Origin of the sequence: Nocardiopsis tropica (assembly GCF_042660575.1) — a bacterium.
GTDB lineage: Bacteria > Actinomycetota > Actinomycetes > Streptosporangiales > Streptosporangiaceae > Nocardiopsis > Nocardiopsis tropica.
In genome coordinates, this window is record NZ_JBHSUF010000001.1 from 288358 (window position 1) to 519043 (window position 230686).

At 73.7% G+C, this 230686-nt stretch carries 197 protein-coding genes, 3 tRNA genes and 3 riboswitches (1 of these 203 cut by a window edge); of the genes, 135 read left to right on the forward strand and 65 right to left on the reverse strand.

What is annotated here, in order from left to right:
• Both uraH and uraD read right to left on the reverse strand, forming a co-directional pair.
• Positions 1-240, reverse strand: the 5' portion of a protein-coding gene (gene uraH, locus ACFQBR_RS01205) for a hydroxyisourate hydrolase (RefSeq protein ID WP_344185163.1). 105 nt of this gene lie to the left of the window's left edge; 240 of the gene's 345 nt are visible here — the first part of the coding sequence; the start codon lies at positions 238-240; the stop codon falls past the left edge of the window.
• On the reverse strand, positions 237-791 hold the full coding sequence (gene uraD, locus ACFQBR_RS01210) for a 2-oxo-4-hydroxy-4-carboxy-5-ureidoimidazoline decarboxylase (RefSeq protein WP_267945969.1): 555 nt from the start codon (positions 789-791) through the stop codon (positions 237-239). Before uraD ends, uraH begins: the two co-directional genes overlap by 4 nt.
• Before the next feature lie 375 nt (positions 792-1166).
• Here uraD and ACFQBR_RS01215 point away from each other — a divergent pair, with 375 nt between their 5' ends.
• From ACFQBR_RS01215 to gcl, 3 genes are all read left to right on the forward strand, one after another.
• Positions 1167-1964 carry a hydroxypyruvate isomerase family protein gene (locus ACFQBR_RS01215; protein ID WP_344185162.1) on the forward strand — a complete coding sequence of 266 codons (798 nt, stop codon included), beginning with the start codon at positions 1167-1169 and terminating at the stop codon, positions 1962-1964.
• 61 nt (positions 1965-2025) lie between these two features.
• The gene (locus ACFQBR_RS01220) at positions 2026-2910 is read left to right on the forward strand and encodes a 2-hydroxy-3-oxopropionate reductase (protein ID WP_344185161.1); all 885 of its coding nucleotides are present in this window, start codon (positions 2026-2028) and stop codon (positions 2908-2910) included.
• 111 nt (positions 2911-3021) lie between these two features.
• A complete protein-coding gene (gene gcl / locus ACFQBR_RS01225) occupies positions 3022-4737 on the forward strand; it encodes a glyoxylate carboligase (RefSeq protein ID WP_344185160.1) in 1716 nt (571 codons plus the stop codon).
• 66 nt (positions 4738-4803) lie between these two features.
• Here gcl and ACFQBR_RS01230 read toward each other — a convergent pair whose 3' ends face one another.
• Positions 4804-6066, reverse strand: a complete 1263-nt coding sequence (locus tag ACFQBR_RS01230; RefSeq protein WP_378551759.1) for a M14 family metallopeptidase — start codon at positions 6064-6066, stop codon at positions 4804-4806.
• Between the two features lie 736 nt (positions 6067-6802).
• On the opposite strand from ACFQBR_RS01230, the gene leuA reads away from it, so the two are divergent.
• Positions 6803-8503: a 2-isopropylmalate synthase gene (gene leuA / locus ACFQBR_RS01235; RefSeq protein WP_267945964.1), complete on the forward strand. Its 1701-nt coding sequence runs from the start codon at positions 6803-6805 to the stop codon at positions 8501-8503.
• A gap of 88 nt (positions 8504-8591) precedes the next feature.
• Here the strand turns inward: leuA and ACFQBR_RS01240 are convergent, their stop codons facing one another.
• The 3 genes from ACFQBR_RS01240 to ACFQBR_RS01250 all read right to left on the reverse strand — a co-directional run bounded on the left by ACFQBR_RS01240 (position 8592) and on the right by ACFQBR_RS01250 (position 10777).
• Positions 8592-9305, reverse strand: a complete 714-nt coding sequence (locus ACFQBR_RS01240; protein ID WP_344176175.1) for a DUF2625 family protein — start codon at positions 9303-9305, stop codon at positions 8592-8594.
• 49 nt (positions 9306-9354) lie between these two features.
• A complete protein-coding gene (locus tag ACFQBR_RS01245; RefSeq protein ID WP_344176178.1) occupies positions 9355-9819 on the reverse strand; it encodes a GNAT family N-acetyltransferase in 465 nt (154 codons plus the stop codon).
• A 145-nt stretch (positions 9820-9964) separates the two neighbouring features.
• Entirely contained in the window at positions 9965-10777 is an 813-nt protein-coding gene (locus tag ACFQBR_RS01250; RefSeq protein ID WP_267945961.1) for a CAP domain-containing protein, read from the reverse strand.
• 369 nt (positions 10778-11146) lie between these two features.
• On the opposite strand from ACFQBR_RS01250, the gene recO reads away from it, so the two are divergent.
• From recO to ACFQBR_RS01270, 4 genes are all read left to right on the forward strand, one after another.
• Positions 11147-11878, forward strand: a complete 732-nt coding sequence (recO, locus tag ACFQBR_RS01255; protein WP_330160253.1) for a DNA repair protein RecO — start codon at positions 11147-11149, stop codon at positions 11876-11878.
• The gene (locus ACFQBR_RS01260; RefSeq protein WP_330160252.1) at positions 11875-12696 is read left to right on the forward strand and encodes an isoprenyl transferase; all 822 of its coding nucleotides are present in this window, start codon (positions 11875-11877) and stop codon (positions 12694-12696) included. Before recO ends, ACFQBR_RS01260 begins: the two co-directional genes overlap by 4 nt.
• Positions 12696-13490, forward strand: coding sequence for an SGNH/GDSL hydrolase family protein (locus tag ACFQBR_RS01265; protein WP_344176183.1), 795 nt, complete (start codon positions 12696-12698; stop codon positions 13488-13490). Before ACFQBR_RS01260 ends, ACFQBR_RS01265 begins: the two co-directional genes overlap by 1 nt.
• A 112-nt stretch (positions 13491-13602) precedes the next feature.
• Complete coding sequence (locus ACFQBR_RS01270) at positions 13603-14424, forward strand: SGNH/GDSL hydrolase family protein (protein WP_344176185.1); 822 nt, start codon at positions 13603-13605, stop codon at positions 14422-14424.
• 144 nt (positions 14425-14568) lie between these two features.
• Here ACFQBR_RS01270 and ACFQBR_RS01275 read toward each other — a convergent pair whose 3' ends face one another.
• The 4 genes from ACFQBR_RS01275 to ACFQBR_RS01290 form a co-directional block, all read right to left on the reverse strand.
• Positions 14569-14940 (reverse strand): Fur family transcriptional regulator, encoded by a 372-nt coding sequence (locus tag ACFQBR_RS01275; protein WP_267945956.1) that lies wholly within the window; start codon positions 14938-14940, stop codon positions 14569-14571.
• A complete protein-coding gene (locus ACFQBR_RS01280; RefSeq protein WP_267945955.1) occupies positions 14937-15839 on the reverse strand; it encodes a metal ABC transporter permease in 903 nt (300 codons plus the stop codon). The genes ACFQBR_RS01275 and ACFQBR_RS01280 overlap by 4 nt, the downstream gene beginning before the upstream one ends.
• On the reverse strand, positions 15832-16671 hold the full coding sequence (locus ACFQBR_RS01285; protein ID WP_344176187.1) for a metal ABC transporter ATP-binding protein: 840 nt from the start codon (positions 16669-16671) through the stop codon (positions 15832-15834). The genes ACFQBR_RS01280 and ACFQBR_RS01285 overlap by 8 nt, the downstream gene beginning before the upstream one ends.
• A gap of 69 nt (positions 16672-16740) precedes the next feature.
• On the reverse strand, positions 16741-17112 hold the full coding sequence (locus ACFQBR_RS01290; protein ID WP_267945953.1) for a DUF6703 family protein: 372 nt from the start codon (positions 17110-17112) through the stop codon (positions 16741-16743).
• A 340-nt stretch (positions 17113-17452) separates the two neighbouring features.
• Here ACFQBR_RS01290 and ACFQBR_RS01295 point away from each other — a divergent pair, with 340 nt between their 5' ends.
• The 3 genes from ACFQBR_RS01295 to ACFQBR_RS01305 all read left to right on the forward strand — a co-directional run bounded on the left by ACFQBR_RS01295 (position 17453) and on the right by ACFQBR_RS01305 (position 23153).
• Positions 17453-21151, forward strand: coding sequence for a CDP-glycerol glycerophosphotransferase family protein (locus ACFQBR_RS01295; protein ID WP_344176190.1), 3699 nt, complete (start codon positions 17453-17455; stop codon positions 21149-21151).
• A 139-nt stretch (positions 21152-21290) separates the two neighbouring features.
• A complete protein-coding gene (locus ACFQBR_RS01300; RefSeq protein ID WP_267945951.1) occupies positions 21291-21587 on the forward strand; it encodes an antibiotic biosynthesis monooxygenase family protein in 297 nt (98 codons plus the stop codon).
• A 177-nt stretch (positions 21588-21764) separates the two neighbouring features.
• Complete coding sequence (locus ACFQBR_RS01305; protein ID WP_267945950.1) at positions 21765-23153, forward strand: glycine--tRNA ligase; 1389 nt, start codon at positions 21765-21767, stop codon at positions 23151-23153.
• Positions 23154-23535: 382 nt separating this feature from the next.
• Here ACFQBR_RS01305 and trhA read toward each other — a convergent pair whose 3' ends face one another.
• Complete coding sequence (gene trhA / locus ACFQBR_RS01310; RefSeq protein ID WP_267950472.1) at positions 23536-24210, reverse strand: PAQR family membrane homeostasis protein TrhA; 675 nt, start codon at positions 24208-24210, stop codon at positions 23536-23538.
• Between the two features lie 553 nt (positions 24211-24763).
• On the opposite strand from trhA, the gene ppdK reads away from it, so the two are divergent.
• The 14 genes from ppdK to mmsB all read left to right on the forward strand — a co-directional run bounded on the left by ppdK (position 24764) and on the right by mmsB (position 44327).
• Positions 24764-27460, forward strand: coding sequence for a pyruvate, phosphate dikinase (gene ppdK / locus ACFQBR_RS01315; protein WP_344176192.1), 2697 nt, complete (start codon positions 24764-24766; stop codon positions 27458-27460).
• A 437-nt stretch (positions 27461-27897) separates the two neighbouring features.
• Positions 27898-29049 carry a YdcF family protein gene (locus ACFQBR_RS01320; protein WP_378551767.1) on the forward strand — a complete coding sequence of 384 codons (1152 nt, stop codon included), beginning with the start codon at positions 27898-27900 and terminating at the stop codon, positions 29047-29049.
• Between the two features lie 50 nt (positions 29050-29099).
• Entirely contained in the window at positions 29100-30353 is a 1254-nt protein-coding gene (locus tag ACFQBR_RS01325; protein WP_344176196.1) for a deoxyguanosinetriphosphate triphosphohydrolase, read from the forward strand.
• A 202-nt stretch (positions 30354-30555) separates the two neighbouring features.
• The gene (locus tag ACFQBR_RS01330) at positions 30556-31572 is read left to right on the forward strand and encodes a LacI family DNA-binding transcriptional regulator (RefSeq protein ID WP_267950471.1); all 1017 of its coding nucleotides are present in this window, start codon (positions 30556-30558) and stop codon (positions 31570-31572) included.
• A 40-nt stretch (positions 31573-31612) separates the two neighbouring features.
• Positions 31613-33334, forward strand: a complete 1722-nt coding sequence (araB, locus tag ACFQBR_RS01335) for a ribulokinase (RefSeq protein WP_344176198.1) — start codon at positions 31613-31615, stop codon at positions 33332-33334.
• On the forward strand, positions 33331-34023 hold the full coding sequence (locus ACFQBR_RS01340; RefSeq protein WP_267945945.1) for an L-ribulose-5-phosphate 4-epimerase: 693 nt from the start codon (positions 33331-33333) through the stop codon (positions 34021-34023). Before araB ends, ACFQBR_RS01340 begins: the two co-directional genes overlap by 4 nt.
• A gap of 9 nt (positions 34024-34032) precedes the next feature.
• A complete protein-coding gene (locus ACFQBR_RS01345) occupies positions 34033-35469 on the forward strand; it encodes an L-fucose/L-arabinose isomerase family protein (RefSeq protein ID WP_267945944.1) in 1437 nt (478 codons plus the stop codon).
• A gap of 83 nt (positions 35470-35552) precedes the next feature.
• Positions 35553-36896 (forward strand): extracellular solute-binding protein, encoded by a 1344-nt coding sequence (locus tag ACFQBR_RS01350; RefSeq protein ID WP_344176200.1) that lies wholly within the window; start codon positions 35553-35555, stop codon positions 36894-36896.
• A gap of 11 nt (positions 36897-36907) precedes the next feature.
• On the forward strand, positions 36908-37831 hold the full coding sequence (locus ACFQBR_RS01355) for a carbohydrate ABC transporter permease (protein ID WP_267945942.1): 924 nt from the start codon (positions 36908-36910) through the stop codon (positions 37829-37831).
• A 4-nt stretch (positions 37832-37835) separates the two neighbouring features.
• Positions 37836-38768 (forward strand): carbohydrate ABC transporter permease, encoded by a 933-nt coding sequence (locus tag ACFQBR_RS01360; protein ID WP_344176202.1) that lies wholly within the window; start codon positions 37836-37838, stop codon positions 38766-38768.
• 22 nt (positions 38769-38790) lie between these two features.
• Positions 38791-40314 (forward strand): arabinosylfuranosidase ArfA, encoded by a 1524-nt coding sequence (gene arfA / locus ACFQBR_RS01365; RefSeq protein WP_344176204.1) that lies wholly within the window; start codon positions 38791-38793, stop codon positions 40312-40314.
• 40 nt (positions 40315-40354) lie between these two features.
• Complete coding sequence (chvE, locus tag ACFQBR_RS01370) at positions 40355-41446, forward strand: multiple monosaccharide ABC transporter substrate-binding protein (protein ID WP_267945939.1); 1092 nt, start codon at positions 40355-40357, stop codon at positions 41444-41446.
• Positions 41443-43047, forward strand: a complete 1605-nt coding sequence (locus ACFQBR_RS01375; protein WP_344176206.1) for a sugar ABC transporter ATP-binding protein — start codon at positions 41443-41445, stop codon at positions 43045-43047. Before chvE ends, ACFQBR_RS01375 begins: the two co-directional genes overlap by 4 nt.
• Positions 43044-44327 (forward strand): multiple monosaccharide ABC transporter permease, encoded by a 1284-nt coding sequence (gene mmsB, locus ACFQBR_RS01380; RefSeq protein WP_344176208.1) that lies wholly within the window; start codon positions 43044-43046, stop codon positions 44325-44327. Before ACFQBR_RS01375 ends, mmsB begins: the two co-directional genes overlap by 4 nt.
• 91 nt (positions 44328-44418) lie before the next feature.
• Here the strand turns inward: mmsB and ACFQBR_RS01385 are convergent, their stop codons facing one another.
• Positions 44419-46008 carry a vWA domain-containing protein gene (locus ACFQBR_RS01385; RefSeq protein ID WP_344176211.1) on the reverse strand — a complete coding sequence of 530 codons (1590 nt, stop codon included), beginning with the start codon at positions 46006-46008 and terminating at the stop codon, positions 44419-44421.
• Positions 46005-47189: a hypothetical protein gene (locus ACFQBR_RS01390; protein ID WP_344176213.1), complete on the reverse strand. Its 1185-nt coding sequence runs from the start codon at positions 47187-47189 to the stop codon at positions 46005-46007. Before ACFQBR_RS01390 ends, ACFQBR_RS01385 begins: the two co-directional genes overlap by 4 nt.
• Before the next feature lie 159 nt (positions 47190-47348).
• Between ACFQBR_RS01390 and dnaG the strand changes: the two genes are divergently transcribed.
• The 4 genes from dnaG (at position 47349) to ACFQBR_RS01410 (ending at position 55142) form a co-directional block, all read left to right on the forward strand.
• Positions 47349-49235: a DNA primase gene (gene dnaG / locus ACFQBR_RS01395; RefSeq protein ID WP_344176215.1), complete on the forward strand. Its 1887-nt coding sequence runs from the start codon at positions 47349-47351 to the stop codon at positions 49233-49235.
• A gap of 86 nt (positions 49236-49321) precedes the next feature.
• Positions 49322-50425 (forward strand): RNA polymerase sigma factor RpoD, encoded by a 1104-nt coding sequence (rpoD, locus tag ACFQBR_RS01400; protein ID WP_378551911.1) that lies wholly within the window; start codon positions 49322-49324, stop codon positions 50423-50425.
• A 138-nt stretch (positions 50426-50563) separates the two neighbouring features.
• Positions 50564-51895, forward strand: coding sequence for a glycoside hydrolase family 18 protein (locus ACFQBR_RS01405; protein WP_267945932.1), 1332 nt, complete (start codon positions 50564-50566; stop codon positions 51893-51895).
• Positions 51896-52160: 265 nt separating this feature from the next.
• Positions 52161-55142: an FAD-binding and (Fe-S)-binding domain-containing protein gene (locus ACFQBR_RS01410; protein WP_344176219.1), complete on the forward strand. Its 2982-nt coding sequence runs from the start codon at positions 52161-52163 to the stop codon at positions 55140-55142.
• Positions 55143-55324: 182 nt separating this feature from the next.
• Here ACFQBR_RS01410 and ACFQBR_RS01415 read toward each other — a convergent pair whose 3' ends face one another.
• Entirely contained in the window at positions 55325-55852 is a 528-nt protein-coding gene (locus tag ACFQBR_RS01415) for a hypothetical protein (RefSeq protein ID WP_267945930.1), read from the reverse strand.
• Positions 55849-56190, reverse strand: coding sequence for a hypothetical protein (locus tag ACFQBR_RS01420; RefSeq protein ID WP_344176221.1), 342 nt, complete (start codon positions 56188-56190; stop codon positions 55849-55851). Before ACFQBR_RS01420 ends, ACFQBR_RS01415 begins: the two co-directional genes overlap by 4 nt.
• Before the next feature lie 158 nt (positions 56191-56348).
• Between ACFQBR_RS01420 and ACFQBR_RS01425 the strand changes: the two genes are divergently transcribed.
• A tRNA-Asn gene (locus tag ACFQBR_RS01425) sits at positions 56349-56421 on the forward strand.
• Positions 56422-56607: 186 nt separating this feature from the next.
• Positions 56608-56680: transfer RNA gene (locus ACFQBR_RS01430), tRNA-Asn, on the forward strand.
• A gap of 224 nt (positions 56681-56904) precedes the next feature.
• Here ACFQBR_RS01430 and ACFQBR_RS01435 read toward each other — a convergent pair.
• A complete protein-coding gene (locus ACFQBR_RS01435; RefSeq protein ID WP_267945928.1) occupies positions 56905-57792 on the reverse strand; it encodes an SAM-dependent methyltransferase in 888 nt (295 codons plus the stop codon).
• A gap of 616 nt (positions 57793-58408) precedes the next feature.
• On the opposite strand from ACFQBR_RS01435, the gene ACFQBR_RS01440 reads away from it, so the two are divergent.
• Together ACFQBR_RS01440 and ACFQBR_RS01445 are read left to right on the forward strand one after the other, a co-directional pair.
• The gene (locus ACFQBR_RS01440; protein ID WP_344176222.1) at positions 58409-59194 is read left to right on the forward strand and encodes a RibD family protein; all 786 of its coding nucleotides are present in this window, start codon (positions 58409-58411) and stop codon (positions 59192-59194) included.
• Entirely contained in the window at positions 59191-59661 is a 471-nt protein-coding gene (locus ACFQBR_RS01445; RefSeq protein ID WP_344176224.1) for a cytidine/deoxycytidylate deaminase family protein, read from the forward strand. Before ACFQBR_RS01440 ends, ACFQBR_RS01445 begins: the two co-directional genes overlap by 4 nt.
• 138 nt (positions 59662-59799) lie before the next feature.
• Here ACFQBR_RS01445 and ACFQBR_RS01450 read toward each other — a convergent pair whose 3' ends face one another.
• Complete coding sequence (locus ACFQBR_RS01450; protein WP_344176365.1) at positions 59800-62292, reverse strand: DEAD/DEAH box helicase; 2493 nt, start codon at positions 62290-62292, stop codon at positions 59800-59802.
• Between the two features lie 162 nt (positions 62293-62454).
• Positions 62455-63444, reverse strand: a complete 990-nt coding sequence (locus ACFQBR_RS01455; protein WP_330160533.1) for a malate dehydrogenase — start codon at positions 63442-63444, stop codon at positions 62455-62457.
• Positions 63445-63705: 261 nt separating this feature from the next.
• On the opposite strand from ACFQBR_RS01455, the gene ACFQBR_RS01460 reads away from it, so the two are divergent.
• Positions 63706-63779 (forward strand) — tRNA-Ile (locus ACFQBR_RS01460).
• 910 nt (positions 63780-64689) lie between these two features.
• Positions 64690-66615, forward strand: a complete 1926-nt coding sequence (locus ACFQBR_RS01465) for an SGNH/GDSL hydrolase family protein (RefSeq protein WP_344176227.1) — start codon at positions 64690-64692, stop codon at positions 66613-66615.
• Positions 66616-66624: 9 nt separating this feature from the next.
• Here the strand turns inward: ACFQBR_RS01465 and ACFQBR_RS01470 are convergent, their stop codons facing one another.
• Together ACFQBR_RS01470 and ACFQBR_RS01475 are read right to left on the reverse strand one after the other, a co-directional pair.
• On the reverse strand, positions 66625-67245 hold the full coding sequence (locus tag ACFQBR_RS01470; RefSeq protein WP_344176230.1) for a TetR/AcrR family transcriptional regulator: 621 nt from the start codon (positions 67243-67245) through the stop codon (positions 66625-66627).
• A 251-nt stretch (positions 67246-67496) separates the two neighbouring features.
• On the reverse strand, positions 67497-68219 hold the full coding sequence (locus tag ACFQBR_RS01475) for a glycerophosphodiester phosphodiesterase (RefSeq protein WP_267945922.1): 723 nt from the start codon (positions 68217-68219) through the stop codon (positions 67497-67499).
• Between the two features lie 246 nt (positions 68220-68465).
• Between ACFQBR_RS01475 and ACFQBR_RS01480 the strand changes: the two genes are divergently transcribed.
• Positions 68466-69236 (forward strand): DeoR/GlpR family DNA-binding transcription regulator, encoded by a 771-nt coding sequence (locus tag ACFQBR_RS01480; protein ID WP_267945921.1) that lies wholly within the window; start codon positions 68466-68468, stop codon positions 69234-69236.
• Between the two features lie 46 nt (positions 69237-69282).
• On the opposite strand, the gene ACFQBR_RS01485 is transcribed toward ACFQBR_RS01480, so the two are convergent.
• Both ACFQBR_RS01485 and ACFQBR_RS01490 read right to left on the reverse strand, forming a co-directional pair.
• Positions 69283-69744 (reverse strand): VOC family protein, encoded by a 462-nt coding sequence (locus ACFQBR_RS01485; protein ID WP_378551779.1) that lies wholly within the window; start codon positions 69742-69744, stop codon positions 69283-69285.
• Positions 69745-69798: 54 nt separating this feature from the next.
• Positions 69799-71118 (reverse strand): MFS transporter, encoded by a 1320-nt coding sequence (locus ACFQBR_RS01490; RefSeq protein ID WP_344176234.1) that lies wholly within the window; start codon positions 71116-71118, stop codon positions 69799-69801.
• A 353-nt stretch (positions 71119-71471) separates the two neighbouring features.
• Between ACFQBR_RS01490 and ACFQBR_RS01495 the strand changes: the two genes are divergently transcribed.
• The gene (locus tag ACFQBR_RS01495; protein ID WP_344176236.1) at positions 71472-72137 is read left to right on the forward strand and encodes an HD domain-containing protein; all 666 of its coding nucleotides are present in this window, start codon (positions 71472-71474) and stop codon (positions 72135-72137) included.
• 52 nt (positions 72138-72189) lie between these two features.
• Here the strand turns inward: ACFQBR_RS01495 and ACFQBR_RS01500 are convergent, their stop codons facing one another.
• Complete coding sequence (locus tag ACFQBR_RS01500) at positions 72190-72471, reverse strand: DUF4031 domain-containing protein (RefSeq protein ID WP_267950469.1); 282 nt, start codon at positions 72469-72471, stop codon at positions 72190-72192.
• Positions 72468-72935, reverse strand: a complete 468-nt coding sequence (locus ACFQBR_RS01505) for an Lrp/AsnC family transcriptional regulator (RefSeq protein ID WP_267945917.1) — start codon at positions 72933-72935, stop codon at positions 72468-72470. Before ACFQBR_RS01505 ends, ACFQBR_RS01500 begins: the two co-directional genes overlap by 4 nt.
• A 201-nt stretch (positions 72936-73136) precedes the next feature.
• Here ACFQBR_RS01505 and ACFQBR_RS01510 point away from each other — a divergent pair, with 201 nt between their 5' ends.
• From ACFQBR_RS01510 to ACFQBR_RS01520, 3 genes are all read left to right on the forward strand, one after another.
• Complete coding sequence (locus ACFQBR_RS01510; protein ID WP_267945916.1) at positions 73137-74042, forward strand: tryptophan 2,3-dioxygenase; 906 nt, start codon at positions 73137-73139, stop codon at positions 74040-74042.
• A 42-nt stretch (positions 74043-74084) separates the two neighbouring features.
• Positions 74085-75323 carry a kynureninase gene (gene kynU, locus ACFQBR_RS01515; RefSeq protein ID WP_344176239.1) on the forward strand — a complete coding sequence of 413 codons (1239 nt, stop codon included), beginning with the start codon at positions 74085-74087 and terminating at the stop codon, positions 75321-75323.
• 698 nt (positions 75324-76021) lie between these two features.
• On the forward strand, positions 76022-76888 hold the full coding sequence (locus tag ACFQBR_RS01520; protein ID WP_344176241.1) for a hypothetical protein: 867 nt from the start codon (positions 76022-76024) through the stop codon (positions 76886-76888).
• 180 nt (positions 76889-77068) lie between these two features.
• Here ACFQBR_RS01520 and ACFQBR_RS01525 read toward each other — a convergent pair whose 3' ends face one another.
• Positions 77069-78154 (reverse strand): thiamine pyrophosphate-dependent enzyme, encoded by a 1086-nt coding sequence (locus ACFQBR_RS01525; RefSeq protein WP_344176243.1) that lies wholly within the window; start codon positions 78152-78154, stop codon positions 77069-77071.
• 134 nt (positions 78155-78288) lie between these two features.
• On the opposite strand from ACFQBR_RS01525, the gene ACFQBR_RS01530 reads away from it, so the two are divergent.
• From ACFQBR_RS01530 to ACFQBR_RS01540, 3 genes are all read left to right on the forward strand, one after another.
• Entirely contained in the window at positions 78289-78726 is a 438-nt protein-coding gene (locus ACFQBR_RS01530; RefSeq protein WP_267945912.1) for an Lrp/AsnC family transcriptional regulator, read from the forward strand.
• 76 nt (positions 78727-78802) lie between these two features.
• Positions 78803-79591: a PhzF family phenazine biosynthesis protein gene (locus tag ACFQBR_RS01535; protein ID WP_344176245.1), complete on the forward strand. Its 789-nt coding sequence runs from the start codon at positions 78803-78805 to the stop codon at positions 79589-79591.
• 148 nt (positions 79592-79739) lie between these two features.
• A complete protein-coding gene (locus ACFQBR_RS01540) occupies positions 79740-80165 on the forward strand; it encodes a hypothetical protein (RefSeq protein WP_344176247.1) in 426 nt (141 codons plus the stop codon).
• 332 nt (positions 80166-80497) lie between these two features.
• Here ACFQBR_RS01540 and ACFQBR_RS01545 read toward each other — a convergent pair whose 3' ends face one another.
• Both ACFQBR_RS01545 and ACFQBR_RS01550 read right to left on the reverse strand, forming a co-directional pair.
• Positions 80498-80707 carry a type I-E CRISPR-associated protein Cas6/Cse3/CasE gene (locus ACFQBR_RS01545; RefSeq protein WP_344176249.1) on the reverse strand — a complete coding sequence of 70 codons (210 nt, stop codon included), beginning with the start codon at positions 80705-80707 and terminating at the stop codon, positions 80498-80500.
• Positions 80704-81954 carry a glycosyltransferase gene (locus ACFQBR_RS01550; RefSeq protein WP_344176252.1) on the reverse strand — a complete coding sequence of 417 codons (1251 nt, stop codon included), beginning with the start codon at positions 81952-81954 and terminating at the stop codon, positions 80704-80706. The genes ACFQBR_RS01545 and ACFQBR_RS01550 overlap by 4 nt, the downstream gene beginning before the upstream one ends.
• Before the next feature lie 205 nt (positions 81955-82159).
• Between ACFQBR_RS01550 and ACFQBR_RS01555 the strand changes: the two genes are divergently transcribed.
• From ACFQBR_RS01555 to ACFQBR_RS01575, 5 genes are all read left to right on the forward strand, one after another.
• Positions 82160-83407, forward strand: a complete 1248-nt coding sequence (locus ACFQBR_RS01555) for an MFS transporter (protein WP_344176254.1) — start codon at positions 82160-82162, stop codon at positions 83405-83407.
• Positions 83408-83557: 150 nt separating this feature from the next.
• Positions 83558-84052 (forward strand): TetR/AcrR family transcriptional regulator, encoded by a 495-nt coding sequence (locus ACFQBR_RS01560; protein ID WP_267945907.1) that lies wholly within the window; start codon positions 83558-83560, stop codon positions 84050-84052.
• Between the two features lie 95 nt (positions 84053-84147).
• On the forward strand, positions 84148-85911 hold the full coding sequence (locus ACFQBR_RS01565) for an ABC-ATPase domain-containing protein (RefSeq protein WP_344176258.1): 1764 nt from the start codon (positions 84148-84150) through the stop codon (positions 85909-85911).
• Between the two features lie 312 nt (positions 85912-86223).
• On the forward strand, positions 86224-87150 hold the full coding sequence (locus ACFQBR_RS01570; RefSeq protein ID WP_267945905.1) for a proteasome assembly chaperone family protein: 927 nt from the start codon (positions 86224-86226) through the stop codon (positions 87148-87150).
• A complete protein-coding gene (locus tag ACFQBR_RS01575; RefSeq protein WP_267945904.1) occupies positions 87147-88283 on the forward strand; it encodes a quinone-dependent dihydroorotate dehydrogenase in 1137 nt (378 codons plus the stop codon). The genes ACFQBR_RS01570 and ACFQBR_RS01575 overlap by 4 nt, the downstream gene beginning before the upstream one ends.
• 100 nt (positions 88284-88383) lie before the next feature.
• Here ACFQBR_RS01575 and ACFQBR_RS01580 read toward each other — a convergent pair whose 3' ends face one another.
• The gene (locus ACFQBR_RS01580) at positions 88384-89961 is read right to left on the reverse strand and encodes a polysaccharide deacetylase family protein (RefSeq protein WP_378551786.1); all 1578 of its coding nucleotides are present in this window, start codon (positions 89959-89961) and stop codon (positions 88384-88386) included.
• 171 nt (positions 89962-90132) lie between these two features.
• Positions 90133-91686 (reverse strand): polysaccharide deacetylase family protein, encoded by a 1554-nt coding sequence (locus ACFQBR_RS01585; RefSeq protein WP_344176367.1) that lies wholly within the window; start codon positions 91684-91686, stop codon positions 90133-90135.
• A 262-nt stretch (positions 91687-91948) separates the two neighbouring features.
• A riboswitch (cobalamin riboswitch) is annotated at positions 91949-92123 on the forward strand.
• 160 nt (positions 92124-92283) lie between these two features.
• Here ACFQBR_RS01585 and metE point away from each other — a divergent pair.
• Positions 92284-94575: a 5-methyltetrahydropteroyltriglutamate--homocysteine S-methyltransferase gene (gene metE, locus ACFQBR_RS01590; protein WP_344176263.1), complete on the forward strand. Its 2292-nt coding sequence runs from the start codon at positions 92284-92286 to the stop codon at positions 94573-94575.
• A gap of 160 nt (positions 94576-94735) precedes the next feature.
• On the opposite strand, the gene ACFQBR_RS01595 is transcribed toward metE, so the two are convergent.
• A complete protein-coding gene (locus tag ACFQBR_RS01595; RefSeq protein ID WP_344176266.1) occupies positions 94736-95746 on the reverse strand; it encodes a DUF3558 domain-containing protein in 1011 nt (336 codons plus the stop codon).
• A gap of 504 nt (positions 95747-96250) precedes the next feature.
• Entirely contained in the window at positions 96251-97285 is a 1035-nt protein-coding gene (locus ACFQBR_RS01600; protein ID WP_267945901.1) for a coiled-coil domain-containing protein, read from the reverse strand.
• Positions 97286-97983: 698 nt separating this feature from the next.
• Between ACFQBR_RS01600 and ACFQBR_RS01605 the strand changes: the two genes are divergently transcribed.
• From ACFQBR_RS01605 to ACFQBR_RS01635, 7 genes are all read left to right on the forward strand, one after another.
• On the forward strand, positions 97984-98940 hold the full coding sequence (locus ACFQBR_RS01605) for a methionine ABC transporter ATP-binding protein (RefSeq protein ID WP_267950466.1): 957 nt from the start codon (positions 97984-97986) through the stop codon (positions 98938-98940).
• On the forward strand, positions 98937-99680 hold the full coding sequence (locus ACFQBR_RS01610) for a methionine ABC transporter permease (protein ID WP_378551789.1): 744 nt from the start codon (positions 98937-98939) through the stop codon (positions 99678-99680). Before ACFQBR_RS01605 ends, ACFQBR_RS01610 begins: the two co-directional genes overlap by 4 nt.
• A gap of 108 nt (positions 99681-99788) precedes the next feature.
• Positions 99789-100658, forward strand: coding sequence for a MetQ/NlpA family ABC transporter substrate-binding protein (locus ACFQBR_RS01615; protein ID WP_344176270.1), 870 nt, complete (start codon positions 99789-99791; stop codon positions 100656-100658).
• A 158-nt stretch (positions 100659-100816) separates the two neighbouring features.
• The gene (locus tag ACFQBR_RS01620) at positions 100817-102217 is read left to right on the forward strand and encodes a GH1 family beta-glucosidase (protein ID WP_267950465.1); all 1401 of its coding nucleotides are present in this window, start codon (positions 100817-100819) and stop codon (positions 102215-102217) included.
• Positions 102218-102395: 178 nt separating this feature from the next.
• Positions 102396-103430 (forward strand): LacI family DNA-binding transcriptional regulator, encoded by a 1035-nt coding sequence (locus ACFQBR_RS01625; protein WP_267945898.1) that lies wholly within the window; start codon positions 102396-102398, stop codon positions 103428-103430.
• Positions 103431-103551: 121 nt separating this feature from the next.
• Positions 103552-103776, forward strand: a complete 225-nt coding sequence (locus ACFQBR_RS01630) for a hypothetical protein (RefSeq protein ID WP_267945897.1) — start codon at positions 103552-103554, stop codon at positions 103774-103776.
• 35 nt (positions 103777-103811) lie between these two features.
• Complete coding sequence (locus tag ACFQBR_RS01635; protein WP_267945896.1) at positions 103812-104486, forward strand: hypothetical protein; 675 nt, start codon at positions 103812-103814, stop codon at positions 104484-104486.
• A 24-nt stretch (positions 104487-104510) separates the two neighbouring features.
• On the opposite strand, the gene ACFQBR_RS01640 is transcribed toward ACFQBR_RS01635, so the two are convergent.
• Positions 104511-105593: a M15 family metallopeptidase gene (locus ACFQBR_RS01640; protein WP_344176272.1), complete on the reverse strand. Its 1083-nt coding sequence runs from the start codon at positions 105591-105593 to the stop codon at positions 104511-104513.
• A gap of 798 nt (positions 105594-106391) precedes the next feature.
• Between ACFQBR_RS01640 and ACFQBR_RS01645 the strand changes: the two genes are divergently transcribed.
• The 13 genes from ACFQBR_RS01645 (at position 106392) to ACFQBR_RS01705 (ending at position 120193) form a co-directional block, all read left to right on the forward strand.
• Positions 106392-109655 carry a sensor histidine kinase gene (locus ACFQBR_RS01645; RefSeq protein WP_344176369.1) on the forward strand — a complete coding sequence of 1088 codons (3264 nt, stop codon included), beginning with the start codon at positions 106392-106394 and terminating at the stop codon, positions 109653-109655.
• A 232-nt stretch (positions 109656-109887) separates the two neighbouring features.
• Positions 109888-110289: a roadblock/LC7 domain-containing protein gene (locus tag ACFQBR_RS01650; protein WP_014909276.1), complete on the forward strand. Its 402-nt coding sequence runs from the start codon at positions 109888-109890 to the stop codon at positions 110287-110289.
• Between the two features lie 107 nt (positions 110290-110396).
• On the forward strand, positions 110397-110804 hold the full coding sequence (locus ACFQBR_RS01655) for a DUF742 domain-containing protein (protein WP_267945894.1): 408 nt from the start codon (positions 110397-110399) through the stop codon (positions 110802-110804).
• Positions 110805-110838: 34 nt separating this feature from the next.
• Positions 110839-111432: a GTP-binding protein gene (locus ACFQBR_RS01660; protein WP_017565656.1), complete on the forward strand. Its 594-nt coding sequence runs from the start codon at positions 110839-110841 to the stop codon at positions 111430-111432.
• 100 nt (positions 111433-111532) lie between these two features.
• A complete protein-coding gene (locus tag ACFQBR_RS01665; protein ID WP_267945893.1) occupies positions 111533-113272 on the forward strand; it encodes a DUF885 domain-containing protein in 1740 nt (579 codons plus the stop codon).
• A gap of 195 nt (positions 113273-113467) precedes the next feature.
• Positions 113468-114040: an HIT family protein gene (locus tag ACFQBR_RS01670; RefSeq protein ID WP_344176275.1), complete on the forward strand. Its 573-nt coding sequence runs from the start codon at positions 113468-113470 to the stop codon at positions 114038-114040.
• Positions 114041-114221: 181 nt separating this feature from the next.
• The gene (gene pgsA / locus ACFQBR_RS01675; protein WP_267950463.1) at positions 114222-114872 is read left to right on the forward strand and encodes a phosphatidylinositol phosphate synthase; all 651 of its coding nucleotides are present in this window, start codon (positions 114222-114224) and stop codon (positions 114870-114872) included.
• Positions 114873-114893: 21 nt separating this feature from the next.
• Positions 114894-115844, forward strand: a complete 951-nt coding sequence (locus ACFQBR_RS01680; RefSeq protein ID WP_344176278.1) for a phosphatidylinositol mannoside acyltransferase — start codon at positions 114894-114896, stop codon at positions 115842-115844.
• 7 nt (positions 115845-115851) lie between these two features.
• Complete coding sequence (locus tag ACFQBR_RS01685; protein WP_344176281.1) at positions 115852-117045, forward strand: glycosyltransferase family 4 protein; 1194 nt, start codon at positions 115852-115854, stop codon at positions 117043-117045.
• 61 nt (positions 117046-117106) lie between these two features.
• On the forward strand, positions 117107-117640 hold the full coding sequence (locus ACFQBR_RS01690; RefSeq protein ID WP_267945889.1) for a hypothetical protein: 534 nt from the start codon (positions 117107-117109) through the stop codon (positions 117638-117640).
• Positions 117641-117825: 185 nt separating this feature from the next.
• Entirely contained in the window at positions 117826-118737 is a 912-nt protein-coding gene (gene pdxS / locus ACFQBR_RS01695) for a pyridoxal 5'-phosphate synthase lyase subunit PdxS (RefSeq protein ID WP_267945888.1), read from the forward strand.
• 101 nt (positions 118738-118838) lie between these two features.
• Positions 118839-119447, forward strand: a complete 609-nt coding sequence (pdxT, locus tag ACFQBR_RS01700) for a pyridoxal 5'-phosphate synthase glutaminase subunit PdxT (protein WP_344176285.1) — start codon at positions 118839-118841, stop codon at positions 119445-119447.
• Positions 119444-120193, forward strand: coding sequence for a YebC/PmpR family DNA-binding transcriptional regulator (locus ACFQBR_RS01705; RefSeq protein ID WP_267945886.1), 750 nt, complete (start codon positions 119444-119446; stop codon positions 120191-120193). The genes pdxT and ACFQBR_RS01705 overlap by 4 nt, the downstream gene beginning before the upstream one ends.
• Positions 120194-120466: 273 nt before the next feature.
• On the opposite strand, the gene ACFQBR_RS01710 is transcribed toward ACFQBR_RS01705, so the two are convergent.
• Both ACFQBR_RS01710 and ACFQBR_RS01715 read right to left on the reverse strand, forming a co-directional pair.
• Positions 120467-121336, reverse strand: coding sequence for an alpha/beta fold hydrolase (locus ACFQBR_RS01710; RefSeq protein ID WP_344176287.1), 870 nt, complete (start codon positions 121334-121336; stop codon positions 120467-120469).
• Positions 121337-121500: 164 nt separating this feature from the next.
• Positions 121501-122778 carry an NAD(P)/FAD-dependent oxidoreductase gene (locus ACFQBR_RS01715; protein ID WP_344176289.1) on the reverse strand — a complete coding sequence of 426 codons (1278 nt, stop codon included), beginning with the start codon at positions 122776-122778 and terminating at the stop codon, positions 121501-121503.
• Positions 122779-123063: 285 nt separating this feature from the next.
• Between ACFQBR_RS01715 and ACFQBR_RS01720 the strand changes: the two genes are divergently transcribed.
• A complete protein-coding gene (locus ACFQBR_RS01720) occupies positions 123064-124629 on the forward strand; it encodes an MFS transporter (protein ID WP_344176291.1) in 1566 nt (521 codons plus the stop codon).
• On the forward strand, positions 124619-125176 hold the full coding sequence (locus tag ACFQBR_RS01725; protein ID WP_344176293.1) for a TetR/AcrR family transcriptional regulator: 558 nt from the start codon (positions 124619-124621) through the stop codon (positions 125174-125176). The genes ACFQBR_RS01720 and ACFQBR_RS01725 overlap by 11 nt, the downstream gene beginning before the upstream one ends.
• Positions 125177-125410: 234 nt before the next feature.
• Here ACFQBR_RS01725 and ACFQBR_RS01730 read toward each other — a convergent pair whose 3' ends face one another.
• A complete protein-coding gene (locus tag ACFQBR_RS01730; protein ID WP_344176295.1) occupies positions 125411-126469 on the reverse strand; it encodes a tartrate dehydrogenase in 1059 nt (352 codons plus the stop codon).
• A 222-nt stretch (positions 126470-126691) separates the two neighbouring features.
• Here ACFQBR_RS01730 and ACFQBR_RS01735 point away from each other — a divergent pair, with 222 nt between their 5' ends.
• Positions 126692-127564, forward strand: coding sequence for a LysR family transcriptional regulator (locus ACFQBR_RS01735; RefSeq protein ID WP_344176297.1), 873 nt, complete (start codon positions 126692-126694; stop codon positions 127562-127564).
• A 15-nt stretch (positions 127565-127579) separates the two neighbouring features.
• On the opposite strand, the gene ACFQBR_RS01740 is transcribed toward ACFQBR_RS01735, so the two are convergent.
• The gene (locus ACFQBR_RS01740; protein ID WP_344176299.1) at positions 127580-128005 is read right to left on the reverse strand and encodes a PPOX class F420-dependent oxidoreductase; all 426 of its coding nucleotides are present in this window, start codon (positions 128003-128005) and stop codon (positions 127580-127582) included.
• A gap of 148 nt (positions 128006-128153) precedes the next feature.
• On the opposite strand from ACFQBR_RS01740, the gene ACFQBR_RS01745 reads away from it, so the two are divergent.
• A complete protein-coding gene (locus tag ACFQBR_RS01745; RefSeq protein WP_267945878.1) occupies positions 128154-128663 on the forward strand; it encodes a hypothetical protein in 510 nt (169 codons plus the stop codon).
• A 140-nt stretch (positions 128664-128803) separates the two neighbouring features.
• Here ACFQBR_RS01745 and ACFQBR_RS01750 read toward each other — a convergent pair whose 3' ends face one another.
• The 5 genes from ACFQBR_RS01750 to ACFQBR_RS01770 all read right to left on the reverse strand — a co-directional run bounded on the left by ACFQBR_RS01750 (position 128804) and on the right by ACFQBR_RS01770 (position 134033).
• Entirely contained in the window at positions 128804-130201 is a 1398-nt protein-coding gene (locus ACFQBR_RS01750) for an adenylosuccinate synthetase (RefSeq protein ID WP_267945877.1), read from the reverse strand.
• Positions 130198-131193, reverse strand: a complete 996-nt coding sequence (locus ACFQBR_RS01755) for a hypothetical protein (protein ID WP_267945876.1) — start codon at positions 131191-131193, stop codon at positions 130198-130200. The genes ACFQBR_RS01750 and ACFQBR_RS01755 overlap by 4 nt, the downstream gene beginning before the upstream one ends.
• A 58-nt stretch (positions 131194-131251) precedes the next feature.
• Positions 131252-132373, reverse strand: a complete 1122-nt coding sequence (locus tag ACFQBR_RS01760) for a J domain-containing protein (protein WP_344176303.1) — start codon at positions 132371-132373, stop codon at positions 131252-131254.
• Positions 132374-132455: 82 nt separating this feature from the next.
• Positions 132456-133292, reverse strand: a complete 837-nt coding sequence (locus ACFQBR_RS01765; protein ID WP_344176305.1) for an NUDIX hydrolase — start codon at positions 133290-133292, stop codon at positions 132456-132458.
• A 51-nt stretch (positions 133293-133343) separates the two neighbouring features.
• The gene (locus tag ACFQBR_RS01770) at positions 133344-134033 is read right to left on the reverse strand and encodes a DUF998 domain-containing protein (protein ID WP_344176307.1); all 690 of its coding nucleotides are present in this window, start codon (positions 134031-134033) and stop codon (positions 133344-133346) included.
• Between the two features lie 94 nt (positions 134034-134127).
• Between ACFQBR_RS01770 and ACFQBR_RS01775 the strand changes: the two genes are divergently transcribed.
• The 7 genes from ACFQBR_RS01775 (at position 134128) to ACFQBR_RS01805 (ending at position 141400) form a co-directional block, all read left to right on the forward strand.
• A complete protein-coding gene (locus ACFQBR_RS01775; protein WP_344176309.1) occupies positions 134128-134772 on the forward strand; it encodes a TetR/AcrR family transcriptional regulator C-terminal domain-containing protein in 645 nt (214 codons plus the stop codon).
• 146 nt (positions 134773-134918) lie between these two features.
• A complete protein-coding gene (gene ruvC, locus ACFQBR_RS01780; RefSeq protein WP_267950462.1) occupies positions 134919-135467 on the forward strand; it encodes a crossover junction endodeoxyribonuclease RuvC in 549 nt (182 codons plus the stop codon).
• 50 nt (positions 135468-135517) lie between these two features.
• A complete protein-coding gene (ruvA, locus tag ACFQBR_RS01785) occupies positions 135518-136132 on the forward strand; it encodes a Holliday junction branch migration protein RuvA (RefSeq protein WP_267945871.1) in 615 nt (204 codons plus the stop codon).
• Positions 136133-136146: 14 nt separating this feature from the next.
• On the forward strand, positions 136147-137298 hold the full coding sequence (ruvB, locus tag ACFQBR_RS01790; RefSeq protein ID WP_344176311.1) for a Holliday junction branch migration DNA helicase RuvB: 1152 nt from the start codon (positions 136147-136149) through the stop codon (positions 137296-137298).
• 347 nt (positions 137299-137645) lie between these two features.
• On the forward strand, positions 137646-138011 hold the full coding sequence (gene yajC, locus ACFQBR_RS01795) for a preprotein translocase subunit YajC (protein WP_267945869.1): 366 nt from the start codon (positions 137646-137648) through the stop codon (positions 138009-138011).
• Positions 138012-138129: 118 nt separating this feature from the next.
• Entirely contained in the window at positions 138130-138684 is a 555-nt protein-coding gene (locus ACFQBR_RS01800) for an adenine phosphoribosyltransferase (protein ID WP_267945868.1), read from the forward strand.
• A 541-nt stretch (positions 138685-139225) separates the two neighbouring features.
• Positions 139226-141400, forward strand: a complete 2175-nt coding sequence (locus tag ACFQBR_RS01805; RefSeq protein WP_276567169.1) for a RelA/SpoT family protein — start codon at positions 139226-139228, stop codon at positions 141398-141400.
• Positions 141401-141505: 105 nt separating this feature from the next.
• On the opposite strand, the gene ACFQBR_RS01810 is transcribed toward ACFQBR_RS01805, so the two are convergent.
• The 4 genes from ACFQBR_RS01810 to ACFQBR_RS01825 all read right to left on the reverse strand — a co-directional run bounded on the left by ACFQBR_RS01810 (position 141506) and on the right by ACFQBR_RS01825 (position 145083).
• Positions 141506-141973, reverse strand: a complete 468-nt coding sequence (locus ACFQBR_RS01810) for a nitroreductase/quinone reductase family protein (protein ID WP_267945866.1) — start codon at positions 141971-141973, stop codon at positions 141506-141508.
• A gap of 170 nt (positions 141974-142143) precedes the next feature.
• Positions 142144-143334, reverse strand: a complete 1191-nt coding sequence (locus ACFQBR_RS01815; protein WP_344176316.1) for an acyl-CoA dehydrogenase family protein — start codon at positions 143332-143334, stop codon at positions 142144-142146.
• Entirely contained in the window at positions 143331-144692 is a 1362-nt protein-coding gene (locus ACFQBR_RS01820; protein ID WP_378551805.1) for a CaiB/BaiF CoA transferase family protein, read from the reverse strand. The genes ACFQBR_RS01815 and ACFQBR_RS01820 overlap by 4 nt, the downstream gene beginning before the upstream one ends.
• 7 nt (positions 144693-144699) lie before the next feature.
• Positions 144700-145083: a DUF3870 domain-containing protein gene (locus ACFQBR_RS01825; RefSeq protein ID WP_267945864.1), complete on the reverse strand. Its 384-nt coding sequence runs from the start codon at positions 145081-145083 to the stop codon at positions 144700-144702.
• A 374-nt stretch (positions 145084-145457) separates the two neighbouring features.
• Positions 145458-145572, forward strand: a riboswitch (SAM riboswitch).
• Positions 145573-145632: 60 nt separating this feature from the next.
• Between ACFQBR_RS01825 and ACFQBR_RS01830 the strand changes: the two genes are divergently transcribed.
• The 5 genes from ACFQBR_RS01830 to ACFQBR_RS01850 all read left to right on the forward strand — a co-directional run bounded on the left by ACFQBR_RS01830 (position 145633) and on the right by ACFQBR_RS01850 (position 152185).
• Positions 145633-147003, forward strand: a complete 1371-nt coding sequence (locus ACFQBR_RS01830; protein ID WP_344176318.1) for an aminotransferase class V-fold PLP-dependent enzyme — start codon at positions 145633-145635, stop codon at positions 147001-147003.
• A 239-nt stretch (positions 147004-147242) separates the two neighbouring features.
• A complete protein-coding gene (locus ACFQBR_RS01835; RefSeq protein ID WP_267945862.1) occupies positions 147243-148052 on the forward strand; it encodes an ABC transporter ATP-binding protein in 810 nt (269 codons plus the stop codon).
• Positions 148049-150640, forward strand: a complete 2592-nt coding sequence (locus tag ACFQBR_RS01840) for an ABC transporter permease (protein ID WP_378551809.1) — start codon at positions 148049-148051, stop codon at positions 150638-150640. Before ACFQBR_RS01835 ends, ACFQBR_RS01840 begins: the two co-directional genes overlap by 4 nt.
• A gap of 304 nt (positions 150641-150944) precedes the next feature.
• A complete protein-coding gene (locus tag ACFQBR_RS01845) occupies positions 150945-151652 on the forward strand; it encodes an SAM-dependent methyltransferase (RefSeq protein WP_344176323.1) in 708 nt (235 codons plus the stop codon).
• Positions 151643-152185 (forward strand): DinB family protein, encoded by a 543-nt coding sequence (locus ACFQBR_RS01850; protein WP_344176325.1) that lies wholly within the window; start codon positions 151643-151645, stop codon positions 152183-152185. Before ACFQBR_RS01845 ends, ACFQBR_RS01850 begins: the two co-directional genes overlap by 10 nt.
• 36 nt (positions 152186-152221) lie before the next feature.
• Here the strand turns inward: ACFQBR_RS01850 and ACFQBR_RS01855 are convergent, their stop codons facing one another.
• Positions 152222-154435, reverse strand: a complete 2214-nt coding sequence (locus tag ACFQBR_RS01855) for a primosomal protein N' (RefSeq protein ID WP_344176327.1) — start codon at positions 154433-154435, stop codon at positions 152222-152224.
• 109 nt (positions 154436-154544) lie between these two features.
• Here ACFQBR_RS01855 and fmt point away from each other — a divergent pair, with 109 nt between their 5' ends.
• Positions 154545-155480: a methionyl-tRNA formyltransferase gene (gene fmt, locus ACFQBR_RS01860; RefSeq protein WP_267945857.1), complete on the forward strand. Its 936-nt coding sequence runs from the start codon at positions 154545-154547 to the stop codon at positions 155478-155480.
• 75 nt (positions 155481-155555) lie between these two features.
• On the forward strand, positions 155556-157025 hold the full coding sequence (locus ACFQBR_RS01865; protein WP_352982929.1) for an RsmB/NOP family class I SAM-dependent RNA methyltransferase: 1470 nt from the start codon (positions 155556-155558) through the stop codon (positions 157023-157025).
• A gap of 303 nt (positions 157026-157328) precedes the next feature.
• On the opposite strand, the gene ACFQBR_RS01870 is transcribed toward ACFQBR_RS01865, so the two are convergent.
• Both ACFQBR_RS01870 and ACFQBR_RS01875 read right to left on the reverse strand, forming a co-directional pair.
• A complete protein-coding gene (locus ACFQBR_RS01870; protein ID WP_344176331.1) occupies positions 157329-158327 on the reverse strand; it encodes a hypothetical protein in 999 nt (332 codons plus the stop codon).
• 3 nt (positions 158328-158330) lie between these two features.
• Positions 158331-158726 carry a hypothetical protein gene (locus ACFQBR_RS01875; protein ID WP_344176333.1) on the reverse strand — a complete coding sequence of 132 codons (396 nt, stop codon included), beginning with the start codon at positions 158724-158726 and terminating at the stop codon, positions 158331-158333.
• A 272-nt stretch (positions 158727-158998) separates the two neighbouring features.
• On the opposite strand from ACFQBR_RS01875, the gene rpe reads away from it, so the two are divergent.
• The 8 genes from rpe to ACFQBR_RS01915 all read left to right on the forward strand — a co-directional run bounded on the left by rpe (position 158999) and on the right by ACFQBR_RS01915 (position 166480).
• Positions 158999-159670 carry a ribulose-phosphate 3-epimerase gene (gene rpe / locus ACFQBR_RS01880; RefSeq protein ID WP_267945853.1) on the forward strand — a complete coding sequence of 224 codons (672 nt, stop codon included), beginning with the start codon at positions 158999-159001 and terminating at the stop codon, positions 159668-159670.
• Between the two features lie 237 nt (positions 159671-159907).
• Positions 159908-160987: a phosphatase PAP2 family protein gene (locus ACFQBR_RS01885; protein ID WP_344176335.1), complete on the forward strand. Its 1080-nt coding sequence runs from the start codon at positions 159908-159910 to the stop codon at positions 160985-160987.
• Positions 160988-161057: 70 nt separating this feature from the next.
• Positions 161058-161186: riboswitch (FMN riboswitch) on the forward strand.
• 118 nt (positions 161187-161304) lie between these two features.
• A complete protein-coding gene (locus ACFQBR_RS01890; RefSeq protein ID WP_344176338.1) occupies positions 161305-161937 on the forward strand; it encodes a riboflavin synthase in 633 nt (210 codons plus the stop codon).
• 91 nt (positions 161938-162028) lie between these two features.
• Positions 162029-163318, forward strand: coding sequence for a bifunctional 3,4-dihydroxy-2-butanone-4-phosphate synthase/GTP cyclohydrolase II (locus tag ACFQBR_RS01895; RefSeq protein ID WP_267945850.1), 1290 nt, complete (start codon positions 162029-162031; stop codon positions 163316-163318).
• Between the two features lie 102 nt (positions 163319-163420).
• A complete protein-coding gene (gene ribH / locus ACFQBR_RS01900) occupies positions 163421-163894 on the forward strand; it encodes a 6,7-dimethyl-8-ribityllumazine synthase (RefSeq protein WP_267945849.1) in 474 nt (157 codons plus the stop codon).
• An 84-nt stretch (positions 163895-163978) separates the two neighbouring features.
• Positions 163979-164440 carry a PH domain-containing protein gene (locus tag ACFQBR_RS01905; protein ID WP_267950460.1) on the forward strand — a complete coding sequence of 154 codons (462 nt, stop codon included), beginning with the start codon at positions 163979-163981 and terminating at the stop codon, positions 164438-164440.
• Between the two features lie 112 nt (positions 164441-164552).
• Complete coding sequence (locus ACFQBR_RS01910; RefSeq protein ID WP_267945848.1) at positions 164553-165719, forward strand: XdhC family protein; 1167 nt, start codon at positions 164553-164555, stop codon at positions 165717-165719.
• Positions 165720-165844: 125 nt separating this feature from the next.
• Positions 165845-166480: a nucleotidyltransferase family protein gene (locus ACFQBR_RS01915; protein ID WP_344176342.1), complete on the forward strand. Its 636-nt coding sequence runs from the start codon at positions 165845-165847 to the stop codon at positions 166478-166480.
• A gap of 89 nt (positions 166481-166569) precedes the next feature.
• Here ACFQBR_RS01915 and ACFQBR_RS01920 read toward each other — a convergent pair whose 3' ends face one another.
• From ACFQBR_RS01920 to ACFQBR_RS01930, 3 genes are all read right to left on the reverse strand, one after another.
• Positions 166570-167496 (reverse strand): aldose 1-epimerase family protein, encoded by a 927-nt coding sequence (locus tag ACFQBR_RS01920; RefSeq protein WP_267945846.1) that lies wholly within the window; start codon positions 167494-167496, stop codon positions 166570-166572.
• A gap of 82 nt (positions 167497-167578) precedes the next feature.
• Positions 167579-167983 carry a DUF1801 domain-containing protein gene (locus ACFQBR_RS01925; protein ID WP_344176344.1) on the reverse strand — a complete coding sequence of 135 codons (405 nt, stop codon included), beginning with the start codon at positions 167981-167983 and terminating at the stop codon, positions 167579-167581.
• A 65-nt stretch (positions 167984-168048) separates the two neighbouring features.
• Positions 168049-168717 carry a DUF998 domain-containing protein gene (locus tag ACFQBR_RS01930; RefSeq protein WP_344176346.1) on the reverse strand — a complete coding sequence of 223 codons (669 nt, stop codon included), beginning with the start codon at positions 168715-168717 and terminating at the stop codon, positions 168049-168051.
• A gap of 145 nt (positions 168718-168862) precedes the next feature.
• Here ACFQBR_RS01930 and ACFQBR_RS01935 point away from each other — a divergent pair, with 145 nt between their 5' ends.
• A complete protein-coding gene (locus ACFQBR_RS01935) occupies positions 168863-169186 on the forward strand; it encodes a YciI family protein (protein ID WP_267945844.1) in 324 nt (107 codons plus the stop codon).
• A 104-nt stretch (positions 169187-169290) separates the two neighbouring features.
• Positions 169291-171249, forward strand: a complete 1959-nt coding sequence (locus tag ACFQBR_RS01940; RefSeq protein WP_344176349.1) for a DUF6596 domain-containing protein — start codon at positions 169291-169293, stop codon at positions 171247-171249.
• 178 nt (positions 171250-171427) lie between these two features.
• Here the strand turns inward: ACFQBR_RS01940 and ACFQBR_RS01945 are convergent, their stop codons facing one another.
• From ACFQBR_RS01945 to ACFQBR_RS01955, 3 genes are all read right to left on the reverse strand, one after another.
• The gene (locus ACFQBR_RS01945; RefSeq protein ID WP_267950459.1) at positions 171428-174133 is read right to left on the reverse strand and encodes a protein kinase domain-containing protein; all 2706 of its coding nucleotides are present in this window, start codon (positions 174131-174133) and stop codon (positions 171428-171430) included.
• Positions 174134-174289: 156 nt separating this feature from the next.
• Entirely contained in the window at positions 174290-174649 is a 360-nt protein-coding gene (locus ACFQBR_RS01950) for a DUF2470 domain-containing protein (protein ID WP_344176353.1), read from the reverse strand.
• Positions 174650-174865: 216 nt separating this feature from the next.
• Complete coding sequence (locus ACFQBR_RS01955; protein WP_267945841.1) at positions 174866-175408, reverse strand: YceI family protein; 543 nt, start codon at positions 175406-175408, stop codon at positions 174866-174868.
• Between the two features lie 158 nt (positions 175409-175566).
• Between ACFQBR_RS01955 and ACFQBR_RS01960 the strand changes: the two genes are divergently transcribed.
• From ACFQBR_RS01960 to ACFQBR_RS02010, 11 genes are all read left to right on the forward strand, one after another.
• On the forward strand, positions 175567-176043 hold the full coding sequence (locus ACFQBR_RS01960) for a MarR family winged helix-turn-helix transcriptional regulator (protein ID WP_267945840.1): 477 nt from the start codon (positions 175567-175569) through the stop codon (positions 176041-176043).
• A gap of 42 nt (positions 176044-176085) precedes the next feature.
• Positions 176086-176787: an SseB family protein gene (locus ACFQBR_RS01965; protein ID WP_344176356.1), complete on the forward strand. Its 702-nt coding sequence runs from the start codon at positions 176086-176088 to the stop codon at positions 176785-176787.
• 151 nt (positions 176788-176938) lie between these two features.
• The gene (locus ACFQBR_RS01970) at positions 176939-177901 is read left to right on the forward strand and encodes a prepilin peptidase (protein WP_344176358.1); all 963 of its coding nucleotides are present in this window, start codon (positions 176939-176941) and stop codon (positions 177899-177901) included.
• A gap of 112 nt (positions 177902-178013) precedes the next feature.
• The gene (gene aroC, locus ACFQBR_RS01975; protein WP_267945837.1) at positions 178014-179195 is read left to right on the forward strand and encodes a chorismate synthase; all 1182 of its coding nucleotides are present in this window, start codon (positions 178014-178016) and stop codon (positions 179193-179195) included.
• A 331-nt stretch (positions 179196-179526) separates the two neighbouring features.
• Complete coding sequence (locus tag ACFQBR_RS01980; protein ID WP_330159653.1) at positions 179527-180039, forward strand: shikimate kinase; 513 nt, start codon at positions 179527-179529, stop codon at positions 180037-180039.
• Positions 180036-181136, forward strand: a complete 1101-nt coding sequence (aroB, locus tag ACFQBR_RS01985) for a 3-dehydroquinate synthase (protein WP_344176360.1) — start codon at positions 180036-180038, stop codon at positions 181134-181136. The genes ACFQBR_RS01980 and aroB overlap by 4 nt, the downstream gene beginning before the upstream one ends.
• 130 nt (positions 181137-181266) lie before the next feature.
• Positions 181267-181830 (forward strand): elongation factor P, encoded by a 564-nt coding sequence (efp, locus tag ACFQBR_RS01990; protein ID WP_267945833.1) that lies wholly within the window; start codon positions 181267-181269, stop codon positions 181828-181830.
• Positions 181830-182243 (forward strand): transcription antitermination factor NusB, encoded by a 414-nt coding sequence (gene nusB / locus ACFQBR_RS01995; RefSeq protein WP_267945832.1) that lies wholly within the window; start codon positions 181830-181832, stop codon positions 182241-182243. Before efp ends, nusB begins: the two co-directional genes overlap by 1 nt.
• A gap of 50 nt (positions 182244-182293) precedes the next feature.
• Complete coding sequence (locus ACFQBR_RS02000) at positions 182294-183091, forward strand: methyltransferase domain-containing protein (protein WP_267945831.1); 798 nt, start codon at positions 182294-182296, stop codon at positions 183089-183091.
• 154 nt (positions 183092-183245) lie between these two features.
• Complete coding sequence (gene dinB / locus ACFQBR_RS02005) at positions 183246-184532, forward strand: DNA polymerase IV (RefSeq protein ID WP_267945830.1); 1287 nt, start codon at positions 183246-183248, stop codon at positions 184530-184532.
• A 242-nt stretch (positions 184533-184774) separates the two neighbouring features.
• Positions 184775-185182, forward strand: a complete 408-nt coding sequence (locus tag ACFQBR_RS02010) for a DUF3040 domain-containing protein (RefSeq protein ID WP_267945829.1) — start codon at positions 184775-184777, stop codon at positions 185180-185182.
• Between the two features lie 412 nt (positions 185183-185594).
• Here ACFQBR_RS02010 and ACFQBR_RS02015 read toward each other — a convergent pair whose 3' ends face one another.
• From ACFQBR_RS02015 to ACFQBR_RS02025, 3 genes are all read right to left on the reverse strand, one after another.
• The gene (locus ACFQBR_RS02015) at positions 185595-187970 is read right to left on the reverse strand and encodes a transglutaminase TgpA family protein (protein WP_378551918.1); all 2376 of its coding nucleotides are present in this window, start codon (positions 187968-187970) and stop codon (positions 185595-185597) included.
• Positions 187971-187978: 8 nt separating this feature from the next.
• On the reverse strand, positions 187979-189199 hold the full coding sequence (locus ACFQBR_RS02020) for a DUF58 domain-containing protein (RefSeq protein WP_344180831.1): 1221 nt from the start codon (positions 189197-189199) through the stop codon (positions 187979-187981).
• A gap of 236 nt (positions 189200-189435) precedes the next feature.
• Positions 189436-190428, reverse strand: a complete 993-nt coding sequence (locus tag ACFQBR_RS02025) for an AAA family ATPase (RefSeq protein WP_267945828.1) — start codon at positions 190426-190428, stop codon at positions 189436-189438.
• Positions 190429-190862: 434 nt separating this feature from the next.
• Here ACFQBR_RS02025 and mraZ point away from each other — a divergent pair, with 434 nt between their 5' ends.
• The 4 genes from mraZ (at position 190863) to ACFQBR_RS02045 (ending at position 195065) form a co-directional block, all read left to right on the forward strand.
• Positions 190863-191294 carry a division/cell wall cluster transcriptional repressor MraZ gene (gene mraZ, locus ACFQBR_RS02030; RefSeq protein WP_267945827.1) on the forward strand — a complete coding sequence of 144 codons (432 nt, stop codon included), beginning with the start codon at positions 190863-190865 and terminating at the stop codon, positions 191292-191294.
• A 280-nt stretch (positions 191295-191574) separates the two neighbouring features.
• Entirely contained in the window at positions 191575-192654 is a 1080-nt protein-coding gene (rsmH, locus tag ACFQBR_RS02035) for a 16S rRNA (cytosine(1402)-N(4))-methyltransferase RsmH (RefSeq protein WP_344180833.1), read from the forward strand.
• Between the two features lie 9 nt (positions 192655-192663).
• On the forward strand, positions 192664-193089 hold the full coding sequence (gene ftsL / locus ACFQBR_RS02040) for a cell division protein FtsL (protein ID WP_344180776.1): 426 nt from the start codon (positions 192664-192666) through the stop codon (positions 193087-193089).
• Positions 193086-195065 (forward strand): peptidoglycan D,D-transpeptidase FtsI family protein, encoded by a 1980-nt coding sequence (locus tag ACFQBR_RS02045; protein ID WP_267945825.1) that lies wholly within the window; start codon positions 193086-193088, stop codon positions 195063-195065. Before ftsL ends, ACFQBR_RS02045 begins: the two co-directional genes overlap by 4 nt.
• Positions 195066-195155: 90 nt before the next feature.
• Here ACFQBR_RS02045 and mmuM read toward each other — a convergent pair whose 3' ends face one another.
• Positions 195156-196097, reverse strand: coding sequence for a homocysteine S-methyltransferase (gene mmuM, locus ACFQBR_RS02050; RefSeq protein ID WP_344180779.1), 942 nt, complete (start codon positions 196095-196097; stop codon positions 195156-195158).
• 254 nt (positions 196098-196351) lie between these two features.
• Between mmuM and ACFQBR_RS02055 the strand changes: the two genes are divergently transcribed.
• From ACFQBR_RS02055 to ACFQBR_RS02125, 15 genes are all read left to right on the forward strand, one after another.
• Positions 196352-198019, forward strand: coding sequence for a UDP-N-acetylmuramoyl-L-alanyl-D-glutamate--2,6-diaminopimelate ligase (locus ACFQBR_RS02055; protein ID WP_344180781.1), 1668 nt, complete (start codon positions 196352-196354; stop codon positions 198017-198019).
• A 372-nt stretch (positions 198020-198391) separates the two neighbouring features.
• Positions 198392-199840, forward strand: a complete 1449-nt coding sequence (locus tag ACFQBR_RS02060; protein WP_267945822.1) for a UDP-N-acetylmuramoyl-tripeptide--D-alanyl-D-alanine ligase — start codon at positions 198392-198394, stop codon at positions 199838-199840.
• Positions 199837-200910 (forward strand): phospho-N-acetylmuramoyl-pentapeptide-transferase, encoded by a 1074-nt coding sequence (mraY, locus tag ACFQBR_RS02065; protein ID WP_267945821.1) that lies wholly within the window; start codon positions 199837-199839, stop codon positions 200908-200910. Before ACFQBR_RS02060 ends, mraY begins: the two co-directional genes overlap by 4 nt.
• Positions 200911-200915: 5 nt before the next feature.
• Entirely contained in the window at positions 200916-202388 is a 1473-nt protein-coding gene (gene murD, locus ACFQBR_RS02070) for a UDP-N-acetylmuramoyl-L-alanine--D-glutamate ligase (RefSeq protein WP_378551834.1), read from the forward strand.
• A gap of 164 nt (positions 202389-202552) precedes the next feature.
• Positions 202553-203977, forward strand: coding sequence for a putative lipid II flippase FtsW (gene ftsW, locus ACFQBR_RS02075; RefSeq protein ID WP_378551837.1), 1425 nt, complete (start codon positions 202553-202555; stop codon positions 203975-203977).
• Positions 203974-205134 carry an undecaprenyldiphospho-muramoylpentapeptide beta-N-acetylglucosaminyltransferase gene (gene murG / locus ACFQBR_RS02080; protein WP_267945819.1) on the forward strand — a complete coding sequence of 387 codons (1161 nt, stop codon included), beginning with the start codon at positions 203974-203976 and terminating at the stop codon, positions 205132-205134. The genes ftsW and murG overlap by 4 nt, the downstream gene beginning before the upstream one ends.
• Positions 205131-206597 carry a UDP-N-acetylmuramate--L-alanine ligase gene (gene murC, locus ACFQBR_RS02085; protein WP_344180786.1) on the forward strand — a complete coding sequence of 489 codons (1467 nt, stop codon included), beginning with the start codon at positions 205131-205133 and terminating at the stop codon, positions 206595-206597. Before murG ends, murC begins: the two co-directional genes overlap by 4 nt.
• A gap of 26 nt (positions 206598-206623) precedes the next feature.
• On the forward strand, positions 206624-207352 hold the full coding sequence (locus ACFQBR_RS02090; RefSeq protein ID WP_267945817.1) for a cell division protein FtsQ/DivIB: 729 nt from the start codon (positions 206624-206626) through the stop codon (positions 207350-207352).
• A 505-nt stretch (positions 207353-207857) separates the two neighbouring features.
• Positions 207858-209333, forward strand: coding sequence for a cell division protein FtsZ (ftsZ, locus tag ACFQBR_RS02095; protein ID WP_267950453.1), 1476 nt, complete (start codon positions 207858-207860; stop codon positions 209331-209333).
• 137 nt (positions 209334-209470) lie between these two features.
• Positions 209471-210190: a peptidoglycan editing factor PgeF gene (gene pgeF, locus ACFQBR_RS02100; protein ID WP_344180789.1), complete on the forward strand. Its 720-nt coding sequence runs from the start codon at positions 209471-209473 to the stop codon at positions 210188-210190.
• Positions 210191-210346: 156 nt separating this feature from the next.
• Entirely contained in the window at positions 210347-211075 is a 729-nt protein-coding gene (locus ACFQBR_RS02105) for a YggS family pyridoxal phosphate-dependent enzyme (RefSeq protein ID WP_267945815.1), read from the forward strand.
• Between the two features lie 136 nt (positions 211076-211211).
• Complete coding sequence (locus ACFQBR_RS02110) at positions 211212-211739, forward strand: cell division protein SepF (protein ID WP_267945814.1); 528 nt, start codon at positions 211212-211214, stop codon at positions 211737-211739.
• Between the two features lie 39 nt (positions 211740-211778).
• On the forward strand, positions 211779-212066 hold the full coding sequence (locus ACFQBR_RS02115) for a YggT family protein (protein ID WP_267945813.1): 288 nt from the start codon (positions 211779-211781) through the stop codon (positions 212064-212066).
• A 134-nt stretch (positions 212067-212200) separates the two neighbouring features.
• Positions 212201-213079 carry a DivIVA domain-containing protein gene (locus tag ACFQBR_RS02120; protein ID WP_267945812.1) on the forward strand — a complete coding sequence of 293 codons (879 nt, stop codon included), beginning with the start codon at positions 212201-212203 and terminating at the stop codon, positions 213077-213079.
• A gap of 69 nt (positions 213080-213148) precedes the next feature.
• Positions 213149-214906 (forward strand): hypothetical protein, encoded by a 1758-nt coding sequence (locus ACFQBR_RS02125; protein WP_378551845.1) that lies wholly within the window; start codon positions 213149-213151, stop codon positions 214904-214906.
• A 99-nt stretch (positions 214907-215005) separates the two neighbouring features.
• Here ACFQBR_RS02125 and ileS read toward each other — a convergent pair whose 3' ends face one another.
• Entirely contained in the window at positions 215006-218206 is a 3201-nt protein-coding gene (gene ileS, locus ACFQBR_RS02130; RefSeq protein WP_344180795.1) for an isoleucine--tRNA ligase, read from the reverse strand.
• A gap of 366 nt (positions 218207-218572) precedes the next feature.
• Here ileS and ACFQBR_RS02135 point away from each other — a divergent pair, with 366 nt between their 5' ends.
• The 4 genes from ACFQBR_RS02135 to ACFQBR_RS02150 all read left to right on the forward strand — a co-directional run bounded on the left by ACFQBR_RS02135 (position 218573) and on the right by ACFQBR_RS02150 (position 220955).
• Positions 218573-218833, forward strand: coding sequence for a hypothetical protein (locus ACFQBR_RS02135; RefSeq protein ID WP_267945809.1), 261 nt, complete (start codon positions 218573-218575; stop codon positions 218831-218833).
• Positions 218834-219010: 177 nt separating this feature from the next.
• Entirely contained in the window at positions 219011-219421 is a 411-nt protein-coding gene (locus tag ACFQBR_RS02140) for a TraR/DksA family transcriptional regulator (RefSeq protein ID WP_267945808.1), read from the forward strand.
• A gap of 29 nt (positions 219422-219450) precedes the next feature.
• Positions 219451-220032: a signal peptidase II gene (gene lspA / locus ACFQBR_RS02145; protein ID WP_267945807.1), complete on the forward strand. Its 582-nt coding sequence runs from the start codon at positions 219451-219453 to the stop codon at positions 220030-220032.
• Positions 220029-220955, forward strand: coding sequence for an RluA family pseudouridine synthase (locus ACFQBR_RS02150; protein WP_267945806.1), 927 nt, complete (start codon positions 220029-220031; stop codon positions 220953-220955). Before lspA ends, ACFQBR_RS02150 begins: the two co-directional genes overlap by 4 nt.
• Before the next feature lie 9 nt (positions 220956-220964).
• Here the strand turns inward: ACFQBR_RS02150 and ACFQBR_RS02155 are convergent, their stop codons facing one another.
• A complete protein-coding gene (locus ACFQBR_RS02155; RefSeq protein WP_344180797.1) occupies positions 220965-221984 on the reverse strand; it encodes a DMT family transporter in 1020 nt (339 codons plus the stop codon).
• 73 nt (positions 221985-222057) lie between these two features.
• Here ACFQBR_RS02155 and ACFQBR_RS02160 point away from each other — a divergent pair, with 73 nt between their 5' ends.
• On the forward strand, positions 222058-222963 hold the full coding sequence (locus ACFQBR_RS02160; protein ID WP_267945804.1) for a LysR family transcriptional regulator: 906 nt from the start codon (positions 222058-222060) through the stop codon (positions 222961-222963).
• A 79-nt stretch (positions 222964-223042) separates the two neighbouring features.
• Here ACFQBR_RS02160 and ACFQBR_RS02165 read toward each other — a convergent pair whose 3' ends face one another.
• The 4 genes from ACFQBR_RS02165 to ACFQBR_RS02180 all read right to left on the reverse strand — a co-directional run bounded on the left by ACFQBR_RS02165 (position 223043) and on the right by ACFQBR_RS02180 (position 227216).
• On the reverse strand, positions 223043-224725 hold the full coding sequence (locus tag ACFQBR_RS02165) for a thiamine pyrophosphate-dependent enzyme (RefSeq protein ID WP_344180799.1): 1683 nt from the start codon (positions 224723-224725) through the stop codon (positions 223043-223045).
• Between the two features lie 236 nt (positions 224726-224961).
• Positions 224962-225276, reverse strand: coding sequence for an AzlD domain-containing protein (locus tag ACFQBR_RS02170; RefSeq protein ID WP_267945802.1), 315 nt, complete (start codon positions 225274-225276; stop codon positions 224962-224964).
• Positions 225273-225974 carry an AzlC family ABC transporter permease gene (locus tag ACFQBR_RS02175; protein ID WP_344180835.1) on the reverse strand — a complete coding sequence of 234 codons (702 nt, stop codon included), beginning with the start codon at positions 225972-225974 and terminating at the stop codon, positions 225273-225275. The genes ACFQBR_RS02170 and ACFQBR_RS02175 overlap by 4 nt, the downstream gene beginning before the upstream one ends.
• Before the next feature lie 390 nt (positions 225975-226364).
• On the reverse strand, positions 226365-227216 hold the full coding sequence (locus ACFQBR_RS02180) for an AraC family transcriptional regulator (RefSeq protein ID WP_344180802.1): 852 nt from the start codon (positions 227214-227216) through the stop codon (positions 226365-226367).
• A gap of 65 nt (positions 227217-227281) precedes the next feature.
• Here ACFQBR_RS02180 and ACFQBR_RS02185 point away from each other — a divergent pair, with 65 nt between their 5' ends.
• The 3 genes from ACFQBR_RS02185 to ACFQBR_RS02195 all read left to right on the forward strand — a co-directional run bounded on the left by ACFQBR_RS02185 (position 227282) and on the right by ACFQBR_RS02195 (position 229182).
• Positions 227282-227719 carry a GNAT family N-acetyltransferase gene (locus tag ACFQBR_RS02185; RefSeq protein ID WP_344180804.1) on the forward strand — a complete coding sequence of 146 codons (438 nt, stop codon included), beginning with the start codon at positions 227282-227284 and terminating at the stop codon, positions 227717-227719.
• A 144-nt stretch (positions 227720-227863) separates the two neighbouring features.
• The gene (locus tag ACFQBR_RS02190) at positions 227864-228520 is read left to right on the forward strand and encodes a PaaI family thioesterase (RefSeq protein WP_344180806.1); all 657 of its coding nucleotides are present in this window, start codon (positions 227864-227866) and stop codon (positions 228518-228520) included.
• Positions 228521-228831: 311 nt separating this feature from the next.
• Positions 228832-229182: a chorismate mutase gene (locus tag ACFQBR_RS02195; RefSeq protein WP_344180808.1), complete on the forward strand. Its 351-nt coding sequence runs from the start codon at positions 228832-228834 to the stop codon at positions 229180-229182.
• A gap of 46 nt (positions 229183-229228) precedes the next feature.
• Here ACFQBR_RS02195 and ACFQBR_RS02200 read toward each other — a convergent pair whose 3' ends face one another.
• The gene (locus ACFQBR_RS02200) at positions 229229-230533 is read right to left on the reverse strand and encodes an endonuclease/exonuclease/phosphatase family protein (RefSeq protein WP_378551856.1); all 1305 of its coding nucleotides are present in this window, start codon (positions 230531-230533) and stop codon (positions 229229-229231) included.
• Positions 230534-230686: the final 153 nt, after the last annotated feature.

Genomic DNA, 230686 nt, shown 5'->3' on the forward strand with positions numbered 1-230686 from the left:
GAAACCCGTCCGGCCGTCCGCCGCGAAGTAGGCGGCGGTGTCGAAGACGAGGCGGTAGGTTCCGTCGGCCAGCCGCTCGGGGCCCAGGTCGGGGACGCGTCCGTCGTCGTTCGTGCGCCCCTCGGCGACGGTGCGCCAGGACGTCCGGCGCTCGTCGGCGGCGTTCTCCAGGCGGACGGGGACGCCGCGTGCCGGAGCGCCCAGAGCGGTGTCCAGGATGTGGGTGGTCACGTGGCTCATGGGTTCCCCAGGAGTTTGGCCAGGCGGAGCCCGGCGATCCGGCGGAGCTCGTCCGCGACGACGCGGAGCTCGGTGGCGGTGTCGTTGCCGAGGCGGGCGACCAGGTCGGCGAGGAGTTCGCGGCTGGAGCGCCCGCTGGCGCAGACGAGGTAGATGTGCCCGAACCTGTCCTCGTACTCACGCTGGGCGTGGGCGAAGATCCGCTGTACGCGGGCCGAGGCGTCGTCGGTGTCGGCGGCGAACGCGGACTGCTCCCCCCGCGACCACCGCGCCTCGGTGCCGGTCCCCTCGGCCTTCTCCCCGATGCGGGGGTGGCGGGCGAGGGCGGTCGCGACCTCCTCGGGTGTGATGGCGCGCGCGTGGTCGTCCGCGCCGCGCATCAGCTCGTCCCGGTCCCGGAAGGGCGCCAGGGCCGCGAGGGACGCGACCCAGCGGTCCACGTCCAGGCACTGGGCCAGCCGTGCGCGCAGCTCCTCCCCGGTCAGGGCGTTCAGTTGCTCCAGGCCGGGGTCGGAGCCGCGTCCCGGCTCCTCCGGCATGGTCTCGGGCATGTGCTCTCCCGTGGCTCGGCCGGTCGGCCCCCCGTGGGCGGGGGAGCTGAACCGACCAAGGATTTTCGTAGTGCAGACGGCCAATTCCGTATTGCGGATTGGGGGGACTCTAGTTGATGGCGGTGTGACCTTGTCAACACTCAAAAGGTCCATATCGCGAAAGACGACCGAATCTGTACACCCGCACGAAGGGCCCCCCGTGTCCACCCGCCGTGCCTGGGGTGCATGGGTCTCGCGGGGTTGAAGTGGTTGCCCTGCCGTGCATCCGGCGGGTCGGGGCGGTTGACAAGCCGGGGTGACCGGCCGCACACTCATGACATTCCTCAAAACGAAAACTACTTTCCACAATGTGAAAGTAGAAGTTGGAGGCAATGCATGAGCCACTCACTCCGCTACACGGTGAACTGCTCCCTGCTGTTCACCGAGCTCCCGCTCCTCGAACGCCCCCGGGCCGCCCGGGACGCCGGTTTCGACGCCGTCGAGTTCTGGTGGCCGTTCGAGAGCCCGACCCCGCCCCAGGACGAGGTCGACGCCTTCGTCCGCTCCCTCGACGACGCCGGCGTGCGCCTCACCGGCCTCAACTTCTTCGCCGGCGCCCTCCCCGGGCCCGACCGGGGCGTGCTCTCGCACCCCGCCAGGGCCGAGGAGTTCCGCGCGAACGTCGACGTGGTCACCCGGATCGCCGAGCGCACGGGCACCACCGGCTTCAACGCCCTCTACGGGTTGCGACTGCCGGGGACCGACCCCGCCGAACAGGACCGGGTTGCCCTGGAGAACACCCTCGCGGCGGCCGGGGCCGTCGCCCGCGTCGGCGGCACCGTGCTCGTCGAGCCCATCAGCGGCTCGGCCGGCTACCCCCTCACGACCGCGGCCGACGGCCTCGGGTTCGTCGCCCGGGCCCGGGAGGCCGGGGCCCCGAACGTCGCCCTCCTCGCGGACCTGTACCACCTCGTGGTCAACCGGGACGACGTCTTCGCCGTGGTCCGCGACCACGCCGCGGAGTTCGGCCACGTCCAGATCGCCGACTCCCCGGGCCGGGGCGAGCCCGGCACCGGACGCCTCCCGTTCGACGACCTCCTCCGGGCGCTCCGGGACGGCGGCTACACCGGGCTCGTCGGCCTGGAGTACAAGCCGACCGTCCCCAGCGCCAAGAGCTTCGACTGGCTGGTCTGAGCCCCCGCCACCCTTTCCGCGGCGACAGCCGCGGCACGACCGAGACACGAGAGGGACAGCGATGCCCGACACCGAGATCGCCTTCATCGGCCTGGGGATCATGGGCCTGCCCATGGCCGTCAACCTGGTCCGCGCCGGCTACACCGTCACCGGCCACAACCTCACCCCCGAGCGCGTCGACGCGCTCGTCGCGGAGGGCGGACGCCGCGGCGGCGGCGTCGCCGGGGCCGTCACCGGGGCCGACGTCGTCATCACGATGGTTCCCGACTCCCCGGACGTGGAGGAACTCCTCCTCGGCCCCGGGGGCGTGTACGAGAACGCCAAGCCCGGCACCCTCGTCATCGACATGAGCACCATCCGCCCCGACGTCTCCCGGGCGGTCGCCGAGGCCGGGGCCGAACGCGGCCTCCGCGTCCTGGACGCGCCCGTGAGCGGAGGCGAGGCCGGGGCCGTGGAGGCCAAGCTGTCCATCATGGTCGGCGGGGCGCAGGCCGACTTCGAGGCCGCGCGCCCGATCTTCGACGTCCTGGGCACCACCCCGGTCCTGGTCGGCCCGAACGGGGCCGGGCAGACCGTGAAGGCCGCCAACCAGCTCATCGTCGCGGGCAACATCCAGCTCCTCGCGGAGGCGCTCGTCTTCCTGGAGGCCCACGGCGTCGACACGGAGTCGGGCCTGGAGGTCCTCGGCGGCGGGCTCGCGGGGAGCACGGTGCTCCAGCGCAAGGGCAGGGCCATGCGCGAGCGCGACTTCACGCCGGGGTTCCGCATCGCCCTGCACGACAAGGACATGCGCATCGTCACCGACTCCGCGCGCGCCGCGGGCGTCGCGATCCCGCTCGGCGCCCAGGTGGCGCAGTCCGTCGCCGCGCTCAAGAACCAGGGGCACGGCGGGCTCGACCACTCCGCGCTCCTGATGATCGTCCAGCAGCTCTCCGGCCGGTCCTAGCCGACCTCCCAGGAAGGCCCCGTACCGCAGTCCCCGGTGTTGGCCGCACCCGGGACACCGCAGGCGGAGCCGACCGCACCAGCACCCCTAGCACTGAAGGGTTCACCCGTCATGGCACAGATGCCCGTGATGAACGCCGTCGTCGAGGTCCTCAAGGACGAGGGCGTCGACATCGCCTTCGGCTGCCCCGGCGCCGCGATCCTCCCGCTCTACAAGGCGATGGAGGAGGTGGGCGGGATCGAGCACCTCACCGTCCGCCACGAGGAGGGCGCCACCCACATGGCCGACGGCTGGTCGCGCACCACCGGCAGGGTCGGCGTGGCCATCGGCACCTCCGGGCCCGCCGGCACCAACATGATCACCGGCCTGTACACGGCCATCGCGGACTCCGTCCCGATCGTGTGCATCACCGGCCAGCAGCGCACCGACCTCCTGGACAAGGAGGGCTTCCAGGCGGTCGACATCGTCGAGATCGCCAAGCCGGTCACCAAGTGGGCCGTGCAGATCAAGGAGGCCGCGACCGCCCCGTGGATCTTCCGCGAGGCGTTCCGGATCGCGCGGGAGGGCCGTCCCGGGCCCGTCCTGATCGACATCCCGGTGGACGTCGCCCAGAAGCTGATCGAGTACGACCCCGCGATCGACGCACCGCTGAAGGTCAACACGGTCGAGCCGCACCTGCCCCGCGTGGAGCGGGCGCTGGACCTGCTGCTGGCCGCCGAGCGCCCGCTGATCCTCGCCGGGGGCGGGGTGATCCTGGCCGAGGCCTCGGCGGACCTGCGCGAACTCGCCGAGTACCTGCGGGTGCCGGTGCAGGTCACCCTGATGGGCAAGGGCTCCTTCGACGAGGACTCGCCCCTGTACTCGGGTATGACCGGTGTGCAGACCTCCCAGCGCTACGGCAACGCGTCCTTCCTGGAGTCGGACCTGGTCCTGGCGGTCGGGGCGCGGTTCGCCGACCGCCACACGGGCCAGATCGACGTCTACCGGGGCGACCGCACGTTCATCCACGTGGACATCGAGGCGACCCAGATCGGCCGGGTCTTCGAGCCGGACCTGGGCGTGGTCTCCGACGCGCGGCTGTTCCTCCGGGAACTGCTGGCCGCGGCCCGGCGCAGGGGGGCCACGGCCCGGGTCGAACCGTGGATCGACCGGATCGGCGAGCTCAAGGCCACCCTGACGCGCCGCGAGGACTTCGACACGGTCCCGGTCAAGGCGCCGCGCGTCTACAAGGAGATCAACGAGGTCTTCGACGAGGACACCTACTTCGTCACCGCCATCGGCCTCTACCAGATCTGGGGAGGCCAGCACCAGAAGGCGTACAAGCCGCGGCACTACCAGATCTGCGGCCAGGCGGGACCGCTCGGCTGGGAGATCCCGGCGGCCATCGGTGTCCGGAAGGCGCTGGCGGCCACCGAACCCGACGCCGAGGTCGTCGGCATCGTCGGCGACTACGGCTTCCAGTACATGGTCGAGGAGCTCGCGGTCGCGGCCCAGTACGACGTCCCCTACGTGATCATCATGCTGAACAACGAGTACCTGGGCCTGATCCGCCAGGCGTCGATCCCCTTCGGCATGAACTACCAGGTGGACGTCCACTACGACGAGTACGGCACCGACAACGTCAAGCTCATGGAGGCCTACGGCTGCTCGGGGCGCCGGGTGTGGGAGCCCGGGGAGATCCGCGAGTCCCTGGAGTGGGCCCGCAAGGAGGCCCGGTCCACCTCGCGGCCGGTGCTCGTCGAGATCATGATCGAGCGCGAGGCCAACACCCCGCACGGTCCCGCGATCGACGCCGTCAAGGAGTTCGAGCCGGTTCCCGGCGCCTGACGCCCGGGGCCCCGGGAGATCCCCGGGGCCCCGGGAGATCCCCGGGGCCCTTCCGCGTCCGCCGGGTCAGCCGCAGTACGCGGCCTCCTCGCCGATGATCCGGTACGGGCAGTCCGCGTAGTCGAGCAGGCGCAGCACGGCCTCCTCGTTGCGGGCGGTCTCCCTCTCGATCACCGACGAGGGCGGGTAGAACCCGCCGCCGGCCGCGCTGCGGGGGTACATCTCGTACGTGAAGTTCACGATCCTCTGGTCGCCCCACAGCCAGTCGTTGATCGACCCGTCGGTGACGTACAGGTCGCTGGACTGCTGGGGGGTGTAGCCGTTCGCCTCGGCCATGTGCTCGCCGAGCGCCGCGTGGGTGTCGTACTCCTCCCGGGTCATGCCGTTCGTGACGTCGTCGTAGGTGTGGCCGAACGGCCAGAGGATGAGCTCGCTGTAGGTGTGGAAGTCGATGGCGGTGGTGATCTGCTGCTCGCCGCCGACCACCCGGCCGCGCACGAAGTCGGCGACCACCCGGACCTCCGGCGCCGACTCCGGCGCCGGGCCCCGGTAGGTGATGCTGCTCGGGTTGCCGGACGAGCCCCCGCAGCACCCCCATTCGTAGGCCCAGTTGCGGTTGAGGTCGGTGCCCGGCGACGAGGAGCCCTCGTTGGGCTGGCGGTTCTTGCGCCAGTTCCGCCAGGTGCTGCCCGCCATGTCGTACTCGCTGCCGTCCGGGTTGACGTTGGGCAGGATCCAGATCTCGCGGTCGTCGACCAGGTCGGTGATCCGGGGGTCGCCGCCGTAGCCGTCGGTGAGCAGGCGCATCAGGTGGACCGCCATCTCGACGGTCAGGTGCTCGCGGGCGTGCTGGGCGTGGACGAACAGCACCTCGGGCTGGTCCTCGTCCACATCGACGTTGTCGCTGATCTTGACCGCGAGGAGGTCGCGCCCCTCGTGCGACCGGCCGATGACGGACCGCGCGGCGATGTCGGGGTGGGCGGCGACGACCTCGTCGATGACGCCGACCAGTTCCGCGTAGCCGGTGTAGCCGGGGTCGGGGTCCGCGAGGGGGACGGGGACGTCGAACTCCTCGACGCCGTAGCCCAGCCCGCCGATCTCCTCGGCGTCGTCGGGGGTGGCGGTGACCAGGACCGATTCGTCGCCGACGTGGTCGATGGCCGCGCCGGTCGCGGCGATCTCCGTGCGGTCCTGCGCCGAGGTCGCGCCGCGGACCTCGTAGAGGCCGTGGACGGGCTCGGCGGACGCGCCGCTCGTGCCCAGGAGCCCGAGGACGAGTACTCCCACGGCCGCGGGAACGAGGATTCTTCTGACGGGGGTGCTTCCCACGATGCCTCCAGCGGGGGTGAGGCTGCGGATACGTGGCGTCATTGCAGAAGAAATCGGCACAATCTGTCAATATGGCTAACTTTCCGTCACCGATGTGGCGGATCGCCTTGTTTGCCCGCTCCGGCAGGTGAAGCCCGCTTCGGTCGCGGGGGGACCGGGTATCCCGTGGCCGGATGTGGCCACGCCGGCGGACCGCGCTCCGGGGCCGTGTGTCGCGGGCCCCCGCTCCTCCGGAGCCCCCCGGTGGACCCGCCGCTGCGCCCCGCGGGGGCGGGAACGAGAGATCCCGCCGACGGTACCGGCCTCGCCGCCACCGCGGCTTACGCGTACTCGGCGCGGTCGGCGGCGGCCTCGGGTGTTGGCCGCACCCTGGGTCCCGTCGGCGGGACTCGAACAACCCCCCTAGCACTGAAGGGTTCACCTGAAATGGTACAGACCTCTGTGCGATATCTCGAAGTCGAGGTACACGTAGCGGTCGCGCGGCCCGGCCCTCGGCGGCGTCCCATTCGCGCACGTCGTGTCGTCGCAGGTACGTGACTTGCATCTCGACATGTGGACGCAGGGTACCGGGGTTCTCCGGCCGTCTGCTAGCGTGATCACCGTTATGCTGCGCGTGCTGCTCCTCCTTAGCGGCCGCGGCGGGGGTCGTTAGACGGTCGGCTCCCTCGCCGCGGGACTTCGGCTTGCTCCTGGTCGACCAGACCACATGCACGAACCACCCCGAGGAGACACCGCGATGGTGCCGCAGCAGAAGACCAGCCCCATGCCCTTCCACCGGTACAAGCCCTTCGCCCCGGTGGACCTGCCGGACCGCACCTGGCCGTCGAAGACCATCGACGCCGCCCCCCGCTGGCTCTCCACCGACCTGCGCGACGGCAACCAGGCGCTGATCGAGCCCATGGACCCCGCGCGCAAGCACGAGATGTTCCGGCTGCTGGTCGAGATGGGCTACAAGGAGATCGAGGTCGGCTTCCCCTCCGCGAGCCAGACCGACTTCGACTTCGTCCGGTCCCTGATCGAGGACGGGCTGATCCCCGACGACGTGCAGATCTCGGTGCTGACCCAGGCCCGCGAGGACCTGATCGAGCGCACCGTGCAGAGCCTGGTCGGCGCGAAGCGCGCCACCGTGCACCTGTACAACGCCACCGCACCGACCTTCCGCCGCGTGGTCTTCCGGGTCGACCGGGAGGCCTGCAAGGACATCGCCGTCCAGGGCACCCGCCACGTCATGCGCTTCGCCGAGCAGTACCTGGACGGGACCGAGTACTTCGGCTACGAGTACTCGCCCGAGATCTTCATCGACACCGAGCTGGACTTCGCCCTGGAGGTCTGCGAGGCCGTCATGGACGTGTGGAACCCCGGGCCGGGCCGCGAGATCATCCTGAACCTGCCCGCCACCGTCGAGCGCTCCACCCCCAACGTCTACGCCGACCAGATCGAGTGGATGAGCCGCAACCTGTCGCGCCGCGAGCACGTCGTGCTGTCCGTGCACCCGCACAACGACCGGGGTACCGGCGTCGCCTCCGCCGAGCTGGCGGTCATGGCCGGGGCCGACCGGGTCGAGGGCTGCCTGTTCGGGCACGGCGAGCGCACCGGGAACGTCTGCCTGGTCACCCTGGGCATGAACCTGTTCAGCCAGGGCGTCGACCCCCGGATCGACTTCTCCGACATCGACGAGATCCGTCGCACCGTCGAGCACTGCACCCAGCTGCCGGTGGCCCCCCGCCACCCGTACGGCGGCGACCTGGTCTACACCGCCTTCTCCGGCTCCCACCAGGACGCGATCAAGAAGGGCTTCGCCGCGCAGGAGGAGGCCGCCGGGGCCGCCGGCGCCCCGGTGGACGAGCACACCTGGGACGTCCCCTACCTGCCCATCGACCCCAAGGACGTGGGCCGCAACTACGAGGCGGTCATCCGCGTCAACAGCCAGTCCGGCAAGGGCGGCGTCTCCTACATCATGCAGCGCGACCACTCCCTGGACCTGCCGCGCCGGCTCCAGATCGAGTTCTCGCAGGTCATCCAGAAGTTCACCGACGCCGAGGGCGGGGAGTTCGCGGCCGACCGCATCTGGGAGATCTTCTCCACGACCTACCTGGCCGACCAGGGCCCGGTCGCGGTCCTGGCCCACCGCTCCTCCACCGACGGTGACGGCACCTACCGGATCGAGGCCGACGCCCGCGTCAACGGTGAGATCCGCGAACTGTCGGGCACCGGCAACGGCCCCATCTCCGCGTTCTGCGACGCCCTGGCCGACGTCGACGTCAAGGTCCGCGTCATGGACTACGTGGAGCACTCCATGGGCGAGGACGGCGACGCCCGCGCCGCCGCCTACGTGGAGGCCGAGATCGACGGCCGGGTCGTGTGGGGCGTCGGCATCCACAGCAGCATCACGACGGCCTCGCTGAAGGCCCTGTGCAGCGCCATCGCCCGCGTCTGACGGACCGGTGCTCCCGGGGGGCCGGGGCGGCGCGGCAGCGCCCGCCCCGGCCCCCCGGCCGCTGCCGCACGCGGAGGCGGGACGCCCCTCAGAGAAGGCCGAACGGTCCGGGGTCGGGCAGGCCCCGGGCGGCGCACAGATCCCGGTGCGCCGCGGTCAGCTCGCCCAGCGGGACCGCTCTGCGGGAGGCGGCGGCCGGGTCCGCCGGGGTCTGCTCCCCGGACCGGGGCCGGGGCCGCACCGCCAACCCCTGTCCGAGGCCGAGACCCTCCACCTCCTCGCGCCAGCCGGTCCAGCGCAACCCCTCGTAGAACCCCTCCAGGTTGCCCGCCAGCATCCACAGCAGCCACGAGGAGTACGTGGTCTCCATCGGCTCCCACCGCAGGGAGTCGGGGGCGAAGTACACCATCTCACCGGGCCTGCCCGGGTGCTCCGCACCCTCGGAGCCCGGCCCGTTCAGGGCGAACACCCCGCCCAGCACGTCGTGCCCCACCACCAGCCGCAGCGGCGGGCCGAAGACCACGGCCGCGCTCAGGTCGTTGACCTCGCCCAGCCCCCGCAGGTCGGGGCCGCCCCCGCCGTGCACCCGCAGCCAGCCCCCGTCGAGCACCAGGCCGCCGCACTCCAGCGCCATCGCGCCCAGGAAGGACCGGGCGGTCACCTGGAGCCGGTGCAGGCAGGTCCGGCCCGCGACGGGGTCGACCGGCAGCACGCGCACCGGCGCGGCGCTGCCGGCCAGGCGCTCGGTCAGGACGGGCCAGGCGGGCTCCTCGACCTCGACCAGCTCACTCAGTTCACGCATCGGGGGACCCCTCCGTCACACCGCGGGGTAGGCGCGGCGACGGACCAGGTTACAGGGCGGCTCCGACGGTCCAGGAGGGGACGTGCTTGCGGAACCCGTCCGCGCAGGACACGAAGCCGCACGCGCGGTAGAACGCGTGCACGTAGGCGTCGCCGGCGGCGAGCAGCTGGATCCTGTGGCAGCGGGCGCGGCGCGCGAGGCGCTCCGCCGACCGGATCAGGGAGCGTCCCGCACCCGAGCGCCGGTGCCGTTCGGCGACCACGAGGTTCTCCACGAGCATCACCGGCCGCCCGTCCCGAAACGTCCAGGGCACCACCAGGCAGTCCACCGTCCCGGCGACGATCCCGTCGCGCTCGTGGACCAGCAGGGTCCGCCCCTCCTGGCCCGAGACCTCCGACCAGATCCGCGCGGCCGAGGCCGCGGTGAGGGGCGGGGCGTCGGGGGGCAGTTCGCCGAGCAGGGACAGCACGGCGTCGAGGTCCTCGGCGGTCGCGGGCCGCGTGACAGGGGGCACCGGGCCAGGGTAGGGCGCGGGAGAGCCGTGGCGGTAGGGGTTCGCGCGGCGCGGTCCCCCGTGCGCGGTGCGGGGAGCCGGCGCCGGGGCCTCCGACGACGGCGGTCCGCGCCCCGGGGGAGCGCGGACCGCAGCCGTGCCCGGCCTACTCCCAGCCGAACTTCTGGGTCCAGGCGTTGCCGGACTCTCCCACGCCGATCGCCACCAGGTCGCAGTTGAGGATGTTGTCGCGGTGGCCCCGGCTGCCCATCCAGGCGTCCATGACCTGGGCGGCGCTCGTCTGCCCCTTGGCGACGTTCTCCGCGCCCCACGCGTCGTAGCCGTGGCGGAGGGCGCGGTCGGCCGGGCCCTCGCCCTCGGGGTTCTCGTGACCCATGTAGTCGCGCCGGTCCATGTCCTCGCTGTGCTCCTGGGCGGCGGCGGTGAGCCGCGGGTCCACCGTGAGCGGGTCGCACCCGGCGGAGGCGCGCTCCCCGTTGACCAGGGTCACGACCCGGTCGACCGACCCCCCTGCGGAGGAGGGGCCGGAGCCGCCGCGGCCCCGGCGCTCGCCGTCGCCGTCGTCGCTCCCTCCGCCACCGCCGCCCCCGCCGGACGGGCTCCCGTCCTCCCGCGCCTCCTCGGGGACGGAGGAGGCCGTCACGTCGGCGCTCTGCGGCCCGCCCGCGCCGGACGGCGACGGCCGGTCCTGCGGCGGCGCGCTGGGCGACGCGAAGAAGTCGTCGTCCGCGGAGGCCTCCGGCACGGCGGAGCCGTCGGCGACGGCGTCACCGATCCGACCCGTCGCCAGGGTCTCGTCCGCGGTGTCCCGGAACGGGTTCAGGCTCTCGCCCGCCCCGGTGACCAGCAGTGCTCCTGCCAGGGTCAGGCCGACCGGTATCGCGGCCAGCGCCACCGCGAGGGGTACCGGGCGGCGGCGCCGCCCGTCCTTCCGTGAGCGGTTCTCGCGAGCGCTCATCCGGCGCTTGCCTCGGCGACCACGCGCCATATCGCTCTCCTCCGTGACGGGAATCGGGTGGACACGCCCGCGGACCTGCCGGTACGTGACCGCGGCCGGGGTGTTGGTCCTTCCCCAGGCCGGCTCTGCCCGTGCCCATGGGCACGTGAGTTCTGTGTGACCCGTGCCCGGGGGGCAGCGCGTGCGCGCGGGGGACTCCGGACGCCGCGGGGGAAGGGCGGCAGGCCCGGTGAGGCGCGTCCTAGCGCGTGAGAGTAGAGCAAAGCGAGCAAAAAGGGAATCCAAAACGTAATAAAGCAGGTCACGTCGGGGTCTGTGCGGCGAGGTTGGGCCGTCCGGGCGGTCGGTGGCATCCGCGACAATGGGGGGGTGAGTCTCTACCGCGACGAGGGTGTCGTCCTGCGCAACCAGAAGCTGGGCGAGGCCGACCGCATCGTCACCCTCCTGACCCGGCGCACCGGCCTGGTCCGCGCCGTCGGCAAGGGGGTCCGTCGCACCAAGTCCCGCTTCGGCGCGCGCCTGGAGCCGTGCACCCACGTCGACCTGCAGCTCCACACCGGCCGCACGCTGGACGTCATCACCCAGGCCGAGACCCTCCGCTCCTACGGCGAGGCCGTCGTCTCCGACTACGCCCGCTACACCGCCGCCACCGCGATGCTGGAGACCGCGGAGAAGGTCGTCTCCGTGGAGAAGGACCCCGCGCTGCGCCAGTTCCTGCTGCTGATCGGCGCACTGCGTACCCTGGGGGAGGGCGTCCACGACTCCCGGCTGGTCCTGGACGCCTACCTGCTCCGGTCGCTCGCCGTCGCCGGGTACGCCCCGGCCCTGGACGGGTGCGCCCGCTGCGGCAGCCGGGGGGAGCACCGCGCCTTCGCGGTCCACGCCGGCGGTATGGTCTGCTCGGTGTGCCGCCCCCACGGTTCCGTGCACCCGTCCCCCGACACGTTCCGGCTGATGTCGGCCCTGCTCGGCGGGGACTGGGAGAGCGCGGACGCCAGCGAGGGCAGGCACCGCTCCGAGTGCAGCGGGTTGGTCGCGGCCTACCTACAGTGGCACCTGGAAAACGGAATCCGATCACTGCGCCATGTGGAGCGTTCTTGAGTCTGTTCAACTTCGACACCGGTAAACGCCGGGAGTACGCCGCGCCCGTCCCGCACCCCAGCGGCGCGCGGCCCCCCGAGCTGCCCGCCGCCCTCGTGCCCAGGCACGTGGCCGTCGTCATGGACGGCAACGGCCGCTGGGCCAAGGAACGCGGACTGGCGCGCACCGAGGGGCACAAGGCGGGGGAGTCCTCCCTCTTCGACGTGATCGAGGGCGCCCTGGAGATGGGCGTCTCCCACCTCTCCGCCTACGCCTTCTCCACCGAGAACTGGAAGCGGTCGCCCGACGAGGTCCGCTTCCTCCTCGGCTTCAACCGCGACACCATCCGCAACCGCCGCGACGAGCTGCACGCGCGCGGGGTCCGCGTCAAGTGGGCCGGGCGCGCCGGGCGCCTGTGGAAGAGCGTCATCAAGGAACTCCGCGACGCGGAGGAGATGACCAAGGACAACACCGGCCTGACCCTGCAGTTCTGCGTGAACTACGGCGGCCAGGCGGAGATCGTCGACGCCGCCCGCGCGATGGCCCGCGAGGCGGCGGAGGGACGGCTCTCCCCGGACAAGATCACCGAGGACACCCTCGCCAGGCACCTCTACGCCCCCGACGTGCCCCCCGTCGACCTGTTCGTGCGCTCCTCCGGGGAGCAGCGGCTGTCCAACTTCCTCCTCTGGCAGTCCGCCTACGCCGAGTTCGTGTTCCTGGACACGCTCTGGCCCGACTTCGACCGCCGCGACCTGTGGCGGGCATGTGAGATCTACGCGAGCAGGGACCGCCGCTACGGAGGCGCCCTGCCCAACGCCGTAGCTGGGGAGGAGAAGTGATGTCGGGTTCCGAAGAACCCCTGGTCAGGCAGGGCATGTCGCTGGTCTCGGTGGGGGACAGCTTCACCGAGGGCGTGGGCGACCCGTACCCGGGCGGGGAGGGGTTCCGCGGCTGGGCCGACCGGCTGGCCGAACACCTCGCCGACCACGTGGGGGAGATCGGGTACGCCAACCTCGCGGTGCGCGGCAAGCTGATGCGCCAGATCGTCACCGACCAGGTCCCGCCGGTCCTGGCGATGGCCCCCGACCTGGTGACGCTGAGCGCCGGCGGCAACGACCTGCTGCGCCCCGGCGGGGACCCCGAGCGGATGGCCCGCATCCTGGACCACACGGTGGGCCGCCTCCGTGCCGCGGGGAGCCAGGTCGTGCTGTTCACGGGGGTGAACGTCACCACCGGTTACATGCGCGGCACCATCGGCCTGTTCGCCCGCTACTACCTCCACGTGCGCGCGGTCGCCGACAAGTACGGCTGCTTCCTGGTGGACCAGTGGTCCATGGACGCGCTCACGGACTCCCGCGCCTGGGACGAGGACCGGTTGCACATGTCCCCGGAGGGGCACCGCCGCCTCGCGCTGCGCGCGGCCGAGGTCCTTGGCGTGCCGGTCGCCGACCGCTGGGACGAGCCGTGGCCCGAGCAGGGGCCGGTGCCCTGGAGGCAGGCCCGCCGGGACGACCTGACCTGGGTGAAGGACTCGCTCGGCCCGTGGATCGGGCGCCGCCTGACCGGACGCTCGTCCGGCGACACGGTCACGGCCAAGCGCCCGGAGCTGACCCCGGTCACGAAGGACCGCTGACCGGCTCGGCCCCTCCGCCGCACCGCTCGCGGTGTGACGTGCCACCCAATACGTGCGCGAACGGCAACCTACTGTCGCGTAACCCGGGGGTGGGGATGGATCATCGTGCACTATGAGCGGTTTTGGGACGAAGGATCTGACGAGCGGGGACATCCTGTCCTACGTCGCCCTCGGTGACAGCTTCACCGAGGGCATGAGCGACCCCTACCCGGACAGCGACGCCGTGCCCAACGGCCGCTACCGGGGCTGGGCCGACCGGGTGGCCGAGCACCTCGCCGACCACGTCGCCGAGGTGCGCTACGCCAACCTCGCCGTGCGCGGCAAGATCATGCACCAGATCATCGACGAGCAGATCCCCCGCGCCGTCGAGCTGTCGCCCGACCTCATCACCCTGTGCGCGGGCGGCAACGACATCATCCGCCCCGGGGCGGACCCCGACGCCGTCGCCGTGGCCTTCGCGGGGGCGGTCGAGGAGCTGAGCCGGACCGGCGCGCGCATCGTCCTCTTCACCGGGTTCGACACCAACTGGCAGCCGGTGATGCGGCACATGCGCGGCAAGATCGCCACCTACAACATGCACCTGCGGGCCATCGCGGACCGCTACGGGTGCGACGTGGTGGACGTGTGGAGCATGCGGGTCATCGACGACGCCAGGGCCTGGAACTGGGACCGCCTGCACCTGTCCTCGGAGGGCCACCGCCGCCTCGCCCTGCGCGTGTGCGAGGTCCTCGGCGTGCCGACCGGCACGGACTGGAACGAGCCGTGGCCGCCCGCCGCGCCGCGCGACTGGCGGACGGCCCGGCAGGAGGACCTGCACTGGGCGCGCGAGTTCCTGGTGCCGTGGATCCACCGGCGGCTCACCGGCCGTTCGTCAGGTGACAACGTGAGTGCCAAGCGCCCCGTCCTGGAGCCGCTGCGCGTCCACCGCGACTGAGCGGCGGCGCGGACGCCCGCACGGTCCAGCGGCGGGTCCCGGACCGCTCCGGGGCCCGCCGCCGGGAGGCCCCTGCGAGGAGGCCCGGTCCGCCCGGTCCGCGGACGCCCGGGGCCCGGGCGGGGCCGGCGGTGCGGAGCCGGCTCAGGAGCAGCGGGCGCAGGTGCCGAAGACCTCGAGGGTGTGCGTCACACCGGTGAAGCCGTGCTTGGCGCCCATCTCGACCGCCCACCTCTCCACGGCCGGGCCCTCGATCTCCACGGCGGTCGAGCACACCCGGCAGACCAGGTGGTGGTGGTGGCTCTCGGTGTCGCACGCCCGGTAGACGGCCTCGCCGTCGTCGGTCCGCAGGACGTCGACCTGACCCGAGTCGCTCAGCGCCTGCAGAGCGCGGTAGACGGTGGTCAACCCGATCTTGGAACCGTCGGCGCGCAGGTCGGCGTACAGGTCCTGGGCGCTGCGAAAGCCTGTGGACTCGGTCAGCGCCTGGCGGACCGCGTCGCGTCGTGTACTCATGGTTTCACCCTCCCCCGATCAGTCTGGGGCATCGTACCGGCCGGAACCCCCGCTCCGGGCCCGTGGGCCCGCGGGGAACGCGCTCCGGAAGCGCGGCGCAGCACGCCGCCCGCCGCCACCGCCGCGCCGTAGACGGCGAGGGCCAGCAGGACGATCGTCGCACCGGGCGACAGATCTGCGTAGAACGACGTGGTCAGCCCGCCCAGCGAGGACAGGAGCCCGATCGCCACGGCCAGCAGCATGGTCACCCGGAAGCTTTTGGTCAGCTGCTGCGCGGCGGCGACCGGGACGATCATCAGGGCGCTCACCATGAGGACCCCCACCACCCGCATGGCGATCACCACCGTCAGCGCGGCGGTCACCGCCAGCAGCACGCTCAGGAAGCGCACGGGGAGCCCGTGGGCCCGCGCCACCTCCTCGTCCTGGCACAGCACGAACAGCTCGCGTCCGAACACCGCGACCACGCCGACCACCCCCGCGGCCAGGACTCCCACGACCCACAGGTCGGCCTCCTCCACGGTGCTGACCGAGCCGAACAGGTAGGAGACCAGGGTGGCGTTGCTCGCCCCCGGTGTGAGGCCGATGAGCAGCACCCCGCCCGCGATGCCGCCGTAGAACAGCAGGGCCAGGGCCACGTCGCCGCTGGTGCGGGTGCGCACGCGCACGATCTCGATGAGCACGGCGCCCGCGGTCGCCACCACGGCCGCGGTGAGCACCGGGGAGGTGCTGGTGAGCAGGCCCAGCGCGACGCCGGTCAGCGCGACGTGGCCGATGCCGTCGCCCAGCAGGGCGAGGCGGCGCTGGACGAGGTAGGTGCCGATGATCGGGGCGACGAGGCCGACCAGCACGGCGGCGACCAGGGCACGCCGCATGAACTCGTACTGGAGCAGTTCAGTCACGGCCGGGGACCTCGAGTCGGATCAGGTTGGCGGGGGCGGTCTCGGTGGCGGCCCTCGCCGGGTCGTTGGGGTCGGGGTGGGGGTGCTGGTGCTCGTGGCCGGGACGGGCGCACTCGCCGGTGGGCTCGGGGGCGCTGCCGTCGTGCGCGACGCGTCCCGACTCCAGGACCACGGCGCGCTCGATCACGTCCTCCAGGGGGCCCAGCTCGTGCAGGACCAGGACCACGGTGGCGCCGAAGTCCCGCAGGCGGGCGATGGTGCCGGCGAGCGCGCGCTGGTTCTCGGCGTCCACGCCGGCCATGGGCTCGTCCATGACGAAGGTGTCGGGCCGCCCGGCGAGGGCGCGGGCGATGAGGACGCGCTGCTGCTGGCCGCCGGAGAGCTCGCGCACCGAGTCGCGGGCCCGGTCCGCCAGGCCGACGGTCTCCAGGGCCTCCTCGACGGCGGCGCGGTCGGCCCGTGTGGCGAACGAGAGGCGGCGGCGCGCGGCGACCTGCCCGGAGGCGACGATCTCGCGCACGGTGGCGGGGACGGCGCCCCCGGCGGTGAGCCGCTGGGGGACGTAGCCGATCCTGCGCCAGGAGCGGAAGCGCCGCAGCGGGACGCCGTGCACGAGGACCTGCCCCGACGTGAGCGGCACGATGCCCAGCATCGCCCGCATCAGCGTCGACTTGCCGGAGCCGTTGGGGCCCAGGACCGCCATCGTCTGGCCGACGGGTATGTCGATGCTCACGCCGTCGAGCACGGGAACGCCGTCGTAGGCGACATGCGCCCCGACGGTCCGGAAGGCGGGCGGTACGTCGCTTCCGACGTCCGTGAACTGGGCAGACACCTAGTCATTATGGCGAAAACGAAAATGATTGTCAAAATGTGACAGAGGTGCCGTGAGGACGGGCCCCGGTCAGAAACCCAGGGTCCTCGCCACCGCCAGCACCAGGACGACCCCCACCATGAGCACGCGCGGCACCTTCTGCTGACCCGTCAGGGAGGGCCAGGTCAAGAACGCCAGCCACACGAAGAACACCGCCACCAGCAGAAGGCAGACCGCACCCACGAACCCCGGAGCCGCCAGCCCCGCGAGGAAGAGCGCTCCCAGCACCAGCGGCGCCAGCCAGCGGGGACGCTGGTGCAACCACACCAGCGGCACCGCGCTGCGCTCCTCCACCTCGCGCCGCAGGCGTCCCGCGCCGGGGGCGCCGCCCGCCCGCTCCCCGGGGCGGGGGAGGTCCCCGTCGCCGCGCCGCTTCTCGTCACCGTGCTCAGGAGGGGCCATGCTGTCCGTATCCGCTTCCGGGTCGTGCCGACGACAGGGGGTTCGTGCCGTTCGCCCGGGTCACCCGCCCCGCGCTGGTGGGCGCCGGGCCCCCGGGCCTGTGATACTTCTGTCTCTGACCCTAGTGCAGGGCCCCGGCGCGCCGCTGGGCTCCGGCGCGGCCCCCGCGGCCGCACGTCTCCCCCGACCCGTGCAGCGCGCCGCAGAGCGGGTCCAGGCACACTTTTGGTCGCGCATCCCCTACGTTCAGTAGTTATTCGTCGTCTGAGAAACGCGGCCCGCGCCGACGGTTCCCGCGCGTTGCCCACGGCAACGAACCCTCCGGAGGGTGTCAACTTCCGTGCCCGAACCCACTGTCATCGTGACGTTCGACGTCACCGAGCCACATCTGCAGAACTGCCTCGACTCCCTGAGCCGCCAACAGAGCGGTGACCGGGTCGGGGAGGCGGCTCCCGAGCCGCCCACGGACATCGAGGTCGTCCTCGTCCCGATCCGCGCCGGAAACGGCGACCGCCCCCGCACCGCCGACGCCGGGTCCACCTCCCCGGGGCCGGACACCGACGGCGGCGACGAGGACGCCGCGGAGGACGCCGACCCCGACGTCCCGGCCGAGGACGGCGACCAGGGGGACGAAGCCGTCGAGTCCGTCAGCGAGGACGGGCTCGCCACGGCGGCCGCGTTCGCCGAGTCCCCGCCGCCCGGACTCAGGGCCGTACTCCTGGGCGGCGACCCGGCCCCCGACCGGCCGACCGCGCGCGCACGCGGGGCGGGGGCCGCCGGCGGCAGCCACCTGCTCTTCCTGGAGGGCTCCGACGCCCTCACCGGCTACGCCCTGTCCTACCTCGTGAAGAGCGCCGCCGACAGCCGTTCCGACCTGGTCGTCGGCAACGTGTACAAGTTCAACGAGCTCGGCGCCTCCCCCTCCAGGGCGCACAAGCGCTACTGCGGCAGGAACCGCCTGGCCGAGGACCCCCGGAACGTCCCCGGCCTGGCCGCGGACCCCACACTCGGCAACAAGCTCTGGCGCAAGGGGTTCTGGGAGTCCCTGCCCGACCACGGCCTCCACCCCGACGACGCCGACCTGGGCCTGCGCCGCGCCGCCCTCGCCGCCACCGCCGTCGACGTCCTCCCCGGCCCCGTCCTGCTGATGCGCGAGCGCGAGCACGCCCGGCTCCCGCTGGAGAAGGACGTCCTCGAACGCCGCATCCGCGCCATGGGCGAACTCGCCGCGGGCCTGGCCACCGCCGACCGCGAACTGTGGGACCGCACCCTCCTCAACGGCGAGCTCCACAGCCTGCTCCTCAGGCTGGACGACGCGGAGGACGACGCCCGCGAGACCGCGGTCGACCTGCTCAACGACTTCCTGGACCACGTCCCCGCGCAGCAGCTGCGAGGACTCGGCGTCCTCGCGCGCCTCCTGTACCACCTCGTGCGCAAGCGGCGCGTGGCCGACGTCCTGGAGGTGGCCACCTTCGCCAAGAGCGTCGAGATCAAGAAGGCCACCGTCGTCCGGCGCGGTCTCGGCTACTACATCAGGTACCCCTTCTTCGAGTCCGAGGACCCGGAGAAGGCCGTGCCCCGCGAGGTGTACCGGCTCGACGAGGACATCCGGGTCCGCCAGAAGACCGAGGAGGTCCGCTGGGAGGCCGGGCGCCTGCACATCAGCGGCAGGGTCGGCATCCGCCACCTCCGGGCCCGCAGGCGCTGGCAGCAGCACGTGGTCGCGTTCGCCGTCAACACCGCCACCCACCGCCGGGTGCGCATCCCGGTCCGCACCCGGCTCGCCGCCGAGTTCAAGCTCCCCGACGTCATCGACGCCGCCCGCCACGACTACGGCGGCTTCGACCTCGTCCTGGACCCGCGCCGGCTGCGGTCCGCCGGCGGCTGGGAGCCCGGGGACTGGAAGGTCGAGCTGGTCGTCCTCAACCGCGGCATCACCCGGCGCAAGTTCCTGTCCGGCCCCGTCTCCGGTCCGCCCGAGCGCCCCGGATACCAGCAGGTCGACGAGGACTTCTGGGTCCGCCCGTACTGGAACAAGGACCGGCAGCTGGTCGTGGGGGTCGAGCAGGCCCGCGCCCGCGTCACCTCCCACCGCTTCGACCCCCGTACCGGTGAACTGGAGCTGGAGGGCGAGCTGCTGTCCGCGCCCGCCGCCGAGGCCACGGAGCTGCGACTGACCCGCAGGCCGGGCACGGCGGCGCTCACCCACCCCGTCACCGTGCACGCCGGCCGCTTCAGCGCCCGGGTCCGCGCCGACGAGCTGTTCGACCGCAGCGTCAGCGAGTGCGGAGGCGTGATCCGCCAGGAGGAGTGGGACGTCCACCTGGTCACCCCCGACCGGCAGGCCGTCCCCCTGGTGATGTCCGACGACGTCGCCACCACCGCCTACGCGGCCGAGGACACCCTCCAGGAGCTGGTCGTCCGGCGCGGCGCCACCGGTTACCTGAGACTGCGCGCCGGGCACGCCCGGCCCACCGTGGACGGGGCCCGCTGGGAGGGGCGCGCACTCGTCCTGGAGGGCGAGTTCCCCGCCGGCACCGACCTGCGCCTGGTCGCCAAGGCGCGCGGGCGCGACGAGGAGCACGGGCTGCGGGTGGAGCGCTCCGGGAACCGGTTCGGGGCCAGGTTCTCCCCGGCGGACGTCCCCACCCTGTCCGGGGACCTGTCCCTGCCCGTGGGCACCTACCAGCTGTGGGGCCGGGTCCGGGGCGGCACGGCGGAGGGCTCCGAGGAGGGCCCCACGGACGTGGGGGTGGAGTTCTCCGACGCGCTCATCACGGGACTGCCGCTGGAGATGCAGACGAGCGAGCGCTCCTACAAGCTCTCCTACCAGGGGCGCGGGATCCCCGTCCTCCGGGTCGGCAGCGACCTGCGCCCCGCCGAGCGCGGCAGCTTCGCCCAGCGCGAGCTGAGGGAGACGTTCTACCCGGCCGAGCGGGAGAAGCCGGTCGACGAGGGCATCCTCTTCGACACCTACACCGGCCGCCAGTACTCCGACAGCCCCCAGAGCCTCTACGCGGAGCTCCGGGGCCGCGGGCGCTGGGCGGACTACCCGATGTCGTGGCTGGTGGCCGACGGGCAGGTCCGCCTCCCCGACGACCTGGCGCCCGTCCGCCACCGGGGCCGGGAGTACTACGAGGCGCTGGCCCGCACGCGGTACCTGGTCACCAACTCCCGCCAGCCGACCTGGTTCCACCGCCGTCCGGACCAGGTGGTCGTGCAGACCTGGCACGGCTCGATGCTCAAGCGGATCGGCTTCGACATCGAGAACATCCGGGGCAAGTCCCGCGACTACTTCGACAAGCTCGCCTGGGAGACCCGGCAGTGGGACTACCTGGTCTCGCCGAGCCCGTGGGCGACGCCGATCCTGCGCAGCGCCTTCCGCTTCGAGGGGGAGGTCCTGGAGACCGGGTACCCGCGCAACGACATCTTCTTCTCGCCCGACCGCGAGGCGATCGCGGAGCGCACCCGGCGGCGCCTCGGCCTCCCCGAGGGCAAGAAGGTGGTGCTGTACGCGCCGACCTGGCGTGACGACAAGTACTACACGCGCGGCAAGCACAAGCTCGACCTGCACCTGGACCTGCGCCGGATGTACGAGAAGCTCGGCGACGACCACGTGCTCCTGGTGCGGCGCCACCCCCGGGTGGTCGACAGCGTGCCGATCGTCGGCGAGGGCTTCGTCCACGACGTGTCCCTGTACCCGGAGATCATGGAGCTTTTCCTGGTCACCGACGTGCTCGTCACGGACTACTCGTCCATGATGTTCGACTTCGCGAACACCGGCCGTCCGATGCTGTTCTTCACGTACGACCTGGAGGGCTACCGGGACAACCTGCGCGGTTTCTACTTCGACTTCGAGGAGACCGCGCCGGGCCCGCTGCTGACCGGGTCCGACGACGTGATCGGGGCGCTCCTCGACATCGACGAGGTGGCGCGCCGGGCCGAGCCGTCCTACCGGTCTTTCGTCGACCGGTTCTGCCCGCTCGACGACGGGCACGCGGCGGCCCGGGTCGTGGACCGGGTCTTCGGCGAGGGCTGACCCGGGCCGGCGCCGCCCCCGGCGTCCCGGCGGCCCCGGCCGCCGGGACGCCCGTGGCCGCACCCGGGGAGGGGCCGCCCTCCGCCCGCGGGCGGAGGGCGGCAACCCGGGCACTCCCCGGGTGGGACACAATGGTGCCGTGATCGTCATCACCCGCTACTCCGTTCCCGAGGCCGACCTCGACGCCTTCCGCGCCGATGCCGCGGCCGCCGTCGAGGCGCTCTCCCGCCGCCCCGGTTTCCGGGGCCACCGCCTCGGCCGCGCCGCCGACGACCCCGGCCTGTGGACGGTGGTCACCGAGTGGGACGGCGCGGGCTTCTACCGCCGGGCGCTGTCCGACTTCGACGTCAAGGTCAACGCGGTCCCCCTGCTCTCCCGCGCCATCGACGAGCCGAGCGCGTACGAGATCGTCGCCGGAGGCGGCGCCCCCGCCTGAGAGGCGCGCCCCTGCCCGTGCACATACGGTGTGCGAGGGCTTGCCGGGTGCTCTAGCCTGGGTGGACGCGGGCGTCCGACGGTGCCACTCCCCGGTTTCGGCGCGCGTACCGCTTCCCACACGACGATGTATCGCGAACCGCGATCCACCGACTGCCAGCCGGATGGAGAGTCACCCATGGCCGCCAAGTCAGAGGCAATGGACGCACTGGTCAACCTCGCCAAGCGCCGAGGTCTGGTCTACCCCTCCAGTGAGATCTACGGAGGTCTGCGCGCGGCCTGGGACTACGGCCCCCTCGGCGTCGAGCTGAAGAACAACGTCAAGCGCCAGTGGTGGCGCTCGATGGTGCAGGAGCGGGAGGACATCGTCGGCCTGGACTCCAGCGTCATCCTGGCCCGCGAGGTCTGGGAGGCGTCCGGCCACGTGTCGACGTTCGTCGACCCGCTGACCGAGTGCCAGTCCTGCCACAAGCGCTTCCGTGCGGACCACCTCGTCGAGGCGTACGAGGAGAAGCACGGCCACGAGCCCGCCGACGGCCTCGCCGCCATCGCCTGCCCCAACTGCGGCGCCAAGTCCTCCTTCACCGAGCCGCGCATGTTCAACGGGCTCCTGCGCACCTACCTGGGCCCGGTGCAGGACGAGAAGGGCCTGGCGTACCTGCGCCCGGAGACCGCGCAGGGCATCTTCATCAACTACAAGAACGTCGAGCAGAGCGCACGCCGCAAGGTGCCCTTCGGCATCGGCCAGATCGGCAAGTCGTTCCGCAACGAGATCACGCCCGGCAACTTCATCTTCCGGACCCGCGAGTTCGAGCAGATGGAGATGGAGTTCTTCGTCAAGCCCGGCACCGACGCCGACTGGCACCAGTACTGGATCGACACCCGCTTCCAGTGGTACGTCGACCTGGGCATCGCCAAGGACAACCTCCGCCTGTTCGAGCACCCCGCGGAGAAGCTGTCCCACTACTCCACGCGCACCGTGGACGTGGAGTACCGCTTCAACTTCGTGGGCAGCGAGTGGGGCGAGCTGGAGGGCATCGCCAACCGGACCGACTTCGACCTGAAGACGCACGCGGAGTCGTCCGGCGTCGACCTGTCGTACTTCGACCAGGAGAGCAACGAGCGCTACATCCCCTACGTCATCGAGCCCGCGGCCGGTGTCGACCGGGCGGTGCTCACGTTCATGCTGGACGCGTACAACGTGGACGAGGCGCCCAACGCCAAGGGCAAGCTGGAGAAGCGCGCCGTCATGCGCCTGGACCCGCGCCTGTCCCCGGTGAAGGCCGCGGTCCTGCCGCTGTCGCGCAACGCCGACCTGTCGCCGAAGGCCCGCGACCTGGCCGCCGCGCTGCGCAAGCGCTGGAACGTGGAGTTCGACGACGCCGGTGCGATCGGCCGCCGCTACCGCCGCCAGGACGAGATCGGCACCCCGTTCTGCGTGACGGTGGACTTCGACACCCTGGAGGACGACGCGGTGACCGTGCGCGAGCGCGACACCATGTCCCAGGAGCGGGTCTCGCTCGACAGGGTGGAGACCTACCTGTTCGAGCGCCTGCCCGGCTGCTGACCGCCGCGGGCCCGCCCCTGTGCGCGCCGAGCCCCGTTGCGAGCCCGCGAGCACGTGAGAGCACTGCGCCCGCTCCCCCCACGGGGGGAGCGGGCGCAGTGCTCGTACGAGCGGGGGAGTGCGGTGAGACGGCCGGACCCGGGGGGATGTGGTCTCCGGCCGTCTCGTCGGTTCCTCCGGCCGCACACGGCCGGGGGAACCGGTTCTCAACGTAGCGCCAGGCCGCCGGAGATAAAGGCGCATTTCATCCTGCTTGTCCTACCGCGTGAGCGAATCGTGACGTGGATATGGTCCGACCGACGCTCCCACGGGCCGAGGAGGCCGGAACCCCCTCCACCGGTCCGGACCGCTGCGGCGGTCCTGTCGCCCCCGGGGCCGGGCCTCAGGTCGTGTAGACGACGAAGGACACCGCGATGTAGTGGCAGACGAACGCCGCGATGGTCAGCGAGTGGAAGATCTCGTGGAAGCCGAACCAGCGCGGCGCCGGGTTGGGCCGCTTGAGCCCGTAGACGACCGCGCCGACGCTGTACAGGACCCCGCCGACGAGGATGAGGATCCACGTCGCCGGATGGGTCCCGTGGACCAGGTCGGGGATGAACAGCACCGCCACCCAGCCGATGGCCAGGTACAGGGCCGTGGACAGCCAGCGCGGGGCGTTGAGCCACAGGAGTTTGAAGCCGACCCCGGCGATGGCCCCGCCCCAGACCAGCGCCAGCATCGCCGTGCGCAGGGTGCCGTCGAGGACGAGCACGATGAACGGCGTGTACGTGCCCGCGATGATCAGGTAGATGTTCGAGTGGTCCAGGCGCCGCAGCACCTTCTGTGCGCGGGGCGACCACCGGCCCACGTGGTAGACGGCCGAGGTGCTGAACAGCAGCACCGAGCTGAGCGCGTACACGGCGCTGGCGAGCAGGGCCGGCACGGTGGGGGAGAGCGCGACCAGGACGATGCCCGCGGCGAGGGCGAGCGGCGCCGTCCCCAGGTGGAGCCAGCCCCGGAGCCTGGGCTTGACCGCCTCCAGGAAGTCTCCGGCCGCGCTGACGGCCCTCTCCGGCATGGACGCGTCGCCCTGGGGCTCCCCGCCGCCCTTCGCGGCTCCGGTGCTGTGTCCGCCGGGCCCGTCGTCCCCGGCCCCCGCGCCGCCCTTGCCGTTGCTCCGCGTCCGTTCCTCCGACACGTTGTTCCCCTCCGTCCCGCGGTCCGCGCCGCTGCGGGCCTCTTGCCCAGCCTAACTTACGGAGGCGTAGGTTACTTGCCGGTAAGCCTGTGTCGCGTGGCACAGCGGCCTCCGGTGGAAGGTGTGGCGCGGGATTGGTCGGGTGCGCCCCCGGGGCGGCAGGGGCGGGAGGGGAGCGCCTCGCCGGGCGAGCGCGGGGCTGTGACCAGGGGGTCCGCGGCTGTCGGGGTGTGCGTTCCCTGGTCGGGGGGTCGCGGTCGGCATTCCTGGGCTGAACCATTGGTATAGACCTCTCTAATGTCCTTGACCTGCTGGAATGCTGTCAAATGGTGGTTCATGAAGGGGTGATGATGCGCAGTGTGGATAGAGTCGCGCCCATCCGGGCACAGGCGCCGATCCACCGCGGAGCCGTCGAGAATCGAGGGAGACCCCCGTGGCCAAGTACGTCTACACGTTCACCGAGGGCAACAAGGACCTGAAGGATCTCCTCGGCGGCAAGGGGGCCAACCTCGCCGAGATGACCAACCTCGGACTCCCCGTGCCCCCCGGGTTCACGATCACCACGGAGGCGTGCCGCCACTACCTCTCGCGCGGCAGCGTCCCCGAGGGCCTGGACGCCGAGGTCGAGGCCAACCTCGCCGAGCTGGAGAGGACGATGGGGCGCCGCCTCGGCCAGGCCGACGACCCGCTCCTGGTGAGCGTGCGCTCGGGCGCGAGGTTCTCCATGCCCGGCATGATGGAGACGGTCCTCAACATCGGCCTCAACGACGAGTCCGTCGTCGGCCTCGCCGCCCGGAGCGGGGACGAGCGTTTCGCGTGGGACTCCTACCGCCGCCTCGTCCAGATGTTCGGCAGGACCGTTCAGGACATCGACGGCGACCTCTTCGAGGAGGCCGTCGAGGAGGTCAAGGCCGCCAAGGGCACCACCGACGACCTGGACCTCGACGCCGCCGACTTCCGCGAGCTCGTCGGGCGCTTCAAGGACATCGTCCTGGAGCGGACCGGGCGGCCGTTCCCCTCCGACCCCCGGGAGCAGATGGCCCTCGCCGTCAAGGCGGTCTTCGACTCCTGGAACGCCCCCCGGGCGGCCCTCTACCGCCGGCAGGAGCGCATCCCCGCCGACCTCGGCACCGCCGTCAACGTCTGCGCCATGGTCTTCGGCAACCTCGGCATGGACTCGGGTACCGGCGTCGCGTTCACCCGCGACCCCGCCTCCGGCCAGCCGGGCGTCTACGGCGACTACCTCCAGAACGCCCAGGGGGAGGACGTGGTGGCCGGCATCCGCAACACCGTGCCCCTCGCCGACCTGGAGAAGATCGACGCCCGGAGCCACGCGGAGCTGATGGGCATCATGGACACCCTGGAGAACCACTACCGCGACCTGTGCGACATCGAGTTCACGATCGAGCGCGGCAAGCTCTGGATGCTCCAGACCCGGGTGGGCAAGCGCACCGCCGCGGCCGCCTTCCGCATCGCCGACCAGCTCGTCGACCAGGGCATGATCACCCTGGACGAGGCCGTCCAGCGCGTCACCGGCGACCAGCTCGCCCAGCTGATGTTCCCCCGCTTCGACGAGGCGGCCGTGGCCGGGGCCGGCGTCCGCCGCATCGGCCACGGCATGAACGCCTCTCCCGGCGCCGCCGTGGGCAAGGCGGTCTTCGACTCCTACACCGCCGTCAAGTGGTCGCGCAGCGGTGAGAAGGTCATCCTCTGCCGCAGGGAGACCAACCCCGACGACCTGGAGGGCATGATCGCCGCCGAGGGCATCCTCACCAGCCGCGGCGGCAAGACCTCCCACGCGGCCGTCGTCGCCCGGGGCATGGGCAAGACCTGTGTCTGCGGCGCCGAGGAGATCGACGTGGACACCAAGAACCGGCGGCTGACCGCCCCCGGCGGCGAGGTGGTCGAGGAGGGCGACGTCATCTCCATCGACGGCACCAGCGGCGAGGTGTACCTCGGCGAGGTGCCCGTCGTGGACTCGCCCGTCGTGCGCTACTTCGAGGGCGAGATCGACCCGGCCTCCGACCAGGCCGACGACCTCGTGCGCTCCGTCGACCGGCTCATGCACTACGTCGACGCGGCCCGCCGCATGCGGGTGCGCGCCAACGCCGACACCGCCGAGGACGCCGCCCGCGCGCGCCGCATGGGCGCCCAGGGCATCGGCCTGTGCCGCACCGAGCACATGTTCCTCGGCGACCGCCGCCAGCTGGTGGAGCGGCTCATCCTCGCCGACACCGAGGACGAGCAGCGCGACGCGCTCGCGGAGCTGCTGCCCCTCCAGCGCGAGGACTTCGCCGGGATCCTGGAGGCCATGGACGGGCTGCCCGTGACGGTCCGCCTGCTGGACCCGCCGCTGCACGAGTTCCTCCCGGACATCACCGAGCTGTCGGTGCGCGTGGCCGTCGCCGAGGCACGCGGGGAGAGCCACGAGAACGACCTGCGGGTGCTCCAGGCGGTGCACAGGCTGCACGAGCAGAACCCGATGCTGGGCCTGCGCGGCGTGCGCCTCGGCCTGGTCGTCCCCGGGCTGTTCTCCATGCAGGTGCGTGCCATCGCCCAGGCCGCCGTCGACCGGATGGCCGCGGGGGGCCGCCCCCGGCCCGAGATCATGATTCCGCTGGTCGGCACCGTGCAGGAGCTGGAGATCATCCGCGAGGACGCGCTGAGGGTGCTGCGGGAGGTGGAGCGGGAGCACGGGGTCGAGCTCGACTTCCCGGTCGGCACGATGATCGAGCTGCCGCGCGCGGCGCTGACCGCCGGTGAGATCGCGGAGAACGCCGAGTTCTTCTCCTTCGGGACCAACGACCTCACCCAGACCGTGTGGGGCTTCTCCCGCGACGACGTCGAGGCCTCGTTCTTCTCCGCCTACCTGGAGAAGGGCGTGTTCGGGGTCTCGCCGTTCGAGTCCCTGGACGTGGACGGCGTCGGCCGCCTGATCCGCATCGCGGTGGAGGAGGGCCGCGCGGCGCGGCCCGGCATCAAGCTCGGGGTGTGCGGCGAGCACGGCGGGGACCCCGCCTCGGTGCACTTCTTCCACCGTGTGGGCCTGGACTACGTCTCCTGCTCCCCGTTCCGGGTCCCCGTCGCCCGCCTGGAGGCGGGCCGCGCGGCCGGGCGCACCGCGGGCTGAGGCCCCGGGCCGGACGCGGTTCCGCGGGGGGAGGGCACCCCCTCCCCCCGCGGGGGCCGGGAAGCGGCCGGCGCCGCGCCCCGGCCGGAAGGGTTCCCCGGCGACGACCCGGCGTCGGCAGGACGACCGTCCGGCGCCGACTCGGGAACCGACCGGGGACCACCCTCCCCGGAGGGCCGCCGGCCGCAGAGAACGCCCTAGACTCGACCCTGCCGACGGTGGGGTCCCGAGACGCCCGCTGTGACCTCTTCGTGATGTATTCTGGCCGCCGGTAAGGCCGCCGCTCCCACCTCCCCCCACACGCGGAGGCGGGACGCGCCGACACCACCCCCGCTCCCGCTCGCCCGACCCCGTGCCGCCGCGAACCACCGGCCGGTACGGGCCGTCCCAGCGGGTAGCAGGATCCCTGTTCAGAGAAGTTGTGCGGAGGTGAGCCGGTGCGAACGGCGAACGACGGCCGCGGCGACGAGCCGTGGGAGGAGCCGGTCACGGCCCCCTCCTCAGACGACGAGTCGACCAGGGTCTTCTCCCGTGACGACTTCACCGCTGTCCCCGCCCCTCCGGCGGAGGCGGCCGGGGACGGCGTCGGAGGTGCGGACGGCGAGGCCACCCGCGAGTTCACCAGGGCGGGGCCCGCCGCGTCCGGCGACCCCGCCACCCGCGAGTTCGCCCGCCCCGGGCCCCCCGACCCCGGGGGCGCGCCCGACGACGGGGGCACCCGTGCGTTCGACCGGCCCGACCCCGCCTCCGACGACCTCCACGGCGCCCCGGCGGAGGACGCTCCCGCCGGGGCGGCCTTCACCCGGCGCTTCGTCAGGGACCGGCCGCGGCCCCGGGGCCCCGGCCGGAGCGCCCCCGCCGCCGAACCGTCCGTCGAAGGGCCCGACGGGCCCTTCGACGAGGAGCCCCCTCCCCCTCCCCGGGGCGGACGCCCCGCGCGCCCCGCTCCCCGGCCGCGCCGCCGCAAGCGGCGTCCCGTCCGCCTGCGCTGGATCGTCACGCTCCTGCTGCTCGTGGCGCTGGCCGTCCCGCCGGGCACCTGGGGCTGGGTCTGGTACACGGCCCGCCAGGACGACCGCGTCGCCTCCGACGCCATCGTCGTCCTCGGGGCCAGCCAGTACAACGGCGTCCCCTCGCCCGTGTTCGAGGCCCGGCTGAGGCACGCCCAGGTCCTCTACCTGGAGGGCGTCGCCCCCGTCATCGTCACCGTCGGGGGCAAGCAGCCGGGCGACAACTTCACCGAGGCGGCCGCGGGCAAGAACTGGCTGGTCGAGGTCGGCATCCCCGCCGACCAGATCATCGCCGTGGAGGAGGGCAGGGACACCCTCCAGAGCATCGGCGCCGTCTCCCTGGTGTTCGAGGACCGTGCCTGGGAGACGGCGGTCCTGGTCTCCGACCCCTGGCACAGCCTGCGCTCCAAGCGGATGGCCGCCGACTTCGGGATCGAGGCGGGCACGTCGCCCTCGCGCTCCGGGCCGGCCGTCATCGAGCGGCGCACCCAGCTCTGGTACATCACCAGGGAAACCGCCTCGCTCTGGTACTACTGGATCTTCAACGACAGCAGCGACATCCGCGTCAACGCTGCCTGACCAGCGCGGAAGGCGTGTTTGGTCCCTGCTGGGAAGTAGGGTCGCACACGATGACGAACCACCCCCGAGGCGAGAGCGGAGCCGACGGCTACACGTCGGCGGACACCGAGCGCAAGGCGCGCGAGAACCGGAAGAACCGGGCCCGCGGTCCTTTCGAGCGCGACCGGGCCAGGGTGCTGCACAGCGCCGCCCTGCGGCGCCTGGCCGCCAAGACCCAGGTGGTCCAGCCGGGGGTGAGCGACTTCCCGCGCACCCGCCTCACCCACTCCCTGGAGTGCGCGCAGATCGGCCGCGAACTCGGCCAGGCGCTGGGCTGCGACCCGGACCTGGTCGAGGCGGCCTGCCTCTCCCACGACCTCGGGCACCCCCCGTTCGGGCACAACGGCGAACGGGCCCTGGACGAGGCCGCCGCCGCCTGCGGCGGGTTCGAGGGCAACGCCCAGAGCCTGCGCCTGCTCATCCGGCTGGAGGGCAAGATCATCGACCCCGACGGGCTCAGCGCGGGGCTCAACCTCACCCGCGCCACCCTGGACGCCACCGTCAAGTACCCGTGGCTCCGGGGCGAGGGGCCCGACACCCACAAGTTCAACTGCTACCCCGACGACACGGAGACCTTCGCCTGGCTGCGCCGGGGGGCGCCCCCCGGCCGCACCTGCTTCGAGGCGCAGGTCATGGACTGGGCCGACGACGTGGCCTACTCCGTCCACGACGTCGAGGACGCCCTGCACGCCGGGCTCGTCGACATGGCCGCCCTGCGCGGCACCGACGAGCGCGCCGAGGTCGTCCGGCTCGCCGCGGCCTACTACTGCGACGCGGACCCCGCCGAGCTGCACCACGTGTTCGCCGAACTCCTCGCGGCGCCCGTGTGGCCGAGCGAGTTCACCGGGGACCTCGCCTCCCTAGCCGCACTCAAGAACCTCACCAGCGAACTCATCGGCCGCTTCTGCCGGGCGGCCGAGCACGCCACCCGCGCCGCCCACGGCCAGGGGCGGCTCACGCGCTACGGCGCCGACCTGGTCGTGCCCCGCCGGGCCCTCCTGGAGTGCGCGCTGCTCAAGGCGGTCGCCGCCCACTTCGTGATGTCCCGCGTCGAGGCCATCGCCTACCAGGCGGAGGAGCGCCGCCTCATCACCGAGCTCGTCGGCGCACTCTGGAAGAGCGCCCCCGACGGCCTCGACCCGCAGTTCCGCGCGGCCTTCACCGAGGCGTCCGGCGACGCGGCCGCGCTGCGCGTGGTCGTCGACCAGGTCGCCTCGCTCACCGACACCTCCGCGACGGCGCTGCACGCCCGTCTGGTGGGCTGAAGGGAGAGGGGTCCCGGAGGGCCGGGGAGCCTCCGGGGCGGAAGGGCCTGCGGGCTCCCGACGGGGCCTCGCCGACGATTCGGTCGGGCAGGGGGGTTGACGCCTCGTATGTTAACGCTAACAATGTTGTCCGCGTCACATTTCCCCTGAGATTCCCGGAGGTGTCGTTCAGGTGAACCCCCCCGGTGGCCGCACCCCCGTCATGGCGGACGTCGCCAGACTGGCCGGTGTCTCCCACCAGACGGTGTCCCGCGTCATCAACGGCCACCCCAACGTCCGCCAGGAGACCGTCCTGCGGGTGCAGAGGGCGATCGACGAACTCGGCTACCACCGCAACTCCACGGCGCGGGCCCTGGTCACCCGCCGCACCAACGTGCTCGGCGTCCTCGCCTTCGACACCACCCTCTTCGGCCCGGCGCAGACCCTGGCGGGGATCGAGCGGGCCGCGCGCGAGGCCGGCTACTTCCTGAGCATGGTCAGCCTCGACGACGTGTCGCCGGCCGGCGTCGTCGCCGCGGCCGACTTCCTGATCCAGCAGTCCGTCGAGGGCTGCATCGCCATCGCCCCGCAGAGGGGCCTGGTCGACGCCCTCGCCTCGCTGCCCGGGCCCCTGCCGCTGGTCGCCGTCGAGGGCGGCGAGGGCTCCGGCCTCCCGGTCGTCTGCGTCGACCAGGTCCAGGGGGCCGAGGAGGCCGTCCGCCACCTCCTGGCGCTCGGCCACCACACGGTCCACCACATCGAGGGGGACCCGCTCTGGCTGGAGTCCGAGGCCCGCGCGTTCGGATGGCGCCGGGCCCTGGAGGAGGCGGGCGCGCCGGTCCCGGAACCGCTCCAGGGCGACTGGAGCCCCCGGTCCGGCTACGACCTCGGCCGCGCCCTGGTGGGGCGCAGGGCCGCGGGGGAGCGGGTGACCGCGATCTTCGTGGGCAACGACCAGATGGCCATAGGGGTCCTGCGCGCCCTGCACGAGGCGGGGCTGGGCGTGCCGGGCGACGTCAGCGTCGTCGGCTTCGACGACATTCCCGAGGCGGAGTACCTCACGCCGTCCCTGTCCACCGTGTACCAGGACTTCGCCCAGGTCGGCCGGGAGAGCCTGGCGCTGCTCCTCGGCGAGATCGGGGCGGGCCGCACCGGCTCGGCCGACCCCGCCGGGGCCGGGAGACGCGTGGTCCCGGCGGAACTGAGGCAGCGGGGCAGCAGCGGGCCGCCTCCCCCCTGACCGCCCGTCCCACGCGCCTCCTCCACGGAAGGAACCCCCTGTGCGCGAGAATGTTAACGCTAACAACAAGCCGTCCCCCGACGCGGTCGTCATCGGCGTCGACTTCGGGACCCTCTCCGGCCGGGCCGTCGTCGTCCGGGTGGCCGACGGGGCCGAACTCGGCTCCGCCGCCCACACCTACCGGCACGGCGTCATCACGGAGCACCTGCCCGCCTCCTCCGGGCCGCTGGCCCCCGAGACCGCGCTCCAGTGCCCCGAGGACTACCGCGAGGTCCTGCGCACGGCCGTGCCGGAGGCGCTGCGGGCCTCCGGCGCCGACCCCGGGCAGGTGGTCGGCATCGGCACCGACTTCACCTCCTGCACGGTCCTGCCCGTGACCGCGGACGGGACCCCGCTGTGCGAGCTCCCCGACCTCGCCGGGCGCCCGCACGCGTGGCCCAAGCTGTGGCGCCACCACGCCGCCCAGCCGGAGGCGGACGAGATCAACGCCCTCGCCGAGAAGCGGGGGGAGACGTGGCTCGCCCGCTACGGCGGCCGGATCTCCTCGGAGTGGCAGTTCGCCAAGGCGCTCCAGGTCCTGCGGGAGGACCCCGAGGCGTACGCGCGCGCCGACCGCTGGATCGAGGCCGCCGACTGGATCGTCTGGGAACTGTGCGGACGCGAGACCCGCAACGTCGCCACCGCCGGGTACAAGGGCATCCACCAGGACGGCGCCTGGCCCTCCGCGGAGTTCCTGGCCGCCCTCGACCCGCGCTTCGCCGGCTTCGTCCGGGACAAGCTCGCCCACCCCCTCTCCCAGCTGGGCGAGCGCGCGGGCGGCCTCACCGCCCGGGCCGCGGCCTGGACGGGCCTGCCCGAGGGGCTGCCCGTCGCGGTCGGCAACATCGACGCGCACGTCACCGCTGCCACGGCCCGGACGACCGGCAACGGCCGGATGCTCGCCATCATGGGCACCAGCACCTGCCACGTCATGAACTCCGACGTCCTCGCCGAGGTCCCCGGCATGTGCGGGCTGGCGCTCGGCGGCATCACCCCCGGCGCCTGGGGCTACGAGGCGGGCCAGAGCGGTGTCGGCGACATCTTCGCCTGGTTCGCCGACTCCCACGTGCCGCCCGCCTACCACGAGGAGGCCCGCGAACGCGGCCTCTCCGTCCACGACCTGCTCTCCGAGCGGGCCTCGGGGGCGCCTGTCGGGGGCCACGGCCTCGTCGCCCTGGACTGGCACAGCGGCAACCGCTCGGTCCTGGTCGACCACGACCTGTCCGGCGTGCTCGTCGGGATGACCCTGGCCACCAGGCCGGAGGAGGTCTACCGGGCCCTGGTCGAGGCCACGGCCTTCGGCACGCGCACGATCATCGGGGCCTTCGAGGCCGCCGGGGTCCCGGTCGAGGACTTCACGGTGGGCGGCGGCATGGTCCGCAACCCGTTCGTGCTCCAGGTCTACGCCGACGTGCTCGACCGCCCGATCAGGCTGGTCGCCTCCGAGTACAGCTGCGCCGTGGGGTCCGCCATCCACGCGGCCGTCGCGGCCGGCGCCCACCCCGACATCCACGCGGCGTCGGCCGCCATGGGCCGGGTCCGGGAGGAGACCGTCGACCCCGATCCCGCGAGGGCGGCGGCCTACGACGACCTCTTCGAGGTCTACACCGAGCTCCACGACCACTTCGGCCGGGGCGGCAGCCAGAGCCTGCGCCGCCTCCGGGCCATCCGCAACGCCACCCTGGCCACCGCGGGGAACGGCACCGAGGAGGGAACACGATGACCGCCGACACGGCCCGCACCGTCCCCGACGAGCACCGGGCGGAGGTGGAGCGCCTGCGCGAGCACCTGTGCGCGCTGCACGCCGAACTGCCCCGCTGGAAACTGGTCACCTGGACCAGCGGCAACGTCTCCGCCCGCGTCCCCGGCGCCGACCTCATGGTGATCAAGCCCAGCGGGGTCTCCTACGACGACCTGGCCCCCGCCGACATGGTCGTCTGCGACCTGGACGGCCGGGTGGTCGAGGGGGGCCGGTCCCCCTCCAGCGACACCGCCTCCCACGCCCACGTCTACCGCGCGCGCCCCGACGTCGGCGGGGTCGCGCACACCCACAGCGCGTACGCGACGGCCTGGGCCGCACGGGGGGAGCCCATCCCGTGCGTCATCACGGCGATGGCCGACGAGTTCGGCGGCGACATCCCCGTGGGACCGTTCGCCCTCATCGGCGGCGACGAGATCGGCAGGGCGGTGGTCGCCACCCTCCGGGGCCACCGCTCCCCGGCCGTCCTCATGCGCGGCCACGGCGTGTTCACGGTCGGCGCCTCCGCCCGCGCCGCGGTCAAGGCCGCGGTGATGTGCGAGGACGTCGCGCGCACCGTCCACATCGCCCGACAGGGCGGCCCCCTCGAACGCCTGCCCCAGGAGCACATCGACGCGCTCCACGACCGGTACCAGAACGTCTACGGCCAGTAAGGAACGATCGTGCCCCTTCCCACGCCCCCGGCCGCTGCCCACGCGCCCGTCGGGACCCGTGCGCCCCGTATCGGCCTCCTCGGCATCATGCAGCCCCTCTACGACGACATGATCCCCGGCATCACCGAGCACCAGGCCGCCTACGCGGGCCGGGTCGCCGAGAAGCTCTCCGGCGTCGCCGAGTGGACCGTGGCCCCTCCGGTGCGCGGACGCGCGGACGCGGAGCGCGCGATGCGCGCGTTCGAGGACGCGGACCTCGACGGGGTCCTCGTGGTCATGCTCACCTACGGGCCCTCCCTCCGCGTCACCCGCATGTTCGGCGGGGCCCGGCTGCCGATCGCCCTGGCCAACATCCAGCCCGATCCCGCGGTCTCCCCGTCCTGGGACATGGACGACATGACCTACAACCAGGGCATCCACGGCGCCCAGGACACCGCCAACGCGATGGTGCGCGCGGGGCTCCCCTTCGAGGTCGTCACCGGCGAGTGGCAGAGCCCCGAGTTCGCCGGGAGGATCGACCGCTGGGCCAGGGCGGCCCGCGCGGTCACGGCGCTGCGGGGCCTCCGGGTCGGCGTGTTCGGCTATCCCATGAACGGCATGGGCGACGCCCGGGTGGACGAGAGCTCGCTGCTGCGCAAGCTCGGGCCGGAGGTCGAGGTCATCGCGCCGGGCTCCCTCCACCGGACGATGGCCGAGATTCCGGGGGAGGAGGTCGCGGACCTCATGGCCTGGGAGGACGGGGCCTTCGAGGTGGACGGGCGCCTCTCGAAGGAGGAGCGCGAGGACCACGCCCGCATGCAGCTGGGCATCGAGAGGCTGCTGGAGGAGCGGGGCGCCGGCGCCTACTCCACCCACTTCGACGCCATCGGCGAGGACGGCCGCTTCGCGCGGCTGCCGATGGCCGCGGCCTCCACCCTGATGGCCAAGGGGTACGGGTTCGCCGGCGAGGGCGACGTGCTGGCCGCCTCGATCGTCTACGCCGGGCACCAGCTCGCGGGGGACGGCCACTTCACCGAGATGTACGCCATGGACTTCCCCAGCGACTCCGTCCTCATGAGCCACATGGGCGAGGGGAACTGGCGGATCGCGCGCGAGGACGAGCCCGTCCGGCTGATCAAGCGCCCCCTGGGGATCGGCGGCCTCGACGACCCGCCCACCATCGTCTTCCGCTACCGGCCGGGCCCCGCGACCCTCGCCTCCCTGGTCTTCCTCGGCGGCGAGGACTTCCGCCTGGTGGTCGCGGAGGGCGAGGTGATCGACGCGCCCGGGCTGCCGTCGCTGGAGATGCCCTACGGACAGTTCCGCCCGGAGACGGGCGTGCGGTCGTGCATGGACGCCTGGCTCAGGTCCGGCGGCACCCACCACATGGTCATGAACACCGGCGCGAGGGCCGAGGACTGGAAGGTCCTCTGCTCGCTCGCCGGCATCGAGTACGTCCGGGTCTGACCCGGAACCCGCGGCGCCGAGGCGCCCGCTTCCCGGGGAGGGCCCGCCGGGCCCTCCCCACCCCCCGGCGCAAGGAGAACACCATGCGCGTCCGACCCCCCGCATCCCCCGAACCCCCCGTTCCCCCCGAACACCCGGCCCCGCGCGGCCCCGGCCGCCGGGCCTTCGCCGCCGGAGCCCTCGCCGCCGCGGGCCTGGCCGCCGCCGGGTGCGGCCCCTCCCCGGCCCTGCTCTCCGGCAGGACCCGCCTGCGCCAGTGGAACCTGTTCGCGGGCGGGGACGGCATGCGGATGATCGAGATGCACGACGCCTACGTACGCGAGCATCCCGACGTCGACTTCCGGGCCACCACCTTCACGTGGGGCTCCCCCTTCTACACCAAGGTCGCGATGGGCGCCGCGGGCGGGCGCGGCGCGGACATCGCCACCGTGCACGTGTCCCGGCTGGAGAGCCTGGCGCCCGGGCGGCTCCTCGACCCGATCGACCCCGTGATGCTCGCGGAGGCGGGGATCGACGACACGGTGGTGCTCCCGCGGATCTGGGAGAAGTGCTTCTTCGACGGGGAGCTGTACGCGATCCCCATCGACACCCACGTGCTCATCCAGTTCGTCAACCTCGACGTGTGCCGCAGGGCGGGCGTGCTCGACGCCGACGACCGGCTCGTCGAGGTCTCCGGGCTGGACGGCTACCTCGACCTGCTCCGCGAGATCCAGGGCGCGACCGGGGAGTACGGCCTGTCCGTCGACACCTGGGCCCCCTGGCCCAACTTCTGGGCGCTCTACCGCCAGCAGGACGGCGACCTCGTCATCGGCGAGGACGACTTCGAGCTGGACGACGACAAGGCGCTGGCCGCCATGGAGGTCATGTACCGGCTCTCCGAGGAGGGGCTGTCGCCGAGGCACTCCATGCTCGCCGACACGGCGGCCAACCTCGCCAACGGCCAGGCCGGGCTGATGATCCACGGCAACTGGGAGATCCCCACCCTGGAGGCCGCGGGCACGGAGTTCACCGCGACCCAGTTCCCGGCGGTGTTCGGCAACAACCGCACCCGCGGCGACTCGCACTGCTACGTGTTCCCCCACCAGCGCGACAGGGACCCCGAGCGCACCCGCGCCGCCGTCGGGTACGCCGCCTGGATGCTGCGCCACAGCATCACCTGGGCGGCCGGAGGACACATCCCCGCCTACCTGCCGGTGGTGGAGAGCGACGATTACGACGCCCTGCACCCGCAGTCGGAGTACGCCGAGGCCGCCGAGAACGTCCAGTTCGAGCCGCAGGCCTGGTTCAGCGGTTCGGCCGGGCGCCTCCAGGAGGAGGCCACCGGCCCGCTGACCACCCTCCACCAGGGCACCCAGACCCCCGAACAGGCCCTGGACCAGCTCAAGGGGGCCATCCGCACCCTGATCGCCGTCCCCTCACCGGTGTAGGGAGGAACCCCGTGACCACTCGTGCCCCGGCGGCCCCGCCGGACGGCCGGACGGACCTCCCCGACGTGCGGCGCCGACCCGCCGCCCGGACCGGGCTCTGGTTCGTACTGCCCTTCCTCGCCTTCTACCTGGTGTTCCTGCTCTGGCCCGCGATCGTCGGGTTCGGCTACACCTTCACCGACCGCAGCCTGGCCGGCGGGCCGACCTCCTTCGTCGGCCTGGAGAACTGGGCCGAGAGCCTCACCGACCCCGCGATGTGGGAGTCGCTGTGGAACACGCTGGTCTTCACCGTGCTCAGCGTGCCGCTGATGGTGGCTCTCGCCCTCGCCCTGGCCCTGCTGACCGACCACGCCCGCAAACTGGGCTGGTTCCTGAGGTTCGGCTTCTTCGCCCCGTTCGTGCTCCCGGTCGCGGTCATGACGCTCATCTGGGGCTGGATGTACAACCCCAGCCTCGGCCTGTTCAACGGCATGCTGGGCCGGATCGGCGTGGAGGGCCCCGAGTGGCTCTTCGGCGAGGGCACCGCGATGGTCTCCGTGGTCGTCGCCACCGCCTGGTGGCAGGTCGGGTTCAACTACCTGCTCTACCTGGCCGCCATGCAGTCGATCCCCGGGGACGTCTACGAGGCGGCGGCCATCGACGGGGCCGGGGCCTGGCAGCGGATCGGCCGCATCACGCTCCCGCTGCTGGCGCGCACCACCGCACTGATCGCGGTCCTCCAGCTGATCGGGTCGCTCCGCGTGTTCGAGCAGATCTACCTGATGACGTCGGGCGGCCCGAACTTCGCCACCCGCACCGCCATCCAGTACATCTACGACTCCGGGTTCGTCGGGCTCCGCATCGGCCTGGCCTCGTCGATGGCCTACGTCTTCATGGTCATCGTCATCGCGGCCTCCGTCGCCCAGTTCCGCCTCTTCTCCCGGAAGGAGGCCTGACGCCATGGCCGCAGCCCGACCCCCCGCAGTCCCGCCCTCCGCAGCCCGGCCCCTGGCGACCCGGCCCCCCGCCGGACGGCCGAGCAGCCGCGGCCCCGCCCCCCGCAGGCGGCTCCCCCGCGTCACCGTGGGCTCCGCCGCCCTGTACACGGTCGCCGCACTGGCGGCGCTCGCCTGGCTCCTCCCGCTGCTGTGGGCGATCGACACCTCGCTCAAGCCCGAGGGGGAGACGACGCTCCTGCCGGTCACCTGGTCGATCGCCGAGCCCACGCTGGAGGCCTACCGGCTGGTGCTGGCCCGGGGCGACCTCGTCCGCTGGGCCGTCAACTCCACCGTGACCACCGTGATCGTCACGGTGCTCACCCTGGTCCTGTGCGTGCTGGCCGCCTACGGGTTCAGCCGGTTCGACTTCCGGGGCCGGGGGTGGCTGTTCGCACTGGTCATCGGGGGCATCCTCATCCCGCCGCAGACCCTGATCGTGCCGCAGTTCGTCCTGATGACCCAGCTCGGCCTGGTGGACACCTACTGGGGCGTCGCCCTGCCGCAGGTGGTCGCGCCGGTGTTCGTGTTCATCCTCAAGCGGTTCTTCGACGCCGTCCCCCGCGAGTACGAGGACGCGGCGCGGATGGACGGGGCCGGTCCGGCGCGCATCCTGTGGAGCGTCGTCCTGCCCCTGTCCCGACCGGTCCTCACCGCGGTCGGCATCTTCACCTTCATCGGCGCCTGGAACAACTTCCTGTGGCCGTTCATCGTGACGACCGACCCGGAGATGATGACGCTCCCCGTGGGGCTCGGCACCGTCGCCGGGCAGTACGGGGTGCAGTACGCCCAGGTCATGGCCTCGGCCGTCCTGGGAGCGGTTCCACTCCTCCTCGTGTTCCTGCTCTTCCAGAAGAACATCGTCACCGGCGTCGCCGGCGCCGGGATCAAGGGATGACCCCCCACTCCGAAGGAAGCCCATGCTCCACGCCTCCCTGACCGCCGACCCCGCCCAGACCGTCGCCCCGGTCCACCGACGGACCTTCGGCTCGTTCGTCGAGCACATGGGCCGCTGCGTCTACACCGGCCTCTACGAACCCGGCCACCCCACGGCCGACGCGGACGGCTTCCGCGGCGACGTCGCCGACCTCGTCCGCGAGCTGGGCGTCACCACCGTGCGCTACCCCGGCGGCAACTTCGTCTCCGGCTACCGGTGGGAGGACGGCGTCGGCCCCAAGGACCGCAGACCCGTCCGCCGCGACCTCGCCTGGCACAGCCTGGAGACCAACCAGTTCGGGCTGAACGAGTTCGCGACGTGGTGCGGACGGCTCGGCATCGAACCCATGATGGCGGTCAACCTCGGCTCCCGGGGGCTCCAGGAGGCCCTGGACCTGCTGGAGTACGCCAACCACCCCGGCGGCACACACCTGTCCGACCTGAGGGCCGAGCACGGACACCCCGACCCCCACGACATCCGCATGTGGTGCCTGGGCAACGAGATGGACGGGCCCTGGCAGATCGGCCACCTGGACGCCCGCTCCTACGGGCGCAAGGCCGCGCAGGTCGCCCGCGCCATGAGGATGGCGGACCGCGATCTCGAACTCGTCGTGTGCGGCAGCTCAGGTTCGGGCATGGCGACCTTCGGGGCGTGGGAGGCCACCGTTCTGGAGGAGGCCTACGACGCCGTCGACCACATCTCCCTGCACGCCTACTACGAGGAGCACGACGGCGACCTGGCCAGCTTCCTGGGCTCGGTCGCCGACATGGACCACTTCATCGACTCGGTCGCCTCCACCGCCGACGCCGTCGGGGCCAGGCTGCGCGACACGAAGCGCATCCAGCTCTCCTTCGACGAGTGGAACGTCTGGTACCTGAGCCGCCACCGGGCGCTGGCCGAGGTCCAGCCCGCCGACGACTGGAGGACCGCCCCCCGCGTCATCGAGGACCGGTACAACGTCGCCGACGCCGTCGTGGTCGGCAACATGCTCATCAGCCTCCTCCGGCACAGCGACCGCGTCACCGCCGCCAGCCAGGCGCAGCTCGCCAACGTCATCGCCCCGATCATGACGGAGCCGGGCGGACCGGCCTGGCGGCAGACCATCTTCCACCCGTTCGCGCTCACCGCCGCGTCCGCCTCCGGCCGGGTACTGCGCGCAGAGGTCGCCGCACCCCTCCAGGACACCGCCAGGTACGGCGGGGTGCCCGTGGTCGACGCCGCCGTCACCCACGACGAGGCGACCGGCGCCGCCGCGCTGTTCGTCGTCAACCGCTCCGTCGACCAGCCGGTCGCCCTCGACGCCGACCTGCGCGGACTCGCCCCGGCCGGCGTCACCTCGGCGCTCACCCTCGCCGACGCCGACGCCTACGCGGCCAACAGCATGGCCGACCCCGACCGGGTCACCCCCTCGCCCAACAAGGACGCGCGCCTGGAGGGCGGACGGCTCGGCCTCACGCTGCCCCCCGTCTCCTGGTCCGTCGTCACCCTGTCCACCGGCCGCCGCTGAACGGCGACCACCCCCCACCGGAAGGAAGAGGAACCAGTACATGCGAGACCACCGGAGGGCCCTCCCGGCCCTGGCAGTCATAGGGGCGTCGCTCCTGCTCACCGCCTGCGGCGGCGTAGGGGACGCCGCCCGTCCCGAGGGGGAGGCCGGAACCATCGGCATCTCCATGCCCACCCAGTCGTCGGAGCGCTGGATCGCCGACGGCGCCAACATGGTCGAGGAGTTCGAGGAGCGCGGCTTCGGCACCGACCTCCAGTTCGCCGAGGACGTGGTGCAGGACCAGATCTCCCAGATCGAGAACATGATCACCCGGGGCGTCGACGTCCTGGTGATCGCCGCGATCGACGGCGCCGCCCTGGGCGACGTCCTCGACATGGCGGCGGACAACGACATCCCCGTGATCGCCTACGACCGCCTCATCCTCGACAGCGAGCACGTCGACTACTACGCCACCTTCGACAACCTCCGGGTCGGCGAGCTCCAGGGCGACTACATCGTCGACGCCCTCGACCTGGAGAACGAGGAGGGGCCCTTCGACATCGAGCTGTTCGGCGGTCCGCTCAACGACAACAACTCCTTCTTCTTCAACGACGGCGCGATGGCCGTGCTCCAGCCCTACATCGACGACGAGACGCTGGTCGTCCGCAGCGGGCAGACCTCCATGAACCAGATCTCCACCGAGCGCTGGGACGGCGCCGTCGCCCAGGCCCGGATGGACAACCTCCTCAGCGCCCACTACTCCGACGAGGAGGTGGACGCCGTCCTGTCGCCCTTCGACGGCATCAGCCTCGGCGTGATCGAGTCCCTGAGGGCGGTCGGCTACGGGAGCGGGGACAGGCCCCTGCCCGTCATCACCGGCCAGGACGCCGAGGTGTCCTCGGTCAAGTCGATCATCGCGGGCGAGCAGACCCAGACCGTCTTCAAGGACACCCGGGCCCTGGCCGCCCAGACGGTCGACATGGTCGAGTCCCTCCTCGCCGAGGAGGACGTCGAGGTCAACGACACCGAGAGCTACGACAACGGGGTCAAGGTGGTCCCCGCCTTCCTGCTCGAGCCGGTGTCGGTGGACATCGACAACTACGAGGAGGAACTGGTCGGCAGCGGCTACTACGAGGAGTCCGACCTCGAATGAGCGAGACGCAGACACGACCGGCCCCCACCGGCAGGCCACTGCTGCTGATGCGCGACATCCGCAAGGAGTTCCCCGGCGTGCGCGCCCTGGACGGTGTGTCGCTGAGCGTCGGACACGGGAGCGTCCACGCCCTCATGGGCGAGAACGGCGCCGGGAAGTCCACGCTGATGAAGGTGCTCAGCGGGGTCCACCCGGCGGGCTCCTACGACGGCGAGATCCTCGTCGACGGCGACCCCTGCGCCTTCGCGGGGGTCGCCGACAGCGAGCGCGCCGGGATCGCCATCATCCACCAGGAGCTGGCGCTCGTCCCCCAGCTGTCGGTCGGAGAGAACATCTTCCTCGGCCACGAGAGGGCCCGGCGCGGCGTCGTCGACTGGGGGGCCACCCACGCCGAGGCGCGCGCACTCCTGCGGCGGGTCGGCCTGGACGAGGCGCCCACCACGCCGGTGTCGGCCCTCAGCGTGGGCGCGCAGCAGCTCGTGGAGATCGCCAAGGCGCTCGCCAAGCGGGTGCGGCTGCTCATCCTCGACGAGCCGACCTCCGCCCTGACCGAGGTGGAGAGCGACCGGCTCCTGGACCTGCTCCTCGGGCTCCGTGACGAGGGGGTGACCTGCATCCTCATCTCGCACAAGCTCGGCGAGGTCGTCCGGGTCAGCGACGAGATCACCATCCTGAGGGACGGCCGCGCCGTGGAGACCCTGGCCGTGGAGCGGGGCGAGGACGGGACGCCCTCCGTCGACGAGGACCGCATCATCCGGGGGATGGTCGGCCGCGACCTGGACCAGCGCTACCCCGAGCGGGTCGGCGAGATCGGAGGGCCACGCTTCGAGGTCCGCGACTGGACGGTGGCGCACCCGACCCAGCCGGGGCGGCTCATGGTCGACGGGGTCGGCCTCACCGTGCGGCGCGGGGAGGTCGTCGGGCTCGCCGGGCTCATGGGCGCGGGGCGCACCGAATTCGCCATGAACCTGTTCGGCCGCTCCTACGGGCGCCGTGTCAGGGGCAGCCTGACCAAGGACGGGGAGGAGCTGGACACCGGCACCGTGGCCGCCGCGATCCGCGGCGGCGTCGCCTACGTCCCCGAGGACCGCAAGACGCTCGGGCTCATCCTGGACGACGACATCCGCCACAACACCACCATGGCGGCCCTGGACCGGGTCTCCTCCCGCGGGGTCCTCGACCCCGGGCTGGAGGCGGTGGAGGCGGCGCGCATGAGCGAGCGGATGCGTGTCCGCAGCCACGGCACCACCCAGGCGGTGCGCACCCTCAGCGGCGGCAACCAGCAGAAGGTCGTGCTCGGCAAGTGGCTGTTCACGCGCCCCGAGCTGCTCATCCTCGACGAGCCCACCCGGGGCATCGACGTCGGGGCCAAGTACGAGATCTACCTGATCGTGCGCAGGCTCGCCGCCGAGGGCGCGTGCGTGCTGTTCATCTCCTCGGAGCTCCCCGAGCTCCTCGGCATGTGCGACCGGATCCTCACCCTGTGCGAGGGCCGGATCACCGGCGAGGTCCCGGGCGAGGAGGCCGACCAGGAGACCCTCATGAGACTCATGACACGGACCGGCGACCAGGACCGGACCGACCCGAGGAGCCCGCGATGACCACCCGTCCGTTGACACTCGCCACGACCCTGATACGGGCGAACGCGCGGCAGTACGGCATGGCCGTCGCCCTGGTGGCGATCATCGTGCTGTTCCAGATCCTCACCGGGGGGCTGCTGCTGACCCCGCTCAACGTCACCAACCTGATCATGCAGAACTCCTACATCCTGATCCTGGCGATCGGGATGATGCTGGTCATCGTCACCGGGCACATCGACCTGTCGGTCGGCTCGGTGGTGGCGTTCACGGGCGCGGTCTCGGCCATCATGCTCACGTCGTGGGGGCTGCCCACGGTCGTGGTCGTCCCCGCGGCACTGCTCCTGGGCGCCCTCATCGGCGCCTGGCAGGGGTTCTGGGTCGCGTACGTGCGCGTGCCCGCGTTCATCGTGACCCTCGCCGGGATGCTCGTCTTCCGCGGGGCGACCCTGGCCGTGCTGGGCGGGGAGTCCATCGCCCCGCTGCCCACCTCGCTGCGGAACATGGCGAGCGGCTTCCTGCCCGACGTCGAGGTCCTGGGCCTGCACCTGCCGACCCTCCTGCTGGGCGCGGCCGGCGCCGCGGCCGTGGTGTGGATCCAGTGGCGTTCGCGGGCGCGCGACCTCAGGCACGAGCTGCCCACGGCGCCGACCGCGGTCACGGTGCTGGTCTCGGCGGTGACCGCCGTGGTCATCATGGTGTTCGCCTACGTGCTGGCCCAGTACAACGGGCTCCCCCTCGTGGGGCTGCTGCTGGTCGCCCTCATCGCCGGCTACTCGTTCGTCATGCGGTCCACGACAGCCGGACGCCGCGTGTACGCCGTCGGGGGCAGCGAACAGGCCGCGGCGCTGTCGGGGATCAGGACGCGCCGCACCACGTTCTGGGTGTTCGTCAACATGGGCGTGCTCTCCGCCCTCGCCGGCCTCGTGTTCACGGGACGGCTCAACGCGGCCACTCCGGGCGCGGGGACCATGTTCGAGCTGGACGCGATCGCCGCGGCCTTCATCGGCGGGGCGTCCGCCGCCGGGGGCGTGGGCACCGTCGTCGGGGCCGTGGTCGGGGCCCTGGTCATGGGCGTGCTCAACAACGGCATGTCGCTGATCGGTCTCGGCGTGGACTGGCAGCAGCTCATCAAGGGCCTGGTGCTGCTGCTCGCGGTGGCGTTCGACATCTACAACAAGCGCCGCGTCACCATGGGGCGCACCCTCGACGTGAGGCCCCCGGGCGGCCCGGCCCGGGGAACCGGCCCGAAGGCGGACGACCCGTCCCCGTCCGGGGAGGGAGGTGTCCGCGCGGGGCCCTGAGGACCCGCCGTGCGGGGGAGCGGACCGCTTCCCCGCACGGCGCCCCGCCGGGCCGCCGCCGACAGCGGCCGAGGGCGCCGCCCCGCCAGCCCTACTGGTAGCCGCGGATCTCCCGGAAGATCTGTTCGAGGTCCTGTTCGCGGGCGTCGAAGACCCGGCCGCCCGTCACCTCGGCGACGCTCGACATCTCCGATTCGTCCGAGTCGCCGAACAGCACCGTGAAGACGGGCGCGGCCGCCGCCTCCGGCGACAGCTCCTCCAGGGAGAGCCGGAAGTCCTCCAGGTCCGAACCCAGGTTCACCTCGCCGTCGGTCATCAGCACCACCGACGTCAGGTGGTCGCCGGAACCGCCCTCCAGCAGCGCGTACGCCTCCCGCAGCGCGTCGTAGGTGGCCGTCTCGCCGTCGGCCTCCAGGGACCGGACCTCCTCCGCCACGTCCTCCGCGACCGCGTCCGCGGACCCCGGCTCCATCACGAACGTGCGCGGCTCACCGGGCTCGGTGGCGAACGGCAGCAGCGTGATCTCCTCCCGCTCCTGGAACGCCTGCGTCCGCCGGGCCAGGGACCCGCCGTCCGCCCCCGTCAGGGCCACCAGCGCCGACCGCAGCTCACGGATGCGCTCGCCCTCCATCGACCCCGACACGTCCAGCACGTACACGGTGCGCGCCGGACGGCGCAGGACGCCGACGTAGTCGGCGACCAGGTCGTCCACCACCTGCCTGTGGGCGGGGAACGGCAGCTCCACCAGGGGCGGGACCTGCGCCCGCAGCGCCGCGTCCGGGGAGACCGGGCGGCGCCACGTGTCGTCGGCGATCCGCTGCTGGGTCGGGCCCGACAGCAGGTCCTCGACCAGGCGCCCGTACGCGGACACGGCGTCCTCCGAGGGGTCCGCCAGCAGTGTCAGCGGGTAGTCGGCCGTCACCGCGCCGTCCGCGGGGTGCACCAGAGCGAGCGGCTCCTCCAGCGCGCCGGAGGCGTTCAGCGACAGCAGTACCGACTCGTAGTTGATCAGGCCGTCCACCGGCCGCCCCTCGCGGGCGCGCCGCTCGAACGCCTCCGACAGCCATCCGGACGAGCCCGCGGTGACCTCCTGGCCCCCGAAGAACTCCTCCAGCTCCGGGCGGACCCTCTCCACGTCCCGGCTCTCCAGGGCGGTGCCCGTGTCGGCCAGGGCCGAGGCCACGCCGATCAGCGCCGAGAAGCCGGAGTTGGAGGCGCCGGGGTGGGTCATCCCGTAGGTCAGACCCTCCTCCGCGACCGCCCTGCTCACGTCCGCCCAGGTCACCTCCGCGCCGCCGGTCCACCCCAGCTCGTCCGCGCGCGACCCGGTCACGCCCAGGACCACGGGGGAGACCATGACGGGGGTCTCGGTGTGCACGGCCGTCCTGCCGCCCCCGTCCAGGTGCAGGTAGCGGTTCGAGCCGAACCAGACGGCGTCGTACCCGTCGGTGTCGCCCCCGGCCACCCGGGCGAGTCCGTCCAGGGTGCCGGTGTAGTCCAGCTCCACCGTCACGCCGGTCCGCTCGGAGACCTCCTCCAGCAGGGGTTCCAGGTCGGCGATCTCGCTGCCCGCCAGCACCCTCAGGGTGTCCGCGGACCCGCCCGGGACCGTGCACGCCCCGGCCGCCATGACCAGGGCCAGGGCCGCGGCGCCCGCCGCGGAAGCCGTCGGGAACCTCATCCCGCCCCTCCCGCCGCCGCGCCTCCGCCGGCGCGGCCCGTGTCCTCCCCGTCGTCCGCGGGCGGACGCATCCCGCTGCTCGTGTAGGCGTCCTCGATACCGGTCAGCAGGGACTCCAGGGCCTCGTAGGCGGGCGGGTGGACCACGTCGGCGACCTGCGTGCGGACGGAGAGGCCGTGCTCGTCCACCAGGTCCTGGAAGTACCGGGTGTCCTCGGTGCGGAACCCGTGGCCGGCCGCCAGCGCCTGGAGCTCCGCGTCCCCGGTGAGCAGGCGCCCGACCTCGTCGCCCGCCCCGGTGAGGGGGACGACGGTGTGCTCGGCGTACACGGTCGGCCCCGGGTAGAGCACCACCACGCCGTCCGCCGGGGCGGGGCCCTCCACCATGGCGTGGACGTACTGGGACTCGTAGACCCACACCAGCGGCGTGTGGCCCGCGCCCAGGTCCCGGAACTGCTCGAAGGGCTGCTGCGAGGACTCGGGGGGCTGGCCCTGGGCGAGGAAGAGCCGGGAGAGCGTGTCGACGATCTCCCGGTCCACCGGGCCCGGGGACACGGCCTCCTCGCCGTTGAGCAGGTAGGAGAGGACGGCCACGTACATGGCGGCCGAGTTGGAGGTGCGCGGGTCGGTGGTCCGGATCAGGACCTCGTTGCGGTTGCTGGAGCTCACCGAGTCGCCGGGCAGGTCGCGCCAGCGGGTCCGCTCCTCCGTCAGCTCCAGGTAGGCCGCCATGTCGAACTCCCACGCGCCGTCCTCGGCCCGCCGGGCGACACCGGCCTCCTCCAGGGCCCGGACCATCGGCTCGTAGGCGAGGAGGACCATCGGGGTGCTGAACGGCTGGTACTCGGCGGTGACCCCGTTGAGCTCCCTGGCGCGCTCGGCCAGGTGCCGGGAGCCGGGGGAGACGAAGTCCGCGTCGCCGGGCTCCTCCGCCAGCAGGCGCGATCCGCGCGGGCGCACCCGCACCTCGTACCCCAGCTCGCCGAACCTCTCCACGACGCGCTCGTCCTCGAAGAACGCGACCTTCTCCGACCCGACGATCCCCTCGACCGGCCGGCGGTCCCCGAGGACGCGGTCGACCAGGACCACGCCGATGGCCGCGAGCAGCGCCGCGATGACTGTTCCGGCGGCCACGACGAACAACGTCCTGGTGCGGCCGGGCCGATGGGGGATGCCAGGCACCGCGTCGTCCCTCCTCGGTTGGACCGGTGGTGGTCGCACCCTCCCAGGGCCGACCGGCGAGGAGCCGACCCCCCGGTGTCAGGGGCGTGGACGGCGGGAGAACCCGCGGTGCCCCGGACGGCGGTCGGAGCGTCCCGGGGGAGAACTACCCTGGGGACCGTGGCAGGCCGGATCAGAGACGAAGACATCGCGCTCGTACGCGAACGCGCGCCCATCGCGGACGTGATCGGCGAGTACCTCCAGCTCCGCAACGCGGGAGGCGGCTCGCTGAAGGGGCTGTGCCCCTTCCACGACGAGAAGTCCCCCTCCTTCAACGTCACCCCCTCCAAGAACCTCTGGTACTGCTTCGGCTGCGGGGAGGGCGGGGACACCATCTCCTTCCTGCAGAAGATCGACAGCCTCAGCTTTGCCGAGGCCGTCGAGTCGCTCGCCCGGCAGGTCGGCGTCACCCTGCGCTACGAGGAGGGCGGCCGCAGCACGGCGCGGCACGACTCGGGCAAACGGCAGCGCCTCCTCGACGCGCACCGCGCCGCCGCGGAGTACTTCGCCGAGCAGCTCCTCACCGCCGGGGCCGTCACCGCCCGCCGCTTCCTCGACGAGCGCGGCTTCAACCGCGTCCACGCCGAGCACTTCGGCCTGGGCTATGCGCCCGCCGGATGGGAGAACCTCACCTCGCACCTGCGACGCAAGGGCTTCACCGACCAGGAGCTGATCGAGGGAGGGCTGGCCAGCCAGGGGCGTCGGGGCGCCTACGACCGCTTCCGCAACCGGCTGCTGTGGCCCATCCGCGAGGTCACCGGGGAGGTCGTCGGCTTCGGTGCGCGCAAGCTCGACCCGGCCGAGGACGGGCCCAAGTACCTCAACTCGCCGGAGAGCCCCATCTTCCACAAGGGGCGGCTGCTGTACGGCCTCGACCTGGCCAAACGCGACATCTCCCAGAAGAGCCAGGCGGTCATCGTCGAGGGCTACACCGACGTCATGGCCTGCCACCTGGCCGGGGTGACCACCGCGGTCGCCACGTGCGGCACCTCCTTCGGCGAGGACCACCTCAAGATCCTGCGCCGCATGCTCCTGGGCCGCTCCAACCAGGGCGGCCGGGTGGTGTTCACGTTCGACGGCGACGCGGCCGGCCAGAAGGCCGCGGTGCGCGCCTTCGCCGAGGAGCACGGCTTCGCCTCCGAGACCTTCGTGGCCGTCCAGCCCGACGGACTCGACCCCTGCGACCTGCGGCTCCGCCACGGGGACCAGGCGGTGGCGGACCTCGTCGACAACCCCGCGCCCCTGTACGAGTTCATGATCCGCAAGGTCATCGAGGACTACGACCTCTCCGCGCCCGAGGGCCGCATCGCCGCGCTGGACGCCGCCGCGCCGGTGGTCGCCAGCATCCGCAACGCGGGGGTGCGCAGGCTCTACGGCACCAACCTGGACCGCTGGCTCGGCATCCTGGACGAGTCCTTCGTGCTGCGCCGAGTCAACCAGCACATCCGCCGGGGAGGCGTGCAGGAGGGGCGGACGGCCGCGCCCGCGGCGCGCCCCGTTCCCACCCCCGACGCGCAGGACGCCCCGTACAACCTGAACGACCAGTCCCTGCTCCGCGAGCGCCAGGCGCTCAAGATCGCCCTCCAGTACCCGTCTCTGGCCGTCGGCTTCGACAAGTTCACCGACGAGGACTTCACCGTCCCCCAGCACAAGGCGGTGCTCCAGCTCATCATCGCCGCGGGGGGAGTGGCCGCCGCGCACGACCCCGCCGCGTGGGTGAGCGCCCTGCGGGAGGCCGCTCCCAACGAGACCCAGCGGGATTTCCTCACCCGGCTGGCGGTCGAGCAGGTGGAGTTCTACGGAGAACTCGACGAGCATTACGCGCGGCAAATGCTGAGCACAATCAGAACTCATTCCATCAACCGGCGCGAGTCAAACCTGAGGTCAGAGCTGTCCCGCCTGGGATCGGGTTCCCAGGTTGAGGAACAACAGCGGGTATTGACCGAACTCATGGCGCTCCAGCAGGAAAAACGTGCCTTCCAGGACGAGTTGGCGGACGGTATGTAGCACCGGGGTGACAATAGTAGTTCTCCCTTTTCCGGTGCCCGAAAGGGCACAATGGGATGGTGTCTCCCACGGTTGCGACCAACGAAATGCCGCCCATTCGCCAGGTGGCCGGACTGCTCCCCGACACCGGTGGCGGGGCGGTCAGCCGGAGCGAGGTCGCCTCGGCCCTGGAACGACTGGACGCGCCGCCGGAGTCGCTGGACCGGACGGTCGCCCACCTCGCCCGGATCGGCATCGAGGTCTCCGACCCCGACGAGGCCGCCCAGCCCCCCGACGGCGCCCGCCGCTCCGGATCGGACCTGGTGCGCCTGTACCTGCGCGAGATCGGCCGGGTGCCGCTGCTCACCGCCGAGCAGGAGGTCGAGCTCGCCAGGGCCGTCGAGGTCGGCCTGTACGCGCAGCACCGGTCGTGCGCCGACGGCGCGTGCTCGCCGGAGGAGCTCGCCGTCCTCGTGGAGGAGGGAGGGCGGGCCAAGAGGCGCCTGATCGAATCCAACCTCCGCCTGGTCGTGTCGATCGCCAAGCGGTACATGGGGAGGGGCCTGCTCTTCCTCGACCTCGTCCAGGAGGGCAACCTCGGCCTGATCCGCGCCGTTGAGAAGTTCGACTACGCCAAGGGGTTCAAGTTCTCCACCTACGCGACGTGGTGGATCAGGCAGGCCATCACCCGGGCGATAGCGGACCAGGCGCGCACGATCCGCATCCCCGTCCACATGGTCGAGACGATCAACAAACTCGTCCGGGTGCAGCACCAGCTCCACCAGCAGCTCGGGCGCGAACCGAGTACCGCGGAGGTCTCCTCGGCCGCCGGATGCGTCGGGGACCGGGTCCTGGAGATCCAGCGGATCGCCCGGGAGCCCGTGTCGCTCCAGGCGCCGATCGGCGACGAGGAGTCCGACTTCGGTGACTTCATAGAGGACTCCGACGCGGTCGTCCCGGTCGAGGCGGCGGCCTTCACCCTGCTCCAGGAGCAGCTGCACGCCATCCTCGGCGACCTGTCCGACCGGGAGCGGCGCATCATCCGGCTGCGCTTCGGGATGGCCGACGGGCACCCGCACACCCTGGAGGAGGTCGGCCGCGAGTTCGGGGTGACCCGCGAACGCATCCGCCAGATCGAGGCCAAGACCCTGGCCAAGCTCCGGCACCCCTCCCGGGCCGGCACCCTGCGCGACTACATCACGGGCGACTGACCGCGCCGCGCCACCCCGGACCCGAAAACCAACGCACGGGCCGCCCCCAGGGTTCCCCGCCGCGGCGGGAACGGCCTCATGTGGCCGACATGGGCCGAACCCCCGGTGCCCGCCGCCCCCGGCCCCTAACGTCGAGGGGTGACCGCCACCCCGAACCAGCCGAACACCCCGGACCTCCCCCGGCGGCGCTCCCCGCTCCTCGCGCTGGGGGCCGTCGTCACCGCCGGGGCACTGGTCACGGGGCTCTTCGCCGTCGCGACCGCGAGGAACCCCGAGCGCATCGGGTACTTCGCCGACTGGAACGTGGCCAACCGCGGATACACCCTCAAGGAGTTCGAGGACAGCGGCTCCGCCGACCGCCTGACCCGGCTCATGTGGGCGTTCGGGGCGATCAGCCCGGAGGGGCTCTGCCACATCCCCGACACCCACGACCAGCCGTGGGAGCTGTACCAGCGCAGGTACGAGGGGGACGAGAGCGTCGGCGGCGAGCCCGACGAGTACGAGCAGGAGCTCGCGGGCGGACTCAACCAGCTGCGCCTGCTGCGCGAACGCCACCCGGACCTGGGGGCCAGCCTCTCCCTGGGCGGCTGGAACTGGTCGACCCACTTCTCGGTCGCGGCGCGCACCCAGGAGTCCCGTGAGGCCTTCGCGGCCTCCTGCGTGGACCTGTGGCTGCGGGGCGACCTCCCGGTCCGCGGCGGCGAGCCCCAAGGGGGCGACGGCGCGGCCGCCGGGGTCTTCGACGGCATCGACCTGGACTGGGAGTGGCCCGGGGGAGCCGGGCACCCGGACAACGTCGAGCACCCCGACGACGCCGCCAACTTCACCCTGCTGGTCGCCGAGTTCCGCCGCCGGCTCGACGAGCTGTCCGCGGAGACGGGGGAGGAGTACGTCCTGTCGGTGTCCCTGTCCGGAGCGGCGGAGACCAGCGGGTCCTACGACCCCGCGATCTTCGGGCAGGTGGACTTCGCCACCGTGCAGGGCTACGACTTCGCCGGGCCGTGGAGCGACGGGACCGCCCACCACTCGAACCTGTTCGCGCCCGCCTCCCAGCCGGACGCCAACAGCGTCGACGCCGCGATCCGGCGCTACCTCGACGCGGGGGCGCCCCCGGAGAAGCTGGTGATGGGCGTCCCCGCCTTCGGCCGGGGCTGGCAGGGCGTGCGCTCCGACCGGGACGGAGGGCGCGGCCAGACCGCCGAGGGGCCCGCCGACGACCACTACGACGGCCCCACCATGGCCTTCGGCGACCTGGAGGAGCTGGAGGGGCGCCGCCACCTGGACGAGGAGGCCGGCGCCTACTGGGTCCACGACGGCGACGAGTGGTGGACCTACGACAACCCCGACGTGATCGCCCTCAAGGGCGAGTACGTACTCGACCGGGGCCTGGGCGGGCTCATGGTGTGGAACCTGGACATGGACCCCGACGGCACCCTGGTGCGCGCCATGGACGCGTCGCTCGGGGGCTGACCGCCGGCCCGGTCGAAGGCCCCGCCGCGGCGGACGGGCAGCCCGTCCCGCCCGCCCGGACCCGTGTCCTGCCGCCCGTGTCCCGGAGCCGGGCCGTGCCCCGCCGTCCGTGGTCCGCCGCCCGTGTGCCGTCCCGGCCCCCTGAGGCCCCGTCCCGCCGCCGTTCCCGGTCCCCCGCGGATTCCGCCCGCAGGCCCGCCCCCGCCGACACGGATCCGCGCGGCACGGTTGCGGGGCCGCCACCGGCCGCGCCACCCTGGGCACCATGGCCGACCCGCACAGCAGTACCAGCGCCCGAACCGACGTCGCCGGACTCCGCCGCGACCTGGAGAGCAGCATCCGGGGCACGGTCTCCTTCGACGCGGGCACCCGCGCCCTCTACACGTCCGACGCCTCCAACTACCGGCGCGTCCCCCTCGCGGTGGTCGTGCCCGAGACCGTCGAGGACTGCGTGGCGGCCGTCCGCGCCTGCGCGGCGCACGGCGTACCCGTCGTCCCCAGGGGCGGCGGCACGTCCATCGCGGGCAACGCCATCGGCACCGGCGTCGTCATCGACACCTCCCGCCACCTGCGCGCCATCGAGCACATCGACCCCGAGGCCCGCACCGCCACCGTGCAGCCCGGCGTCATCCTCGACGACCTGCGCGCCGCCACCGCCGAACACGGGCTGACCTTCGCGCCCGACCCCTCCACCCACAGCCGCTGCACCATCGGCGGCATGGTCGGCAACAACGCCTGCGGCTCCCACTCCGTGGCCTGGGGGACCACCGCCGACAACATCGTCTCCCTCGACCTGCTGCTCAGCGACGGCACCCGCCTCACCGTCGGCTCCTCCGACACCGCGGAGGAGTTCGAGGCCCTCACCCGGCGGCCCGGGCGCGAGGGGGAGATCCACACCGCGCTGGCCCGCCTCGTCGACGCGCACCGGGCCGAGCTGCGCACCGCCATGCCCGAGTTCCGGCGCCGCGTCTCCGGCTACGCCCTGGACCGGCTGCTCCCGGAGAAGGGCCGCAACGTCGCCGCCGCGCTCGTCGGCACCGAGGGCACCTGCGCGTTCGTCCTCGGCGCCACGGTCCGCCTCGTCGAGTCGCCGCCCGCCCGGGCCCTGGCGGTCCTCGGCTACCCGGACGCCGCCTCGGCCGCCGACGCGGTCCCCGACCTCCTCGGCCACGCCCCGCTCACCGTCGAGGGCATCAACGACCGCATGGTCGCGGCCCTGGACCTGCACGGCTCCCGCGCCCGGGTTCCCCTCCCCGAGGGCGGCGCCTGGCTCCTGGTGGAGATCGCCGGGCCGGACCCCGGCGGAGCGGCCGAGGCCGCCGACCGCATGCTCGCCGGCCTACCCCGGGCCTCCCGCCCCCAGGACGCCGGCGTCGTCTCCGACCCGGCCCACCAGAGGGCGCTCTGGCGCATCCGCGAGGAGGGCGCCGGGCTCACCCAGCGCACCCCCGCCGGGGCGGACGCCTGGTCGGGCTGGGAGGACGCGGCGGTCCCGCCGGAGAACCTCGGCGCCTACCTGCGCGACTTCGACGCCCTCATGGAGCGCCACGGCCGGTTCGGGGTGGTCTACGGGCACTTCGGCGACGGCTGCCTCCACGTGCGCATCGACTTCGAGCTCACCCACGAGCGCGGGCGACAGGAGTACCGGGCTTTCATGGAGGAGGCCGCCGACACGGTGGTCCGGCACGGCGGGTCCCTGTCCGGCGAGCACGGCGACGGCCAGGCCCGGTCCGAACTCCTGGCCCGCATGTACCCCGAGGGGCTGATCCGCGCCTTCGGGGAGTTCAAGCGCGTCTGGGACCCCGCCGGCCTCATGAACCCCGGCATCATCGTCGACCCCCTCCCGCTCGACGCCGACATCCGGGTGGCCGCCGACACCGTCCCGTCCCGGCAGGCGTCCCCGGGACGGGACGCGACACCGCTGCCGCTCCTGTCGCGGGCGACCCTGGCCTACGGCGACGACGGCGGCGACCCCGCCGGCGCGCTGCGCCGCTGCTCCGGGATCGGCAAGTGCCGCCGCCAGTCCGGACCGGGCGTCATGTGCCCCAGCTACCAGGTCACCCAGGAGGAGAAGCACTCCACACGGGGCCGCGCCCACCTGCTGTTCGAGATGGCCAGGGGCGAGGTCGTCACGGACGGGTGGCGCTCGGAGGAGGTGCGCGAGAGCCTCGACCTGTGCCTGTCCTGCAAGGGGTGCCTGAGCGACTGCCCCGTCAACGTGGACATGGCGAGCTACAAGGCCGAGTTCCTTCACCAGCACTACCGCAACCGGGTGCGCCCGGCCGCCCACTACTCGATGGGCTGGCTGCCGCTCTGGGCGAGGATGGCGGCCCTGGCCCCGGCCGAGGCCGACCGTGCCACCCGGCTGCCGGGGGTCTCCCGCCTGGCGAAGAGGGTCGCCGGCGTGGCGGCCGAGCGCGACCTGCCGTCGTTCGCCCGCACCACCTTCACCCGCGCCTTCCGCCGCCGGGCCGCCCGGGGGGAGGCGCGCCGCGGGGGGCCGAGGGTGGTCCTGTGGCCGGACACCTTCGGCAACCACATGAACCCGGGCGTGCCCGCCGCCGCCGTGCGGGTCCTGGAGGACGCCGGGTTCACCGTCGTCCTGCCCCGGGGACAGGTGTGCTGCGGCCTGACATGGGTGTCCACGGGGCAGCTCGACGTGGCGCGCGCCGTCATGCGCCGCGCGGTGCGCGCCCTGGCCCCGCTGGTCGAGGAGGGGCTGCCGGTGGTGGGGCTGGAGCCCAGCTGCACCGCGGCGCTCCGCCACGACCTGCTGGAGCTGCTGCCGGGCCCGGAGAGCGAGCGGGTGGCCGCGTCCGTGCACACCCTGGCGGGCTTCCTGGAGGAGTACGCGTCGGACTGGCAGCCGCCCCGGGTGCCGGCCTCCGCGCTGGCCCAGGTGCACTGCCACCAGCACGCGGTCATCGGGTTCGACGCCGACCGCGCGCTCATCGCCAGGGCCGGGATCGACGGGGAGGTCCTGGACTCGGGCTGCTGCGGGCTCGCGGGGGACTTCGGGTTCACCGAGGGCCGCTACGAGGTCTCCAGGGCCATCGGGGAGCGCGAGCTGCTGCCCCGGGTGCGGGAGGCCGCCCCGGAGACGCTGGTGCTCGCCGACGGCTACAGCTGCCGCACCCAGATCGCGCAGGGAACGGGGCGCAGGGCCCTGCACCTGGCAGAGGTCCTCGCCCGGGGGCTCGACCGGCGCCCGTCCCGCCCCGGGGCCGCCCCGGAGGGCGCTTCCTAAGGTGTGGTCCGTGGGTGCTTTCGGCGGGCTCGGCGCTTGCGCCGATCGCCGCGAGCGGTCGCTGGGCCATCTCTCGCAAGACGAGTAGCGAAGGTCAGCCCGGGTTTGGCTGTCCGAGCGCGGTCGGCGCAGCGAGAGGCAGCCCGGCGGACGCGAGCCCGGAACGACCCGCGGACCACGTCCTAGACGCCCATCTGGTCGTGCAGGGCCGACAGCGCCCGGGAGACGGCGTCGGACAGGCGCGGGTCGTCCGGGTCGACGCCCTCGCCCAGGTGGACGCGCCAGTCCACGTCGGCGCCGCCGGGCGGACGGCGCGCCACCAGCCGGAAACCGGTGGTGGATCCGGCGCCGGGGAACGGCACGAAGCGGTTGACCAGGATGGTCGCGGTGACGCGCTCGGCGACGGTCTCCGCCAGGCGGCGGTAGTCGACGCCGTCGGCGGCCGGGTCGGAGCGCAGGCGGACCGTGTGCTCGCCCGCCCCCTCCTCCGTGAACCTGAAGGTGTCGGGGGTCCAGCTCGCCCGGTCGATGTCCTCCCAGGGCACGGCCCGCCCGCCGGGCAGGTACAGGGCGCGCGTGGTGGTGACGAGCACCTGCTCGCCGGCGTCCCGCCCGGCCGGAACGGCGACGGGCGCGTGCGCCAGCACGCGCTCGCCCCGCTCCAGCCCGGCGCGGACCCCCGCGGGGACGCCGCGGCGGAACAGTGTCACGGGCGGTCCGCCCCGTCGTCGTCGGAGCGCCCGCTCCCGGGCTGGGTGCCGTTGGACACCCTGGTCTCCCACTCGACGAGCTCGATCTCCTCGTCGGTGGGCCGGGCGAGGAAGTCGCGCAGCGACGTGATCGGCATCTTGTCGACGGTCTTGTCGTAGACGGTGCGACCCGCGTTGCCGACCTGGGCACCGACGAGCCCGGCGACCTCCTGGACGACGGGGCTGTCCGCGACCCTGCGGGCCGTCCGTGCGAGCTGCTCGTAGCGGGCCCTGCCCGCCTTGGCGCCCAGGACGTATCCGATGGCGAGTCCGGCGACGAACGTGATCCGGTAGCGCATGGGTCCCTCTTCAGACCTTGGAGACGATCGGCGTGTTCCGTGCCTGGCACGTTACCCTGTCGCCGCTCCGCCACACGTGCCGACACCGGTCACGAGCACTCTCCGGGGGCGCTACGCTAGTGGTGTCGCCACGGCCTGCGGGTCGCGGGGGCGCACGATCCCGCGTAGCTCAATTGGCAGAGCAGCCGGCTGTTAACCGGCAGGTTATTGGTTCGAGTCCAATCGCGGGAGCGTATCGGAAAGGGCCAGTCGGAGAGATCCGGCGGGCCCTTCCCGCATGTCCGGACCCTGTGGCTGACTCCCGGCGGACGGGGCACGCGGCCCGGCGCGGGAGCCCGGAAAACACGTCGCGAGCACCCCGGGGGAGGCGCTAGGCTTGTCCTGTCGCCACGGCCCGCGGGTCGCGGGGGCGCACGATCCCGCGTAGCTCAATTGGCAGAGCAGCCGGCTGTTAACCGGCAGGTCATTGGTTCGAGTCCAATCGCGGGAGCCCACATGAAGAGGGCCCCTCCCACGGGAGGGGCCCTCTTCCGTTCTACGGACCGTTCCGGGGGACCGCCGCGACGCGGTCCCCGCGGACACTCGCCGCGCGGTGCCGGGGTCGACCAAACACACGGGTCCGTCCTGGCGCTCCGCCGCCTCCCGCCCTGCGGGGCGGCCCCCTCCCGCTGCCGGGCCGGCGGCTCCAGCGCGGGACAGGGGGAGCGGAGGCGGTCAGATCCTGCCGATGCCGCCGATGATGAGCCGCCGGTTGCGCTGCGGCATCTGGTAGCAGCCCGGGACCGGCGGGGCCACGGGGAGCGTGCGCCAGCGCTGGACCTCGATCAGACCGGGTTCGGGGACCTCCCAGCCCTCGAAGAACACCTCGATCTCCTTGCGCGTGCGCCAGCGGCCCGAACCGAGCCGGTCCAGGAACACCCTCTCCAGCTGTTCGGCCCGGGAGAAGTCCTTGGGGAAGAACGACTGGTCGGGACGGCAGTAGTGGCTGAGGACCATGTGGCTGCCGGGCGCGAGGGAGTCCCGCAGGGCCGCGATGTGCTCGGCCGGGGCGTCGGCGTCGGACGTGTGCGCGACCACCCCGGTGAGCAGCAGCCCCACGGGGCGCTCCAGGTCGAGGAACGCCCGGGTCTCGGGGTCGTCCAGGAGTCTGCGCGGGGTGGTCAGGCCGGCCCGCACCGCGGTGGTGGTGTGTCCGTCGCGGAGCAGGGCCAGGTGGTGGGTCAGTACCACGGGGTCATCGGTGGCGTAGAGGACGCGTGCGCCCGGCGCGTGCTCCTGCGCGATCTGGTGGGGGTCGCCGGGGGCGGGCAGGCCCGCGCCGACCTGGATGAACTGCCGGATTCCCTCGCTCTCGGCGAGGTGGCGGACGGCCCGTTGGAGGAAGGCGCGTTCACCCAGGACCAGGTCCTGGAAACCGGGTGCGGTGCGTTCGGCCCTGCTCGCCAGGTCGCGATCGACCTCGAAGTGGTCCTTGCCCTTGAGGTGGAAGGAGCGGAGCCGTGCCAGGCTCGGACGAGCCAGGTCGACGGCGGGCGGAGGGTTGGCCCGGACGTTTTTGCCCCCCGCCTGCCTCAGGAAATCGGGGGAAGTGAATCGAGACATCGCCGTCCTCTTGTCTGAGGTGGGGAAGTTTGGTCGACCCCTGGATTCTATTCCTGGTTGACGTGGTTGTTAACCGAGTCACGGACTCGGGTGGTAAAAAACGGCGTCCGTGTGGCTCCGGGTCGACCGGGCGTGTACGTTACGGCACACTTGGGTTGGCTAGGACATATATGCGTAATGTCCTTTATGTGAGGAATCAAGGAGGATGCTCGGTCCCCACAACCCCTGCCCCGGCGGGCCAGCGGGAGGATTCCGATCCTGATGGTGCTCCGGAGGCGTGCGGGAAGGGCCCGGGGGAAGCACTGCCGCAGGCGTCCAGGGCTCCCCGGGGCCTGTCCGGGATAAGGCATTAGTACTACGAATCGACCGCCCATTTATCGTGCGTGCCCACTGCCTGCGGAAATCAACGGAGGCGGAGAAGAATACGGCACACTTCGCAAACGGATTGCGTCGTCGAAAAGAGCACGGTGCCCGGCGGGGGCCTTCCCCCGGCGCGGGGCCCGAAACCCGATCCGCCGCCGGAACCGCCGGATGGCCTCTTCCGGCCCCGGCGGCGGCGCGGCCGCTCCCGTCGCGGCGGTGCGCCCCGGCACCGGCGTCTCGCTAGCCTGGGGGCATGGACCGTCCCCACACCATCCTGAGCTGCGCCATGTCGGTCGACGGGCGCATCGACGACACCACCCCGGAGCGGCTCCGCCTCTCCAACGAGGCCGACTTCGCCGAGGTGGACGAGTTGCGCGCGGGATGCGACGCGATCCTCGTGGGGGCCGGCACCCTGCGTGCGGACGACCCGCGGCTCCTCGTACGCTCCCCTGCCCTGCGCGCGCGCAGACGCGGGGAGGGCCGCACCGAGAACCTGCTCAAGGTCCTGGTCACCCGCAGCGGAGAGTTCGACCCCCGGGCCCGGTTCTTCTCCACCGGTGACGCCGGTGCGGTCGTCTACACAGGCGGGCCCGGGGTGGACGCCGCCAGGGCCGGCCTGTCCGGCAGGCCCGCCTCGGACCCGCCGGCCGAGGTCGTCGACGCCGGAAGCCCGCCCACCGCCGAGGCCGTCCTGGCCGACCTCGCGAACCGCGGGGTGGGCCGGCTGCTCGTGGAGGGCGGCGGCCACATCCACACCATGTTCCTCACGTCGGGCCTGGTGGACGAGATCCGGCTGGCGGTCGCCCCGTTCTTCGTGGGGGAGGAGGACGCGCCGCGCTTCGTCCTGCCCGGCGCCTACCCGTACTCCCCCGCCGCGCCGATGCGCCTCGTGGAGGCCAGGGCCCTGGGGGACGTCGCGGTCCTGCGCTACCGCCCCGACAACCGCGGCCCGCAGGAGAGGGAGGCCGGGGGAGGACGGGCCGGGGCGGACGGGAGCGCCGGGACGGGCGTGCCCCGGACCCGCGGGGAGGACCGGTGACCCCCGGGCCGCCGCCGGCCGCGGGCGGCGCGGACGCGCACTGGCTCCTCCGGACCGTCGAGCTGTCCCGGTCGTGCCCGCCCTCCGCCACCGCCTTCTCGGTCGGTTGCGTCGTGGTCGCCGGGGACGGCACGGTCCTGGGCGAGGGCTACTCACGCAGGGACGACCCGCGCGACCACGCCGAGGAGGCCGCGCTGCGCGGGACCGACCCCGGCGACCCCCGTCTGCGCGGGGCCACCCTCTACTCGTCGCTGGAGCCGTGCAGCTCCCGGGCCTCCCGGCCGACGGCGTGCAGCGCGCTCATCCTCACCACACCGATCCCGCGCGTGGTGTTCGCCTGGCGGGAGCCCGCCCTGTTCGTCGACTGCGACGGCGCCGAGCGGCTCCGGGCGGCGGGCAGGACCGTCGTCGAGCGCCCCGACCTCGCCCAGGGGGTCCGGGAGGTCAACGCCCACCTGCTCGGCTGACCGGGGCCGTCCACAGGCGGGGAAAGGGGCCGGCGCGGCGGTCGGCGGCGCGGTTCCCCTGTCACAAGGGGGCCTCGGCGCCGACCGGCCCCGGCGTGACCGCCGCCCGGGGGGCGACCCCGCCCGGGCCCTCGACGGTCACAGCCGGTTGACGTCCACCACGTGCACGACCGCGTAGCCCTCCGCGTCGGACGCGGCCAGGTCCACCTCCGCGCTGATGCCCCAGTCGTGGTCGCCGGCCGGGTCGGCGAAGATCTGGCGCACGCGCCACAGCCCGGTCTCCTCCTCGATGAGCAGCATCTTCGGTCCGCGCGCGTCGGGTCCGGTCCCGATCTCGTCGTGCTCGGCGAAGTACTCCTCCACGGCCTCGGCCCACTCCTCGCCGCTCCACTCGCCGTCCTGGGACAGCTTGCCCAGGTCCCCGTAGCGGCGGCGGGAGGCCAGCTCGACGCGGCGGAACATCTCGTTGCGCACCAGCACCCGGAAGGCCCGCGCGTTGGCCGTGACCGGCCGCACCTTCTCCTCGGCGGGCTCCTGCCCCTCCGGGGCCTCCTCCTCGGGGTTGGTCAGCCGCTCCCACTCGTCCAGCAGGCTGGAGTCGACCTGGCGGACCAGCTCGCCCAGCCACTCGATGAGGTCGCGCAGCTCCTCCGTCTTGGCGTCGTCGGGCACCGTCTGGTTGAGCGCCTTGTACGCGCTGGCCAGGTAGCGCAGGACCAGGCCCTCCGAGCGCGCCAGCTCGTAGTGGCCGACGTACTCGACGAAGTTCATCGCCCGCTCGTACATGTCGCGTGCCACGGTCTTGGGCCGGAGCGGGTGGTCGCCCACCCAGGGGTGACCGCGCCGGTAGACGTCGTAGGCGTGGTGGAGGAGTTCCTCCAGCGGCTTGGGGTAGTCGACCTCCTCCAGCAGCTCCATGCGCTCGTCGTACTCGATGCCGTCCATCTTCATCTGCTGGACGGCCTCGCCGCGGGCCTTGTTGAGCTGGGCGCCGAGGATCTGCCTGGGGTCGTCCAGGGTCGACTCCACGACGGTGAGCACGTCGAGCGGGTAGGTCGGCGACTCCTTGTCCAGCAGGTCCAGCGAGGCCAGCGCGAACGTCGACAGAGGCTGGTTGAGCGCGAAGTCCGCCTGGAGGTCCACGGTGAGCCGGGCGGTGCGGCCCTGGTCGTCGGGTTCGGGCAGGGTCTCCACGATGCCGCCGTCGAGCAGCGACCGGTAGATGGCGATCGCCTCGTGGATGTGGCGGCGCTGCGCGGGCCGGTCGTCGTGGTTCTCGGTGAGCAGGTGGCGCATCGCGGTGAAGCAGTTGCCCGGGCGGGCGATCACGCTGAGCAGCATGGCGTTGCTCACCCGGAACCGCGAGGCCAGCGGCTCGGGGTCGGCCTCGATGAGCTTGTTGAAGGTCGCCTCGTCCCAGGAGACGAACCCCTCGGGCGCCTTCTTGCGCACCACCTTGCGGCGCTTCTTGGTGTCGTCGCCCGCCTTGGCCAGGGCCTTCTCGTTCTCGACGACGTGCTCGGGGGCCTGCGCCACCACGTGGCCGACCGTGTCGAACCCGGCGCGTCCCGCCCGCCCGGCGATCTGGTGGAACTCGCGGGCGCGCAGGCGGCGCACGCGCACACCGTCGTACTTGCTGAGGGCGGTGAACAGCACGGTGCGGATGGGGACGTTCACCCCGACCCCCAGGGTGTCCGTGCCGCAGATGACCTTGAGCAGGCCCGCCTGGGCCAGCCGCTCGACCAGGCGCCGGTACTTGGGCAGCATGCCGGCGTGGTGCACGCCGATGCCGTGCCGCACGTACCGGGAGAGGTTGCGGCCGAACTTGGTCGTGAAGCGGAAGTTGCCGATCTCCGCCGCGATCGCCGCCTTCTCCTCCTTGGTGGACATGTTGATGCTGGTCAGCGACTGGGCGCGTTCGACTGCCTGCGCCTGCGTGAAGTGCACGATGTACACGGGCGCGTTGCCGTCGCGGAGCAGCTCCTCCAGCGTCTCGTGCAGCGGGGTCACCCGGTAGTCGTAGTAGAGGGGGACGGGGCGCTCGGCGGAGGCGACCACGGCCGTGGTGCGCCCGGTGCGCTTCTCCAGGTCCTCCTCGAACCGGCTGACGTCGCCCAGGGTGGCGGACATCAGCAGGAACTGCGCCTGCGGCATCTCCAACAGGGGCACCTGCCACGCCCACCCCCGGTCGGGCTCGGCGTAGAAGTGGAACTCGTCCATGACGACGGTGTTGATGTCCGCGTTCGCGCCCTCGGCGAGCGCGATCTGGGCGAGGACCTCGGCGGTGCAGCACACGATGGGGGCGTCGGCGTTGACGCTGGCGTCGCCGGTCATCATGCCGACGTTCTCGGTGCCGAAGATCTTGCACAGGTCGAAGAACTTCTCCGACACCAGCGCCTTGATGGGTGCGGTGTAGAACGCGCACTCGTCGCGGGCCAGGGCGGCGAAGAGCGCGCCCGTGGCGACCATGCTCTTACCGGAGCCGGTGGGGGTGTTGAGGATGACGTTCGACCCGGAGACGACCTCGATGAGGGCCTCCTCCTGGTGCGGGTAGAGGGTGAGGCCCCGCTCCTCGGCCCACAAAGCGAACGCCTCGAAGAGGGAGTCGGGTTCTGGTTCGGCCGGAAGCACATCGATGAGACTCACAGTCTCTATACTGCCCGCTCCCAAGTCCCCTTCGGGACGTGGCGGGCCCCCGCCGACCCGCAGCGGCGCCCCGTGCGCCCCGGCCGGCCCCTGCACGGCGACGGGCACGCCCCCGTGGGAGGCGTGCCCGTCAGCGGCCCTGCGGCCCTACACGAGGCCGAGCTTCCGGACGGTGTCGCGCTCCTCGACGAGCTCGTTGACCGAGGCGTCGATGCGGGCGCGGGAGAACTCGTCGATCTCCAGGCCCTGGACGATCTCCCACTTGCCGTCGCGGGACACGACCGGGAAGGAGGAGATGAGGCCCTCGGGCACGCCGTAGGAGCCGTCGGACGGGATGGCGGCGGAGGTCCAGTCGCCCTCCGGGGTGCCGTTCACCCAGTCGAAGACGTGGTCGATGGCGGCGTTGGCGGCGGAGGCGGCCGAGGACGCGCCACGGGCCTCGATGATCGCGGCGCCGCGCTTGGCGACGGTGGGGATGAAGTCGTTCTCCAGCCAGGCCTGGTCGCCGACGGCCTTGGCGGCGTTGCCGCCGCCGACCTCGGCGTTGAACAGGTCCGGGTACTGGGTGGCGGAGTGGTTGCCCCAGATGGTGAGCTTCTTGATGTCGTTGATCGACACGCCGAGCTTCTTGGCGAGCTGGGTGAGCGCGCGGTTGTGGTCGAGGCGGGTCATCGCGGTGAAGCGCTCGGCCGGGACGTCCGGGGCGTTGCTCTGGGCGATGAGGGCGTTGGTGTTGGCCGGGTTGCCGACCACGAGTACCCGGATGTCGTCGGCGGCGCCGGCGTTGATCGCCTCGCCCTGGGGCTTGAAGATGCCGCCGTTGGCCTGGAGCAGGTCGCCGCGCTCCATGCCCTTGCCGCGCGGCCGGGCGCCGACCAGCAGGCCGACGTTGGCACCCTCGAAGGCCTTGGTGGCGTCGTCGAAGATGTCGATGCCCTGGAGCAGGGGGAAGGCGCAGTCGTCGAGCTCCATCGCGGTGCCCTCGGCGGCCTTGACGGCCTGCGGGATCTCCAGCAGACGCAGCTTCACCGGGGTGTCGGCGCCGAGCAGCTGGCCGGACGCGATCCGGAACAGGAGGGCGTATCCGATCTGGCCGGCGGCGCCGGTGACGGTGACGTTGACGGGTGCTTTGGACATGGCGTGAACTCTCCTGACGACGATGTGCGACCCGCGATGTTACCAACGGGTCATACGCGGCGTCGGTGCCGGGCGCTGGGGTCCGTCCAGTCGCGCGCCGCACTCCACCACCCTAGACCGAGCCCCCTCGGGTCCCGGGACCCAGGTGCGGTGTTCGCGGCGCGCCCGCGCACCCGGTCCCAGCAGGGCCTGTCCTGTAACGGATTTACGGCGCGGAAACGCCGGACACACCCTGTTAGGATGACGTTTGCCGACGACGGCGGGCCGGTAGCTCAGTTGGTTAGAGCAGGGGACTCATAATCCCTGGGTCGCGGGTTCGAGTCCTGCCCGGCCTACCCCCTCCAGGCACACCAAAAGCGCCGCCGACCTGCGGATACAGGCCAGCGGCGCTTTCTTGTGCCCTACGGTCGGCTACGGACTTCCACGGTTCCGTCCGGGGGGCCGCGCCGAATACGCGTGGAAGTTTCGGGCCTCGGAAGTCGTCGAACCCGGTCCCGGCCCCGTCCAAGCACCTCGCGTAAATCCGAAGTAGGACATCAAGGCCGCGTCCGTCCTATTCTGCTACTTGTGGGGGATTAGTCCCTGTATTGGCCGGGCGATCCCCCCAGTGCCCCGGAGGGGCGTGCGGTGGGTGCGCCGGTCCCTCCTGTCCCGGTCGCCCCGTGCGCCGGTTCCGGGCTCCCGAGAGCCCCATGGGTCGGGGTGTGTCCGGTGGTGGCGGGTTTCGTGGGTATGAGTGCCGAAGATCCCGGTATCCTCGGTGGCGGTAATGCCGAGGTGCGGCCATCGGGGCGCTCGTCGGGGTCGGCCGGTCCGTGACCCGCCGGTCCCCGTTCGCGGGTCCGGGCCCCTCCGCCCTCGGCCGGTGGAGAACCCCTTCGTCCGCAGGGGGTGGGGGCGGGCCCGTGTCCGCCCTGGTGAACTTCGTGGACTTTCGGCGCATATGTCTTATTCATACGGATTCCTCTGCGTACCGTTCGGAGAGGGGCCGTCCGGTCCTGTCGTCCGTCCGGCCGCCGGGCGGGCGTCGTGCGAGACGGGGAACCCCTGTGTTCCCCCGGACTCCGGACCGCCCGGAAGTGCCCACAGACGCGGTCCGGAACATGCTCCGAACGACCGTGTGAGCGGGGACGGCTCGTCTAAACTGGCGGCCGTTCGGGGCGCAGAGGTGTCCCACGTCTCACAACCACCGTGCTCCCGGCGTCGTCCGACACGTCGGTGGAACTTCATCGGGAAGGGCGAGCGTTGGGCGCTGATGGGACCGGGGGGCGCGGCGCGCACCGCCGCAGACGTGACGACCTCGCCCCGCACCTGCTCCGCGGCGCGGCGGCAGCCCTCGTGGCGACGGTCCTCGTGACCGCCTTCTACGTCGTGACCTCGCGCGACGGGGACGCGGGCGTCCAGGACCGGCAGGAGCAGGCGGCGCCCCGGGCCATCGGCACCCCCTTCGCCAGCCTCGTGGACGAGATCGGCATCTCCCGGGACAACTCCGCCGCCAACGTCGACCTCGACGGCGCGGGCCACAGCCTCTCCTCACAGGCCCTGGCCGCCGCCGGGTGGACGCCCGGCCGCGAGGTGGTCCTCCTGGGCACCGAGCTCGAGCTCCCCGACTACGCCCCCGGGCGCCCCGACCACGTGGTCTCGGACGGCCAGCTGCTCCGGTTGGACGAGGACCGCTACGGATCGCTCACCTTCCTGGCCACCGCCACGCGGACCGGCGGCGCCGGTGGCGGCCCCGCGGTCCACGGAACGGGCCGCGTGGTCTACACGGACGGCACGGAACAGGAGTTCGTCCTCTCCGTCCCCGACTGGGTCGAGGGACCCGCGGGGGACGCGGCGCTCTCGCTGCCCTACGCCAACTCCGCCGGCATCGGCGGACCGAGCCCCACCCTCGGCTCCGTGCGCCTGTACGCGCGCAGCGTGCCCGTCGACCCGGCCCGGGAGGTCTCCCACGTGGTCCTGCCGCGGGTGGACGGGGACGGGGGCCGCCTGCACCTGTTCTCCGTGGACGGCCGCCCCTCCTCCGGCTGGACCGGCTCCTGGGCGCGGGCCACCTCCGGGTACCTGGAGGTCGGCCCCTGGCAGGACCAGACCCTGCGCCTGTCGGTCCGCACCACCGCCGGAGGGCACGTCGCCAGGATCCGCCTCGACAACACCTTCGCCGCGGAGCCCGTCACGGTGGGCGCCGCCTCGCTGGCGCTGCAGGGGGACGCCGCCGGCACGCGCGGGGCCGCGGTCCCCCTCACCTTCGACGGACGCGCCGACACCGTCATCCCGGCGGGCGGACAGGTGTTCAGCGACCCGGTGGAGATCCTCCTGCCGCCGCACACCGACGTCCTGGTGAGCTTCCACCTCCCCGAACTGGTGACCGCGGCCCCCGTGCACTACGCCGCGGTGGACACCAACTACAGCAGCGAGCCGGGCAGCGGCGACCAGACGCTCGACACCACCGGGGCTCCGTTCACCGGGCGTGTGGCGCAGTGGCCTTTCCTGACCGGTATCGAGGTCGCCGACGGGCCCGGCGCGATCTTGGCCTTCGGCGACTCCCTCACCGACGGGACGCGGTCCACCCGCGACGCCCACAGCCGTTGGCCGGACGTGCTGAGCACACGCCTCGCGGCACAGCCCGGTGTGCTCAACCCCGGTGTGCTCAACGCCGGCGTGGCCGGGAACCACGTGGTCACCGACGGGTACCCGGGGGAGGGGGTGTCCACCAACCCCAGCGGGGTCGCCATGGTCCACCGGGTCCAGAGGGACGTGTTCGCGCAGAGCGGCGTGGAGACCGTGGTCGTCTTCGCGGGGATCAACGACCTGCGCTGGGGCACCTCCCCGGACGCGGTGATCAGCGGGCTCGGCCAGATCGCCCGGCTGGCCGAGGCGCGCGGCGTCCGGGTGTTCGTGGCCACGCTCGGTCCCTGCGGGGGGGAGCGGCGCTGCACTCCGGAGGTCGAGCAGGCACGGCAGCAGGTCAACGCCTACCTGCGCACGCAGATCGGTGACCCGGCGTCGCCGTTCGACGGGGTGTGGGACTTCGACGCGGTCCTGCGCGACCCGGCCGACCCCGCCCGCCTCCTGCCCGCCTACGACTCCGGTGACCACATCCACCCCGGGGACGCGGGACTGCGGGCGCTGGCCGAGTCTGTGGACCTCCAGCAGCTCGTCGGCGGGTGAGCCCGCCCCTCACCTGGGGGAGCCCAGGTGGTGGTGGACGACCAGGTCCACGTAGACGGCGCCGAGGCCGTCCAGGCTCAGCCCCGCATCCGGGTCGTACCAGTACAGGAGCGAGTCGAGGGTCTCCAGCACCTCGTCGGCGGCCCGGCCGGGGTCGCGTACGACGAAGGCGCCCGCGGCCGCGCCGTCCTCGATGATCCCGCGCATGTGCTCCCGGTAGAGGCGCAGGAGGGAGCCGACCTCCCTGTGGCGCGCGGGGTGGACGGCCCGCAGCACCGGCAGCAGCTCGTGTGCCAGGGCTGACGCGGCCCGGTGCCGCCAGCCGGTCTCCACATGGCGTCTGACCAGCGAGGCCATGCGTTCGACGGCGGGCAGGTCCGGCCGGTCCGCGGCCAGCTGGCCGTCGACCCGCTCGTGTGCGGACCTGAGCACGACGGCGTAGGCCAGGTCGGTGCGGGTGGGGAACGCCCTGCGGAGGGAGGCCGTGTCCGCCCCGGTCTCCAGGGCGATGCGGCGGATCAGCTCGGACACGCCCGGTCCGCGCGAGCCGTGCCGGGCGAAGAGGCGCGCGGCGCAGTCCAGGACCGGGGCGGCGGCTCGGAGCGCGCGGGGCGAGGTGTGGGCCGTCATAGGGGTTCTCGTCGTCGGGAGGGCGCAGGGAAGGAGAGGGGTGCGCGGTCTTCACCCGAGGGGCCATCGCTTTCCAGGGTATCCGCGGGGTGGCCGGAAGCGGCGTGGAACGGCGGAACCCGACGGGGCGGGGAACGGCCGCGGGCGCCGAGCCCCCGCGGGCACGGCGGCCACGCGGCGGAACGGCCCCCGGCGGGCTCCGGGAACGTGCCCTCCCGCCCGCGCCCGCGCCCGCGACCGGGGCCCGGGGCTCAGACGGCCCCGACCGCCGTCGCCCCTCCCCGGCCCCGACCGCTCGTCAGCGACACGAGGTCGGCGATCCGCTCCGTGGCGAGCGCGTCGACGCCCATGCCGATCAGACGCGCCATCTCCGGGAACTCGTTCACGGCCCAGGCCGTGACGCGATACCCGAAGCGGTGCATCTCGTCGACCGCTTCCCGGGTCACGAGCGTGTGGTGCGCGCCCAGGAACTCCGGTCCCAGGGCGCGGACGGCCTCGTCCGGAGGCATGTCCGGCTGCTCCCAGACCGCCAGGAGCCGGGCGCCGGGGCTCTTGGCCCGGAGCGCGCCGAGGGTCTCGGCCGAACCGGTGAAGAGCACCTGGTCGCCGAACCCGCGTTCGCGCAGGAGCGTGTCCGCGGCCAGCGCGGCCCTCGGCGTGTCCGCGCCGACGAGCAGGGGCGGGGGCCCGTGGGCGCCGAACTCGGCCAGGACCTCCATCAGGGTGGGTATGCGCCGTTCCACGTCGTCGCGCACCCCGGCGAGTTCTGCCAGGGTGAGTCCGTCCACGGGGCGGGGCGGGGAACCGGGAAGGGCCACGAGTCGTTCGTCGACCAGGACGGAGTAGCCGTCCGAGGTCAGGTGGACGTCGATCTTGACCAGATCGGCCCCGGCGCGCCAGGCTGAACGCAGGGCCGGGAGCGTGTTGCCCGGGAAGCGGGCGGTGTCTCCGCGCAGTGCGATGGACAGCGTCATGCGGTCAAGGGTGGCAAATTCCGCCGTCCCACGTGGCGCAAACAGGAAAAACATCCACCAAGAAGGTCCGCGGCGGCGGTGGCCCGGGCCCGCCCCGGCCGGAGCGGCCGGGCCCCTTCGCCGCGATTGCGAGAGGACTCACGTCCGGAGAGCACCGTTCCGGGCGCGATGAGCTGGGAAACTTTGTTACATGGCGTCGTGATCGCACGGTGTCCCCATGGCCGGCCCCCGAGTGTGAGGCGAACGATGATCCCGGACCAGCGACGAGAGCACATCCTGAAGCTCCTCCAGGAGCGTCACGTGCTGAGTATCAACGAGCTCACGTCGATGCTGTCCGTGTCCCACATGACGGTCCGGCGCGACATCCAGGCGCTGGAGAACGACGGCAAGGTCCTGTCCGTCACCGGTGGGGTACGGCTCGCGGCGCGGCTCAAGAGCGAACCCTCCTACCTGGCCAAGGCCCAGCTGGAGGTCCCCGCCAAGCGCGCCATCGCGCGCGCCGCCGCGGAGCTGGTCAGAGAGAACTTCACCATCTACCTGGACGCGGGGACGACCACGCTCCAGATGGTGCCGCTGCTCACCGACAAGGTCGGCCTGACGGTCATCACCAGCGACTTCAACGTGGTCGGGCACCTGATGGAGTACCCGGGGATCGAACTGATCCACACCGGCGGCGTCGTCTCGCACTCCGACCACTCCTCGGTCGGCCGGTTCACCGCCGACTTCCTGCGGCAGGTGAACGTGGACCTGGCCTTCATCGCCAGCAGCTCGTGGGACGTCGACCGCGGCTCGACCACGCCCTCCGAGGCCAAGGTGGTCGCCAAGCAGGCGCTGCTGCGGATCGCCTCCAAGAGCGTGCTCACCGTCGACAGCACCAAGTACGGCAAGTTCGGCACCTTCAGGGTGGCCAGCCTGGAGGAGTTCGACCTGATCATCACGGACGACCGGCTCCCGCGCTCGGCCGTGGACGAGCTGGGCGAGCGCGACGTGCGCCTCAAGCTGGTCGAGACCGACTGACAGGGCCTTCCCGTGTGCCGGGAGGGACGGAGCCGGCGGGGGCGGATCAGTCCTCGTCGGCGTCCAGCTCCGCGGGGCAGAACAGCCCGAGCTCGGTGCCGTCCGGGTCGTAGAACAGCAGGGTGGAGCCCTCCTCGCGGTGCATGACGGGGGAGTGCTCCACGTCCATGTCCGCGAACCGCTCCTCCCACGCCTCCAGCTCGCCGAGGTTGTCGACGCCCAGGGTGAGCCGGTCCAGGCCGCAGTGCCTGCGGTCGAACCGGTTCTTGAAGTTGTCGCGGTGTTGGATGAGGGCGACCATCAGGCCCGACGCGGGGTGACGGCACTCGCTGCGCAGTGTGCCGTCGTGGTCGCGTCGTCCGAGCACCTTGAAACCCAGGACGGAGCGGTAGAAGCGCACGCTCTCGTCGCGGTCCCGTACGGAGAGGGTGACGCGGGCGAGCCCGTTGAGCTGTGGCACGGGCACCTCTTTGCGCCGGGGATTGATGCTGGTCAGTAGTTCGAGCACGGTCCACAAGCCTAGGTGGGTGTGTAGGGGGACGGGCCCCTCTTTAACGCGGGCTTAACGCCCGATGTTCCCAGGATCACCCGGCTCCGCGAGCGGCGCCGCACGGGTCCCCGCCGAGGGGGCGGCGGAGGGTTTCGCGCCGGCCCGCGGCTCGTCCCGTGCCCCGCCGGTCCGCGCGTACCAGCGGGCCCGCATCACCAGGACGGCGACGGCGAAGGAGACCAGTCCGCCGAGCGTGGCCAGGGCGAACGCCCCCTGGTGGCCGTACGCGTCGGCGACGGCGCCCGAGACCACGGACCCCAGGGCCTGGCCGAGGATCAGGCTGCTCAGGACGACGGCCATCGACTGGGAGAGGCGGCTGGGCGGGGCGGCCCGCTCGATGAGCCCGAAGAGGCTCACGATGTGCGGGCCGATCGCCGCGCCCAGCACGAAGACGGCCACCGCGAGCGTGGCCGGCCCGTGGTCCAGGTACAGGGGCAGGCTGAGCACGAACAGGCCCCCGGCCGCGACCCGCGTCCGGGCGGTCAGGGAGAACCCGGCGGGCAGGGAGGCCATCAGCAGCCCGGCCGCCGCGCTGCTGGCGCCCATCACCGCGTACATCAGGCCGGACAGGTCCCCGTACCCCGAGGCCGCCGCGAACGCGGTCACGCCGGTGGACATGCCGCCGAAGAACAGCCCCTGGCAGAACATGGGGGCGGTGAGCACGAGCAGGGCGGGGGTGGCGATCCGGCCCTCCGAGCCGCGCACCGGCGGCGTCCCGGCCGGGGCGGTCCGGTGGAGGGCGAACACGGCACCGAACACGCCGATGAGAGCGGCGGCGCCCAGCACGCCGGCCGACGGGGAGAGGGTCACGGTGAGCACGCCCACGAGGGCGGGGCCGAGGACGAACGCGGCCTCGTCGAGTACGCCCTCGACCGACATGGCGGCCGACACCGAGCGCTCCCGTTCCGCGCCCCGGTCGGGTCCCCGGCGGATCAGCACCACCCACCGGGTCCTGGCCATGGGCCCCATCTGGGGCAGGCACATGCCCGTGACCGCGGCCAGCGCCGCGAGGGCGGGGGTCGGGGTCCCGGACCGGACCGCGAGGACCAGCAGGACGATCAGGACGGCGTCGACCAGCGCCATGACGAGCACGGGGGTCCGCTGCCCGTGCCGGTCGGCGAAGCGGGCGATGACCGGGCCGCCGACGGCCTCGCCGAGGGCGAAGGCGCCGGCCACCGCTCCGGCGGCCGCCACACTGCCGGTGGTGGCGGTGACGAGGGTGAGCATGCCGATCAGGGCCATGGAGATGGGCAGGCGGGCCAGGAAACTGGCGAGGAGCAGCGGCCACCCGGCGATCCGGTGCATCCGCCGCAGTGTCTCGATGGGTGACATCCCGACCCCGTCCCGCTCGTGGTTCCCGCTCCCCGGATTCCAGCACGGCGGTCCTGCGCGGGCCATCAGTGGAGACGACAAAATTCATCCCATGATATGGCCGAGAATCGTCGTGATGCCCGGTTGCGCACCGGGTGTCCGCGGGTTCCGGCCGGTGGCGGGGCCGCCCCGGCACGGACGCCGGGGAGCCCCGCTGCGAGGCCGTGGACCCGGTGCTCGTGCACCGGTCCGCCGTCCCCGCCCCCGGGGCACGGACGGCGGACGCCTCCGACATCTGATCCGGCCGGGTGGCGACGCGCCCGGGTGGGAAGGACCGGGAGTGTCCGAGGTACCCGCGTGAACGGTGAGAGACCTTGCCACTGAACGAGGAGGAGGCGGTCCTGCTGGCCGCCGCCTGGCGGAGGCTGGCCGGGGGCGGTCCCGAGGCGGCCGCGGTCGGGGCGGAGCTCCTGGACCGCTGGAACGAGCCGCACCGCCGCTACCACACGCTCCTGCACCTGTGGGAGACGCTCCGCGCCGTCGACGTCCTCCAGGAGGAGGCGCGCGACGCCGACTGCGTCCGCTACGCGGTCTGGTTCCACGACGCGGTGTACGAGGGGCGCCCCGGCCGGGACGAGGAGGAGAGCGCCGAGCTCGCCGGGCGCCTGCTGTCCCTGATCGGCGTGGAGCCCGGGCGGGTCGGCGAGGTGGTGCGCCTGGTGGGTGTGACCGCGGCGCACCGCCCCGAGGAGGGGGACGCGGACGGCGCGGTCGTCTGCGACGCCGACCTGTCGGTCCTGGGCGCGCCGGCCGATGAGTACCTCGCCTACACGGCGGCGGTCAGGGCCGAGTACCGCCATGTCCCCGACCGGGTGTTCCGCGAGGGCCGCACCGCGGTCCTGCGGTCCCTGCTGAACGGGCCCCACCTGTTCCACACGTCGTTCGGCCGCGAGCACTGGGAGGCCGGGGCCCGGGCCAACATGCTCGCCGAACTCGACCGGCTGGCGTCGCCGGCGCCCCTGGACGCCCCGCCGCCCTGACCCTCCCGCACCCGGGGAGGGGGAGCCGTGCGCCGCCTCCCCGGGCGGGCCCTCACGGCCGCCCGCCCACCCTGGGGGCCTTGCGCCGCCGGAGCCCCGCCGCGCGCAGACGGGTGACCAGCTCGCGCCCGGTCACGTGCGCGGCGCCCAGCTCCAGCGCACGGGCGTGCAGGTGGCCCGGGATGTCGTAGTGGTCGCGGTCGAACGCCCGCGGGTCCACCCCCATGGCGCGGGCGAAGGCGTGCAGCTCGTCGAAGGAGCTGTCGCTCACCAGGTGCGCGAAGAGCAGGCCGCGCGGCCCGGGCCAGACCGCGGAGTCGATGAGGACGCTCATGGCGTACGGGGCGCGCTGACGGCCCGCCACGGGACCGGGCTGGACATGACCATGGTGCTGGAGGGGCGACCGTGCTCGGCGAGCTTGTCGATGACCTCCTCGAAGTGCTCCATCGAGCGGACCGCGATGAGCAGGACGCAGCAGTCGTCGCCGGTCACCCGGTGCACCTGCAGGATCTCGGGCAGCTCCAGCGAGGAGCCCTCCCGCAGCAGGCAGTGCGCGCCGAAGCACTCCATCCGGACCAGGGCGGTCACCGGGAGCCCGGCGGCGGCCGGGTCGACGTGCGCGTGGTAGCCGGTGATCACCCCGCGGTCGGTGAGGCGGCGGACGCGGTCGGCGACGGCGGGCGCCGACAGGTTGACCCTGCGGGACAGCTCGTTGAAGGACAGCCGCCCGTCCTGCTGGAGTTCGGAGAGGATGCGCTGGTCGACGCCGTCCAGCGGGGTTGCCAGTCGTGAGGCCATGCTTTGCGTTCCCAAGGTCGAAGCTCGTTAACCATGACGAATGCTAGGCCAATGCCCGACTTGCGTGTTCGTCGGCCATTCCTTTCGCGGTTGTGTCTGCCCGATGATGTGACCTCACGTACACGGGCCGTGTGCCGGGGCGGTTCCCCGCGCCGCGCGGTGCCCGCACAGCCGCTCAAGCAGTACCGACAAGGGGTCGTCATGCTCTCCACCGCCGCCCAGCAGTGTCCGTTCGCCCCCGGCGAGGACGCGGAAGGGGCCGAGGCGGCCCGGGCGCGCCGGGCCGCGACCGACGGGGGGCGGCCGACGCTCTCCTTCGAGAAGAACACCCCCTACGTCGACTACGTCGGGATCGACACCCTGCTCGGCCTCCGGAGACCGCGCACCGCCGAGCCGGCCGAGTCCGCGTTCATCATCGCCACCCAGGTGATGGAGCTGCTCTTCGCGCTGGTCCAGGAGCGCTGGGAGGCGGCCCGCGACGCGCTGGAGGCGGACGACGTGCCCGGTGCGCTGGCGTGGCTGCGCCGGGCGTGCAACGCTCAGGACGTGCTCAACGACTCCTGGGGCCTGCTCGGGGACATGACCCCCACCGAGTTCAACCGCTTCCGCGACTCCTTCGGCGAGGCCTCCGGGTTCCAGTCCTACGGCTACCGCAAGCTGGAGTTCCTGCTCGGCAACAAGTCGGCCGCCATGATCCGGCCGCACAAGGCCATGGCCGGAGTGGCGGACCAGCTCAGGGCCGTACTGGAGAGTCCCGGCCTCTACGACGCCGCGCTGCGCCTGCTCCACCGCCGCGGCCTCCCGGTGCCCGCCGACCGCGTCGAGCGGGACTGGACACAGGACTACGAGCCCAGCGACGGGGTCGAGGCGGCGTGGACGGCCGTCTACGCCGACGACGCGCCCGGGAACGACCTGTTCCTGCTGGCCGAGGCGCTGCTCGACGTCGCCGAGAGGGTGACGCGGTGGCGCCACCGCCACCTCGTGGCCGTCAAGCGGACGATGGGCGGCAAGCCCGGCAGCGGGGGTTCCAGCGGCCTCACCTGGCTGGCGCGCAACGCCGAGCAGGACGTCTTCCCCGAGCTGTGGTCCCTCCGCAGCTCCGTCTGACCAGTACGCCGCGCCCCGCGCACGACCAGGAAGCAGGAACCGATGACGCCCACCACCCGTGAGGACTGCGTCGCGCTCGACGCCGCCGACCCCCTCGCCGCGTTCCGTGAGGAGTTCGTCCTCCCCGAGGGCGTGATCTACCTGGACGGCAACTCCCTGGGCGCGCTGCCGCGCTCCACCCCGGGCCGGGTGGCCGACATGATCGAGCGCGAGTGGGGCCGGGACCTCATCCGCAGCTGGAACGACGCGGGCTGGTGGGACAAGCCGCGCACCCTGGGCGCCAAGGTCGCGCCGCTGGTCGGCGCCGCCGCGGACGAGGTCGTCGTCGGCGACGGCACCTCCGCCAACCTCTTCAAGGTCCTGGTCGCGGCGCTGCGGATGTCCGACCGCTCTGTCGTGCTGGGCGAGGCCGGCAACTTCCCCACCGACCTGTACGTGGCCGAGGGCGCGGTCGCGCTGGCCGGGGCCGTCCAGCGCAGGGTGGACCCCGACGGTCCCGGGCTGGAGGCCGCACTGGCCGGGGGCGACGTCGCCGTCCTGCTGCTCAGCCACGTGGACTACCGCAGCGGAACCCTGCGCGACATGCCCGGCATCACCCGCCTGGCCCACGAGAACGGGGCCCTGGTGGTGTGGGACCTGTGCCACAGCGTCGGCGCGGTCCCGGTGGACCTGTCGGGCAGCGGGGCCGACTTCGCGGTCGGGTGCACCTACAAGTACCTCAACGCCGGTCCGGGCGCCCCCGCGTTCCTGTACGCGGCCCGGCGCCACCACGCGGTGGCCGAGCAGCCCGTCAGCGGATGGCACGGGCACGCCCGCCCGTTCGACTTCTCGGGCGACTACGAGCCCGCGCCGGGGGTCTCGCGCTTCCTCAGCGGGTCGCAGCCGCTGGTCGCGGACGCGGCGCTGGAGGCCTCCCTGGACGTGTGGGCCGAGGCCGACCTGGCCCAGGTGCGAGTCAAGAGCCTGGCGATGACCGACCTGTTCCTCTCCCGGGCGGCGCAGGCGGGGATCTCCTCCATCACCCCGTCCGAGCACGCCCGGCGCGGGAGCCAGGTGGCGCTGGTGGAGCCCGAGGAGGGCGCGGGGTACGCGATCGTGCAGGCGCTCATCGCGCGCGGGGTGATCGGTGACTTCCGAGCCCCCGACGTCATGCGGTTCGGGTTCACGCCCCTGTACCTGCGCCACGTCGACGTGTGGGACGCCGCGACAGCCCTGGTCGAGGTCGTCGGGACGGGCGAGTGGCGCCAGGAGCGCTTCGCCAGGCGCGGCCAGGTCACGTGACCCCTTCTTGACACTCCGGACGGGCAACCGTCCGGAGTTCTCTTTGCCCGGAGGGGAGAGGCCCCCGTCGCCGCTGACCCCCGCCCGGGACGGGCATTGCGCGGCCTTGACCGCGCCGCCCCCGACCGCACCGCGGAACCTCGGCGCGTGGACCGTGACCTTTTCGGCCCGTACACGGCCTCCCGTCCCACCTCTCCCGCTTCGTGTCAACTCGGGCGAGTGTATGACGCGGGCCACGGAACGGCCCCTCCGCCTTCTCCGCATACGTCCGAGAACCCCTGTCCGGCAGGGGTTCTCGCGTTTCAGGGGTCCTTTCCCGGGGCACTGCGAGACGTATGCGGGTAAACACGTGCTGTCATTTTACCTGGAAGGCTTGCACACTTTGCTTAAACCTGGGTTAGTGTCCTCGTGATCGCTTCGTTATGAGTCTTTAGCGAGTCGATGCCGAGCCCTTGACCGGCCGAGTGCCGCAAGGGAGTCGAGACCCTCACCGGGAATCGGGCGGCGCGTATCCACGCGCTCACGCCGGAGGACCACCGAATTCCATCGGTGCTCCCGTTCCCGCCCGCCACTCGCCGCCAGCGACGCGGGAGATCCCTGACATGACGCCCTCGCGGGGCGCACCGAGCGTACCCGCGTGTTCTGGAGCGTCGTGCCCACGGTCTTCTCGGCCCTGTCGTCAACCTGGCCATTAATTTATGAGCAACGAAACTCCCATTCAGCACGGCGAAGTCACCGCGACCTACTTCTGGGACGACGGTTCCGGCATCAACGGGGACACCGGTGCACCCGCAGGCGGAGAGCCCATGCAGAAGGGGCTGTTCTCCAGCCCCAGCTGGCCGCTCGGCACCGAGGGCTACATCGTCTACGAGGGCGAGGAGTACGAGTTCTTCATCGGTGACCGCGGTCCCGGTGAGCCCTCTCAGGACTGCGACGTTCTGCTCGACATCGACGGCAAGACCTTCGCCGACATGATGGGCACGAGCTTCGACGAGAACTCCCTGACCGTCGGCGGCGGCAACGGCCACGCCGAGGTCGAGTACTACATCACCGAGTGGGGCGACGGGAACGGCACCGAGGGCGCCCCGCACCCCTTCCAGGAGCCCGGCAACAAGTGTGAGGACGCCGTCTCCCCCCTCCCCGAGGAGAAGACCGAGGAGCCGAAGGAGGAGACCGCGAAGGAGACCTCCGAGGACGGCGCCGACCAGGCCGCCAAGGAGGAGGAGCAGGCGAAGGAGCAGGAGCAGTCCGAGGACGCGGCCGCGGCCGAGGGCCAGGACGGGAACGGCGACGGCGGCGTGACCGCCGAGACCGCCGCGAACGACCTCTCCGGAGCCGAGCTCACCGGTGCGGACGGCGTGATGAGCGGCACGGGTCTGCTGACCCTGGCCATCATCCCGGCGATCCTGATCGCGCTGTTCTTCGCCTGGACCCGCCGTCCGGCCGGCCAGCACGCCGGTGCTGCCGACAGCGAGGGCAAGGGCCTGATGGCCGACAGCGACGGGCGCCACAGCCTGGGCTCCACGCTCAGCACCCTGTTCGACAAGCTGCGCGGCAACAAGTAGCGCACAGGGCGTCCTCCGGGACCTCCCGGTCCCCCCGACCGGTACCGGCCCGAGGCCGGACGCCCCCGCAGGAGCGGACCCCGAAGGGCCGCGGCCGACAGGCCGCGGCCCTTCGGCGTGTCCGCGCCGGGACGCGGGCGCGGAGGTTCGTGCGGAGGCGGTCGGCCCCGGCCGTGCGGTTCAGGGCATCCGGGCTCCGTCGGCCGGCTCCCTGCGCCGTCCCGACAGGGGCGGGACCGCGGGGCGGACACCCCCGGACGGCGGACGCGGGTCGCGGCCGCCCGACGGCGCCATGCGCTCGCGCACCGAGGCGGCGAACTCCTCCGCCTCGGAGCCGAGGGCGGCCAGGGCCCGTTCGGTCTCCCCGGGGTCCCCCAGCAGGCCCTCCGCCCGCAGGAGGGCCTCCACGCGGGTGACCGGGTCGCCCTCGCACCGGTGCCCGGACTCCGGCCCCTCCCGGCGGGGCGGCGCGCAGCAGGACCGCGGGTCCTCCCGGTACGCGACCGCCTCGACGACGGCCGGGCCGCCGCCGTCCCGGGCCTCGGCCAGCGCCCGGGAGACGACCGCGTACACGGCGGCGGCGTCGGCGCCGTCGACGCGGTAGCCCTTCCTGTCGTGCCCGGGGGCTCCGTGCACGGGTGCGGGGCCCCGCGGGTACGGGGGCGCACCGGCGGCCCGGTGGCCGCCGCGCACGAGGAAGACGACGGGCGTGTTCCACACGGCGGCGAAGTCGTAGGCCTCGTCGGTGTCGCCCCCGTCACCCGTCAGGGCCAGGGCCGCCACGTCCCGACCCTCGCGCCGGGCCGCGTAGGTGAGGCCGACCGCGTGTGAGGCGTTCGTGGCCACGGGGGTGCACTGCGGAGCGCACCGGTAGCGGCGGGGGTCGTATCCCGGACGCCAGTCGCCGCGGAAGAGCGTGAGGGCCTCCACCGGGTCCACCCCGTGGGCGACCAGGGCGACGCTGTCGCGGTACCCGGGGAAGAGCCAGTCCCGGTCCGACAGGGCGAGCACGCCTCCGACCTGGGACGCCTCCTGCCCCGCCGAGGACGGGTACACGGCGAGGAGGCCCTGGCCGGCGAGCGCGCGGGCCTGCCGGTCGAAGCGGCGCCCGATGACCATGGCGCGGTGGAGCCCGGCCAGCCGGGCGCCGTCGGGAGCGGTGAACCCCGGGTGCTCCACACGCAGCCCGTGCCGGTCGACGAGCCGCACGGGCTCCACCGGCGGGGGCGGAGGAGCCGGGCGAGGTCGCTCATCGGTGTGCTTCATGTCTTGAATATGCGGTGAATCACCCCATATTGTCGATGTCCCCAGGCTGATGCTGGACAAAATGGCCGGTCGTTCGCCAGAGCGCCACGGATGGTCTCACGCGGATATCGTGTGAGCGGTATGAGGTGAGACACATGGCCGTGCGGCTGGACGACACCGACCGTCGCATCATCGCCCTCCTGCGGGAGGACGGGCGCATGTCCATCCGCGCGGTCGCGGAGCAGGCCCACATCTCCAGGGCCAACGCCTACTCCCGGCTCGAACGGCTGCGGGACGAGGGCGTCATCCGCGGGTTCACCGCCGTCATCGACCCCGAGAAGTACGGCACCGCCCTCTCCGCGTACGTTTCCGTGCGCATCGAGCAGCACTCCTGGGAGAGGTTCCGGGGCTACCTGCGCGACATCCCCGAGGTGGACCACGCGGCGCTGGTGTCCGGCGACGTCGACCTGCTCCTCCTCGTCCGCGTCACCGACGCGGCCGCGCTGCGCACCTTCGTCCTCGAACGGCTCCAGCGCATCCCCGAGGTCAAGAGCACCCAGACCATGTTCATCCTCGACGAGCCGCCCCTGTGACGGCCCCGGCCGGAAGGGGCCGTTTGCCCCGCGATTGGACCTCGGCACGGCCCCCTCCGCCCCCTAGCCTGGGCCCATGCCCGAGTACCGCGTCGTCGACGCCTTCACCGACCGGCCCCTGGCCGGAAACCCCGCCGCCGTCCTGGTCCTGGACGACGCCTACCCCGACGCCTGGGCGCAGGGGGTCGCGGCCGAGTTCAACCTGTCCGAGACGGCGTTCGCGCGTCCCGTGGACGACCCCGGCGCCGACTACGAACTGCGGTGGTTCACGCCCACGGTCGAGGTCGACCTCTGCGGACACGCCACCCTGGCCACGGCGCACGCGCTCACCGAGCGCGGCGAGCCCGGACCGTTCCGCTTCACCACCCGCAGCGGCGTCCTCACCGTCACGAGGGAGGACGGGCTGCTGTGGATGGACTTCCCGGCCAGGCCGCCGAAGCCGGTCGAGGCCCCGGAGGGGCTGGCCGAGGCCCTGGGGGCGCGGCCCCGGTGGGTGGGGCTGGGCGGTGTGGAGGACCTCCTCGTCGAACTCGCCGACGAGGACGCCGTCCGGGGCCTGGCCCCCGACACGGCGGCGGTCGCGGCCCTGCCCTTCCAGCTGGTCATCGTCACCGCCCGGGCCCGGAAGGGACCCGACTTCGTCTCCCGCGTCTTCGGTCCCGCGGTGGGGTTGCCCGAGGATCCGGTGACCGGCAAGGCGCACACGGTCCTCACACCGTTCTGGGCCGACAGGCTGGGACGGGCGGAGCTGACCGCCCACCAGGCCTCCGCGCGCGGCGGCGACCTCCTGCTGAAGGATCGGGGCGGCCGAGTGCTGATCGGAGGCAGGGCGGTGACGGTCGCGACCGGGACCCTGCACCTCTGATCGTGTCCGGGAGCGGGTCCGGCCCATGTCGTCCGGCGCGGGCGCCGGGCCCGCCGGGGTGTCGGCGAAAAACGCCCGGGACCCGTCCCCCTAGGGTTCGACGGGGGCCGGTCCGGCCCCGGGAACAGACAGCCGAGAGGAGCACCCCGTGGAGAAGTGGGCCACCAGGGAAGAGATCATCGCGGTCCGGGAGCGGTTGGAGGCCGCCGACCCGCGCTGGCGGCGTCCGGCCGCCCACGCCGTCGGCGTCATCCGCGACGGCCGGACCTCGTTCACCCTGACCAACCGGGACGGCAATTACCTTCCGGCGGTGATCCTTGCCAGGGCGGTCGGCCACTCCTCCGGCAGCGGCTCCTACCCCCTGTCGGTCGAGCAGCTGGAGGCGGCGGAGGCCGAGCTGGCCCCGGCCGAGGCGTGCCCGGACTTCGAGCACCCGAACCTCCACCACTGGCGGGACCTCATCGCCGAGGTCACAGGGGAGGGCGGCCAGCTGGTCGCCGTGTTCGTGGGGGACCTGGCCGACGAGCCCGTCGACGAGCACGACCGGGCCCTGCGCACCGCACTGGAGGGGTAGGCCCGCCCCGGGGGCGCGGAGCGGCCGGACCGGATCCGGAACAACGAGCGCCCTCCGGGTCCGGGCGGCCGTCGATGGGGAACTGGGAGCCGACGGAATCACGGTTTCCCCCTCGCGGCACCCGGACTTCCGGTAGAACTGAACGCGAGGCACCTCCCCACCCCTCCCGGGGAGGTGCCCGCCACACTCCGGCCCGGGACACCCCCTTGGTACCGGGAGGACGTGTGGCCCCCCGAGAGATCGGCCCCGGCGCCCCCCGGGGCCGATCTCCACCTCCGGGCGGAGCGGCCGGGCCCTGCGCTCGCCGACGCCGAGGAGGCCCGCCGCACCCGTCACCCCCTCCCCGGGTCCTCCCGCCTCCCGGCGAGGCTCACCAGACCGCAGCCGTACCCGCGCCCACGGCCGATCCCGCGGGTGAGCGTCCGCCGGAACAGATCCGCGTCGGTGACCCGCGCCCCAGCCCCGTGGGGCCGGCGCCCCCGGACCCGATGCGCGAGGTCCGGCCGGAGGGGTCGCTGCCGGACGGGGCGCAGGTCGCTCACCCTGCCCCACGGACGAGGGCGTCCACGTGGTCGGCGGCGGCCCTGGCGCCGTCCGTGCCGGACAGGCGGTCCCGCAGCTCCTCGGCGCGCGCCCGGAGCTCGGGGTCGTGCAGCACGGCCTCGAAGGCGCGGCGCAGGCGCTCTCCCCGGGCCCGGGCCGGAGTCAGCCCGACCGCGCTGCCGAACCGCACGCAGTCGTCGATGTTCGAGCGCTGCTCCATCTGGAGGCCGATCCCCACGAACGGCCTGCCCGAGGCCACAGCGGTCTGCACGGTCCCTTCCCCGCCGTGGATCACGGAGGCGTCGATGAGGCCGCCCAGTTCGTGTGCGGGGAGCAGGTCGAACACGTGCACATGGCGGCCGAGCCCTTCGAGGTCGCCCGGTTCCAGGTAGTGGGCGACCGGGGCCAGGACGGTCACCGGCATCCGCGAGAGCTCGCCGAGGACCCGGAGCACGATGTCGCGGCGGCCGGAGCTGCCCATGGCGAAGTACACGACGGGACGGCCGGCCTCGCGGGCCCGCCCGGCCGCCAGGGTCACCTGCGGGGGTACCTCCCGGTCCAGGCGGGCGTAGATCGGTCCGACCCAGCGATAGTGCGGCGGGAGCCTGTACGGGTGCAGAAAGCCGGAGATCGAGGCGATCAGGTTGAGGTCGCCGTCCAGCGCCTCGACGGTCCGTCGGGGCAGTGCCACGCCGTACTCTCGGGCGACCCGCGCGAAGCCGCGGGGTTTGTACGAGGTGTACCGGGCAGCCTCGCGCAGCAGCACGGCCGCACCGGCGTTGACCGCCCCCGCCAGGCGGCCGCGACCGTCGAGCAGGGGCAGGGAACGCGCCTGGCGCAGGTGGGGCCACGAGTAGGCGAACGGTCTGACGTGGACCAGCGGGATCCCGTCGGCCCGCGCGGACACCAGCTGGCTGAGCGTGGAGCCGATGACGGTGGCGGCCGGGCGCACCAGGGCGTTCAGTTCGCGTTCGCTCCCGACCCTGGCCCGGACCACGTCCTCCGTGAACGGGTGGTTCGGGCTCCGCCCCTGGTCGAAGCGGATCAGCTGGTCGGCCTGGGCGTCGGTGAGCTCGGGGGAGAGGCGGTGGTACTCGAAACCGGCGTCCTCGACCACACCCGCATACCGCTCGGAGTACCCCGCGAACACGCACCGGTGCCGGTCCCGCAGGTGCCGGGCGACCTCGACCGCCCGGGTCGTCTCGGCGAGGTTGAAGGTTTCGGGGACGAACAGGACCGTGCTCATGCGGGAACTCCTCGGCGGAAGGGGTTCCCCGCAACGTAGTCCCCGGGGAGGGGCCCGGGCAAAGGCACTCTCCGCCGGGCGGGCGAATGGCGTGTGTCACGTTCGCCGTCGGAGGGGGGCTTCCCGTGCAAGAATCTGGGACAAGTGTCCCATTTGTTTGCGTGCCGGGACACGCCGCCCCTCTCACGCCCTCGGAGGCCCTGCCATGCCCCACCCCTACGCCCGCCTCTTCGCGCCCCCCGGGGCCAGGGGCTTCGCCGTCGCGGGGATCATCGGCCGCATGCCCGTGGCCATGGCCAACGTCGGCATCATCACGATGCTGGCCGCCACCCACGGCAGCTACGCCCTCGCGGGCGCCGTCGCCGCGACCTTCACCCTGTCCATGGCGTTGATCGCGCCTCAGGTCTCGCGCCTCGCCGACCGCCACGGCCAGCGCCGCGTGCTCCCGCCGGCCGCCGCGATCAGCGTGGTCTCGCTCTTGGCGATGCTCGCGTGCGTGACCTTCGGCGCCCCGTCCTGGGCGCTCTTCGCGTCCGCCGTCCCGGCCGGGACGATGCCGAGCATGTCCGCGATGTCGCGGGCGCGCTGGACCGAGCTGCACCGGGGCTCGCCCGAGCTGCGCACCGCCTACGCCTTCGAGTCGGTGGCCGACGAGCTCACCTTCATCACCGGACCCGCCCTGTCCGTCGTGCTGAGCACCGCCGCCTTCGCCCAGGCCGGACCCCTCGCCGCGGCGGCCTTCCTCGCGGTGGGGGTGGGCCTCTTCACGGCCCAGCGCGGTACCGAGCCCCCGGTGCGGGTCCCCGCCGACCGGGACGGACGGCGGACGCGCTTCCTCGGCCTGCCGCTCGCGGTCCTGATCCTCGTCCTGGGCGCCGGGGGAGTGATCGTCGGGGCGGTGGACGTCGTGGCGGTCGCCTTCGCCGAGGAGCTGGGCGCGCCCGGCGCCACCGGTCTCGTCCTGTCCGCCTACGCCCTCGGCTCCGCCGTGTCCGGTCTGGGCTTCGGCGCGCTGAACCCGAGGGGACGCCCGCACGTCCTGCTCGTCGCGGCCGTCGCCGGAACGGCGGCGACCACGGTCCCCTTCCTGGCGGTCGGCGGGATCGCCGCGCTGGCGGCCGCCGTGTTCGTCTCCGGCCTGTTCTTCGCGCCGACGATGATCCTGGTCATGACCCTGGTCGAGCGGATCGTCCCCGCCGAGCGGCTGACGGAGGGCATGACCTGGGCGCTGACCGGCCTCACCGTCGGCACGGCGGGGGGCACCTTCGCCGCCGGGACGGCGGTGGAGGGCTCGGGCACCACCGGCGGGTTCCTCGTGGCGGTGGCCGCCGGCGGCGCGGCCCTCGCCGCGGTGGCGGCCGCCGCCCCGCTGCTGGGCCGCGCGGCCGCCCGCCCGGAGGAGGGCGGGGAACCGCGGACGGAGGAGCCCCGGGCCTGCGGGGCCCCCGGCTGAGGCGTCGCGCGCCCCCGGGCCACGGTGCCGCTACCCTCGCCGTAGACCGGAGGAGGGGCCCTGAAACAGACCGACGGACGCCGAGCCAAGGGGGAACTGCGCCGGAACGCGCTGATCGAGGCCACCCTGCGCATCATCGAGCGCGACGGGGTGGCCGGCGTCAGCCACCGCACCGTCTCCCGGGAGGCGGGGCTGCCCACCTCGGCCACCACCTACTACTTCAGCGGGCTGGGCGACCTGTTGACGGCCGCCCTGACCAGTGTGATGAACGAGGACTCCGAGCGGATGCGCCGCCTCTCCGGCGGCGGCGACCGGCGGCGCGAGCTCGCGGAGCTCCTGGCCGTGGTCGCCGCCGACCCCGGACGCCTGCTCGCCGAGTACGAGCTCTTCCTGCTGGCCGCCAGACGCCCTCACCTGCGTGAGGCCACCGACGGGTGGCTCGCCGCCGTCTCGGCGTTCGCCCGGCGGTACACGGACGACCCGGTCCGGGTCCGCGTGGTCGCCGCGGTCATCGACGGGGTCCTGCTGCACAGCCTGCTCGGGGACACCGCGCCCACGGCGGACGAGTTCGCCGCCCTCCTCGCCGACGTCCTCCCGGACCCGCCGGGGGCGGATCCGGCACCGGATCCGCGAGACCTCCCCTGAGCAGCGCGGACACGGTCGTCCACAGGCCCTCTGCGACGCTGTCCCGAAACCCCTAACCTGGCCCGGAGGATCATCCGAACCCAGGGAGGACACCGATGGCGGGACGGTACGGGGGCGGCGGCCAGGGGCGCCGGTACGGCGGCGGGGGAGGCGGCCGGGGCGGCGGGCGCCGTCCCGAGCCCGAGCCCCTACGGGGGGTGCGGGACGACGCACGCCTCTCGGCGGAGCTGCTCCGCATGGACGGCGACTCCTACGGCCGCTACAAGTCCCTGCGGGGCGACTGGGACTTCGGCGACTTCACCCTGACGGTGCAGCGCGTGCAGGCCGACCCGTTCGCCCCGCCCTCGCGCGTGCGCGTGCTCGTGCCGGACGCCGGCATCCCCAGAAGCGCGTGGGGAGATCCGGTGCGCCGCCGCGCCACCGCCGACTACCTGGGCCGTCGTGCCCGCGGACTGCTCCGGGGCTCCCTGCTCAAGATCGACGCCGGGGGGCAGGAGGTCATCGAGCGCTCCTCCTGCCGCCTCACCGACGGCGGCCTCGAACTGCGCATCGGCATCGACCTCCCCGGCCACGGGCGCCGCATCGACGGCCGCACCGCCGAGCGCGAGCTGTGCACGACCCTGCCCGCGCTGGTCGACGACCTCGACTGGGAGGCGGTCGACGCGGCCGCGGCCGAGGCCTTCGCCGACAGCGTCGCCGACACGGTCGCGCTGCGCGCCGGCCTGGAGGGCCGGGGGCTGGTCGCCTTCGTCGCCGACGGCGCGGTCCTCCCGCGCCTGAGCGGTGTCAGCGACGAGCCCATGGCCGACGGGGCGGTGCCCTTCGAGGCGCCGGAGAGCCTGCGGGTGGGCGTGGACCTGCCGCACCGGGGCGCCGTGACCGGGATGGGCGTGCCGGAGGGCATCACGCTCATCGTCGGCGGCGGCTTCCACGGCAAGTCCACCCTGCTGCACGCGCTGGAGCGGGGGGTCTACGACCACGTCCCCGGGGACGGCCGGGAGCTGGTGGTGACCAGGGACGACGCCGTCAAGATCCGGGCGGAGGAGGGGCGGCGGGTCGAGCGCGTGGACGTGAGCCCGTTCGTCCGCAACCTCCCCACCGGCGCGGACACGAGCGACTTCCGCACGGAGAACGCCTCCGGGTCCACCTCCCAGGCCGCCAACATCTGCGAGGCCGTCGAGGCCGGTTCGCGCACCCTGCTGGTGGACGAGGACTCGACCGCCACCAACCTGATGATCCGCGACGAGCGGATGCAGGCGCTCGTCCACGGCGACCGCGAGCCCCTCGTGCCCTTCGTCGACCTGGTCCGGCCCCTGCGCCGCGACCACGGAGTGTCCACGGTCCTGGTCATGGGCGGCAGCGGTGACTACTTCGACGTCGCGGACCAGGTGGTCATGCTGGACGCCTACCACCCCCACGACGTCACCGAACGGGCGGCGGAGCTGGCCCGCGAGCGCACCGACGCCGACTTCGGCGCGCCGCGGGCCCGGGTGGTCGCCCCCGACTCGGTGGACGACACCGCGCGGGGCCGGGGGAGGATCAAGCGCCGCGACACGGACGTCCTCGTGTTCGGGGAGAGCGACGTCGACGTGCGGTCCGTGGAGCAGTTCGTGGACCCGGGGCAGCTCATCGGAGCCGGGCTGGCCCTGCGCGAGCTCGTCGCGGGCCGCCACCTGGACGGGGCGCGTACCCTGGCCGAGGCGCTCGACTCCCTGGAGGAGGCGCTGGAGGCCGAGGGCGTCACCCTGCTCGGCGACGACTTCGGGGGCGACTACGTCCTGCCGCGCCGGTTCGAGGTCGCCGCGGTCCTCAACAGGCTGCGCACGCTCCGCGTCGCCGCCCAGCGTCCGGGCGGGTGAACGCGCGGCCGTTCCGGCCCCGGTCGGGGCCCCGAACGCCGACCGGGGGCGGGAGCCGCGAGGGGCGCGCTCCCGTCGCGTCCCCCGCCTGGAGGAGGGGCGCGTGCGCGCACCCGCGGGGACGCTCCGGCGGCCGGGGTGTGACAGGCGTCCCATCGCAGGCCTGAGGGGGATCCGGTCGGTATTGTGGGAAAGCAGGGCACAGCCTCCCAGGAGGTGCGATGCCGGGCCCTCCCCGGTCGCGCCCCGGCGGTCGGACCGCCGTGAGGACGCCGCCCTGCGAATCCGACCAGTCTTGGAGAAGAGAACCCGGTGCGTGACCCCGCAGATCTGTACGAACTCCATCCCGGCTTCGACGACATCGCCGGGCTGGCGATGCTGGTCTGTCTGGACGGCTTCGTGGACGCCGGACACACCGGACGCCAGGTCGCCGAGGCCCTTTTCGAGCGCTTCGAGGCCGAGGAGGTCGCGACGTTCGACGCCGACCGGCTCGTGGACTACCGGTCCCGCCGCCCGTCGATGACCTTCGTGGAGAACACCTGGACGGACTACGAGCCGCCCAAGCTCGCCCTGTACCGGATGCACGACGAGGAGAACGCCCCGTTCCTGGTCCTGTACGGCCCGGAGCCGGACCGGGAGTGGGAGGCCTTCGCCGCCGCCGTCGTCCAGCTGGTCGAGCGGTTCTCGGTGTCGCTGTCCATCAGCACGCACGGCGTGCCGATGGCGGTGCCGCACACCCGTCCGGTCACGGTCACGCCGCACTCCACCCGCCCCGAGCTGGTGGAGGGCCACACCCCGTGGATCGGCCGGATCGAGGTGCCCGCCAGCGCCGCGGCGATGCTGGAGTTCCGCCTGGGGGAGCGCGGCCACGACTTCGTCGGCTACGCCGTCCACGTGCCCAGCTACCTGGCCCAGTCCCAGTACCCGCGGGCGGCCATCGCCGCCGCCGGTTACGTGGCCGGGGCGACCGGGCTCGCGCTGCCCACCGGCGGGCTGGAGGAGGTGGCGGGGGCGACCGACGTCGACATCGCCGAGCAGGTGGCGGCCTCCGCGGAGGTCCAGCGTGTCGTGGCCAACCTGGAGCGGCAGTACGACGACATCATGTCCTCGCGGACCGATCCCGAGGAACGCCCCACACTCCCGCTGGCCGACGACGAGGCCGGCCTGCCCACCGCCGACGAACTCGGCGCGGAACTCGAACGCTACCTCGCCGAGCGCGAGGGCGACGGAAACGGATGACCGTGTTCTACCAGATTGTCTTCCGCTCGGTCCTGCGCCACATGGACGCCGAGAAGGTCCACAGGATGAGCTTCGCCGCACTGCGCGGCGTGACCGCGATCCCCGGTGTGGCCTCGGCCATGGGGAGGGTCCTCGGCCCGCGTGAGCCCGAGCTCGCCGTGCGAGCCCTGGGGCAGGAGTTCCCGGGGCCGCTGGGCATGGCGGCGGGTTTCGACAAGAACGCGGAGAGCCCGTCCGGCCTGGCCGCGCTCGGCTTCGGTTTCGTCGAGATCGGCACGGTCACCGCCCAGCCGCAGCCGGGCAACCCCGCCCCGCGCCTGTTCCGGCTGGTCGAGGACCGTGCGATCGTCAACAGGATGGGCTTCAACAACGAGGGCTCCGCCCTGGTCGCCGAGCGCCTGCACCACCAGCGGGGCGGACGCCGCCCCGTGCTGGGGGTGAACATCGGCAAGACCAAGGTGACGCCCGAGGCGGACGCGCCCGCGGACTACGCCCTCAGCGCCCGGCGCCTGGCCCGCTACGCCGACTACCTCGTGGTGAACGTCAGCTCGCCCAACACCCCCGGACTGCGCAACCTCCAGGGCGTGGAGCAGCTGCGGCCCCTGCTCGCCGCCGTTCGCGAGGCGCTCTCCGAGGCCGGGCACCCGACCCTGCCGCTCCTGGTCAAGATCGCCCCCGACCTGGCCGACGAGGACGTCGACGCGGTCGCGGACCTGGCCCTGGCCGAGGGGCTGGACGGCATCATCGCCACCAACACCACCATCTCCCGCGAGGGGCTGGCCGCCTCCGCCGAGGAGGTGGAGGCCGCCGGGGCGGGAGGGCTGTCCGGCGCCCCGCTCAGGGAGCGGTCGCTGGAGGTTCTCCGCCGCCTCCGCGCCCGCGTCGGCGACCGCGTCACCCTGGTCGCCGTGGGCGGCATCGAGACCCCCGAGGACGCGTGGGCCCGCATCCGCGCCGGGGCGACCCTCGTGCAGGGCTACACGGGTCTGATCTACGGCGGCCCCCTCTGGCCGCGCCGCATCCACCGCGGCCTGGCCAGGCTGGTCCGCGAGGCCGGATACCGCTCGATCGGCGAGGCGGTCGGCGCCGACGTCCACGGGGCCGGCCGCCCCCAGGAGTCCACCGCCGTCTGACGGCCGCCGCGTCCCGCGGGGCCGGGAACCCCTCCCCGGGGTTCCCGGCCCCGCGGTGCTTCCTGGCGGCCCCCGGCCCCGGTGCGCCCCGACCCGCGCGCTACCAGTACTCGGGGACGGTGACGCCCGCCGCCGGATAGGACTCGCCGGGCTCGGGGTCGCCGACGACCTGGCTGACGGTCGCGAACTCGTAGCCCTCCTCCCGCAGCCGTTCGATGAGCCGCGGTGCGGCGGCCAGGGTCGGCGCGAGCGTGTCGTGCATGAGCACCACCGAGCCCGGCTCGACGTCGTCCATGACGCCGTCCACGATCTCCTCCGGGGACAGGCCGGTCCAGTCCTCGCTGTCCAGGTTCCAGAGGACCTGGGCCATCCCCTGCCTGCCGATCTCCTCGATCACCGGTCCGGAGGTGTCGCCGAACGGCGGCCGGAACAGTTCCACGTCCTGCCCCGTCTGCCGCCGGACCATCGCGCTGACCGCCGCGACCTGCGCGGGGAGCTCCCGGTCGTCGAAGTACTCCGTCATGTGCTCGTGCAGGTCGTTGTGGCTGGCGATCTCGTGCCCCTCCGCGTAGGCGCGCCGGAGCACGCCGGGGCGGGTCAGCGCGGGGTCGCCGTTGAGGAAGAACGTCGCCGACACCTCCTCCTCGGCCAGCAGGTCGAGGAGGGCCGCGGTCCCCTCCGCGGGCCCGTCGTCGTAGGTGAGCGCGACGCACTCGGTCCCCGGGGCCCCGCAGTCCAGGTCCGGGTCGCCGGCGGCGACCACCCCCGGTGCGGTCGGGAGGGACTCCGGGACGGCTCCGGGCGGGTCCACCGCGAGCACGGGCTCCTCCGCCGTCGACGCCTCCCGGGCGCGCTCTCCCAGGTCCGACAGGAGGGGCGCGGCCTCCTCCGACGGCACCACCGCGAGGATCCGGCCCGGTTCCGACGAGGGCGGGTGGCCGACCACCACCGGGGAGAGGTGGCCGTCGTCGAACTCCACGAGCAGGTCGCCGTCGGAGTTGAACCCCATGGAGTCGTAGGTGCGCATGACGGGGTGCAGCCCCTCCGGGTCCACGTCCGGGTTCCCGGCCAGCTCCTCGTGCACGATCCCGTCGAGCCTTCCCAGGGCGTCGTCGTCCGCCAGGAGCTCCGTCGAGTACGCGGTGTGCCCGGTCTCCGCGTCGTACCAGTACGTTCCGTATCCCTGGCGCCGGCCGTGCAGGTCCTCCTCGGTGCGGACCAGGCGCACGCCCAGGACGCCGCTCCCGGCGCCCACGACCTCCCAGTCGACCGCCAGGCGCACGGGGTCGCGGCTGGCCCCGCGGAAGTCCCGCACCTCGCGGTCCACCTGTTCGGCCAGCCGGGAGGCGAACCGGTCGGCCCCCTCGAACACCGGATAGGAGACGTCGATCTCCACGCCGTCCGGCCGGTGGGGGTGGTCGCCGAAGTCCGCGGCGCCACCGGTCCACTCGGCGACCTCCTCGCCGGGTTCGTCCAGGAGCACGGTCATCAGCTCCGGGTCGTCGCCCTCCGCCGCGCCGCCCGTGCCGCAGGCGGTGAACAGCAGCAGCGCCGCCACCGCCGCGCCGGTCCGGTGCGCCGCGCGTCGTGCGGCCCCTCCTGGGCGCCGGGGCCCAGGCCCCCGGTCGAGGCCCCGACGGGGAGCGGTCTGGCCAGGACGGACTCGGCTCGTCGACAACACCGGTCTCCCTCATCCCTGCGCGGGTGCTTACGCGGTTGATGGGAGCAACATAGGGGACGCCGTCCGCGCGCCTGTGGCGGTGACCACATGTGGTCACCGCCACAGGAGGGGGTGCGGGTCCGCACCCGTCCGGAGCGTCGCGGCCGGGGCCGCCGGGCCCCGCGGGCCTCAGGCCGCCTCGTCCCCCTCCGGTTCCCCGCCGTCCCCTTCCGTGTCGGCGGGGGGCTCGGGGGCCCCGTCGACGTAGGCCTCGCCCGGCTCGGTGGCGCCGAGCAGCTGGGAGACGGTGACCATGGTGTAGCCGCGATCGTCCAGTTCCCGGACGATCGCGCGGGAGGCGTCGACCGTCGTGTCGTGGATGTCGTGCATGAGGATGATCGCCCCGGGGGAGGCGCCGTCGACGGCGCGGTCCGCGACCACCGACGACTTGCGGTCCTTCCAGTCGTTGGTGTCGATGCTCCACAGGATCTGGGCCAGGCCCATGTCGGCGGTCACCGAGGCGACCTCCGCGTCGGTGGACCCGTAGGGGGGCCTCATGAGGTCCATGGTGTACCCGGTCTCGCGGTACACCAGGGCCTGCACGGTTTCGAGGTCGGAACGGATCCCGCCCGCTCCGAGCCCGGCCAGGTCGGGGTGGGAGAGGGTGTGGTTGGCCAGTTCGTGGCCCTCCGCGTAGGCGCGCCTCACGGTGCGCGGATCCTCCATGACCGGGTAGCCGGTGACGAAGAACGTCGCGCGGGCGTCGTACTCGGCCAGGATGTCCAGCAGTTCGGGCGTGCGCCCGCCCGGGCCGTCGTCGTAGGTCAGGGCCACGCACTTGGACCCGGGGGCGGAGCAGTCGACGTCCTCGCCCGCGGGCGGCAGGACCCCGGGGACGGCCGTCTCACGGCTGCTCTCCTCCTCCCGGGGCGGGGCCGCGACGGCGAAGTCGCGGACGCCCCGGGTCGCCGAGCGCAGCGCGCGCTCGCCCAGGTCCGACAGCAGGGGGGCGGACTCCGAGGCGGCGACGACGGCGTGGGTCCTGCCCTCTTCCACGGGGGCGACCTGTCCCGCGTCGAACTCCACGACGAGGTCGCCGGCGGGGTTGAACCCCACGGAGTCGTACAGCGAGGCGATCGGGTGCACCGCGTCCGGAGCCGCGGTCCCCGGGAGGGCGTCCCGCACGAGGCCGTTCAGCTCCTCCAGTTCCCCCTGGCCGGCGATCAGGGCGGTGGAGGGGTGGGTCGAGCCGGTGAGGGCGTCGTACCAGTAGGTGGTGTATCCCTCACGGGTCCCCTCGGAGTCGGTCTCCTCACGGGTCACGCGGACCCCGACGATGTCGTCGTTGGCCGCCGTCAGGTTCCACGCGGACTCGAAGGAGACCGCTCCGGGGTTGGCCGCCTCGAAGGCGTCCACCTCGGCGGACAGCGCGCGGTCCAGGAAGTCGCTCAGCGGGTCGGCGTCGGGGACGACCGGGTAGGAGACCTCCGCGGCCACCCCGCCCTCGCGGGCGAGCTCGGCCTCGGCCAGGTCCACCACGTCGTCGGGGTCGACCACCGTCAGCCCGTCGGGCTCGCCGGCGGCGGGCGGGTCCGCCTCCGGTCCGCCGTCCGCCGACCCCGGGTGCGTATCGCTCACGGGTTCGGAGGCGAGCACGCCGGGCGGGGTGACGGCCAGCCAGACCAGCCCCGCGACGACCGCCAGCGCGACCGCGATCGTGGACAGGGGGTGACCGGGGGCCATGGTCGGTTGGGACTGCTTGTTCACCAGGGGTTCTCCACGTACATCTTCAGACGAACGATCGCGGGGAGCACGGGGGAGGACTCGGCCCCGCGACGCTTCATGTCGGTTGTGACGCCGGCCGCGCAACAGGGGTTCGCGCTGATTCCGGCCGGGGGCACAGGGCAGCACGCCGGGTACAGGGGCGGAGGGGTGCTCCCTATACTTGCAGGCGTGGAAGGTACATGCTCCACCCCAGAACCCGGGCCGCGCCCGGAAGGGGAGGGGTGTGTCGCAAGAGGGAACCCGGTGCGACTCCGGGACTGCCCCGCAGCGGTATGAGGGAACGAACGTCGCCATAAGCACTGGTAATCCGGTCGGAAAGGTCGGAAACCGGGAAGCGGCGGCCAGTAGGAGGACGGTGCTCGCGCCGTCCGCGCCCCCGAGTCCGAAGACCTGCCTCCACCCGGCGGCGCACCCGTGCCGCCGGTGGTCCCGTGCCCCGAGGGAGGGCCGAGGAGCGGCGGCAGGCGCACACGCCCACGGCGTGGCCCCGGGCATGCCCGCGTCCTCGCTCACCCCCGTGGCCGGTACCCGGCTTTCGACGAGGGAGAGAAGCTCATGCCCCACACCCCCGAGGCCTCCCGGCCGTCCGTGCGCTCCACCGTGCACGGCTACCCCCGGATCGGCCCGAACCGGGAACTCAAGCGCGCCTGCGAGTCGTACTGGAGGGGCGAGACCGCCGCGGAGGAGCTGGACGGCATCGCCGCCGGCCTGCGCCTGGGCGTCTACGCCCAGCTGCGCGAGGCGGGAGTCGACGACATCCCGTCCAACACGTTCTCGTACTACGACCACGTCCTGGACACCGCGGTCCTGTTCGACCTGGTGCCCTCCCGGTTCGCCTCGCCGGCCGCCGCCGGCGACCGCGACGAGGAGCTGCGCCGCTACTTCGCCCTCGCCCGGGGCGAGCAGGGCGCCCCGCCGCTGGAGATGACCAAGTGGTTCGACACCAACTACCACTACCTGGTCCCCGAGCTGTCGCCGAGCACCCGCCCGCGCCTGGTCGGTGACAAGCCCCTCGCCGAGTTCCGGGAGGCGGCCGAGGCGGGTTTCCCGACCCGCCCGGTCCTGGTCGGCCCGCTCACCTTCCTCCTGCTGGCCAAGGCCGCGGACGACGCCCCCGAGGGCTGGCGCCCCGTCGAGCTGCTCGACCAGCTCCTGGACGCCTACGCCCAGCTCCTCGCCGGCCTCTCCGCCGCGGGGGCCGCCGAGGTGCAGCTGGACGAGCCGATCCTGGCCACCGACGAGGGACGCGCCGCCGTCGGGCTCCTGGAGCGGGTCTGCCGGCGCCTGGGCTCCCTCACCGAGCGCCCCTCCCTCCTGGTCTCGACCTACTTCGGCTCCATCGGGGCGCCCGCACTGCGGGTCCTGAAGGACTCACCGGTGGAGGCCGTCGGCCTGGACCTGGTCACCGACGGCGAGGGCGTCGACGACCTCGTCAAGGTCTCGGGCCTCGGCGGCACCCGCCTGGTCGCCGGGGTGGTGGAGGGCCGCAACGTCTGGCGGACCGACGTCCCGGCCGCCGTGGCCACGCTCGGCACCCTGCTCGCCCTCACGGACGAGCTGACGGTGAGTACGTCCTGCTCGCTCCTGCACGTGCCGATCGACCTCGACGCGGAGACCTCCCTCGCCCCCGAGCTGCGCGAGGCCCTGGCCTTCGCCAAGCAGAAGGCGTACGAGACGGCCCTTCTCGGCCGCGTCCTCTCGGAGGGGGCCGAGGCCGAGTATGCGGCGGGCGGGGCCGGCGGCGGTCCTGGCTTCACGGACGCCCGCGTGCGCGCCCGCCTGGACGCCCTGGGCCCGGACGCCTACGAGCGCCCCCAGGACAGGGGCGCCCCCACGGACACGCCGCTGACCACGACCACCATCGGGTCGTTCCCCCAGACCGCGGAACTGCGCCGCGCCCGCGCCGCGCGCCGCCGGGGCGCCCTGGCGGAGGACGCCTACAAGCAGATCCTCCGGGAGGAGATCGACCGGGTCGTCGCGCTCCAGGAGGAGATCGGACTGGACGTGCTCGTGCACGGCGAGCCCGAGCGCAACGACATGGTCCAGTACTTCGCCGAGCAGCTGGAGGGCTACGCCACCACCGAGAACGGCTGGGTGCAGTCCTACGGTTCGCGGTGCGTCCGCCCGCCGATCCTGTTCGGCGACGTCTCGCGCCCCGAGCCGATGACCGTCGAGTGGATCACCTACGCCCAGTCGCGCACCGACAAGCCGGTCAAGGGCATGCTGACCGGCCCGGTGACCATGCTCGCCTGGTCGTTCGTGCGCACCGACCAGCCGCTGGGCGACACCGCCCGCCAGGTGGGCCTGGCGCTGAGGGACGAGGTCGCCGACCTGGAGCGCGCGGGCATCCGCCACATCCAGGTGGACGAGGCGGCCCTGCGCGAGCTCCTGCCGCTGCGCGAGGAGCGGCGCGCCGCCTACCTGGACTGGGCGGTGAACTCCTTCCGCCTGGCCACGTCCGGTGTGTCGCCGTCCACGACGATCCACACGCACATGTGCTACTCGGAGTTCGGCCTCATCGTCGGCGGCATCGAGGCGCTGGACGCCGACGTGACCAGCGTCGAGGCCGCCCGCTCCCGGATGGAGCTGGTGGAGGACCTGGGCCGCCGCGGCTACAAGCGGGGGATCGGGCCCGGCGTGTACGACATCCACTCACCGCGGGTGCCGTCCGTGGAGGAGATCGAGGGCTCGCTGAGGCTGGCCGTCGCGCACATCGACGCCGGGAGCCTGTGGGTCAACCCCGACTGCGGTCTCAAGACGCGCGGCTACGCCGAGGCGGAGCAGGCCCTGCGCAACATGGTGGAGGCCGCCCGCCGGGTGCGCGCCGACCTGCCCGGCGCCCGCTAGCGGGGTGTTCCGTGCCCGGCCCGGGCGCCTCCGGGGCGAGGCGGCCGGCGGTCTCCGCGAGTGAGCGGGCGCCCAGGGCCTCGGGCCGGGCACGGGGCGAAGCGGACGGGGAGGGGCCGCGGCGACGCCGCGGCCCCTCCCCGTCCCTGCGGTGGACCGGTCAGGTACCGACCACGGCCAGCGCGTCGGCGCCGGCGTTGACCATGATCTCCTCGAGGTTGTCGGGGAGGACCAGGTCCTCCGCGGAGTCCTCGCCCGTGAAGGACGGGTGCAGCTGGTACGTGATCTGGATGTTCAGGTTCGCGGTCCTGACCAGCAGCACGGCCTCAGGGATGAGGTCGCCCACGAAGTCGTACTTCGTGACGATGAAGTGGGCCTCGTCGCCGAGCTCCACCTCCTTGCTCTCCTCCACGTCACCGGCGTCGTACAGGGTGCTGTACTCGCTCTCGCCGGTGATCTGGGCGACCGTGTCCTGGAACTGGCTCGTGGCGGCCTCGACGGAGTCGGCTGCGGAGTAGGGGGTCTGGTACACGATCTCGAAGGAGGCGTAGCCGCCGGGGGGGTTGCCCTCCGGCAGGGTGGCGTCCAGGGTGTCGCAGTACGAGTTCTCGTCGCGGACGGACTTGTTGCCGCCGTCGGTGACGAGGAAGTCGGCCACGACCTGCTCGGTGAAGGCGTCGCAGGGCTCGGTGGGGACCGAGTAGGGGGGCTCGCCGGCGGGGGCCGCGTCGGGGTCGGGCTCCGGGGCCGGCTCGTCGCCGCCGGTCGCCTCCTCCGCGCTCGCGGAGGGCTCGCCCTCGGGCGGGGCCGCGACGGTCGTCCCTTCGTTGCCGTTGGTGACCAGCATGACCAGGACCGCGACCACGAGGACGACGATGACCACGCCGCCGCCGATGACGACCCACAGCCTGGCCCTGCCGCCGCCCTGGGGCGGCTGGGGCTGGGGATGGGGGTAGCCGGGGCCGCCGCCGTAGGGGGGCTGGCCGCCCGCGTACATCTGCTGCTCCGGGCCGGGGAAGCCCTGGCCGGGACCCGTGGGGGCGCCGTAGGCGGGCTGGCCGCCCGTGCCCGGGTCGCCGTAGGGGGCGCCGTAGGGGGGCTGGCCCCCGCTGTTGTCCCCGCCACCGTAGGGGTTCTGCGGTGGTTGGTTGTAAGGTCCGTTTTCGCTCATGGCTCCCCTCGCCCGTGATGTGCTGGCCGTGTTGTCTGGGACGCGTGTGCGTGCCGGTGGGTTCTCACGACTTCCGGGACCGCGCGGCCGTGCCGGAGCGCGGTCGGAGCGGTACAGGGGCCGTGCGAGGGGAGGCGCACCTACCGCCACCGCCTTCCCGCGGGCGAGGGCGGAGGCGTGGGGCCGGGCGTTCCCCGTCTCCGTGAGGAGGATCCCGGGGGACCGGGGGTGCCGATCGTGGGAGGCTCCGGGGGATCCCCGGGCCGAGGTCGGGACCTGTGCATAGTAGCCGCGGGGTATGTCCCCGCGGCAGGCCCGACCAGGGGTAACAGGGTGAATCGTCACTGTTTTGTGTCGGTTGCGTGCGAGATCATGGTTCGCGTGACGCAATCGTGACGCCGACGTCTGGATTCCGCGCCCGCGTCCGGGTAATGGGGCCGCTGTCCGCCGGGGCGCTTCGGCGCCGCGGCCGGTCGGCGCCCCGGCCGCGGCCGCCGCACGGCCTCAGAACATCGAGATGTGCACGTGGTCGAAGTGGTTCTCGGTGAGGTTGCCCCGGTCCGACATCGCGCGCCAGTCGGTGTCGCCGCGGCGCACGTCCCAGATCTGCTGCCGGTAGATGACGTACATGATCCCGTAGTCGTCGGCGTGCTCCATCGCCCACTCGGAGATCGCCCAGCCGCGGTCGACCTGCTCCTGCGAGGGCATGCCGCCGTTCGGGTCCAGCATGAAGTCGCAGGCCCGACCCAGCGGGTGCTCCCCGACGACCCAGCCGCCGACCGCCCGGTAGCAGCCCACGCCGCCCACGTCCCGGCCCTCGCCGAACTCGTCGATGACCCGCTGGCGCATCAGCTCGGTGCGCGGGGTGATGTTGTACTGGCCGCCCATCGGCTGCTCGGGGTGGTCGGCGATCAGCCGGTCCACCTCGGTGCGGCGCTCCTCCAGCTCCTCCAGGTCCGCCTCGACCTCGGCCAGCCGCTCCTCCGCGGCCTCCTGCGCGGTCTCGTCGCGGGAGAGGGCCTGGTCGAGCTGGTCGATCTTGTCCTGGTTGCTGGTGGCGAGGTAGTCGACGACCACGGCCCGGTCGATGACCGTGTCGGGCTCGTCCCCCACGAACAGCGACATCGACGGGTCGATGCCGCCGCTGGTGTAGGTGGCGACCGCCAGGGCGCGCACCTGCTCGCGCGCGGCGTCCACCTCCTCCCGGGTGCCCTCGGCGCGGTTCTCCGCGCGCTCGGCCTCCGCGATGACGCCCTCCATGTCGCGGAGCTCGCCGTTGTAGTCCTCGCTGAGGCTGTCCGCGCGCTCCCGCAGGGAGCTCATGCTCTCGGGGTCCATGGGCGCCGCCGCGAGGGCGGTCTGGGGAAGGACGAGGAAGCTCCCGACCAGGCCCGCGGCGAGCGCGGCCACGCGTGCGCGGCCGGGGCGGACGATCGCCGGGAGTACCCGTGCGAGGCCTTCGCCCCGGGCGCGGTCGGTGGGGTCGGGAGCCCAGAAGTCGGCGAAATCGTCCACTCGGCTCAGGTCGTCGGACTGCACTGTGTGGTCGCTCCTCGAGCCCGCGCACACTCCCGTCGGGCACGGGAGAGGGGCGGGCGCTGCTTCTCGTCTGTTCCCGTACGGGGTCGGGCCGCCGTCGCGGCCCCGCCCCCTGACCCCTCGCGCGTGCCGCGGAGGGGGAGTGGGAGTCACGGGATGGTCATGAGTGTAGGCACTCGCGCGGGGATTGGGGAAAGACGGGACGATTCCACCGGTGGACAAAGGTTGTCAATGTGGTCTAAATAACCTGAATTCGGATGATGATTCAGGTGAAGTGGCTGGTCCGCCATGGTTGGCTTGGGACCGTGAAGGCTCCAGAGCGCGACCAAGCGACCACCATTCCCGCCCGGGCGGACGGCACCGCGGGGTGTCCGGCCTCCCGCCGGGGCCTGTGTCGCGCCCGCACGGGCCTGCGGGCCCGCTCCGGGAACCGCTCGTAGGGAGCCGCCCGCCCGCCGCGCCGATCCGGGCCGCCCCGCGGCGCGGGGGGTGTCGGACCCTCCCGACCACACGGGGGCGCCCGCCCGCCGACCCGCCGCGCGCACCCGCACCGGCGCGTCGCCGCCGCCCGCCCGCGGGGCTCTCCGTACGCTCGGACGTGGGCGTCAACCCCACGCCGAGTCCAGCCCCCCGCGCTCCTGCACAGGGCGCCGTGAGACCACCGCTGAGACGTCGATGGGAAAACCGTGATTGACGCAGTGGGCCTGCACAAGGCCTACAGGTTGAAGAAACACCAGGTGACCGCCCTGGACGGGGTCGACCTGCATGTCGAACCCGGGGAGATCTTCGGGGTGGTCGGCCAGAGCGGCGCGGGCAAGAGCACCCTCCTGCGCTCGGTGAACCTCCTGGAGCGCCCCGACGCCGGGACGGTCGAGGTCGCGGGCGAGGAGCTCACCTCGCTGCGCGGGGCCCGGCTGCGCGCGGCGAGGCGCAACATCGGCATGGTGCACCAGCACTTCGCCCTGCTGTCCTCGCGCACCGTCGCCGGGAACGTGGGCTTCCCCCTGGAGGTCTCCGGCGTCGACAGGACCCGCAGGCGGGCCCGCGTCGGCGAACTCCTCGAACTCGTGGGCCTCGGCGACAAGGCGCGCGCCTACCCCGCGCAGCTCTCCGGCGGCCAGAAGCAGAGGGTCGGCATCGCCAGGGCCCTCGCCTCGGCCCCCCAGGTGCTGCTCAGCGACGAGGCGACGTCCGCGCTGGACCCCGCCACCACCGACTCGATCCTCGCCCTGCTGCGACGCCTGCGCGACGAGCTGGGCCTCACCATCCTCCTCATCACGCACGAGATGGACGTGATCAAGCGGATCTGCGACTCCGCGGCGATCATGGAGAAGGGCGTGTTCCTGGAGTCGGGCCGGGTCCTCGACCTGATCGGCACGCCGGGGTCGCTGCTCGCGCGCTCCCTCTTCCCGCTGCCCGCCAACGGCGGCCCGGAGACGGTGTTCATCACCTACCCGCGCTCCTTCGACGAGCCGTTCATGTCCGAGCTCACCCGCCGCTTCGACGTCGACGTCAACATCCTGGGCGGCGGCGTGGAGCAGGTCGCCGGGCAGTCCGTCGGCCGTCTGAGCGTCGACATGCGCGGCGCCCGCCGCGCCGAGGCGCTCGCCTACCTGTCCGAGCACGGCCTGCTGGTCGAGGAGGCCGGAAAGTGATGACCAACCCCACCGACGCCCCCACCCTCGCGGCGTCCGCGGCCGACGGCGGCAGCGCCTGGGACGCGATCGTCGCGTTCGTCCAGGACTGGCCGAACATGTGGCCCAGCCTGTGGCTGGGCACCCAGGACACCGTCTACATGGTGGTGTGGGCGACGCTCATCAGCGTGCTGGTCGGCCTGCCGCTGGGCGTGCTCCTGGTGTCCACGGACCGGGGAGGGCTGACCCCGGCGCCGGCCGTGCGCGCCGTCCTGAGCGCGGTCGTCAACATCGGCCGCTCGCTCCCGTTCATCGTCCTGATGGTGGCGGTGCTCTCCCTGACCCGCTTCCTGGTGGGCACCACCCTGGGCCCGACCGCGGCGATCGTGCCCCTGAGCATCGGCGCCATCCCGTTCTTCGCCCGCCTGGTGGAGACCTCCCTGCGGGAGGTCGACCGCGGCGTCGTCGAGGCCGCGCACGCGATGGGCACCCGGCGCTTCACGATCGTGGGCAAGGTGCTGCTGCCCGAGGCCCTGCCCGGCCTGATCGCGGGCCTGGTGATGACCGTGGTCGCCCTCATCTCCTACTCCGCGATGGCGGGCGCCATCGGCGGCGGGGGACTGGGGGACCTGGCCATCCGCGAGGGCTACCAGCGGTTCAACGACCACTACCTGTGGGCCACCGTCATCCTGCTGATCGTGATCGTCCAGATCGCGCAGAGCATCGGCGACCTGCTGGTGCGCCGCCTGTCACGGCGCTGACCGGGTCCCGTCCGACGGCCGGCGACCCCGGGGGCGGGCCGCGGGCCCGCCCCCTCCCGCACTCCCCCGACCCCCCGATTTTTCTGACCGACGAGGAAGGAGACAGCGATGACCGGGAGTACGAGGGCACGAGTGGCGCGGGGGGCCGCCGCCGCGGGGTTGGCCGCGGCCGTGCTGGCGGCCTGCGGCAGCCCCAGCGAGCGGGCCCAGGAGGGCACGGACGCCGAGGGGCTGACGACGCTGAGGATCGGCGCCACGCCGATGCCGCACGCGGAGATCCTGGAGTTCGTCGACGAGAACCTGGCGGCGGACGCGGGCCTGAACCTGGACGTGGTGGTGTACACCGACTACAACCAGCCCAACGCCGCCCTGTCGGAGGGCGAGCTGGACGTGAACTACTACCAGACGGCGCCCTTCCTGGACGAGTACCTGGAGGGCAACCCCGACGCGGACCTGAGCTACGTGTCGGACGTGCACCTGGAGGCGTTCGGCGTCTACTCGCAGGAGCTCACGGACCTGGCCGACCTGCCCGAGGGCGGAGAGGTGGGCGTCCCCAACGACACCTCGAACATGGGGCGCGCCCTGGAGCTCCTGGCCGCCGAGGACGTGATCACGCTCGCCGACACCGGCGGGAGCGCCCCCTCGGTCGACGACATCGAGGAGAACCCCCTCGACCTCACCGTCACGCCGGTGGAGGCCGCCCAGCTGCCGCGCTCGCTCCAGGACCTGGACGCGGCCGTCGTGAACGGCAACTACGCCCTGGAGGCGGACCTGCCCGCGACGGCCAACGCCCTCGCCTGGGAGGGCACCGAGGACAACCAGTACGCCAACGGCCTGGTCGTGCGGTCCGAGGACGCCGACGCCGAGGACGTGGTCAGGCTCGACGAGCTGCTGCACAGCGACGAGGTGCGCCGGTTCATGGAGGAGCGCTGGGAGGGCATCGTGCTCCCCGTCGGCGGCGGGGCCTCCGAGGACTGAGCCCCCCGGGGGCGCCCGCGCGCGGCGCAGGCGCCCCCGCGTAACGGTTGGGTTTCGGCCTGCATCCGGTCGATTGACATCGGGGTACTACTCTGTTTGTTTTATGGGAGCGCTCCCACAACGATGTCCCCTCGTCACGGAAGGTGCGTACCGAAGAAGTGAGCAACCGCAACGATTTCCCCGAGGGCTTCCTCTGGGGGGCGGCGACCGCCTCGTTCCAGATCGAAGGCGCCACCACCGAGGACGGCCGGGGCCGCAGCATCTGGGACACCTTCGCCGAGACACCCGGCAAGGTCCTGGGCGGCGACACCGGTGACCCCGCCGACGACCACTACCACCGCTACGCCGAAGACGTCGCGCTCATGAAGGAGATGAACCTCGGGGCGTACCGCTTCTCCGTGGCGTGGCCGCGGATCGTCCCCGAGGGCTCCGGCGCCGTCAACCAGGCCGGGATCGACTTCTACGACCGCCTCGTCGACTCCCTCCTGGAGGCCGGGGTCCAGCCCTGGGCGACCCTGTACCACTGGGACCTGCCCCAGCCGCTGGAGGACGCCGGGGGCTGGCCCGCCCGCGACACCGCCTACCGCTTCCGCGACTACGCCCAGGTCGTCGCCGAGGCCCTCGGCGACCGCGTCGGCCACTGGATGACCATCAACGAGCCCTGGTGCTCGGCCTTCCTCGGCTACCACAACGGCCACCACGCGCCCGGCCACAAGGACGCGGCCCAGGCCGTGGCCGCCACCCACCACCTGCTGCTCGGCCACGGCCTGGCGGTGGAGGCCATCCGCTCCACGGGGCACCCGGCCAAGGTCGGGCTGGCCCACAACCAGGCGGTCATCCGCCCCCACGGCCCCACCGCGGCCGACGCCCGCGCCGCGCGCCGCGCGGACGGGGTGCGCAACCGGATCTTCACCGACCCGCTCTTCAAGGGGCGCTACCCGGCGGACGTCCTGGAGGACCTCGCCGAGATCAGCGACTTCTCCTTCGTCTCCGACGGAGACCTGGAGACCATCTCCGCGCCGCTGGACTTCCTCGGTGTGAACTACTACTCGCCGGAGTTCGTCGCCGCCTCCGCCAAGGGGCTGGACCCCGAACTGGTCAGCGGCGAGGGCGGGAACGCCTGGCTGGCCTCGGACCCGGAGGAGGTGCACGTCTCCCAGGGGCTCCCCGTCACCCACATGGGATGGGAGATCGACCCCACCGGGCTGTACGACGTGCTCCAGCGCCTGGCCGGTGAGAGCGGCGGCATCGACCTCTACGTCACCGAGAACGGCTGTGCCTTCGAGGACACCGTGACCGAGGACGGGCGGGTCCACGACACCGAGCGCACCGACTACTACGAGGGCCACCTGAGGGCCGCCGGAGAGGCCGTCCGCGCCGGGATCCCCCTGCGCGGGTACTTCGCATGGTCGCTCCTGGACAACTTCGAGTGGGCGTGGGGATACTCCCGCCGGTTCGGGATCGTGCACGTCGACTACGAGACCCAGCGCAGGACCGTCAAGGACAGCGGGCTCTGGTACGCCACACTTGCTGGGACGGGCCGGTTCCCCGAGCGGTAGGCGCGGGCGTACAGGCGCCGGCGGCCCGGTGGGCCGCGGACGGCAGTGGGGCGTCCTCCGGGGCGCCCCACACCGTCGTTCCCGGCGGGACGACACCATGAGAGCGTCCGTCGAACACACCGCCGCCCCGGGGCCCGCCCCGGGGCGGCGGAACACGAACCCCAGAGGGAGCCTCGAAGTGGCCAAGAGCGGTGGCGGTCGGCAGCGTCCGACCCTGGAGATGGTGGCGGAGCGGGCCGGGGTCGGCCGCGGTACCGTCTCCCGGGTGATCAACGGCTCCGCCCAGGTGAGTCCGCACACCCGGGAAGCCGTGCACAACGCGATCGCCGAACTGGGCTACAGTCCGAACCAGGCCGCGCGCACCCTGGTCACCCGGCGCACGGACACGATCGCGCTGGTCGTCTCCGAACCGCGCGACCGGTTGTTCGCGGACCCCTTCTTCGCCGACATCATCCGCGGCGTCAGCTCGGTCCTGCACGAGCGCGACCTCCAGCTGATGCTGACCACGGCCCGTACCGAGGCCGAGCACAAGCGCGTGGGCGACTACCTCAGCGGGTTCCACGTGGACGGGGCGCTCCTGGTGTCCCAGCACCGCGACGACCCGCTCTCCACGCGCCTGGCCGAGGCGGGCGTGCCGGTCGTGCACGGCGGCCGTCCCCACTCCCCGGACCAGCCCGCCCCGTACTGCGTGGACATCGACAACTACGGCGGCGCCCGCGCGGCCACCCGGTACCTGCTGGACCGCGGTCACCGCAGGGTGGCCACCATCACCGGATCGCTGGACATGAACGCCGGCCAGGAGCGCCTTCGCGGCTACCGCGACGTCATGGCCTCGGCCGGGATCGAGGTGGACGAGCGCCTCGTGGTCCGCGGGGACTTCAGCGTGGAGGGGGGAGCCGAGGCCATGGCGCGCCTCCTGGACACCGGTCCGGCGCCGGACGCCGTGTTCGCGGGCTCCGACATGATGGCCATCGGCGGCATGCGCGTGCTGCGCGAGCGCGGGCTGCGGGTGCCCGACGACGTGGCCCTGGTGGGCTACGACGACACGGTCATGGCCCAGCACAGCGACCCGCCGCTCAGCACCATCCACCAGCCCACGGTCCAGATGGGCCGGGAGATGGCGCGACTGCTCGTCGACGTGGCGATCCCCCGCACGGTCGAGGCCGAGACGGTCACCCTCGACACCCACCTGGTGGTGCGCGAGTCCGGCTGACCCCGCGCCGCGACGCCCCGCGAAGCGCCTCTGACCCGGCGGTTCGCCCCCGGCCCGGCTGGACTCGCGTACCACCGCTGTGCAAGGCTGGTCGCGATTTCGCTGGAGACGGTGGGAGCGCATGGAGCCGATGCGGGGACCGACACACACCCGGTGCGCGATTTCGTCGTGCGGGTGGTGCGACCAGGACGGCGTCGAGTGCCGGTTCTGTTCCGGAACGGGATGGTGGCGGCCCGAGCGGCCGCACCGGGACGGGAGCGGTGTGATCGTCTGGCTCAGGGTCGACGAGCCGTGCCGGGGGTGCGCCGGGACGGGCAAGGAGCACAGCCCGACCGCTGTCCTCTGAGGCGCTTCCGCTCCCGCGTGGAAAAGGAGAAGCGCATGCGCTGGGTGACCTATCTCTCGCCGAGTGGCGGGGGCGAGCGCGTCGGGGTGCTGGAGGACGGGGACGTGCTGGGCAGTCCCGACCCCGGCGGCCTGGCGGACCTGCTCGCGGCGGGCGGCGACGCCCTGGCCGCGGCCGGCGGGCGGGCCGCCGCCGCGCCGGTCGAGATCATCGTCGAGCCGGAGGCGCGCATGTGCGCACCGGTGACCCCCACGGCCCTGGTGCCGGCCCTGGTCGGCGGCGAGGTGTGGGAGATCCACCCGGAGCTCGTGCAGGGCTCGGACGACGCGGTCCCGCCCGCCGCGCGGACGGCGCTGGTGGGCGTGGCGGCCGTCGCCGGCGGCGACGGTCCGGCGAGCGCCTACACACCCGCCTGCCTGTGGCTGGACGAGGGCGGAGCCGCGGTGCAGCTGAGCCTGGGGCCCGTCCTGACCACCGCCGACGAGGTGCCGGGGGCGCCGCTGGAGCTGAGCGCCTCGGTGGACGACAGGGAGGTCGGCCGGGGGATCGCGGACCCGGCCGACGCCTGGCTGGTGTCGGGCCCCTCCGGAGCGGGCCGGATGCGCGTCCTCCTGCCCGTCTCCACCCCGCGCCTGGACGAGGACGACGAACTGTTCGTGGACGCGGGCGTCCTGGGGACCTTCGAGGTCCGGGTCGGCTCCCAGGTCTGAGCGGCGCCGGGGCCGGGACCGCCGTCAGGGCGTGAACTCCCAGTGCCAGGGCTCGAACCCGCCGCGCGCCCAGGGCGGGTTGTCCCAGCCGTACCCGGGGGCATGGGCCAGCATCCACTCGTGTTCGGGGGACCCCGCCTCGTGCACGCCCCCGCACAGGTCCACGGCCACACCCAGCCCGTGCCGGCTGGTGCCCGGGCGCGCGGCCATGCCGGGCACCATCTCGTGGAACAGGCTCACCTGCTCGTGGTAGGGGCGGTAGGAGTCGGTCACGCACATGGGGCGGCCGAACGCCTCGCGGTAGGCGCCGTCGAGCTCTATGAAGGCCTCGGCGGCGTCGGCCCGCAGCCGTTCGCCGGGCTGGGGGAGGGGGCACAGCACCGACTCCGGCATGCGGCCGTTGGCATGGGCCGCGGCCTCCCCCCGCGCGCACCCCGTGTCCGCGGCGGGCGATTGCCGCGCTTCCCGGCCGTTTCTGTCATCGCTGGCATTGTTCCGTTCACCGTTGTCTCCATCGGTGGATGACAACGCCGCGCGCGCGTTGCGCAGGGTCTCCTCACGGCGCCGCTCCCTGCCCCCCGCGTCGCCGACCTCCGCGAGCCGGGCCTCCAGGCGGGTCTGCTCCTCCAGGAGCCATGCGGTCCGCTCCTCCTGGGCCGTGACGGCCTCCACGGCCTCCTCGCGGGCCGCCGCCGCTGCCTCCACCGCCTCCGCCTGCTCCCGCTCGGCGGTCTCGGCCAGGCCGTCGACGGTGTCGGCCACGACCCGCGCAGCCCCTGCGCGGTCCAGTTCGGCGGCCCTGTGCTCCCCCAGTACGTGCAGGAGGGCTCCGCGTTCGAGCATGCCCGAGGGGCCCTCGGACCCGCCCCACGCGTGCACCGGTCCCACGTCGGCGCCCATGTAGACGGCCGCCGCCTGGCGGGCGGCGGCGATCCTGGCCTCCTCGCCGCGCTCGCCGGCGGCGTCCGCGCGCTCGGCCGCCTCGGCGCTCCGTTCGGCCAACTCCTCCAGGCGCTCGCTCTCCTCCGCGTAGCGCTCGATCTTGCCGAGGGCCTCCTGTCGTAGGACCTCTGTGCCCGCGCGCAGTTCGGCCAGCTCGACGCGCACGTCCCCGAGGGTGGCCGCCCCGGTCGTGTCGTCGGCCGCGGCCCCCGGGGTCGCGAACAGGGTGAGAAGGGCCAGGAGACCCAGCGGAAGTGCGGCGGTGACCGAAATGGACCGGTTCCGGGAGGCGGCTTCCCTTCCTGGGACCGGACCGTCCGAATGCGTTCCGCTGCGCACGGTAGCCGCACCGGGGCAAGGCGATGCACGCATCTCCGCTTCCTCCTCAGGACCTGCGTCTACGTCTTGTCACGATGTCATGTCGGGGGAGTCTTGATGGGGAAGCTGATGGTGTGTCCAAAAAGTTACCTGGCCACCTGAGTGGGTTTCGGTCGCTATGTCTGACCTGGGGGATTAGCCATAATGCCGACATTGAGGGCATTATGCTGCTAGGCGGACGAAGATGATCTTGTCCATCGCCGTCAAACGGCGGAAGCGATACCTTCGCACGCATTGGTACGCTATCCACCGCACGCGCACCTCCTGAAGCTTTTGGGTGCGCGCAGCCTCTCCTCCCAGGCGAGTCCGGCGGACAGTCTTCACATCTCCCCACATTCCCCACCGCTCCTGGTTCGGTGGCCCACGTGGTCCCCACCGTTTTTCCCCGAAGAGTCTTCGGCCGGAGTGGTCGGCCCCTGGGGTCCAACCAACCGCTCGAGGCGGTGACACGAAAGGTTGCGAGGGTCCGTGTCGACACGAGCGACAAAAGACGGGGCCAGCGCTCAGAGCGCGGCGGCGCAGGCCGAAAACGCCGACGCCGCGCCCCAGCGCAGAGCCAAACGGTGGCAGCCACGCAACTGGCGGGTGCGCTCCCGGCTGGTGGCCCTCATCGTCATCCCCACCGCCGTGGCGCTCGCGCTCGGCGGACTGAGGGTCTACGAGGCAGCGGTCTCCACCGTCACCCACGCGCACATCGAGGACCGCGCCGAGATCGGCGTCCTCATCGTGCAGCTGGCCAACCAGCTGGGCCGCGAGCGCACCGCGAGCGCGGTGTACATCTCCGACAACGCCGACCCCGCGCGGCGGTCGGACGACCTCCGGCAGGAGATGGAGGACCAGCGCAACGCGACCCGCGACCTCCAGCAGAGCCTCACGGCCCGGCTCGACGACATCGGCGAGGTCGAGGGCTCCCTCGCCAACAACCGGCTCACCGGCATGCGGAGCCAGATCGCGACCCTGGACGCCCTGCGCACCGAGGTCGACGAGACCCGCATCACGGTCCTCCCCGTCGTCACCAAGTACCGCACCGTCTCCCGCGCGCTGACCGAGTTCAACCAGACGATCGCGGACGACACCGGCGACACCGCCCTGCGTGAGAGCGTCCGGACGCTCACCGCGCTCTCCAACGCGCGCGACCAGCTCTCGTACGAGACGGCGCTGATGAGCCACTCGCTGGCCCGCGACTCGATGACCGGCGGCATCTCCGAGGCCATCGACTCCAGCCGCGCCCGCTACGAGAACGAGATCTCGAACTTCGTCCAGGCCGCCTCCACCGAGCAGCGCGCCGTCTTCGACGAGCACTTCACCGGCCTGGAGGTCAGCCAGGTCTCCACCATGCGCATGCGCGTCATGTACCGCGCCGAGCGCGACGACCCGCTGACCGGTGTGACCGCCAACGACGGCCCCGACGCGTACAAGGACATCGCCGACGTCGCGCTGGAGCGCCTCCAGACGGTCGAGGAGGAGATCGCCGAGGGCATCGCCGCCGAGGCCAACGACCTGCGGGCCGGCGCCATGATGCGCGCCCTCACCGACCTCCTCGTCGTCGCCCTGGTGCTTCTCGCCGTCTTCGTCCTCACCTCCCTGGTGGTCCGCTCCCTGGTGCGCCCGCTGCGCACCCTGGAGGACGGCGCCCGCCGGGTCGCCGAGCGCGACCTGCCCGACGCGATCAACCGGATGCAGGAGGCCGGCTCGGTCCCCGAGGCGGTCAAGGTCACCCCGATCGAGGTCGAGAGCAACGACGAGATCGGCGAGGTCGCCCGCGCCTTCGACGACGTCCACCGCGTGGCCCTGACCCTGGCCTCCGACGAGGCGGCCCTGCGCAGCAACGTCAACGCGATGTTCGTCAACCTGTCCCGCCGGAGCCAGACCCTGGTGGAGCGGCAGCTGCGCCTGATCGACGGCCTGGAGCAGTCCGAGCAGGACTCCGACCGGCTCTCCGACCTGTTCCAGCTGGACCACCTCGCCACGCGCATGCGCCGCAACAACGAGAACCTGCTGGTCCTCTCCGGTCAGGACAACACCCGCAAGTGGGCCCAGCCCGTCCCGCTGGTCGACGTCCTGCGCGGCGCGGTCTCCGAGGTCGAGCAGTACGAGCGCGTCAACGTGCGCGCCCCCTCCCACATCTCGGTGCTCGGCCGCCCGGTCAACGACGTCATCCACCTCGTCGCCGAGCTGGTGGAGAACGCCACCTCGTTCTCCCCGCACGACACCGAGGTCCTGGTCAGCGCCAAGACCCTCGACAACGGCGGCGTGCAGGTCGACGTCACCGACAGCGGCATCGGCATGGCCCCGGAGGACCTTGCGGCGATCAACGCCCGCCTGGCCGCCCCGCCGGTCATCGACGTCGCCGTCTCGCGCCGCATGGGCCTGTTCGTGGTCTCCCGCCTGGCCCACCGCCACGGCGTCAAGCTCAGTCTCGAGGAGGCGCACGGCGGCGGTACCACCGCCCACGTCACCTTCCCGCCGGACCTGCTGATCACCCCCGTCGAGGGGCAGCACGCCCTGGGCGTGGCCGACAGCCGGCCCGAGCTCACCTCCGGGGCGCCGGACACCTTCGCCGACGCCCAGGCGGCCTTCGCCTCCAGCCCGGCGGCGAGCGAGCCCGGCGACCCCTGGCAGACCCAGGGGGCCGACTCCGGCGCGGGCGACTTCGGCGGACTGCCCAAGCGCCAGCCCGGCACCGTCCGCTCCGACGAGCACCCGCCCAGCGGCCAGGACCTCTGGCAGAGCAGCGGCTCCGACGTCTGGGGCACCGCCAAGGGCTCCGGGACCACCGGGGCGGACGCCGGCGCCAACGGCCGACCGGTCGTGGACCCCTACGACACGCCCGAGGACGACGACCGGGGCCCGAAGCCGGAGACCGGCGGACGCAGCCTCTTCGACCCGGCCCCCCGCTCCGACGCGGGGAGCGACTCGCCCTTCCGCGACAACGGGTCCGCCGACCGCTCCTCCGACACCGGAGCGTTCGGCCGTCCCGCCGACACCGGGTCCTTCCGCCGCCCCGTCACCGACACCAGCGCCTTCCGGCGCCCGGCCGGGGCCGCCGACTCCTACGACGCCTTCGGCAACACCGGGTCGGCGTCGCAGGGCGGCGGACAGTCCGAACGGAGCGTCTTCGGCAGGGACGAGGGCGCGGGCCGCGACGCGGGGGCCCACGAGCGCCCTGCGGCCCCGGCGCGAGGGGACGACACCGAGACCTTCCCGGCCGTCGCCTCCGACTGGAACGCCGGAACCCAGCAGCCCCAGGCCCCCTCGTCCAACGAGACCGGGAACTGGCGCTCGGGCGGCGGCGACACGCGCGAGGGCTACGGCTCCACCGCCTACCTCTCCCGCCGCTACGGAGGGACCCAGGGCCCGAACAACACCGTCGTGCCGCCGAGCCCGTCGGGCGAGGACAACGACTCGCTGCCGATCTTCGACGCGATCGAGTCCAACTGGTTCAAGCGCCGCACAGGCGGGCCCACCGTGGACACGACCGAGACCGGTCCGATCCAGCAGGTCGACCCGAACCAGGACCGCCGGGCGCAGCCGACCCGGTCGGCCCAGCGCCCCCAGCCCGCGGCGAACGGTCAGGACACCCGTTCCGAGCAGGAGTGGAACTCCGCGGCCGACCGCGGCTGGAAGGCCGCGCGCACCGCAGCCGAGCCGCTCGCGGGCGGCCTCACCACGTCGGGCTTGCCAAAACGGGTTCCCAAGGCAAACCTTGTCCCAGGAACAGCCCCCAAGCCGGAGAACTTCAAGCAGATGCCCACTCGTAGTGCGGACCGTGTCCGAAACCGCTTCTCTGGTTTCCAGAAGGGTGTCCGCGACGGCCGGAACCAGCTCGGCGAAGGTACGGAGGAGTGACCCCAGTGCAACCTGGTGGGACGGGGTCCCCCTTATTCGGGGAAGCCGGATGCAATAGCATCTACCGAGCTTCTCGGACGCGCCGCACCCACGGCTTGACCAGAGCAGAACACCAGACTCCCGGCCACCCCCACGGGAGGGGCCGGGCAGTTCCTAGAGGCAGTGCTGTCACATGCCGTGCCGGCGGTAGCAGTGCCGAGAGACCAAGCCGGCGAATTGGACAGGAGATCAGATGAGTCGACAGGTGAATGAACTCAACTGGTTGATCACTGACTTTGCCGACCGGGTCCCTGACGTCGCCCACGCGATCGTCGTCTCCTCAGACGGCCTTCCGTTGGCCTCGTCGGCGGGGTTCCCGGCTGACAGGGCCGACCAGCTGGCGGCGATCGCCTCCGGTCTGTCGAGCCTGACGCAGGGCGCGGCCCGGGTGTTCGAAGGTGGGGCGGTCGCCCAGACCGTGGTGGAGATGGAGCGGGGGCTGATGCTCATCATGGCCATCAGCGACGGCTCCTGCCTCGCGGTCCTGGCGGCGGCGGAGAGCGACCTCGGCCTGGTCGCGTACGAGATGACCCTGCTCGTCGAGCGGGCGGGGCGGGCGCTGACACCAACGGCGCGCACCTCGGGAATCCACTGATCCACCACCGACAGGAGGAAGTGGTGGCACCTCACAGTAGAGATGCCGGGAGCGCCTCGTGGTTCGGACAACAGCCGGGCGGACCCCCCACCGGGGGGACGCCGGCCGTGCCGGGCGGCGGAGATGTTCCTCGACCAATCCAACAACAGTACGAACAACGACCCGCGGCGGGGAGCGCGCCCAGTTCTCTGGTCCGCCCCTACGCGGTCACCAAGGGACGCACCAAGCCGAAGTCGCAGCTTCCCCTGGAAGCTCTGATCTCGGCGACCGCCGCGGCCCGTAACGAGTCTGGGACGCTGACGCCCGAATGGCAGGCGATCAGCGACCTGTGCCGGGAATGGCGTTCCGTGGCGGAGATCTCCGCGCTGCTGCGGATGCCGCTCGGCGTGGCGCGGGTGCTTGTGGCGGACATGTCCGAGCAGGGACTGGTCCAGATCAGGTCCTCGCTCAACAACGAAGCCCGTCCCAACACCAACCTGCTTGAAAGGGTGCTCAGTGGACTTCGCAAGCTCTAGCCCAGCCGAGGAAGGCGGTGCTGGGGGGAACGCGATGACGTCGGTCAAGATCGTCGTCGCCGGGGGCTTCGGTGTCGGGAAGACGACATTCGTTGGCTCCGTCTCCGAGATCGTGCCGCTGACCACCGAGGCGGTCATGACCAGCGCCAGCGTCGGGGTGGACGACCTCGCCAAGACGCCGGACAAGCAGACCACCACCGTGGCGATGGACTTCGGCCGCGTCTCCCTCGACTCCGACCTGATCCTGTACCTGTTCGGCACACCCGGACAGCACCGGTTCTGGTTCATGTGGGACGACCTGGTCAAGGGTGCGATCGGCGCCGTCGTGCTGGTGGACACCCGCCGCCTGGCGGACTGCTTCCCGGCGATCGACTACTTCGAGGAGGCGCGCCTGCCGTTCATCGTGGGGATCAACGGCTTCGACGGCTACTACCCCCACGCCGCGGACGAGGTCCGGGACGCTCTGACGCTCAGCCCGGAGATCCCCATCGTCCAGGTGGACGCCCGTGACAAGGCCTCCACCAAGTCGACGCTCATCACCCTCGTCGAGCACGCCATCACGGTGGGGGACCCCGAGGGCGCCGCAGGACAGCCCACTTCCACGGGCGGTCAGAACTCCTGGCGTTAGCCCGCAGGCTTCTGGGCCAACCCGGGCCGGGGTCCCGCACAGAGCACGGCCCGGTTCCCGCGACGCGGGAACCGGGCGTCCGTGCTGGCATCATGGCGGGATGAGCTCTTCCTCCCAGCCCGGCGCAGAGGCGATGACACGGCGGTTCCGCGAGGTGGCCGAGCGGGTGCTCGACTTCCTTCTCGACGACGCCCCCGAGTGGGCGCTCGACCTGGGCGACCCCCGGGGCGCGGCCCGCCTCTCCGACCTGTCGGCGCAGGCCGACGCGCACCGCGTCGCGGTGCTCACCGACGCCCTCGGCTCCCTGGACGAGATCGACGGCGACCTCGTCCCCGCGGGCGACCTGGTCGACCTGGAGGTCCTGCGGTCGAGGATCAGCGCGGACCTGTGGCACACCACCGAGCTGCGGCCCCGCACGTGGGACCCGCTCCTGTACTCGCCGGGAGAGGCCCTCTACGCCCTCCTGGAGCGCGACACCCTCCCCCTTTCCGAGCGCCTGGCCGCCCTGGCCTCGCGCTGCGCCGCGCTGCCCGACTACCTCGCCACCGCGCGCGCCCGCCTGTCCGAGGGACCGGGCATGCCCCGTGTGCACGTCGAGACGGCCCTGGCGCAGCTCGACGGGGCCAGGGCCATGCTGGCCTCGGGCGTGCCCGCGCTGGCCGCACAGGAGCCGTCGGCGCCCTCCCGGCTCGAACCGGAGCGCCTGGCAGCCCTGGCCGCGGTGGAGGAGTACGCGGACTGGCTCCGCGGCCGGATGGAGGGGGCCACCGCGGACCCGCGGCTGGGCGCCCGGGACTTCGCCGCCCAGCTCTGGTACACGCTCGACTCCGAGCTGTCGCCCGACGCGCTCCTGGTGCGCGCCGAGAGCGACCTGCTGGCCACGGAGGAGGCGATCGCCGAGGCGGCCGCCGAGTACGAGGGCCGGCCCCGCCGCGAGGGCCAGGTGGCGGACGTGCTGGCGGCGCTCGCCGCGGAGAACGCCACGGACGCCGACACCGTGCGCCCGGCCTGCGCCGACGCGCTCATGCACCTCGACGGGCGTGTGCGCGGGCTCGACCTGGTGACGGTGTACGACGACCCCGTCCGGATCATCCCGATGCCCGAGTCGCGCAGGGGCGTGGCCGTGGCCTACTGCGACCCGCCCGCCCGCCTCCCCGCGCCCCCCTCCAGGGACGCCTTCGGCGCGGTCGTCCCCACCCCGCTGGACCCCGCGGTCCTGGAGCGGCCGACGCTGGTGGCGGTCGCCCCGCCGCCCGCCGACTGGCCGGCCGAGCGCCGGGCGTCGTTCTTCCGCGAGTACAACGCGAGCATGCTGCGCAACCTCATGGTCCACGAGGCGGTGCCGGGCCACGCGCTCCAGCTCGCCCACGCGGCGCGCCACACCGGCGGCACCCGGGTCGGCAACGTCCTGTGGAGCGGCACCTTCATCGAGGGGTGGGCGGTCTACGCGGAGGAGCTCCTCGCCCGGCACGGCTGGGCCGAGGACCCCCGGGAGAACCTGGCCCTGCGCCTGGTGCAGCTCAAGATGCGCCTGCGGATGATCCTCAACGCGATCCTGGACGTGCGCCTGCACACGGGCGACCTGGCCGAGGCCGAGGCGATCTCCCTGCTGACGCGGCGGGGCCACCAGGAGGAGGGCGAGGCGGTGGGCAAGTGGCGCCGGGCCCAGCTCACCAGCGCGCAGCTGTCCACCTACTACGTGGGCTACGCGGAGGTGTCCGACATCGCCCGGGACCTCGCCGCCGCGCGCCCCTCGCTCAGCGAGCGCGAGCGGCACGACGCGATGCTCGCCCACGGCTCCCCGCCCCCGCGCCACCTGCGCACGCTGCTCGGACTGTAGGGGCCCGGGCCGGGGAGGACGGGCAGGACACGGCCCCTCCCGCCGGTCCGGGAACGCGACCGGGGCCGCGAACCGGGCGAGCCGGGGCGCCTCGCGGGGAGGCCGCCGCCCCGCGGCACGGCGGCACGCCCGCGCGCGGGCCCTCCTATGCTGGGGACGCGGAGAGTACGGTCAGGCGACGGAAACGGACGACCCATGAACGGTGCCGAGGACGGGCGGGACGACCAGCGGGACGCCCCCGGAGCGGGAACCGGTTCCCCCGACGGCTGGGACCGCCTGTGGACCCCGCACCGGATGGCCTACATCAAGGGCGAGGGCAAGCCCACCGGCTCCCGCCCCGAGGACGGCTGCCCCTTCTGCCGCGCCCCGGCTCTCACGGACCCCGAAGGACTCGTGGTCGCCCGCGGCAAGAGCGCCTACGCGGTCCTCAACCTCTACCCGTACAACAGCGGCCACCTGATGGTGTGCCCCTACCGCCACGTCTCGGAGTACACCGGCCTGGACGAGGACGAGACCGCGGACGTCGCCGCGCTCACCCGCGCCGGCATCCGCGCCCTCACCGCGGCCTACCGGCCGCAGGGCTTCAACGTCGGCATGAACCTCGGCACCGCGGCGGGCGCGGGCATCGCCGCCCACCTGCACCAGCACATCGTTCCGCGCTGGGGCGGCGACGCCAACTTCATGCCCGTCGTCGGCCACACCAAGGTGCTGCCCGAGATGCTGGAGCAGACCCGGGAGAAGCTGGCCGACCACTGGCCCCGCGACTAGACAGCCCCGAGCACCGACCGCGCGGCGGCCCCAGGGCCGCGACAACGCACGGCCGCGGCGCCGCCCCCGGCCCGGCACCGGGCGGTCCGGTGGCGCGCCACCCCCACCGGACGCGGTTCCCACCCCCGGGGCCGTTCCCGCCCTACGATCACAAGAAGCCATGCTGAGAATCCTTCGCCCCATCACCTCCCGGGTCACCGCTCCGCTCGGACGGAGCCTCGCCCGGATCGGCCTCACACCGAACCTCGTGACCATCATCGGCGCCACCGGCGTCGTCATCAGCGCGCTCTACTTCTACCCCCGCGGCCAGCTGTACGCGGGCTCGGTCGTCATCACCGTGTTCGCGCTCTTCGACATGCTCGACGGCGCGGTGGCGCGCGCCAACGACAGCGGCAGCGCGTTCGGAGCCTTCCTCGACTCCACCCTCGACCGCGTGGCCGACGCCTCCATCCTCGCCGGGCTGCTCTGGTGGTTCATCGGCGACGGTGACGACCCGCTGCTCGCCGGACTGACGCTCTTCTGCCTGATCAGCGGCTTCATGGTGTCCTACATCAAGGCGCGGGCCGAGGGACTGGGCGTCAACTGCGACGTCGGCGTCGCCGAGCGCACCGAACGCCTGGTGATCATCCTGGTGGCCGTGGGGCTCAGCGAGCTCGGCGTGCCCTACGTCCTGGCCGGCGGCCTGTGGCTGCTCGCCGGGATGAGCCTGCTCACGGTCCTCCAGCGCCTGGTCGAGACCAGGGCCCGCCTCAACGACCCCTCCTACGTCGACGTCACCCGGAGCACGGAAGGCACGGCGGAGGGCACCGACGACACCGTCGGCGGGGCCTGAGGAAAGGACGGGGAGCACGACGTGGACGAACGCTGGGCCGATCTGGCCTACTCCGCGGGCTGGGAGCTGGTCCGACGCGCCCCCGAGGGGGCGGGCCGGGCCGTCTTCCGGCACCTGGCCGACCGCTCCTGGCGCGCCCACGACGGCGGGACGCGCGGCCTGGAGCGCAACCTGCGCCGCCTGCTCGGCCCCGGGGCCACCGACGCCCGGCTGCGCGCGCTGTCCCGGGCGGGCATGCGCTCCTACATGCGCTACTACTACGAGATGTTCCGGCTGCCGGCGATGGACGAGCGGTACATCCTCGGCCGCACCCGGGCCACCGGCATCGAGGTCCTGGAGAAGCACATCGGGTCGGGCCGGGGCGTGGTCGCCGCACTTCCCCACATGGGCAACTGGGACCACGCCGGGGCCTGGATCACCCTCCGGGGCACCCCCCTGACCACCGTCGCCCAGCGGCTGAGCCCGGAGAGCCTGTTCGAACGGTTCACGGCCTACCGCGAGTCCCTGGGGATGGAGGTGCTGCCGCTGACCGGCGGAGGCAACACGGTCGCGACCCTGGCGCGCCGGCTGCGCGACGGCGGGCTGGTCTGCCTGCTCGCCGACCGCGACATCCACGGCACGGGCCTGGAGGTGGACTTCTTCGGTGAGCGCGCCCGCGTGCCCTCGGGGCCCGCCGCGCTCGCCCTCAACACCGGGGCCGCACTCATGCCGGTCTCGCTCTGGTACGACGGCCCGTACTGGAACATCCGCGTCCACGACGAGATCCCCGTCGCGGAGGGGCCCACGCGCTCCGCGCGGATCCAGGCCACCGCGCAGGAGCTGGCCCGGGTCTTCGAGGGCGCCATCGCCGAGCACCCCGAGGACTGGCACATGCTCCAGCCGGTGTTCAGCCTCGACCACGAGCAGGACCGACTGCGGCGCCCGGGGGCCGGGGCCGCCGACCTCCGTCCCCCCGGGCGCCGGGACGGGTGAGGCGCACATGCGGATCGGCCTGGTCTGCCCCTACGCCTGGGACGTCCCGGGCGGGGTGCAGCAGCATGTCGGGGACCTCGCCGAGGCCCTGACCGGCATGGGGCACGAGGTGTCGGTGCTCGCCCCGGTGGGCGACGCCGGGACGGCCGTGCTCCCCGACCACCTCGTCCCCGCGGGGCGGCCGGTCCCGGTCCCCTACAACGGGTCTGTGGCCAGGCTCAGCTTCGGTCCGCGCACGGCGACACGGGTCCGCCGCTGGATCTCCGAGGGCGGTTTCGACGTGCTGCACGTCCACGAGCCCTCGGCGCCCAGCGTCTCCCTGCTGGCGTGCTGGGCTGCGGACGGCCCCCTGGTCGCCACGTTCCACACGTCCAACCCCCGCTCGCGGGCGATGGCCGCGAGCTCCCGGGCCCTGCGCTCGGCGACGGAGAAGATCAACGGACGCATCGCCGTGTCCGAGGCCGCCCGGCGGACCCTGGTGGAGCACGTCGGCGGGGACGCCGTGCTCATCCCCAACGGGGTCGCCGTGCGGGCCTTCGAGCACGCCGACCCCCTGCCGGGCTGGCCCGGGGAGGGCGGCTCCCTCGGTTTCCTCGGCAGGCTGGACGAACCGCGCAAGGGCCTGGCCGTGCTGCTGGACGCCTTCGCCCTGATGGCTCCCGCGCGCCCGGGCCTGCGACTGCTGGTCGCGGGTCCCGGGGACCGGGAGGCCGCGCTGGCCGGCGTCCCCGCCGGGCTCCGGGAGCGCGTCGTACCGCTCGGCCGCCTGGACGACGCCGACAAGGCGCGCGCGTACCGCTCCGCCGACGTCTTCTGCGCCCCCAACCTGGGAGGGGAGAGCTTCGGCATCGTCCTGACCGAGGCGATGGCGTCGGGGGCGGCGATCGTCGCCAGCGACATCCCCGCCTTCTCCGCGGTGCTGGAGGGGGGCGGCGCCGGAGACCTGTTCTCCGCGGGCGACCCCGCCGACCTGGCGGAGCGGGCGGGAGCGCTCCTGGACGACCCGGAACGGCGCCGCGCCCTCTCGGCGGCCGCCCGCAGGGCGGTGCGCGCCTACGACTGGGAGACCGTCGCCGCCGACGTCGTCCACGTGTACGAGACGGTGCTCGCGGGGCAGGGGACCGGTGACGGGCGCCGCCCGGGGGTGCGCCTGGACACCGGGCCCCGCGCCACGGCTCTGCTGCGGAGGGGGTCGGTGTGAGCGGGACCGGAACCGCGGATCGGGGTGAGCGGCCCTGATCGAGGACGTCCTCTTCGCCGCCGTGGTCGCCTGGGCGGTCCTGGCCCTGGCGCTGTTCGGGTTCTACCTGTCCTGGAGGGCCACGCGCCTGCACCGCCTGCACCACCGGGTCGACGTGGCCCGCGCGGGGCTGGAGGGCGCGCTGGCGCGCCGCCGGTCCGCCGTGCTCGCCCTGGCGGGGGCCGGGTGCGTTCCGCGGGCGGGGGCCCGTGCGCTGGAGGAGGCGGTCGCGGCGGCCGGCGAGGCGGGGGAGCGGCGCCTCGACCTCGCGGAGAGCAGGCTCTCCCGGGTCCTGCGGGACGTCGTCGAGGAAGCGGGGCCCGGGGGCGCGGCGTCGGCGCCCCCCGTGCGGGCCGAGGTGGAGGCGGCGGCCAAGGGCGTCCACATCGCCCGCACCTTCTACAACGACGCCGTCTCCGACACCCGCCGGGCGCGCCGCTCCAGGATCGTCCGCGTGTTCCGCCTGGCGGGCACCGCGCCCCTGCCGGACTACTTCGAGATCGACGACCGGCCGCCCCGGACCGCGCCCCCGGCCGCCCGCCCCGACACCCTGTAGAACCCCGGTCCGGGAAACCACCGATCTGGCCAAAGCCCCCGAAAGGGGGTGGAACTAGGATGGGGGGCTGGTCGACCCGGGGTGCGCGGCACCGACGGTGCCCGCGTGCCACCGCGCGGCCGCCGCCCCCGCTGCCCGGCGACCGCAGGCCCCAGCGGCAACTCGACGAACGGGAGTCCACAACCGTGGCCAACAACGCATCGAACAGCACCGAGGCAGTGGTCGGTACCCAGCGCGTCAAGCGAGGCATGGCCGAGCAGCTCAAGAACGGCGTCATCATGGACGTCGTCACGCCCGAGCAGGCCAAGATCGCCGAGGACGCCGGCGCCGTCGCGGTCATGGCCCTGGAGCGCGTCCCCGCCGACATCCGCAGGGACGGCGGCGTCGCCCGCATGTCCGACCCGGACATGATCGACGGCATCACCGCCGCCGTCTCCATCCCGGTCATGGCCAAGGTCCGCATCGGGCACTTCGTCGAGGCGCAGGTCCTGGAGTCCCTCGGCGTCGACTTCGTCGACGAGTCCGAGGTGCTCACCCCCGCCGACGAGGCCTACCACATCGACAAGTGGGCGTTCACCGTCCCCTTCGTGTGCGGGGCGACCAACCTCGGCGAGGCGCTGCGCCGCATCGCCGAGGGCGCGGCCATGATCCGCTCCAAGGGGGAGGCCGGGACCGGCAACGTGGTCGAGGCGACCCGGCACATGCGGTCCATCCGCTCCGAGATCAAGCGCCTGGGCACCCTGGACGAGGCCGAGCTCTTCGGCGCCGCCAAGGAGCTGCGAGCCCCGTTCGAGATCGTCAAGGAGGTCGCCGGCCTGGGCAGGCTCCCCGTTCCGCTGTTCTCCGCGGGCGGCGTGGCCACCCCGGCCGACGCCGCCCTCATGCGCCAGCTCGGGGCGGAGAGCGTGTTCGTGGGTTCGGGCATCTTCAAGTCCGGCGACCCGGCCCGGCGCGCCGACGCCATCGTGCAGGCGACCCTGCACTACGAGGACCCCGCCGTGATCGCCCGCGTCTCCCGCGGTCTGGGCGAGGCCATGGTCGGCATCAACCTCGACGAGCTCTCCGACGCCCAGCGCTACGCCGGACGCGGCTGGTAGACCCGGGCGCCCCGGCGCCCCGGGCGGGAGGCGGTCCCGCGCCGGTGCCGCCTCCCGCCCCCCGTCCCCGCTCCCCCCTCAGCCGACGAGTGAGGCCGTTCGTGACCAGCAGACCCACCATCGGAGTCCTCGCCCTCCAGGGCGACGTCGCCGAGCACCTGCGCGTCCTCGACACGCTGGACGTGCACACCGCCAAGGTGATCTCCCCCGACCAGCTCGACACCGTGGACGGCCTGGTCCTCCCCGGCGGGGAGTCCACCACGATGTCCAAGCTGGCCGTCAGGTACGGTCTGCTGGAACCGCTGCGCAAGAGGGTCCGGGCGGGGATGCCCGCCTACGGCACGTGCGCGGGCATGATCATGCTGGCGGACCGCGTCGAGGGCGCCGTCGAGGGGCAGGAGACCGTCGGGGGGATCGACATGACGGTCCGCCGCAACGCCTTCGGGCGCCAGACCGAGTCCTTCGAGGCGCCCGTGGACATCGACGGCCTGGACGGCGCGCCGTTCGACGCGCTGTTCATCCGCGCGCCCTGGGTGGAGCGGACGGGCCCCGAGGTCACGGTGCTCGGCAGCGTACCGGGCCCCGACGGGGCCGGTAGGATCGTCGCCGTACGACAGGGCGGCCTGATGGCCACGTCCTTCCATCCCGAACTGACCGGCGACGCGCGCATCCACCGCCTCTTCGTCGACCTCGTGAAAGGACATGCATGAGCGGCCACTCCAAGTGGGCCACCACCAAGCACAAGAAAGCCGTCATCGATGCCAAGCGCGGCAAACTCTTCGCCAAGCTGATCAAGAACATCGAGGTGGCCGCGCGTACCGGTGGTGGGGACCCCGACGGGAACCCGACGCTCTACGACGCCATCCAGAAGGCGCGCAAGAACTCGGTGCCGCTCGACAACATCGAGCGCGCACGCAAGCGGGGCTCCGGCGAGGAGGCCGGCGGCGCCGAGTGGCAGACCATCATGTACGAGGGCTACGCCCCCGGCGGCGTGGCGCTGCTCGTGGAGTGCCTGACCGACAACCGCAACCGCGCCGCGTCCGAGGTGCGCGTGGCGGTCACCCGCAACGGCGGCAACATGGCCGACGCCGGATCGGTGTCGTACATGTTCAACCGCAAGGGCGTCGTGATCGTCCCCAAGGAGGGGACGACCGAGGACGACGTCACCCTCGCCGTGCTGGACGCAGGGGCCGAGGAGGTCGAGGACCTGGGCGAGGCGTTCGAGATCGTCTGCGAGGCCACCGACCTGGTGCAGGTGCGCACCGCGCTCCAGGAGGCCGGCATCGACTACGAGTCCGCCGACTCCAGCTTCCTGCCGACCATGGAGGTCCCGGTCGACGCCGAGACCGCCAAGAAGGTCATGCGGTGCGTGGACGCGCTGGAGGACTCCGACGACGTGCAGAACGTCTTCACCAACGCGGACATCCCCGACGAGGTCATGGCCGAACTCGGCTAGCGCGCCGGCCGCGGGCGTGGCCGGCGCGGCACACGGCCCCCGGCCCCGCTGATCCCGTACCCGTGGCGGGTCCCGGACGACGGCCCGCCACGGGTACGGGATCGCGGACCCCTCGGACCACCGCGCCGGGGGACCCCGGGCGGGCCGCGGGGCCGTCACCGCCCGTGCCCGGCCGCCCCGCGACGGCTCCACCCGTCGCGCGCGACGCGGAGGAGACCGGGACCGGGCGCGGACGCCGGTGGCCGAGCCCCTCTGCGCGGTCGCGCCGCGGGTTCAGCCGCCGCCCCTCCGGAGCAGCTCGCGGACCTGCTCCGGAGCCTCGTGGAGCACCAGGTGCCCCGCGTCCGCGACCTCGTGGACGCCGGTGTCCAGGAGCCGCCGGGCCGCCCCGCGCAGGAGCGCGGGGGAGACGACGCGGTCGCGTGCCCCCGTCGCCACGGTCACCGGCGTCCCGCGCCAGTCGCGGAACTCCTCGCCCCGCAGCAGACCGGGCACCGTGTCCGCCCGGCAGTGGCGGCCCACCAGCGTCATCCACTCCGCGAGCGGCCCCGGCCCGGCCGGCCCGCCCCACGCGCCGATCAGCCGGGCACTGGTGTCCTCACCGGGGCGGAGCCGCCACGCGCACGTCGCGCGCAGGCGCCCGGGATCCCTCGCCGGGGCGGCCAGGCCGGCCGGGTTGACCAGCAGCAGGCGGTCCACCAGCGGAGAGGGCGGCGAGGACAGCACGGCGGCGGCCCCCAGCGCGTGTCCGAGGAGGACCACCGGGCGGTCCGTGACCTGGGGCAGCAGGGCGTCCAGCCACGCGCCGTAGGCGGCGGCCCGGCCCCCGAGGGGGCGGAGGGGGGAGCTCAGCCCCGGCTGCCCCGGCAGGTCGGCGAGGATCACGGTGCGGTCCCGGGCCAGGAGCCGCGCGGCGCCGGTGAGGGTCGCCGCGCCCATACCCGCACCGGGCAGGACCAGGACCGGGACCCCGCCACCGCCGCCGAGCACGTGGACCCGGGTGCCGCGGCCGTCCGCCACGATCCGGGGCAGGGGGCGCATCCCCGGGCAGGCGGCCAGCTCCCTCTCGCACCACGAGCGCACGGCGGCCTCGCCGGATCTGGAACGGTACACGCGCACGTGTGCCGGGAACGGGGTCGACATCTCTCACCTTCGGACGGCAGGCCGCGGCGCGCACGGGACCCGGACCGGCGGGAGCCGTCCGGGGCGCGCCGGGGCACGGGAAGCGGCCCGGCCCCGGGACGGGGCGCGGGCCTGGCAGGAGGGGCGGGGCCGGGGCGGTGCTCGCACGCGCCGCGGGCCGGGGGTCAGCGCAGCGGATCGAGGAGGCGCAGCTCCTCGGGGCGCTTCCCGGTGGCGACCTGCTCGGCGAGCAGCCGCCCCGTGACGGGACCGTGGGTGAGCCCCCACATCCCGTGGCCCCCCGCCACGTACACGCCGGGCGTGCGGGTCGCCCCGACCAGGGGCGCGCCGTCCGGGGTGACCGGACGCGGGCCGACCCACTCGTCGGTACGGCCCTCCCAGTCCACCCCGGCCAGGTGGGTGCGGGCCGACCTGACGATCGCCGCGACCCGCCGCTCCTCCATGGCCGCGTCCGGCGGTCGGAACTCCATCGTCCCCGCCACGCGCATCGCGCCCCGGTACGGCGTGCACGCCACCCGTGCCTCGGGGAGGTACACGGGACCGGGGACCGGGACGTCGGTGGGGACGGTGAACGAGTAGCCCCGGCCGGCGCGGACCCCGACCCGGACGCCGTGGGCGCGGACGAGGCGGTCGAACCACGCGCCCGTCGCCACGACCGCGGCGTCGGCGGTCAGCCGCTCCCCGCCGGAGGAACCCCGGGAACCGGCGAGGTCCGCGACGACCCCGCCTCCGTCAGGGCGGAGGCCGACGGCCTCCGCGCCGCCCCGGACCTCGCCCCCGCGCTCGCGCACGGACGCGGCCAGGGCCCGGACCAGGGCGCCCGGGTCCACATGGCGCTGCCCCTCCAGGCGCACCGCCGCGGCCACGCGGCCGGAGACCTGGGGGACCGCCTCGCGCGCCTGGTCGCCGGTGAGTACGGAGCGGTCCACGGACAGCCCAGAACGGGCCACGCGGTCGAGCTCGCGCAGCAGTGCGACGGCGGCGCCGGGCGAACGGAACACCGCCGTGACGGGTGCGCGGACCCCGGTCGTCACGACGCCCCCCTCGGCCAGGAGGTCGAAGGCGTCCAGGCACGCGGAGTTCAGGGGCAGGTTGGCGCGGACCGCGCGCTCCCACGCGCCCCACCGGCAGTGCGCGGCGAAGCGGGCGAGGAAGGCCCACAGGCCGGGGTCGGGGGAGAGGGGGACCGACAGCGGCGCGGACGGGTCCAGGAGGGCGCGTGCGCCGTAGCGGAGGACGCCGGGCTCGTTCAGGGGCAGCGCGAGAGCGGGCGAGAGCCATCCGGCGTTGCCCCAGGACGCGCCGGAGCCGACGTCGCCGCGGTCGATGACGACGACCCGGGCGCCGTGCTCCTGGAGGAACCAGGCCGTGGACAGCCCGACGACCCCCGCGCCGACGACCAGCACCCTCCGTGCCCTGCCGCCGAGACCCCTGCCCGCCATGTCCGTGCCCTCCGTCCTGCGTGTGCCCGATCCCCAGACTGGTGCCTCGCCCGCACCCGGGTGTTGTCCCCAGAGGACAACACAAGGGGCTTTGGATGTCACGGCGGCACAAGGGTCGAAGCCATGACAGTGGTGCTCCGGTGTCGCCCGGCGCCGTCGCCGCCGGCCCTCCGTGCCGAGGGGCGGGCGCCCGTGGGGCCCGGCGCCGTCCTCTCCGCCACCAAATGTTGAACTATGGTACAAGTAGTACGTTGGTTCAACTACTTCTGAGAGGGCGTGGCGGGCATGGGGAAATCAGAGCGCGCCGGGTGGCGCGAGTGGATCGGTCTCGCGCTGCTGGCGCTGCCGACCATGCTGCTCGGGCTCGACGTGACGGCGCTCTACCTCGTCGTTCCGAGCCTGGCCGCGGACCTGGACCCGACCGCGACGGAGACACTGTGGATCATGGACGCCTACGGCTTCCTCATCGCGGGCTTCCTGATCACGATGGGGACGCTGGGCGACCGGATCGGGCGGCGCCGACTGCTGATGATCGGGGCGGCGGCGTTCGGCGCGACCTCGGTCCTCGCGGCGTTCGCCCCCAGCGCCCTGTGGCTGATCGTGGCGCGGGCACTGCTCGGAGTGGCCGGCGCGACGCTCATGCCCTCGACGCTGTCGCTGGTCAGCACCATGTTCACCGACGTCCGGCAGCGGGCGCTGGCGATCGGCGTGTGGGCGACGATGTTCGCCCTGGGGATGGCGGCGGGCCCGGTCGCGGGCGGGGCGCTGGTCGCCGACCTCTGGTGGGGCGCGGTCTTCCTCGTCGCCGTGCCGGTCGCCGTGCTGGTCCTGGTCGCCGCGCCGGTGCTCCTGCCGGAGTACCGGTCCTCCGCCGGCCCTCTCGACCTGTTGAGCGTCGGGCTGTCCCTCGCGGCGATGCTGCCGATCGTCTACGCGGTCAAGCACGCGGCCGCCCACGGCGTCGATGCCCCTGCGGTGTTTGCGGCCCTCGTCGGCGGTGGAGCCGCGGTCGCGTTCGTCCGTCGCCAGCTGCGCCTGAGCGAGCCGCTGCTGGACATGGGGCTCTTCACCGGCCGGGCCTTCTCCGCGGCCCTGTCCGTCCTGTTGGTCGGCCTGGCCGGCTTCGGCGGAGCGATGTACCTCGTCACCCAGTACCTACAGCTCGTCGCGGGCCTCTCACCGCTGACGGCCGGGCTGTGGATGGGGCCGCCCGCACTGGCCATGCTCGTCGGCGCCGTCGGCGCCCCGCTCGTGGCCGTTCGCGTGTCGCCCGGCGTCGTCATGTCGGCCACCCTGGCGCTGTCGCTGTCCGGATACGCCCTGCTCTCCCTCGCGGGGGCCGACAGCACACCGGGCGTGATCGCCGGATTCGCGTTCGTCTACCTCGGACTCGGGGTCATCGCCGCGCTCGGTACCGACATCGTCGTGGGCGCGGCGCCACCGGAGAAGTCCGGATCGGCGGCCGCGCTCTCCGAGACCGTTCAGGAACTCGGCATCGCGGCGGGGGTCGCGCTCCTGGGAAGCCTGACCACCGTGATCTACCGGAGCCGGGTCGAGGCCCCGTCCGGGCTGTCCCCCTCCGAGGCCGATGCCTACGGTGACAGCCTCCTCGGGGCCTCCTCCCTCGGGAACCAGTTGTCGGCCCCGGCCCTCGACCAGGCACGAGCCGCGTTCACCGGCGGACTCAACACCGCCGCCGTGCTGGCCGGCCTCGCCGTGGCGGCTGCTTCGCTGGTCTGCTTCACGGCGCTGCGCCACCTCCGGCCCCTGGGCGACACCGCCGGTGGGACGGAGCCGATAGCCTCGTCGGCAGGAACGGCGACCACTGGTGAGCGGGAAGATGGCGGCTGAACGAAAACCTGTCGACGGGCGCAGACTGCGCGGTGAACGCCGCCGGGCCCAGATCATCGAGGCGACGCTCGCGATCGTCCGCCGCGACGGGGCCTCCGGCGTCACCCACCGCACCGTGGCCAAGGAGGCGGGCATCACCACCAGCCTGACCCTCTACTACTTCGCGACCTTGGACGACCTGTTGGTGGCCGCCCTGACCAGCGTCACGGACGAGTACACCCGCCGCATCCGCCGACTCATCGAGTCCGAGGACGACCCGATCGCCGGCCTCGCCCACCTCATCGCCGAATCCGCCGGCCCGGGCCGGGAACGCGCACTCGCCGAACGGGAGCTGTCGACCCTGGCGGCCCGCCGCCCCGCCCTGCGGCCGGTGGCACGGCACTGGCGCGACAACGTCGCGGAGCTCGCCCGGACCCAGACCGACGACCCCGATGCGGTCGAAGCCGTCGTCGCGCTGTCCGACGGCCTGTGCGCGGCCATCCTCCTCGACGACCGCGAGGCCGACCCGGACCACATCCGGGGCGTCCTCGGCAGGGCGCTGGGGTGAACCCGCCCGAGGGCCGTCGACGGCACCGGCGAGTCCCGACCGGCGTCGCGGACGCCCCGCCCCGTGACGGCCGGGGTCCCGTCCCGTGGTCGCGACCGCGCCCGCCCTCCGCCTCGTGGAGGGCGGGTCCCGGCGACCGGCGGCGCGCGTCCGTCCGCACCGGCGCCCCCGCCCCACGGACGGCCCCGCCACGGGGACCGACCGGCGCGGGCGGGGCCCCGGTCCCGGGCGGGCTCAGGGGAGGCGGCTGAGCACCTCGCCCGTGAACTCGTCCGTGCCCGCGGTCCCGCCCAGGTCGGCCGTGCGCACCGGCGAGGACGCCAGGACGCCCCGGACCGCGTCCATCACCTGCGCGCCCGCCTCGGCGTGGCCCAGGTGGTCGAGCATCATCGACGCCGACCAGATCGCGCCGAGCGGGTTGGCCAGCCCCCGGCCCGCGATGTCGGGGGCCGACCCGTGCACCGGCTCGAACATCGACGGGAACTCGCGCTCCGGGTTGAGGTTCGCGGACGGGGCCACCCCGATACCGCCCGCGACCGCGGCGGCGAGGTCGCTGAGGATGTCCCCGAACAGGTTGGAGCCGACGATCACGTCGAACCGGGCCGGGTCCAGGACGATCTTGGCGGCCAGGGCGTCGATGTGCTCCTGCTCCCACGACACGTCCGGGTGCTCGGCCGCGCGCTCCGCCACCAGCTCGTCCCAGAACGGCATGGTGTGCACGATCCCGTTGGACTTGGTGGCGGAGGTCAGCCGTCCGCCGCGCCGGCCGGCCAGGTCGAAGGCGTACTCCAGCACCCGTTCGACGCCCCTGCGGGTGAACACCGACTCCTGGACGACCGTCTCCTCCGGGGTCCCCTCGAAGATACGCCCGCCGACCTGCGAGTACTCGCCCTCGTTGTTCTCGCGCACGACCACGAGGTCGACCTCTCCGGGGAGCGCCCGGGAGACCGGGCTCGGCACCCCCTCCAGGACGGAGATCGGGCGCAGGTTGACGTACTGCCGGAACCCCCGCCGGATGGGGATGAGCAGTCCCCACAGCGAGACGTGGTCGGGCACCCCGGGCCGGCCCACGGCGCCCAGCAGTACGGAGTCGTGGTGCCTGATCCGGTCGAGGCCGTCCTCGGGCATCATCGAGCCCTCGGCCAGGTAGCGCTCGCAGGACCAGTCGAACTCGTCGTAGGCCAGCGAGAGGCCGTGGTGGCGGCCGACCCGGTCCAGGACGGCGCGGGCGGCGGGCAGGACCTCCTTGCCGATCCCGTCGCCGGGGATCGTGGCGATGCGGTAGTGCTTCATGTCGTCTCCCGTGAATGAGGGCCGGTGTGCCCGGCGGGGGCGCGGGGCGCCCGGCGGAGGGGAGCTGTGGGCCCGGGGGCACGCGGGTCCCGCGGCGTGCGCGGGAGCCCGGCGGACGGCGGCTCGTTCCTGCACCGATCCCAGCAGCCGCCGGGGCGCGCGTCCAAGACCGTCTGCCGATACCTTTGATAGGCCAGGCCTATAAGGAGACGGGAGTTCGCTGTGGACGTCCGGCAGTTGGAGTACTTCCTGGCCGTGGTCGACCACGGCGGCGTGAACCGCGCGGCCACCGCCCTCCACCTGGCCCAGCCCTCGCTCTCCCAGGCGCTCCGGTCGCTGGAGCGGGACCTGGGCAGCGACCTCTTCCACCGGATCGGCCGCAGGGTCGTCCTGACCGGGGCCGGGCACGCGCTGGTCGGACCGGCCCGCGAGGCCGTGCGCGGCCTGGACCTGGCCCGCTCCGCCGTCGAGGCGGCCCAGGGGCTGAGGCGCGGCAGGGTGGACGTGGCGACCCTGCCCACCCAGGCGATCCAGCCGCTGACCGGCCTGGTCTCGGGGTTCACGGCGCTGCACCCGGAGATGTCGGTGTCGGTCAGGGTGGCCCTGACCGCGCGCGACGCGGTCGACATGGTCCGGACCGGGGCGTGCGAGCTCGGCGTGGTGGCCACGGCGGGACCGCTTCCCGAGGCCGGGGTCCGCGTGCGCCCGCTGGTCCGGCAGGCCTTCGTGCTCCTGGCCCCGCGGGACGGCCCCTTCCGCGAGGGGGAGCCCGTGCCCGTCGAGCGGCTGGCGGGCCGGAGGCTGATCGTGGGCCAGCAGGGGTCGGGCATGCGCCGGTTCGTCGACGACCTGGTCGCCGACGGGCTGGAGGCCCACATCGCCGTGGAGACGGAGGACCGCCTCTCCGTCCTGCCGCTGGTCCTGGCCGGCTCGGGACTGGCCGTGGTGACCGACGCCTGGCGCGACCTCGCCGAGAGGGCGGGCGCGCTGGTCCTGGACCTGGTCCCCACCGGTCACCTGGACGTGGCGCTGATCAGCAGGCGCGGGCCCCTCACCGCGGGGGCGGAGGCCTTCGCCGCCCACGCGGTCGGCTGAGCTGGCCCCCGGCCCTCAGCCGGTCATGTCGAAGGCGGCGAGCACCTTCGTGGGGCGCACGCGCACCACGAGTTCGCCCGGGGTGCCGTTGCGCCGGCCGAACTCCTCCGCCTGGTCGGGCCCCATGTAGCGCCGTGCGATCACCGTCGCGGTCCGGACGAGTTCGCCGGGGTCCTCGGACACGGCGGCCTCGCCCTGGACCTGGACGAAGCCGAACGGCGCCTCCTCCAGGTCCACGACCAGCGTCAACCGCGGGTCGCGGGCGATGGCCCGCCCCTTCGCGGTCTCCCTGCCGGTGTTGAAGACGAGCTCGTCGCCCTCGACGGTGAACCACACCGGCGCAGCCAGGGGGCGGCCGTCGGCGGCGACGTAGGCGAGCTTGCCCGTGCGGGTGCCTTCGAGCAGGAAGTCGCGGACCCGGGGATCGGAGATGGAAGTCACGGCGCAACGCTAACCCGGGTCCGTCCGTGACCGCCGTCGCGACACGTCCCACGCGTGTGCCCGCGCGCTGAGGAAACCACTGATATCTGTACGATCCACGCAGAGAAGGCGTCCGTGGTGGGCGGTCGGGCAGGGGAGAGGGGTCGTCATGAGCGAGGTCGTGCCGGACGGCGGGACGTGGCGGATCGGGGCCCGCGAGGGCGTCGCGCTCTCGGCCCGCTGGTGGAAGTGGGTGTGGTCCGCGCCGGAGGGGTGCGATCCCGTCAGGGACGCCACCGGCCGGCACGCCGCGCTCAACCAGCCGGAGGACCTGTGGTTCCTCGCCGGCACCTACGGGGGCAGGGTCGTGCGCCGGTGCGAGGTGCCCTCGGGGCGCCCCCTGTTCTTCCCGGTGCTCAACCGGCAGCACACCTTCGAGTACTCCCCGGAGCCGGCGGCCATCCCGGTCGCGAGGGCCGAGGCGCACCTCAACGGCGTGCCCCTGCCGCTGGAGGAGTTCCAGGGGGTGTTCCGCAGCCCGCTGTGGGTCCGCAGGCACAGCTGGGGGCTGTGGGGAGCGGTCGCCCCCCTGAGCCCCGGAGGGTACGTGCTGGAGATCCGGGCGGACAGCGGCCGGGGCTTCCGGGTGGACACCACCTACCACCTGACCGTGGTCTGAGGCGCGGCGGCCGGCGCCCCGGGCCCCGTGCGGCGCCTACCGCCGGATCCGGTCCCGCCCCGACCGGCGCCGCCGTCCGGGCGGGGACTCCACCGGTGTCCTCCGGACGCCGGTCCGCCCCGGCCCCGCGGGGAGGCCGGTCAGACGCCCGACGGGACGAGGGCGTCGGCCCGGGTGGGGCCGGAGAACACCGCCTCCAGCGGAGGGCCCAGCGCCTCGGCGAGCGCCTCCGGTGCGGCGGGGGCGGCGGAGAGGACCGGGTCGGCGGACTCCAGGGCCCGGGTGAGCCGCTCCTGCCGTGCCAGGCGCTCCGCGGCGCGGGTGGCGTCCGCGGGACCCCCGCGGCGCCCGCCGGGCTCCCGGAGGGCGGGGTGGTCCGGCGCGGGCGCGTCGCCGGGGGCGATCTCCAGCGGGGCCCCGTCCGGGCCCGTGTAGGCGGTGCACCAGCGCAGCCGGCCGCCGGCACGGGCGGGGGCGTCGGCGTGCGTGACCACCAGCGAGTCCACCCCGCCGGTGGCCGCGAGCGCGTACCGGTGCGCCACGAGGTCGAGGTGGCCCACCCGGAACGGCCCCTGCCAGGGGTGTGTGCCGTTGTGCCGCTCCACGAGCCGCTCGCCCAGCGCGGGGTCCTCCGCCACCAGCGGTCCGGCGCCGTGCCGGGTGGTGAAGGTGCGCACCACGCCGATCCGGCGGGCGTCACCCGGCCGCCCGGCCTCGGCCAGCAGGGCGAGCGGGTTCGCGGTGGTCGTGGTCGACCAGGTGGTGTAGGGGTGGAACCCGTGCCACTCGTCGAGGAGCACGCCCTGGGCCCCCTCGAACACCACGGGGGAGCGGGCCAGCAGGCCGGGCAGGTACTCCTCGTCCACCAGCCGCACCCGCCGCGCGAACGCCAGGTACGCGGACACGCACTCCTCGACGTCCGGCACCGGACCGGCCTCCCGCGGAGCACCGCCCGAGCGGGCGGCCTCCCTCCGCACCGCGTCGAGGTGGTCGGCCAGGCGGCGCAGCTTGCGGCGCAGCCGCTCGGGGCGGTCGCAGTCGCCGGCGGTCGGCGCGTCCTCCGGGCGGGCCAGGGCGTAGGCCATGGCCTCGCCCACGCCCATCCCGCAGGAGCCGTGGCGGCCGGCGCCGCGCGCCCGCTCCCGCACCCGGTTCGCCTCCTGGTGCCAGGGCGTGCTGACCAGCGCCCGGCGGTCGACCGTGACCAGCGAGAACGGATCGGGGACCCCGAGCTCCGCGAGGTGCCGGGCCTCGGCGGCCAGCGCGAAGGGGTCCACGACCACGAGCCGTGACAGGTGGGTGGGGACCGGCCCGCCCGGGGCGAGGGTTCCCGCCCCGAACTGCGCGAACGTGTGGTGCCGGCCGTCGGGGGCGACGACGTTGTGCGCCGCCTGCGCGCCCCCGTTGGCGCGCACGACGGCGCCGAAGCGCCGCCGCGCGCACAGCAGGTCCACCGTCACGCCCTTGCCCGCGTCGCCGAACCCCAGGTCGACGACGACCGCGTTCCCGTCGGACCACCGCGGAGGAGTGCCCGTCACAGCCGGCCCACCCCGCCCTCGTCGGCCCCCGCGGGGAGGCCGCCCGGGGCCGGTGCGACCACCACCGAGCCGCGCGCGGAGGACAGGGGGCGCAGTGCCTTGCCGACCGCCTCCCCGGCGTCCGACCCGGCCTCGGCCAGGTCCGAGAGCCCCTCCTCCAGGTCGATGGCCTCCTCGGCCAGCCCGACGGTGACCGCGATGGTCTCCGACACCGCTTCGAGGTCGTCCAGGTAGATGACGTTCTGGCCCAGGTGGGTGTCCCAGAACCCCCTGACCTTCGGGTCGCCGTAGTAGTGGCTGCCCGTGGGCATGATGAAGAAGACCTCGAAGCTGCGCCGCAGCTCGGCGAGGATCTGCGGGAACGGGATGTTCTCGGTGACGTCGTCGCCGATCACCTCGCGCACCTCGCGCGCCTTGACCGACCCGTAGGCCATCTCGTCGCCGATGACGAACAGGTAGCCGCGCCGTCCGCGCTTCTCCAGGCAGTCCATCGCGGTGTGCCGCGCCATGAAGTACATGGCCAGCTCGTAGGACTCGGTGGCCTGGCCGCCCCCTCCGCCCTCCAGCAGGATGTTGCCGAGGTCGTCCTCCAGCTCGTTCCCCGACTCGAACTGGCCGACCTGGAGCGGCGCCCGGTCGCAGGTGGCGTCGCCGATCCCGCCGAACAGGATCTGCGGGTCCTCCACGTACCCCTTGCGCAGCAGGAGTCCGAACAGGTCGGGCAGCTTGGTCTGGAGGACGCGGGGCACGGTGCCCATGGAGCCGGTGACGTCGAACAGCACGGAGATGGCGAGCGAGTTGGGGTGCTCGTCGGAGTCGCGGCTCTCCCGGACGCCGACGTCCCGGGGGTCCAGGCTCGGGTGGGTCTTCCACTTGCTGCGGGGGGTGGAGGCGAGCACGTCGTCGGTGTAGCCGAAGCTGCTGGACCCGACGGAGGAGTTGTACGCCTGGCGCGCGTGGTAGGCGTCGGTGGACCAGTTGCTGTTTCCCATGGGTGGGTCTCCTTCTGAGGGGACGGGGGCGGCCGGGAGGGGCCGCGGGGTCGGTGCCCTAGCGGGCGGGGGCGGTGGGTGGGGAGGGTTCCGGCATGTGGAACGGGCGGAACCGGCGCGGGCCGAAGACGCGCTCCAGCACGTCGTCGAGTTCGCAGAGCAGGGCGAACCCGTCGCGGGGCCGCCGCTCGGGCGCCGGCAGGGTGCATCCGCGCGCGAAGGAGCGCAGTTCCCGGGGCAGGCGCCCCCCGGTGACGAACTCGACGCACCGGGTGGCCATGTGGATGTCGGTCTGCGCCAGGGCCGGGCGTCGCGCGGCCACCTCGGGCGGGTAGAAGTCCTCGCGGCCCGGCACCACGGCCGGGACGTGCGGTGCGGTGCGCGAGGCGTGCGAGGTCACCGAGTAGCACCAGTCGACCAGCACCAGCCCGTGCTCGGCGGGGTGGACCAGCACGTGCTCCGGCACGACCGCGCCGTGCACGACCCCTGCCCGCGCCGCGTTGCCGACGGCCACCAGCAGGCGGCGCCACATCCACGCCGCGTCGCGGGGGTCGATCCCGTCGGGGTGGGCCCGGCGCACGTCGGCGAGGGTGTGGAAGCCGTGCAGCCGCCCCAGCACGTTCGCGCGCCGCTCCACCCCGGTCGCGGAGTCGCGGTGCTTGAACGAGTCCACCAGCTCGGGGACGAACGCCCGGTAGTGCTCGTGGCCCTTCTCGCGCATGCGGCGCAGGGCGGTCGCCTCGGCCTCCATCAGGTCGTTGTCGCGGGGGGACCGGGGGAGCTTGAGCACGGCGTCGTGCCACTCCCCGTCGCGGTAGCGGACCGGGTGCAGGTCGGCGACGTCGCCCCGGGCCAGGCGTCCCGCCGCGACGCGGTAGGCGCGCGTCCGGGTGGCGAGGGTGAGGTCGTCGAAGCGCAGGTCCCCGGCGGCCATCTCCCGGTACAGGGCCCACAGCCGTGTGAGCCGGGTGAAGGCCTCCGAGGCCTCCGCGCGACGGCTCCCGGGCGCCGGGTCGGGGTGGACCAGGCGGGCCAGGCGGCGGTACTCGGCGGTGGCGGCCGGGGGGACGGCTCCGCCGCCGACCGGCACGGGGCCGAACAGCGCGGCGGGGTCCTCGGCCATGGAGACCGTGCGCAGGGCCGTGTCGAACGCCGCGGTGTCGTGCTGTTCCGTGCTCATCGGTCCCTCCCTTCCCGTACGTGGCGCGCGGCCCCCGGCGCGGGGACGGTGGGGCGGCGCCGGGGCGGTCGGACCGCCCCGGTCACTGGGTACTCCTCAGCAGGGGCGGGTGCAGGAGCGCGGCGCCGCCGGCCCGGTACAGGCGGGCACGGCGCCCGCCTCCGGAGCCGCCGTGCTCGGCGAGTTCCCCGGTGTCCTCCACGAACCCGGGGGTGGCGAGGATCTTGCGGTGGAAGTTGGCGGCGTGCAGGGTGCGCCCCCACACCGCCTGGTACACCTCCCGCAGTGCCGTGATGGTGAAGGCGGACGGCAGGAACGCGGTGGCCAGGGCGGTGTACTCCAGCTTGGAGCGGGCGCGTTCGACCGCGTCGGCGAGGATCCGCCCGTGGTCGAACGCGAGGTCGCGGCCGGCCCGGGAGCCCTCGCCGTGCCCGAGCTCGCTCCACGGGACCCAGGCGGCCTCCTCGGTGTCCCTGCCGCTGTGGGGGTCGGGCAGGTCGGGGGCCAGGAGCATGTGGGCGACCGAGAACACGCGCATGCGGGGGTCGCGCCCCCGCGCCCCGTAGGTGCCCAGCTGCTCCAGGTGCAGCTCGGTGGGGAGCCGGGTCTTCTCCGACAGCACGCGCAGGGCGGCCTCGGGCAGGTCGGGGTCGGCGGGGCCGTCCGGCCCGTCCTCCGCGCGGACGAACCCGCCGGGCAGCGCCCACCGGCCGCGCTGCGGGTGGGCGGCGCGCCGTGTGAGCAGTACGTGGGGGGTCCCCGTCCGCCGGGCCCCGGTCTCCCCGGTCCCGGCCTCCGGACGGATCGTGAGGGCGACGACGTCGACGGTGACCGCGGCGGGGGCGAAGGCGTGGGGGTCGTAGCCGGAGAGGAACCTGCTCTCCGGCTCGTCGTGCTGGGGCGTCCTGTCCTCGGTCACGTGCGGGTCCTCGTTATTCTCAACCTGAGTTTTTCTCTGACTGAGATGAACTTAGCACGCAGTCCGACCCCCGTCCACCCCTTTTCCACCTCCCGCGTCCGGGGCCGGGTCCTTCCGGGCGGTCGAGCGCAGGAGCAGCCATGCCGCGGCCGCGAACCAGGTCAGTCCGACCGTCAGGACGACCCGCTGTCCCAGGCCGTGGAAGCCGTGCTCGGCGGACGCCATGAAGGCCGCGAAGAGCGGCGGGACGAGGGCGCCCGCGGCGCAGCAGTACGCCACCCACGCCCGCCGTCCCGGCTCTGCGGCCAGGCGCCACGCCATCGCCAGGGGTGCCGCGGTGAGGGCGGCGTGGAAGGGCAGCACGTTGACCGCGTGGACCGTCCCGGCCGGGGTGGCCGCGCCCGCCGTCCCGACCCCCACGGGGTCGGTCGGGAACACGCCGGCGACGACCAGGCACGCCCCGGCCAGGGCGGTCAGGGCCGGCAGCGCGAACGAGCTCCGGCCGGTGGGCGCCGCCCTGCGCACGCCGACGGAGAAGGCCAGCAGGAGGAGGCCGGTGGCGATGAAGTTGGCCGTCTGTATCCAGCCCCTCTCCCCGAGGGCGAGTTCGCTGCCGAACCGGTGGAGCGGCTCGTAGTCCGGGCGGTACGCCCCCTCGGCGAGGAGCACCGGGACGAACAGGGGGGCGGCGGCGCCGCAGGCGAGGAGTGCGCGGGTGAAGCGGTCGGCGGGGGGTGCCATGCCTGTCTCCTTGGCGTTGGTAAGTCCTTATCACCGCTAAACTACCTTAGCGGTGATAAGCTCCCTGTTCCGGAGACACGGGACAGAGGGCGGTGTGAGGGTGGACCGGCGGACGATCGTCGAGGCGGCACTGGGACTGCTCGACGACGAGGGGCTGGACCGGTTGACCGTCCGGCGGCTGGCCGAGCGCCTGGGCGTGAAGTCGCCGGCGCTCTACTGGCACTTCCGCGACAAGCGGGAGCTCCTCGACAGGATGGCCGAGCACCTGCGCCCGCCCCAGAGCCCCCCGGGCCCCGGGGAGGACTGGCGTTCCTGGTCGCTGCGCCGGGCCCGGGAACACCGGGCCGCGCTGTTGTCCCACCGCGACGCGGCCCGGGTCGTGGCGGGCAGCCGCGCGGGGGCGGCCACCCTCGCCGCCTTCGACGCCGAACTCGCCGTCCTGGTCGGCTTCGGCTTCGGTCCCGTGCGCGCCGTTCGCGCCGCGGTCCTCGTCGACCACTACGTGGTGGGCTCGGTCCTCCAGCAGCAGGCCGACGCGCAGCGCCACGCCGACGCGGGGGAGACACCTCCCGAGGACCTTCCCGAGGAGGCGCGGGCCGCGCTGACCGGAGCGACGCCCACCCTGGCCGCGGCGCTCGCCGGAGGAGGGGACCCCGGTGGGGACGAAGCCTTCGAGGACGGCCTGCTCATGATCGTCGACGGCATCGCGGCCGGCCTCGAACGGGACCGGACCGCCTGATCCGCAGGGGGATCGCGCGGGGCGTGCCGGTCAGGCGGGGGAGGCGACACGCCCGGGCGGACGGACGGCGGGGGTCGGCGCCCACCGCTAGCATGGTGCGAACGGACGTTCGAGGACATGCGCGAAGACGGGCGAGGGTGGGCGGAGTGCGAGTGTTGGGGATCGACCCGGGGTTGACCCGGTGCGGGGTCGGTGTCGTCGAGGGGGCCATCGGCAAGCCGCTCACCCTCCTCGGGGCCGACGCCGTCCGCACCAGCCCCGACACCGAGCTGCCCCAGAGGCTCGTCGGCATCGAGCGCGGGATCGAGGAGTGGCTGGACCGGTTCCGGCCCGACGCGGTCGCCGTCGAACGGGTCTTCGCCCAGCACAACCTCAGCACGGTCATGGGCACGGCCCAGGCCAGCGGCATCGCCCTGGTGTGCGCCGCGCGCCGGGGCCTGCCCGTCGCCCTGCACACACCGAGCGAGGCCAAGGCCGCCATCACCGGCAGCGGCCGCGCCGACAAGGCGCAGGTCGGCACCATGGTGGCGCGTATCCTCGGACTCGACGGTCCTCCCAGGCCCGCGGACGCGGCGGACGCCGTCGCCCTCGCCATCTGCCACATCTGGCGCGGCGGGGCGCAGGCCCGGGTCGCCCAGGCCGCACAGGACTTCGCCCGCAAGGTGGAACTCGCCCGCCGCACCCGCGGCCGCTAGCTCCCCGCCCCCAGGAAGGAGAAGGGCACCGCCCCCGGTGCCCGCACGAGATGATCGCGTTCCTCACCGGCCGGGTGGCCGCACGCGGCGCCGGCAGCGCCGTGATCGACGTCGGCGGGGTCGGCATGACCGTCCAGTGCACCCCCTCCGCCCTGTCCCGGCTCCACGTCGGCGAGACCGGCACCGTGTCCACCAGCCTCATCGTCCGCGAGGACTCCCTGACCCTGTTCGGGTTCGCCGACGACGACGAGAGGCACCTGTTCGAGCAGTTGCAGACCGCGTCCGGGGTCGGACCGCGACTGGCCCTGGCGATCCTCTCCGTCCACAGCCCGGCCGGCCTGCGCCAGGCCGTGGCGACCGAGGACACCGCTGCCCTGACCCGTGTGCCGGGCATCGGGAGGAAGGGCGCGCAGCGCATCGTCCTGGAGCTGGCGGGCAAGCTGGAGTCGCCCGTCCTCACCGACGGCACGCTGCCCCCCGCGGAGGGGGCCCCGGCGGGGGCGTCCGACGCCGCCCGGCGCGCGCAGGTCGTCTCCGGCCTCGTCAACCTCGGCTGGTCGGCCAAGGACGCCGAGGCCGCCGCGGCCGCCGTCACCGCCGAGTCCGCGAGCACCGACGTCGCCGTCCTGCTGCGCACCGCCCTGCGCAGGCTCAGCCGCGCCTAGGAGGAAGGCACCCCATGCACGAACCGTACGAGTCCGGCGAGGCCCACGGGGCCGCCCCGTACGAGCGCGAGGCGGTCTCCTCCGACGCCAGCCTCGACGACCGCCAGGTCGAGGGTGCCCTGCGCCCCCGCGCCCTGGACGAGTTCGTCGGGCAGGAGCGGGTGCGCGAGCAGCTCTCCCTGGTGCTCGACAGCGCCCGGAGGCGCAACCGGGCCCCGGACCACATCCTCATGTCCGGGGGCCCCGGCCTGGGCAAGACCACCCTGGCCATGATCATCGCCGCCGAGATGGGCGCCCCGCTGCGCATCACGTCGGGCCCGGCCATCGAGCGCTCCGGCGACCTGGCGGCCGTCCTCTCCACCCTCCAGGAGGGCGAGGTGCTGTTCCTGGACGAGATCCACCGGATGGCCCGGCCCGCCGAGGAGATGCTCTACGTCGCGATGGAGGACTACCGGGTCGACGTCGTGGTCGGCAAGGGCCCCGGCGCGACCGCCATCCCCCTGGAGATCGCCCCGTTCACCCTGGTCGGGGCCACCACCCGGGCGGGCATGCTGCCCGCCCCGCTGCGCGACCGGTTCGGTTTCACCGCGCACATGGACTTCTACTCCCCGGACGAGCTGGAGCTCATCCTGCACCGCTCGGCGGGTCTGCTCGGGGCGCCCCTCGCGGAGGACGCGGCCCGGGAGATCGCCGGGCGCTCGCGCGGGACGCCCCGTATCGCCAACCGGCTGCTGCGCCGGGTGCGCGACTACGCCGAGGTCCGGGGGGACGGGCAGCTGTCGCTGCGGACCGCCCGTGCCGCGCTCGAGCTGTACGAGGTCGACGGCCTCGGCCTGGACCGGCTGGACCGCGCCATCCTCGACGTCCTCATGCACCGCTTCCGCGGGGGCCCCGTCGGCCTGTCCACGCTCGCGGTGTCGGTGGGGGAGGAGGCGGAGACCGTGGAGGTCGTCGCCGAGCCGTTCCTCGTCCGGTCCGGCTTCCTGGCGCGCACCCCGCGCGGCCGGGTGGCCACGCCGCAGGCCTGGGCGCACATGGGCCTCACCCCGCCGCCGGACGCCGCGTTCGGCGCGGGGTCCGCCGGTCCCGCGTCCGCCGGGGCCTCTGCGCCCGGCACCGCCGCGGGGGCCGGCGCCGGGGGCGGTGTCTCCGGGACGACGCCCTGACCGGACGGTCCGCGGCGCCTCCTGACCGGGCGGGCTGACAGGGGGCGTCGCACCGGGCACAATGGGTCCCGCGTGTGTGAAACGGGGCTGAACCGTTAACACTCCGATCTCCGGCGGTGGGGGATCGGTGACCGGCGCCACGTAAACTTTGGACGAATCAGCCGATACGGGGCAGGGCTCCGTACGTGTTGTCCGACACCGGCGGAACGACTCGGCCGCCCCGCGCGTTGTACGTGCCGGGTGTGGTCCGGATCGTTCCGGGTTCGGGCGACACGAAGAAGGTGGCCGCCGGAGTGCCCCACCGGCACCCGCGGACCACATGACGAAACGTCAGGAAGGACGCCCCCGTGCAGGGCCTTTACCATCTCGCCGACGCAGCAGAGCCCACGGGCGGGCTTCTCGGCATGCTCTTCCCGTTCCTGATGATCATCCTGGTCTTCTGGCTGCTGTTCTGGCGCCCGAACCAGAAGCGCCGCCAGCAGGAGGCGCAGATGCAGAGCGCGCTGGCCCCGGGCGTCGAGGTGATGACCAAGGCTGGCATCTTCGCGACCATCGTCGAGATCCACGAGCAGGACGTCCTGCTGGAGATCGCCCCCGGCACGCGGATCCGCATGCTCAAGGCCGGTGTGGGCGAGGTCATCACCCCCGCCGTGGACGACACCCCGGTCGAGGACCGTCCCGACTTCGGCGACGACGACAAGCCCAAGGGCTGAGGCCCCCGGGCCCCGGCGGGTCCACAGACTTCGGTACCGGCCCCCCTCCGGGGCCGGTACCGCCGTGTCCGGCCCGGACGCGACCGCCCCGACACCACAGCAGAAGGTTCCACCGAACATGCCCCACGACACCGCGACCGCGGACGGCGCCCCGAGCACGGAGCTCATCGAGGCGCAGATCCGCGACATCCCGGACTTCCCGCACGCCGGCATCCTGTTCAAGGACATCACGCCGCTGCTCAACCACCGGGAGGCCTTCGCGGCCGCCGTGGACGGCCTCTGCGCGCCCTACCGCGGGCTCGGGGTGGACCACGTGGTCGGGCTGGAGGCGCGCGGCTTCATCTTCGGGGCGCCGGTCGCCATGGAGCTGGGCGCGGGCTTCGTCCCCGCCCGCAAAGCGGGGAAACTGCCCGCGCGGACCATCGACCAGTCCTATGATCTGGAGTACGGGACCGCGACCGTCGAGATCCACGCCGACGCGATCGTCCCGGGCAGCCGCGTGCTCATCGTCGACGACGTCCTCGCCACCGGGGGCACCGGCAGGGCCGCGGTGGACCTGGTCCGCAAGGCGGGTGGTACGGTCGTGGGATTCTCCGTCCTGATGGAGCTCTCAGCGCTCCACGGCCGCGAGAAGTTGCCCGACGTGGAGCTGCACGCCCTCCTCTCGGCCTGACCCCGAGCCGCGCCGAGCCAGGCGCCGCCGCCGCGGGAATGCGCGGCGGTTCGTCACCGTTGACGTACTCCACCACGGGATGTGACGCGTTTGGTGACCCGGGTCACCCGTTGTCGTACCTGGTGGGGTGGGGTCGGGGGCCGAACACTAGACTGGTGGGAGAGGTACCGCGGCGACCATGTCACGACTGGCCCTGATGACACGCACGTGCACCGGTGGAGCCGGGCGGCGCTGACGGCGCCCGCGCCCCCGGGCGAATCCGCGGGAGGTAGGCATGCCAAGCGAAGTGGTTTCGACCGGGGCGGTATCCGCGAGCGAGCCGCGGCGGCCCGCCGTGCCGGGAGGGCACGCGGACGGCACCGGTGTGCCGTCCGCGGACGCAGGACCACAGGAGGGCCGTCCGGAGGGCGCCGCGAACGGAGCGGCGCCCTCCGACGTCTACGGGGAGGGGACGCCGAGGCATCCGGCGCCCTCCGCGACGCCCTCCACCGTGCGAGTACGCAGAAGGCTCGCCCGACTCGGCGCCCAGCGGGGAGTGACGATGAACCCGGTGCTCGAACCACTGATCAAGACCGTGCGGGCCACCCATCCCAAGGTGGACGTGCGGCTGATCGAGCGCGCCTACGAGGTGGCGGCCCACCACCACCGCGAGCAGAAGCGCAAGAGCGGCGACCCCTACATCACCCACCCGCTCGCGGTCGCCACGATCCTCGCCGAGCTGGGGATGCAGGAGGCCACCCTCGCCGCCGCGCTGCTGCACGACACCGTCGAGGACACCGACTACTCGCTGGACGAGCTGCGCGCCGACTTCGGCGACGAGATCGCCGAGCTCGTCGACGGCGTCACCAAGCTCGACAAGGTCAAGTACGGCGAGGCCACCCAGGCCGAGACGGTGCGCAAGATGGTCGTGGCGATGGCCCGCGACATCCGCGTCCTGGTCATCAAGCTGTGCGACCGGCTGCACAACATGCGCACCCTGCGCTACCTGCCGTCCAAGGCGAAGAGGGAGAAGAAGGCCCGCGAGACCCTGGAGATCTTCGCCCCGCTGGCCCACCGGCTGGGCATGAACACCATCAAGTGGGAGCTGGAGGACCTGGCGTTCGCCACCCTCTACCCCAAGCGCTTCGACGAGATCGCCCGCCTGGTGTCCGAGCGCGCCCCCCGGCGCGACGTCTACCTCCAGGAGGTCATCGAGGCGGTCTCGGGCGACCTGCGCGAGTCCAAGCTCAAGGCGACCGTGCGCGGGCGCCCCAAGCACTACTACTCGATCTACCAGAAGATGATCGCCCGCAACTGCGGCTTCGACGAGATCTACGACCTCATCGCCGTGCGGGTCCTGGTGGACAGCGTCCGCGACTGCTACGCGGCCCTCGGGACCATTCACGCGCGGTGGAACCCCGTGCCCGGGCGGTTCAAGGACTACATCGCGATGCCCAAGTTCAACATGTACCAGTCGCTGCACACGACGGTGATAGGGCCCTCGGGCAACCCGGTCGAACTCCAGATCCGCACCAGGGCGATGCACCGCCGTGCCGAGTACGGAATCGCCGCGCACTGGAAGTACAAGGAGGACCGCAACAGCGGCCCCGAGGCCAGGCCCAAGGGCAGCACGGACATGCAGTGGCTGCGCCAGCTCATCGACTGGCAGCAGGAGACCAAGGACCCGGGCGAGTTCCTGGAGTCGCTGCGGTTCGACCTGTCGGTGCAGGAGGTGTTCGTCTTCACCCCCGACGGCGACGTCATCCCCCTGCCCCAGGGCGCCACCGCCGTCGACTTCGCCTACGCGGTCCACACCGAGGTCGGCCACCGCACGGTCGGGGCCAGGATCAACGGCCGCCTCGTCCCGCTGGAGAACGAGCTGCACAACGGCGAGACCGTGGAGATCCTCACCTCCAAGACGCCCGACGCCGGTCCCAGCCGGGACTGGCTGAACTTCGTCAAGAGCGCGCGCGCCCGCAACAAGATCCGGCACTGGTTCACGAAGGAGCGCCGCGAGGCGGCGATCGACCAGGGCAAGGACGAGATCGCGAAGGTGATGCGCAAGCAGGAGCTCCCGGTCAAGCGCCTGTTCAGCGGCGAGGCGCTCATCGCCCTGGCCGGCGACCTGCGCTATCCGGACGTGGACTCCCTCTACGCGGCCGTGGGCGAGCACCAGGTCAGCGCGCAGAGCGTGGTGGCCAAGCTCGTCGACTCGCTGGGCGGGCTGGAGAGCCACACCGAGGACATCGCGGAGTCGTCCCTGCCCACCAAGGCGCCGCGCCAGCGCCAGGCGGGCAACCCCGGCGTGGTCGTGGAGGGCGACGCCGACGTGTGGGCGCGCCTGTCCAAGTGCTGTACGCCGGTCCCCGGCGACGAGATCGTCGGTTTCGTCACCCGCGGGAACGGCGTGTCCGTGCACCGCGAGGACTGCGTGAACGCCGCGACCCTGGACACCGAGCGCATGGTCAAGGTGGACTGGTCGCCCACCGAGGACTCGATGTTCCTGGTGGCGTTGCAGGTGGAGGCGCTGGACCGGTCCCGCCTGCTCTCCGACATCACGCGGGTGCTGTCCGACCAGCACGTCAACATCCTGTCCGCGACCGTCCAGACGAGCCGCGACCGGGTCGCCCAGAGCCGGTTCACGTTCGAGATGGCCGACCCCGCCCACCTGGGCAGCGTGCTCCGCGCCGTCCGCGGCGTGGACGGCGTCTACGACGTCTACCGGGTCCGCAACTAGGGGCCGGCAGGTCCTCTCGCGGGCCGGTGCCGCCCCGGACGGAGGGAGGCCCCGGCCGTGCCCTCGCGGGCCGGCCGGGGCCTCCTCGTGTTCCCGCGCCCGGTGTCAGATCCGGATCGTCGTGGAACGCACGATCTCGAAGACCGGGTGCCGGTCGGCCTCCTCCGCGAACGCCTCGTCCGGGGCGTCCGGCGGCGCGTCGAAGTACGGCCCCACGACGGCGGCCCGCGGGTGGTTGACGTACTCCTTGAGCAGGGGTCCCGCCTCCTCGTGCCCGAGTTCGCGCACGCTCACCAGTTCGATCCAGCCGCCCTGGCGCAGGGTCGCGAACCCGTCCTTGCGGATGTTGCGCACCCAGTCGACCTCGCCGTACGGGGAGACCAGGAACCTGCCCCGGTCGCTGTCCAGCACGTCGAGCGGGACGGTCCGCAGGAAGCCCGACTTGCGCCCGCGCGTGGTGAGCAGGTGGGTCGCGGGCGTCCCCAGGCCGTACTTGACCAAGCCGCTGACGAAGGCGTTGGCGACCCGCCGTACCCGCGTCATCTCGAACCGCTTCGTCGGTTCGTTCACCATCTCGGCAACTCCCTCGATCGGATGCTCCCCATTGTGGTGGTTCCGGGCGGCCGACGACACCGGCAGAGGGCCGTGATCCCGCCTCCTGGCCGCTCCGCCCGTGCCGCGGGCCCCCTCTCCGCCCCGTCTCCCGGGGCGCCGTGCGGACCGGGGGGCCCGGAGGGTCCGGGTCAGCGGAACGCGGAGATCCCGGTCACCGCCTGGCCGATGCTGAGCGCGTGGATCTCCTCGGTGCCCTCGTAGGTGGCGACCGTCTCCAGGTTCACCATGTGGCGCATCACCGGGTACTCCAGGGTGATGCCGTTCGCGCCGTGGACCCCGCGCGCGGTGCGCGCGACCCGCTGGGCCGCGGCCACGTTCGCGAACTTGCCGAAGCTCACGTGGTTGTGGTGGCAGTCCCCCCGGTCCTTGAGGCGGCCGATCCGCAGCGCCGTCATGCCCGCGTGGTTGACGTCCACGACCATGTCGGCGAGCTTGCGCTGGGTGAGCTGGAACCCGCCGATCGGCTGCCCGAACTGCTCGCGTGTCGCCGCGTACTCCAGGGCCGCCTCGTAGCAGGCGCGCGCGGCGCCGACGGCGCCCCACACGATGCCGTAGCGGGCCTCGTTCAGGCACGACAGGGGCGCCCCCAGGCCCTTCGACGCGGGCAGCACCGCGTCGGCGGGCAGGCGCACACCCTCCAGGACGAGTTCGGAGGTGATGGACGCGCGCAGCGACAGCTTCCTGTGGATGACGTTGGCGGAGAACCCGGGGGTGTCGGTGGGCACCACGAACCCGCGGACACCCTCCCCGGTGGCCGCCCACACCACGGCCACGTCGGCGACGGACCCGTTGGTGATCCACATCTTGGTGCCGTCGAGCACCCAGTCTGTGCCGTCCCTGCGGGCGCGGGTGCGCATGGAGCCCGGGTCGGAGCCGGAGTCGGGCTCGGTCAGCCCGAAGCAGCCGACGACCTCGCCCGCCGCCATCCTCGGCAGCCACGCGCCCTTCTGCTCCTCGGAGCCGAACTTGTGGATGGCGGCCATGGCCAGCGAACCCTGCACTGACACGAAACTGCGCAGACCCGAGTCGACGGCCTCCAGTTCGCGGCAGGCCAGCCCGTAGGCCACGGCGCTGGAGCCGCCGCAGCCGTACCCCTCCAGGTGCATGCCCAGGAGCCCGAGGTCCCCGAAGGCCTTGGCGAGCCCGCGCGGGTCGGGCAGGGTGCCCGCGTCGAACCACTCGGCCACGTTCGGCAGCAGTTCCCGCGAGGCGAAGCCGCGCACGGCGTCGCGGACGTCCCGCTCGGTGTCGGACAGTTCGGCGTCGAGGGCCAGGAAGTCGTGCGGGTCCGGGGCGGCGGGCCTGCGGGAGTCGCTCATGGGTGGGTGTCCCTTCGTGGTGCGTCGGCCGGTGCGGCCTGGGGCGGGGTTGCGGGGGCGGTCCGGCGGTCGGCCGCCGGCGCGGGGCCGGGCTCCTGGACGGCCCCGCGCCCGATCATCGCGTCCACGCGCGCCGCGTCCACGCCGAGTTCGGCGAGGATCCGGCGGGAGTGCTGTCCCAGGAGCGGCGGGGCCGTGAGCGGCGGTGGGGCGCCCTCCAGCCGGAACCCCGCCCGGACCTGTTCGATCGGGCCCGCGGTGGGGTGCTCCACGGTGCGCAGGACGTCGTCGCCGGCGGCGTCGGCCGTGCGCAGCGCGTCCAGCACCCCGCGCACCCGCCCCACCGGGACCCCGGCCCCGACCAGCAGGTCCATCCAGTGGTCGGCCGGCTCGGCGCGCAGGACGGCCGACAGCTCCCCCACCAGTTCGTCGCGGTGGGCCACGCGTCCCGGGTTGGTGGCGTAGCGCGGGTCCTCGGCCAGGTCGGGGCGGTCCAGTGCCCGGCACAGCCGCTGGTACAGGGCGTCGTTGCCGGCGGCGACCACGATCTCGGCGTCGGAGGCCGGGAAGACCTGGTAGGGCACGATCGTGGTGTGGGCGTTGCCGACACGGGCCGGCTCCGCCCCCGTCACGAGCGCCTGCTGTGTGAGGTTGACCAGGCCGGACAGCGTGGAGTTGATCAGCGACGCGCTGACGTTCTCGCCGCGGCCGGTCGCGCGGGCCCTCGTCAGCGCCCCGAGGATGCCGACGGCGGCGTTGAGCCCGGTCAGCACGTCGGTGAGGGCGACCCCCACCTTGCTCGCCGGCCCCTCGGCCGGGCCCGTGGTCGCCATCAGGCCGCTCTCGGCCTGCACGACGATGTCGAACCCGGGGCGGGCGGCCGGCTCGTGCTCCGGGCCGAAGCCGCTCACGGAGCAGTAGACGACGGCGGGGTTGCGCGCGCTCACCGCCTCGTAGCCGAGCCCGAGCCGGTCGATCACGCCGGGACGGAAGTTCTGGACGACCACGTCGGAGGACGCGCACAGCTCCTGGACGGCGGCCAGGCCCTCGGGGTCCTTCAGGTCCACGGCCAGGCTGCGCTTGTTGCGGTTCACCGACAGGAAGTAGGCGGCCTCGCCGGGGCCCCCGCCCCCGTCGGCGGGGCCCGCCCAGGGCGGGCCCCACGCCCGGGTGTCGTCGCCGCGGCCTGGCTGCTCGACCTTGACCACCTCCGCGCCCATGTCGGCGAGGAGCATGGTGGCGTACGGGCCCGCCAGGACGCGGGAGAGGTCGGCGACGCGCACCCCCGCCAGGGGCAGCGGGACGGCCGGGCCGGCGGGGTCGGGCGCGGGGCCCGCGCCGGATCGGATGTCTGTCACGGGGATGTCACTCCTCGGCGTCGGCGCCGCCGGGCAGCTGGTCGCCCTCCCGCAGCTGGTGGTAGGACTCCAGGCAGCGGCGCAGGGCCGTGGTCAGCGCGGCGCCGGACTGGCCGGCGTACCGCGTCTGCACCCGGCCGACCAGCTCGGCGATGTCCTCGGTGACCGAGGCCCCCTCGACCAGGGCGCGGAAGAAGTCCTTGCCCAGGTCGGTGAGCAGGGTGGTGTCCGCGGCGACGATGCGGCCGTCCGCGGTGTCCACGGCGAGGACGACGCCGAGCCGCTGGTACTGGGAATGGCTGGCCACGGAGTCGGGAAGACGGGCGTAGCCGGAGATGAGGACAACCCTGGGGTTGCGGAGAACCTGCTGGATACGGTCGTCGCCGTGCAACGGACACACCTCTCGCTCGCGGGCATGCGAAAACTCCAACGCTCTGGAGTCTCGCGCCTGGAGGGCGGCCGGGGGAAACCGGGCGCCCGCGGCGTGAGGGCAGGCACCCCAAGTATGTCCTGACCGGTTCGGCGGCTGTCAAGCGGGGCGCGGCCCGTACGGCGGACCCGCGGGGGCCGGCCCGTTCCGTACGCCCCCTCGGCCCCGCGCCCTCCGGAGCGGCCGTGAGCCTCGCACCCGGCCGCCCGTACGGATCGCTCCGCCGGTCCTCCCGCGTGGTCGGCCCTTGCACGCCCCGGTCCCGCCGGTGTGCGGCCCGGGCCACAGGGGATCCCCTGGTCCCTCCCGGGGCGCGTGTGCTAGCCTGCCTCGCAGGTCACGAGTACCAGCGCTAAGCCCCGGCTTGCTGGTCGGCAACCCTCCTTCCGCGGTGGGGTGCCCCGGGTGAGGACCAGGTCCCGACACGACCGTGTCGGACAAGCGCGGACCCCTGTGGTGTAGCCGTGACGGCGCCCCCGCGGGTCCCACGACCCGCAGAAGAGGTGCCCCATGACCGTCGTCAGCCCCATCCACACCGCGCGCTCGTTCCGTTCCGCCGCCCCGTCCGCACACCCCTCGGGCGGCGCCGCCGGGTGCACGGTCGTCGCCTCGGGCGAGGGCGTCCCCCTGGTCACCGGCGAGCGCGTGGAGTACGCGAACTTCGACTACGCCGCCAGCGCCCCCTGCCTGACCCCCGTCGCGGACGCCCTGGCCGACGCGCTGCCCTACTACGCGAGCGTGCACCGGGGCGCGGGCCACCACTCCCAGGTGAGCACCGACGCCTACGAGCGGGCCCGCCGCAGCGTCGCCCGCTTCCTCGGGGCCCGCTCGGAACCCGCCGACGCGGTGGTGTTCGTGCGGGGCACCACCGACGCCCTCAACCTCCTGGCCCGCTCCGTGCCGGAGGGCTGCACGGTCGTGGTGTTCGAGACCGAGCACCACGCAGCCCTCCTGCCCTGGGAGCACCCCGCCGCACGGGCCGGGAGAGTGGTCCGCCTGCCGCTGCCCGCCACCCCCGAGGCGGCCGTCGAGGCGGCCCGCACCGCGCTGCGGGAGTCCCCCGAGGGCCCCAGGCTCCTGTGCGTGACCGCCGCCTCCAACGTCACGGGCGAGATCTGGCCGGTCAGGGAACTGGTCGCGGCCGCGCACGCCGAGGGCGCCCGCGTGGTCGTGGACGCAGCCCAGTACGTGCCGCACCTGCCGTTCGGCCTGGAGGAGACCGGCGCCGACTACGTGGCGCTGTCCGCGCACAAGCTCTACGCGCCCTTCGGCTCCGGGGTGCTGGCCGGCCGCGCCGACTGGCTGCGCGAGGCCACCCCGTACCTGTCCGGGGGCGGCGCCACGCGCCTGGTCACCGAGCACGAGGTGGTGTGGAACGACCTCCCCGCGCGCCACGAGGCGGGCAGCCCCAACGTGCTCGGCGCCGTGGCCCTGGCCGCCGCCTGCGACACCCTCACCCCCGACGTACAGGGACTCCTGCACATCCGCGAGTCCGCTCTGCTGGAGCGGCTGCGCGCCGGGCTCGCCGACGTGGAGGGCGTCACCGAGCTGACCCTGTGGGGCGACGAGCACCCGAGGGTCGGCATCGTCTCGTTCACGGTGGACGGCCTGCCCGCCGACCTGCTGGCCGCGGCGCTTTCCGCCGAGCACGGCATCGGGGTGCGGGACGGGCTCTTCTGCGCCCACCCGCTCACCCGGCACCTGCTGCCCGAGGGCCACGCCCAGGCGGTCCGGGCGAGCCTGGGGATCGGGACGACCCCGGAGCACGTGGACCGGCTCGTCGGCGCGATCGCCGACCTGGTCGCCCACGGGCCGGCCTGGGAGTACGCCGACTGCGACGGCCGACTGGCCCCGGTCCCGGACCCGCGCAACGTGCTCTGACGCCGGAGCGGAGCCCGGAAGGAGGCGCCCCGGCGGCCGGCAGGCCGCCGGGGCGCGACCGTGCCCGGCACCGCGGGCCCCGCAGGCGGGCCCGGCGCCGCGATGGTGGTGCTGGCTGTAGCTCCCGTCGGCCAGCGCGCAGCATGGTGCGCCTGTACCGGGCTCCGTAGTGTCGTCAGGGACGTGGACGGCCCCTCCCGAGCCACGTCCTCCCCGACGCCGACCTGCGAGGACTCGCCATGCCCGCCCCTTTCCGCACCCCCACGCGCACAGCTCCGGGCGGCCGGACCCCCGCACCGGGCGCCGTGGGCGGCCCCGCCGGGGCCGCGGTCGCCCTCACGGCGGTCCACCGCTCCTACACCGACGGCGACGGCCGCGTGTCCGCCCTGGACGGGGTCACCCTCAGGGTCCCCCGGGGGACCTTCCTCGCCGTCATGGGGCCCTCCGGCTCCGGCAAGAGCACCTTGCTCAACTGCGCCTCCGGCCTGGACCGCGTCACCTCCGGCACGGTCGAGATCGGCGGGAGGGACATCAGCGGGCTCCGGGAACCGGACCTCACCGTCTTCCGCCGCGACCACGTGGGGTTCGTCTTCCAGTCCTACAACCTGGTCCCCACCCTCACGGCGGAGGACAACATCACCCTTCCGCTGCGCCTGGCCGGGGTGCGGCCGGACGCCGCGTGGATCGACGAGCTCGTCCGCAGGGTGGGTGTGGCGGACCGGCTGGGACACCGGCCCTCGGAGCTGTCCGGCGGCCAGCAGCAGCGGGTCGCCATCGTGCGCGCGCTCGCCGCCCGGCCCGACATCGTCTTCGCGGACGAGCCCACCGGCGCCCTCGACGGCGCCACCGCCGACCGGACGCTGTCCCTGCTCAGGGGGATCGTGGACGACCTCGGCCAGACCGTCGTCATGGTCACCCACGACCCCGCCGCCGCGGCCCGGGCCCACGACACCGCCGTGATGGCCTCGGGGCGCGTCGTGGACCTCCTCCACGCGCCCGCCGCCGCGGACCTCGCCGGACGCCTCGCCTCCCTGGGGGCGGACCGATGACCGGGACGCCCGACGTACGTCCCGCCCCCGGCCGCGGGGGCCGCGGGTCCCTGGCGCTGAAGCTGGCCCGGGGCCGCGCCGCGTCCCTGGCCGCGGTCGCCGTCGCGGCCCTCGGCGGGTCCGCGCTCATCACGGTCGGCGGGGTCGTCGCCGACACCGGTGTCCGCTCCGTCCTCCCGGCCGGCCGGCTCGCGGGCGCCGACGTCGTGGTCACGGCCCCCCAGAGCGTGGAGGTGCCCGAGGACCTCGACATCGCCCTTCCCGAACGGGCGCCCGTCCCCGGGACCGTGGTGGACGCGCTGGCCGAGCTGCCCGAGGTCGGCCTGGCCGTCGGCGACGTGGGTTTCCAGGCCGCGGTCCTGGGTGAGGACGGGCCCGTGGCGGGCGCCGATCCGCGCACCGCCGGGCACGGGTGGTCCTCGGCCTCCCTGGCGGGAGGGGGCGTCCTGACCGGCGAGCCGCCGGGCGCCCCCGGCGAGGTGGTGCTGGACCGCGCCTCGGCGGGGGCGTCGGGCGCGGAGGTCGGCGGGGAGGTCCGCCTCGTGGCAGGAGGCCGGACGGCCGCGTATCGGCTGACCGGCGTCCTGGACACCCCGGCGCCCTTGATCCTCGTGGACGACTCCACCGCGGCGGACCTGGCCGGACGCTCAGAAGGCCCCCGCGAGGGCACCGTCGACCTGGTCGGCCTGCACGCCGCGGAGGGCGTCACCGACACCGAACTCCGTTCCGCGGTGGAGGCGAGCGCCGTGTTCGGCGAACACGGCCTCGTCGCCCTCGGCGGCGACCGGCGCGGCGACGCGGAGTCGCCGGGGGCGTCGGCCGCACGGTCGGAGCTGGTCGCGATCGCCGCCTCGCTCAGCGGCACCGTCCTGATCGTCGTCGGTTTCACGGTCGCCGGCGCCCTCTCGGTGTCCGTCGCGGCCCAGCGCCGGGACCTCGCCCTCCTGCGGGCGGTCGGCGCCACCCCGCGCCAGATCCGCCGCCTCGTCGCCTTCCCCAACCTGATCGCCACCGCCCTGGCCCTGCCCTTCGGGATCGCCGCGGGCTACCTGCTGGGGGACGGTGCGCTCCGGGGCCTCGCCGCACTGGGGATGACGCCCACGGGCCTGCCCGCCGTCCTCGGGCCCGTGCCCGGTCCGGTCGCCGCGGTCCTGACCCTCCTCGCGGTGTGGGCGGCCTGTGCGGGAGCGGTCCGCCGCACCGCGGGGGCCGCCCCCGTCGACGCCCTCGCCGAGTCCGTCGCCGAACCGCGTGCCCCGGGCCGCGCGCGCACCTGGGCGGGGACCGCCCTGCTGGTGCTCTCGGTGGCCGCGTCGGTGCCCGCGCTGGTCCTGGACGCCACGGAGGCGGTGGCCGGCGCGGCCGTGGCGTCACTGGTGGCGGCGGTCGGCCTGGCCCTGGCGGGACCGGCCCTGGTCCGCCGGGTGAGCGGGATCGCCGTCCGTCTGCTGCCCGCCCGGGTCTCCCCGCTGACCTGGCTCGCCGTGCAGAACCTGCACGGGCACTCCGTCCGGGTGGCCGGCGCGGCGAGCGCCCTGGCCATGACGGTGGCCTTCACCCTGGGGCAGACCTACGCGCAGACCTCGCTCTCGGCCGCGGGCGGCGCCCAGCGCGCGGCCGGGGAGAAGGCCGACCTGGTGGTGACCGCACCCGGCCTGGGCGGGGTTCCCGCAGACCTCGCGGAGGAGGTCCGCCGGTCGCCCGCGGTGGAGGAGGCCGTCGCGGTCACGCCGACCGCGGTGGTGGGCGCCGGCGGCTTCGCCCTGCCGGGGGAGGAGCCCGGGACGACGCACATGGAGGCGGCCGCCCAGGTCGTCGGCCCGGGGGCGCAGCGGGTCCTGGACCTGGACGTGGTCGAGGGGGACCTGGGGAGGCTGTCCGGGAGGACGGTCGCGGTGAGCGCCTCGGCGGCGCGCCACTTCGGCACCGGTCTGGGGGAGACGTTCGCGTTCCGGACCGGCGACGGCGCGCGGGTCGACGCGGAGGTCGTCGCCGTGTACCGCAGGGACCTGGGATACGGGTCGGTCACCCTTCCGTCGGACCTGGCGCGGGGCCACGTCACCGGCGACGTCGACGCGCGGCTCCTGGTCCTGGCGGCTCCGGGGCAGGAGGACGAGGCGCGCCGTGTACTTGAGGCGGCGGCCGAGGGCTACCCCGGGGCGGAGGTCGCGGAGGCGGGCGCCGCGGAGGAGGGCGAGCGGGGGCCGGACGCCGGCGCCGTCCTCAACCTGGTCGTCCTGCTGGCGCTGGTCGGCTACATGGTGCTGTCGGTCGCCAACCGGCTCGCCGCCCAGACCCTGCAGCGGCAGGGCGAGGTGGACGCCCTGCGGGCGATCGGGGCGACGCCGGGACAGACCAGGTCGGTACTGCGCAGGGAGGCCGCGATGATCGCCCTCGGCGCCAACGCCGCCGGGCTCCTGGCCGTGCTGTTCCCGCTCCTCTGCGTGGGCGTGGGCCTGCTCGGGAGGCCCTTCCCCGCAGGTCCGCTCTGGCCGGTGCCCGTGGCGGTCCTGGGCGTGTCAGCCGTGGCCTGGCTGTGCGTGGCGGTGCCCGCCAGGAGGTTGACCACCTCCCCGACGCGCCGTTGAGCCGAGGCGGGCGGACGGGCGGAGAAGGGGGCGCGGCGGCGCCGGAAGAGCCGTCGCGCCCCTGGCGTCCGGGGCCTCCGGCGGCGCCCGTCAGGGCTTCCGGCACGGATGTTCCGGAACCTTGCGTCGCACGAGGCAACAAACAGTACAACAGGGCATATTTCACTCCAGGGTGTGCCGGGGATCACTTTCCCAGCCTGTAGCATCGGGCCCTGACGGCATGGCGCGACGCCGACGGGCCCGACCGGTCCGCTCCTCGGCGCGTCCTGCCTCCCACGAGCGAACCGGCTGGGGGAGCGTGACCGTGACGGACGTCCGAGGACCCGAGGCAGGCCCGCTCGCGGCCGTGTCCAGGCAGCGGCCACCCGCGCAGGTCCCCGGACGGCGGTCGCGCGTGGTCAGCCTCGACCCGCGCGGGGCCCAACCCCCCGCCTCCCGCCAGGGCGAGGCCACCCGCCTGCACCAGGCCTTCCTCGGCAGGGTCATCGACTACCTGCGCGTCGACGCCGGCGTCCGCCAGTTCGTCGACTGGGGGTGCCCGGTGCCCGGCACGGCCGAGCGCGTGCACGCCGGCGACCCCGGGGCCACCGTCGTCCACCTGGTCCCGCACGGGGCGGCCGGCATGCTCCCCACCGCGGGTGCGGCCGTGCTCTCCGGGGACGGCTCCGGACCCGACGGACTCCTGCGCCGCCTGGGCGCCTCCGGGCTCGTCGACTTCGACGAGCCCGTCGCCGTCCTGATGACCCGCCCCTTCACCGCCGACGACCCGCCCGGCGGCGTCGCGGGCCTCCACGCCCTCATGCGCGGCGGCGGCTACCTCGCCCTCGCGTCCCCCGCTCCCCGGGCCGTGGTCGAACGCGCCTTCGGCCCCTTCCGCCCTGTTGAACCCGGGGTGGCCGACCTGCGATGGTGGCCCTATCCGGACGAGGACGTCTCCGACAGGGGGACCGGGACCCTGGCGGGGCTCGGCCGCGCGCCGGGGAGCGGAAGGGGGGACCGCCGATGGCGGTGAACTGGACGGGCGAGGTCCTGGCACAGCTCCAGTTCTACTGGGAGTACTCGCTGTGGCCGCGGCTGGAGGGGCTGACCGACGCCGAGTACCACTGGCTCCCGGCGCCCGGGGCCTGGACCGTGCGGGAGGGGGAGGACGGGCGGTACCGGCCGGACTCCGCGGTCCCCGAGCCCGAGCCCCCGCCCGTGACCACCATCGCCTGGCGGCTCGGACACCTCGTCGTGGACGTCCTGGAGACCCGCGTCAACTGGCACTTCGGCGACCGCACCTACACCCGGGAGAGCGTCAACTGGCCCGGCGACGCGGCCGAGGCCAAGCAGCGTCTGCGCCACGCCTACGAGACCTGGTCCGAGAACATCCAGGGCCTCGACGAGGACGGCCTCGCCGCGCAGGTGGGCGGCACCGAGGCGCGGCAGTGGGAGGACTTCCCGATGGTCGCCCTCGTACTGCACGTCAACCGGGAGATCATCCACCACGGGGCGGAGATCGCACTGCTGCGCGACCTCTACCGCGCCGGGCCCGCCCGGGGCTGAGCCGGGTCGGGCGCCTCCCGGCTGCCCGTCGACGGGTCAGAGCACCTGCAGCGGGTCCACCCGTACCTGGGCGAGGTGCTCGTCCCCGCGGGCGCTGCGCGCCGACGCCGCGGCCTTCAGCGAGCGGGCCAGCGCGCCCACCCCCTCGCGGGGCACCCGGAGCAGCGCGCGCTCCGTGGGCGGCGCGCCCTCGGCGACGGGGCCGCGCTCCGAGGCCACCGGCACGGGCCCGAGCACCTCGGCGCCCTCGGGCAGCTCCACCTGGGCGAGCAGTTCGCGCACGTCGTCCACGGCGCCGGTGATCGACGCCATCGTCACGGCGGGGGGGAACCCCAGCTCCCTGCGCTCGGCCAGTTCCCGTGCGGCGAAACCGCCCGGGTCCCAGCGCACCAGGGCCTGCACCACCGGCAGCGACGCCTCCGCGGACACCACCACGGTGCCGCCCGGCCGCACCAGCGCTGCGGCGTTGAACCAGCGGCGCAGCGTCTCCTCCGAAGCGCGCAGGTCGGCCCTGTTCAGCAGGGCCCAGCCGTCCAGGAGCACCGCCGCCGCGTACCCGCCGCCCCTGACCACCGGTTCGGCCCCGGGGGTGGCCACCACCAGGGACGGCTTGTCCGGGACCTCCGGCAGCACCTCGTCGCGCCCGGACGTGCGCACGGTGAGGGAGGGAAAGGCCCGGCCCAGCTCCTCGGCGGTGCGGCGGGCCCCCACCACCACCGCGCGCATCCGGGAGGCCCCGCAGTCGGGACACGTCCACTGCCCGGCCACCCGTCCGCACCAGCCGCAGGAGGGCAGGGCGTTCGCCTCGCGGATCGCGAGCGGCCCGCGGCAGCCGTCGCAGCGCGCGGGTTCGCGGCAGCCCGCGCAGGCCAGGGTGTTGAGGTAGCCCCGGCGCGGAACCTGGAACAGCACCGGCCCGGTCCTGGCCGCGTCCCGCGCCGACTTGAGGGCCAGGCTCGGCATGCGGGCGGTGCGGGCGGCCTCGTCCCGGGCGAGTTCGCGGTCGTCCCCCGCGGGCTTGACGAGCGGGGCCCGGCGGCGCAGCGTCGCGCGGTCCGCGACCAGCGGGTGCGCCCAGCCGGACTCGACCAGGAGCTGGGCGTCCGTGGTGCGGGTGTGCCCGCCGAACAGCGCCCCCGACCCCGTCTGGTGCGCCCGCATGGCCAGCACGGTGCGGGCGTGCGGATAGGGGGTGTGCGGGTCGGCGTGGACGTCGTCGCCGTCGTCCCAGAGCACGACCAGCCCGAGGTCGCGGACGGGGGCGAAGATCGCGGTGCGGGTCCCCACGACCACCCGGACCCCTCCGCGCAGGACCGACAGCCAGCGCCGGTAGCGCGGGGTCGGTCCGAGGTCGGCGGGCAGGGCGACGTGCCGCCCCCCGCCCAGGCGCCGGACCATCGCGGCGTCCACCGCCTCGACGTCGCGGCTGTTGGGGAGCACCACCACCGTCCCGCGCCCCGCGGCGAGGGCGGCCCCGGCGGCCACTGCGATCGCGTCCGGCCAGTCGTTCCCGGGGAGGGCGTTCCACACCGCGCGCGCCGCGCGTCCCTCGCGCAGGGCCGCGACGAAGGCGGGCCCCTCGGGGTAGTCCGCCCAGGGACCCGTGTCGGCCCCAGGGGCCTCGAGGGAGGGTCCCGCGCCCCCGGCCCCGGGCTCCGGCGCCCCGGGCTCGGCTGTCCCGGTCCCGCCCGGGGGCTCGGCGGAGGGTTCCGCGATCGGTTCCGCGGGGCCTGCCTCCCCGTCCTCCGCGTCCCCCGCCGGGGCGTCCGCGTCAGGGACGGCCTCGCGCTCGACCCGCGCCCGGCGCGGCGGGACGGCCAGCCTGACCACGTCGTGCAGGTTGCCCGCGTACCGTCCGGCCACGGCCCGGGCCAGTTCCAGGATCTCCGGCGTGAGGACCGGCTCCGGGGAGACCACCTCGGACAGGTAGGCGAGCCGGCCGTCGAACTCCGAGCGCTCCACCCGCTCCGCGATGAACCCGCCGAGCAGCCGGTGGCGGAAGGCGACCTTCACCCTGCAGCCTGGGACGGCGGCCTCGTCCAGGTCGGCGGGGACCCGGTAGTCGAAGAGCCGGTCCAGGTGGGGCAGGGGGGTGTCCACGATGACGCGCGCGACGGACAGCCGCCCGGCGGGTTTCCTCGGCGCCGGACGGGACGCCTCCTCGGCCCTGGCCCTGGCCGCGGCTCTGGGGTCCACCAGCTCCGACACGTCGAAGAGGGCGTCGCCGGGTGGGTCGGACTGCGCTGTCATCACCACTGGTCTACCAGAACGGTCCGACACCGCCGCTCCTCTGCGGCGGGAGCCCCCTCCGTGACTGGTAGAACAGTGTCCCGTACGCGCAGCGGAGGGGGATCCGAACATGAAGCTCGTCTTTGCCGGAACACCGGAGGTGGCAGTGCCCTCGCTCCGGGCGCTGATCGGCTCCGAGCACGAGGTCGCGGCCGTGGTCACCCGGCCCGACGCCCGCTCCGGCCGGGGCCGCCGGATCTCCGCGAGCCCGGTGGGCGAGGTGGCCGAGGCCGAGGGCATCGAGGTCCTCAAACCCGCCAGGGCCGGTGACCCCGAGTTCCTCGCTCGCCTGGAGGAGATCGCCCCCGACTGCTGCCCCGTGGTCGCCTACGGCGCGCTGCTGCCGCAGCCGGCCCTGGACATCCCCCGCCACGGCTGGGTCAACCTGCACTTCTCCCTGCTGCCCGCCTGGCGCGGCGCCGCCCCCGTCCAGCACGCGGTGCTGCACGGCGACGACATCACCGGGGCGTCCACCTTCCGGATCGTCAAGGAGCTCGACGCCGGGCCCGTCTACGGGACCCTGACCGAGGCCGTGCGCCCCACCGACACCAGCGGGGAGCTCCTCGGACGGCTGTCCGTCTCCGGGGCCGAACTCCTGAAGCGCACCGTCGACGGCATCGCGTCCGGGCAGCTCGAACCGGTCGAGCAGCCCGCCGACGGGCTGTCCTACGCCGCCAAGCTCACCCCCTCGGACGCCGAACTCGACTTCACGCTCCCGGCGCTGCGCGTCGACAGGGTGGCCCGCGCCTGCACCCCCGCCCCCGGCGCCTGGACGACCTTCCGCGGGACCCGCCTCAAGCTCGGCCCCGTCACCCCCGTGACCGACGCGGACACCCCCGACCTCGCCCCCGGTCGGATCCACGCCGGCAAGAAGCACGTCCTGGTCGGCACCAGCACCCACCCCGTCGCCCTCGGCGAGGTGCAGCCGCAGGGCAAGCGGTCCATGGCCGCCGTGGACTGGGCGCGTGGCGTGCGTCCCACCGAAGATGACCGCCTGGGCGCGTGAGCTGCCGTAGTCTCGACCTGGCGGACCGAACGGACGTCCGCCAGGCCCCGTCCCCGGTTTGTTGAGGCAGCACAGTTGAGCGAGCAGTCCCGATCCCCGTACCGCCGGCCCCGCAGGGGCTCGAAGCCCGTACAGGGCGGTGGACAGGGCGCGTCGGGGCCGCCCGCGCCCCGTGACCCCGCCCGCCGGGTCGCCTACGACGTGCTGTGCGCCGTCGAGCAGCGCGACGCCTACGCCAACCTCCTCCTGCCCGCGCTGCTCACCGAGCGCGGCATCAGCGGGCGCGACGCGGCCCTGGCCACGGAGCTGACCTACGGCACGCTGCGGCTCCAGGGCACCTACGACGCGATCCTGGAGGCGTGCGTGGACCGCACGCTCGCCTCCGTGGACGCCGACGCGCTGCCGGTCCTGCGGCTGGGTGCCCACCAGCTGCTGTCCACGAAGATCCCGCCGCATGCCGCCGTCAGCGCCACCGTGGACCTGGCCCGCCGTGTGGTGGGCCACCACCGGGGCCGTTTCGTCAACGCCGTCCTGCGCAAGGTGTCGGCCCGCGACCTGGACGCGTGGACCGCCGTGGTCGCCCCCGACCGGGACCGCGACCCCAGCGGGTACCTGGCGGTCGTACGGAGCCACCCGCGCTGGGTGGTCAAGGAGCTCGCCCGCGCACTGGGGGAGCACTCCTCCACCGGCCTGGTCCGCACCGAGCGACTGCTGGCCGCCCACAACGAGCGGCCCCGGGTGACGCTCGTGGCCAAGCCCGGCCGCTCGACCGTCGAGGACCTGGTGGCCGCGGGCGCGGAGGAGGGGCGCTACTCGCCCTTCGCCGCCTACCTGCCCCAGGGGGACCCGGCGGGGATCCGCGAGGTCCGCCAGAACCGGGCCGCCGTGCAGGACGAGGCCAGCCAGCTGGTCGCCCTCGCCCTGAGCCGGGTCGACGCGCACGGCGACGACGCCCTGTGGCTGGACATGTGCGCGGGCCCCGGCGGCAAGGCCGGCCTGCTGGCCTCCCTCGCCGGGCAGCGCGGGGCCCGCCTCCTGGCGTCCGAGGTCCAGCCGGCCCGCGCGGGGCTGGTCGCCACGGCGGTGCGCCGGGCCCCCCGCGACGCCGGGCGCGTGATCGCGGCCGACGGCACCAGGCCCGCCTGGCGCCCGGGCGTGTTCGACCGGGTGCTGGTGGACGCGCCGTGCACGGGCCTGGGCGCGCTGAGGCGCCGCCCGGAGTCGCGCTGGCGCCGCACCGAGACCTCCGCGGCCGACCTGGCGCCCCTCCAGCACGGTCTCCTGGCCCGCGCAGCGGACGCCGTGCGCCCCGGCGGCGTGGTGGCGTACGTGACGTGCTCCCCGCACCTGGACGAGACCGACGGCATCGTCCGGCGGATCCTCGCGGAGCGGGACGACCTGGCGCTGCTGCGCGCGGCCGACCACCTGGACGAGGTGCCGGACCTGGCCGCGGGCCCGGACGGGAACTACGTCCAGTTCTGGCCGCACGTCCACGGCACGGACGCGATGTTCCTGGCCCTGTTCCGCAAGGCGGCCCGGGACTGACCCCGGCCGGCGCCGCGCGCCTCCGGGCGCCCGGTCTGCCCGTGCCCCACGAGGGCCGTCCCGGCCCGCCGACGGGCGCGGGCGGCCGTCTCCGGGCAGCAGGACAGCGCCGTGCCGGGGAGCGCGCGGCCACGGGGCCGCGGGGCCCGGACGGACGCCGCGCGGGATCCACCGGTGTTTTGTTCGAGGACGAGAGCGCACGGGCTGTTCTCGCACCTCAAGGGCGGGAAGAGGAATCGTGAAGGCCGGGTGTCGCGAAATACGACACCCCCGGACGGTTCAGTGACCACGACGCCGCGCGGGTCAGAGCGCCGGTCCCTCCGGCACCGCGGCCGAGGGGCCGGAGGGACCGGCGGGAGCCGCCGGTGCGGGGACGGGCGGCGGCGGGGGCATGCTGGCCCTGAGCCGCAGGGTGAGCCGTTCGCCCAGGTCACGGTCGAAACGCCCCCCGTGCCCGACCCCCGCCCGGTCGGCCAGGTCGGTCGCGTACAGCCGGACGGAGGCCTCGACCAGCGCGGCGTAGGCCTCCGCCGCCGCCCTGGTCCGCACCCACGCGATCGCGGCCAGCACCGCGGAGGCGAGCGCGGCGGGATACCACCACGCGGCCATCGGCAGGTACAGCAGCGCCCACGCGGCCAGGCCCGTGGAGCGCGACAGCGCGTCCCGCGCCTCGGCGACCTCCGTCCGGGCCTCCTCGGGCAGGACCAGCCACAGGTGCGGCCACAGCACGGCGAGGTCGGCGTCGTGGTCGCGGTCCAGGCGCGTCCGCGCCGCCCCGATACGGTCCCCGGCCCAGGTGGGGCGCTCGGGCCTCTCGGGGGAGAGCCGCGCCATGCGGTCGTAGGCGGCGGCGAAGGCGGCCTCCGCGCCCTGCCCGCCGCCCGAGCCGTCCCCGGCCGCACGGACCCGCTCCACCTCGCCGCGCAGGACGTCCCACCTGCGTCGGCGCGACTCCACCCACCGACCGGTCCAGCCCCGCAGCGGGGGCGGCCACCGGTGCCAGTCGGCGGCCGTCCACAGGCGCTCGACGACGCGCCCGGTCCCCCGGGCGAGCAGCCCCGCGGCGGAGCTCCCGGCCAGGATCGCGGCGAACACCAGGGCCTGCCCGCCGAAGGTGTCCACCCGCGGGTCCTCGGCCAGGCGCGTGATCTCCGAGACCAGGTGGCCCACGTCCCAGGCCCGGCCCCAGCCGAGCGCGTAGGCGGCGGTGGCGACCGCCAGGTACAGGGCTCCGGGCAGGGCGAGCGCGGTCACCCACCGCTCGGCGAGCCTGGTGCCCAGCTCCGACAGGAAGGCGCCCACGGCCTACGCCCTCCTGGGGGAGCGGAGCGGGAGGCCGGCGACCAGGCAGGTCGGGGGGTCCTCCGCCGGGTTCGGCTCCCAGGTCCGTTCGCACAGGCCCCGCGGGCAGCGGTACACGGCGGACGCGGGCCTGGGCAGGCCGAGGCCCGAGGGCGCCGGGTCGCGGGCGCCCACGCGGTGGGCGGCGTTGGAGTAGCCGTACAGCCCCGCCCCGTCGCCGAGGGCGACCAGGGCGCCGTGCAGCTCGTCCAGGGCGGCCAGCGCCCCGCGCCCCTCGGCCGCGGCCCTGAGCACGGCGTCCACGAGGGAGGGGCCTCCCTCCACCGCGGCGAGGCGGCCGCGGATCTCGGCTGCGTGCTCGCAGACGCTTCCCAGACGGGTCTCGGCGCCGTCGCCCATGGGGGTACCTCCGGTCGCTGGGGGGCCGACTGCGGTGAGCGTACCCCCGCGGGGCCCGGTGACGCCGGGCTTTCGCAGCTTCCCTCCCGGGCGTCCGCCACCGGCCGCGGCGAGACTGTGAATCTACGTCGTAAAGCCACGAGGGGTGGGGTCCGGCTCCCACGTGAGGAGAGGACACGGGAGAGGGGTCCGGCCCGCCGGGAGCCGCGTCCGCCCAGCTCGTCCTCCCTCTCCGGGGCGAAGCCGGCGGCCCGTCTGGCTACACTGCTGGCGTGGCAATCCAGATCTCACCCAGCATCCTGAGCGCCGACTTCGCGCATCTCGCCGACGAGGCCGCCGCGGTCTCCCCGTCCGCCGACTGGCTCCACGTGGACGTGATGGACGGGCACTTCGTCCCCAACCTCACGCTCGGCCTGCCGGTGGTCGAGTCGCTGCTCAAGGCGACCGACACCCCGCTGGACTGCCACCTGATGATCGAGGAGCCCGACCGGTGGGCCCCGGCCTACGCCGAGGCGGGCGCCGGCAGCGTCACGATCCACGCCAAAGCCGCCGCCGCCCCCGTGCGCACCCTGCGCGAGATCCGCCGCCTCGGCGCGCGGGCGGGCCTGGCCCTCAACCCGGCCGAGCCCGTCGAGCCCTACGCCGACATCGTCGGTGAGATGGACATGCTCCTGCTCATGACGGTCGAGCCCGGCTTCGGCGGCCAGAGCTTCCTCGACGTGGTCCTGCCCAAGATCCGCAGGGCCCGCGAGATCCTCGACACGCGGGAGGCCTCCGTCTGGCTCCAGGTCGACGGCGGTGTCAGCGCCGAGACCATCGAGCGCGCGGCCGAGGCCGGGGCCGACGTCTTCGTGGCGGGATCGGCCGTCTACGGAGCCCAGGACCCCGCCCAGGCCGTCGACCGCCTGCGCGCCCTCGCCGCCGGGGCGGCCGGGGCCGAGTGAGTCGGACCGGGGCCCCGGCCCCACCCGGCCCAGGGGCCGCGCACAACGATCCCGGCCCGGCCCCGTGCACGCCTGGCCACGCGGGGCCGCGGCCCCTATGCTTCCGGTCCGTAGTCGTCAGTCGAAGAAGTCGAGGATTCCGCTTGGTCGCGGCTCCGTCTTCCCCTCCGCGTACGCGCGCCCGGGGGAGCGGCGCGGCGTGAGCGCGTTGCCAGGCGCCGACACGTGGAGTGCGCGTTGAACGCTCGGACGGCCGGTCACCTGGCCATGGACGTGCTGTGGGAGCCCGAGTCCACCGCCATCGGGTGGCTCCAGGGGCTGGGGGACTGGCTCGCCCATCCGCTGGTGGCGGTCACCCAGCTCGGCTCGCAGTTCGTCCTGATCCCCCTCACCGCCCTCGTCTTCTGGTGCGTGAACCCCGGCTTCGGGGCGCGGCTCTTCGTCGCCCTGGCCGCGTCCGGGGTGCTCAACTACCTGGGCAAGGCCGTGTTCCACGGGGCGCGCCCCTACTGGTACAGCGCCCACGTCACCGCGTACGCGAGCGGATCGAGCTTCGGCATCCCCTCCGGGCACGCCCAGGCCTCCACCGTCTTCTGGGGGTACCTGGGGTTCAGGTCGGGGCGTCGCACCCGGCTCTGGGCGGCCCTCGCGCTCATCGCCGCGATCTGCGTGTCCCGGATCTACCTGGGCGTGCACTTCTTCAGCGACGTCCTGGCGGGGCTGCTGGTGGGCGGCGCCGTCCTGTGGGCGGCCCTGCGCTGGGAGGACCGGCTCGTGGCCTGGTGGCTGGGCCTGGACACGGTCCGCTGGGTCGGCTGCGCCCTGGCCGTCTCCGTCGTGCCCTGTCTGGCGGCGGCGCTGTGGCAGGCGCTGGCCATGGGGGACTGGTCGGTCCCGGCGGACTGGATCGGCTCCACGCCCACCGATCCGGCCGGGCACACCCTCGCCGGTCTGTTCACCGTGGCCGGCGGTCTGCTCGGCGCGCTCGTCGGCTTCACGCTGCTCGCCCGACGCGGCTGGTACAGCGCGGAGGGGAGCCTGTCCGCCAGGGCCGCCCGCTTCGTCCTCGGCCTCTCGGGGATCGTGGTGGTCCAGGTGGTGGTCCACCTCCTGGCCGGGGGCCTCACGGGCCTCGCGGAGGCGGTCGTGATGTTCGCCGCCTACGCCGGGATCGCCCTCTGGGCGGCCTTCGGCGCGCCCGAGATGTTCATCCGCAGCGGTCTGGCCCACCGGCCCGGGGAGGGCGGCGGCACCCCGCTCGCGGGCGGTCACGAAGGCCTTCCCGGCGACGGCCACGCCCGTGACGACGGGAAATGATTCCGGTCACACCAACTATGCGGCCGTGCTACCGACGCGTTAAGATCCGAACCGTTGAGACAACAGTCAAACGCGTGCTCCGGGGTCGGTGTAATTCCGAACCGGCGGTGACAGTCCGCGACCCGGCCGAATCCATCGGCCGGTTGAACCGGTGAGATTCCGGTACCGACGGTGAAAGTCCGGATGGGAGGCAGCGCGTGTTGGGCCGGTCTGTCCGCCGTGGCTCCCCGTGACCCGCGGCGTCCAGCCCCGGCCTTGTCGTGGACCCGTTCCACACCCCTGCCCCGGAGCCTGTCAGGCGAAGGGAATGCACAGGCGTGTTCACCGGAATCGTGGAAGAACTCGGCAAGGTCGTCTCCATCGAGCCAGCGGGCACCACGGGCGAGTCCCTGCTGCTGACGCTGCGCGGTCCCCTGGTCAGCTCCGACGCGGGGCACGGCGACTCCATCTCCGTCAACGGCGTGTGCCTGACCGTCGTCGCCCGGGGTGAGGACACCTTCACCGCCGACGTGATGAAGGAGTCGCTGGACCGCTCCTCCCTGGGCGGCCTCTCGGTCGGCTCCGAGGTCAACCTCGAACGCGCCGCCCGCGTGGACGGCCGCCTCGGCGGGCACATCGTCCAGGGCCACGTCGACGGCACCTCCCGCCTGCTCTCCCGGAATCCCGGTGACAACTGGGACGTTCTACGGTTCAGCCTGCCCGCGGAGCTCTCCCCGTACGTGGTCGAGAAGGGGTCGATCACGGTCGACGGGACCAGCCTCACCGTCTCCGCGGTCAGCGCGCCCGGTGCGGACGAGGAGTTCTTCGAGGTCAGCCTGATCCCCGAGACCCTGAGGGCCACCACTCTGGGGGGCCTCCCGGCCGGCGCCACCGTGAACATCGAGGTGGACGTCGTCGCCAAGTACGTCGAGCGCATCGCCTCCGTGGCCGCGAGCCGGCCACGGGCCTGACCGCCGGCGCGCGGCGCCACGGGACGGACCCGCACGCGCGGGCCGTCACCACCACACCACCCACACGCACGATCCACCTCAGGGAGCGGTAATGACCGTCACCGACGCCACCCCGTCCACCTCCGACACCGGGAAGGCCGTGGTCCTCGACCGTATCGAGGACGCCATCGCCGAGTTCGCCGCGGGGCGGGCCATCGTGGTGGTGGACGACGAGGACCGCGAGAACGAGGGCGACATCATCTTCGCCGCCGAACTCGCGACGCCCGAACTGCTGGCGTTCATGATCCGCCACACCTCCGGCGTGGTGTGCGTGCCCCTGGAGGGGGAGGACCTCGACCGCCTGGACCTGCCGCTGATGACCGCGCGCAACGAGGAGAGCCTGCGCACGGCGTACACGGTCACCGTCGACGCGCGCGAGGGCGTGAGCACCGGCATCTCCGCGGCCGACCGCGCCCGTACCGTGCGCCTGCTGGCCTCCGCAGGGAGCCGGCCCGTCGACTTCGTGCGTCCCGGCCACATCCTTCCGCTGCGCGCCCGTCCGGGCGGCGTCCTCGCCAGACGCGGGCACACCGAGGCGTCGGTGGACTTCGCCCGCCTGGCCGGCCTGCGCCCCGCCGGGGTGCTCGCCGAGGTGGTCAACGACGACGGCACGATGGCCCGCCTGCCCCGGCTGCGCGAGTTCGCCGACGAGCACGGCCTCAAGCTGGTGTCGGTGGAGCAGCTGGCGGCCCACCGCGCGGCCCTCGGCGAGACCCTCACCGAGGAGGAGGCGCACCCGCCCCTGGTCACACGCATGGTCGAGACCCGTATGCCCAACCGGCACGGCGAGTGGCGCGCGATCGGCTTCAAGGGGACCGCCGACGGCGCCGAGCACGTCGCGCTGGTCCTCGGCGACCTGGCGGACGGGGCCGGTGTCCTGGCCCGCCTGCACTCGGAGTGCCTCACCGGGGACGCGTTCGGCTCGCACCGCTGCGACTGCGGGGCCCAGCTGGACGCGGCCATGGCCGACATCGCCGCGGAGGGCCGCGGGGTGGTCGTCTACCTGGGCGGCCACGAGGGCCGCGGGATCGGGCTGCTGCACAAGCTGCGCGCCTACAGCCTCCAGGACCGCGGCGCGGACACGGTCGACGCCAACCTGAGCCTGGGCATGCCCGCCGACGCACGCGAGTTCGGGGCCGGGGCCCGGATCCTCGCCGACCTGGGCGTGTCCTCGGTGCGGCTGCTGTCGAACAACCCCGACAAGGCGGAGAGCCTGGAGCGCCACGGCATCCGGGTCGAGGAGCGCGTCGGCATGCCGTCCTTCGTCACGGAGGACAACATCGACTACCTGCGCACCAAGCGGGACCGCATGGGCCACGACCTGGCGGGCGTGTCCGACTGAGGCCCCGGCCGGGGCCGTCCCGGCGAGAACAAGCCCTGCCCCTCCCCGATCCGGCGCACGCCGGCCCGCGGGAGCCGCACATCTCACACACAGGAGACCCTCATGAGTGGTGAAGGACGCCCCGACCAGCACAGCGTGGACGCCTCCGGGCTCTCGGTGGGCATCGTCGCGACCCGGTGGAACGGGGCCGTGGTGGGCCCGATGCTCGCCCGGGCGCTGGAGGTCGTGAAGGCCTCCGGGGCGGCCGACCCGGTGGTGGTCGAGGTCGCGGGCGCCGTCGAGATCCCCGTGGTCGCCCAGGAGCTGGCCCGCAAGCACGACGCGGTGATCGCGCTGGGCGCGGTCATCCGCGGCGGCACCCCGCACTTCGACTACGTGTGCCAGTCGGTCACGCACGGCCTCACGGAGGTGGCCCTGCGCGAGTCCACCCCCGTGGGCAACGGTGTGCTCACCTGTGACACCCTGGAACAGGCGCGCGACCGCGCCGGCCTGCCCGGCAGCATCGAGGACAAGGGTGCCGAGGCGGCGCTGGCCGCACTGGACACGGCTGTGGCCCTGAAGGGGCTGCGCCGCTGACCGGACCCCGTCGCGCGCACGGGTGTCATCCCGGCCAGGTCTGGTGGAACGGTGGAGCAGTCGGTGCGGACGAAGGAACAGCCGGTGGACGAGGCGTCGAAGCAGCCGGTCCTGCCGAGGACGTGGCGGCCCCGGGCGGTGCGGATGGTCGCCTACGGCCTGGGCCTGCTGATCGTGGCCACCATGGCGGTGCTCGCCGCGATCCTGCCCGGGGACTGGCGGATCATGGACAGGCTCCTGCTCGTGGGCCTGGGCGTGGCGATCGCCGCGGGCCTGCACCTGATCGCCCGGCCCAGGCTCGTCGCCGCGGACGGGGGCGTGACCGTGGTCAACGGCATCCGCACCCACGTGCTGTCGTGGGCCGAGGTCGTCGACATCCGGATGCCGGTCGGCGAGCCCTGGCCCTCGGTGGACCTGTCGGACGGCACCACCCTGGCGGTGATGGGCATCCAGAGCGCCGACGGCGAGCTCGCCCTGCGCAACCTGGAGGAGTTCCGGTCCCTGCTGCACGACCGCGGTGAGGCACAGGAGCCCGGCCGGTCGTAGGTACCTCCAACGGGAGTCCTCGTTTCTTGACGGAACGGGGACTCCCGTCGTGTTGCGTGGGGCACATAGTTTGGTACCGAGAGCCACTCGACCGAACAGGAAGAGGTGCCGCGTGCGCGACATCCGAACGGCGGTGTCCGACCTCTACGCCTCAGGAGAGGTGTTCGCCCTGGCCACGGTGATCGACACCGACAAGAGCGCGCCCCGGGACCCGGGCGCGGCGATGCTGGTCAGCGCCTCCGGCGAGGTCGTCGGCAGCGTGTCCGGCGGTTGCGTGGAGGGCGCCGTCTACGAGGAGGCCCTGGAGGCCATCCGCACGGGCGTCCCCGTGCGCCGCACCTACGGGGTGAGCGACGAGGAGGCCTTCAGCGTCGGCCTGACGTGCGGGGGCACCCTGCACATGTTCGTCGAACCGGTCAGCCGGGCCTCCTACGGGCAGCTCGGCGCGGTGCTCGGGGCCATCGACGGGCACCGGCCGGTCGCCGTCGCGACCGTGGTGTCCGACCCGTCGGGGGCCGGGCGGACGGGTCGGCGCCGCGTGGTCTGGCCGGATCACGCGGAGGGGGACCTGGGTCCCGGCGGCACCCGGCTGTCCGACGCGCTGGACGACGACGTGCGGGGGATGCTCGCCCAGGGCAGCACGGGGCTGCTGCGCTACGGATCGGACGGGCAGCGGCGCGGCGACGAGCTGGAGGTGTTCGTCCAGTCGTTCGCGCCGGCCCCGCGCATGCTGGTGTTCGGCGCGATCGACTTCGCCGCGGCCGTGGCCGACCTGGGCTCCTACCTCGGCTACCGGGTGACGGTCTGCGACGCCCGGCCGGTGTTCGCGACGGCCAAGCGGTTCCCCACCGCGGACGAGGTGGTGGTGAAGTGGCCGCACGTGTTCCTCGACGAGATCGCCCACGAGATCGACGAGCGGACGGCGGTGTGCGTCCTCACCCACGATCCCAAGTTCGACGTGCCCGTGCTCAAGGCGGCCCTGGGCACCCGCGCCGGGTACATCGGGGCGATGGGCTCGCGGCGCACCCACGAGGACCGGCTGGAGCGGTTGCGCGAGGCCGGTGTGGGGGAGGAGGCGCTGGGGCGCCTGCACTCGCCGATCGGCCTGGACCTGGGCGCGCGCACCCCGGAGGAGACGGCGGTGTCGATCGCCGCCGAGCTGGTGCGGTCGCGCTGGGGCGGGACCGGGCGTGCGCTGAGCGAGACCAGTGGGCGAATTCACCGGGATGTCCCCGGTACCCCCCTGGTTCCGGCCGGATTCGGTCGCGCGGCGACGTGAACCGAAATGGTGCTCGTGCTGATGTGCCTGGTCACGGCCGGTGCCGTGCGGACGGAGTGAGAGGTCACCCGACCGTCTGCTCCAGGTGACCTGCCCCGTGGCCGCACGCGTGGCATCATCGCGTCATGGAAACTGGGGACGCGCAGGACAAGGAGCGGGAGCGAGCGGGCCGGGTCGCCGGCCTCCTTCTGGCTGCGGGCTCCGGCAGCAGACTGGGGCGCCCCAAGGCACTGGTGGAGGTGGGCGGCGAGCGCCTGGTGGACCGGGGCGTGCGGACCCTGGGAGACGGCGGGTGCGCGCCGGTCATGGTGGTGCTGGGCGCGGCCGACACGGTCGTCCGCGACGCCCACACGGTGTACAACCCCGACTGGGAGAGCGGGATGGGGTCCTCCGTGCGCGCGGGGATCGACGCCCTGCCCGACTCGGTGGACGCCGTCCTGATCGCCCTGGCCGACCAGCCCCTGGTGACCCCGGAGGCTGTGCACCGGCTGGTGGAGGCCCACGACGAGGGCGTGCGCGCGGCCGTGGCGACGTACAACGGCAACCAGCGCAACCCGGTGATGCTGGGTCGGGAGTACTGGTCGACGGTCTACGGCCTGGCGGTGCACGACGTGGGCGCGCGCCCGTTCCTGCGGGCCTACTCGCACTTGGTGACCGCTGTGGCCTGCGACGACATCGCCAGCCCGGAGGACATCGACACGGCCGAGGACCTGGAGCGGCTCACCGGGCTGCTGGGCGGGGAGGCCCCCGGCCCGGTCTGAGCGCCGGCGCCGCGGTGGGACGCGGGCCGCCCGGGACCGGCCCGGGGCGACCCCGGGGCCGCGGCGGTGCGGTCCCGGGGCGGCGGGGGTCAGGGGCGGGGGAGGGCTTCGGCGGTGATGCCGAAGGTGTGCCGGGTGGCGCCGCCCGGGGGCAGCACGATCAGGTCGGTGCCGGAGGCGAGCGCGTTCGCGGGGCAGGTCATCGGCTCCGCCGCAAGGTAGGCCCGGCGGTCGGACCCGCCGAGGGTGTCGGAGCTGAACACCTGCAACCAGTCGAAGCTGCGGTCGCACCACACCGACACCCGGTGCTCCGGGCCGCCGACCCGTACCCACGCGCGTCCGTCGCCGTCGCGCTCCAGGGACGTGAAGGCGGTGTCCAGCACCGTGTCGCCCAGCTGCCTGCCCGGGGTGCGGAAGTCGAGGCGGCCGTCCTCCACCGGGACCGGGTCGCCGGCGGGCAGCAGGCGGTCGTCCACGGGCAGCCTGGTGCCGGCGGTGACCTCCAGCGTGAGGTCGCCGCGCTCCGCGAGCACCGACAGGGGCTCGCCCAGGGTGAGGTAGGGGTGGAAGCCCAGGCCGAAGGGGGCGGGGGTGTCACCGGTGTTGCGGGCCTCGGCGGTGAGCGTCAGGCCGTCGCCGCCCAGCCGGTAGGCGAGGACCAGTTCCAGGGGGAACGGGAAGCCCGGGGCGCCCCCGAAGTCCAGCCGCAGTGTGGCCGCGTCGTCCGAGACCTCCTCGACCGACCACTCGCGGTCGTGGACCAGGCCGTGTATCGCGGTGCCCGTCGCTGCGTCGTTGACCTCCAGCCGGTACTCGGTCCCGGCGAAGCGGTAGACGCCCTCGCCCACCCGGTTCGGCCACGGGGCCAGGACCTGGCCCTGGAAGGCCCGGGGACCCTCGTCGCCGTAGGGCCACACGATGTCGCGGTCGCGCCAGGCGAGCGCCCGCAGGCCCGCCCCGGTGCGGTCGACGCGGGCCAGGAACTCCCCGGCGCGCAGCTCGATCACCTCGCCCACGTGTACCCCTGCCTTCCCGTCACGGTCCGGCCGTGCGCCGAACCGGCCGATCATAGCCCACCGGACGTCCGCCGGCCGCGTCTCACCGGCCCCGCCGCTCCCGGAGCGCGGGGCCGGGGGACGGGCCCGACCCCTCCAGGGCGCGGGCCCGGGAGAGCCGGTCGGCGAACAGGGCGGCGTCGACGTCCTCGGGCGAGCGGAGCCTGACCTGGGCCGTCCCCCTCGCCCCGGGCTCCGGTCGGCCGGAGGGGGCGGCCGGCTCCTTCCCCCTCCAGAGGCCGAGGGTCACGTACGAGGAGCAGCCCCTGACGTAGCAGGCGGGGGACAGGCCGGGCTCCGCGCCGAGGCTCCATGCGGGGTGGCCGTGCCAGAGGGCGCCGGTCCCGGGCAGGGCCTCCTCGACGACGGCGACGAGGGCCCGGGCCGCCGCCCGCAGGCCGTCAGGGAGGGCGGCGGTGTGGTCGGCGACGGTCGTGTGCGCTGCCACGGTGGTTCCCTGTCCGTGTTCGGGTTGGTGGCGGAGGAGCGGTGGGGAGGGTGCGGTGCGGACGGTCAGACGGTGCGCAGGCACCGGGCGGCGACCAGGGAGATCCACAGCATCGCGGTGACGGCGCCCACGGCCAGGGTCAGGGACCCGCCCTGTCCCCCCGTCATCGCCCAGCCGTTGCCGAGGAGCAGGGCGGTGCCGGCGACACGCGAGGCCGCGGCCGTCCCCCGGCGCCCGTTCCGGGAGAAGTGGTGGCCCAGGACGTAGCAGGCGGCGATCAGGGCGGAGAAGGAGACCGTTCCCGCGGCCATGTGTCCGAGGGCGTGCCCGCTGAGCGCCGCCGGAGTGTCCAGGGGCGTGCCGGAGGGGAAACCCGCGGCCGGGTCCATGACGAACGCGCCGGCGGCGATCATCCCGGCGCCGTGGACCAGGATCAGACCCGGGATCCAGGAGCCCCCGGGGGTGCCGCGCAGGACGCGCCGCAGGCCGAACGCCCCGGCGACGGCCAGCGCTCCGGCCAGGGTGAAGTTGGCGATCTGGAGCCAGCCCAGGGAGCCGTTGCTCAGCATGCTCAGGGGATGCCTGGTCAGGTCGAAGCCCTCACGGGTGGCGGCCTGGACGAGGGAGACCACCGTCCAGAGGGGGGCCGAGGCGATCGCCGCGCCCAACAGGAGGCGGGTGCTCGCCGCGGTGCGTCCGACGGGGGCGGGGGCGGTTTCCAGGGCGACGGCCATGGTGGTTCCTCTCTCGGTGTGCTGCTCTGTTCTCACCGACACGTCGAAGCGCCGATGTGACAGGGAACGGCCCCGTTCCCTGTCACATCGGTCTGATCGACGTCCCACCGGAAGTACCGGAAAACCCACGAGGGAGAACGACCGCATGCGCTTTCTGATGACCACCAAGCCCAGTGACACCGCCGCCGACGAGAACCTCTACACCGAGATGGCCGCGTTCGTGGAGGAGCTCACCGCCTCCGGCGTCCTGCTGGCCACGGGCGGGCTGGAGCCCGGCGGCCTCCGGTTGACGTCGGCCGGGGGCGAGATCACGGTGACGGACGGCCCGTTCACCGAGGCCAGAGAGGTGGTGGCCGGGTTCGCCCTGGTCGAGGTGCGCTCCAGGGAGGAGGCGCTGGAGGTCGCCCGCCGCTTCCGCCGCATCGTCGGCGACGGCGAGAGCGTGGTCCAGCAGGTCTTCGGCCCCTGACCGGCCGGTGCCGGACCCGGCGCCCCCGCGCGGGGGCGCCCTTCCGCACCGCACGGCACCGCCCCGGTTTGCGTTCGTCCCGGGGCGGTGCTGTCATCGTGCCCGTGACCGATGCCCACCGCACCGTCGACGCGGTCTGGAAACTGGAGTCGGCGAGGATCGTCGCCGGGCTCACCCGGATGGTGCACGACGTGGGCGCCGCCGAGGAGCTGGCCCAGGACGCCCTCGTGGCCGCGCTCGAGCAGTGGCCCGAGAAGGGCGTGCCCGACAACCCCGGCGCCTGGCTGATGGCGATCGCCAAGCGCCGGGCTGTCGACCGCATCCGCCGCTCCCGGAACCTGGAGCGCAAGCACGAGCTGATCGCCCACGGCATGGAGCGCGGAACCGGCCCCGAGCCGGAGCCGGACGGCGACGACGTCCTGCGCCTGCTGTTCGTCACCTGCCACCCCGTACTGGCCACCGCGGAGCGGGTCGCGCTGACCCTGCGCCTGGTCGCGGGGCTGACCACGGAGGAGATCGCCCGCGCCTTCCTCACGGGCGAGGCCCGCATCGCCCAGCGCGTGGCGGCCGCGAAGCGCACGCTCGCCGAGCAGGGGGTGGGCTTCGAGCTGCCCTCGGGCGCCGAACTCTCCGAGCGGCTCTCGTCCGTGCTCGGCGTCGTCTACCTCGTCTTCAACGAGGGCTACACGGCGACCTCGGGGGAGGGGCTGACGCGTCCCGGGCTGTGCCTGGAGGCGCTGCGCCTGGGCCGGACCCTGGCCGAACTGGTGCCGGACGAGGCCGAGGCGCACGGCCTGGTGGCGCTGATGGAGCTCCAGCAGGCCCGTGCCGGAGCCCGGACCGGGCCCTCCGGCGAACTCCTGAGGCTGGACGAGCAGAACCGCGGCCGCTGGGACCCGCTGCTCATCCGGCGCGGGTTCGCCGCCATGCTCCGGGCCCGCGACGCGGGCGGCCCTCCCGGTCCCTACACGCTCCAGGCGGCCATCGCGGTCTGCCACGCCGGGGCGGCCACGGCCGAGGACACCGACTGGGAGCGGATCGCCGTCCTGTACGACCTGCTGGCCGAGCGGCTGCCGACGCCGGTCGTCCTCCTCAACCGGGCGGTGGCGGTGGGGCGGGCGCGCGGCCCCGCCGAGGGGCTGGCGCTGGTCGACGCGCTGGCCGACGATCCGGCGCTGCGCGACTACCACCTCCTCCCCGGCGTGCGGGGCGACCTGCTGCTCCTGCTGGGGCGGGAGGGCGAGGCGGGGAGGGAGTTCCTGCGCGCCGCCGCCCTGGCCGGCAACGCCGTCGAACGGGCGTTCCTGCTCGGCCGCGCCGAGACCGTCGCCGGGTCACGGCCCGAGGGCCCGACCCTGGGGAGCCTCTCCCGGGACTTCCTCGGCCGCCCCGACCTGGACGCCGCGACCGTCCGCTCCTACGGGCAGACCCTGGGGCGCCTGTGCCGGTCGCTGGGAGAGGACCTGCCGGCCGCCGACCTCGACGCCGGGGCCGTGGCACGGGTGTTCGCCGCGGCGTGGGGGGAGGCGGCCCCGCGGACCTGGAACCGCCACCGGTCGGCGGTCCGCTCGTTCGGGGCCTGGGCCGGACTGGAGGGCCTCGACGCGGGACTCGGGCGGCGCGCCGAGGCCCGGACCGGGGCGCCGCCGCTCGACCCCGCGCAGCTCGCCCTGCTGTGGGACGGGGAGGGCAGGGCCCTGCGGGAGCGGGTCCTGTGGCGGCTCCTGCACGAGTCCGGTGCGGGGGTGGGCGCGGTGCTGGCGCTGAACGTGGAGGACCTGGACCTGGAGGACCGCCGCGCCCGCTCGGGCGGCTCCTGGGTGCACTGGCGTTCGGGGACGGCCCGGCTGCTGCCCCGGCTCGTGGCGGGGCGGGAGCGGGGGCCGCTCTTCCTCGCGGACCGGCGTCCGGGCCCCGCCCGCAGACCCGCCGAGGCGGACCTGTGCCCGGTGACGGGGCGCGGGCGCCTGTCGTATCCGCGTGCCGAATACCTGTTCAAGCAGGCCGGCAGGGAACTGGATCCGGCGGGGGAGGGGTACACCCTGCGCCGGCTCAAGGGGTGAGGCCGCGTGCGCGGGCCGGCGCCCGCAGACGGGGTGGGGTCGCGCACGTGCCGTGGGGACCGCCCGTGTGCCGGAACCCGGGCCGCGGTGCGCGCGGCCCCTCGGCCCGGCGGGGAACGCGGCGGCGGGGTCCCGCCGCCGGGGGCGGGCGCGGGCCCGTCCCCGACGGCCGGGGACGTCAGCCGAGCAGGCCGTCGAGCGGGATCAGCACGCCCGAGCCCAGGGCGACCAGCCCCGTGGAGAGCAGGACCACCAGCATGAACAGGGACCCCGCCACGGCCAGGCGGAACGCCGCCAGGCGGCGGCGGGCACGCGCGCTGGGCTTCTTGCTGGCGGCGGACCGGCCCAGCGCCACCAGCACGACCGCCAGCAGCACGGGGAACCACCACGCGTCACCCGCACCGCCGGGCAGCAGGCCGGTCACCGACCCGGTCACCTCGGACAGCCACCCCAGGAGGCCGCCGCCGCCCGCCTCCAGCAGCCCCGTGTACGCACCGGTCACGAACTCGCTCTCGGGGTAGAAGCCCTCCTCCGGGCGCATCACGCGGCCCAGGCCGTCGACCAGGCCCAGCAGCGCGGCGGGGTAGGCGAAGCGGCGGCAGCGGCCCGCGGACATCGCCCGCTGGATCTGGCTCATGGTCCGCTCGACCCGGCGGGTGGCCCTCTCCTGGTCGCGGCGGTTGCGCGCCGGCTCCCCGGCGCCCGAGGGGTCGTAGGGGTTGGGGACGGCCTGGTTGTCCGGCCGGGTGGGAGCCGTGGCGGCCTCCGCCCGGCGCTGCCGGGCCGTCGACACCTTCCCCCGGGCCTCGGTCCAGCGGGCCCGGGCCGATCCGGCCAGCGCCGCCCACCGGTCCTGGCGGCGCGCCCTGCCGTCGGCCCGCTCCCGGGCGGCGACGGCCCCGCCGACCCGGGCGGCCTCGGGCAGCAGCAGGAGCGCCGTGAGCACGGCGCCCCTGGTGGCGACGGCGTCGCCGCCGGCGCCGTCGCGCAGCGCCTGGCGGCGCAGCTCCGCCCACCACGGGGCGTGCGGGGCGTCGCTGCGCTGCTTGGGGTGCCAGGACTGGCGGCGCAGCAGCGAGCGGTGGCGTGAGGCGGTGTCGGGGACGAGCACCAGTTCGACGGCCCGCGCCCACGCGGTGTCCGTCTCGTGGGCGTCGGGGCGGCGCGGGGCGTCGGGCCCGGAGCCGACCAGGCGGTCCACGTTCTCGGTGACCCGTCGCATGAGCAGCGGCACCTCGTGCTGGACGCGCTCCAGCAGGGCGCACCGGCCCGAACCGCCCGACCGGCAGGCCGGATGCGGGCACCAGTGCTGGGATCCCAGGCCCACCGCGCCCGACTCCACGGCCTCGCGCACCACCGCGTGGCGGCTCGCGTCGCCGGTGGCCAGCGCCAGGAGGCCGTCGGCGCTGATCTCGTGGCCCCGGAAGCGCGGCGGCATACCGGGCACGTAGCGGGCGGCCAGGGCGCTGATCGCCACGTGGGCGAGCTCGGGCCGGGCGTCCAGCCCGGTCAGGTAGGCGCGGTCGAAGGTGTAGTCGTTGACCTCGCGGTCGAGCCAGGTGCGCAGTTCCGGCCAGTGGCTGCGCAGCCACATGGCCCCGGTCTCGGAGCGGTCCAGCAGGTCGAAGGCCAGGCTCGGGGGGTCCTCGTGGCTGGCTCCGGCGAAGTTGACGGGCCGCAGGCGGCGGGCGGTGCGGATCTGCGGGCGCTCGCCGGCCAGCCACTGGGCGACCTCGTCGTAGCCCCACCGGGCGGACGGGGCGGGTGCGAGCAGGCCGCGGACGAGCAGGCGCCAGCGCTCGTCGGTGATCGCGGAGATGTCCACCTCGGTGTTGCGGGCGGTCAGCCAGTTGCCGCCGCGCTCGGGGCGGCGCCCGGTCACGAGCTCGTGCACCATCACGCCCAGGGACCACCAGGAGGCGGGGCCCTCCCGGCGGCCCTCGACGACCTCGGGGGCGGCGTAGTCCTCGGTGATGGCGAGTCCGCCGTAGACCCGGCTCATGGTGGCCCGCACGGCCCCGCCGAAGTCGGTCAGGGCCACGACCGGCGGGTCCAGGGAGCGCACCAGCAGGTTCTCGGGCTTGACGTCGGTGTGGTTGTGCTGGAGCTCGTCCTGCCAGTGGTGCAGGCACTCGGCCACGGCGGAGAGCACGGCGCGCGCCCGGTCGTCGTCCAGGGGCGCCTGGTCGATGACGGCGCGCAGCGTCCCCAGGGAGAAGTACTCCTGGGCCTCCCAGGCCAGGTCCTCCCCCCAGGAGCTGGCCGCGGTGCCGTACCCGTGGATGGCCGGGGTGTGGGGCGAGGCGGTGCCGCGGGCCCGGAGCCGGTCCAGGAGTTCGCGGTTGATGTCGTGGCCGGGCCGGTACACCTTGAGGGCGAGGCGGCGCCCGGGGGAGTCGGTGGGCTCTGCCAGGTAGACGACGGCCTCGCCGCCCGCGCCGACGTGGTCGAGCACCTGGTACCGGCGCCGCAGCTCGGCGGGCACGGCGTAGTCGAGGTCGCCGGCCGGGCCGACCACCACGCGGGAGACCAGGCGGGCCATCCAGTCCAGGAGCGGGCCGAACAGCGTCCTCCACCACGGGGTGCGGCCGTCGTCGCGGCCGTCCCCGGGGATGGTCCGCGCCGGGCGCCGTCCGCCGGGGCCGGCGGGCGCGGTCGGTCCGGCGGGCGGACCGCCGCCGGGCAGTACGCCGGTGCGGTCCGGTGAAGGAGGGGCGACGCGGGTGGGAGCCGGCCCGCCGTCGCGGTCGTCGGAGCCGGGGCGGAGGACACGCGTGACCCAGCGCGTGGCTCCCGCGCGGTCCGGGCCGCTCCGTGCGGTGGTCGCGGTGGGGTCGATCCGTTGGGTCGGCGCGTTCTCGTCACCGGGGTCGGGCGTGACCATGGAGGTCGGGGCCATCCTTCGGATAGGCGGTGGTGTCGTCGGTGTCCGGGGGGATCGACGGACCCTTCCAGGGTAGGTCCCGTGCGGCACCGTCGCCGGTGCCGCGGAACCGTCCGCGAGCGGGTCCGCCGTCTCCCTCCTACCCCGTTTGACTCCTCACGCCTCCGTGGAGTTCCGCCCGGTTCCCGCCGCTCCGGCGCCGCCCGGGTGCTGCTCCCTCGGGACGAGGCCGAGTGCGGAGCAGGCCTCCCGGTACAGGCGCACGACCTCGGCGCGGATCTGCGGACGCTCGGTCAGCGGCCGCTCCCAGGGGACGCGGACGACCCGCTCGGCGCCGTCCTCCGTCACCGCGTAGTCGCCCCCGTCACCGTCCAGCCCGGTCATCCGGGCGGCGGTGGCGCCGGGCGCTCCCCCGAAGGCCCGGCAGATGAGGAGGGTGTCCTCCGGGTGGTCGCCGTTCATGTGCGCGGTGACCGCGGCGACGACGTCGGGGGAGAAGGGGTTGGGCGGGGACAATGTGCCTCCTGGAGGTGGGCGGTGTCACGGAAGGACGAAACGGGGGAGGGCTGTGCGCCCTCCCCCGCCGACGATATCCGAGATCCCCAGGATGATGACAGGGTGTCGTCACCTTGGCCGGGCGGTGTCCGTGTCCCGCCGGGGGGCCTGTCCGGCGCCCCCGGCTCCCGGCCGTCCCGGGGCGGCCGCCCGCCGCCGCACCGGGTCCCGCGGGTCTCAGGCCTGGCGGGTGAACTCGGCGTCGATCTCGATGGTGATCTTGTCGCCGACGACCACGCCGCCGCCGTCCATGGGCATCTCGATGTCCACGCCGAACTCCTTGCGGCTGATCTGCGTGCTGGCGGCGAAGCCGGCGCGGTCCAGGCCGTACGGGTCCAGGGTGGAGCCGTTGAACTCCAGGGCCAGCTCGACCGGGTTGGTCCTGCCCTTGATGGCCAGCTCGCCCTTGAGGACGAAGTCCTCGCCCCTGGCCTCGATGCCGGTGGAGCGGAAGGTGAACTGCGGGTTCTGGTCGACGTCGAAGAAGTCGGCGGACCGGATGTGGTTGTCGCGGTCGCCGTTGTCGGTGTTGATGGAGCCGGCGTCGATGGTGGCCTCGACGGAGGACAGGGCGGGGTCCTCGGGAACCGTCAGCGTCGCCTCGAACTTCTCGAAGCGGCCGCGCACCTTGCTGACCATCATGTGGCGCACCGAGAAGCCGATGACGGAGTGGGTCGGGTCGATCGTCCAGGTGCCGGGCTTCAGTTCCTGAGCTGCCATGGTGTGTCTCCCTGTCGGGTTCGGCGGACCCGCGGGTCGGGTCCGGTGGTCTCTACTGAGGAACAAAGTACCTTAGAAGATTCTTCCTGGGAAGGATTCTAGGGTCTCCGCCGGAACCGTGCAAGGGGCGCCCGCCCGCCACGGCCTAGGCTTGGCGCATGGAGAACGCTGCGTGGCTCGACGGAGGCGAACAGCGCGTCTGGCGCGGGTTCCTCAGGATGAACGCCTGGATCTACGACGAGCTGGAGAAGGACCTGCGGGACCGCACCGGGCTCTCGCTCGTGGAGTACGGCATCCTCGTCCACCTCTCCGAGGCCCCCGGCCGCCGTATGCGCATGCGGGTGCTCGCCGACAGCGTCATCGTGTCCAAGAGCAGGCTCTCCCACCAGGTCGCGCGGCTCGAACGCGACGGCTACGTGCGCCGCGAGCACTGCGACGACGACAGGCGCGGGCTCTGGGCGGTGCTGGAGGACGAGGGGGCGGCGGTCCTCGACCGGGCCGCGCCCGGACACGCCGTGCGGGTCCGCTCCCTGGTCTTCGACAAGCTCTCCGGGGAGCAGGTGCGGCAGCTCGCCGCCGTCATCGACGCGCTCGAGGGTGACGAAGCCGTTTCCCGGGGACAGGACTCCGTGTGACCGGAGTACGGGCAGCCCGGGCCCCGGGTAGAGTCGGAGCCCGTGAGCAGACCATCGATCATCGGCGCCCAGAACTTCCGTGACGACGACGGCGGAGCCGACCCTGAGGTCGAGTCCTGCCTGCGCCGGCACGCGGCGGGCGAGATCGGCGACCGCCAGGTCCTCGCCGCCCTCAGCCGGTCCCGCCTGCTCATCCCGGTCGTGGCCGTGGCCACCGGGACCGAGGAGGGGGTCGGCGGACTGACCAAGGACAAGAGCAGCGAGGTCGCCGTCCCCATCATGACGGGCAGGGACGGGCGCCGCGGAGTGCTCGCCTTCACCTCGGTCGACGCGGTGCGGCGCTGGCGGCCGGACGCGCGCCCCGTGCCCTTCACGACCAAGGACGCCTGCCAGGCCGCCGTGGAGGAGGGCGCCGACGCCCTGGTCGTCGACGTCTCCGGCCCGGTGACCCACACCGTCCAGGGCCGTTTCCTCACCCTGCTCGCCGAGACCGGCACGGTTCCCGAACCCAAGGACGACCCGCAGGTCCTCGCCCTCGTCTACCGGGTGACCCACGGCGAGTTCGGCATCGAGCGCGTGCGCATCCACCCCTCCGAGCGGGGCGAGATCGGCATCCGCCTCGAACTCGAGGAGCGCGACGACGAGGCGCTGCGCCGCGTGGCCGAGAGGCTCGCCTCCGAGCTCGGGCACGTGCTGCCGGGGGGCATCGAGCTCAGCGCCGTCGTACGGGCCAGGCGCGACTAGGGCGCGGCCCGCGGGGCCCGGCGCCCGCGCCGATCGCCGCGAGCCCGGAACGACCCGCGGAACACGGCCGGGGGACCCCGCCGCGGGCGGGGTTGTCCACAGGGGGGACCGGGTTGTGTCGCGGTGGGCGGCGGAAGGGTAACTTCCCACCATGCCCACCCCCGCGGTGCTCGCGTCCTCCCCGTACCTGTGGACGGTCCTCGTCGCCGTCCCCCTCGTCCTGCTCGGCCTGGCGGTCGGCCGGCTCAACGGCCGGGTCGTCCCGCTGTTCGGGCCCGCAGGCCCTCCCCGGCCGAGGGGAGGCCCCGGCGCCGTCCCGGTGCCCGCGGAGGGCCCGCCCGGGGCGGGCCGCGACGACGCCGGGGCGGAGCCCGGGGCCACCGGGGGAGGTCCCCGCCCCGGGACCGCCGAGGAGGAGGACGAGGGACCCCCGCCGCCGCGGTGCCCCCACTGCCTGGCCGAGATCCGTTTCCTCCCCGTGCTCCCCGCCGTGGAGGCCCGGGCCTTCCGAAGACGCGGGGCCTGCCCCCACTGCGAACGGGCCATCCGCTCCGACCCCGCCGTGATCGCCGCCACCGCGGTCCTCTTCGGGCTCGTGGGCGCCGTGTGCACCCTCGGCCCCGACCTGTCGCCCTTCGGCCTGCTCGCCGTCCTGTGGCTGGTCTCGGTGGGCGTCCCGCTGTCCGTCATCGACCTGCGGGTGATGCGCCTGCCCGACGCCGTCGTCGCCCCCGCCTACCCGGTCGCCGCCGCGCTGCTGGGGGCCTCCGTCCTCCTCCCGCCGAGCGGACCCGATCCGGGGCGGGCCGCCGATGCGCTCCTCAGTATGGTCTTCGTCACGGTGGTCTACTGGCTGCTGTGGAGGGTCCACCGCGGCGGGATCGGGTTCGGCGACGTCAAGCTCTCCGGCCTCACCGGCCTGTACGCGGGGTGGGCGGCGGGCCCGCTCGGAGCGCTCGTCGCGGTCTTCTGGGCCTTCGCCGCGTTCTCCCTCGTGGGACTCGCGCTCATGGCGCTGCGCCGCCTCACGCGCAGGGACCCCTACCCGCTCGGCCCGTTCATGCTCGCCGCCACCCTGGCGACCGTCCTCGCCGGGCAGCCCCTGCTGCCGTAGGCCGTCCCGGCCCGCGTGCGCCCCGAGCGGGGCGGACGCCCTCCCGGGCGGCCGGGCCCCCGCACCGCCCCGGATGCCACCCCGGCCCGCGATCCGTGGGAGGATCGTGCACATGTTGCGTTGGCTGACCGCGGGGGAGTCCCACGGACCCGCACTCGTCGCGATTCTGGAGGGCCTCCCGGCCGGTGTGTCCGTCACCTCTGACGACATCGCCGCCGCGCTGCTCCGCCGCCGCGCCGGGTACGGCCGTGGCGCCCGGATGAAGTTCGAGAAGGACCAGGTCTCCGTCATCGGAGGCATTCGCCACGGCCGCACCCAGGGGGGTCCCGTCGCGATCGAGGTCGGGAACACCGAGTGGCCCAAGTGGGAGAAGGTGATGTCGCCCGACCCGGTTCCCGCCGAGGAGCTGGAGGGCCTGGCGCGCAACGCGCCCCTCACCCGCCCCCGCCCGGGGCACGCCGACCTGGTCGGCATGCAGAAGTACGGGCACGTGGAGTCGCGCCCCGTCCTGGAGCGCGCCAGCGCCCGTGAGACGGCGGCCCGCGTCGCGATCGGCGAGGTGGCCCGGCAGTTCTGCCGTCAGGCCCTCGGCGTCGAGATCGTCAGCCACGTGGTGTCCATGGGACCGGTCGAGGTGCCCGAGGGCTCCCCGGAACCGCGCCCCGAGGACCTGGCCGCCGTCGACGCCGACCCGCTGCGCTGCTTCGACGCCGAGACCAGCGCCCGCATGGTGGCGGAGGTCGACGACACCAAGAAGGCCGGCGACACCCTCGGCGGCGTGGTGGAGGTCCTCGCCTACGGACTGCCGCCCGGCCTGGGCAGCCACGTCCACTGGGACCGGCGCCTGGACTCCCGGCTCGCCGGGGCCCTCATGGGCATCCAGGCGATCAAGGGCGTCGAGGTCGGCGACGGGTTCCGCACCGCCGCCCGGCGCGGGTCGGTCGCGCACGACGAGATCGAGCCCGGACCGGACGGTGTCCGCCGCCGCACCAACCGCGCGGGCGGGGTCGAGGGCGGCATGACCACCGGCGACCCCCTGCGCGTGCGCGCGGCGATGAAGCCCATCGCCACCGTCCCCAACGCGCTGGACACCATCGACATCGGGACCGGCGAGCCCGCCCGGGCCGACCACCAGCGCAGCGACGTCACCGCGGTCCCGGCCGCCGGCGTGGTCGCCGAGGCGATGGTCGCCCTGGTGCTCGCCGAGGCCGCCGTCGAGAAGTTCGGCGGCGACTCGGTCGCCGAGACCGCGCGCAACCTCCGCGGCTACATGGAGTCGCTCGACATCCGCTGATCCGGCGGCCCGCGTCCCGCCCCTTCCCGGGGCGGGGCGCGGGCCCCGCACGCCCCCGATCCCCGGCTCCACGGGGCAGGGGCGGGCCCCGCGGGCCCCGCCTCCCGGGCGGCGCGCCCCGCGCCCGGCGGGACCTCCGTGACGCGGCCCCCCGCCCCCGGCACGCCGGGTTTCTGCTAGACAGGAGGGCAGACGCACCCGCCGGCGGCCCCACGGGCACGCGACGGCCGGGTGTGCTGACAGCACTCGCAGGGTCCACCGGACAACCCGCGCACGCGGGCGGTGGCCCGGATCCCACCTAGGCAGGCAGAGCGTGGCAAGAGCGATCGCGGTGCTCATCGGTTCGCCCGGATCGGGCAAGTCCACCGTCGGCGAGGCGCTGGCCCGACGGCTCGGGGCGGACCTGCTGTGCACCGACACCGAGATCGAGCGGCGTGCGGGCAAACCCGTCGGCGACATCTTCATCGAGGACGGCGAGGAGCGCTTCCGCGCCCTGGAGCGCGAGGTCGTCGCCGAGGGCCTGCGCGCCTGGGAGGGCGTGATCGCCGTCGGCGGCGGCGCCGTACTCGACCAGGACACCCGCACCGACCTGGCGGACCACCACGTGGTCTACCTCCACGTCGAGTTCGGGGAGGCCGCCAAGCGCGTGGGCATGGACGCGGCCCGGCCACTGCTCTCGGGCAACCCCCGGACGCAGCTGCGCAAGCTGCTCAACGAGCGCCTGCCCGTCTACGAGGGGCTGGCCACCGTCACCGTCCCCACGACCGGGTTCCACCCCGAAGAGATCGTCGACTCCATCCTGCCCACGCTGACCGGGCAGAGCACCGGAAGGGCCCAGCAGTGACCGTGACCCGCATCGGCGTCGGCGACCCCTCCGGCCGCTACGACGTGGTCGTCGGCAGCGGCGTCCTCTCCGAGCTCCCCTCGCTGGTCGGCGACGCCGCCCAGGTCGCCGTCATCCACCCCGGTGGCCTGGACGGGATCGCCCGCCCCGTGGTCGGCGCCCTGGAGGCCGCCGGATACCGCGCCCACTCCCTTCCGGTCCCCGACGGCGAGGCCGCCAAGACCGCGGCCGTCGCCGCCGACCTGTGGTCCCGGCTGGGACGGCTCAACTTCACCCGCAGCGACGCGGTGGTGGGCGTCGGAGGGGGCGCCGCCACCGACCTGGCCGGGTTCGTCGCCGCCACCTGGCTGCGCGGGGTGCGCTCCGTGCTGGTGCCCACGACCCTGCTCGGCATGGTCGACGCGGCCGTCGGCGGCAAGACGGGCATCAACACCCCCGAGGGCAAGAACCTCGTCGGCGCCTTCCACCCCCCGGCCGGCGTCCTGTGCGACCTCGCCACCCTGCCGAGCCTGCCCAGGGCCGACTACGTGGGCGGCCTCGCCGAGGTCATCAAGGCGGGGTTCATCGACGACCCCGTCATCTGCGACCTGGTGGAGGAGGACCCGGAGGGCGCCGCGAGCCCCGAGGGCGCCCACACGCGCGAACTCATCGAGCGCGCCATCCGGGTCAAGGCCGACGTCGTCTCCGGGGACCTCAAGGAGAGCGGCCGCCGCGAGATCCTCAACTACGGCCACACCCTCGGGCACGCGATCGAGCGGGCCGAGAACTACACCTTCCGGCACGGCTACGCGGTCGCCATCGGCATGGTGTTCGCCGCGGAGCTGGCCCGCCTGGACGGGCGCATCGGCGCCGGCCTCGTCGAGCGCCACCGCTCCCTGCTCTCGTCGGTGGGCCTGCCCACCTCCTACGCGCAGGAGTCGTGGCCGGAGCTGCGCGCCGCCATGAGCGTGGACAAGAAGGCCCGGGGGGCGACCCTGCGCTTCGTCGTCCTCGACGGCCCGGCCTCCCCCTCCATCCTCAGCGGCCCCGCCCCCGAACTGCTGGACGAGGCGTACCGCGCGGTCACCGGCGACGCCCGGGTCCCGCACAGCCACTAGACTGCACACAGGTGATGTGCGCACTGGTGCACTCGGGGAGCTCCCCGAGGTGCCCGCGCACCGCCCCACCGACCACCGACCGGGCCCCGCCCGGTCCCCGACGTGTCACACCCCTGGAGAGACGACCGAAGTGGCCTCGACGAACGACATCAAAAACGGCACGACCCTGCGACTCGACGGCGGCGTCCTCTGGAGCGTCCTCGAGTTCCAGCACGTCAAGCCGGGCAAGGGCGGCGCGTTCGTCCGCACCAAGCTGAAGAACGTGCTCACCGGCAAGATCGTCGACAAGACCTTCAACGCGGGCGCCCGGGTCGAGTTCGCCAGCGTGGACCGCCGCGACATGGAGTACCTGTACCACGACGGCGAGTCCTTCATCTTCATGGACACCCAGACCTACGACCAGATCCCGGTCTCCGCGACGGTCGTCGGCGACAACAGCGACTTCCTGCTGGAGAACACCAAGGTCACCGTCGCCACCAACGAGGGCAACCCGCTCTACGTCGAGCTCCCCGCCGCCGTCGAGCTGGAGATCACCCAGACCGACCCCGGCGTCCAGGGCGACCGCTCCACCGGCGGCACCAAGCCCGCGACCGTCCAGACCGGCGCCGTCATCCAGGTGCCCCTGTTCATCACCGAGGGCGAGCGCGTCAAGGTCGACACCCGTACGGGCGACTACCTCGGGCGAGTCAACTGATGAGCGGAGCACGGCGCAAGGCGCGGCGGCGCGCGGTCGAGGTCCTCTACGAGGCCGAGGTGCGCGGCACCTCCGTGGAGGACGTCATCGGGCGCCGTCGGGCCCAGCCCGAACCTCCGATCAACGAGTTCACGGAGAACCTGGCCCGCTCGGTCGACGGGCGGCGCGAGCGCATCGACGAGCTCCTGGGCGCCTACGCCATCGGCTGGACGCTGGAGCGCATGCCGGTCGTCGACCGCAACATCCTCCGGATGGGCGCCTACGAGCTGCTCTGGGCCGAGGACATCCCCGACGGCGTCGCGATCGCCGAGGCCGTCGGTGTGGCCAAGGAGCTCTCCACCGACGAGTCGCCCAACTTCATCAGCGGACTTCTGTCACGCTTGATGGAGAACAAGGCGACGCTCTCGCTCTGACACCGCCGAACGGGCGGGACGGTCGGGGCAACGTGCTTGAGGGGACGCAAGTGACTGACAGGACCGGCGTGAGCGCGACCACCGGCAGCGGCTCCGGCGCGGGCTGGGCGACCGGCCCGGCGCGGGCCGCCGGCGCGGCCCGGACGGCGGTCGTGTGGGACGCCCTCTCGCAGCTGCTGGAGGGCCTCGCGGACGACGGTCCCCTGGAGATCGTCGACGCGGGCGGGGGCACCGGCGGAGCCGCGGTCCCGCTCGCCGAGCTGGGCCACCGCGTGACGGTGGTCGAACCCAGTCCCGACTCCCTCGCGGCCCTCGAGCGCCGTGCGGCCGAGCAGGGCGTCACCGTGCGCGGCGTGCAGGGGGAGACCCGCGACCTGGCGTCCCTGTTCGCGCCCGGCAGTGCCGACCTCGTGCTGGTGCACAACGTGCTGGAGTACGTGGAGGACCCCGTCGCGGCGCTGCGCGACGTGGTCGGCATCACCCGTGAGGGCGGCGCCGTGAGCCTCCTCGTCACCAACGCGGCGGCAGGGGCGCTGCACCGCGCCCTGGCCGGGCACATCGCCGAGGCACGGCGCCTGCTCGGCGACCCGGACGGTCGCTGGGGCGAGGCCGACCCGATGCCGCGCCGGTTCACCCGGCAGCAGCTCCTCGAACTCGTCGACGGGGCCGGCCTGACCGGGGGGAGCGTCCGCGGCGTCAGGGTCTTCGCCGACCTGGTGCCCGGGCACGCCTGGGAGGGCGACGCCCAGGCCGGACAGCACCTGGTGGAGCTGGAGCGCTCCGCCGCCGAGCACCCCGAGCTGACCGGGATCGCCACGCAGCTGCACGCCATCGCCCACCGCCCCTGAGGGGCCCGCCCCGGACCCCCGCTGACGCCCTCCCGGGCGCCGCTCGCGGGGGCGGGGTTCCGCCCACGCCCGCCGCTCCGGGGCCCGGGCGTGCGGGGTTCCTGAGTCGGGAACCCGGGGGCGCACACGCCTGGGCAGGGCATAACCTGGTCCTATGAGCCGACGTCAGCTGGAACGCGGTGCCGCGCTACGGGGCATGGTCTCCCCCGACGGCATCGTGCCGTTGGGCGCCGACTTCCCCGCGGACGGGTCCGGTCCCGACTCCGACTGCCACATCCTGCACCTGGACATGGACGCCTTCTTCGCGAGCGTCGAGCAGCTGCGCCACCCCGAGGCGCGCGACCGGCCCGTCATCGTGGGGGGCACGGGTCCCCGCAGCGTCGTCTCCTCCGCCGACTACCTCGCCCGCTCGCGCGGCGTGCACTCGGCCATGCCGATGGCCCGGGCGCTGCGCCTGTGCCCCGACGCCGCCGTCTTCCCACCCGACGGCGCCGCCTACCGGCAGGCGTCGGAGGCCGTGATGGACATCCTTCGCTCGGTGACCCCGCTGGTGCAGCCGCTCTCCCTGGACGAGGCCTTCCTGGACGTGTCCGGGGCCCGCCGCCGCCTGGGCGGACCGGTGCGGATCGCCGCGATGATCCGTGAGCGCGTGCGCTCCGAGCAGCGGCTGACCTGCTCCGTCGGGGTGGCCGCCAACCGCTTCACCGCCAAGCTCGGCTCCACCCACTGCAAACCCGACGGGCTGCTGCTGGTGCCCACCGCCCACGTGCGGGGGTTCCTGGACCCGCTGCCCGTGGGCGCGCTGCCCGGGGTGGGGGACAAGACCGAGCAGACCCTGGCCAGGCTGGGCCTGCGCACGGTCGGCCAGCTGGCCCGGTACGAGCCGGACCTGCTGCGCATGGAGCTGGGGAACAAGGCCGGCACCCGCCTGGCGGCGCTGGCGCGGGGCGAGGACGACAGCACCGTGGTCGCCGAGACCGCCGACAAGAGCGTCGGCGCCGAGGAGACCTTCGACGACGACGTCGCGGACCCGGACGTGGTGGACAGGGAGCTGTTGAGGCTCGCGGAGAAGGTGGGGCGACGGCTGAGGGCGTCGGGCCAGGTGGGGCGCACGGTGAGCGTGAAGCTGCGCCGGGCGGATTTCTCCACGATCACCCGCTCCAGGACCCTGGCCGAGAGCACCGACGTGGCCCGTGAGATCAGCGCCGTCGCCCGCGATCTGTACGCGGCCTCCGGACTGCGGCGTACACCGTTGCGCCTGATCGGCGTACGCGTCGAGGGGGTCGCTCCTGCGGACCGGGCCCATCGTCAATTGGCGTTGGGAGAGGAGGACTCCGGTTGGCGGGACGTTGAACGGGTTATGGACCAGGTGACAGCTCGTTTCGGTCCAGGCGCGATACAGTCGGCTGTGTTGGCCAAGCGTGACGAAAACGACGTATGATGCGGCAACTTCCGGGGCCCTCGGAGCGTTCTAAGGGTACGACCGGAGTCAGGGTAGAAGAGAGGCATGGAAGCCGGTGTTTCCGATACAGGGCGAGGGTATCGTGGCCGTTGTGGGCCAGGTGCGCGCGCAGCTTTTCTTTCCACCAGGCGCTAGTGCAACGTATTCTGGGCATACCACTGACCAAGAGACTGTTCATCAGTACCCGTCACCCCAATCGGGGACTGTCGTAGGGAGGCGCCGTGCCGCTCTCTGAACACGAGCAGCGCATGCTCGACCAGATCGAGCGGGCGCTGTATGCCGAGGACCCGAAGTTCGCGAACACAGTTCGGCAGACGAACCCCGCGGTCCATTACAAGCGCTGGATCATCAAGGCAGGGCTCGGTTTCGTCGTCGGCGTGGTGCTGCTGATGACGGGGCTGATGCTCCAGTCCACCGCTGTCCAGGTCACCATCAGCGTCCTCGGTTTCCTCGTCATGCTCTCGTGCTTCCTGTGGGGGGCCAACGCATGGCGGAAGGCGTCCGGCGGGGGTGCCGAGGCCGCGGCCGCCGCGGCGGAGCCCAAGCAGAAGCGCAGGGGCGGCAGCCGCCCCGGCATGATGAACCGCTTCGAGGAGCGCTGGCGCCGTCGCCAGGAGGGCGAGGAATGACACCGCTCCTCCCCGGCCGCCACCGGCGACCGGGCGGAGCGCGTTAGCAGCCGGTGCGCGCCGGTCCCCGGGCCGGGGGCGCACCGACACGTGGTGGGGTCCCGCAGGGTATCGCGGGGCCCCACCACGGTGTTGTGGGGCACGTACGAATCGCCCGTCGTGGAATAGTTCAGACTTCTCTTTGGTCTGCGCTCGTTACGCGCCTTCGAGGCTGGCCGAAACCCCGCCCCCGGGGTCCTGTTCATGGGCCCGGAGGAGGCCGGGACGGGCCCGTGGACGGTGCGCTGCCGCGGCTCCCGGCCGCCCCGCTCCTTCACCCGCGCCGGGACGTCCGGGCCCGCCCCGCCCGTCGGCGGGGAAGGGCCCTGCGCCCGCCCGCGCAGACCGGCGCGGGCGGGCGGGCGGGGAACTCCTAGGGCGTCGTGGCCGCGAGGTCCCGCGTGGGCCGGGGCCTGTGCCAGGGCGCCAGGGACCGGGGCAGCAGGGCCGCGCGGACCCGGGCCCCCCTCCCCGCCGCGGCGGCCAGGCCGGCACAGGCCGCCGCCAGGTCTGCGCGCAGCCCCCCGGCCCCGGTCGGCGCGGGCGCGTAGCGGGCCGACTCCTCGGCCAGGGCCAGCCGCCACAGCGCCGCCACGGCCTCCGCGGGCACGGGAGCCGGAACGCCGTCGGGGCGGGGGACGTCCGTCCCCGCCCCGAAGCGGGACAGCCGCTCGGCCGTGGCACGCGGGCTCTCGGTCGGCGCCCACGGGCCGCCCAGGTCCAGGCAGGTGTCCCGGAGTTCCCGCCAAGCGGTGTGCGCGGCCGCGGCCGGCTCGCCGCCCGACAGCGAAGTCGTCCGGGACCAGCGCAGGAAGGCCCGCGCCAGGGCGGGCAGAGCCAGAAGCAGCAGTGCGCCGACCGCACCCCCCGCCGCGGGGAGCCAGGACAGGTCCGGTCCGGCGTCGGAGCCGCCGCCGGAGGCCGAGGCGGGCTCGGTCTCCCGGTCCTCGGGCGCCTCGTCCGCCCCGGGGGAGGCGTCGGGCTCCTCGGCGTCCTCGCTCGGCTCCGTGCTCGGGGAGGACTCCGTGTCGGGGCCGCCGGGCTCCTCGGCGGGCCGCTCCCCGGCGCCGCCGTCGCCGGACGCGTAGTCGGGCACCGTCGCCGAGCCCTGCCCCTCGCCGCCGCTCGCGGCCGGGGTGGGCTCGAACCGCACCCAGCCCGCACCCTCGAAGTACAGCTCCGGCCACGCGTGCGCGTCGCCCACCGTGACCGCCCACCGGCCGTCGCCCATGCGCTCGCCGGCCGTGTAGCCCACGGCCACCCGCGCGGGGATGTCGGCCTGCCGGGCCATGACCGCCATGGCCCCGGCGAACTGCTCGCAGTAGCCCACCCGGTCCTCCAGCAGGAAGTGGGAGAGCGGGTCGGCGCCCTCGGGCACCCCCGGCGGGGACAGGTCGTAGGTGAACAGGCCCCCGGTGAAGTACTCCTGGATCGCGAGGGCCCGCTCGTACGGCGACTCCGCGCCCTCGACGAGGCCGTCCGTCAGCGCCTGCACCGAGGGGTCCAGGCCGCTCGGCAGGTTCCGGTGGTCGCCGGGGAGGGAGACGGGGGCCCCGGAGCCGGCCAGTTCGTCGCCCGTGGGGACGCGGTCCACCGTCTCCACGGAGAAGTTCAGGCCCGTGGGAGGGCTGTCGGTGGTGAACACCATGAGGCTGTCGGGGTCGGCGTACCACTCCCCGGGGGCGTCCACCGCGCGCGCCCAGTACGGCAGCGGCAGGAAGTCCATCCGGGGCGAGTCGGAGTCCAGAGAGATCCGCGTCGTCACCGGGCCGCCGTCGGGCTCCCCGTCCCACCCGGCGGGCAGCGGGAGCTCCCCGCTGACCAGGGTGTCGCCCGAGGCGCTGACCGGCGTCATCGTCCAGTTCTCGCCGTCGAACTCGTTCAGCACGTACGTGCGCAGGTAGTCGGGCTGCTCGGCGTCGGTCCGGTAGGTCAGCACGGTGCGGTCGGAGGAGGCCCCCAGCTCCCGGCGGAGCGAGACCAGCGGGTGCGTCGTGGTGAGGACGTCCCCGCCGGTGTAGGCCCCGTCGGCCATGGCGTAGAACGCGTCGCTGCGCAGTGAGGGCACCGCCAGCGGCACCGTCAGGGCCAGCAGCACGGCCGCGGCCGAGGCCGCCGACACCGTCGCCACCCGGAGCACCCGGCCGAGCAGGCGGGCCGAGGGGTCGCGGCCGTCGGGGACGCGCGTGCCCCACTCGCGTCCGCGCACCCACATGTCCACCGCGAGGAGGAACAGGAAGCCGAGGGCGCAGGAGGCCGCGGCCACCGCTCCGACGCCGGCGTCGTCCACCACCAGCGGGACGGCCACCAGTGCCAGCAGCAGGCCGCCGACCATGCCGGGGCAGCGCGCGGTCACCGCGAGGAAGTCCGAGGCCATCGCGAACACCGCGAACACCAGCGCGATGATCATCGTCACCCCGTAGGAGGCCGCCACCGGCGGCGCGTTGCCGTCGATGCTGGCGACGCCCTCCCCGAACACCTGCGCCAGGTGCTCCAGGGAGTCCCAGGTCGGGAGGAGGCCCAGGAGGGCCTCGTGGGGGGCGAAGAGGGGCGTGCTGAGGAACGCGACCGCGAACAGCTGGAGGAACGGCACGGGCAGGGAGTTCCACCCGCTCAGCCGGTACAGCGCGGAGATCCCGCAGACCGCGGTCGTCACGAAGGCCGCGGGGACCCACCAGGTCTCGCCGCGCACGACCGTGCCCAGCAGGGGCAGCGCCGACAGCAGGCAGACCAGGGACGCCAGGGGCATCAGTGCTCTCAACGCGGACCCTTTCCGGGGGTGCGGGGCGCGGCGGCCCGGACGGGGCCGTGCGTTCCGGTGCGGACGGCCGCGAGGGACCACAGCCGGGGCAGGTCCGCGAGGGAGGAGAGGACGAGGACGCGCCATCCGGCGGACGCGAGGATGTCGCGGACGCCGGCCGCGGCGTCCGGCCCCTCCCACGCGGCGTGGGCGCACAGCACGGCCACGCGCGCCCCCCGTCCTCCGCTCCGGGCGAGGGCGGCGGCCTCGTCGGGGGACAGCGCCCCCAGGACCGCCACGACCAGGCTGGACGTGCCGCGGGATGTGCCGAGCAGACCGATGCCGCCGAGCAGTCCCGGGGTGTCGGAGGGTTCCACGACGGCCAGGCCGTCCAGGACGCCCGCGGCGCTCATGGTCGGCACCCGCCCGCGCTCGGTGTGGAAGCGCAGGTCGTGGCCGCCGTCGAGCAGGCCCAGCGCCACGGAGGCGGCGACGCTGACCGCCGTCTCCAGGGACCCGGCGGGGCCGTGCCCCCGGTGGGCGGACCACCGGGTGTCCAGCAGGATCGTGCTGTTCTCACGCCAGTGCTGCTCGTCCCGGCGCACCATCAGCTCACCGTGCTTGGCGGTGGAGCGCCAGTGGACCCTGCGCAGTTCGTCCCCGTACTGGTACTCGCGCGGCACCGGGTCCTGCTCCCCGGCCCCGGTCACCGAGCGGCGGGGGCTCTCCTCGCCCTGCGAGCCGTCGGCGGACCCCGGCGACGCCAGGGGCACGGTCACGGGGGTCACGAGCAGGTGGGCCGGCGCCCCGACACGGCGTCCGACGCGCACGCACCCCAGCGGGTCGGTCACCGCCACGCGGAGCGGGCCCACCGGGTAGTTGCCGCGTGTCGCCGGCCTGACCAGGTAGGAGACGTCGCGGACGGAGCGGGGGCCGAGGTGGCCTACGGTGTACCGGGGCTCGGCGCCCAGCGGGACCGGCAGGGTGTCCTCGACCGACAGCGAGGCGACCGGCCAGACGGGGGAGGAGTTGCCGATCCTGACCAGGATCCGGGCGTCGTGGCCGGCCGGCACGCGGACGGGCGCCACGGTCCGGCTGTGCACGACCCGGGAGGCGGCTCCCAGGACCGTGAGGGCGGAGAGCGGCGGCACCGCGGCCAGGAGCACGCCCACGGCGACCAGCTCACGCTGTCCGACGAGGAGGCCGGCCACGAGGGCGATCGCGCCGAACACGAGCATGAACACCCCGCGCGGGGTGAGGGTCCGGCGGGGGCGCTCCTGCGGGTGGAGGGTGTCGGGCGGCGGCGCGGAGGGAGTCCCGCGGCTGACGCCCGGTGCGGGGGTGTGCGCGGGAGGCGCCTGGTGTCGGACGTCGGGCGGACGCATGGACCCTCTCTCGGAGCGGCCCGCACCCGGCGGGCGGGACAGGCGGGGAGGCGGGAGGAGCGGGACGCCGCGCCCCCGCGGGGGCGCGGCTACTGCGGTCCGGGCACGGGCAGGCGTGCGACCAGCTTGGCGACGATCTGCTCGGGGGAGAGGCGCTCCATCTGCGCCTCGGGCGCGGGCAGCAGGCGGTGCGCGAGCACCGGGACGGCGAGCGCCTGCACGTCGTCGGGGACGACGTAGTGCCTCCCGTCCAGGGCGGCGTACGCGCGTGCCGCCCGCACCAGGTGCAGGGTCGCGCGCGGTGAGGCCCCCAGGCGCAGGTCGGGACTGGTCCGGGTGGAGTTGACCAGGTCGACGACGTAGCGGCGCATACCGGGGGCGACGTGGACCGCGCGCACGCGGTCGGTGAGGTCGCGGATCTGTGCGGCGTCGGTCACCGGGACGAGGGTGTCCAGGGGGGAGCGGGAGCTGTGCGAGTCGATCATGTCGAGTTCGGCCTGCGGGGCCGGGTAGCCGACGGACACGCGGGCCATGAACCGGTCCCGCTGCGCCTCGGGGAGCGCGTAGGTGCCCTCCATGTCGGAGGGGTTCTGCGTGGCCACCACCATGAACGGGCGCTCCAGCGCGCGGGTCTGCCCGTCCACGCTCACCTGGCGCTCGGCCATGCACTCCAGGAGGGCCGCCTGGGTCTTGGGGGAGGCGCGGTTGATCTCGTCGCCCAGCACGATGTTGGCGAAGACCGGACCGGGGTTGAACTCGAACTCGCGCCGGTCCTGGTGGTAGACGCTGACGCCGGTGATGTCGCTGGGGAGCAGGTCCGGGGTGAACTGGACGCGCTGCACGGAGCAGTCCACGGCCCGTCCCAGGGCCTTGGCCAGCATGGTCTTGCCGACGCCCGGGACGTCCTCGATGAGCAGGTGCCCCTCGGCGAGCAGGACCGTCAGGGCGATGCGCAGCACCTCCGGCTTGCCCTCGATGACCGTCTCGATGGCGCCGCGGACGCGGTCCGCCACGGCGACGATCTCGCCGACGTCCTCCTGGACACCGCCCCCGCGACCGCCGTGGTGTGTGCCGAGTGACACGAGACCCCTCCCGCTCCGTATGGCTTCGTGTGTCGGTGTTCGGAACCGAGGCTAGGCCCAATCGGAGCGATTGCAAACCAAAGTGCCGGAATCGGCGGCCGATTGATTCCACGGGCAACCAAAGAGGTCAAAGGGCCCGAATCGCTCTTCCGGGCATTGGCGGCGCCCACGCGGCACACCCTGCCCCCTCCGTGCGCCCGTGCGCGTGGAGGGGTCGTTTTCGCAGGTCGGCGGGTATGTGGGGGGAGAGTGCCGGACGACACCCGGCGGCATCCGCGCGAGCTTCGCCCGCCCCACCCTCCTGACCTGCGCATTTGTGGATTCTTCGGGGTGTGAATCCCGATTGGAGCTGTTGACGGTGGGGAAGAGTGGAGTAAGGTGGAGCATCGTGGAGAGGGTGAATTCTCCACTTCGGGGAGTGAGGGGGTGGGAGTGTGTTCCTCGGCACCCACACGCCTCGCCTCGACCAGAAGGGACGGCTGTTCCTTCCCGCGAAGTACCGCGACGAGCTGTCGGGGGGTCTGGTGGTCACCAAGGGCCAGGAGCGCTGCCTCTACGTCTTCCCGACGGAGGAGTTCCGGCGCATCACCGACGCGCTCGCCAGCACCCCGGTCACGGCCAAGTCCGTTCGCGACTACAGCCGGGTCCTCTTCGCCAGCGCCTCCGACGAGACCTGCGACAAGCAGGGCAGGGTGACCATCCCGTCGAAGCTGCGCGAGTACGCGGGTCTCGAGCGCGAGTGCGTCGTCATCGGCGCCAACACCCGCCTGGAGATCTGGGACGCCGACGCGTGGTCCGAGTACGAGGCCGAGCAGGAGCAGGCCTTCGCGCAGCTCTCCGAGGAGGTGCTGCCCGGGGTGCTGTGAACCCGGCGGAGCCACCGCCGGAACGAGCGGCACGACAGTCCACACCCTTGCAGACCGGGGGTCGGCAACGGCCTCCGGACACGGCGCACACGAGCTGGCGCGACTTCCCCGGTGCCAGGTCGTGAACACGGGTCCGCCGAACGGTGGACAATAGCGGCCGTGTCCGGAAGGCCTTGCCGAAACCCGGCCGGGCCACGCGAAGGACACCGCGGAGCGCACCATCGTGGCGCTACCGCGGCGACCAGGGGGAGACGGCGAAAGCGTGGAGGAACAGCACCGCATGGGGGACACCCGGCAGCACGAGCAGCCCGAAGGGGACGGCCCGGCCCGCGAACACCAGGACACCGGGGACGGAGCCGGGCGGGGAAGCGGCATCGGGGACCGCATCGCCGCGGCCCGCGCCGGGACGGACCCGCTGCACGTACCGGTCATGCTCGACCGGATCATCGAACTCCTGGCCCCCGCGCTCACCGAGCCCGGGGCCGTGCTCGTGGACGGCACCCTGGGGCTGGGCGGCCACTCCGAGGCCCTGCTCAAGGCCTGCCCCACCATGCGCCTGGTCGGGGTCGACCGCGACACCACGGCCCTGGAGCGCAGCGCCGAGCGCCTCGCCCCCTACGCCGACCGCACCCACTTCGTGCACGCGCTCTACTCCGACATCCCGCGCGCGCTGGACGAGGCGGGCGTCTCCGGCGCCGACGCCGTCCTGCTCGACCTGGGGGTGTCCTCGCCGCAGCTGGACGAGACCGACCGCGGTTTCGCCTACGCCCACGACGCGCCGCTGGACATGCGCATGGACCGCACCCAGTCCCTGACCGCGGCCGAGGTCGTCAACACCTACCCGGTCGGCGAACTCACGCGGGTCCTGCGCACCTACGGCGAGGAGCGCTTCGCGTCCCGCGTCGCCAGAGCCATCGAGCGGCGGCGCGCACAGGGCCCGATCGACTCCACGCGCGAACTCGCCGAACTGGTCCGCGAGGCCATCCCCGCGGCCACCCGCCGCACCGGCGGGCACCCCGCCAAGCGCGCCTTCCAGGGCCTGCGCATCGAGGTCAACGCCGAACTCTCCATCCTGGAGCGCGCCCTGCCCGCGGCGGTCTCCCGCCTGGGCGTGGGCGGGCGCATCGCCGTGCTGTCCTACCACTCGCTGGAGGACCGGATGACCAAGAGGGCCCTCGCCGCGCTGGCCACCGACACCACGCCCGCGGACCTGCCGGTCCCCCTCCCGGACAGGCAGCCCGAGCTACGGCTCCTCACCCGGGGGGCCGAGCTCCCCACGGACGAAGAGAACGAACGCAACCCGCGCGCCCAGTCGGCCCGCCTCCGGGCGGCCGAACGGGTTCGGCCGCCGCGGCAGTAGGGAGACCAGATGAGCACGAGGACGGACACGCGCCGGGCACCGGCCCGCAAGGGCGGGAGCGGGAAGGGAGGGGGAGCCGCCCCCGCCTCGCCCGGGCGCGCCCCCGGGCGCAAGGCCGGGGCGGCGCGCGCCCGCCCGGCGCCGCGCATCCCCTTCGTCCTCCTCGTCCTGTGCCTGCTGGGCGGAGCGCTGGTCGCCCTGCTGGTGCTGCGCAGCGTCGTCGCCCAGGAGGCCTTCACCATCGCCAGCCTCCAGGCGGAGAACCGGGAGCTGGCCTACGAGGAGCAGCAGCGCCGCAACACGGTCGCGGGCCTGGAGGCCTCGGAGCGGATCGCGGAGGAGGCCGAGGCCATGGGCATGGAGCAGGGTGAGGCCCCGCTCTTCCTCGACCCCGAGAACGGTGAGATCACCGGGAGCGCCGGGAGCGGTGAGTGAGCGCGCCGAGGGACCGGCGTCCCCGGGACCCCCGCAGGCCCGGAGCGGCGGGCCGTTCCGGGGCCGGGCCCAGCAAGCGCCCCCAGCGTGAACCGCGCCGCCCCGACGGCGGCACCCGCGCACGCTCCTCGGCACGGTCCGAGGGGCGTTCCGCGCGCGGTGGGCGAGGCGGGGAGCGGGGCTCCGCGCGCCGCAGGTCGGGGCCGCCCCCGCCCCCGCCCCTGCTGCGCCGCACCTTCCGGCGGGGGGAGCCGCGCAGCCGGATCAAGTTCGGCGGCGTGCTGATCGTCGTCATCATGCTCCTCTTCGCCGGTCGCCTGGTGCAGATCCAGGGCCTGGAGGCGGAGCAGTACGCCGAGGCTGCCTCGCAGACCCGTCTCCAGACCATCGACATCCCCACCCTGCGCGGCGAGATCACCGACGCCGAGGGCAACCCGTTCGCCCTGTCGGTGGAGGTGCGCAACGTCTTCGTCGACCCCGAGGAGGTCGAGGAGGACGAGCGGGACCAGCTCGTCGACGAGCTCGTCACCCGGTTCGGCCTGGACGAGGCCGAGGTCACCGAGAAGGTCGACGCCCGGCCCTCCCGCTACCAGGTGGTGGCCACGAAGGTCCTGCCGCGCGACTGGGAGGGGCTGCGCGACCTGGGCCTGTCCGGTGTGGGCGCGGAGGTGGCCTACGACCGGGTCTACCCCGAGGAGACGGGGGCCGCCGACCTGGTCGGGTTCGTCGGCTCGGAGGGACACGGCCTGGAGGGCCTGGAGGGCTACCTCGACAGCACCCTGGCGGGCGAGTCGGGCCGGCGGCAGGTCGAGGTCGGCATCGACGGCACCCAGATCCCCATGGCCGGGGGCCTGGTCAGCGAGCCCGTGCCCGGACAGGACGTCCGGCTGACCCTGGACCAGGACATCCAGTGGTACGCCGCGCAGACCCTCGCGAACAGGGTGGAGGAGCTGGACGCCGTCGCCGGCAGCGTCGTCGTGGAGCGCGTCGGCACCGGGGAGATCCTCGCGATGGCCGACTTCCCGACGTACTCCCAGGCCGACATCGACTCCACCGGACCCGAGCAGTGGTCCAACGGGGCGGTCGCGGAGACCTTCGAGCCGGGCAGCACCAACAAGGTCATCACGGTCGGCGCGGCGCTGGAGGAGGGGCTCACCGAGCCGGAGACGGTGTACACCGTGCCCTACTCCCTCCAGTACTACGACCAGACCTTCCGCAACTCCAGCAACAACGGCACGCAGCGCCTCACGGTCAACGGCATCATGGCCCAGTCCAGCAACGTCGGCACGATCAAGATCGCCGACCAGGTGGGGGCCGGGGTCCTGCACTCCTACATCGAGGACTTCGGGCTCGGCCAGCCGACCGGGCTGAACCTGCCGGGGGAGGAGGCCGGCGTGCTGACGGCGCCCGAGGACTGGTGGGGCACGCAGCTCCCGTCGGTCTCCATCGGGCACGGCCTGACGGTCAACGCCGCCCAGATGGCCTCGGTGTACGCCACCGTCGCCAACGGGGGCGTGCGGGTGGCGCCGACGGTGGTCGCGGGCACGGTCGACACGAACGGGGAGTTCACCCCCGCGGAGGAGCCCGAGCAGCGCCGCGTGCTCAGCGAGGAGACCGCCGAACAGCTCGCGCTCATGCTGGAGGCGGTCACCGGGGACGAGGGCACGGCGCCGCAGGCCCGCATCGACGGGTACCGGGTCGCGGGCAAGACGGGCACCGCCAACCGCATCAACCCGGAGACGGGCACCTACGAGGACGGCGGGTACACGGCGTCCTTCTCCGGCTTCGCGCCCGCCGACGACCCGGAGATCGTGGTCCAGGTGGTCCTGCACAACCCGCAGGGCACCTACTACGGCGGCGAGGCGGCCGGCCCGGTGTTCAACGACATCATGTCCTTCGCGCTGAAGTCCCTGAAGGTCCCGCCGACGGACACCGACCCGCCCGCCATCCGGCTGTTCGAGGAGGACGCGGGCTAGCGCGCCGGCCCGCCGGGGGCGTCCGCGCGACGCGCCCCGGCCCGGCACGCGGACCGCCGCGCCCGGCCCCGGGCCCCGGAACCCGCGGGGTCAGGGGCGCCGGCCGGCCCCGCGGCCCAGGTGCGCGTCCAGGCGGGCGCGCACGGAGCGGACGTGCTCGGGGCCGGTGCGGCAGCATCCGCCCACGAGCACCGCTCCGGCCTCGTACCAGGACACCGCGGCCCTGCCGAACCCCTCCGGATCGCCGACGCCCGTCCACCGGCCGAGGGACGCGTCCCAGCTCTCCCCCGAGTTGGGGTAGGCGACCGCGGGCAGGCCCGCCGCGGCCACCGTGCGGACCAGGGAGGGGACGTGGCGGGGAGCGGTGCAGTTGACGCCCGCGGCGACGAGCCTCCCGGCCGCGTGCAGCGGCGCGAGTTCGGCGACCGCCCGGCTCAGGGGGGTGCCGTCGTTGAGGTGCCCGCCGTCGCGGCAGGAGAAGCTGATCCACGCGCGCGGCCCGGGAACCTCGGCGAGGAGCCGGCCCAGGGCACGGGCCTCCGGCAGGGAGGGGATCGTCTCGCAGGCCATGAGGTCCGCCCCGGCGCCGGCGAGCACGCGCCACCGCTCGCGGTGCCAGGCGTACAGGCCGTCCTCGTCCAGGTCGTAGTCGCCGGTGTACTCGGACCCGTCCGCCAGGGCCGCACCGTAGGGCCCCACCCCGGCGGCGACCAGGCCCGAGCCGAACGCGTCGCGCTCGGCCCGCGCCAGCTCCACGGACCTGGCGAGGAGCCCGGCGGCCTTGCGCCGCGAGTGCCCCCGCGCCTCCAGGGCCGGGATGCTCGCTTGGTACCCGGCGGAGATCGCCACGTCGGCGCCCGCCTCGAAGTAGTCCCGGTGCGCGCGGCGGACCAGTCCGGGCCCGTCGGCCAGCAGCCGCGCCGACCACAGGCCGCCGCGCAGGTCGGCGCCGTAGGACTCCAGGCGGGTCGCCAGCCCGCCGTCGAGCACCAGCGGACGGACGCCGGGCGCGCCCGGCACCGTTCGGACCACTCCACCCTCCCCCGTGAGACTTCCAGGGTAGGCGCGGCGGGGCGCGGCCGCCGGTCCCCGGGAGCCGCGGTTCCGGTTCCCGTCCTCCGGGCACGGCCCTCGGCCCCGAGGTGTGCCCCGCCCGGTCCCGGCGCCGACCGGGGGCGGGAGGGCCGGGGAGCCTCGGGGCCCCGCCGGAGAATCCCCGCCGCACGCAGCGTGGAAATTACCGACCGGTCGTCCGCAGCGGTTAACCTCCACACGTGCCACCGGTAATGCGACCTGAACACACGCCACTTCGTCCCCTGTCCGCCCTCGCAGCGCTGCTCGGGCCGGACGCCACACTCCTGCGCCCGGACCTCGGCGCGGACCACACGGCCGAGGTGCCCGGCAGGGAGGTGCACGTACGCGGCATCACCCACGACTCACGGAAGGCGGGTCCCGGAGACCTGTACGCGGCGCTGCCGGGAACGCGCGCCCACGGCGCCGACTTCGCCGGGCAGGTGGCCGAGGCGGGAGCCGCCGCCGTCCTCACCGACCCCGCCGGGGCCGAGCGCGCCGCCGCGACCGGCCTGCCCGTGATCGTCGTCCCCGACGCGCGGGCCGCGCTCGGAACGGCGGCCTCCTGGATCTTCAAGGAGCCCGCGCAGGACCTGCTGCTGATCGGCACCACGGGCACCAGCGGCAAGACCACGGTCACGTACCTGGTCGAGTCCGGGCTCCGCCGGGCCGGCATGACCACCGGCCTCGTCGGCACGGTGGAGATGCGCGTCCGGGACGAGCGGGTCGCCTCCTCCCTCACCACCCCCGAGGCCACCGACCTGCACGGCCTGTTCGCGCTCATGCGCGAGGAGGGCGTCACCGCCGCAGCCATGGAGGTCTCCAGCCACGCCCTCGCCCTGGGCAGGGTCGGCGGAACCCGCTACGACGTGGCGATCTTCACGAACCTGTCCCAGGACCACCTGGACTTCCACTCGGACCTGCGCGACTACTTCGACACGAAGGCTCGGCTGTTCACCCCCGAGTACTGCGACATCGCGGTCGTCAACGCCGACGACCGGTTCGGCCGCGCCCTGGTGGACATGGTGCAGGCCGACGGGACGATCCCCGTCACCACCTTCGCCGTGGACGGCTGCACCGACGCCGACCCGGCCACGGCCATGGAGGCCGACTGGCGGGCCGTGGACGTCGACCTGGGGGCCACGGGCAGCAGGTTCCGGATCGTCGGTCCGGGCGGCATGGAGGCGGAGGCCTCCGTCGGCCTGCCCGGGCCGTTCAACGTCTCCAACGCGATGGCCGCCATCGTCGGCCTGGTCGAGGCGGGCCTGCCGCTGGAGACCGCGATCGCCGGCGTCGCCGCCGCCCCGGGGGTGCCCGGACGCATGGAGCCCGTGGTCGTCGACGACGTGCCCCGCGCCTTCCAGGACTTCACCGCGCTCGTGGACTACTCCCACAAACCCGGTGCCATCGAGGCGGTCCTCACCGCGCTCCGCTCCACCACCGACGGCTACGTGACCATGGTGCTCGGCTGCGGGGGCGACCGCGACCGCGCCAAGCGCCCCCTGATGGGCGAGGCCGCCGCGCGCCTGGCGGACCAGCTGGTCATCACCAACGACAACCCCCGCACCGAGGACCCTGTCTCCATCGCCGCGGCGATGCTCGAAGGCGTGGCCAAGGTCCCCGAGGACCAGCGCGCCCACGTCACGGTCGAACTCGACCGGGCCGAGGCCATCCGCATCGCGGTGGACCGCGTCCGCCCGGGCGACGTGATCGTCGTCGCGGGGAAGGGCCACGAGACCGGCCAGTACGTCAAGGGCGAAGTGCTGCCCTTCGACGACCGGGAGGTGCTGCGCCGGGCCATCGGCGACCACCTCGCCGTGAGCTCCCGCGAACGGCTGGGAGTCGCCCTCCAGGACATCCACAGGGTCCCTGACGAGGGATGACCCGACAACACTCCCGGGCGGCCTCCGTTCGGGACGAGGGGCGCGGACACCGTCCGCGCCCCTCGTGCGTCCCCGCCGCCCGGGGCGCGCGGATCACTGGTCACACGGACACTGCCGGTCACGAAGTGGACCATATTGCTCCACACAGGGCCCGGCGGGACCCCGGACACCGCAATGTGTTCTAAGGTAGGTCCGGCAATCGCAGCCCGACCGCCCACGGTGGCGCCCATGGCGTAGCCCGCCGACGCGGCCCCGGTGAGCCGGCGCGGCACCGCGCGCACGGCATCCGCGGTGCCATCCCCTGACCTGACTCCGGCCGGTGGCCAACAGCCCCTGTGGTGCCGTGGGCCGGGCCTGACATGAGGAGTGGATTTGATCGCGCTCACGCTCGATCGGATCGCTGAGATCACCCAAACCGCCATCGGCGGATCAGCGCGCCCCGACGCCGTCGTCGACGGTCCCGTAGTCATCGACTCGCGGCAGGCAGCGCCAGGCGCGCTCTTCGTCGCCCTGACCGGGGAGCACGTCGACGGACACGATTTCGCCGGACCCGCGGTCGCGGCCGGGGCGACGGCCGTCCTGGCCTCCCGCCCCGTCGCGGCCCCGCACCTGCTGGCGGAGGGGGGCGACGACGGGGTCGTCGCCGCCCTGGCCCGGCTCGCACGGTACGTGGCGCGGGAGCTCGGCGACGTCCGGCGCGGAGCGGAAGCGGCCGAGGTCGTCGCGGTCACCGGGTCCTCCGGCAAGACCACCACGAAGGACCTCATCGCCCAGGTCGTCGGCGGGCTGGGCCCGACCGTCGCCCCGGCCGGCTCCTTCAACAACGAGATCGGCCACCCGCTCACCGTGCTGCGCGCCGACACCGGTACCCGCAACCTGGTCCTGGAGGTCTCCGCGCGCGGTGTCGGGCACATCGCCCACCTGTGCGAGGTCGCCCCGCCCAGGATCGGCGTGGTCCTCAACGTCGGCAGCGCCCACATGGGCGAGTTCGGCGACCGCGACACCATCGCCAAGGCCAAGGGCGAGCTGGTCGAGGCACTGCCGCCCGGCTCGGCGGACCGCGGTTCCGGCGGTGTCGCGATCCTCAACGCCGACGACCCCCGGGTGAGCGCGATGGCGTCGCGCACCCGGGCCAGGGTCGTCACCTACGGACAGGGCGAGGACGCGCACGTGCGCGCCACCGACGTGGTCCTCCGGGACTCCGGCGCCCCCTCCTTCACACTCCACCTGGGCGGTCGCACCGCCCCGGTGAGGTTGGCGCTCGTCGGCGCGCACCAGGTGCACAACGCCCTGGCCGCCGCCGCCGTCGCCGACGAACTCGGTATGGACATCGACGCCGTCGCCGCCGCCCTCGGCGCCGCGACCCCGGTCAGCCGGTGGCGGATGGAGGTCACCGAACACGACGGTGCCACACTCGTCAACGACGCCTACAACGCCAACCCCGAGTCCGTGCGGGCCGCGCTGACCACACTCGAAGCGCTCGCCCGCAACCGCCGTTCCATCGCGGTGCTCGCCCACATGGCGGAGCTCGGCGAGGACGGAGGAGCCGAACACGAGCAGATCGGCGAGCTGGCCGCCCGCACGGGCGTGGCCCACCTGATCGTGGTCGGAGAGGCGGCCGAGGGCATCGCCGTCGGCGCCGAACGCGCTGCCCGGCAGGGGCAGTGGCGGGGTGAGTGCATCCGGGTCGCGGACGCAGGGGCGGCCGCGGCGGCGCTGCGCGAACGCATGCGCACAGGAGACGTCGTCATTGTGAAGGGATCGCGGGTGGCAGCGCTCGAAAGGGTTATCGACCTCATCACCAAGGGTGATGTCCAGTGATCGGCATCTCCATCGCGGCGGCGCTGTCGCTCATCGTCTCCATGGCGTTGATGCCGCCGCTCATCAAACTGCTGTACCGGTTCAAGTTCGGCCAGGAGGTCCGCGACGACGGACCCGAGGGCCACAAGACCAAGCAGGGCACGCCCACCATGGGCGGCATCGTCGTCATCCTCGGCGCGGTGGTGGGCTACTTCGGTTCCCATCTGGTGCTGTGGCTGGTGCAGCCCTCCTCGACGGGGCCGACCGCCTCGGGCCTGCTCGTGATGTTCCTGTTCGTCGGCATGGGCTGCGTCGGCTTCCTCGACGACTTCATCAAGATCTACAAGCGCCGCAGCCTCGGCCTGCGCAGCGGCGCGAAGATGGTCGGCCAGGCCGTCATCGGCATCGGCTTCGCCTACGGGGTCACCCAGTTCCCCAACGGGTACGGCTACACCCCCGCGGCGCCCAGCCTGTCCTTCCTGCGCGACTTCGGGCCCCCGCTGATGCTGGGCCTGTTCATCCTGTGGGCGCTCTTCCTCATCGTCGGCTTCTCCAACGCGGTGAACCTGACGGACGGCCTGGACGGCCTCGCGACCGGCGCCACCATCCTGTCCCTGGTGGCCTACGTCATCATCGGCAACTGGCAGCTGCGCCAGTCGTGCGTGTCCTACCTCTCGGACAGCTGCTACACGGTCCGCGACCCCCTGGACCTGGCCGTGGTGGCCGCCGCTGCGCTCGGCGCGTGCATCGGCTTCCTGTGGTTCAACGCACCGCCCGCCAAGATCTTCATGGGCGACACCGGCTCCCTGGCGCTGGGCGGCCTCATCGTGGGCCTGGCCATCACCACCCGCACGCAGCTCCTGCTGCTGCTCATCGGCGGCCTCTTCGTCATCATCACCATGTCGGTGATGATCCAGATCACGTCGTTCCGCCTCACCGGCAAACGCGTGTTCCGCATGGCGCCGCTCCAGCACCACTTCGAGCTCAAGGGGTGGGCCGAACCCACCATCGTGATCCGCTTCTGGATCATCCAGGGCCTGTTCGTGGCGATCGCCATCGGACTCTTCTATCTCGAATGGATGCCAAGGTAGAAGGCATGCCGCACCACTCTTCCGACACACAGCCCGGTCCCGCCGCCGACCCCGCTCCGAGCGGGGCCGGCCTGGAGGGACGGCTCGTCTGCGTCGCCGGTCTGGGAGTGTCCGGGCCCCCGGTCGCCAGGGCGCTCCTGGCCCGCGGGGCCCGCGTGGTCGTCGTGGACGGCCGCGACGACGACACCGTCCGGACGGTCGCCGCCGAACTCGCCGACGCCGGGGCCGAGGTGGTCCTCGGCGGGACCCCGCTGCCCGAGGGCTGCGACCTGGTCGTCACCTCGCCCGGCTGGCGCCCCGACTCCCCGCTCCTGGTCCGGGCCGCCGAGGCCGGGACCGAGGTGATCGGCGACGTCGAGCTGGCCTGGCGCCTCAAGCCCGCGGACCAGGTGTGGCTCGCCATCACCGGGACCAACGGCAAGACCACCACCGTGCGGATGCTGGAGGCGATGCTCCGCGCGGACGGCCGGGACGCGCTCGCCGTCGGCAACGTCGGCACGCCGATCGTCGACGCGGTCCTGCCCGACGCCGACGGCCACGTGCACGACGTGCTGGCCGTGGAGCTGTCCAGCTTCCAGCTCCACTGGTCCAGCAGCGTGCGCCCGCACGCCGCCACCGTCCTCAACGTGGCCCCCGACCACCTGGACTGGCACGGCGGCCTCGACCCCTATGCGCGGGCCAAGGGCAGGGTGTTCGCGCCCGGGACGATCCGGGTCGCCAACACGGCCGACGCCTGGTCGGTCCGCCTGGCGGAGGAGGACGGCGACCCGTACGCCCCGCTCGTCGGCTTCCGGCTGGACACCCCGAGGGCCGGCGAACTGGGAGTGGTCGAGGACCTGCTCGTCGACCGCGCCTTCTGCGCCGACCCCGGCAGCAGCGCCGAGGAGCTGGCCACCCTCGCCGACGTCCGCCCGGCCGCGCCGCACAACGTCGCCAACGCCCTGGCCGCGGCGGCGCTGGCCCGCTCGATCGGCGTCGCGCCGGCGTCGGTGCGGGCCGGCCTGGCCTCGTTCCGGCCCGAGCCCCACCGCATCGCGCACGTGGCCTCCGTCGGAGGCGTCGACTACGTGGACGACTCCAAGGCGACCAACCCGCACGCCGCGGCGGCCTCGCTCGAGGCCTACGCGTCCGTGGTGTGGATCGCCGGCGGCCTGCTCAAGGGCGCCGCGGTCGACGACCTGGTCGCCGCGGCGGCCGGCCGGCTGCGGGGCGCGGTGCTGATCGGCGCGGACCGGGCCCGGCTGCGCGAGGCCCTGGCCGAGCACGCCCCCTCCGTCCCCGTGGTCGAGGTCGAGGGCCCGGCCCCGGACGCGCCCGAGGGCCACACGGTGATGGACGCCGTGGTCGCCGAGGCCGCGGCCATGGCCCGCGCGGGCGACACGGTGCTGCTGGCCCCGGCCGCCGCGTCCATGGACATGTTCACCAACTACCCCGAGCGCGGACGCCTGTTCTCCGAGGCCGTGAACCGCCTGCCCTGAGTGACCGGACGCCGCCCGTACGTGACGAAGTCCGCGCGGGCGGCGTCCGCTGTGCCCACCGCCACCCGGCCGGCCGCCAAAGATGGCCAACACGCGGGAAATGTCCACGGTTCCCGACCCGGGCGTGCGCCAGTATTGAGGCGCGAATCGTGCGGAGGGTGTGGATGGCGACGACAGCGGTTCCAGGAATGGCCCGGGCCAAGGCGAGGACGGACGCCGGAGGGCGCGGGCACGCCCTGTGGCGTGAGTGGGCCAGGTCCCTCGACCGCCCCCTCACCTCCTACTACCTCATCCTGGGCACGGCGGTCCTCCTGATCGCCCTCGGCCTCGTCATGGTGCTGTCCTCCACGATGGTCAAGTCCATCACCGAGACCGGCTCCTCCTTCTCGCTCTTCCAGAAGCAGCTGGTGTCGGCCGTCGTGGGCCTGCCCCTCATGATCCTGGCCTCGCACATGCCCCAGGCGCTGTTCCGCCTGGTCGGCTACCCCACCATGATCCTCTCGGTGGCCCTGCTGCTGCTCACCGTCTTCCAGGGCGTGGAGGTCAACGGCGCCACCCGCTGGCTGGACGTCGGCGGCCTGGTCGTGCAGCCCTCCGAGCCCGCCAAGCTCTCCTTCGCCCTGTGGGGCGCCAACATCCTCGCCCGCAAGGACGAGCTGCGCGAGCTCACCGAGTGGCGGCACCTCCTCATCCCGCTGCTGCCAGGGTGCGGGCTCCTGGTGCTCCTGGTCCTCCTCGGGTCCAACCTCTCCACCGCCCTGGTGTTCCTCATTACGTTCCTGGGCCTGCTGTGGGTGGTGGGGGCGCCGGGCAGGCTCTTCGTCACCATGTTCGGCCTCGTCCTGGCCCTCGCCGTGATCGTCATCGCGATCGAGCCCTACCGGATGGCGCGCGTCACCTCCTTCCTCGACCCCGGGGCCGACCCGCTGGGCTCGGGCAACCAGTCACTGCACGGCCTCTACGCGCTGGGCACCGGGGGGATCTTCGGCGTCGGCATCGGGGCCAGCCGGGAGAAGTGGGGGTTCCTCCCCTTCGCCGAGTCCGACTTCGTCTTCGCGATCATCGGGGAGGAGTTCGGCCTGATCGGGACCCTCCTCGTGCTCGCCCTGTTCGGCGTGCTCGGCTACGCGGGCCTGAGGGTGGCCACCCGGGTCAAGGAGCCGTTCCCGCGCCTGGCCTCCTTCGCGATCGTCACCTGGCTCATGGGACAGGTCATGATCAACGTGGGCGCGGTCATCGGGCTCCTGCCCGTCACCGGCGTCCCCCTGCCCCTGGTCTCCTACGGAGGTTCGTCGCTGATCACCACCATGGTCGCCCTCGGCGTGCTCCTCGCGCTCGCCAAGGCCGAGCCCCAGGCCGCCAGGGCGCTGGAGGCCCGGGGTCCGAGTCAGGTACAAAGGGCTCTAAGCTGGCTGGGCCTGGAGAACTTCGTGGCCTCGATGAACAACCGGGGCGGAACGGCCTCCAGGCGCGTCGCCGCAGGACGGGGTCCGCGTACGCCGGGCCCCCGTGGCGGCAGGACAACGGCCAAGCACAGGAACGGACCGGTCCCGGCGGGTGACCGGCCAAGGAGGAATCGGCAACGATGAGGGTAGCCCTCGCCGGAGGCGGCACGGCCGGGCATATCGAGCCCGCGCTCTCCCTAGCGGACGCGCTTCGACGCATCGACCCCAGCACGGAGATCCTCTGCCTGGGAACCGAGCGGGGTCTGGAGACCCGGCTGGTGCCCATGCGCGGCTACGAGCTGGGCCTGATCCCGGCGGTCCCGCTGCCCCGCAAGATCACCCCGCAGCTCCTCAGCGTCCCGGGCAAGCTCGCCGGCGCGCTGAGCGCGGCGGGCGAACACCTGGACCGGTTGCAGGCGGACGTCATCGTCGGCTTCGGCGGCTACGTGGCCACCCCCGGCTACCTGGCGGCGCGCCGGCGCCGGATCCCCATCGTCGTGCACGAGGCCAACCCCCTCCCGGGCCTGGCCAACCGGCTCGGCGCGCGCATGACACCGCACGTGTTCACCGGACACCCCCACACCCAGATCCGCAACGGCCGCTTCGTCGGCATCCCCCTGCGCCAGCAGATCACCACCCTCGACCGGCTCGCCATGGGCGACAAGGCGCGCACCTACTTCGGCCTGCGCCCCGACCTCCCCACCCTGCTGATCTTCGGCGGCTCCCAGGGCGCGCAGCGCCTCAACGAGACCGCGTTCGCCTCCCGTGACGCCTTCCGCGACCGGGGCGTGCAGGTCCTGCACGTCGTCGGCCCCAAGAACGCGGAGGAGCCCCAGGACCTCACCCAGGCGGGCGTGCCCTACGTGGCCGTCCCCTACGTGGACCGCATGGACATGGCCTACGCCGCCGCCGACGTCGCCATGTGCCGCTCCGGTGCGATGACCTGCGCCGAGCTGACCGCCGTCGGCCTGCCCGGCGCCTTCGTCCCGCTGGCCATCGGCAACGGCGAGCAGGCACTCAACGCCGAGCCGATCGTCCAGGCGGGCGGGGGCCTGATGATCAACAACGCGGACATCTCCGTGGAGTGGATCGTCGACCAGCTCATCCCGCTGCTCACCGACACCGACCGGGTCGTGGCCATGTCCGAGGCCGCCGCCCGGATGGGCCGCCGCGACGCCGACATGGCACTCGCCCGCGAGGTCATGGCCGTCGCCCGCGGCGACCGCCCCACCCCCGAGATCCCCCTGTCCGACGACGACGGCGAGGACGCGTTCTACGACGACGGGAAGGACGCCCGATGAGCCTGGTCCGCCCGACCGAGCCGGTTCCCGTCGACAAGCTCGGCCGCACCCACTTCATCGGCCTGGGCGGGGCCGGCATGTCCGGCATCGCCCGGGTCCTGCTCCAGTCCGGGGTGGAGGTGTCCGGCAGCGACGCCCGCGACAGCGACACCCTGCGCGAGCTGGAGCAGATGGGCGCCGACGTCCACGTCGGCCACGCCGCGGGCAACCTCGGCGCCGCCGAGACCCTCGTGGTCTCCTCCGCGATCCGCGAGGACAACCCCGAACTCGTCGAGGCCCGCCGCCGCGGCCTGCGCGTCCTGCCCCGGGCGGCGGCCCTGGGGGCGCTCCTGCTGGGCCGCGAGGGCATCGCTGTCTCCGGCACCCACGGCAAGACCACCACGACCTCCATGGTCACCGTGGTGCTCCAGCACCTGGGGGTCGACCCCGGCTACGTGATCGGCGGAAAGCTGGTCACCACCGGCCTGGGCGCCGACGCCGGCCTGGGCGAGGTCATCGCCGTGGAGGCCGACGAGAGCGACGGCTCCTTCCTCATGCTCTCCCCGAAGGTCGCCGTGGTCACCAACGTGGAGGCCGACCACCTCGACAACTACAGCGGCATCGAGGAGATCCACGCCAACTTCGCGGCGTTCGTCGACCGTGTCGGACGCACCCTGATCGTCGGGATCGACGACCCGGGCGCCCGGCAGGTCGCGGAGCTGGCCCGCGAGCGCGGCAAGAAGGTCCTGACCTACGGCGAGGCCGAGGACGCCGACTACCGGGTCACCCGGGTGCGCGCCCGCGGTTTCACCACCGAGTTCACGATCCGCACCGCCGGGGGCGAGCCCATCGACGGCACGCTCGCCGTCCCCGGTCGGCACAACGTGCTCAACGCCGCCGCGGCCGTCGCCGTGGCGGACGAGCTCGGCCACGACCTGGAGGTCGCGGTGGAGGGCATCGCGGACTTCGCGGGGGCCGCGCGCCGCTTCGAGATCAAGGGCGAGGCCGGTGGCGTCGCCGTCTACGACAGCTACGCCCACCACCCGACCGAGATCGAGGCCGACCTGAGGGCCACGCGCGCCGCGCTGGACTCGTTCGCCGAGGACGCGGGCGAGGCGGGGGGACCGGCGCCCGGGGGCAGGGTCGTCGCCCTGTTCCAACCGCACCTGTACAGCCGTACCCGCATCTTCGCCGAGGAGTTCGCGACCGCGCTGGGCCTCGCGGACGAGGTCGTGGTGATGGAGGTCTACGCGGCCAGGGAGGACCCCGAGCCCGGGGTCACCGGCGAGCTGATCACCTCCCGCGTCCCCCACGACCGGGTGCGGTACGTGCCGGGTCGCGAGGAGGTCGTGCGGACGGTGGCCGAGCTGGCCCGGCCTGGCGACATCGTCCTCACCATGGGCGCGGGGGACGTGACCGAGCTGGGGCCGCTGATCGTGGACGCGATCGCCGAGGCGGCCGACGAAGCGCCCGGAAGCCGGTAGGCGCAGGAGAGAAGAAGAGGACACGGGTGAGCGCGGACGAGGGCGGGGCGGCGGACGGGGCCGCACCACGGGGAGGATCCGATCCGTGGAAGGTCGCCTTCGTGGCGCTGCTCGTGGTGGCGCTGGTCTGCGTGGTCACCTGGGTGCTGCTCGGCTCCCGCCTGCTGGTGGTCCGCGACGTCGCGGTCACCGGGCTGGACCGGATGTCGCCGCAGGAGGTGGTGTCCGCGGTGGACGTGGCCACCGGAACCCCCCTGGTCAGGGTCGACCTCGACCGGAGCCGCGCCCGCGCCGAGTCCCTCCCGCTCGTGGAGGAGGCCACGGTGCGACGCGGCTGGCCCGCGACCCTGGAGGTCGAGGTGGTGGAGCGCCAGCCCGTGCTGGCCGTCCCCGTGGGGGAGGAGTACCGGCTCGTGGACGGCGACGGCGTGCGCATCGAGGACTCGAAGACCCGTCCCGGCACCCACCCCGTGGTCAGGGTCACGGGGGAGGTCGAGGGCAACGAGGCGGTCCGCGCCGCCGCCGACATCGTGGAGGCGGCGCCCGACTCGCTGATCGCCCAGATCCAGCTCATCGACGCCACCGACCCCGGGGCGATCACCATCGCACTCGGCAACGGCTCCACGGTGGAGTGGGGGACGCCCGAGGGGACCGCGGACAAGAGCGACGTCCTGCGCGTGCTGCTGCGCGAGCACCCGCCCGAGGAGGGGCGCGTCTACGACGTCGGAACCCCCGATCTCGCCATCGTACGGTGAAGAAGTACCCAGCTCCAGGCAAAGGAAGAGGCGTGGCACGGAAAGTCGAACCGCCGTCCGGCGGGCCGCGCAGCGCGCCCGTGAGGGGGTTCCGGACGGACTCCCGGGCATCCGGCGGGGACATTCCAGACGCGACGCGCCGAGTGCGCACATCGCTTCCTTGCGTTATACGCCGTTAGGCTGACCTCGTCATCGGTTGCCCGTGGTCGGCGGTCCGCTTACTGTCGGGAAGCACAGCCAACGTCAACAAAGCAGCAAAACACGCTTTTCGGGGTACGCAGGAACCGTTTTGCTCCGCTCCTACAGCGGATCGCGCCAGCCCTCCCCGGGCAGGATCGCAACGGCTCCGGTGACCCCGGGTCCCCGGACAAACGCGTCGAGAACGCCGTCGCAGGGACCCGAAACGCACACTGTAGAACCGGATGCCGGTCCGGAGGCGTACCCGGTGGCGAGAGCCACCGGAGCGTTCACGGAACGGCGTATGCGAGCGGAAAGGCCCCTCGTCGTGGCAGCACCGCAGAACTACCTCGCGGTCATCAAAGTCGTCGGCATCGGCGGCGGCGGTGTCAACGCCGTCAACCGAATGATCGAAGAGGGGCTCAAAGGCGTCGAGTTCATCGCCATCAATACCGACGCCCAGGCGCTGCTGATGAGTGACGCCGACGTCAAGCTCGACGTCGGCCGAGAGCTCACACGCGGCCTGGGAGCCGGAGCCAACCCCGATGTCGGCCGCCAGGCGGCCGAGGACCACCGGGAGGAGATCGAGGAGGTCCTCAAGGGGGCCGACATGGTCTTCGTCACCGCTGGTGAGGGCGGCGGCACCGGTACCGGGGGCGCTCCCGTCGTCGCCAACATCGCCCGCTCCCTGGGAGCCCTCACCATCGGAGTGGTCACCCGCCCCTTCGGCTTCGAGGGCAAGCGGCGCGCGACCCAGGCCGAGTCGGGGATAGCGATGCTCCGCGAGGAGGTCGACACGCTCATCGTGATCCCCAACGACCGGCTGCTGTCCATCTCCGACCGCCAGGTCAGCGTGTTGGACGCCTTCAAGGCGGCGGACCAGGTGCTGCTCTCCGGTGTGCAGGGCATCACCGACCTGATCACCACGCCGGGCCTGATCAACCTGGACTTCGCCGACGTCAAGTCGGTCATGTCCGGGGCGGGGTCGGCGCTGATGGGCATCGGTTCCGCACGCGGGGACGACCGGGCCGTCGCGGCCGCGGAGATGGCCATCTCCTCGCCGCTGCTCGAAGCGAGCATCGACGGCGCCCACGGGGTGCTGCTGTCCATCCAGGGCGGCTCCGACCTGGGTCTGTTCGAGATCAACGAGGCGGCGCAGCTCGTCGCGAACTCGGCGGCCCCCGAGGCCAACATCATCTTCGGCGCCGTCATCGACGACGCCCTGGGCGACGAGGTGAGGGTCACCGTCATCGCGGCGGGGTTCGACGAACCCGAGGTCACCGGACCCGTGGTCCGGGAGCGGCAGCCGGTGGACCCTCCTGAGGCCGTCGCCCACACCGCGGGCTCCGCGTCGCGCAGGGAGCAGCAGCCCACCAGGGTGACGCCCCCCGCCGGTGACGCGGGCGGGACGGCGGCCACCTCCATGCCGTGGATCACTCCCTCCCGCCCGGAGCGGACCGAGCCGGAGGCGGCGTCCGCGCAGATGCCGCCGGTCCGGTTCCCGTCCGAACCGGAGCCCGTCCGCCAGGAGCAGGCCCCGGTCGAGCAGCCGCGCACGGAGACCCCGGCCCACGGCTCGGAGTCCCACGCCTCCTACGAGGCGCCCGCCCCGGCGGGGTCCTCCGAGGAGGGGCGGCCCGCGGGGGAGCGGGAGGAGCCCTCGCAGCACGGCGAGGTCCAGTCCGGCCCCGTCCACGCCGTCTCCGACTCCACCGCCGAACGGCGGGGGGACGTGCCCACGCCCCGCCGCCGGGTCATCTTCGACGACCCCGACGACCTGGACGTGCCCGAGTTCCTGAAGTAGCGCACCACCGTCCCGGTACCATCGACGTGTCAGCGGCCCCGACCCATGCGGCGGGGCCGTCGCCGCCCCCGGGGAAGCGCGCGCCGGCCGCGCCGGCGCCGTCCCGGCGGGCCGAGGGAAGGACCGCGGTCACACGGATGGGCAACGTCATCGATCTGGGGCACGGCGTGCGTGCCGCCGTCACCGAACGGCACGGCGGGGTCAGCGCCCCGCCGTACGACTCGCTCAACCTGGGGCTGGGCTCGGGCGACGTGCGGGAGGCCGTCCTCGCCAACAGGCGGACCGCCGCCGCCGGCCTGGGGTTCGACATCGACCGGGTCGTGTGGATGAACCAGGTGCACAGCGCCGACGTGCTCGTCGCGGACGAGCCGGGTGGGGCGGGTACCTGCGACGGGGTCGTCACGACCCGCCCCGACCTGGTCCTGGCCTCGATGGCCGCCGACTGCCTGCCGGTCCTGGCCGCCGACGGCGAGGCGGGTGTCCTGGGGGCCGCGCACTCGGGCCGCCTCGGGACGGCGAACGGCGTGGCGGCCAACCTCGTCGGGTCGATGGTCGGCCAGGGGGCCCGTGCCGACCGCATCACCGTCTTCCTCGGTCCGGCCATCTGCGGCAAGTGCTACGAGGTGCCCCCGGAGGTGCAGGCCGAGACGGCCAGGGACACCCCCGAGGCCGCCTCCACCACCCGGAAGGGCACCACGGGGGTGGACATGCTCGCGGCCGTCACCGCCCAGCTGCGGCGGGCCGGTGTGACCGACGTCCGGGCCGACGGCCGCTGCACCCTGGAGAGCCCTGAGCTGTTCTCCCACCGGGGCGGCGCGCCGACCGGAAGATTCGCCTCGTTCATCTGGCGTTCCTGACTGTCGTACCGGGCCGCCAGGATGGATTTCGGAACCCGCCGGAACCGCCAGGGACCTCCCCTCCTGCGGTGACGCGTCCGAAACGCGGGCCCCACGACCCCCGGAGACCGCATCGGACCCCGGGGACCCACCCGACGGGGAAAGAGAAGGAGCACCGTGCCACACGTCGACCCAGCTCGCGTCGAGCAGGTCCGCGCCAACCTCGCGGCCGTGCGGGCCAGGATCGAGCAGGCCTGCGCGCGCGCCGGCCGCGCGCCCGAGGAGGTGTCGCTGGTCGCGGTCACCAAGACCTATCCGGCCGACGATGTGCGGATTCTCGCCTCCCTGGGTGTCCGCGACGTCGGCGAGAACCGGGACCAGGAGGCCGCGCCGAAGGCGGCGGAGACCGCTGACCTCGGCTTGACCTGGCATTTCGTCGGGCAGTTGCAGACCAACAAGGCACGCTCCGTGGCCTCCTACGCCGACGTCGTGCACTCGGTGGACCGCACCAGGCTGGCCCGTGCGCTGGGGGAGCGGGCGGCGGCGGCCGGACGTGGTCTGACCTGCCTCGTCCAGGTGAACCTCGACGACGACTCGCGGGCCGGCGTCATCGGACCGCGCGGCGGGGTCGACCCGGAGGACGCGCTCGCGCTCGCCGCCGACATCGAGGCGCACGAGTCGCTCACGCTCGGGGGCGTGATGGCGGTGGCCCCCCGAGGGGGCGACCCGGCCGAGGCCTTCGCCCGCCTCCACGGGGTGGCGAGTCGTGTCCGTGATCGTTATCCTCTGGCGACGGTGATCTCGGCGGGAATGAGCGCGGACCTCGAATCGGCGATCGAGCGAGGAGCGACACACGTGCGACTCGGTACGGCGTTGCTCGGCAACCGCGGACCGATCGTGGGGTAATGTCCCCACATAGACCTTGGAACCCGTCTGTGGAGTTCGCCCGAAAGGGCGCCCCACCCCGTGGAACGCGGGGACGACGGGCCAGTACGGAGGAGTCGGCTGCGGTGAAGGCCGCGGGGACGACGGAGGACATGAGATGGCCGGCGCGATGCGCAAGATGGCGGTCTACCTCGGCCTCGTGGAGGACGACCGTTACGATCACCGCTATGCGGACGAATATGATGAGTTCGACGATTTCGACGAGGCCGTGGAGGAGCAGCGCGATCGCGCTGCGGATTCTCCGCGTGGCGAGGAAACACGAGGCACCGCAGTGACGGACACCGGCGACTACCTGAGTACAGGTGAACGACGCGGTGGAACGACCACGACTGCCTCAACCGCCGACCTCGCTCGGATCACAACGCTCCATCCGCGCACCTACAACGAGGCGCGTACGATCGGAGAGCACTTCCGGGAGGGCACACCGGTGATCATGAACCTGACCGAGATGGTCGACAGCGACGCCAAGCGTCTCGTCGACTTCGCGGCTGGTCTGATCTTCGGTCTGCATGGCAGTATCGAACGCGTGACCAACAAGGTGTTCCTGCTGTCACCGGCCAACGTCGAGGTCACCGCCGAAGACAAGGCCCGGATCGCCGAGCGAGGGTTCTTCAATCAGAGCTAGACCATCACACTTGTCCAGAGATTGGGTCGGGGAACGACCGTGAGTATCGTCGTTGCAGTGCTGCTCTTCGCGCTACAGCTGTTCGTTTTCGTGCTGATCGCGAGGGTGGTCCTGGAGATGGTGCAGTCCTTCGCCAGGACGTGGCGGCCCACCGGGTTCGTCCTCGTCCTCGCGGAGATCGTGTACACCGTCACCGACCCGCCACTGAGGTTCCTGCGACGGTTCATCAAGCCGGTGAGACTGGGGAGCGTCGCACTCGACCTGAGTGTCCTCGTCCTCTTCATCATCGTGTGGATCTTGATGGCTCTCATCGGGAGCCTCGCCTAGCAGGGAAGGGGCGCGGGGGCAAGTATCAGGTCCCCGGTTCCGTTATGTGGTCTTGGTCATGATCTGGATTGCCGTAAGGTCACGATCAGGTAGCGTCCCTACGGACAGACTCCAAGCGCGCCAAGGAGACGAACATGCCGCTGACACCCGCCGATGTGCGGAACAAGCAGTTCAGTACGACCCGGCTCCGGCCAGGGTACGACGAAGAAGAGGTCGACGCCTTTCTCGACGAGGTCGAGTCCGAGCTCGACCGCCTGATCCAGGAGAACGAGGAACTGCGCGGCAAGCTGGCCGAATGCCTGCGGGGCAAGGTGCCCAACGCCGGCATGCAGGACTTCCAGCAGCCCCAGGACCAGGCGCCGGAGCCCCAGCAGCACGAGCAGATGCGCCCGGAGCCCGTCCAGCAGCCGCAGGCCGTCGAGCCGCAGCCCCCGGTCCAGCAGCAGATGCCGATGACCGGCGCGAACATGGGGATGGGCGGTGAGGAGAACATGGACACGGCCGCCCGCGTCCTCGCCCTCGCCCAGCAGACCGCCGACCAGGCGATCTCCGACGCCCGCCGTGAGGCGGACGAGACCCTCGGCCGCGCCCGCCACGAGTCCGAGGACATCCTCGGCAAGGCCCGCCGCCAGGCGGACCAGATCATCGGTGAGGCCCGGGCACGGTCGGAGAACCTCGACCGCGACGCCCAGGAGCGCCACCGCCAGGTCATGGGCAGCCTGGTGCAGCAGCGCGAGGAGCTGGAGCACAAGGTCAACGTGCTCAAGGACTTCGAGCGCGAGTACCGGAGCCGTCTGAAGGACTACTTCGAGCGCCAGCTGCGCGAGCTGAACGAGGAGGGCAAGCCCGTCGAGCCGAACCCGAACACCACGGGCGGCTTCCAGACGATGGCTCCGCAGGCCGGTGGCGCCCCCGCTCTCCAGCACGGCCCCGGCGGCAACCCGTTCGGTCAGCCCGAGCCCGCCCAGCACGGTGGATTCCACCCGGGTGAGGCTCCGCACGAGCGTCGCTAGACCAGCGGCATTCGGCTCCGAACAACTGAAGACTCCGGATACAACACGTGTAAAGGCCCTGGTCGACCCGTGATCCTTAGCATCCTCGCAACCGTGGCGGTGCTGGCGGCCATCGCCGTCATCGCGGCTGCCCTGGCCCTCGCCGAGACTGTCCTGGTGTACATCGCACTCGGACTGGCCGGCGCCAGCGTCCTCCTCCTCCTGGGGGGCATGGTCCAGGGACGCATCGCCGAGAGCAGGACGGGTCGCCCCGGAACGGACGGTTTGGGGAAGTCGTCCGTCCCGACCGGCGCCGCCACCCCGGCGGCGACGGCAGCGGGCCCCCACGTCGTGCCGGAGTACTCCGGGCGCGTTCCCGTACCGGCCCAAGGGCCGGTACGGGAAGCCCCCGCGCAGGACACGCCCGTCTGGGCGGCCGCGGACGACGCCGGGCACGGGGAACCGGAGTACGACGTCCCCCGCTGGCAGACCCCCACCGCGCACGAGTGGCCGGAACCGGACACGACGCCCGCCGGGGGCACCGTCCACGCGGGATCCCCGGCCGAGGCCGACCCCGCGGCTCCCGCCTCCGAGGCGCGGACGGACGGGGAACCGGCCGACACGGCGGTCACCGCCGACATCCCCGAGGCCCGTGAACGGGCCGGTGAGGACGGAGAGGCACCCTCCCGCCTCCACACGGGGGACGACGGGCCCGAACCGGACCCCGCCCCCTTCACCTACAGCATTCCCGGTCAGGGCTCCTCCCACGAGGACGGGGCCGCTCCGGTCGACGCGACCGCGGACCCCGACGACGGGGTCGCGGGCGCCGGGGCCCCCGAGGCGGACGCCTTCTCCTACCGGATCCCCGGCGAGGCGGACCGGACCGAGCGGGCGGAGGACGACCCGGAGACCGGGGCCCCGGACACGGAGCAGGCCCCGGCGCCCGACGTCTCCGCGGACGGAGACGGGGAAGCCCGCCCGGACGCCGACGAGGCCCTGCGCGCCGAGCAGGCCGTGGAGCACGCGGAGGCCGACTCCGAGCGCGGCGAGGACGAGCCCGCGACCGGCGGGGACGCCGGACCCGGGTCCACGGCCGACGGCGAGGGCCCCGACCCCGAGCCCGACACGGACGACACCGCGGCGCAGGGGGAGCGCGAGCACGCCTCCTCCGAGGCGGAACCCGTACCCTCGGCGCACACCGACACCGACACCGACACCGACACGAACGTGTCGGCGGAGGCCCGCGCCCCGGAGGCGCAGGACGCGGACGCCGACCCCGTGCCGGAGGACGGCGGGCGCGTCGAGGACGCTCCCGCCGCCGGTACGGGCGGCGCAGCCGAGGCCGCGGACACCGGGGACCCCGCCCCTGAGGCGGAGTCCGCAGACGACGCGGACGGGGCCTTCACCTACCGCCTGCCCGGCCGGGGCGACGCCGCGGAAGAGGGGGCCGACGAGGCGGAGAGCGACCGGGAGACCGCGGACGCCGGGCGGACGTCGGCGTTCAGCTACCGGCTCCCACAGCCCGAGGACGGCGGGGCGGTCGCGGAGCGGTCCGACCGGGACGGCGACGATGACGCGGAGGGCGCCCCCGCGGCCGACGGCACCGCCGACGCGGGCGACCCCGACACCACCCCCGCGCCCACCCGTCCGGAGTCGGAGGGCGATGCGGCCGACGGCCCGGGGGACGGGGCCGGGGACGCGGAGCCGGACGGGAGCGAGCGGCCCGCCAAGGCCGAGGACGAGGACGCCGAGGACGACCACGCCGTCGCCTACGCGGCCGTTCTCGACGGGGACACCGACCTCGACGGCGGCAAGGACCCGGACAAGGACCCCGACAAGGTCCACTGACCCCGACGCACGCGAACGGGCGCCGCCCCCAGGGGGGACGGCGCCCGTTCGCGTCGGGGCCCGGTCCGGCGGCCCCGGGGCCGCCGGACCGGAAGAGGCCTAGGCCTTGCGGAAACCGAAGGCCACGCCGAACTCCTCGGAGGAGGCGGTGTGCAGGTCCCGTGCCATCTCCCCGGCGGTGAACGCGTCGGCCAGCACCTCGCCGGCGATCGCCTCACCGTGCTCGGTGAGCGCCAGTTCGGTGGTCTCGTCCGTGGCCGTCCACCACACCTCGATGCGGTCGGACACGTCCAGGCCGCTCTTCTTGCGGGCGTCCTGGAGCATGCGGACCATCTCCCGGGCCAGACCGGCGCGGCGCAGCCGCGGCGTCAGCTCCAGGTCCAGGGCGACGGTCTCACCGGCCTCGGACGCCACGGCCCAGCCCTCCCGGGGCTGCTCGGTCACGAGCAGCTCGTCGGCGCTGACCTCGACGGGCTCGTCCTCGACCCGCACCCGCGCCCAGCCGCTCTCGCGGACCTGTTCCACCAGGGAGGCGGGGTCGGCGGCCTCGATGGCCTTGGCCACCAGCGGGGTGCGCTTGGCGAACCGCTTGCCCAGCGCCCGGAAGTTCGGCTTCACGATGAAGTCCACCAGGTCGCCGCCCACGGAGGACAGCGCGTCCAGCGACTCCACGTTGAGCTCGTCGGACACCTGGTCGCGGAGCTGCTCGGGCAGACCGGCGAAACCGGCGGCGCCCACCAGGGCGCGGGCCAGCGGCTGCCGGGTCCGCACGGCGGAGTCCACCCGGGCCGACCGGCCCAGCTCCACCAGGCGGCGGGCCAGCGCCATCTGCCGCGACAGGTCCGGGTCGACGAGGTCCTCGCGCACCTCGGGCCACGACGCCAGGTGTACCGACTCCGGCGCGTCCGGCCGGCGTACCGACGCCCACACGTGGTCGGTGAGGAACGGCACGATCGGCGCCATCAGCAGCGTGACGGTCTCCAGGGCCTCGAACAGCGTCGCGAACGCGGCGGCGCCCTCGGGGGTGTCCGCACCGCCCCAGAACCGGCGGCGGGAACGGCGCACGTACCAGTTGGACACGTCGTCCACGAAGGCCGTCAGACGGCGTCCCGCGGTCGTGGTGTCGAACGAGTCCAGCGCCGCCGTGACGTCCCTGACGACCTCGTTCAGCTCCGAGAGCAGCCACCGGTCCAGGAGCGGGCGGTCCTCGGGGGCGGGGGCGTCCGCCAGCCGGGAGTGGTCCCAGCCCCCGCCGGCGTTCGCGTACAGGGTGAAGAACGAGACGGTGCTGTAGTAGGTCAGCAGCACCTTGCGGACGATCTCCTCCAGGGCGGAGTGGCCGACCCGGCGGGCGGTCCACGGCGAACCGCTCGCCAGCATGAACCAGCGCAGCGCGTCGGCGCCGTGCTTGTCCATGACCGCGATCGGCTCCATGACGTTGCCCAGGTGCTTGCTCATCTTCCGGCCGTCCTCGGCGAGGATGTGGCCGAGCACGACCACGTTCTCGAAGGAGTTGCGGCCGAACACCAGGGTGCTCACCGCCAGCAGGGAGTAGAACCACCCGCGGGTCTGGTCGATCGCCTCGGAGATGTACTGCGCCGGGAAGTTGTCCCGGAAGGTCTCCTCGTTCCGGTGGGGCGCCCCCCACTGGGCGAACGGCATGGAGCCGGAGTCGAACCAGGCGTCGATGACCTCGGGGACGCGGCGGGCGACCCGCTGCTCCTCGGGCAGGGACGGGTCCGCGTCCGGGTCGGGGATGACGATGTCGTCCACGAAGGGGCGGTGCGGGTCCAGGGAGGACAGGTCCCGGCCGCTGAGGCGGCCCAGCTCCTCCAGGGAGCCCACGCAGATCTGGCGGCCGTCGGGGAACTCCCAGATCGGCAGCGGGGTGCCCCAGTAGCGGTTGCGGGACAGCGCCCAGTCCACGTTGCCGCGCAGCCACTCGCCGAAGCGGCCCTCCTTGACGTTCTCCGGCACCCAGTTGGTGACGTCGTTCTGCGCCAGGAGTTCGTCCTTGACCGCGGTGGTGCGGATGTACCAGGACGGGACCGCGTAGTACAGCAGCGCCGTGTGGCAGCGCCAGCAGTGCGGGTAGGAGTGCTCGTAGCTCAGGTGGCGGAAGAGGAGCCCGCGGTCCTTGAGGTCGCGGACGAGCGTCTTGTCGGCCTCCTTGAAGAACACCCCGCCGACCAGCGGCAGGGGGGACTCGAAGGTGCCGTCCGGGCGGACCGGGTTGACCACGGGCAGGCCGTAGGCGCGGCCCACGAGCATGTCGTCGGCGCCGAAGGCGGGCGCCTGGTGGACCAGGCCGGTACCGTCGTCCACGGTGACGTAGTCGGCGAGCACCACGTAGTGGGCGGGCTCGTCGAAGGGCACCAGGTCGAAGGGGCGCTCGTAGGTCCAGCGCTCCATCTCCTCGCCCCCGTAGCTCTCGCCCGTGAGCTCCCAGCCCTCGCCGAGGACCTTGTCGAAGAGCGGGCGGGCCACCACGAGGCGCTCGTCGCCGTCGGTGGCCACCACGTACTCCACGTCCGGGTGCACGGCCACGGCGGTGTTGGACACCAGCGTCCAGGGGGTGGTCGTCCAGACGAGCAGCGAGGTCGGGTGCTCGGGCGAGGCGAGCGGACCGGAGGTCACGGGGAAGCGGACGTACACCGACGGGTCGGTGACGGTCTCGTACCCCTGCGCGAGCTCGTGGTCGGACAGGGTCGTGCCGCAGCGCGGGCAGTACGGGCTGATCCGGTAGTCGCGGACCAGCAGGCCCTTGTCCCAGATCTGCTTGAGGGCCCACCACACGGACTCCACGTACTGCGGGTCCATGGTGCGGTAGGCGTCGTCCATGTTCACCCAGTAGCCCATGCGCTCCGTCATGGTGGTGAACGCGTCGACGTTGCGGAGCACGGACTCGCGGCAGCGCTCGTTGAACTCGGCGATGCCGAAGGCCTCGATGTCCTTCTTGCCGGACAGGCCGAGCTCCTTCTCCACGGCGACCTCCACGGGCAGGCCGTGGCAGTCCCAGCCCGCCTTGCGGTCCACGTGGTAGCCGCGCATGGTGCGGAACCGGGGGAACACGTCCTTGAACGCGCGGGCCTCGACGTGGTGCACGCCGGGCTGGCCGTTGGCCGTGGGCGGGCCCTCGTAGAAGACCCAGTTGGGGCCGCCGCGGGTCTGGTCGAGCGAGCGCTGGAAGACGTCCTCCTTCGACCAGCGGCCGAGGACGTCCCGCTCCATGGCCGGCAGGTCGATCTGCGCGGGGAGCTGGGGCAGCGGTCGGGATGCGGGCCGGGGGTCGTTGGCCACGGTCGTACCTTTCCATCAGGGTCGTTCCTGACGGAGGGACGAGGCACGGGCCCCGCGGTACCACCCTCCTTGGACCGCGAGCGCGCCGCAGGGCGCGCGTCGGTAGGGTCCCACTTCGTTGCTCTGTGCCGGTTCTACTGGAGCCGCCCGCGCGGGCGGGCCCGTTCTTCCGGCGGTTCCGGGGTGATCTTCGCGCTGGTCGTGCCCCCGGGCTCGCACCGCCCCCGGGTCGCTTGGGCGGGCCAGGCCTTCTAGGCTGTGATCCGTCCGGTCGGGGCCAGCGCTACTCGTCCCCATCGACACCTGGAGCCAGGATAACGCAGTGCGGCGCTTCCGCCGTGCGCTCTTGTGACGGAGGGGGCCGCTGTGGCGGAGGACGTGAGGGGTGCGGTCCTCGTGACCCTGTCCGACCGGGACGACGCGGTGGAGCTGGCGGAGCAGCTCCTGGAGCAGGGCTACGAGCCGTGCCGCGTGCACCGGGACATGCTCGCGGGCGAGGACGACGCCGAGGACGCGGACTGGGTGATCGAGGTGCTGACCGGTCCCCACGGCGGGCCGGCCGTCTTCGACGAGCCGCACCTGGCCGCGCTGGCCGAGGACTACGGCGGTTTCGCGGCCGCGGAGTAGGGCCCGCCGCCCCTGTCGCGCCGGGGCGGGGGCCGCCGCAGCGGCGCACCGTCCCGATCATTGCCTTGCACCGTGGGATTGCCTAGGCTTCGCGGCACCGATCACGGCACCGCCCGGGGGAGGACCCGCAGGTCGGCGAGGTCCGGGGTGTGCCGAACCATCTGGGAGGGGAATGCGATGAAGGCCACCGAAGCCTCCATGCTGCCGGTCCTGCCGGGGGAGGACCCCTGGACCACGGAGGAGCTGACCGGGATCCGGCGAAGGCTGGAGGAGGAGATCGCGGTCGCGCGGCGGGAGATCCGCGAGGCGGAGGACGCGCTCGCCGACCGGCTCACCGACCCGGTGGACGGCGCCGGGGACGACCCCGCGGACGCCGGGGCGAAGACCTTCCAGCGCGAACATGATCTGGCGTTGGCCTACAATACTCGTGACCTGCTCTCCAAGAGCGAGCGGGCGATCGAACGGATGGACGCGGGAACATACGGGGTCTGTGAGTCATGCAGCCTGGCCATCGGGAAGGCGCGACTTGAGGCCTTTCCGCGCGCCACCCTGTGCGTCACCTGCAAACAGCGCGAGGAGCGTCGCTGACTGAGGTAGAGCCCTCCGGGGACAGCAACATGACCACGTCCGACACGACCGGTGCGCGCCCGCGCAGGTACCTTCTCCTGCTGCTGGTCGCAGCCGCCGCGATCGTCGCCGACTTCCTCACCAAGGAGTGGGTCCTGGCGACCTTCTCCCAGGGCGAGCGCGTCGACGTCGTCGGCAGCCTCCTCCAGTTCACGCTGGTGTACAACACCGGCGCCGCGTTCTCCATGGGCACCGACTTCACCTGGGTGTTCACCTGCATCGCCAGCCTCGTGGTCATCGCCATCGGGTACATGGGGCTGCGGGTCCGCAGCGTCTGGTGGGGAGTGACGCTCGGCCTGATGATGGGCGGCGCCGCGGGGAACCTCGTGGACCGGTACTTCCGGGAGCCGGCGCCCTTCCACGGCGCGGTCGTCGACTTCATCAGCGTCGGGAACTTCCCGGTCTTCAACATCGCCGACTCGTGCGTGGTCGTCGGGGCGTGCCTGGTGGTGGCGCTGACCTTCAAGGGCCTCAACCTGGACGGCAGCGTCGTCGAGGAGGAGTCCTCGAAGAAGGACGACAAGGGTTCCGGGCCCCACCCGGACGACACCACCGAAGGGAAGGGCCAGTGAGCGACACACGCAGCCTGCCCGTGCCCGACGGCCTGGAGGGCGACCGGCTCGACGCGGCCATCGCCCGCCTGTTCGGCCTGTCCCGCACACGGGCCGCCGAACTCATCCTCGACGGCAGCGTCCTGGTCGACGGGTCCGAGGCGGGCAAGTCCGACCGGGTCCAGGCCGGGGCCTGGCTGGAGATCACCCTCCCGCCGCCGCCCACGGCGCCCGTGCCGCGCCCCGAGGCCGTCCCCGGCATGCGGATCGTGCACGAGGACACCGACATCATCGTGGTGGACAAGCCCGTCGGCGTGGTCGCCCACCCGACGGTCGGCTGGACCGGGCCCAGCGTGCTGGAGGGCCTGCTGGCCTCCGGCGTGCAGCTGGCGACCAGCGGCGCCGCCGAGCGCCAGGGCATCGTCCACCGGCTGGACGCCAACACCACCGGCCTCATGGTGGTCGCCAAGAGCGAGACCGCCTACAGCGTGCTCAAGCGGGCGTTCAAGGAGCGCACCGTGGACAAGCGCTACCACACGCTGGTGCAGGGGCACCCCGACCCGCTCCGCGGCACGGTGGACGCGCCCATCGACCGGCACCCCGCCGGCGACGGCCGCTGGGCCGTGGTCGCGGGCGGCCGTGCGTCGGTGACGCACTACGACACGCAGGAGGCCTTCCGGGCCGCCAGTCTCCTGGAGATCCGGCTGGAGACGGGCCGCACCCACCAGATCCGGGTGCACATGGCCGCGCTGCGCCACCCGTGCGTGGGCGACACGCTCTACGGGGCCGACCCCACCCTGGCCGAGCGGCTGGGCGTGCGGCGGCAGTGGCTGCACGCCGTCCGTCTGGGCTTCGAGCACCCCACCGAGCACCGCCCGGTGGAGTTCTCCAGCACCTACCCCGCCGACCTCGAAGCGGCGATCGACGTGCTCCGCGAGGACTGACGGCGCCGTTCACGCGAAGGGGCGGCGGGCCCGGGCCCGCCGCCCCTTCGCGTGCGGTCGGGGCCCGGGCCGCGGCGGCGCGACGCGGCGGACGCGGACGACGCCCTGGCACAGGGCGGCCCCCAGGACGACGACCACCGCGCCCAGCGGCTGGTTCCAGGTCAGGGTCTCGCCCATGAGCACGATCCCGGCGGTGATCGCCACGACCGGCGCCACGTAGGTGACGGTCGTGGCCACGGTCGCCCCCGCCTCCCGCACGATCGCGTACTGGAGGATGTACGCCACCCCCGTGCCGAGCACGCCCAGGACGGCCACCGACGCCACCACCTGCCAGGTCACCCCCGTGGGCGCCTCGGTGAGGAACGGGACGAGCAGCGCCAGGGGCAGGGAGCCGAGGAGCAGCTGGAGCGAGCTCAGCTCCAGGGCCCCGTGGGAGCTGCCCGCGACGAAGCGGCGCAGGTAGGGGGTGCCGATGCCGTAGCAGGCCGTCGCGCCCACGACGAACAGCATGCCGACGACGGCGTCGCGGTCGCCGGCGGCCACCTCGCCCAGCGTGTTCCACACCCCGAAGACGGTGAGCACGCCGAGGAAGCCGATCCCGAGCCCGAGGATCCTGTCCCGGTCGGGGCGCTCGTCCGAGAGCAGCGCCATCGAGAACACCACGCCGAACAGGGGCGTCGCGGCGTTCACGATCCCCATCAGGGCGGAGGGGATGAGCTGTGCGGCGTACCCGAACAGGGTGAAGGGGACCGTGTTGAGCAGCAGCGCCGCCACGAACATGTGGCCCACCAGGCGAGGAGAGGTGGGGAGGCGCCCGCCGCGCAGCAGCACGAGCGCCAGCAGGGGGAGCGCGCCCGCGGCCATGCGGCCGAGCGCGAGCTGCGCGGGGGACAGCGCGCTCGCCCCGACCTTGATGAAGACGAAGCTCATACCCCAGATCAGGGCGAGGAGGGCGAACTTGGCGCGCCAGTCGGAGAGCGGGTGCGGCGGGGGGCCGGACGTGGTCGCGGCGGAGGGGACGGCGGTCATGGGATGTTTCTATCCTGCACCGACGCATTAGGACTACTTCGTATTTCTTAAGGCGGAGGTTAGGATTGCTTACATGCTCAGCGTCGACCGACTCCGGGTCCTCCACACCATCGCGACGCACGGCTCCCTCACCGCCGCCGCCGAGGCCCTCCACGTCACCAACTCCGCCGTCTCCCAGCAGCTCACCAAGCTCGAACGCGAGGTGGGCCAGCCCCTCGTCGAACGCAACGGCCGGGGCGTACGCCTCACCGACGCCGCCGAGCTCCTGGTCGAGCACACCGCGAAGATCCTCTCCCTGGTCCACCGGGCCGAGGCGGATCTGGAGGCGCACCGCGACGACGTCACGGGCCACCTGCGCCTGAGCGCCACCCCCACGGCCGTCCGGGGACTCCTGCCCCACGCGCTCACCTCCCTGCGCGAGGCGCACCCGGGCCTCCAGGTGGAGCTCCACGAGGAGGAGCCCCACGAGAGCGTGCCCTCGATGGCCCGGGGCGACGCCGACCTCGCCATGGTCATCGACTGGGTCGGCTCCCCGCTGGCCCTGCCCGCGGGGATGAGCCGGGCGCCGCTGCTGGAGGACGTCGGCGACATCGCCCTGCCCGCCGACCACCCCCTCGCCCACCGCGAGCTCCTCGAACCGGAGGAGATCCTCGACCTGCCCTGGATCAGCTGGTCGCGCGGGTCGATCTGCGACGACTGGCTCCACGGCATGATCCGGGCGCGCGGAGGCGAGCCCCGCGTCATCCACAACGTCGAGGAGCACCAGACCAAGCTGGCGCTCATCGCCGCCGGGATCGGAGCCGCCGTCATGCCACGGCTGGGCCGGGGGCCCCTGCCGGACGGGGTGCGGGTGGTGCCGGTGCAGCCCGCGCTGGTCCGGCAGGTGTACGCGTTCTGGCGCACCGACGCCTCGCGCCGCCCCGCGATCCGGGCCGCCGTCCGCGCTCTGCGTGAGGCCGCGGCCGCCTACGCGGACTGAGACCGGGGCCTTCCGGCGTCCGGGCGGAACGCGGACCGGCCGCCCCGCCGCGCGGACGCGCCGCGCGACGGGGGACCCGCTACCGGTCCCCGGCCAACAGGCCGGCCAGGGTCGCGGTCGGGCTGATCACCTCCGGGTCGGTCCGGACGTCGACCAGTGTCGGAAGGTCCGCGCCGACCGCCTCTGCCAGCGCCTTCTCCAGTTCCTCGCGGGTGTGGGCGGTAGCGCCCCGCGCCCCCAGCGACCGCGCGTACCCGGCCAGGTCGAGCGGGCCGCTGATCCGTGTCCCCGCGATGCGCCCCAGATCCCGGGCCTGGTGCATGGCGATCGTGCCGTAGAGCCCGTTCTGGAACACCACCACCGTCACGGCCGCGCCCTCCCGCACCGCGGTCTCCAGCTCCTGCCCGGTCATCAGCGCGCCGCCGTCGCCGGCCACGGCCACCACGGTCCGGTCGGGAGCGGCGATCTTGGCCGCCACCGCCGCCGGCACGGCGTAGCCCATGGCCCCGCTGGTGGGCGCCAACTGGGTGGAGGGGTGCCGGAACCACCAGCCCCGGTGCAGGAACGTCGCGAAGTTGCCCGCGTCGTTCGTGATCAGGGCGTCCTCGGGCAGGGCCGCGCGCATGGCCGAGACCACCGCCCACGGGTGCAGGCCCCGGCCCGCGTGGTCCGCGGCGTGGGCGGGCGGGACCGTGCTGTCCACCCACCTCCGGCGGGCCGCGCTCCAGTCGCGGTAGGGAGCCTGCACGGGGGACCCGGCCAGCTCGCGCAGAGCCTCGCGGGCGTCGGCCACCGCACCGAACCACAGGTCGGCGGTGGCGCCCACCTGGCCGGGGTCGATGTCGATCTGCGCGATCCGTGCCCTCGCCTGATCGGGCAGCCGGTACCCCTGCGTGGTGGTCTCGCTCATCCGGCAGCCGACCACCAGCACCGCGTCCGCCTCCGACAGGGCGTTGAGCACGGGCTTGGGGCACCCCAGTCCCAGGTGGCCGAGGTAGAGCGGGTGGTCGTTGGGGAACACGTCCTGGCGCCGCCACGAGGCGTACACCCCGGCGCCGAAGCGCTCGGCCACCCGGACCAGGTCCTCCCGGGCCGCGCGGGCGCCCCCGCCCGCGACGATCACCGGCCGGACCGCCCGGGTCAGCCAGGTGGCCAGCCGGTCACGGGCCTCCCCGCCCAGGGGAGGGCGGGGGACCACGTGCGGGCGCGGCGGATCCTGCGGTCCCACCCGGTGGCCGAACAGGTCGCCGGGCACCGCGATCGCCACCGGCCCCGGACGGCCGGTGGTGGCGACGCGGACCGCCCTGGCGGTCACCTCCGCGAGCCGGTCGGCCCTGTGCACGGTGGTCGCCCACTTGGTGATGGGGGCGTAGAACGCGGTGAGGTCCACCTCCTGGAAGGCCTCCCGGCCCAGCCGGTCGGTCTCCGCCTGCCCCAGGAACACGATCATCGGCGTGGAGTCCTGCATCGCGGTGTGCACGCCTACCGCCAGGTTGGACGCCCCGGGCCCCCGGGTGGCCGCGGCCACGGCCGGTGTCCCGGTCAGCTTGGCCTCGGCCTCCGCCATGAACCCGGCGCCGTTCTCGTGCCGGGTCGACACCAGCCGCATCAGGGGGTGCTGGTCGACGGCGTCGGCGAGTTCGAGGAAGCTCTCCCCGGGGACGGTGTAGCACCGTCTGATCCCGGCGGAGGCGAGGACCTCCACCACCGCGTGAGCGGCGGTGTCGGTGGGTGGTGGGGTGCGGTCGGCGGCTGTGGCCATGGGGGTGGGATCCCTTCCATCGTCGCAAGGTCCACTCGGCGCGCCCGGGATCGGCCGGGCGCATGCGGCCGACTCTGACAGGCGGTCACGGGACGGTCAAGGACGGGCGCGGAGGCGGGAGGCGGTGGTGCGGGCCCGTTCCGCCGGTGGGGGAGGGCCCGGGCGCGGAGCGGTGGCCGGGCCGCGGCGACGGGGCGGCGGAGGCCGGGCCGGGGAGCGCCCCCCGGCCCGGCGCGTCAGAGCCCCAGCGCGCGCAGGCCGGCCGTGGCGGCCGCGGCCGCGACGATCACGACGAGGAACGGCGCCTTCAGGACGAGGGCGAGGACGGCGGCGCCCAGACCGCCCATCCGTGCGGTGTCCCAGGCCAGGGACTGGCCCTCGCCGCGGAGCGCCTCCACCGCGATCAGCGCGGCCAGCAGGGCGAGGGGGACGGCGGTCGCGAACCGCCGCAGCCACGGGTTGTCGAGGAGCCGCCGCGGAGCGGCCAGACCCGCGTACTTGAGCAGGTAGCAGCCGGCGGCGGTGGCGACGAGCGCGATCCACAGGGTCATGGGCGGGCCTCCCTCGAGGCGGGTCCGGAGCCGGACGCGGGCTCCGCGGCCGTCGGGGCGGGCGGGTCGGCGGAGGGACCCGCGAGCGCGATCAGCGCGGCCGAGGCGGCCAGCAGCACCGGTACCCCGGCGGGGAGCAGCGGGGTGGCGGCCAGGGCCAGCCCGGCTCCGGCGCCGGCGATCAGCCAGTTCCGGCCCCCGCCCTCGCGGAGACGGGGCCACAGCAGCGCGAGGAAGATCGCCGGGCCCACCGCGTCGAGGCCGAACGCGCCGATGTCGCTCACGCGCTCCGTCGCCAGCGCCCCCACCAGGGTGGTCACCACCCAGAAGGAGCCCAGCACCGCGTAGGTCGTGGCGAACGCGGTGCGCGCCGACTCCCGGTCCGGCTGGGCCAGTGTGACCGCGGTGGTCTCGTCGATCACCCCGTGCGCGGCCAGGGCGCGGCGCGCGCCCCGCCATCCGAGGACGTCGGCCAGCCGCAGTCCGTACAGCGTGTTGCGGGCGCCGAGGAGCAGCGCGCCCGCCACCCCGGCGACCAGGCTTCCGCCGCCCGCGACCACCCCGACCAGGGCGAACTGCGAGGCTCCCGTGAACATGAACAGGCTCATGAACACGGACTGGGCGGGTGAGAGGCCCGCGGCCACCGCCGCGGTCCCGAACGCGAGACCGGCGGCGCCCACGGCCACGCCGATCCCCATGCTGTCGCGTACCGCCGCCGAGCGGAGGTACGAGCGGAGAGAGAAGGATTTCACGGCGCCCACGCTAGGGGGGCGGGCGCGCGCCGTCTTGAACGTTCTTGCCCGCGAGGAGCGCCCCCGCGGTCGCGGGCCGCGAAACCGGCATGCCCGTCGGGCCCCTGCTCCGACGGGCGCGCCCCCGCGGCGGCGCGCGGGCCGCGAGGGTCCGGGGCAGAGGTGGCGCGCGGGGCCGGGGAGAGGGCACAGGGTCGACGGGAGGGGCGCGGGCACCGGCGTTCGGGCCCCGCCGGGGCGGCGGGCGGCCCGGGGCGCGGACGGAGGGACCGGGGCGAGGGGCCGGTCGGGTCCACCGCCCTCCGGAGCGCCGGAGGCGGGCGGCGGAGCCGCAGGTCAGGGGGCGAGCAGGGCCCGCTGGTAGGCGCCGGGCGGCACGCCCAGGTGGCGCTTGAAGTGGCGCGTCAGGTGGGCCTGGTCGGCGAAACCGACCTCGGCCGCCACCTCGGCCGCCCGGCGGCCGGCGAGGAGGAGCTGCCTGGCCCGGTCCACCCGCACCTGGTTGAGGTAGGCGTGCGGGGGCAGCCCGTACGCGGCCCGGAAGGCGCGGGACAGGGAGAACGGCCCGATCCCCAGCTGGGCGGCGAGCTCGTCCAGGGTCGGCGGGTCGAGCAGGCGGGAGGAGAGGACCTCCCTGGCCCGTGCCACCTCGGGGCGCGCGGCGTGCGGGACGGGATCGGCGGCCCGTTCACGGCCGTGGGAGCGCAGCAGCATGCCCAGGCCCCGCCGGACGAGGGCCGAGGACGTCAGGCGGTCGCCGTGCTCGGCCGCCACGTGGGCGGAGGCCAGGACACGGGCGGCCTCGGGCGCGTGGATGCCCGACTCCGTGAACCCGGGGGTGCCGCGCATCCCCAGTTCGCGGGCGATGTCCACCATGACCTCGGGGGACGGGTAGAACACCCGGTACCCCCAGCCCTCGGGGACGCCGGCGTGGCCGGTGTGCACCTCCCCGGGGCCGACCACCGCCAGGCCGCCGGGGCCCACGCGCGCCTTGCCGCGTGAGTGGGAGTACTCCTCGATGCCGCCGGTGATCACCCCGATGGTGTAGGTGGGGTGGGTGTGCCGGGTGAACGTGGTGGTGACAAAGCGCGCGGTGAGGAGTTCGGTACCGGGCAGTCCGGAGAAGCGCCAGTAGCGCGCGCTCTCCGTGCCCGGGTCGTCCACGCCGGGGTGTGTGGTGCTGGGCATGCCCATACCCACAGGTTAGGGGGCCTCCCGGCAGGGCGGGCCGGGCCCGGGGCTAACCTTCGGGAATGACTACGACCGAGATCCGACCGGCACGGGACGAGCGCGACCGTGCCGCCGTGTTCGTCATCCGGGGCGCCGTGTTCGTCTCCGAGCAGCAGGTTCCCGTCGAGGAGGAGTGGGACGAGCGCGACACCGCCGCCGTCCACCTCCTCGCGCTGGCCGACGGGGTCCCCGTCGGCACCGTCAGGCTGGTGGACCAGGGCGACGGCGCGGGCCTCCTGGGGAGGCTGGCCGTGCTGCCCAAGGGGCGGGGGAACGGAACCGGGGCCGCCCTGGTCAGGGCGGCGGAGGAGCGGGCGCGCGAACGCGGGTTCGTCCGGGTGGAGCTGCACGCGCAGACCCACGCGCTGGGCTTCTACGCGCGGCTCGGCTACACGGCCCACGGCGACGAGTTCCTGGACGCCGGGATCCCCCACCTGCACATGGTGCGCGACCTGGCCTGACGCCGCGAGGGTGCTCCCCGTCCCGCTGCGGTGTGACGGGGAGCGCACGGCCGACGGGGGTGCGGCCGGAATACTACCGAGTAGGATTCGGTTCGACATCGGTGCCCCCTCCACCCGCGCACCCACCGACCCCACGAGGAACACATGACGGTCAACACGCAGCCGGCGACCGAGCGGCCGGACCCCCGGGCCTTCGGCCTCCCCGTGGTCGAGCAGGCCGAGATCCCCTCCGAGCTGCGCTCCCTGGTGGCGCGTGTCCACGACCTCATCGACGCCGTCGCCAACACCGAGGCCGACGGCGACACCCTCGCCGAGGCCGCGGCGACCGTGGAGGGCCTCACCGGCAGGCTCAACGTCGCCCGCAGACAGATCGGCACCATGGTCCTGCGCGAGCTGCCCGGCGGCGACACCGAGTACGGCACCATCACCAACGTGGTGTCCGGTGACACCAACCCCGCGGCCCCGCCGCTGTTCCTGGACGCGACCGAGGAGGGGGTGCGCGGCGAGGTCACCCTCAACACCGTCTACCAGGGCCCGCCCGGACTGGTCCACGGCGGCTGGATCGCCGCCATGCTGGACCAGGCCGTCGGCTCCGCGTCCTCGCTCGCGACCTCTCCCGGCCTCACTGCCAGGCTGGAGGTCGACTACCGCAGGCCCACGCCGCTCTTCACGCCCCTGGAGGTCGTCGCGCGGGTGACCGGCACCGAGCGGCGCAAGGTGTACGTCACCGGTGAGATCCGCGTCAACGGCGAGGTCACGGCCGAGGCGACCGCCCTCATGGTGCGCGTCGAGGTGCCCTGACCGGCGCGCGGGACACAGCTCCGAGGGCGGTCCGTACCCCGGTACGGGCCGCCCTCGCCCGTGCGCGGGACGGACGCGGTAGGATGGCGCCCGTGACCCACCGCATGCACGTGTTTAGCAGGCCGACGAGCCCGTCGGCCGCTTCCACGTAGGCGGAACAGGGAACGTCGGCAGCAGAGCACCCGGGCGGGAGCCCCGGTGCTCTTTCGTTTTCCAGGCGGCCGACGCCCCCGCACGTGTCACACCCGTTCCCGCGGGACGTACGGCCGCACCGCATCCGCGTCCGTGGACGCATCCCGTCGGAGGCCACCGTGAACCACCCGTCCGCCACCCCCGAGCCCGCGCCCGCCGTCCCCCCGACCGCGCCGGAGGAGCAGATCGCCCTCCTGCGCGGGCGCATCGACCGCCTGGACGCCGAGCTGGCCGCGCTCCTCGAACGGCGGGCGCTGGTCGCCGCCCAGGTGCAGAGGCTCAAGCCGGTCGGGTACTTCGCCGGCCGCGACACGGGCCGTGAGCGGGCGCTGGTCGAACGGATGGCCCGCCACGCCCCGCGCCTGGGCCCCGACCGGATCGCCGAGATCATGGACAGCGTCATCAGCGCCGGGCTCTCCGCGGCCGAGGAGGAGGCGGGGGCCCGGAGGGCGGACTCCCCCCGGGCGTGAGCGGGCGGGGCCGCCCGCCCCGGACGCCCGCGCCCGGGGCGGCGGCTCAGGGACGGAGCAGGTCCACCCAGACCAGGCGGTGGTCGGAGCTCGGGAACGGGTAGTCGCCGGTCAGGCGGAAGAGGCTGTCGTCCACGGTCGGCCAGAACACCCCCGACCCGCGGACCGGGACGGTGCGGGAGGGCAGCACGTAGTCCACGCGCAGGTTCCCCGGCCCCGGCTCGTCCGTGAAGTCGGCGCTGTCGAGGCCGGGGTCGCCCGCGTGGCCCTCGTTGGCACCGCCCTGGCGCTGGGCGGCGCCCCTGCCGCCCTGGCTGGCGGGGCGGGGGTCGGTGATCCCCGGGTGCTCCAGGAGGCGGGCGATCGCGCCGGGGTGGCTGGTCCCGTCGTCGGGATCGGCGTTCAGGTCGCCCGCGACGACGAAGGGGGCGCCGACCGGCAGGCCGCCGCGCCGGCCCTCGTCGTCGTAGATGTAGGAGCCCGCGCGCGGGGTGACGTAGTCGGCCCAGAAGCGGATCTCGTCGTGGTTGCGCAGGACGTTGCGCCTCTCGGGCCCGTCGAAGGCCGGCGGCGTGGGGTGGCTGGCCAGGAGGTGGATCGGACGCCCCCTCCCCGTGTCGACCGGGATGTCCCAGTGGCTCTTGGACGAGAGGCGGAGGACCTCCAGCGCCTCGTCGGAGTAGTAGGGCCCGCCGGTCGCCGGGTCGGTGGGCAGCAGCGCGTCCGGCATGTCCGCCCAGCGGAAGGTCTGGAAGGTGCGCACCCGCTCGGTGACGATCGGGTACATCGAGTACACGACCATCCCGTACTGTCCGGGGAAGGCGCCGTAGCCGAACGCGTCCTCGGCATAGCCGGGGGTCCCGGGCTCCGTCACCGCCCGGCCGTCCCCGTCGAGGTCCGCGCCGGAGGGCACGCCCGTGTTGACCGGGGCGGTGTACACGTACGGGTAGTCGATGGCCTCGGCGTCGTTCTGGCCGACGGAGAGGTAGTTGTCCTGGAACAGGCGGGCGCCCTCGCCCTCCTCGTCGTGGTCGAACTCGTTGACGAGGAGCACGTCGGGCCGCACGTGCTGGATGATCTCCGCGACGTTGCGGGCCTGCTCGCTGTCCGGGGTGGCGAGCTCGGCCGCGAGCGCACCCTGCTCGGGGCGCTCGAGGGCGGTGTTGAACGTCGCGAACCTGACCTGGTGCGGGCCGGGCGGCCCGGGGACGGACGGCGACTCCGCCGCGGCGGCGGGCGCCGCCACCAGGGCCGACGCCGCGAGGACGAGCGTGGCGGTGGAGGCCACGCGGCGTCGGGCCGGGCGGTCCGGGGGACCGGGCCGGGCGTCGCGGTTCACGGACGGGGGCATGGAGGCATCCTCTCACCGGGGGAGCGGGGGGCGGTGCCGCCACCCCGACCGCGGGAGGGTAACAGGCGGGGGTGAACCGGAGGCGGACCCGGGCCGTCCACCGGGCGCGGGTGGCGCGGGTGGCGCGGGTGGCGCGGGTGGCGCGGGTGGCGC

Excerpts from the sequence above, each read along its gene's own strand:
- uraD (WP_267945969.1), bottom strand. The coding sequence starts at position 791 with ATGCCCGAGACCATGCCGGAGGAGCCGGGACGCGGCTCCGACCCCGGC.
- ACFQBR_RS01215 (WP_344185162.1), top strand. The coding sequence starts at position 1,167 with ATGAGCCACTCACTCCGCTACACGGTGAACTGCTCCCTGCTGTTCACC.
- ACFQBR_RS01220 (WP_344185161.1), top strand. The coding sequence starts at position 2,026 with ATGCCCGACACCGAGATCGCCTTCATCGGCCTGGGGATCATGGGCCTG.
- gcl (WP_344185160.1), top strand. The coding sequence starts at position 3,022 with ATGGCACAGATGCCCGTGATGAACGCCGTCGTCGAGGTCCTCAAGGAC.
- leuA (WP_267945964.1), top strand. The coding sequence starts at position 6,803 with ATGGTGCCGCAGCAGAAGACCAGCCCCATGCCCTTCCACCGGTACAAG.
- ACFQBR_RS01240 (WP_344176175.1), bottom strand. The coding sequence starts at position 9,305 with ATGCGTGAACTGAGTGAGCTGGTCGAGGTCGAGGAGCCCGCCTGGCCC.
- ACFQBR_RS01250 (WP_267945961.1), bottom strand. The coding sequence starts at position 10,777 with ATGAGCGCTCGCGAGAACCGCTCACGGAAGGACGGGCGGCGCCGCCGC.
- ACFQBR_RS01265 (WP_344176183.1), top strand. The coding sequence starts at position 12,696 with ATGTCGGGTTCCGAAGAACCCCTGGTCAGGCAGGGCATGTCGCTGGTC.
- ACFQBR_RS01270 (WP_344176185.1), top strand. The coding sequence starts at position 13,603 with ATGAGCGGTTTTGGGACGAAGGATCTGACGAGCGGGGACATCCTGTCC.
- ACFQBR_RS01275 (WP_267945956.1), bottom strand. The coding sequence starts at position 14,940 with ATGAGTACACGACGCGACGCGGTCCGCCAGGCGCTGACCGAGTCCACA.
- ACFQBR_RS01290 (WP_267945953.1), bottom strand. The coding sequence starts at position 17,112 with ATGGCCCCTCCTGAGCACGGTGACGAGAAGCGGCGCGGCGACGGGGAC.
- ACFQBR_RS01305 (WP_267945950.1), top strand. The coding sequence starts at position 21,765 with ATGGCCGCCAAGTCAGAGGCAATGGACGCACTGGTCAACCTCGCCAAG.
- trhA (WP_267950472.1), bottom strand. The coding sequence starts at position 24,210 with ATGCCGGAGAGGGCCGTCAGCGCGGCCGGAGACTTCCTGGAGGCGGTC.
- ACFQBR_RS01325 (WP_344176196.1), top strand. The coding sequence starts at position 29,100 with ATGACGAACCACCCCCGAGGCGAGAGCGGAGCCGACGGCTACACGTCG.
- ACFQBR_RS01330 (WP_267950471.1), top strand. The coding sequence starts at position 30,556 with ATGGCGGACGTCGCCAGACTGGCCGGTGTCTCCCACCAGACGGTGTCC.
- ACFQBR_RS01340 (WP_267945945.1), top strand. The coding sequence starts at position 33,331 with ATGACCGCCGACACGGCCCGCACCGTCCCCGACGAGCACCGGGCGGAG.
- ACFQBR_RS01350 (WP_344176200.1), top strand. The coding sequence starts at position 35,553 with ATGCGCGTCCGACCCCCCGCATCCCCCGAACCCCCCGTTCCCCCCGAA.
- ACFQBR_RS01360 (WP_344176202.1), top strand. The coding sequence starts at position 37,836 with ATGGCCGCAGCCCGACCCCCCGCAGTCCCGCCCTCCGCAGCCCGGCCC.
- arfA (WP_344176204.1), top strand. The coding sequence starts at position 38,791 with ATGCTCCACGCCTCCCTGACCGCCGACCCCGCCCAGACCGTCGCCCCG.
- chvE (WP_267945939.1), top strand. The coding sequence starts at position 40,355 with ATGCGAGACCACCGGAGGGCCCTCCCGGCCCTGGCAGTCATAGGGGCG.
- ACFQBR_RS01375 (WP_344176206.1), top strand. The coding sequence starts at position 41,443 with ATGAGCGAGACGCAGACACGACCGGCCCCCACCGGCAGGCCACTGCTG.
- mmsB (WP_344176208.1), top strand. The coding sequence starts at position 43,044 with ATGACCACCCGTCCGTTGACACTCGCCACGACCCTGATACGGGCGAAC.
- ACFQBR_RS01385 (WP_344176211.1), bottom strand. The coding sequence starts at position 46,008 with ATGAGGTTCCCGACGGCTTCCGCGGCGGGCGCCGCGGCCCTGGCCCTG.
- rpoD (WP_378551911.1), top strand. The coding sequence starts at position 49,322 with ATGCCGCCCATTCGCCAGGTGGCCGGACTGCTCCCCGACACCGGTGGC.
- ACFQBR_RS01410 (WP_344176219.1), top strand. The coding sequence starts at position 52,161 with ATGGCCGACCCGCACAGCAGTACCAGCGCCCGAACCGACGTCGCCGGA.
- ACFQBR_RS01420 (WP_344176221.1), bottom strand. The coding sequence starts at position 56,190 with ATGCGCTACCGGATCACGTTCGTCGCCGGACTCGCCATCGGATACGTC.
- ACFQBR_RS01435 (WP_267945928.1), bottom strand. The coding sequence starts at position 57,792 with ATGTCTCGATTCACTTCCCCCGATTTCCTGAGGCAGGCGGGGGGCAAA.
- ACFQBR_RS01440 (WP_344176222.1), top strand. The coding sequence starts at position 58,409 with ATGGACCGTCCCCACACCATCCTGAGCTGCGCCATGTCGGTCGACGGG.
- ACFQBR_RS01455 (WP_330160533.1), bottom strand. The coding sequence starts at position 63,444 with ATGTCCAAAGCACCCGTCAACGTCACCGTCACCGGCGCCGCCGGCCAG.
- ACFQBR_RS01470 (WP_344176230.1), bottom strand. The coding sequence starts at position 67,245 with ATGACGGCCCACACCTCGCCCCGCGCGCTCCGAGCCGCCGCCCCGGTC.
- ACFQBR_RS01475 (WP_267945922.1), bottom strand. The coding sequence starts at position 68,219 with ATGACGCTGTCCATCGCACTGCGCGGAGACACCGCCCGCTTCCCGGGC.
- ACFQBR_RS01480 (WP_267945921.1), top strand. The coding sequence starts at position 68,466 with ATGATCCCGGACCAGCGACGAGAGCACATCCTGAAGCTCCTCCAGGAG.
- ACFQBR_RS01490 (WP_344176234.1), bottom strand. The coding sequence starts at position 71,118 with ATGTCACCCATCGAGACACTGCGGCGGATGCACCGGATCGCCGGGTGG.
- ACFQBR_RS01500 (WP_267950469.1), bottom strand. The coding sequence starts at position 72,471 with ATGAGCGTCCTCATCGACTCCGCGGTCTGGCCCGGGCCGCGCGGCCTG.
- ACFQBR_RS01505 (WP_267945917.1), bottom strand. The coding sequence starts at position 72,935 with ATGGCCTCACGACTGGCAACCCCGCTGGACGGCGTCGACCAGCGCATC.
- ACFQBR_RS01510 (WP_267945916.1), top strand. The coding sequence starts at position 73,137 with ATGCTCTCCACCGCCGCCCAGCAGTGTCCGTTCGCCCCCGGCGAGGAC.
- kynU (WP_344176239.1), top strand. The coding sequence starts at position 74,085 with ATGACGCCCACCACCCGTGAGGACTGCGTCGCGCTCGACGCCGCCGAC.
- ACFQBR_RS01520 (WP_344176241.1), top strand. The coding sequence starts at position 76,022 with ATGAGCAACGAAACTCCCATTCAGCACGGCGAAGTCACCGCGACCTAC.
- ACFQBR_RS01525 (WP_344176243.1), bottom strand. The coding sequence starts at position 78,154 with ATGAAGCACACCGATGAGCGACCTCGCCCGGCTCCTCCGCCCCCGCCG.
- ACFQBR_RS01530 (WP_267945912.1), top strand. The coding sequence starts at position 78,289 with ATGGCCGTGCGGCTGGACGACACCGACCGTCGCATCATCGCCCTCCTG.
- ACFQBR_RS01535 (WP_344176245.1), top strand. The coding sequence starts at position 78,803 with ATGCCCGAGTACCGCGTCGTCGACGCCTTCACCGACCGGCCCCTGGCC.
- ACFQBR_RS01550 (WP_344176252.1), bottom strand. The coding sequence starts at position 81,954 with ATGAGCACGGTCCTGTTCGTCCCCGAAACCTTCAACCTCGCCGAGACG.
- ACFQBR_RS01555 (WP_344176254.1), top strand. The coding sequence starts at position 82,160 with ATGCCCCACCCCTACGCCCGCCTCTTCGCGCCCCCCGGGGCCAGGGGC.
- ACFQBR_RS01565 (WP_344176258.1), top strand. The coding sequence starts at position 84,148 with ATGGCGGGACGGTACGGGGGCGGCGGCCAGGGGCGCCGGTACGGCGGC.
- ACFQBR_RS01575 (WP_267945904.1), top strand. The coding sequence starts at position 87,147 with ATGACCGTGTTCTACCAGATTGTCTTCCGCTCGGTCCTGCGCCACATG.
- ACFQBR_RS01585 (WP_344176367.1), bottom strand. The coding sequence starts at position 91,686 with ATGGCCCCCGGTCACCCCCTGTCCACGATCGCGGTCGCGCTGGCGGTC.
- metE (WP_344176263.1), top strand. The coding sequence starts at position 92,284 with ATGCCCCACACCCCCGAGGCCTCCCGGCCGTCCGTGCGCTCCACCGTG.
- ACFQBR_RS01595 (WP_344176266.1), bottom strand. The coding sequence starts at position 95,746 with ATGAGCGAAAACGGACCTTACAACCAACCACCGCAGAACCCCTACGGT.
- ACFQBR_RS01615 (WP_344176270.1), top strand. The coding sequence starts at position 99,789 with ATGACCGGGAGTACGAGGGCACGAGTGGCGCGGGGGGCCGCCGCCGCG.
- ACFQBR_RS01630 (WP_267945897.1), top strand. The coding sequence starts at position 103,552 with ATGGAGCCGATGCGGGGACCGACACACACCCGGTGCGCGATTTCGTCG.
- ACFQBR_RS01635 (WP_267945896.1), top strand. The coding sequence starts at position 103,812 with ATGCGCTGGGTGACCTATCTCTCGCCGAGTGGCGGGGGCGAGCGCGTC.
- ACFQBR_RS01650 (WP_014909276.1), top strand. The coding sequence starts at position 109,888 with ATGAGTCGACAGGTGAATGAACTCAACTGGTTGATCACTGACTTTGCC.
- ACFQBR_RS01660 (WP_017565656.1), top strand. The coding sequence starts at position 110,839 with ATGACGTCGGTCAAGATCGTCGTCGCCGGGGGCTTCGGTGTCGGGAAG.
- ACFQBR_RS01665 (WP_267945893.1), top strand. The coding sequence starts at position 111,533 with ATGAGCTCTTCCTCCCAGCCCGGCGCAGAGGCGATGACACGGCGGTTC.
- ACFQBR_RS01670 (WP_344176275.1), top strand. The coding sequence starts at position 113,468 with ATGAACGGTGCCGAGGACGGGCGGGACGACCAGCGGGACGCCCCCGGA.
- ACFQBR_RS01685 (WP_344176281.1), top strand. The coding sequence starts at position 115,852 with ATGCGGATCGGCCTGGTCTGCCCCTACGCCTGGGACGTCCCGGGCGGG.
- ACFQBR_RS01705 (WP_267945886.1), top strand. The coding sequence starts at position 119,444 with ATGAGCGGCCACTCCAAGTGGGCCACCACCAAGCACAAGAAAGCCGTC.
- ACFQBR_RS01710 (WP_344176287.1), bottom strand. The coding sequence starts at position 121,336 with ATGTCGACCCCGTTCCCGGCACACGTGCGCGTGTACCGTTCCAGATCC.
- ACFQBR_RS01715 (WP_344176289.1), bottom strand. The coding sequence starts at position 122,778 with ATGGCGGGCAGGGGTCTCGGCGGCAGGGCACGGAGGGTGCTGGTCGTC.
- ACFQBR_RS01720 (WP_344176291.1), top strand. The coding sequence starts at position 123,064 with ATGGGGAAATCAGAGCGCGCCGGGTGGCGCGAGTGGATCGGTCTCGCG.
- ACFQBR_RS01725 (WP_344176293.1), top strand. The coding sequence starts at position 124,619 with ATGGCGGCTGAACGAAAACCTGTCGACGGGCGCAGACTGCGCGGTGAA.
- ACFQBR_RS01730 (WP_344176295.1), bottom strand. The coding sequence starts at position 126,469 with ATGAAGCACTACCGCATCGCCACGATCCCCGGCGACGGGATCGGCAAG.
- ACFQBR_RS01745 (WP_267945878.1), top strand. The coding sequence starts at position 128,154 with ATGAGCGAGGTCGTGCCGGACGGCGGGACGTGGCGGATCGGGGCCCGC.
- ACFQBR_RS01755 (WP_267945876.1), bottom strand. The coding sequence starts at position 131,193 with ATGGGAAACAGCAACTGGTCCACCGACGCCTACCACGCGCGCCAGGCG.
- ACFQBR_RS01760 (WP_344176303.1), bottom strand. The coding sequence starts at position 132,373 with ATGAGCACGGAACAGCACGACACCGCGGCGTTCGACACGGCCCTGCGC.
- ACFQBR_RS01770 (WP_344176307.1), bottom strand. The coding sequence starts at position 134,033 with ATGGCACCCCCCGCCGACCGCTTCACCCGCGCACTCCTCGCCTGCGGC.
- ruvA (WP_267945871.1), top strand. The coding sequence starts at position 135,518 with ATGATCGCGTTCCTCACCGGCCGGGTGGCCGCACGCGGCGCCGGCAGC.
- ruvB (WP_344176311.1), top strand. The coding sequence starts at position 136,147 with ATGCACGAACCGTACGAGTCCGGCGAGGCCCACGGGGCCGCCCCGTAC.
- ACFQBR_RS01800 (WP_267945868.1), top strand. The coding sequence starts at position 138,130 with ATGCCCCACGACACCGCGACCGCGGACGGCGCCCCGAGCACGGAGCTC.
- ACFQBR_RS01805 (WP_276567169.1), top strand. The coding sequence starts at position 139,226 with ATGAACCCGGTGCTCGAACCACTGATCAAGACCGTGCGGGCCACCCAT.
- ACFQBR_RS01810 (WP_267945866.1), bottom strand. The coding sequence starts at position 141,973 with ATGGTGAACGAACCGACGAAGCGGTTCGAGATGACGCGGGTACGGCGG.
- ACFQBR_RS01815 (WP_344176316.1), bottom strand. The coding sequence starts at position 143,334 with ATGAGCGACTCCCGCAGGCCCGCCGCCCCGGACCCGCACGACTTCCTG.
- ACFQBR_RS01830 (WP_344176318.1), top strand. The coding sequence starts at position 145,633 with ATGACCGTCGTCAGCCCCATCCACACCGCGCGCTCGTTCCGTTCCGCC.
- ACFQBR_RS01835 (WP_267945862.1), top strand. The coding sequence starts at position 147,243 with ATGCCCGCCCCTTTCCGCACCCCCACGCGCACAGCTCCGGGCGGCCGG.
- ACFQBR_RS01840 (WP_378551809.1), top strand. The coding sequence starts at position 148,049 with ATGACCGGGACGCCCGACGTACGTCCCGCCCCCGGCCGCGGGGGCCGC.
- ACFQBR_RS01850 (WP_344176325.1), top strand. The coding sequence starts at position 151,643 with ATGGCGGTGAACTGGACGGGCGAGGTCCTGGCACAGCTCCAGTTCTAC.
- ACFQBR_RS01855 (WP_344176327.1), bottom strand. The coding sequence starts at position 154,435 with ATGACAGCGCAGTCCGACCCACCCGGCGACGCCCTCTTCGACGTGTCG.
- fmt (WP_267945857.1), top strand. The coding sequence starts at position 154,545 with ATGAAGCTCGTCTTTGCCGGAACACCGGAGGTGGCAGTGCCCTCGCTC.
- ACFQBR_RS01875 (WP_344176333.1), bottom strand. The coding sequence starts at position 158,726 with ATGGGCGACGGCGCCGAGACCCGTCTGGGAAGCGTCTGCGAGCACGCA.
- ACFQBR_RS01895 (WP_267945850.1), top strand. The coding sequence starts at position 162,029 with ATGACCGTCACCGACGCCACCCCGTCCACCTCCGACACCGGGAAGGCC.
- ribH (WP_267945849.1), top strand. The coding sequence starts at position 163,421 with ATGAGTGGTGAAGGACGCCCCGACCAGCACAGCGTGGACGCCTCCGGG.
- ACFQBR_RS01915 (WP_344176342.1), top strand. The coding sequence starts at position 165,845 with ATGGAAACTGGGGACGCGCAGGACAAGGAGCGGGAGCGAGCGGGCCGG.
- ACFQBR_RS01930 (WP_344176346.1), bottom strand. The coding sequence starts at position 168,717 with ATGGCCGTCGCCCTGGAAACCGCCCCCGCCCCCGTCGGACGCACCGCG.
- ACFQBR_RS01935 (WP_267945844.1), top strand. The coding sequence starts at position 168,863 with ATGCGCTTTCTGATGACCACCAAGCCCAGTGACACCGCCGCCGACGAG.
- ACFQBR_RS01945 (WP_267950459.1), bottom strand. The coding sequence starts at position 174,133 with ATGGTCACGCCCGACCCCGGTGACGAGAACGCGCCGACCCAACGGATC.
- ACFQBR_RS01955 (WP_267945841.1), bottom strand. The coding sequence starts at position 175,408 with ATGGCAGCTCAGGAACTGAAGCCCGGCACCTGGACGATCGACCCGACC.
- ACFQBR_RS01960 (WP_267945840.1), top strand. The coding sequence starts at position 175,567 with ATGGAGAACGCTGCGTGGCTCGACGGAGGCGAACAGCGCGTCTGGCGC.
- ACFQBR_RS01970 (WP_344176358.1), top strand. The coding sequence starts at position 176,939 with ATGCCCACCCCCGCGGTGCTCGCGTCCTCCCCGTACCTGTGGACGGTC.
- aroC (WP_267945837.1), top strand. The coding sequence starts at position 178,014 with ATGTTGCGTTGGCTGACCGCGGGGGAGTCCCACGGACCCGCACTCGTC.
- nusB (WP_267945832.1), top strand. The coding sequence starts at position 181,830 with ATGAGCGGAGCACGGCGCAAGGCGCGGCGGCGCGCGGTCGAGGTCCTC.
- dinB (WP_267945830.1), top strand. The coding sequence starts at position 183,246 with ATGAGCCGACGTCAGCTGGAACGCGGTGCCGCGCTACGGGGCATGGTC.
- ACFQBR_RS02015 (WP_378551918.1), bottom strand. The coding sequence starts at position 187,970 with ATGCCCCTGGCGTCCCTGGTCTGCCTGCTGTCGGCGCTGCCCCTGCTG.
- ACFQBR_RS02020 (WP_344180831.1), bottom strand. The coding sequence starts at position 189,199 with ATGCTCGTGTTCGGCGCGATCGCCCTCGTGGCCGGCCTCCTCGTCGGA.
- rsmH (WP_344180833.1), top strand. The coding sequence starts at position 191,575 with ATGGGGGACACCCGGCAGCACGAGCAGCCCGAAGGGGACGGCCCGGCC.
- ftsL (WP_344180776.1), top strand. The coding sequence starts at position 192,664 with ATGAGCACGAGGACGGACACGCGCCGGGCACCGGCCCGCAAGGGCGGG.
- ACFQBR_RS02055 (WP_344180781.1), top strand. The coding sequence starts at position 196,352 with ATGCGACCTGAACACACGCCACTTCGTCCCCTGTCCGCCCTCGCAGCG.
- murD (WP_378551834.1), top strand. The coding sequence starts at position 200,916 with ATGCCGCACCACTCTTCCGACACACAGCCCGGTCCCGCCGCCGACCCC.
- ftsW (WP_378551837.1), top strand. The coding sequence starts at position 202,553 with ATGGCGACGACAGCGGTTCCAGGAATGGCCCGGGCCAAGGCGAGGACG.
- murG (WP_267945819.1), top strand. The coding sequence starts at position 203,974 with ATGAGGGTAGCCCTCGCCGGAGGCGGCACGGCCGGGCATATCGAGCCC.
- murC (WP_344180786.1), top strand. The coding sequence starts at position 205,131 with ATGAGCCTGGTCCGCCCGACCGAGCCGGTTCCCGTCGACAAGCTCGGC.
- pgeF (WP_344180789.1), top strand. The coding sequence starts at position 209,471 with ATGGGCAACGTCATCGATCTGGGGCACGGCGTGCGTGCCGCCGTCACC.
- ACFQBR_RS02110 (WP_267945814.1), top strand. The coding sequence starts at position 211,212 with ATGGCCGGCGCGATGCGCAAGATGGCGGTCTACCTCGGCCTCGTGGAG.
- ACFQBR_RS02120 (WP_267945812.1), top strand. The coding sequence starts at position 212,201 with ATGCCGCTGACACCCGCCGATGTGCGGAACAAGCAGTTCAGTACGACC.
- ACFQBR_RS02140 (WP_267945808.1), top strand. The coding sequence starts at position 219,011 with ATGAAGGCCACCGAAGCCTCCATGCTGCCGGTCCTGCCGGGGGAGGAC.
- lspA (WP_267945807.1), top strand. The coding sequence starts at position 219,451 with ATGACCACGTCCGACACGACCGGTGCGCGCCCGCGCAGGTACCTTCTC.
- ACFQBR_RS02155 (WP_344180797.1), bottom strand. The coding sequence starts at position 221,984 with ATGACCGCCGTCCCCTCCGCCGCGACCACGTCCGGCCCCCCGCCGCAC.
- ACFQBR_RS02160 (WP_267945804.1), top strand. The coding sequence starts at position 222,058 with ATGCTCAGCGTCGACCGACTCCGGGTCCTCCACACCATCGCGACGCAC.
- ACFQBR_RS02165 (WP_344180799.1), bottom strand. The coding sequence starts at position 224,725 with ATGGCCACAGCCGCCGACCGCACCCCACCACCCACCGACACCGCCGCT.
- ACFQBR_RS02170 (WP_267945802.1), bottom strand. The coding sequence starts at position 225,276 with ATGACCCTGTGGATCGCGCTCGTCGCCACCGCCGCCGGCTGCTACCTG.
- ACFQBR_RS02175 (WP_344180835.1), bottom strand. The coding sequence starts at position 225,974 with ATGGGGATCGGCGTGGCCGTGGGCGCCGCCGGTCTCGCGTTCGGGACC.
- ACFQBR_RS02180 (WP_344180802.1), bottom strand. The coding sequence starts at position 227,216 with ATGCCCAGCACCACACACCCCGGCGTGGACGACCCGGGCACGGAGAGC.
- ACFQBR_RS02185 (WP_344180804.1), top strand. The coding sequence starts at position 227,282 with ATGACTACGACCGAGATCCGACCGGCACGGGACGAGCGCGACCGTGCC.
- ACFQBR_RS02190 (WP_344180806.1), top strand. The coding sequence starts at position 227,864 with ATGACGGTCAACACGCAGCCGGCGACCGAGCGGCCGGACCCCCGGGCC.
- ACFQBR_RS02200 (WP_378551856.1), bottom strand. The coding sequence starts at position 230,533 with ATGCCCCCGTCCGTGAACCGCGACGCCCGGCCCGGTCCCCCGGACCGC.